Source organism: Tenggerimyces flavus, from assembly GCF_016907715.1.
In the GTDB taxonomy this organism is placed as follows: Bacteria; Actinomycetota; Actinomycetes; order Propionibacteriales; family Actinopolymorphaceae; genus Tenggerimyces; species Tenggerimyces flavus.
Genome location: NZ_JAFBCM010000001.1, coordinates 111,465 through 333,269, shown reverse-complemented (window position 1 = coordinate 333,269; position 221,805 = coordinate 111,465). Strand labels below are relative to the sequence as shown.

Below are 221,805 nucleotides of genomic sequence, written 5' to 3'. Positions count from 1 at the left end.
CGCAGCTGCTGCCCGTGCCGTTCCTCTGGCACGACTCCGTTGTGGTGCTGAGCGCCGGGGCGTCGACGTTGACCGCGCGGAACCTGGAGACGACGGGGTACGTACGGCTCGCGCTCGGGGATCCGCTGGATGTGGTGATCGTCGACGGTTTCGCGGAGGCGCGGCGCTCGCTTGCGGACGAAGTGGCGGCGGCGTTCGTACGCAAGCTGTCGTGGGATCCGCGGGAGGAGGCGGATCCTCAACTGTGGTTCGTGATTCAGCCTCAGCGTGTCCTCGTGTGGCGGACGGCCGAGGAGGAGGCCGACCGAACGATCTTCCGTGACGGTTCCTGGCTGACGAGTTAGGGATTGGTTCGGGCGCGTCGCCCGCGATTGGCCCGGCTCGTTCGCGGCGGGCGTTCCTAGGCTGGGCGACATGAAGTACAGGACGATTGGCACTGATCCGGCCACGCGCCGCGAGGTGAGCGTGCTCAGCCTCGGCGCGATGCTGATGGGCACGAAGACCGACGAAGCGACCTCGTTCGCGATCCTCGACCGGTACGTCGAGGCGGGCGGCACGTTCATCGACACCTCCGACAACTACGCGTTCTGGGAGAACGGCACGCAGGGCGGCGAGAGCGAAGGTCTGCTCGGCCGGTGGCGGCGCAGCCGCGGCATCGGGTCGGAGATCGTGATCGCGACCAAGCTCGGCGCTCGGCCGCTGGCGCCGGGGACGTCCTACGTCGACAACCCCGAGGGGCTGTCGGCGAAGATCATCCGCGAGTCGGCGTCGCGGAGCCTGGAGACGCTGGGTGTCGACCGGCTGGACGTGCTCTATGCGCACATCGAGGACCCCACGGTGGAGCTGTCGGAGACGGTGTCGGGCTTCGCCGACCTCGTCAGCGAGGGTCTGGTGGGTCTGCTCGGCGTGAGCAACCACTGGATCTGGCGGGTCGAGCGGGCTCGGGCGCTGGCGGCGTCGGCGGGGGTGCCGGGGTACGAGGTGCTGCAGTACAGCCACAGCTACCTGCGGGCTCGTACGGACCTGTCCGAGCTGTCGCCGGACGGCGATCAGGGGCCGGCGAGCGGGGAACTGCTCTCCTACGTCCGGGCGCAGCCCGAGCTGGCGCTGGTGGCGTACTCGCCGTTGCTGTCGGGCCGGTACGTGCGTGAGGACAAGCCCTGGGAGGCGCGCTACGACCACGGCGGCACCGCGCCCCGGCTGGCCGCGCTGGCCGAGGTGGCCGCGGAGACGGGCGCGACCGCGAACCAGGTCGTGCTCTCCTGGCTGATCGGCGGCTCGATCCCGGTGATCCCGCTGGTGGGAGCGTCGTCGGTGGAACAGCTGAACGAGAGCATCGAGGCGGTCGACCTCGAGCTGACCGCCGACCAGCGGGCCCGGCTCGACGCGGCCTAGTGATCATGAACGTGATCATGAAGCCGAACTGGTCATATACGCCGGGTTTGCCTTCATGATCACGTTCATGATCACGGGCAGGCCTGAGCCCCGGCTGGGCCGGCCGAGCAGGCCAGTATGCGGTCAAGTGGCCATGTCCGCCGGCCCGCGACATCCCTACGATCGGCCGTATGAGCACTCCTGTCTCCATCCCCGCGGCCATCGACGCCCTGGCCGGGCCGTGGCAGCCGCGCGATCTCGCGGTCGCTAACGACGCGGTCGTCCGCGTCGCGCGGCTGGAGGGCGAGTTCCCCTGGCACGAGCACGACGAGGACGAGCTGTTCCTGTGCTGGGACGGCACGTTCCGCATCGAGCTGGAGGGCGCTGAGCCGGTCGTTCTCGCCCGTGGCGATCTGTTCGTCGTACCCCGCGGCGTCCGCCACCGCCCGGTGGCGGACGCGGTCGCCCACGCGCTGCTGCTGGAGCGGCCGGAGACGAAGCAGTACGGCAACTAAGGCGGCTCCTTACGGCGGTCCCGAGGGTAGGGGCGAAACCTTAGGCAGCTGCCCGATCCGCCGACCCACCCCTTACGAGCAATCTTCTAGATGTCAGCAAAGGGCAGAAGACCTCCGAAGGGGACCACGATGTACTCGCAGCTCACGCAGGACCTGGCCCGCACCCGCATCAACGACCGCGTCCAGGCGGCCAAGTCAGCGAACCTCGCCCGCCGTATCCTCGGCTGGCGGCGGGTCACGAACTCGGTCGGTGGCCGAACGCCCATCTCGCACCGCGAACCTCAGCTGGCGTGACCGGGAAGTAACCACTAGGACTCAACACACGAGCCGGACCCCTTGCCCCCTGCCTCGGCAAGGGGTCCCTTCGCGTCTGGGGTTGCCGGCCGGCTGACCCGCCTCGGTGTCGGGGCGATGCGTGCCTCGGCAAGGGGTCGCTGTGTTCTCTTCGTGTCTGGGGTTGCCGGCCGGCTGACCCGCCTTGGTGTCGGGGTGGTGCGTGTCTCGGCAAGGGGTCGCTGTGTTCTCTTCGTGTCTGGGGTTGCCGGCCGGCTGACCCGCCTCGGTGTCGGGGCGATGCGTGCCTCGGCAAGGGGTCGCTGTGTCCCCTTCGCGTCGGTGTGGCCTAGGCCACACCGAAACCCGCGTGATATTCCTGCCGCCTCTGTGTCACAGGTCGCAGGAGGTGTGCGCGATGACCCAACAGCCCGGACGCTATGGACGCCTGTCGGCGGCGCAGCAGCAGGAACGGGAGGAGTTCATCGCGGCGCGTAACGCGGCAGTGGCCGAGGGTGACACCAGGCCGCTCCGCGAGTGGCTGGCGAAGGTCGAGGCCCGCGAGGAAGCCCGCCATCGCCTGCTCGTCGACCGGGCTAGCAACCGTCCTGCTGGAGCACCACGTCAGCCACCGTCGTCCGCCCCGCCCGCAGGCTGATCGACCGCACGTCCGGCACCCAGCCTTCGGCGCGGGCACCAATTGCACTGCGGAACAATCTTGGTGTCATTGCAACCAGGTCCGTGTATGTAGCGAGTCCTCACGGAGGGTAGGTGCCATCAGGATCGAGTAGCGGCTACTAGATCCGCGGCCAAGACGGATACCTGCAATGCCACGGTGACCGGTTCGCCGATTCCGGTCTCGGCCCGCCCGGCCATCGCCGACCCGAGTGCGGATGGTCCTTTGGCGAACAGAATGTCCAGAAACTGCAGGGCCTCTCCCGTCTCCTGACTGCTGATTGGGTCGGCGTTCAAACGTCTGAAGGCTTCGGCCAACGCTTCTGTCTCAATGTCGACGAGTATGCGATAGATATCGTGCGCATCCTTGTCGACCAGTCGCGTTGGGAAATCGACGCGTTCCGCGATCTTGTACAGCTTCGCGACGAGAAGTGCGCCAGGTCCGGCGACCGCTGCCGTGTAGGAACGATTGTCGGACGTGTCCAGTGAGAACACCTCCATCGACGAATTGTCTACGAGAGCGGCTTCGAGGCCCCTCGCCCGCCTGGCGACTGTCTTGCTGTGGGGCGGAATCCGTGCTCCGCGAGCCTGTTTGCCGGCCTTGCCTGCGAGCGTTTCTGGGACCATGAGGTCGACGGGTACGCCTTTCGGGCTCAACCATGCGCCTGGCTGATTGCTGATGGGATTCAGATAGAATCCAGCCTGGGTCATCGCTTCCTCTATAAGAGGGGCGTCGTTTAGCGAGCGTGGGTCCAACGCTAGATCGCTGTCCTTTGTCGCCTCTGCCAGGGCTACCGGAGCGGCTGACGTGCGCAGGTAGATCGCCTGAGCACCAATGACGATCACGGCGTCTCGCTGAGCATCGAGGGCGGCGAGAGCGTCAAGCATCGCGGTGCGCGACGCCACCAGAAGATCTTCGCTACTCCCGCCATGCGCGTTCATTGCGCACCATCCATTCAACGAGTTCCTCTGCTTCAGACGGATTTCGGCCGGGGCCTGTCATTAGATCGACGGCGACCTGCGTGGGTGCCGCAATCTGGTAGCCGCCGGATGCCGACGGGCGGCTTCTGGCGAAGACGGCGTTGCTCTCCGGCTCGGCGAGAATCACGTTCGCTCCGGCGTCGGCGGGGCGCAGGTCCCATAAGTCGGCGGCCATCGTCGCCTCGCTGGTATAGATCATCGCTGCCCGGGCCGGGGCGTAGGGGGCCCATTCAGCGGCTGCGGTGGTTCCTGTGACGGCATACTCTGTGGGGCTTTCCACCGCGCGTCTTAGGAGCCGGTCAATACCCCTGGCAGCAATCCAGCGGGTGGTCCGATTGCTGCCGACAAACTCGTAGTCTCGGCTCCATCGCCGCAGTAGTCGCCGCCAGTCCGATGCGACGATCCTCGCTTCGTCCTTCTGGATCAGATCCTCATCGGCCAAGAAATCGACTACACGGTATGCCGCGCCAGTTGATACTTCGGCGGTCTCGATGAGATGGCGCATCGACCATTGTCGGTCGAAATCCAACAACGCGCGAACGATCTTATGTGCTGGCGTTCCCTTCAAGGTGCCCCGTGGGCGACCAGGACCACGCCAAGGATCCCGGTCGGCTCCATGATCTGAGAGAAACAGGCCGGGTTTGGAGGCCGTCAGCCGTATGTTGCCGGTGGCGTCTATATATGACAGGCCATGGTCGGCAAGGCGCTCGCGTACGGGTGGTGACAAGTAGCGTGCAATCACGACTCGTATGCGGAGCTGGTCAGGGATATCGCTGAGGTAGTTGTGGAGCAGTTCACTGATGGAGGCGACGTCACGTGAGTCCACGACGCGTTTGGCTTCGATGAGAAGCCACGTCGTCGTCCCGTCCGGGGAAGCCAGTTCTACGATGCTGTCTACGCCACTGTCCCGACTGGCCGGTACGGGCGTGGGGCGAGTGGTCCAGCCCGGTGGTAGCCGCTCGGTCAGGATGGCCAGACCGCGCGCCAACACTTCGGCCTCTGACTGCGGCGCTGCGGTGTCGTTCACTACATTCGCCTCCGTTCGGGAAAAAGCTTAACTCCGCTGACGGCGGAATAGCAATTTTTCCCGAACGGCGCGCACGGTCTGACGTCAGGACCATGGGACGTGACCAGGATCAGACCCGTGCCACTGCGTCGGCGAAGCCCGCCATCGCCTGCTCGTCGACCGGGCTAGCAACCGTCCTGTTGGAGCACCACGTCAGCCACCGTCGTCCGCCCCGCCCGCAGGCTGACCGACCGTACGTCCGGCACCCAGCCGTCCAGGCCGGTGATCATCGTGGCCGGCCCGTTGCGGCTGTCGAGCCACCGCGCGTACGACCCCGAAGCGTCCGTCGGCAGCGTGAAGTCGTCCAGTCGCCCGTCCAGCCACACCGTCGCGCCCGCCAACACGCGGGCGACACCCTCGCAGGACACCCCGGTCACCGTTCCCCGCAGAAGCCCCCACCTACGCGGCGGCGAGACCGAGAGGGTCAGCGCGATCGTGCCCGTCGGGTACGGCGAGTCCTCCCGCACCAGCAGCGTCGAGGTGTACGTCCCCGGCTGCGACACCACCGAGGAGTCGAAGCGCATCCGTACCGTCGACCGGTCCCCGGGCGCTAGCTCCACAGAGCCCGGTGTCGCGGACAGCCAGGACGTGTCGCGGTCGGCGCCGCAGTCGGAGTGCCCGGCGAGCACCTCGACGAACGGCGACCCCAAGGTGTGCGACGTTCCGCCGCCCACCTTGTAGATCCCGCAGGCCGCCGCGCCCCGGTAGGTCGCGTACGTCGAACGCGGCAACGCCGTCCACGAGTCCGACAGCGGCGAGTACGCGAAGCCCTCGTTCGTGACCAGCTGGGTCCCGTCCGTCACGCCGCCGATCAGCTCCAGCCGACCGTCGGAGACCGACGAGGCGCTGGCCCACAGGTCGATGGGCAGGTCGGCCCGGCGCGTCCAGGTGTCCGTCCGCGGGTTGTACGAGTAGGTCGCCTGGGACGAGACCGGCCGCTGCCAGTTCCGCGTCCCGCCAGCGCAGTAGAGCTGCTCCTCGATCGCGCCGCACGAGAGCCACGACACCTCGTCGGGATAGTCGGCCAGCCGCTCCCACACCAGGTCAGCGGGGTCGTACCGGTACACCGCGGTCGCGTCGCACTGCTCCGGTCCCTGGCAGCCGCCGACCACGTAGAGGCGGTCGTCCAGGACGGCGCGACCGGCGGCCGCCGTCGCCGCGGGGATCCGCGGCCCGCTCGACCAGGTGCCGGTCGCCGGGTCGTAGATGTCCATCTCAGGCACCACGTGCGCGTCGTAACCCCAGTCGCTCTCGCTCCAGCCGCCGACGACGTGCAGCTTCCCGTCCAGGAACGCCGCGGTCGCCGCCTGCCGGCCGCGCGGCAGTGCCGGCAGCTCCGACCAGCCGCCCGCGGCGGGGTCGAAGACGAACGCCTCGCTGATCCCGTACCGCAGGTGCTCCTGCCCGCCGACCGAGTACACCTTGCCCTGGTACGTCGCCGCCGCGTTGTCGCTGATCGCGATCGGGTAGTCCGCGACGCCGCCCCAGCCGTCGGCCGCGCTCACCGCGGCCGGTTGCCCGGCGGACGCGGTACGGGTCGCGGCACCCGCGGCGAACGGGCTGAACGAGCCCTTCTCCCGGCGCAACGGCGCGCCCTCGGAAGCCACCCGCGCGGAAGCGAGCTCGAACGAGCCAGGCCGTTCCGCCAACGTCACCGAGGCATCGGCCGAGCCGCGGTTCCGCAACGTCACCGTCGCCGTGTCCTTCTCGCCGAGCTCCACCTCCGCCTCGACGGACGTCGACGAGGTCTTCACCTGCCCGGCTGCCAACGAGAAGTCCGACCGGACCGGCGCGACCCCGACGGTCACCCGGCGCACGTGCGACAGGTACTCCGCCGAGCTCGCCACGACCTCCCGCGATCCCGTCACCGGGCTGAACAGCGAGTAGAGACCGCCCTCCACGGACGACACGGACGAGCCGGACGGCCCGCGGACCGTCGCGCCCACCAGGCCGGTGCCGGTGTTGCGGTCCCGTACGTACCCCACGACCAGCCCACCCGGAGCCGGATCGCAGGACCGGTTGCCGACCCACGCGCTATCGACCTGCCACCACACGCCCGCGGTGTTCTCGGTCTCGTGGTAGCGGAACCGAGCGCGTACGAACCGTTCGCCCGCGGCCTGTGGGATCGGCACGGTCACCTGCTCCGGCCCGCGCCGGATGACGTCCGCGCGCCACACGTTCGACCACGTCGCCCCGCCGTCCAACGACAGGTCGACGTCGGCGATCCCCGACGGCTCGGTGTAGTCGAACAGGTAGAGGTCGCTGCGGAAGCCGATCGTCGGTGCGGAAACGCCGCGCAGGTCGACGACCGGTGACATCAGCGACGAGTCCTGCGCCTTGTCGAAACCGTAGAACTCGCTGTCCAGGATGGCGAAACCGCCCAACCCACCGGTCAGGTTGCCGTGCTCACCCGGGTCGTCGAACCGCCACACCTGCTCGGTCCCCAGCGGGTCCGTGATCGTCCAGCCGTCGGGTCCGGAGTCGAACGAGGCCACCGCACCCTGCGAGGTGTGGTGGTAGCCAGGTGCCTGGCACGAGTCGGCGTCCACCGGCACCGCGAAGTCGACCGTGAGGTCGCGCCGCCCCACCGACACCTCCCGCGTCAACGCCGGATACCCAACGGCAGAAGGCTGAACGGTCACCGTGTACGTCTTGTTCGGCTGCACCTCAACGTTGTACTTGCCGTTGAACGGCGAGCTGTGCGTTGACGAGCCGCCGGTCACGGACACCGAGCTCCGCAGCGGCCAGTCCTGTCCGGAGCCGTCGCGAACGACGCCGCTGAGCGTCACGGTCGAGGCCGCCGCGACGGGCATCGCGATGGCGAGCGGCGCGAGCAGGCCGGCGAGCAAGGCTGCGCGGATCATCGGGCGTTTCCTCCAGTCGGGCAGCCGGTTCTGTTCAACGTGAAGTCCTTCGTGGTCGTCTGCCCGGCCCGGAGCTGCACCGAACCGGTCGCCGGGAACCAGCCGTCCTTGGTGACGACCAGCGTGGCCGGGCTGTTCGCGCGGTCCTGCCACACGGCGTACGTACCGGCCGCGTCGGTGCGCAAAGTACGGTCCGCCAGCGGCCCGTCGTGCCGGACCGACGCGCCAGGCAAGGGCGCCTTGACGCCCGCGCAGTCCTTCCCGTACACGGTGCCGGCGAGCTTGCCCCACGATGCCGGGGCGTCCACCCGCAGCGAGACGGCCACCGACGGCGGCGTGTACGGCGTGGTGTCGCGTGCCTCGAGCGCCGCGACGTACGTGCCCGGCTGGTCGACCCCGGTGCCGTCGAACGTCACCGTGACGTCGACCGACGCACCCGGCGCGATCGTCACCGACGAAGGCGAGGACCGCAGCCAGCGCACCGGATCGGCCAGGCCGCAGTCGGCGAACCCGGTCAGCACCTCACCGAACGGCGAGCCCACGAAGTTGCCAGGAGACCCACCCACCTTGGCGAAACCGCATGCAGAGCCGCCGCGGTAGTAGCTGTGCCGGGAGTTCGCCAGCGCCGACCACGAGTCGGACACCGGGTCGTACGCGAAGCCCTCGTTCGTCACGGCGTCGTCGACGACGCCGCCGGACAGGAGCAGCGAACCGGCGGACACCGTCGAGCCCATGCCCCACACGTCGGTCGGCAGGTCGGCGAGCCGCGTCCAGATGTTCGCCGCCGCGTCGTAGCGGAACGTGCGTGCCGACGTGCCGCTCTCGGACGTGCCACCCGCGCAGTAGACGACGCCGGCGATGCCGCCGCAGGCCTGCCACGCGACGTCGCGCGGGTAGTCGGCGAGCCGGGTCCACGCGCGGTCGGACGCGTCGTACCGGTAGACCTGCCGCTCGCTGCACTCGGAGATGCAGCCGCCGATGACGAACAGCTGGTCGCCGACCACCGCCGTGCCCGCCGCCGTCGTCCGGCCGGGCATGCTCGGCCCGGCTGCCCACGTGTTGGCGACCGGGTCGTAGACGTCCATGTCAGCCCTAGCGTCGCCGGTCGCCGACCAGCCGCCGGCGACGTAGACCTTGCCGCTGAGCACGCCGATCGACGGCTTCTGCCGGGCCCGCGGAATCGGCGCGATCGCCTTCCAGGTTGACGATTCCCGGTTGTAGCGGTACGCGAGGTTGGTCGCGCCCTGCGCCGTCCGGCCGCCGAACGAGTACAGCTCGCCCTCGTGAGTCACCATCGCGTTGTCCATGATCGCGATTGGATAGTCGGCGAGCGAGGACCATGGCCCGCCGGCGGTGTCGGCCGGGGCGACCTTCGGCACGACACCGCCGGACGGTTTCGCCCCCGTCGAGAACGTGCCCGCCACGCGGCGCACCGGGATCGGCGCCGACGCGGCCTGGACCGTCACGGGGCCCGACCGTTCGCCGAGGTCGACCCGTGTGGATGCCGTTCCCTCGTTGCGGATCGTGACCTTCGCTGTCGTCTGCCCGCCGAGTGTCGTGCGCCCGGAGAGCGACGTCACGCTGGCCTCGATCACGCCGGCGGTCGGCTCGAAGTCGGCCACGTTCGCGGCGTCCGGCGCGACCTGGACCGTCCGTGTCGCGGCTTGGTAGCGCGGCTGCGAGGCGGTGAACGCACGCGACCCGTTCGGGACGAACGTCCAGTAGAAACCGTCGTCCAGCTGGGGATCCGTCGGCGTCGCGACCGTCGTCACCGAGCCGCCGTCGTGCCGTACAGTCGCGCCGACCAGCGGCTGGTCGGTGTTGGCGTCGCGGACGTGCCCGAGCACCAGACCGCCCGGAACGGTCTCGCAGACCTGCTCGCCGAGGTCGACGTTGTCGACCATCCACCAGCCGTCGAACGAGGCGGTGTAGTGGAAGCGGACGCGGACGTCCGTCTTCCCGACCGCCTGTGGCAGCGGCACGAGCTCCCGCGACTCGGGCACGCTCGGCTGCGTCGCGCGCCACACGTTCGTCCACGTCGTGCCGCCGTCGACGGACACGTCCACGTCCGCGACCGAGCTCGGCCCGTCGCTGTAGTCGGTGTTGAACCACAGCGCCGGAGTCGTCGTCCCCGACAGGTCGACCGGTGGCGAGACGAGCGCCGTGTCCTGCTCGGCGTCCGGCCCGTAGTCGGCGGAGAAGACCCAGCCGTACAGACCCTCGCCGCCGGTCCTGTTCCCGAAGCCGCGGTCGTCGTCGAACCTCCACACCTGGCCGTTGCCCAGCGGGTCGGTGACCGTCCAGCCGGCCGGCGTGGTCGGCTCGTCGAACGTCTCTGAGTACGCGATCCGCGGCGCCGCCTCGCGGTAGCCCGGTGCGGTGCAGTCGTACGGGTCCGAGGTGAGCCCGAAGTCGCGCGAGACATCGGCGGCGCCGACGGCGACCGGGACGACCTGCTCGCCGAGACCGGGATAGAGAGAGCGAATCCTCAACGTGTACGAGGCATTCGCCGGCACCTCGAAGCTGTAGCGCCCGGTCTTCGGGTCGGTGTAGAACGTGCCGTCCGGTACGTCGTCCGCCGTGATCGTCGCGTACAGCGGCCACCCGTGCGCGGACCCCTCCTTGACCGTGCCGCTGACCGTGACGCGGGGGAGGACCGGCAGTGCGAAGTCGCGGACGGTCTCGCCGCCCTCGGTGACGGTGACCTCGGCGGACCGCGGGGCGTACCCGAACGCGGTGACCGTGGCGGTGTACGTGCCGGTCGAGAGCAGCGCGCCGAACGTGCCGTCGGGCGCGGTCTGGAGGCGCCGGTTCGCGACCCCGGTGAGCGTGACGGTGGCGTTCGCGATCGGGTCGCCGGACTCGGTGCGGACCGTGCCGCGCAGCGTGCCGGTAGGCCCGCGCGGCGACGCCTCGACGGCGCGGAACGCGTCCAGCCGGCCCTCGCCGAAGACGTTGTTGTCCGCCGCGGTGCCGCCGCAGCTGGTGTCGTCCACGTCGATCGCGGTCTCGTCCAGTAGCGCCTCGGTCGCCTCGATGTCGCCGGTGAGCGCGGGTGCAACGGACCACATCAGCGCGACGGTGGCGGCGAGGTGCGGCGTGGCCATCGAGGTGCCGTCCCAGGTCCCGTACCCGTTGCCAGGAAGGCTGGAGCGGATCGCGACGCCCGGGGCGGCGAGGTTCGGCTTCGGGGTGTCGTCGGCGCCGGGGCCGCGCGAGGAGAACGAGCCGATCGAGCCGTCGGCGGCGTACGCGCCGACCGCGTACGCGAGCAGGCTGTCGCCCGGGGTGCCGGCGGTGTCGCAGCCCGGGCCGGCGTTGCCGTTGGCGAACGCGGGGAAGATGCCGGCGTCGATCCAGTTCGCGATCGCCTCGTCGTACCAGGGGTCCTCGACCGGGCCGTTGTCCCCGCCCCAGGAGTTGTTGACGACGTTCGGGCGCAGGTCCGGGCGCGGGTTCTGGCCCTGCGCGTCGGTCGGGGCGAGCAGCCACTGGGCCGACGACAGCAGCGCGAAGCTCGAGCAGCCCTCGCCCTCGCAGCCCTTCGCGGCGATCCACTTCACGCCGGGCGCGACACCGATGCCGTTCGCGCCGACCATCGTGCCCATCGTGTGGGTGCCGTGGCCGGCGTTGTCACAAGGGCCGAGGCCCGCTGGGCAGATGCCGGCCGGGTCGTACCAGTTGTAGTCGTGCCGCACGCTGCCGTCGGCCTGCCTGCCGCGGTACGAGGCCGCCAGCTCGGGGTGGTCGAACTGCGCGCCGGAGTCGACGTTCGCGACCACGATGCCCTCGCCGCGGGTGCCGAACTGCGACCAGACCTGGTCGGCGCGGATGCTCGCGACGCCCCACTCGACGCCGTCGACGGCGGCCGCCTTGGCCTTGCTCTTGGCGGGTTCCGGCAGCTTGTACGTCCGGGCCGGGTCGAGCCTGGTCACCGCGGCGTTCGCCGAGATCTTGTCGGCGAGCGCGGTCGTGCCGCCGAAGACGTAGACGACGTTCGCGACGGAGAACGCGCGGTACTTCACGCCGGCCTTGTCGAGCTCCTTGCGAACGTCGCGCTGGCTCTTCTCCGCGGTGCGCTCGAGCGCGTCGTACACCTGGCGGCCGCGTTCGGCCCAGCTGCCGCTCGGCGACACGTTCGACCGGGCGCCGAACGAGACCAGGAAGTCCGCGCTGCCAGCGGCGGCGAGGCCGCGTTGCAGGCTGGCGTCGATCTTCCGGACGGCAGGTGCCGGCTCGGCCTGGGCGTGCGGAGCCATCAGCAGCCCCGCTCCGAGCACGACGGCCACCAACGCGCGTACCAGCATGTGCACCCCTCTGCCGGATCGGACCGGATCGCGATCTCCCCCGAGGGGTCTCACTCGACCACCGATCGCGGCCTAGTGTGATCCGTAGTCACTACGGATTAATGGCCACGGACCAGCCAGGAGGACCGTTTGGCGCGAGTGTCGGAACGGCTGGTCGGGCGCGACGCCGAGCTGGCTGAGCTGCTCGAAGCGGTCTCGGCGCCGCCCGCGTTCGTGGTCGTCGAGGGCGAGGCCGGAATCGGCAAGAGCCGGCTCGTGCGCGAGCTGGCCGGTCGCGTTCCGCAGCTGCTGCGCGGCTCGTGCGAGCCGGTGGCCGAGCCGTTCCCGCTCGCGCCGGTGCTCGAGGCGCTGAAGGACGTGGCGCTGCCGCAGCGGCTGAACCCGGTCGTCGGCGCGCTCGCGCCGGTGCTGCCTGAGCTCGCCGCGCGGCTGCCTTCGGCGCCGCCGGCGTTGGACGACCATCGGGCCGAACGGCATCGCCTGCTGCGCGCCGCGGCGACGTTGCTCGGCGAGCTGGGGCCGGCGGTGCTCGTGGTCGAGGACGTGCAGTGGGCGGACGCGAGCACCGCGGAGTTCCTCGGCTACCTGGCCGCACGGATGCCGCCGGAGCTGGCGGTCGTGCTCACTGCGCGGGAGACGCCGGCGTGGGAGGCGTTCGCCCGGTCCCGGCCTTCGCGGATCGCGCTGTCGCCGCTGCCGTTGGACGCCGTCCGCGAGCTGGCCGCGATCCTGCTGGAGACCGCGGAGGTGCCGGAGCCGTACGCGCGGTCGCTGCACGCGCTGACCGCGGGGATCCCGTTCGTCGTCGAGGAGGTCGTCGCGGCTGGGTCAGGGTCGGTGCCGACGGGGTTGCGCGACGCGGTGCTGCCGCGGCTCGCGGCGTTGGAGGAGCAGCCGCGGGAGGTGCTCGGCGCGTCGGCGGTGCTCGGTCTCGTTCCGGACGAGCAGATCCTCGCGGCGGTGATGGGGCTCGACGTGGCGACCGTGGTCCGGTCGCTGAGCCGTTGCCATGCGGCGGGGCTGCTGCACGAGGGGACGGGCTTCCGGCACGAGCTCGCGCGGCAGGTCGTCTACCAGTCCGTTCCCGCGCCGACGCGGCGGTGGCTGCACCAACGGGTGGCCGAGGTGCTGCAGGGCGTGGTGCCGTTGCCGGTCGCGCAGATCGCGCACCACTACGAGCAGGCGGGACGGCTGCTGTCGTTCGTGAAGTACGCCGAGGCCGCGGCGGAGCTCGCGCAGTCACAGGGCGACGACGCGGCGGCCGCGCGGTATCTCGTCCGGGCGGTCGAGGTGCCCGGGCTGGCGGCGTCGGACCGGGTGCGGCTCGCGGCGTGGCTGGCGCGGGCGGCGGTCCAGGGGCTCGCGCAGTCGGAGGCGGCACCCGTACTGGACCGGGTGCTGGCGTCGGTCGAGCTGGAGCCGAGCGCCGATGGGGAGCTGAGGTTCCTGCTCGGGCGGTTGTTGCGGCAGCAGGGCGAGGCTCTGCGTGGGTACGAGGAGATCGCTCGCGCGACCGTGGATCTCGCCGACCGGCCCGACCAGTTGGCGTTGGCGCTCGCGATCCTGGCGGTGCCGGACCTCGTGACGGGACGTTCGATCGCCGAGCACCGCGCTCGGTGCTTGGAGGCGGTGGTGGCGGCGGAGCTGAGCGGCGAGCCGTTCGTGGTCGCGGCGGTCGGCGTGGCGCGGGTGTCGTTGCTGATCGAGGTCGCGGACCCGTCCGCTGCTTCGGCGATGACTGCTTTGTTGGCGACGCCGGCGGTGGCGGACGAGCCGCGCGAACACGCCCGGGCCTGCCTGAACTGGGCACAGGCCGCGGTGCACGTCGGTGACATCGCGCTGGCCGACCGGATGCTGGCGGAGTGCCGCGTGGTCGCCGCGCGGGCGGAGCACTTCCGGGTGAACACGCTGCTCGATCTGGTGTCGGCGTCGGTCGATCTGGCGGCGGGACGCTTCGTGGGCTTGCTGGAACGGGTGCGCGCGTTGTCGACGAGCGAGTTCTCGGCGGCGAGCCTGGAGACGGAGTACCTGCTCGGCGCGGTGCTCGCGGTCGCGGGCGATCCGGACGAGGCGGAACGCCGGCTGCGCGCGGTCGTCGGGACGGCGGAACGGGTCGGTGCGCTGTGGCCGCTCGTTCCGGCGCGTTCCGCTCTGGCGCGGCTGTTGCTCGCGTCGGGACGGTCCGTCGAGGCGGCTGCGCAGGCGTCGGAGGGGCTGAACGTCCTTAGGGCCAAGGGGAACTGGGTCTGGGCGGGCGAGACGGTGTCGTGCCTGGTCGAGGCCTCGTCGCCTGCGGCCTCGGCGGCGGTGGTGGAGTTCGCGGTCGGCCTGGCGGGGGTGGCGGCGCCTGCGGCCCGGGCGCACCTGGCGTCCTGCGAGGGTCGGCTGGAGGAGGCGCGGGAGGAGTTCGTACGGCTGCGCCTGCCGTACGAGGCGGCGCGGATCTCCGAGCGACTCGGGCTGCTTGAGGGCGCGCAGGCGTACGACGCGGTCGGCGCGGTCGCGTCGCTGGCGCGGGTGCTGCGGGAGATGCGGCGGACGGGCGTGCCGGTCCCGTACCCGTGGCGTGGTGGGCGCCGGTCGTACGGCTCGGCGCTGTCGCCGCGCGAACGGGAGGTCGCGCAGCTCGCGGCGTCGGGGCAGACCAACGCCGAGATCGCCGCGCGGCTGTACGTGTCGCCGCGGACCGTCGAGAGCCACGTCGCGAGCGCGCTGCGGAAGCTCGGCGGGCAGACGCGGAAGGACCTCGAGACGTTGTTGTCGGTGGGGCACGGTAAGCCTGAGGCATGAGATATGGCGTGAACCTCCCGATGATCGGGTCGGCGACGCGACTGATCGAGCTGGCGATCGCGACCGAGGAGTCCGGCTGGGACGGCTTCTTCCTCTGGGACCACCTGCGGCTCGACCCGTCCGCTCCCGACGTCCACGACCCGTGGGTGCTGCTCGGCGCGGTGGCCGCGCGGACGTCCCGCGTACGCCTCGGCACGCTGGTGACGCCGGTCGCGCGGCGGCGGCCGTGGAAGCTGGCCAAGGAGGTCACGACGCTCGACCACCTGTCCGGCGGTCGGGCCGTGCTCGGCGTGGGGCTCGGGGTGCCGGTCGACCTGGAGTACGCGGCTTTCGGCGAGTCCGACCAGCCGCGGGTGCACGCTTCGATGCTGGACGAGGCGCTCCCGGTGCTCGACACGTTCTTCCGGGGCGAGCAGGTCGACCACGACGGCGAGCACTACTCGATCCACGCGCGGCTCGCGCCCGGCTCGGTGCAGCGGCCGCGGCCGCCGATCTGGGTGGCGGGCACGTTGCCGTACAAGCGCCCGATGGAGCGCGCGTTGCGCTGGGACGGCTACTTCCCGTTGGACTTCAAGACCAACGAGGCCGGTCTCACCGCGGCCGGGCTCGCCGAGGTGGTGGAGAAGATGGCGCCGCCGGAGGGCTTCGAGATCGTCACGCTGCACACCGGCGTCTCGACTCCCGCCGAGCTGGAACGCGCCGGCGCGACCTGGCTGATCGACGGCCCGGACGGAGACGACAAGGGCATGGTCGAGACCGAACGCCGGATCCTCGACGGCCCGCCGCGCTAGTCCTTCTTGTCGGAGTGGCCGAGGGAACGGTCGGGGGCGATGCGGTCGCGGACGAGCTGCTTCAGTGCCGCCAGCTCCGGGAACCCGCCCTGGTCCTTCCGCGACCAGAGCAGCTCGCCGTCCAGGCGTACGTCGAACACGCCGCCGACGCCGGGGATCAGCGCGACCTCGCCGAGCTCGGTGACGAACGTGGTCAGCAGCTCCTGCGCCGTCCACCCCGCACGCAGCAACCACCGGCACTGGGTGCAGTACTCGATCTCCAACCGGGGCTGCCTCTGCGTCACAACCCCCAGGCTAGCCAGGCGCGACGGTGAACTCGTCCACGCCGGGGCACACCTCGCGCGCGCCGCGGGACAGCTCGATCCGCACCGGCACGTCCGCCGGCCGCGTCAGGGACAGGTCGAGCACCGACGAGAGCCGTACGGTGACGTGCCCCTCCGGCCGCCCCACCGCCACCCGCGGTTGCGGACCTTGTCAGCGTCGCCGTAAGAAGGGCCGGCCGAATCGGGCCGATGCCCTATTCACGTCCTCAGATCCGGGGCCACGAGGTCGACGAGGCGCCAGAGCTCCCACAGGGCGTCGAAGCGTTGCGCCGGGCTGGAGCCGCCGTCGAGGGCGGCCGTGATCGCCGCGACGACGAGGGCCGCGTCCGGATGTCGGCGGAGCGCGTGCAGCAGCCACTTGTCGTACGGATGCGCATGCCCGTTGGCGAGCAGCCAGAACCTCGCCGCGTACCCGGCGCACGCGGCCGCCGTCAACGCCTGCGCTGCGGGGTCGTCGCGCGGCAGGCAGGCTACCGCCGCGTTGCGACTCGTCCGGAAGGCGCGGTACGCCGTCGCCGTCAGCTCCGGGCGGTCGCGTTCGAACCGTTCTGCCACCTGCGCTCGGTAGACCTCGCCCACCCCGTTCGTCACCCGCAGCGGGATCGCGTGCGCGAGCTCGAACGCCCACTCCGTGAGTGCGGCCTCGCGTTCGGTGCGGTCCGCGGGGCCGAGCGCCGTCAGGTCGACCGCGCCGACTCGCCGCCATGCCACGTGGAGGTCCAGGTCGGGCTTGCGATCCACCACGGGCCGGCGGATCGCGAAGATCTCGTCGAGCACGTCCTCGGACGGGACGTCGACGCCATCACGAGCCGTCAGCAGCACCGTGTCCCAGTCGCTCAGCTCGTCCCCGGCGCCGAAGGTCCTCGACCCGACCAGGTACCAGTCGCCCTGGTCCAGCGGGCCGGCGAGCCGCGGGTCGGCGAGGGCCGCCGCCACCAGTCCGGAACGATCGCTCATGCCGACGAAATCCAAGGCAGCGGAGAGGACATCTGCCCGAAGCCCAGGTCGTGGCCGGCGTTGGCTAGCGCGCTGCGGACGGTGAGCCCCAGCTGACCTTGGCTCCCGCTTCGAGCTCGAGCCGGTCGCCAGTGGTGGCGAGGTCACCGCTGGCGATCAGCTTCTCCAGCGCCGCAGTGACGGCCTGGTCGAACGCGGCGGCGGCTTCGTCGCCCATGTGCGTTCGGGAGAACCCGCGCTGCGAGTGGCGGGCGTCGAGGTACTCCTCGACCGTTGGCCGCCACGGCTCGGGCGCGCACTTCCGCTCGCCCTCGAGCGTGAACAGGCCGCGCTTGGTGAGCTCCTCGATGAGGTCGTACCGCGCGAAGTTCTTGACCGACGAGTACTGCCGCCAGAGCGGGAGCAGCGCCTCGACGGTGACGGGTGAGCCGCCCCAGTCGCGGTCGACGATGGCGAGCGTCGTCCCCAGGCGGGGGAGGACGACGTCCCAGTCCATCCAGTGCAGGCTCTCGCCGGCGGTCGCGAGCGCGTACGGCGGGTGCAGCTCGGCCTCCTCGGCCGGGCCGACCTGCCAGTGCAGGTTGGCGCGGTCGCCGCCGGGCAGCTGCTTGCCGCGTACGACCATCGCCTCGGAGAAGTCGACGGCATCGACCCGTTCGACGTGCGGCGCGATCCGTCGCGCGAGGTCACCCGGCCCGCAGCCGAGGTCGAGTACGGGACCGCCGGCGGCCAGCTCGAGCAGCAGCTCGATCGCCTCGGCCGGATACGGCGGCCGCTGGTGGTAGACGGCCACGACCTGCTCGTCCTGGAATCCCTCGGCCACCTCGGTGGACAGATGCGCTGGTCTCGCTCCCATGCCGCCCATCCTTACCGACCCTGGCCACCACCGCTAACGCCAATACGCGTCGCGCCGATGCTCTACGTCGAGGACAAAGACCAGCCGCTTCTCCTCGTCGAGGCGGTAGCGGATCCGATAGGTTCCGCGGCGAGCTCGCCATTGGCCCTCGAACGGAGCCCGCAACGGGGCCCCGACGCGATGCGGATTCGTGGTGAGCGGACCCTTGATGAACTCGATGCAAGCTGCCGCGACGCTCACAGGGAGTCGTTCGGCGAGCTGGCGGTGAGCGCTTCCCGTGACGACTATGCCCCAGACGTCTTCAGCCACTGTCTCGTGAACGACGTTGGCGGAAGGCGGCCTCCACCTCATCGATGCCGAACGTCTCGCCGGCGGCGATCTCGGCCTCTGCCTGAGCCACTCTGGCCTGGGCGTCGGGATCGGCGAGCAGTTCCAAGGTGGCCTCGATGGACTCGAGATCCTCCACGGAGAGGATCACGAATGCTTCTCTCCCGTTTCTCGTCACCGTGACCCGCTCGTGCGTCCGAATCACCTCGTCGGCGATTTCGGACAGGTGTGCCTTCGCCTCGGAGAGCGGCAGCGTTTTCATAGTCAGAATTCTAGTCCATCGGGACGACCTTGACCCCAGCGTCCTGGATTGATCTAATCACTTGGTCAATCGAGGAGGTCGGTATGCGGCGGTGGATCGGGTTGGTCGGGATCGTGGGACTGACGGGAGCGCTCTTCAGCGCGCCGGTGGCGGAGGCGAAGCCCCCCAAGGAGTGTGACGTGGTCAGCCGTAACTGGACGGCCAGCGCGCAGATCGACCAGGCGAGGACGCAGCGGTTCACCGCGTACGGCAACACCGGGGTGGGGTGGACGGGCGGCGACTCGACCTACTCCGTCCCGCTCAGCCATGGTCGCACCGCGTGGCTGTTCTCCGACACTTTCTGGGGTCCGGTCAACGCCGACGGCAGCCGGCCGACCGACGTGCCGTTCCTCAACAACTCCTTCGTCGTCGAACGCAACGGCAAGCTCACCACGGTGCCGAAGGAGCCGCGAAGCCTCGTCGAGCCCGACGAGCCCAACACCTGGAACTGGCTCGGCGCCGGCCTCAACCACGGCAAGACGCTCGACGTGATCTTCCTCGAGTACGGCAAGACCGGCCCGGGCTCGTTCGACTTCGCCTGGCGCGAGAACAAGCTCGTCCGCTTCGACGCCACTACGCTCGAACGCAAGAGCATCAGCAAGCTCCCGTCGAGCGCCAACATCCAGTGGGCTTCCTGGCTCGAACGCGTCGGCGCCCACACCTACATCTACGGTGTCGAGGACCTCGGTGCCGCCAAGCACATGCACCTCGCCCGCATCACCGGAACCGACCTCGCCAAGCCGTGGCAGTACTGGACCGGCACGGGCTGGTCCAGCAGCGAGCAGGACTCCGCGCGCATCATGCAGGGCGTCGCGAACGAGTACAGCGTGTCCCGCTTCAAGGACGGCTACCTGCTCGTCACGCAGGACACGAACGAGATCTTCAGCCGCAACATCGTCGCCTACACGTCGTGCTCGCCGACGGGACCGTTCGTCCGCAAGGCCACGCTCTACCAGACGCCCGAGACCGGGGCGGCCGGCTCGTACGGAAATCCCAACATCATCACGTACAACGCGCACGAGCACCCCGACTTCCGCAACGGCAACGAGCTGCTCATCACCTACAACGTCAACAGTCTCGACCCGAACGCCGACCTCTACCGCGACGTGACGATCTACCGTCCACGCTTCGTCAAGGTCACGTTGACGTCGACGCGATGAGTACGGAGGTCCACCGGCGGAAGCTCGCGCACGAGCTCTCCGCCGGGCTCGTCGAGTACATCCAGCACCGCCGCCTGAACGCGGGCGACCAGCTGGAGACCGTACGAGCGCTCGCCGTCCGGTTCGGCGTCGCGGTGCCGACGCTGCGCGAGGCGCTGCGGCGGCTCGAGGCGAACGGGATGATCGAGCTGCGGCACGGTTCAGGTATCTACGTCGGCCCGAACATCAGCCGGCTCGTGCTCCCCAACCCGATGCCCGGCACCGTGTCCTGGCGGCAGCTCACCGACCTGCTCGAAGCAAGGCTTCAGATCGAGCCGCACATCGTCGCCAAAGCCGCCGAGGTTCGCGAGGAGGCTGGAATCGCCAAGCTGCGTGCGGGAATCGCCGAGGCTGAGCGGTGCATCGCAACCGACGACGAGGGACTCTGGCTCGTCAACCTCGAGTTGCACCGCAACCTCGCCGCGGCTGCCGGCAACCCCGTTCTCACCGAGGTCGTCGAGTCGCTGCTGCTCGTCCACTCGATGGAGCAGCGCCAGATCCTCGCGATCTACGGTGACAAGCACCGCGACTTCCTCGAGCACCAACAGCTCGTGGACGCGGTCGTCAACGGTGACGTCGAGAACGCACGCCGGCTGGCTCGCGAGCATCTGCAGGACGTCGCCGATCGAGTACGCACCAGTGGAGAGGTGGAATGAGGGTCATCGTCGTGACCGGCGGTGGCGCCGGCATGGGTGCGGCCACCGTCGCGCAGCTGGCGGCCGAAGGCTGCCGGGTTGTCGCTGTCGACCGGGACGAGCGGGCGCTCTCGGCCAGTGCGGCCGGCAACGTCGAGCCGTTCGTCGCCGACGTACGCGATGACGAAGCCCTTGCCCGGTTGGCCGAACACGTCCGCGGGACGTACGGCCGGCTCGACGGCCTCGTCTGCGCCGCCGGCATCCAGCGCTACGGCACGGTCGTCGACACGACGCCGGAGATCTACGACGAGGTCATGAACGTCAACGTACGTGGAGCGTTCATGGCCTGCCACCACCTCATCCCGCTGATGCGCGAGAACGGCAAGGGCTCGGTCGTCGTCATCGCGTCGGTGCAGGCGTACGCAGCGCAGCCCCGCGTCGCCGCCTACTCAGCCAGCAAGGGCGCGTTGCTCGCGCTGGTCAAGGCGATGTCGGTCGACCACGCACCCGAGGGCATTCGCGTCAACGTCGTCTGTCCAGGCTCGGTTGACACCCCGATGCTGCGCTCGTCGGCGGAGATGTTCAAGGGCGACAAGACCACAGATCAGGTCGTCGCCGAGTGGGGCCGTTCGCATCCGATCGGCCGCGTCGCGCAACCGGACGAGGTCGCCGACGTCATCACGTTCCTGCTCAGTGACCGCGCCTCGTTCGTCACCGGCGCCGACGTCAAGGTCGACGGCGGCCTGATGTCGACCATCGGCGTCGCCCTCCCGGAGAGCTGAATCGCATGCGTATCAAGGACATTCGCGCCACGACCGTCACCGTTCCGCTCGAGGCGCCGCTGCGGCACAGCAACGGCGCGCACTGGGGACGCTTCGTCCGGACGCTCGTCGAGGTCGAGGCGGACAACGGGCTCATCGGCCTCGGCGAGATGGGCGGCGGCGGGGAGAGCGCCGAGGCGGGCATCCGCGCGCTCAAGTCGTACCTGCTCGACCACGACCCGGCGAACACCGAGGCGCTGCGGTTCATGCTCGCCAACCCGACCGCAAGCCTGTACAACAACCGCACCCAGCTGCTCGCCGCGATCGAGTTCGCCTGCCTCGACCTCGTCGGCCAGGACCTCGGCGTGCCGGCGTACGTGCTGCTCGGCGGCAAGGTGCGCGATCGCGTGCCGTTCGCCTCGTACCTGTTCTTCCGCTATCCCGACGAGAACGGCGCGGGCGAGATCCGCACACCGGACCAGCTCGTCGCCCAGGCGACGGACCTCAGGGCACGGTACGGGTTCCGCACGCACAAGCTCAAGGCCGGCGTGTTCTCGCCCGGCTACGAGCTCGACTGCTACCGCGCGCTCGGCGAGGCGTTCCCCGGCGACGGGCTGCGCTACGACCCGAACGGCGCGCAGAGCGTCGAGGAGGCGATCCGCTTCGCGAAGGCGATCGAGCCGCTGAACAACGACTATCTCGAGGACCCGACCTGGGGCCTGAACGGGATGCGCCGCGTCCGCGAGAAGACCAACCTGCCGCTCGCGACCAACACCGTCGTGATCAACTTCGAGCAGCTCGCGACGAACGTCCGCGATCCCGCCGTCGACGTGATCCTGCTCGACACCACGTTCTGGGGCGGGATTCGCCCGTGTATCAAGGCGGCTGGCGTCTGCGAGACGTTCCAGCTCGGGATCGCGGTGCACTCCTCCGGCGAGCTCGGCGTACAGCTCGCGACCATGCTGCATCTCGGCGCGGTGCTGCCCAACCTCGCGTTCGCCGCCGATGCGCACTACCACCAGCTGCGCGACGACGTGATCGAAGGCGGCAAGCTGCCGTACGTCGACGGGTCGATCGCGATCCCGTCCGAGCCCGGGCTCGGGGTCAAGCTGGATCGGGCGAAGGTCGCGGAGTACGCGGAGCTGTACCGGGAGCTCGGCGGCTACCCGTACGATCGGGATCCTGGCCGCCCAGGCTGGTATCCGCTGCTGCCGAACACCGACTGGGCGGATCCCGCGATCGAAGGAACGCCGCTGTGAACGACTTCGAGCAGCTGTACGCGTCGGTGGGCGACGACCTCTCGCAGGTGCCGTGGGCGGGGTTGACGTCGCACCCGCGGCTCGTCGAGTGGCTCGACGCGCACGCGCCGGCACGGGCTGGTCGGCCGGCCCTGGTGATCGCGTGCGGTCTCGGCGACGACGCGGAAGAGCTGGCCCGGCGAGGCTACGCGGTGACGGCGTTCGACTACGCGCCGACCGCGATCTCGTGGTGTCACAAGCGGTTTACCTCGTCGACCGTCGGCTACCAGGTAGCGGACCTGTTCGCGCTGCCCGACGAGTGGAAGCAACGGTTCGACCTGGTGGTGGAGATCAACACGATCCAGTCCATCGCGTTGGAGCAGCGGCCGAACGCCATCGGCGCGATCGCGTCGACGGTGGCCGAGGGCGGCGAGCTGTACGTCTACTGCCTGCACCGCGACGACGCGGTGCCGGTGGAGAACCGGCCGTGGCCGGTGAGCCGAGCCGATCTCGCGGCGTTCGGCGAGAACGGGCTGCGCGAGCTCTCGCTGGACGAGCTGGTGGGTCTCAGCGGCAAGCCCGTGCTGCAAGGCGTCTACACCCGTTAGCCAGGGATCGTCGATGCCTGGTTAGCTTTTCGCCGGTAGCGCATCGTTCGAGGCATGCGACTGAGTATCTGCCTTGGCGACTACAACTCCACCCCTGACGGCATCGGCGCGGAGACGCGTCGGATCGCGCGGTTCGCGGACGAGGCCGGCTTCGACTCGATCTGGGTGGGCGACCATTTCTTCAACATTCGTGGGTCTCTCGACGTCCCCATCCCCGAGGCCTACACGACGCTGTCGTTCCTGGCCGGCTGCACGCGACGCGTCCGGTTGGGGGCGATGGTCACCGCCGTTCACCACCGGCATCCCGGCGTGCTGCTCAAGATGATGTCCACGCTCGACGTGCTGTCCGGCGGGCGGACCTGGCTCGGGCTCGGCGCCGGCTGGAACGAGCGGGAGTCGCGCGGCCTCGGCATCCCGTTCCCGCCGCTGGCCGAGCGGTACGAGATGTTGGAGGAGACGCTGCGGATCGCCCAGCACATGTGGAAAGGTGACACGTCACCGTTCCACGGCAAGCACTACGACCTCGCCGAGCCGGTGAACGTGCCGAACGCGCTGCAGCGGCCGAATCCTCCGATCCTCATCGCGGGCGGTGGCGAACGGAAGACGTTCCGGCTGATCGCGCAGTACGCGAACGCCTGCAACCTGCGCGACTGGCCCGGCTTCGAGACCGACCTGCCGGCGAAGCTCGCCGCACTGCGGTCGCGCTGCGAGGAGGTCGGGCGGCCGTACGAGGAGATCGAGAAGACCGCGCTGTTTCTGAACGAGACGATGGATCCGGCCGCGTTCCTCGCGCGGATGGAGCGCTACGCGGAGGCGGGGATCGACCACGCGCTCGTCGTACCCCCGGTGGGCTGGGACGACGCCTCCCTCGAACTCGTCGCCAGCGCCCTGCCCGAGACCGAGAAGCTCACCCCCACTGGCCGGTGATCATGTACGTGATCATGAAGGGAAACTGGCGTATAGGATGGCTTGGCCTTCATGATCACGGACATGATCACGCGGGGGTGAGGGTGCGGCGGCGGAGCTCGGCGAGGGCGGCGGCGGTCGGGGTGCCCTCGGGTGCGGTGTAGAGGACGAGTTGCTGGTCGGTGTCCGGGACGAGCACGGTCTCGCAGGTCAGGTCGAGCACCCCGAACTCCTGGTGTCGGATGCGCTTGCGTACGGATGGCTCGACGTCCACGTCGTGCCGCTCCCACAGGTCGGCGAACTCCCTGCTCTCGTTGCGCAAACGTGTCACCAGCTCGGTCAGCGCGGTGTCGTGCGGACGGCGCACCGCGAGCCCGCGCAGGTACGCCACGTGGTTGCGCCCGATCTCCTCGAAGTCCTCCACGGGAAACCGTTCGACCGCCAGCGGGTTGCAGAAGCGCAGCCAGATCGCGTTCCGGTCGGGCAGGTCCTCGTACTCGATGCCAGCGAGCTCCGCGTAGAGCCGGTTGCAGGCGAGCATGTCCAGCAGCCTGTTCACGACCAGCGCGGGCGTCTCGTCGAGCTGGTCGAGCAGCCGCCGTACGGCCGGACGTAGCTCATCGGTCGCCGGCCGGTCGTCCACCAGGCCGTGCCCGGCGAGGAGGTAGAGGTGGTCGCGCTCGGTATCGGTCAGCCGGAGCGCGCGGGCGAGCGAGGCCAGCACCTGCGGGGACGGCTGTGGAGCGCGGGCCTGCTCGAGCCGGACGTAGTAGTCGATGGACATCGCGGCGAGCGTCGCGACCTCCTCGCGACGCAGCCCAGGCGTGCGACGCCTGCTCCCGGACGGCAGACCGACGTCCGCCGGGTGCAGCCTCGTACGCCTGCTGCGGAGGAAATCGGCCAGCTCGGTGCGGTCCATGCCTCGATTGTCCCTCGCTCGGGAAGGTCCGCGGCGATCCGGCGGTTGGGATGGGTGTGAACGAGGTGGACGTGGTCGTGATCGGCGCCGGGCAGGGCGGGTTGTCGGCCGCGTACTTCCTGCGCCGGTTCGGGCTGTCGTTCGTCGTGCTGGACGCGGCGCAGTCGGCTGGTGGAGCGTGGCAGTTTCGCTCGCCGTCGTTGACGATGCGCAAGGTGCACGGGATCTTCGACCTGCCCGGATACCGGTTCACGCGCTCGCCCGACGACGAGTCGCTGCCGGCCGCCGAGGTCGTGCCGGCGTACTTCGCGGCGTACGAGGAGCAGAACGCCCTCGACGTACGCCGCCCGGTCGAGGTGACATCAGTCGAGGACCTGCCCGATGGCCGCCTGCTCGTGTCCGCGGGCGAGGCGACGTGGGTGGCGAGAGCGATCGTGAACGCGACCGGCACCTGGTCGCGGCCGTACTGGCCGTTCTACCCGGGCATGGGGGAGTTCCGCGGCGAGCAGCTGCACTCGGCTGCGTACCGCGGGCCGTCGGCGTACGCCGGCAAGAACGTGATCGTGGTCGGCGGCGGCAACTCGGCGACGCACGTCCTGTCCGAGGTCGCGGACGTCGCGGCGTCGGCGACCTGGGTGACGCGGCGCGAGCCGGTGTTCGTGACGACGGAGTTCACCGAGGACTACGGGCGGATGGTGATCGCGCGGGTCGAGGAGCGGGTGCGGAACGGGCTGCCGCCGCAGAGCGTCGTGTCGGTGACCGGCCTCGGGTACACCGAGGTCGTTCGCGAGGCGCTGGCGAACGGGTCGTTGCATCGGCTGCCGATGTTCGCCCGACTGACGGCGTCCGGAGCTGTGTGGGCGGACGGCTCGTTCCGGCCGGTTGACGTGGTGATCTGGGCGACCGGCTTCCGCGCGGCCCTCAGCCATTTGGGACCGTTGCGCCTGCGCGAGCCGGGCGGCGGGATCCGCATGGACGGCACCCGCGCCGCGTTGGACGAACGGATCCATCTGGTCGGCTACGGCCCGTCCGCCAGCACCGTCGGCGCCAACCGCGCCGGCCGGGCCGCCGCTCGCGAGCTCGCAGAGCTGCTCGAGAGGGAACGTTCAGCCGCTTAGGGCGATCAGCCCGTCGCCGAACGACTCCCGCCAGCACGCGTAGTCGTGCCCACCGCTGAACTCGCTGTACGTCACGTGGGGATAGCCCCTCGCGTGGAGGACGGTGCGAAAGTGCCGGTTGGTGACGACCAGGCCCGGGGCGGGGGTGACCTCGAGCATGCCGGCTTCGAGCCAGAACCGCACCGGCACGACCGGGCTGTCCGCGGCCTGGCGGGCCAGCCACTCGAGCTCGACGTCGCCCTCAGGATGCCACCAGAACGAGCCGGACTGCGAGAGCACGTTGCCGAACACGTCCGGCCGCCGCAGCGCGGCGAACGCGGACGCCAACCCGCCAAGACTCTGCCCGGCGACGATCACGTCCCGCGGGTTTGCGCTGATGCGGAGGCGCTCGCGTGCCCACGGCATCAGTTCGTCGGCGAGGAAGTCCACGAACGGCTGATGGCAGGAGAGCTCGACGTTGCGGTCCTGCTGCGAGACGAGGACGGCGATGGTCGGCGGAATTCGCTTGGTGGCATGGAGATTGTCGAGGATCGTCGCGCACGGCATGACCTCGGGAGAGATACCGCCGTCGAAGGCGACGAGCAGCCGGCAGGGCTCGCCGCTGTCGGCGTAGCCGGGTGGCAGATAGACCGAGACGCGTCGCTCATTGCCCAGGCTTTCGCTCTGGAGCCGATGCTCGCTCACATCCCCGGGCGGTACGTCGCGGCGCTCGGTCCACTGCGGTGGTGGAGCGTCGGCCAGCTCGACCAGCGAGCACACGATCTCGCCGTGGTCGCTGTTCGGCGGGAACACGAACCGCTTGGGGTTGAGCGGGTCGGGGATCCACCCCTTCACCTGCTCCTCGAACGGCACGGTGCCCTCGGGTGGGTCGTTCACGGCCAGCCGGTAGGTGGTCCGGAGGTCCTTGCGGACGCGGTAGGTCAGGTACCAGACGTCGGTCGCGCCGAGGCGGGTCAGCTCGCTGCGATCCCAGCCGGCCGGGCCTCCGTACGCCGTCACGGTCTCGACCGGCTCGGTGGCGCGCCAGAGGAACGTGAGCCACACGTGCTCGTCGTCGTCCGGGATCGGCTCGACGAGCGGGGTCTCGAGGTCCTTCCAGAACGCCTCGACGTCGGCGTCGGTCAGCGCTTGCAGGCGGGGACTGTCCACAGGCGTCAGCATGGCGCAAGATCGGAGACGCGGGCGATTCGATTGTTCGGTTAGCGTCGGCGGCATGATCGAGAAGCTGCGGGCCTGGTGGGGGCATCGGCAGGGCTTGGACGGTTCGCTCGCTGGTGCTTCGGCGGCCGAGGTGCTGGCGCGGTCGGGCTGGGCTCGGTCCGGGGGTGGGTGCGCTCCGTACCTCACGCTCTTCGCCCGGGCCGGCATCGACCGCGAGGCGGTGGACAAGGCCGTGGATGGCTTGGAGATCCACGAACTGCCGTCCGTACGCGGCTGTGTATACGTCCTGTCTCGGGAGCACTTCGCGCTCGGCCTGCGCGTCGGCGACAGCGCGCCGCTCGGCGACCTCGCTGGCGCTGCCAAGCTCGGCGTCAGCGAGAAGGAGATCGACGAGCTGGCCTCGGCGGTCGTTGCCGCGCTCTCGGCGGCCGGTGCGCCGCTCGATCCGAAGGACCTCAAGACCGCGACCGGGGACCTCGCGCGCGGTCTCGGCGAGCAGGGGCGCAAGCGCGGGTTGTCGTCGACGATGCCGCTCGCGCTCGGGCTGCTCCAAGCCCAGGGCCGGATCCGCCGCGTACCCGTCAACGGTCGGCTGGACCAGCAGCGCTTCGGCTACGTGCCCTGGTCGGAGGAGCCCTCGAAGCTGGACAAGGACGAGGCCAGAACCTCGCTTGCCCGGCTCTACTTTCGCTGGGCCGGGCCGGCGTCGATGAAGCACTTCCGCTGGTTCTCGGCGTTCAGCGCCGCGAACGCCAAGCAGGCCGTCGAACCACTCGGCCTGGAGTCGGTCGAGGGCACGGAGCTGTTGATGCTGCCGGAGGACAAGGAGTCGTTCGACGCGTACGTGCGCCCTAAGCAACCCAGCTACGCGCTGGTCGCGGCCATCGACGGCATCCACCTGCTGCACCGCGACCTGCGCCGGCTCGTCGAGCCTCGGCCGCTGCTCTCGGGGGCTGACCCGGAGTCGTTCGTCATCGTCGACCGCGGCGAGATCGTCGGCGTGTGGGAGTACGACTTCGCGGCTCGCAAGATCGTCTACCGGGCGTTCGTGGCGGAGGATACCCAGCTGCGGAAGGCGATCAAGGCCACTGAGACGTACGTCCGCGACCAGCTCGGCGACGCGCGCAGCTACAGCCTCGACTCACCGGAAAGCCGGCAGCTACGGCTCGAGGTGTTGCGTGCTCGCTAGATTCGCCAATTGGCGGGGAGGTAGTCCAAGCAGATCTTGGAGAGCTCCCACTTGCCTTCGACGAGGCGCTCGGTCTTGATCGAGTTCGGCTGGCCGGCGACCGGGACGTACGAGATCCAGATCCGCCACTCTCCGTCATCACCCTTGAGAAGGTACTGACCGTTCGTCGCGAGCGTCGGCAGGGCGCGGAGCTCGTCGGCGGTGTAGCTGCGGCCGAGGTCGCCCATGCCTGCCTCCCATCTACGACGAAAGGCCCCAGCGATTGCGCGGCTTTACCCGCTCGGAAGCTGAGGCCGACGTATACGAAGAGTGTCCCTATTTGACCGTAGGTGACAAAGCTCAGCTACCGGCGAGTTCGACGAGCGGTACAGAACCGTCGCCGACCGGCCCCGCGCACTAAAGTCGCACCGTGGTAGTTACACGGACAGCGACGGCGGGGGCTGCGCGGAGGCTGGGAACGGGCCTCGTGGTCGGCGGTTCGGCGTTACTCGCTGTAGCCGTCGGCGGCCTCGCGTTGAGCGGAAACCTCGCCGTCCGGGTGTCGGCGGATGCGTTCGTTCCCCCGGTGTTGCTGCCGATCGTGGTCCTGCCCGTGGCGGTGGGCCTCGTGTTGGCGCGGCTCATCCCGTTCCGGCTGGCGGCGACCGATCCGCTCGCCTCGCTCGACCGGGCGCGGATCCAGCGTGAACTGTGGTGGCTGGTCGGTCTGGCGGTCGCCTTCCCCGTGCTGTCGACCTTGCTCCGCGTTGTCGGGCTTCCTCCGGACGTCCGTGGCGTGCTCAAGGTCGTGCTCTTCCTGGTGGTGCCTCTGATCGTCTTCCGTCCTGGTCCCAGGGTCCGCGTTCTTCGCGGGCCCTCGGAGGCGGTCCGTTGGCTCGCCCCGATCCCTGCGGTGGTGGCGTTCGTCTATCTGAACGAGTTCAGCCCCTGGACCCCGGCCGCGCCTTCGGCGGACGACCTGCCCGATCCTGTGACACTCGCGGTGATCTCGCTGTTCACGTTGTTGACGGCGAGTGTCCTGGAGGAGGTGTTCTATCGCGGCTGGCTCCAGACGCGCGTGGAGACGCTGCTCGGCCGGTGGCCTGCGATCGCTGTTTCTTCGGTGTTGTTCGCGGCGATGCATGTCTCGTCTCATGTGTCTGGTGGGGCTGTGGGGATCGGGCTGGCGACGGTCGTTGCTGTGCAGGGCACGTTTGGTGTTCTGCAGGGGTACTTGTGGAGTCGCTATCGCAACCTCTGGGTACCGATCGCGATCCATGTCGTGATCAACCTGATCTACGTCGACTTCCTTGCCGACGCCCTCCGTGGCGGGTCTGGGTGATCATGTACGTGATCATGAAGGCTTAGTGGTTTATAGGGGTGCTCTAGCTTCATGATCACGTACATGATCACCGGCGGGCTGGATCGGGTCGTCCGCCCAACGCATCTCGACGGAGCGCACCGTCCCTGGCCGTTGTTTGGGTCGGGGGCACCCTCGTCCCATAGGTTCGGACCAGGGTGCCCCCGACCCATCCAGATCTCACCATGGCCCCTCGCCATCAGCGTCCCGCCACGTTTGAGATGAAGGGCACCTTCATCCAATAGGTTTGGATGAAGGTGCCCTTCATCCAATCCGCTGGGTGCGCTGAGCCCCGTGATCATGAACGTGATCATGAAGCTGGACCCGTCGTATACGACGGGTTGGCCTTCATGATCACGTACATGATCACGGGTTGGTGGCCGGGGTTCGGGTGAGGGACCTCTGTTTCGGCGGGGTTTGAATGAAGGTGCCCTTCATTCAATGGGTTGTGAAGCGCGGCGGCTGCTGGCGCGGCTCGTGTTCTTCGCGCTGAGGGTCCCTGTGTGGAGCTCTCGAGATGCGGTGATCGCTGAGATCTCTTCGGGGGTTGGTGCAGTCGGGGACTGTGGCGGCGGTCGATGGTGGTGGCCGGTCCGGGGCGCGTCAAGGGCGTCGTTTGGGCGGCGCTTCGCGCATTTGGCAAACGACGTCGCTTCGCGATCGTTGACCCTTGACTCGCCCCGGCCCGGCCACCTGTTTTTCACGCGCCGCCCCCTCCCCCGGAACAGGTGTCCCGGGGGAGGTTCCTTGTTGCTGGGGTTTGTTGCCGTGCTCGCGTCGCGTGTAGGCCCCCGGCTTCGTTGGGTTCAGATGAAGCCGGGGTGCCCGTCTTGATCCGCTTAGCTTGTTGCTCGTTCGGTGAAGATTGCTACTGCTGATGCGGGCAGTCTGTACGTCCAGGTCGACGTGCCCAGTTGTCGATCGAATGTTGCTGGCTTCTTGCCTGCGTTGTAGATCGCCAGCAGCTTCGTTCCATCTGATAGCGTCGCCGACCTCTCCTGCAAGCCACGTGACGATCCGCTCGCAACAGCTGTGCCGGTGCCGGGGGCGCTTGCGGAGAGTTCGTGGATCGACCACCAGCTCCCCGCGCTGCCCTGGTTCACGATCCGCAGGTACCGAGCCGACACCGCCGGGAACTGGACGCTCAACTTCGTCCGGCCTCCACCACGCGCTATCGGTTGGCCCCACGTGACCCCGTCGTCCGACGCGAAGAGCTCATACCCACGAGGGAAGTCGCCGCCGCTGCCGGTGGCGTCGATGGTGAACTCGCTCACGGTCTTCGTCGCGCCCAGGTCCACCTGGAACCAGTCGCCCGGCTCCATCCCGCGCCCCGTACTCCAGCGCGTCGCTTGGTCGCCGTCGAGCACCCGCGCGGCCGGCTCATCGGCGGCCGATGCCGAGGCCGACACCGTCCAGCCGTCGCGCGACAACGGCACGGCGGGTACGGAAGGCCCGAACGAAGCGCCACCGGGCAACGTCGAGCCGACCCACGACGAGCCGACGCGGATTTCGTCGTTGAACGCCAACAGCCCCGTGTCGTAGCTCACCACCGGCCGCGACCCGTCGGCGTTCCGGAAGAACAGGTCCACCGACCCGATCGCCGAAGCATCGGCAGCGCCGCGCTGTGAGCCCGACCAGGTGTACGTCGCCGCACCGCCCGCGGGCAGGGAGGCGGTGAACCAGCGCGACCCGAACTGCACGTTGAACGACCGAGCCGTCGTTCCCGCGTTGTAGGCAATCAGCACCTTCGACCCGTCCGGGTTGACGAACGCCACATCCTGCACGTTCTCGGCACCCAAGGTGTTGGACGCGATCCGCTTCGCCCCGACGCGCACGAACTTGCTCGCGTGCCCGAGCGCGTAGTAGTCCACCGTCTTCGTGTAGCCCCACTTGCCCGAAGCGTCCGGCGCCACCGTGACGATGCCGCGGCAGGTCGGGCAACCGCCGTTCGTCGGCCCGTTGTTCTGGTCGAGCGCCATGTTCCAACGTACGACGCCCTTCGCCCAGTCGCGCGTCGAGTTCACGACCAGACCGATGCCGCCGCGGAAACCGGCTGCCGCGTCGCCTTCCCACTCTCCACCGGAGCATTCGGTGTGGTACGCGGGCTTGTTCGGGTAGCTGTTGTGCGACATCGACTGCGCACGCACGTCGCCGCCGTAGCAGTGCCACGCGGTGCCGTAGACATACGGAGAGGTCTGAGGGTCGGCGTACAGAGTCTCCGGGTACGTCACGACGTCCCAGTTGTGGTCGTACCCGAGGAGCTTCGTCGACGACAGCTGCCCGCGCTTCTTCAGTGTCGGGCCGAGGTAGTCGCGGATGAACACGTTCGCCTGCTCCGCCGACATCCCGAGGCCCGGGTAGCCCGGCGGCTGGTAGAGCGGCTCGTTGTTCACCGAGATGAAGTCGACCGGCACGCCCTCGCGCTTGTACGCCTTGAGGAACTTCGAGAAGTAGTCCGCCAACGGCTGTTGGGCTTCCGGCTTCAGGTTGCCGCCGATCATCGAGTCCGTCGTCTTCATCCACCCCGGCGGACTCCACGGCGACGCCATCAGCGTGAGTTTCGGGTTCAGCCGTTCCGCCTGCTTCAGCAAGGGAATGATGTACGGCTTGTCATAGTCGATGGAGAAGTGAGCCAACGTCGGATCGGTCTGCCCGGCGGGCATGTCGTCGTAGGAGTAGTTCCCGTTGACCGCGAAGTCGCTCGCGCCCATCGGTTGCCGGACGAACGACAGCCCGATGCCGTCGCGCGGACTGAACAGCTCGCGCATCACCTTGTCGCGCTGCGCCTTGTCGAGCCGCGTTCCGACCAGCCAGGCAGAGGAGTCGGTGAACGAGGCGCCGAACCCGATCATGCTCTGGTAGGTACGGCGCTCGTCAATGTGGATCGTCTGCGCGGCGGGTGCCTTGCCGTTCCGCCAGTCAAGGCCGGCTTGCTTGCTGAGATAGAGCTGGTTCGGAACGTCGGTCAGCCAGACCGAGATGTCGTGGCCGCCAGCTGTACTCGTCGCGCCGAAGGCCGTGGATGCCAACGCCCCTGCGAGCAGGACGCCGGCAAGTCGCCGGATCATGTGCATCCCTTCGTCGAAGGTAGGAACTACTGAGGCCGGTGATCCTTTCTGGGCGCTGGGTGTTCACCGCGCTGACCGTCTGGCCCGGTTGGGGCCCGGTGATCCTCATCTTTTCGAGTGGAGTGCTACTGATCTCCCTGCTGTCCCCCGCATGAATCCCGCACGACGAGTCGCGTCGGCAGCATCACGTTCTGCTGGACGGTCGTGCCGCCCTCGATCGCGTCGAGGGCAAGCGACACGGCCGTTTGGCCCATCTCGTAAAGCGGTTGGTGCACGGTGGTCAGCTGCGGCCGGGTCAGCTCCGCGGCCGCGATGTCGTCGAAGCCGACCACCGAAACCTCCGTTGGAACGCGGTCGCCGAGCACGTCCATCGCGCCGATCGCCATCAGGTCGTTCATCGCGAACACCGCGTCGATCGTCGGATCGCGCGCGACCAAAGAAGCGACGGCAGTACGTCCGCCCGCCATCGTGAAGTTCGCGTCCACGACCAACGAAGGGTCGAACGCGACCGAAGCCTCGTCCAACGCCTCGCGATAGCCGGAGAGCCGGTCACGGCAGCAGCCGTAGTCCATCGGCCCCGCAACCACGGCGATCCGCCGCCGGCCGAGGCCGAGCAGATGCCGCGTCGCCAACAACGCGCCCTGGTGGTTCGCGCTCGACACCGACGGCAGCTCGGCCGGATGGCCGCGGTCATCCACGACCACAACGGGCAAACCGTGCGCGGCGAGGTCGCGGATCGATGGGATCAAACCGGGCGGAACGATCAGCAACAACCCATCCATCGGCCGCGACGGCAGCACCTTCGCGACGAACTCGCGCTCGGTCTGCTCGCCCTTCGCCGTCGAGAACAACAGCAACGTGTAGCCGGCGTCCGACACCGCATCGGCAACGCCTTGCAGAACGTCGACCAACCACGGCCACTGGACCGACGGCAATAGGAGCCCTAGGCAACGAGATCGCCCTGTACGCAAGGCATGTGCGGCCGCCTGCGGTACGTACCCGAGCTCCGAAGCAGTCTGCAGCACGCGCTCTCGCGTCGTCGGATGCACCTCGTCGCGTCCGTTCAACGCGCGCGACACCGTGGCCTTCGCCAGGCCTGCCGCGCGAGCGATGTCGTCGATCGTCGTTCTGCGTAACTGCCTCGGCGAAGCGCGAGACTGCGATCCAGCTGCCTGCTTGTCCATTGTTGGCCGCCTGACCTAGGACAGTGCCGGAATCGATTCCGGCTCGTCGTAGAACGGAAGCTAAGCCGACGCCAGCACGGTGTCAACCAGGACGGACAGGGCTTGCGCGGACCGATACCGGACAGCGCGACGCGGGATTTCTTGCACCAAACGACAGGACACGCCGAAGAGCTTTGTGGACACGTTCCCATCTCTACAGGGAGAACGCATATCAACGGCCCTTCTCCGCCGCATTGCGGGCGGGTTTCGAGGGTGTTGACTTCCACCAACCGCCAGTCTCTACTTTCCTCCACGGGGAGCGCTCCTGATCGTTTTGAGCTGTCAGCGTTGACGAACCTGGGGAGGTCCTGGACATGGCCGAGTCGATGGGCAAGCGGTACGAGGACGTGCAGGACGTCCTCAAACATCACATGATGAACCGGCGCGGGGCACTCCGCGCCGGACTTGGTTTTGGTGCGGCCGTGCTGTTCGGCGGTTCCGCGCTCAGCGCCTGTTCGAGTGGCGACGGCGGGGGCGGTACGTACGCCGGAAACACCAAGAAGCCCGCACCGGACGAAGGTGGCGGCGGTGCGCCGATCGGCAAGGCGAACATTCCGACACCACGCGACAAGACCGTCATCATCGGTCAGGTCGACTTCCAGGTGTTCAACAGCTTCAACCCGATGATTCCGAACGGAAGCCAGGGCGGTAACGGCTTCGACACCATGGTTCGGGAGTACATGTTCTATCTGAACCTCCCGACCGGCGAGCTCATCCCGTGGCTCGCGACCGGCTACGAGTACAACGCCGACTTCACCACGCTGACGTTCAAGTTCGACCCCAACGCCAAGTGGAACGACGGCGAGCCGCTCACGTCCGAGGACTTCAAGTTCTCCGTACTCCTGCGGCGCGACAACCCGGCACTGCTCGGCGGCGGCGGCAACGCCAAGGACTTCATCGCGAACATCCAGACCCCCGACCCGCAGACCGCCATCCTCGAGCTCAGCAAGCCGAACCCGCGGCTGCACTACGACTACATCTGCTCGATCGTCGCGAGCTTCGACATCCTCCCCAAGCACATCTGGGAGAAGGAAGACCCCACGAAGTTCAAGGACAACCCGCCTGTACGGACCGGCCCGTACATGCTGGACAAGGCGATCCCCAACCAGAAGATGTACGTCTACAAGAAGAACCCGAACTACTGGAACAAGGCCAAGCTCGACCCGGCACCGGAGTTCGTCATCTTCCAGTCGACCGCGACGTCGCAGGACGCCGCGAGCCAGGCGTTCAAGCGCGCGGAGTTCGACGTCGGCTCGCTCGACGAGCAGCACGCGAAGCAGCTGCGCAGCGAGGGTTACGAGAAGCTCATCACGACGCCGTTCAACGACCCGTGTCCGCGGGCGCTGTGGCCGAACCACGACCCCGCACGCGGCATCATCTCCGATCCGCGCATGCACCACGTGATCTCCTACCTCACCGACCGCGACAAGATCGGCAAGTCGGTCTGGCCGGTCGAGACGCCGCCGGCGCAGTACCCGTGGGCGAACTACGACGGCAACCAGAAGTGGGAGATCCCCGCGGTCGCGGACAAGTACAAGCTCGAGTTCTCGCCGCAGAAGGCCGAAGCGCTGCTCGACGAGATGGGCGCGACGAAGAACGCCCAGGGCAAGCGGATGTGGAAGGGCAAGCCCGCCACGATCGAGGTCATCACGCCGGCACCTGTCGACGGCGCGGAGTACATCATCGGCCAGACCGTCGTCACCGAGCTCAAGAAGGTCGGCATCGACGCGAACGTCCGCAGCTACACCGGCTCGGTGCACAGCGAGAAGTGGGAACGCGGCGAGTTCGACATCTCCTCCCAGTGGTGCTGCCAGATGTCGCAGGACCCGGGCCAGCTCTACAACTACTTCCAGACCAGGTACGCGAAGAAGGTCGGTGAGAACGCGGTCGGCCGCAACCAGGTCCGGCTCAAGGACCCCGAGCTCGACACGTTGTCCAAGCAGCTCGACAACCTCGACCCCGAGAGCGCCGAGGCGAAGCCGCTGCTGGAGAAGGCGCTGGACGAGTACTACCAGAACCTGCCGGTGATCCCGGTCATCCAGACCAACTACCCGGCGTACTACAACACCACGTTCTGGGAGGGCTGGCCCACCGAGGACGACCTGTACAACGTGCCCAACAACTGGTGGGGACAGTTCATGTTCGTCATTGGGAGGCTCAAGCCAACGGGGCAGAAGTGACGGCGGTCGCTGACAAGCAGCAGGAGCCGGCGGCGCGGGTCGGTGGCGTACGAGTCTGGCTCGGACGCCACCCGCTCGCCGGCTACGCGCTGCGCCGGTTCGGCCTGTATCTGGTGGAGTTGTGGGGCGCGCTCACGGTCGCGTTCTTCTTCTTCCGCCTGATCCCGGGCGACCCGATCCAGACCCTGATCCAGACGCTCGCGCAGAACTACGTCTACAACGCGGCGGCGAGCGCCGAGGTGATCGCGCACTACAAGAAGGAGTTCGGGCTCGACGGCAACATCTTCCACCAGTACCTCGTGTACCTGCAGAAGGTCGTGATCGAGCAGGACTTCGGGCCGTCGCTGGTGAACTATCCGACGCCGGCACAGGAGGTGATCTTCCGCGCGCTGCCGTGGACGATCGGCCTGCTCGGGCTGTCGGCGATCCTGGCGTGGGTCTTCGGTCTGCTGGCCGGCGCGCTCGCCGGCTGGCGGCGCGGACGGCCGGGCGCAGACCTGATGACGAACCTGTCGATCGCGTTGTCGCACGTGCCGTTCTACTTCCTTGCGCTGATCCTCACGTTCGTCTTCGCCTACCAGCTGGGGTGGTTACCAGCCCGGGGTGCGTACGACGCACGGATGGATCCGAGCTGGAACCTGGAGTTCGTCGGCAGTGTGCTGAAGTTCGGCTTACTGCCCGCTGTCTCGATCGTCGTGATCGGCATCTTCGGATGGTTACTGTCGACGCGGATGCTGATGGTGCCGGTTCTCGGCGAGGACTATCTGACGTACGCACAGGCCAAGGGACTGCGGCCGCGCAAGGTGCTGACGAAGTACGCGCTGCGGAACTGCTACCTGCCGCAGGTGACGGCGTTCGGCATCTCGCTGGGCTTCATCTTCAACGGCAACGTGCTGGTGGAGCAGCTGTTCAACTATCCGGGGATCGGGCAGACACTCGTGCTGGCGATCAGGATCCTCGACTTCAACACGGTGATGGGCGTGACGGCACTCGCGATCTTCGGCGTGCTGACCGCGAACCTGATCCTCGACCTGGTGCTCCCGAGCCTTGACCCGCGGGTCAAGTACTGGCGCTGAGAGGAGGCTTGTTGTGAGGATCATCCGGGCAATGGTTCGTGCGGTCACGGGGAGTTGGAAGCTCGCCGCCGGCCTCATCACGATCCTCGTCCTCGTGCTGGTCGCGTTGTTGAGTCCGTTGATCGTCGGCTTGATCGGGAAGGGCGACGACCCGATCGCGATCGCGGCGTACGAACGGTGGTTGGTGCCGTCGCCGGCGCACTGGCTCGGCACCGACCAGTACGGCCGCGACGTCTTCGCGATGGTGATCGGTGCGCTGTCGACCTCGTTGCAGATCGGGGCTATCGCGGGGATCATCTCGACCGTCGTCGGTGTGATCGTGGCGTTCATCGCCGGCTACAAGGGCGGTCCGGTCGACGGAGTGCTGTCGACGTTCACCGACATGGTGTTGGTGATCCCGTCGTTCCCGTTGCTGATCGCCTTGTCGGCGTACGCGAAGAACATCGGCATCGTCGAGGTGGGGTTGATCCTCGCGATCTTCTCGTGGCCATTCGCGGCGCGGACGATTCGCGCGCAGGTGTTGAGTTTGCGCTCGCGTCCGTACGTCGAGCTGGCTCGGGTCACTAAGGCGCGGGACCTCGAGATCATCGTGTACGAGCTGCTGCCGAACATGCTGCCGTACATCGGGGTCGGCTTCGCCTCCTCCGCTCTCGGCGCGATCTTCGCGCTGGTGGGTCTGGAGGTCATCGGCCTCGGGCCGGGCGAGACGATCGACCTCGGGAAGATCATCTTCACGGCGATCGGAACGGGTGCGATGACTCTGGGCGCGTGGCCTCTGTTCGTGGCGCCGATCTTCCTGCTGACATTGCTGTTCGCGGCCTTGAACCTGATCAACATCGGGCTCGAAGAGGTCTACAACCCGCGGCTTCGGGGGGTGGCTGGTGCCTGACGGACACGAGACCTTGTTGGAGATCGAGGACCTCTCCGTTCACTACCGGTCGACGCACGGCGACGTCGCGGCGGTGTCGGGTGTGAACCTGTCGGTCCGCCGCGGCGAGATCCTCGGCATCGCCGGGGAGTCGGGCAGCGGCAAGTCGACGTTGGCGGTCGCGCTGCTCCGGCTGCTGCGACCGCCGGGCTACATCGCGGGCGGGTCGGTCACGTTCCGCCCGAAGAACTCGCCCGAGGTCGACCTGCTGAACCTGGACGAGCGGCGGCTGCGCGTGCTGCGTTGGCGTTCGCTGTCCTACCTGCCGCAGGGTTCGATGAACTCGATGAACCCGGTCATGCGGGTCGAGGGTCAGTTCCGGGACGTGATCGAGGAGCATTCGTCCTTGTCCCGTTCGCAAATCGACGCGATGATCCCGCGGTTGCTGGGGCAGGTCGGGCTCGAGCCGTCGGTGGCGCGGATGTATCCGCACGAGCTGTCCGGCGGGATGAAGCAGCGCGTGCTGATGGCGATCTCGATCGCGTTGGAGCCGGACCTGGTGGTGGCGGACGAGCCGACGACGGCCTTGGACGTGACGATCCAGCGGGTGATCCTGCAGTCGTTGGCGGACCTGCGTTCTGCCTTCGGGGTCACGTTGGTGGTGATCTCGCACGACATGGGTGTGCACGCGCAGCTCGTGGACCGGGTCGCGGTGATGTACGAGGGTGCCGTGGTCGAGGTGGGCGACGTACGGCAGGTGTTCAAGCAGCCGTCGCACGAGTACACGCGGTCGCTGATCGATTCGATCCCGAAGATCGGGCCGGTCGCGACTCCCGCTCCCGTTGGACAGTCGGAGGCGCTGTGAGCGAGATCGAGCTGCGGGACGTGGTGCAGCGGTTCCATGCCCGGGGGACGCCTTCGGGCTTCCTGACCGCGGTGCAGTCGACGTCGTTCACCTTGCGATCGGACCCGCCGCACATCGTGTCGCTGGTGGGGCAGAGCGGGTCGGGGAAGTCGACGATCGCGCGGATCATCCTGGGGTTGCAGCGGCCTTCGTCAGGTCTGGTGACGTACGGCGGTCGCGACATCTTCAAGCTGTCGCGGGCGGAGTACGACGACTACCGGAAGAACGTGCAGCCGGTCTTCCAGGACCCGTACGCGATCTTCAACCCGTTCTACCGGGTGGACCGGGTGCTGCGGACGGCGATCAAGAAGTTCTCTTTGGCTTCCACTGCCGCTGAGGCTTCGTCCTTGATGGAGGAGTCGCTGCTGGCGGTGAAGCTTGACCCGGGACAGGTCCTCGGGCGTTATCCGCACCAGCTGTCCGGTGGGCAGCGCCAGCGCATCATGCTCGCGCGCGTGCACATGCTGCGGCCGTCGTTCATCATCGCCGACGAGCCGGTGTCGATGCTGGACGCCCAGGTGCGCAAGCTGTTCCTGGACATCCTGACGGACTTCCGGACGACGTACGGCATGACGACGCTGTTCATCACCCACGACCTGTCGACCGTCTACTACATCGGCGGCGAGGTCATGGTCATCACCCGCGGCCGCATCGTGGAGAAGGGGCCGGTCAGCACTGTGATGCACACCCCTTCGCACCCGTACACCCAACTGCTCCTCGCCTCGGTGCCGCAACCCGACCCGGACGCGAGGTGGACGGACCGCATCGACATCGCCCAAGCCACCGCCGCCGAAGCCGGGCCTGAGGTTCCACCCGAGGACGAAGCCCTGGAGGCCCGCGTCCCCTAGCTGTCATGATCGTGGGATGAGCGACCTGGCCGGCTCCGCTTCGGACAAGCCCACCGGCTCGGACCGACCTGCCGAGAAGGATCGACCAACCCAGGCACAGCACGACGCCCAGTGGGAGTCGCTCGACCAGCTGGCGGCGCTGCGATCGAACGAGCGGTGGAACGACCAGAAGCAGCGCTGGGTCGAGACAATGCCGGGTGCCGATCGGGCGACGCTCGACGTGCGGAAGTTCAGGGACTACTCCATGGACCCCGGCAACGAGCGCAATCAGGGCAAGCACAAGGGTTGGGAGCAGCTCGGCTACGACGTGGCGGACGATGCGACGCGGGCGGACCTGTCGGAGCGGGTGAGCCGGATGGTTCGCGAACGGCTCCCCACCGCTGAGGTGACGCGGGAGCGGACGGACGAGCTGGGGGGCCGGCGGTTCGAGGTCTCGTTCGAGCTCGAGGGGGCCACGGCCTCCGACCGGGCGGGAACCCTGCGGACGGTGTGGCTGTTGGACGAGGGTGGCGAGTCACCGAGAATGATCACGAACTGGGTCGAGGTTCATCGGGACGAGAAGGGCAGTCGATGAAGGCCAAGGAGTACGACCGGATCCGAACGCTGGTCGAGATCAGCTCGGGACTGTCCGGCGAGCCCGTTCCCGCCGGCACCGAGGGCACGATCGTCGACGTTTCCGCGGAGGGCGCGGCCGAGCTCTACTACGCCGACATCGAGGTCGGCGACAGCTACGACAACATCGCGCTGCGGCCGGAGCAGTTCGAGCTCGTCTAGGCGACCCCTTGCCCGCGCCGACTTGTTGGACAGATCTCGGCCTAGAAGCCGAGATCTGTCCAACAAGTCGATGGCTGTGGATGATGGGCGCGGGGAGCTACCGGTAGTGGGCAAGCTTGAGGTATGCCACGCAGACCGCGACTTCGACGAGCGGGCGACGACCGCGAGTTCGGTCGCCTCGCCTTCGAGCAGGATGGCGTGTTCACACGCGACCAGCTCGCGGCGCTGGGCTGGTCGCACGACCATGTCGCAGCGGCGGTTGCCGCCGAACGATGGGCGACCTTCGACAACGCCGTCGTGCTCCATCGAGGGCCCTTGAGCTCTCGGCAGTGTCGATGGATTGCCGTCCTGAACGCTGGTCCCACCGCCACGCTGGCCGGGCTGACCGCACTGGAAGAACTAGGTCTGGTGGGCTTCTCGAGCGATGCCATTCATCTCCTCGTGGCGGCAGGTAGTTGGCACGGGCCGCAGGTGCCAGGTGTCCGGGTGCATGTGTCGCGTCGATTCACTCCGGATGACCGGCATCCGGCCCGGCGTCTCCCGGTGGTCCGCTATCCGCGGGCGGCCATCGACGCAGCAGCATGGAGCGCGCGTCCGCGCCGAGCCGCCGCGCTGCTCATCGCGTCCGTCCAACAGCGCCTCGTCACTCCGACCAGGCTTCGCGAGGAGCTCGTCCTGGCAGGCTTGGTTCGCCATCGTTCGCTGCTGCTTCGAGTGCTCGACGACGTCGAGGGTGGGGTGAGCGCGCTCTCCGAACTCGACTTTGTCAGGCTTGCACGGCGGTTCAAGCTGCCCAAGCCCGAGCTCCAGCAGAAGCGCACAGACTCGACGGGCCGTACCCGCTATCTCGACGTGCGATTCCGCCGCTCCGATGGCCGCGCGGTCAACGTGGAGATCGACGGCTCGGCGCACTTCGGCGTAGTCGAGGCCTGGGCCGACATGAGCCGCGACTTCGCCCTCATGACCGCCGGGGAGCCTCTCGTACGCATCCCGAGCGCGATCGTCCGCTCCAACCCCGCGGACGTTGCCGCTCGACTCCGAGAGGTGCTCGAGCCACGACTTGTTGGACGGATGTCGGCTTAGAGACCGACATCCGTCCAACAAGTCGGCGCCTGGGATGGGTTATCCACAGGCTGGTGAGGCGGGCCTGGTCTTATGGGTGGCTGCCCGGCAGGATCGCGGGAGAGCCAGATCGAGGGAGGGGAAGGCATGACGGGGATGGACGATCTCAGCATGTCGGCTGTCGACCAGATCCTGACCGACACGCGTCGGGCGCTGGACGGGATGCGCGAGCCGCGGCCGGCCGACGCGGCGGCGGAGCAGGTCACGGGGGAGGGCGAGGCGGCCGAGGGCAAGGTACGCGTCGTCGCCACTCTGCCCGGCCACGTCCAGTCGATGACCATGGACCCGCGGATGATGCGCCTGGGCTCGGAAGCTGTCTGCGAGGCGCTCACCGAGGCCGTCAACGCGGCGCTGGCCGACCTCCGCGCGAAGACCACGACGGGCGCCAACGCGCCAGTGGACCTCGAACGTCTCAGCGGCGATCTCGAGGCCATCCAGACCGAGTCCCTGCAGAGCATGCGCACCATGTTCGGTGCCCTCGAGGACGTCATGGGTCGGATCGACCGGAGGACCTGACGATGGTCAAGAAGTTCGATCCGGCGAAGATCGACGCGGCCGCGACGGAGATCATGGACGTGGCCGGCGATCTCGACGACCACATCGACGACTTCATCGCCACGACGCAGGGCATCGGTCCGGCGTTCGGGGACGCGGAGCCGATCGGGATGCTGCTCGGGGTGAGTTACGCGTCCGCCGAGGAGAGGCTGATCGAGTCGCTCGAGTCCGTCGTCACGAGCCTCGAGGCGCACGCCGGGAAGCTCCAGGTCGCCGCCGCCAACTACGACAACACCGCGCAGGACAGCACCGCCACGATCGAGGCGGTGGAGGTCTGATGGCACAGGGAATCACGCTGCCCGGCCCGCTGATCACGTTGCTGTCCGACCTCGGCTACCTCTGGCCGGACGCCGACGAGGTACGTCTCCTGGAACTCGGTCAGGCCTGGGCGGACGTCTACTCCAAGCTGGACGGGGTCGTCGAGCAGGCACAGCAGGCCGCCCAGAAGGTCTGGACGGAGAACGAAGACGACGCCATCGACGCGTTCAAGACCTCGTGGGAAGCGAAGGACGACGGCGTCCAGACGCTGACCGACAACGCGACCGGCGTCATGCTCGTCGGCGCCATCATCCTGGTCTGCGCCATCGTCGTCCTGATGCTCAAGATCTGGGTGATCGTCCAGCTCGTCCTGCTGGCGATCGCCATCGCGCAGGCCATCGCGACGGCCATCCCCACGTTCGGCGCCTCGCTCCTCGAGATCCCCGTTTTCAAGGAGATCTTCGGCAGGATCATCAACCTGCTGATCAGCCGATCCTTGACGGTGCTCCTTGGGTAAGACACGCGTTCTTCGCGGTATGGCCGGCCGCGTCCAGGGCAAGGTGGCCAAGGTCGCGGCAAAGGCGCTTCCGAAGGCCAAGGCCGCCAAGAACAAGATCCCCGACATCCCGAAGCGCCGGCCACCGACCAAGCCGAAGGTGTCCAACCGGAAGCTCCAGAACATCATCAACGACATCTGGAAGCACGCCGGTAAGAAGGGCACGGCGGGTGACGGGACGACGATCGACGCCATCCGCAACGAGCTGCTGACCGGCCGATCGTCGAACGGCATCTGGCACCTCAAGAAGGGCCAGCAGCTCATGAACGGCCTCAAGGGACTGCTCGCGAAGAAGTGGGGACGCGACATCTTGTCGCCCGAGGAACGTAGGATCGCGCAGCAGTTGTACAACGAGCTCAGAGATGCCTATAGGCAAGGAGGCGGGCATCCCCCCAATGTCTAACCAGATCAATGCGCTGGTGACCCAGCTCGCGGAAGCAGTCACGCGCTTCCCGGACATGCTTGCCGAGCATCGAGAGCAGTATGGCCCGCAGGCGCCGCGTGCGTTTCTCCGCACCCTGGCCTTTGTCAGCGCGGCCGGGTACCAGTCCGGGGCCTCCGACGCCGCGGGCGAGTTTCAGAAGGTCCTGGACATTCTCGATGCCGAGGTCGGCAAGGACGACGCTGTCGACGAGCTGATCGCCGTGGCTTTCCTGGCGAACGCTCCCCTGGACGGCGATCCCCGAGGATCGCTCCAGCAGCTCCTCGGCCCCAAGCTCCGCGGCTTGCTCGACAAGGTCCCGGCGCATGACTCGACCCACGGCTTCGTCCATCGAATGGTCGCCGCCGAGCCGGCACTCGCCGCTGACCTGAACGAGCACGTCGAGACCTACGACGACGTCCTTCCTCATCTGTTCATGGGCGAGATCGTCGACCGTCTCGTCGAGTGGATCGGTTCCGGCGAGGAATCAGCGCTAGCACGCGCCGGCACGGTCTTGCAGGCGCTCGAGGACGAGTGGGGCAAGGACTACGAGATCGACGAGACGATTGCCGCGTCATTCGTCGAGAACCTGCCGGACGAAGACTCCTCGGACCGCAAGATCCTCAGCCTGCTCGGGCCGAAGCTGAAGAAGGAGCTCGACCGCCAACGTGCCTAGGGCACCGACTTGATGCGGTAGACGAAGATGCAGCCCAGCAGGGCGACGAGGCCGGTGAGCAGGTAGAGGGTGGTGTAGCCGCCCAGGTAGGTGATCACCGGCGCGGCGATCGCCGGGGCCAGGACCTGCGGGGCGGCGTTGGCGATGTTGATCACGCCGAGGTCCTTGGCGCGGTTCTCCGCCGCGGGCAGGACTTGGGTGATCAGCGCGAGGTCGACGGCCTGGTACGCGCCGTAGCCCAGGCCCAGGATCAACGCCGACGCGATCGCGACTGGCCACGATGGCCAGAGGGCGATCAGCATCGCTGCCACGGTCATCACCACGCCCGACCAGAGCACGAAGATCTTCCGCCGCCCACCCGACCGGTCCGACAGCACGCCGGTCACCATCGCCGACAGGATCAGCGTCACCACGTAGCAGCCGGTCAGCACGAACACGCCCTGCGACGGGTCCGCGTAGCCCACTGCGTCCTGCAGGAAGTAGTACAGATAGAGCAGGATGAACGCGTTCGCCAGCTGCACCAGGAACCGCGTCCCCCAAGCCCACGCGAAGTCCGGATACCGCCGCGGCGACACCCAGAAGCCCGCGAAGAACGAGCTCCACGAGAACGGCGGCCGCGAGGTCAACACCGCGTCCGGCGTGAACAACACGAACGGCAGCGTGAAGACCACCAACACGACCGCCAGCCCCAGGTACCCCAACGACGTCGACACCAGCACGAACGACGCGAGCACCAGCCCCACCAACGGGCCCAACGGCTGCGCGATCCCCGACCACGCCGACACCACCCCGCGCTGAGAAACCGGCACCCGGTCCGGCAGCGACGCCGTCAAAGCGGCCAGCACCGCGTTCAGCGAGGCCTCGACGAGGATCCACCCCACGATCACGCCGGCCAGCGTCGTCTGCCCCGACAAGAAGCCCAACGACAACGCGCCGACGACCACGCCCACCACGGTCCACGGATGCCGCCGCCCGAACCGGCCCCGTGTACGGTCCGACAGAGCCCCGAACAGGGGGTTCGCCACGATCGCCACAGCCGCGCCGACCGCGTGCACCAAGCCAAGGTTGGTCACCTTCGAAGCCGCGTCCAGAGCCTCGACCTGCTGCGGCAAGAGCACCTGCACCGGCGTCAGGATCCCCGCCCACAACCCCGTCAGAGCCGCGGTGAGCAGCGCGATCCATCGCACCGGCACACGATCGACAGGCTCCGACAAGGACGAGACCACCGGTGCCCCCATGAACGTGCCCTACTTCCGCGTAATCAGATCCCGATACCACCCGAACGACGTCTTAGGGACCCGATTCTGGCTGTCGAAGTCCACATGTACCAAGCCGAAACGCTTCGAGTACCCCTCAGCCCACTCGAAGTTGTCCAGCAGCGACCACACGAAGTACCCGCGCACGTCCACCCCGGCAGCCAGCGCCGACGACACCGCCCGCACATGCCCGTCCAGATACGCGACCCGCACGGCATCGTCCACCGACCCGTCCGAAGCGACGACGTCGGCGTACGCGGCCCCGTTCTCCGTCACATACAGCGGCGGCAGCGCCTCCCCGTACCGCGAGTGCAGCGTCGTCAACGTCTCCGACAACCCCTCCGGCGCCACCGTCCAGTCGAACGCCGTCGTCAGATACCCCGGCACCGGCGCGATCCCGAACGGCCGCGGATCCCCGCCGCCCGCGGCCGAGATCCCCGCCGGCGCGTAGTAGTTCACGCCGAGGAAGTCCAACGGAGTGGAGATCGTCGACAGGTCGCCCTCGAGCACGACCGCCAGGTCGACGCCCGGCAGCGCCCGCGTCTCCTCCGGGTACGCGCCCAGCAGTACCGCGTCGGTGAACAGCCGGTTCTGCAGCACGTCGTGCACAGCCGCGGCGAAGACGTCCGGCGCCGACGACGACAGCGGCCACGACGGCGAATATGAGTTGATCAGCCCCACCGGAGCCGACGTACGCGTCCGCAACGCCTGCGTCGCGAGCCCATGAGCCAACAGTAGATGGTGTCCCGCCGGGAACGCGCCCAGCAGCAGCTCGCGACCGGGAGCGTGCTCGCCGGTCCCGTACCCGAGCGCCATCACCTCGAACGGCTCGTTCAGCGTGCTCCACATCGCGACCCGGTCGCCGAGCGCGGAGCCGACCAGCCCCGCGTAGTACGCGAACCGGTCCGCGGTGTCCCGCGACAGCCAGCCACCCGAATCCTCCAACGCCTGCGGGAGATCCCAGTGGAAGAGGTTCGCGAACGGCTGGATCCCGTTCTCCAGAAGCAGATCCACGAGCCGGTCGTAGAAAGCGAGCCCCTCCTTGTTCGCAGGACCACGGCCAGTCGGCTGGATCCGAGGCCAGGAGATGGAGAAGCGGTACGCGCCGGCGCCCAACGACGCGAGCAGCGCGACGTCCTCGGCGTATCGGTGGTAGTGGTCGCACGCCACGTCCGCGTTCGCGCCGTCGCGGATCTTCCCAGGGATACGGGCGAAAGTGTCCCAGACCGAGTCGCCTCGGCCGTCTTCTTTCGTCGCCCCTTCGATCTGGAAGGCGGACGTCGCCACGCCCCACAAGAACTCGTCGGGGAAGGCGGGCATGGGTGGAGCGGTCATTGCCGAGTCACCTCAGGGGGAAGCCGGGCCGAGGACCCGATCCAAGTACGGGTTGGCGAACAGGCCGTCGGGGTCGACGTCGGCGCGGATTCGGGCGAAGTCGCCGAATCTCGGGTAGCGGACGGCCAACTCCGTAGCGTCGAGCCAGTGCAGCTTGCCCCAGTGCGGGCGGCCGCCGACTCCGGCGCAGATGTCCTCGACGGCGTGGAAGTACCGCTCGTACGGGACTTGGTCGTACTGGTGGACGGCGACGTACGCCGTCTCGCGGTCGTAGGCGGAGGAGAGCCAGATGTCGTCCGGCGCGGCCACGCGAACCTCGATCGGGAACGAGATTCGCTCGCCTGTCTTGACGATCCAGGCTTGAACGGCGCGGATGACCTCGCGGAGATGAGCGCGCGGTACGGCGTACTCCATCTCCCGGAACACCACGCGCCGGGGCGAGGTGAAGACGCGGTACGAGACGTCGACGACCTCGCGTGCCGACCAGGCCCGCGCGGCCACGTTGTTCGCGGCCGGCACGAGACGCGGGAAACGCCGGACCAGCTTGTTGGTCAGGTCGAAGACGGAGTTGCTCATCAGCTCGTCGTCGAACCAGCGGCTGATCGGCCCCACCGGCTTGCGAGGTGTTCCCCGCGGCACCCGGTTGTTGCGTTTGGTGAACGTACGTTGGGTGTGTGGGAACCAGTAGAACTCGAAGTGGTCGTTGTCGTCGGCGAGCTCGTCGAACTTGTCGAGCACCTCGTCGAGCGGCATCGCTCCCTCGACGGCATGCAGGTCGAACACGGGTTCGCACTGCAACGTGACGTTGGCGATCACGCCGAGTGCCCCCAATCCGATCCGTGCAGCGGCGAAGAGGTCGGGATTTTCCCTGTCGGAGCAGGAGATGAGCTCGCCATTGGCGAGCACGAGCTGCAGGCCGCGGACCTGCGTCGCGATGCCGCCGTACCGGGCGCCGGTGCCGTGCGTTCCAGTGGAGATCGCTCCCGAGATGGTCTGCTGATCGATGTCGCCGAGGTTCGTCATGCCCAGGCCAAGCGACTCGAGCAGGGGGTTGAGCCGATGGAGCGGGATGCCCGCTTCGACCGTCACGAGACCGGTCGTCGCGTCGACGTCAACGACGCCGTCCATACCATCGAGACGGATCTGCGCACCTTCGGTTACGGCGACCCCGGTGAACGAGTGTCCGGAGCCAACGGCCTTGACCGTAAGGCCATCCCGCGCCGCGGCGGAGACGGCGGCGGAGAGCTCCTGGACGTCCCTGGGACGTACGACGCGTTTCGGACTCGCGGTCTCCGTACCGGCCCAGTTGCGCCACGTCTCGAACGAGCTCATCGCGCTGCGTTCCAGGTGTCGGTGGTCATCGGCCTGCCTCGACGTCGAAGAGGATTCCAGAGGGTCGGCTCCGTCGCCATCCCTCGACCCCGCGCCGACAAGGTTGGGGGATCGTGTCGGCGCGGGGACGGCGGAGAGCGAAGGTGCCGGGGAGGCTGCTCTATGCAACTGAAGCGATCTGACGTTGCACGCCATCATGAGTTGGTCGAGCGTCCAAGTCAAGGGTCCAAGTCAACCGATTTGGTCGAATGTCCAAGACAATCGATCTGGACGCTTGACCAACAGCCGGCGAAGGATCATTCTTGCTGGCATGGTCCGTGTTCCCGCCGATGAGCGGCGCCGCCAACTGGTGGAGGCTGCGCTGGTCGTTGCGTCGCGCGAGGGGGTCGACGCAGCGACGACGAGGCGGATCGCAAAGGAAGCGGGTGTCTCCCTCGGGATCGTCCACTACTGCTTCCGCTCGAAGGCCGAGCTGCTGCAGGAGATGATCAAGGCGATCGTGGACGAAATGGGCAGTTCCGTCCAACTCGCCACGCTGCGCAAGGGCGACGTTCGTACCGTTCTGCAGGCCGGGCTCGACAACCTCTGGCAGACCGTCGGCTCCGCGCCCGAACGGCACCTCCTCACCTACGAGCTCACCGCGTACACCCTCCGCCAGGGCATGACCGAGCTCACCGAGTGGCTGTACGAGTGCTACTTCCAGACCAGCCGCGCCTTCCTCGAGTCGGTCGCCGAGGCCGCGAACGTCGAGTGGACCCAGCCCGTCGACGAGCTCGCCAAGACCGTCGTCGCGATCAACGAGGGCGTCACGCTGCAGTGGCTGGTCGACCGCGACCCCAAGGCGGTCCAGCTCCGGTACGAGACGTTCCTCGACTACCTCGCCGGCCAGACCCGGCGAGCCCGCCGCCGCGCCACGGGCTGACCAGCGCACGCAACCCCAGGAGCCGCCATGCTCGCGCACCGACGAGCGAGGATCGCCGTCTCCGCCGCGTTCTGGATCCAGGGCATGGTGCTGGCGACGCTGCTGTCCAAGCTGTCGGTGTTCAAGTCCACGCACGGGCTGTCCGAAACCGAGGTCACGCTGGTCGTGCTCTCGATCGCCGTGGTCGCCGGCGGCGGCAGCCTGGCGGCCGGCGCGGTCGCGCAGCGGGTGGGCAGCTCCTGGACGCTGCGCGGCGGGATGGTGGTGGTCTCGGTGGCCGCCGGGGCGGCCGCGTTCGCGCCCACCCTGCCGCTGATGTTCGCCGCGTTCGTCCTGTACGGCTTCGGCGTCGGAGCGATCGACGCGGCGATGAACGCGCAGGGCATCGCCGTCCAGGAGCTCTACGGCCGCAGCATCATGGCGGGCTTCCACTGCGTCTGGAGCATCGCGAGCGTCGCCGGCGCGCTGTACGCCTCCGCGACCGCGGCGCTCGGCTGGTCGCTCGGCCCGTCCCTCGGCGTGCTCACCCTGGTCGGGATCGCCGCCATGCTCGTCGCCGGCCCGTCGTTCGTCCGCGAGACCCCCGAGGTCGTCGCCGCGCAGCTGACGACCGAGAAGGTTCCCTGGCGACCGTTGCTGCTGGTCGGCGTCGCGGTCGTCGTGTTCTACGTCATGGACTCCGGCGGCCTGAACTGGAGCGCGCTCTACCTTCAGGAGGCGCTGCACGCCTCGCTTGCGATCGCCCCCTTGGGGCTGGCCGGCTACCAGGTCGGCTCGATCGTGACCCGCGCCTTCGCCGACCGGCTCGCCGGCAAGTTCGGTCCGGTACGGGTCGTCCAGGCGGGAACGGTGATCGGCATGATCGGCCTGCTCGGCATCGTCGCCGCGCCAGGCCCGCTGCTCGCGATCGCCGGGTTCTTCGTCACCGGCCTCGGGCTGCCCGTCGTCGCCCCGTTCGCGTTCACGGCTGCCGCGGCCGCGGCGCCGGGCCGTCCTGACGTCGCGATCTCGCGACTGAACCTGTTCAACTATGCCGGAACGATCCTCGGCAGCGTGCTCATCGGAACGGTCTACGCGGCCGGTCAACTCCGCCTTGCGTTCGCGATCCCGTTGGTCCTCGCCGGTCTGATCCTTTTGGTGGCAAGGGCGTTCGCCCCGCGAACTCCTGTGGCGACGGTAGGAGAACCAGCGTGACGGACGATCTACGCAAGGCGTACGACTTCGCAACCGCGGACCTCGATCCGCCGTTCGCGGTGATCGACGTGGACGCGTTCTTCGCGAACGCCGCCGACCTGGTGCACCGTGCGAACGGGACACCGATTCGCCTTGCCAGCAAGTCGGTTCGCGTACGCGCGCTGCTCGACGAGGTGCTGGCGCGGCCGGGGTTCCGTGGCGTGATGGGCTTCTCGCTCGCCGAGGCGATCTGGCTGGTAAGGCACGGCATCGACGACGTCCTCATCGGCTACCCGACCGTCGACCGTTCGGCGCTGCTGGAGCTGGCCGCCGACGAGGACCTGGCGAGCCGGATCACGTTGATGATCGACGACGTGGCGCACCTGGACTTCGTCGCGTCCGTGCTCGGGTCGGACCATCCGGTCCTACGGGTGTGCGTCGACATCGACACGTCGTGGCAGCCGTTCGGCCTGCACATCGGGGCTCGCCGGTCGCCGATCCGCACGCCCGACCAGGCCGTCGCGCTGGCGCGTGCGGTCGTCGGGCGGCCGGGGTTCAAGCTGGTCGGGCTGATGACGTACGAGGCGCAGATCGCCGGCCTGCCCGACCTGAACCCGGTCGTGCGGTGGATGAAGAGCCGCTCCGCGGCGGAGATCGCCTCGCGCCGCGCCGAGGTGGTGGCCGCTGTGCAGGCGGTGATGCCGCTGGAGTTCGTCAACGCCGGCGGCACCGGGAGCCTGGAGACGAGCGGCGCGGGGCGCGAGGTAACCGAGCTGACGGCCGGCTCGGGGCTGTTCGCGCCGGCGCTTTTCGACGGATATCGGTCCTTTCATCCGCGCCCGGCGGCCGCGTTCGCGCTGCCCGTCGTACGGCGGCCCGGTCCGCGGGTGGCGACGCTGTTCTCCGGCGGCTACGCGGCATCCGGTCCGGCGGGTCGGAGCAGGCTGCCGAGCCCGTACCTGCCGGCCGGGTTGGTGACGACGGTCAGCGAGGGCGCGGGCGAGGTGCAGACGCCCGTCCGCGGCGTGGTCGCGGACGAGCTGCGCGTCGGCGACCGGGTCTGGATGCGGCACGCGAAGGCCGGCGAGATGTGTGAGCGCTTCGACGTCGTTCACCTGGTGTCCGGTGATCAACTCGTCGCGACCGTGCCGACGTATCGCGGAGAGGGGCATACGTTCGGCTGAGTTTCTTGGCAGTCTTTCCCCTTATGGATGCGGAGAGCCTGCGGATGGAGCTCGTCTCGACGTTGCGGGGGGAAGGCACGCTGACCGATCCCGTCGTGGCGGCGGCGATGGAGACCGTGCCGCGGCACGTGTTCGTCCCCGAGGTGCCGGTCGAACGCGCGTACGCCGACCAGGCTCTGGTGACCAAGCAGAACGCCGACGGCATCCCGACGAGCTCGGCGTCGCAGCCGTCGATCGTGGCGATCATGCTCGAGCAGCTGTCGCTCGAACCCGGGATGCGCGTGCTGGAAGTCGGCGCCGGAACGGGCTACAACGCGGCTCTGTTGGCCCAGATCGTCGGCGCATCCGAGCTGGTGACGACCGTCGACATCGCCGCGGACGTGGTCGAACGCGCACGGCGTGGGCTGGACGCGGCCGGGTACGCCGCTGTGCGGGTGCTGTGCGGCGACGGCGGGCGAGGCGCGCCGAACGGTGCGCCGTACGACCGGATCATCGCGACCGTCGGTGCGTGGGACATCCCGCCGGCTTGGTTCGAGCAGCTCGCTCCCGGTGGGATTCTCGTGCTGCCGTTGGGGATTCGAGGCGTACAGCGGTCGATTTCGTTCGTGAACGAGGGTGGCGTGCTGCGGTCGAAGAGCGTGGTGCCTTGTGGGTTCATGACGATGCAGGGTGCCTTCGCGGGGCCGGCTCGGACGTACGTCATCGGGACGGATCCGCGGCTGACCGTGGTGGTCGACGACGGGCGGCCGGTCGAGCTGCCGACGTTGGACGCGCCGCCGGTGCGGCTTCCCGTGGCCGTGTCGGCGACGGGGCGCGAGCTGTACGAGAGCGTCGACCCCTGGCTGGCGCTGCGTGAGCCCGACTACGGCCGGGTCTACCTGGAGGGCCACTACGGGACCGGACTCGGGATGGTCGCCGACGGCAGCCTCACGCATCTGGCGCCGTTCGAGGAGGGTGTCGATCGCCAGGTGGACGCGGTGGAGCTGGCGGTTCTCGGGTACGGACCGTCCGCCGCCTCGCTGGCCGAACGGCTCGCGACCTCGTTGCTGGCTTGGGAATCCGCTGGTCGGCCGAGCATGGAGAAGCTGAAGATCGACGTCTACCCGGCCGGCACGCCCGACTCCGAGCTTGCCGGCCGGGCGGTCGTGGACAAGCACCACACCCGTCTCGCCCTCACGCTCCCCACCGATTAGCGCCCGCGACGTGGGTGGCTGGAGCGACGGAATGGCTCTCCGATGGCTCCCGAGTGGCGGCAAATGATCATGTTTACATGATCATTTGCCGCTCTACGTGGGATACACCCCGCGTAGAGCACCCACTCGCCAGGTAAAGCGGTATCGGTGCTCACCGACTAGTTCACGCCGGGGATTGGAGAGGGATGCCCTTGATCAGCATGGTCCGCGGCTCGACAAGGGCGTTCGGGGCGACGGCATGGAACGTGTCGCCCCGCATGAGGAACGTGTCGCCGGGATCGCCGGTCAGCTCGACGACCTGGACGGGAACGCCCTCGATCACGGCACCGTTTTCGACGTAGCGCCGGCGGCGGTCCGGTAACGGTTTACGGCCCCACAGATCCGCTAGCCACGGGTGGATCGCGCCCAGGATCCGGCGCTGTGCCCGGTTGTGCACGTCGGGCTGGCCGAAGCGCCTGACGAGCTGGTGCGATCCCGTGACGATCAACGTCCCACCGCCGCGAGGCCGCAGCTCGGTCAGGATGACGAACACCGTCACCGAGCGCGACCGGCCGTCCTCCGTGGGCGGCATGTCGACGTGCCAGGAGCCGGTCGGCAGCTCCCACTCGGCGTCGGTGGTGTACGTGACGGCCGGATTGCCCCAGCCGCGCGGTCGCGTCCACGCATCCACGCCGAACAGCTCGTCCAGCGCGGCCGGCACGTCACTGTCGAGAACGGCGTCGAAGGCACCTTCCTTCTTGAGCTGCTTGAACCCGCCCGGCCGCGTCCGGAGCCACTCGTTGTCGCTGTTGTGGCGGGCCACCTCTTCGGTCGCCAGAGCGGCGTGGATCCGTTCGGCCATCCGTTCCGCCTCGGCGCGCGGCACGGCCCCGGGCAGACGGAGCAGACCCTGCTCGTCGAAAGCCCTGCGCTGCTCGTCGGTCAACATGCGCCACCTCCTGGTTCGTCGTCCCCGGGAGAAACAAAAAGCACCCGGGACCAGCCGACGTGGTGTCGACTGGTCCCGGGTGCTGAAGTTCGCTTAACGCCCGGGTGCTTATGTGGTTGTTGCCGGCGACGCTACGCCCGGGTGACGGAGCGCGCCACCGAATTACCGCGCCCGGTGCATCGTCCCCGGATCGTCGTCGACGGTGAGCGGCAGCAGGCGGTAGGAGAGCTCGTACGTCGTGCCCGACGGCACCTGATAGCGCTCCAACGTGTCCGGCCCACAGCTCGCCCCGCCGAGGCCGCGCTGGTGGACGTCGATCGACAGGTACGTCACGTCCTCGCGCACCACGTCGATCGTGTGCTTCGCCGCGTCCAGGGTGGCGTCGGAGTAGTGCGACGCCTTCGCCTCCATCGGCGTCGGCGCGGAGACGAGCAGCCCGACACCGTCGGCGCGGCGGACCGCGAGCCAGCGTACGTCGGTCTTGTTCCCGTGCTCCTGCGGCAGGATGTACGGCACGTACTGCTCGTCGATCGTGCCGTTCCACCGGCCGACCGCCGCGCCGAGCTTGCGGTCGACGTAGCTCTCGTGCGGGCCGCGACCGAACCACTCCACGGTCTCGAAGCCCGCCGGCAGCACTGCCGCGGCGCCGATCCGCGGCAGGTCCGGCAGCCCGGCGTCGACGGCGAACGAGTGCGCGACCTCGAGCACGTCGCCGGACACCACCAGCCGGCACTCGTGGGTGAGCCCGAGCTCTTTCCCTTCTGGTACGAGGCGTTCGCGGCGTACGACGACCGCGCGGCCCGCATCGTCGGTCTGGACCGAGACTTCCTCGGTCTGGGCGACGAGCTGGTTGAGGCCGACCTCGAGCCACTTGGCGAGCACCTGGTGCTGGTGATGGCCAGCCAGGACGACGAACTGGATGCCGTCGTTGTCGGTCGGCGCGCGCCAGACGTTCGCGCTCAGGCCGTTCGCGACCAGGTCGACGCCGTCGACCGACCAGGACACGGCACCCGTACGCCCGACAACCAGCACCGACCGTGGACCCCGAATCGTCCAGCCTGCTTCGGTTTCCTCCACGCTCGTTGGCCCGGCGCTCGTGGGCGAGGGCTGGACCACTCCGGTGCCGAGCGGGATCTGCACCCAGCCGACCTCGTGCCCGGTGCCGATCAGTGGAACGTCCGTCGAGTCGACGAACCGAAGCGTCGCGTACGTCTCCTGCCCCGGCTCGAGGTCCGGTACCGACCACGGCGCCGACAGCACCTGCTGCCCGCCCGCCGGCGTCGACAACGTGGGCAGCTGGCCCGACGACGCCACGACCCCGTCGACCGCCACCTCCCACGAGACCGCGAGATGCGACAGGTCGCGGAAGTCGTACTTGTTGTCGATGCGCAAGTCGTCGTTGACTAGGCTCGCCGCGAACGGCTGGAAGACGCGCTTCGCCTCCCACATGGACGGATGCGGCGTACGGTCCGGCCAGAACAGCCCGTCACACACGAAGTTGCCGTCGTTCGGCTCGTCGCCGAAGTCGCCGCCGTACCCCCAGTACTCCCGCCCATCCTCAGCCTGCTTGACGATTCCGTGGTCGAGCATCTCCCAGATGAACCCGCCCTGCAGGCCGTGGTGCGACTCGATCGCCTCCCAGTAGTCCGCGAGGTTGCCGCAGCTGTTGCCCATCGCGTGTGCGTACTCGCACATGATCAACGGGCGATGGTCGTTCGTCGTCTTCGCCCACTCGACGATGCGATCGATCGACGGGTACATCGGGCAGACCAGATCGCTCGACGGGTGGCCGGCCGACCAGTCCGGCGCGATCGCGCCCTCGTAGTGGATCGGACGCGTCGGGTCGACGCGACGTACCCAGGCCGCCGCGGCGTCGTGGTTCGGTCCGTAGCCGGTCTCGTTGCCGAGCGACCAGGAGATGATGCTCGGGTGGTTGCGGTCGCGCAGGACCATGCGGCTGACCCGGTCCACGAACGCGGCTTGGTACCTCGGGTCGGAGCAGATCGTGTTGTAGTTCGCGTGCGCCTCGATGTTCGCCTCGTCGATGACGTAGAAGCCGTACTCGTCCGCGAGGTCGAGGAAGAACGGGTCGGGCGGGTAGTGCGAGGTGCGCACGGCGTTCACATTGAACTGCTTGAGGACGCGTACGTCCTCGAGCACGGTCTCGCGCGGGACGGCGCTGCCGAAGCGGTCGTGGTGCTCGTGCCGGTTGACGCCCTTGATGTAGACGCGCTTGCCGTTGACGAGCAGCTCGCGGTCGCGGATCTCGACGGTGCGGAAGCCTACGCGGGTGCGGGTCGCCTCGACCTCGTTGCCGTCGGGGTCGCGCAGGCTGACGACGAGCGTGTAGAGGTTGGGTTGCTCGGCCGACCACGGCCGGACCTTGGCGAGCGTGGCGCCGAACCCGGCCGCGCCGAGGCCGGGCGCGTCCTCGGACTGCAGCGCCACCTCGCCTTCCAGGCTGTCGATCGCGACCTCGCCGTCCGGGCCGAGGAGTTGGCTGGTGACCTTCCAGCCCTTGCCGGGGAGGTCGCCGACGCTGGCGAAGACGCCGAGCTCGCCGGAGCCCTTCTCGTGGTCGTAGGTCGCGACCGCGGCGAGGTCGGCGAGGTGGGTGGCCGGGGTGGCGTACACGTACACCGAGCGCTGGATGCCGGCCTGCCACCACTGGTCCTGGTCCTCGATGTAGCTGGCGTCGGACCACTGGATCACCTGGACGGCAAGGACGTTCTCGCCCTCGCGGGCGATCGCGGTGATATCGAACTCGCTCGGCAGCCTCGAGTCCTTGGCGAGGCCGACGGGGACGCCGTTCAACCAGAGCGAGGCCATCGAGATCGCGGCACCGAGGTGGAGCACAAGTCGCTGGCCGTACCACTTTTGGGGGAGGTCGAAAGTCGTGCGGTACAGGCCGGTCGGATTGTCCACCGGAACTTTCGGCGGGAGGTTCGGGGCGAACGGCATCCGAACGTTGGTGTACTGCGGGCGGCCGTACCCCTGCATGGTCCAGTTTCCCGGCACCGCGACGTGATCCCAGCCCGAGACGTCCAGCGCCGGGTCGGGGAAGTCGTTCGGGGTCTCGTCAGGATGTCCCACCAGCCGGAACGACCAGTCACCGTCGAGCTCGAGGACCCTGGCGTTCTCCTGGGCTCGGGCTTCGTCGGCTGACGGATAGGGGAGCAGCGTGGCGCGGGTGCGGAGGCGGCCCGTGCCGGTCAGCTCGGGATTTTCCCAGACAGGGAGCGCGGTGGTCGGACCCGTTGCGGTGTAGGCGTCTCGCATAGCCTCACCTCACCACACGGGATCAGCGGTCGTGACACGACTGCCGGTAACGGTCCGGTGCACGGCTGGGCGACGCAGGTGACGTTCGCCGGGACGGTGAGGTCGGGGAGGTCGCGCGGGATCTCGGCCCTGGGTGCGGTGGCGAGCACGATCGCGGCGACGATCGCGGCGGCACCGGTGGTGGCGAGGGCCGCCGAACCGAGCCAGCTGCTACGGCGGGGTGGGGCGTCGATGAGGTCGCGGAGGCGGTTGCGGCCGAGGACGACGGTCTCGCGGGCGGGTGGCTCTGGTGGGCCTGGCCGGGGGTTCTTGGTCGTTCTGGCGAGGTCCTGGAGCCACTGTCGTACGGTGCGCTGGGTCTCGTCGTACCTGTGTCGCCTGGTGAACGCGCGGCGGAGGACGGCTGGGGCCTGATCGTCGGCCTTGGCCTGGCCGACCCTTGCGGCGAGGTAGCCGTGCAGGTCACCGATGTAGCGGTCGTAGATCAGCAGGAACGCGTCCGGGGCGTCGATCGACCTGGCCACGACGTCGGCGTCGGTCGGTGGGCGCACGGCGGACATGGGTCGCTCCCTCGGGCTCGGCTTGTTTCTTGTACTTCGCCGTTGGGAGCGAAACGCTTCACGGCCGCCAGTTGTAGGGGGTGGTGGTGGCGACCGGGAGGAGGCCGAGGCGGGCGAGGATGGGGCGGCTGTCCTCGGAGGTGTCGGACTGGAGGTAGCGGAATCCTCGTTCGACGGCTTTGTGGGCTCGTGCGGCGACGAGGGCTTTGTAGATGCCTCTGCCGCGCCACTCCTGCAGGGTCGAGCCGCCCCAGAGGCCCGCGAACTCGGTGCCCTGGTTGAGGTGGAGCCAGGCGGCGGACACCACCTTGCCGTCTTCCGCCTCTGCCTCTGCCTCTGCGGCGAGGACGATGCCGCCGGCCTTGACCTCCTGGGCGAGGTGGTCGACGAGCCAGTCATGACTGAAGCCCCAGACCTCGGTCTCCATCGCGGCGATGCGGACGAAGTCGTCGTGCTGATCGACCTGCCTGATCTTTGTGCCTGCGGGGGCCTTGGCGTCCGTGGCGAGGTCGGCGGCCTCGCCGATCATGATCATCTCCTCGTCGTCCGGCGTCAATCCAGCCTTGACGAGACGCTCGGGGAGATCCGCCGGAAGGTCGTAGCCGTGGTACTTCCACTCGAACTCTTCGTTGCGTTCCTTGAAGAAGTCCCTTTGCTCGTTGATGAACGTGTCTAGCTCGTCGCCTGCTAGCCCTTGGAGATCCTGGTACCCGACGAACCCCGGCCGGCCGTTGCCATAGCTGCGTACGACGGGGCCGGAGCGTTCGTACGTCCGCCCATCCCCCTCGTGAGCCTGCCCGCGAACCTGCTCCGTGTAGGCGTCCCGATAAGCCCTCGCCCGCTCCCCGCCGTCAACCTCGATCAACCAAGCTCCCTCGGAACCGTGCCAGGCCATCCACCCAGCGCCCCCGGCACTCTACGTCCTTCCTGCCCATGCCGGCGTACTGTGCGGTGCGACCGGATCGACAAGAGGCGAGCAGCGAGAGGTGCTGCGATGTTGAGCGTGACGACGCGGCAGATCGAGGCGACGATCGACACCCTGAATGCCATCCTCGAAGACGGCGTTGACGACCGCGCCATCTCCCCGGACGACGAGACCGCCTTGGAACGGGTGCGGACGATCGTGTCGGGCATCTACACCCACCGCCTCGGCTCCGAGGGCCCACCGATGGGCTAGCAGCCTCGTTGTCTGCGGGCAGGTCCTCCTCGTTCGCGCTGGCTAAGGGACCCGGGGCGCCTCCGGTCGGGCGGCAACGGGGCGGAGGCGCCCCAGGTCCGACAACCCGCTGCCGACCCTGCAGCGAGTTCCCCGGGTTGGTCAGAGGGGATCGCACATCAGGAGCTGGGGATAGCGCTGATAGCTCGTCGTCATCACCCAGGGCTGGAAGTGCCTGCCAGCGCGGAGGGCGGCGATCCGGTTCTTCAGCCAGAACGAGTAAGCCTGGTGTGCCTCCGGGCCGAAGTGTTCGGGGAGCTCGACGAGGAGCGCCTCCAGGACGGCTCGCGCGATCGCCGCGTCCACTCGCGACGGGTCGTCGGACTCACATGCCGTCCGGACGGCAAGCACCAGGCGGTCCGGCAGAGGTGATTCGCGCTCCGTCATCGACTGGCTCCATTCCGTCGGCATGCGTGCTAGTATTCGGCAACGGAACGAATCAAGCAAGCGACAGCGAGAATCACGGGGAAGGATCAGCGGGACGATGACGAGCAGTGCTCAGTCGAGGGCGCGGAACTCCTCGGCGATCTTGCTGAGCAGCGCCCGGGCCTCGTCACCCTTCAGGGCGGCCTTGTCCAGCCCGGCGTACAAGCGCCCATGGCGCAGGACGTCCTGCGGGTCCTGGAACGTCATCGACACGGTCTCCAAGGTGACCGTCACCAGCTTGTCGTCGAAGATCTCGAAGTTGTGCATCGGCACCACCGAGACCTCGGCCGTCCACGGCACGATGCCGATCGACACGTTCGGCAACGTCGACAGCGACGCGATGTGGAGCAGCTGCGTCCGCATCACCTCGGCCGGCCCGAACTGCCAGCGCAGCGCCGCCTCGGTCAAGATGAAGGAGAGCGACTTGGACTCCCGATAGAGCACATGCTGCCGCTCCAAGCGGGCATCCAGCGCGCGGGCGAGATCGTTTCCGGTCAGGTCCAGCGCGAACACCCGACGCGCGTACTCCGCGGTCTGGAGCAACGTCGGGATCAGCGAGATCGACAGGTACTGCGCCGTCGTCGCCTCCGCCTCGAGCTGCGCGATCTGGCGCTGTCGCCGAGCCGCCCCGCGGCGCACGATCGTGCGGTTGCTCTCGTACGTCGTGTGCAACACCGCGGCGAGGTCGAGCAGCCCGTCGAACTGCTCCTGCGGTGCCCCGTAGACGTGCAGCAACGTTTCCACGTCGGCCGCACTCGGCAGCAACAACGCGTTCTCGATCTTCGAGATCTTCGGCTGGCTCATCCCCGCGCGCTTAGCCGCCTCACGCCCGGTAAACCCGGCCGCGTTGCGCAGCTCGCGGAGCCCAGCCGAGAGCTTCTCGTGATCCCGCTGATAGCGCTCAGGCGTCTCCATGTACCCATGGACTCTAGTGGTGCGCGCCCAGAAGTTGACCATGCCCTCCCCGCCTGTCCGAGGCCAGCCACGCGGATTCCGAACGGCGGCCGCGCGACGGCGGGGTCGCCCCACGCGATGATCAGTTAGGGTGCCCCGGGTGAGGATCACGGTGCTCAGGGAGAGGCGGCCTGGTGAGCGCCGGGTTGCTGTGGTGCCGGAGCTGGTTCCGAAGCTCACGGAGGCGGGGTTCGAGGTCGCGGTCGAGCCCGATGCCGGGGCTGAGCTGCATGCGAGCGACGATGACTACCGCGCAGCCGGGGCGTACGTCGGCGACGACGCCATCGACAACGCCAAGGTCGTGCTCAGCGTCCAGCCCCCCGACCTCGCGCACGTGCGGCACCTGCCGGAGGGGACGGTCACCGTCTCGTTCCTCCCCACCATCCAGGAGCTCCCGCTCGTCCGCATCCTCCGCGACCGCAAGGTCACCACCTTCTCCATGGACCTCATCCCGAGAACGTCCCGCGCCCAGTCCATGGACGCCCTCTCCAGTCAGGCCCTCGTCGCCGGCTATCGGTGCGCGATCGTCGCCGCCGAACGGTTGCCGAGGTTCTTTCCGCTCTTCATGACAGCCGCCGGCACGGTCCGCCCGGCCAGCGTGCTCGTGCTCGGCGCCGGCGTCGCGGGCCTGCAGGCCATCGCCACCGCCAAGCGGCTCGGCGCGATGGTTGAGGCGTACGACGTCCGCGAAGCCTCCGCGGAGGAGATCCGCAGCCTCGGCGCGAAGTTCGTCGAGCTGCCCCTCGAAGCCCTCGGCGGCACCGGTGGGTACGCGCGGGAGATGACCGAGGAACGAGCAGCCAAGCAGCGCGAGCTCCTCACCCCGTACGTCGCGAACGCCGACGCCCTCATCACCACCGCCGCAGTGCCCGGAAGGCCGGCGCCGCTCCTCGTCACCGCCGCCATGGTCAACGGCATGAAGCCCGGCTCCGTCGTCGTCGACCTCGCCGCCGAACAGGGCAGCAACGTCGAGGGCAGCAAGCCCGGCGAAGAACTGAACGTCAACGGCGTCACGATCTGGGGCGGCCGGAACGTGCCGAGCCAGATGCCCTTGCCGGCAAGCAGATTGTACGCACAGAACGTTGTCAACTTCCTCTTGCTCATGCTCAAGGAGGGCAACGTCGAGATCGACTTCGACGACGACGTCATCGCCGGGAGCTGCGTGACGCACGCGGGCGAGGTGCGGCACCACTTGACCCAGGACCAGTTGGGGGAGGTCGGATAGGTCATGGCAGAAGGCATTGTGCTGTTGACGATCTTCGTGCTCAGTGCGTTCACCGGGTATGAGGTCATCGCGAAGGTCTCGACGATTCTGCATACCCCGTTGATGTCTGGCGCGAACGCCATCCACGGAGTCATCCTCGTCGGCGCCATCCTGGTGGCGGGACGAGCGGACAGCGCGATCGAGCTGATCGTCGGGCTGGTCGCCGTCTTCCTCGCCACGCTCAACATGGTCGGCGGATTCGTCGTCACCGACCGGATGCTCGAGATGTTCAAGCCCCGCAAGCAGGTCGAGCGTCCATGACCGAAAGCGTCTGGATCGACGCCGGCTACCTGCTGGCCGCGGTCTGCTTCATCCTCGCGCTGAAGGCGTTGTCGTCGCCGCGGTCCGCCCGATGGGGCAACGCCGTCGGAGCGGTCGGCGCGGTGCTCGCGGTCGTGCTGGTGTTCCTCGCGGAACGGCCGAGCAACCTGGTCGCGATCCTCATCGCCATCCTGCTCGGCGGACTGGTCGGTGCGGTCGCCGCGCGCAGGGTCGCGATGACCGCGATGCCGCAGCTCGTCGCGCTGTTCAACGGCGTCGGCGGTGGAGCGGCCGCGCTCGTCGCGCTGCTCGAGCTCGGTGAGGTCGGCGGGTCCGCGATCATCCCGCTCGTCGCCACCGCGTTCACCGTCCTGATCGGCGCGATCTCCTTCTCCGGCTCGGCGATCACGTTCGCCAAGCTGCAAGAACTCATGACCAGCCGCCCCATCGTTCCGCCAGGCGCGCAGTGGCTGTTCGGCGGCGCCATCATCGCCGCCCTTGCGCTGTCGGTCCTCGTCGTCACCACCGGCAACACGCTCATCGGCGTCGTTCTCGCCCTTGTGGCGTTGGGACTCGGCGTCCTCCTCGTCCTCCCGGTGGGCGGCGCGGACGTCCCGATCGTCATCTCCCTCCTCAACGCCTTCACCGGACTCTCAGTCGCCGCCAGCGGTTACCTGCTCGGCAACACGCTCCTGCTGGTCGCCGGCACGCTCGTCGGCGCGGCCGGTGCGCTGCTCACCAAGCTGATGGCGCAGGCGATGGGCCGTTCCGTAGCCAACATCATGTTCGGCGCACTCAGAGGCGGCTCCACCCTCGGCGCGAGCGTCGAGAGCCAGCGCCCCGTCAAGTCCGCGCCCGCCGAGGACATCGCCGTCCTGCTCGGCTACGCGCAGCGCGTCATTGTCGTTCCCGGGTACGGGCTCGCCGTCGCGCAAGCCCAACACACGTTGCGAGAACTCGCCGACATTCTCAACGAACGCGGCATCGAGGTCACGTACGCCATCCACCCCGTCGCCGGCAGAATGCCCGGCCACATGAACGTTCTGCTCGCCGAGGCGAACGTCCCGTACGAGCAGCTCGTCGAGATGGAACAGATCAACCCCGAGTTCAAGAGCGCCGACGTCGCACTCGTCGTCGGCGCGAACGACGTCGTCAACCCGGCCGCGCGCAGCCCGCAGGGATCGCCGATCTCGGGAATGCCCATCCTCGATGCCGATCATGCGAAAGCCGTCGTGTTCATGAAGCGCTCGATGCGCCCCGGGTTCGCCGGCATCGAGAACGAGCTGCTCTACGATCCCAAGACCACACTGCTCTTCGGCGATGCCAAGGCGTCCTTGACGAAGCTGGTCAGCGCCGTCAAGGCACTCTAGACAGACAAGTAGTCGCCTGGGTGCTCTCCGCAACAATCGCTGAATCGGTTGCGCCTCTCCGCACCGTCTGCTGGACTTTCCCGGGAGAATGGGGGGAAAGGGGCTCACATGAGCGAGTCCTTCGACGTCCGCGAGACCCGTTGGAATCTGGTCGAAGTAGCACAAGACCGAATCAATGCGCTCGCAGCCGCCGCCGATGGTGTGCAATGCGTCGAAGTCGCAGAACTCCGCGTGCAGAGGGTTGACGGGTTCACTCAGAACCCGACGGCCGTCGACGTCGACCCGACCGGTTCGTCGAGTACTGGCGATCTGGCGGGCGACGCGTTCGCCGTGCTCACCGACCGTCGGGTGTCGCGGCTGCTTGGCGCGCCCGAAGGCAGCGCGCTGGAGTTCGCCACAGCCCCCGTGATCTCCCTTTTGTCCAGTGGTGCCGCAGTCGTGCACCTTGCCCAGACCTGGCAACGGCTGCCGATCTTCCAGGCCTCCGCGACCGTACGGTTCAGCCCGCAAGGCCTCGTGCAGAAGATCTCCTCGCGGCTCGTGACGATCGAGAACGCACCGGATCTCGCGCCGACGCTCGACGCCGAAGAGGCGATCGTCAAGGCTGCCACCTTCGTGAGCAACGAGACGTTCGAGGCGAACGTACAAGCGAGCAAGCCCGACGAGCTGCACCGCCCACACTCGTTCGAGCAAGGCCCGTTCGGCGACGTCGTACGGACCAGGCTGCGCTGGTTCTGGCAGCCCGATGATCTTCGTCTCGCCTGGGAGTCCTCGTTCCTCCTTCCTGGCAAGGAAGGTCGCTGGCGCGTGCTGATCGACGCGCACGACGGCACCCTGCTCTACCGGCAGGAGGTCACGCGAAGGATCGCCGCGACCGCGCTGGTCTACCCGCTCAGCGCGGACGGCGAACGGGGTCTGCAGCTGATCCCGCGCGCCGTCGACCAGCCCAACTTCCTCCTCGACCTGCGCGGACTCGACCGCGACCCGAGCGTCCCGACCGACTGGGTGGCCGCGAACGAGACGAGCGGCCCGACGATCCACGCCGTCGACGCCGAAACCGGCGACCCGATGAGCGGCCGGGGGACCGGTAAGACGCTCTCGCTCGCGTTCGAGCCGGCCGATCCGGAGGGCGACGAACAGTTCGTTCTCAATGCGTTCTTCCTCAGCTGCACGGCGTACGACGTCGCGCACATGGTCGGCTTCCGCGAGGGCGACGGCAGCTACATCCGCGGCAACCCGTCGGTGAGCACGGACCGGACGACCGTTCTCGTGCATGACGACGAGGACAGCAGCTGGTGGGACCCGGGCGACCCGTTGAACGTGCTCGACGGCGGCCCGACCCTGCACCTCGGCACGCGCGACGTCACGCACGACGCGCTCGACCCGACCGTCGTGCTGCACGAGTACTTCCACGGCGTCACCGGCCAGCTCGTCGGCGGTCACGCCAACTCCGCCAGCCTCGAGTGGCCGCAGAGCCGCGGCCTGGCCGAGGGCTGGAGCGACTACGTCGCGTGCGCGCTGACCCGGGCGACCGCGATCGCGCCGCGGTCGACCGGTGATCCCAAAGGTCTGCGCGGTGTGCCGTACGACGAGTCGTACCACGCCACGCTCGGCGACCTGTCCGACCGCGAGCTCGACGAGTTCGGCATCGGCGAACGGTGGGCGGCGACGCTGCTCGCGCTCGACCGTGCCGTCGTCGTTCCCGAGGCGCGCGGGCACCTGCTGCAGGTCGTCGCGGACTCGTGGAAGACGATCGAAAACCCAAGCCTGCAAGACGCTCGCGAGGATCTGCTCGCCGCGCACCGGGACCGCCTGGCCAGCGGACGGGACAACCTCTCGGTCAGCTCGGGGACGCGCGCCGTGCTCCAGCAGGTGCTTGCCGGACAGGGACTCAGCGGGTACGCGCGGGCGTTGTCGCCGAGCGAGTTCGAGCCCGACACGACTCCGGCGGGCCCGGAGTACGTCGAGTACCGGCAGTCCGCGCTGCGGCCGAAACTCTCCAACCTCACCACGTTCCCCACCTTGGCCGGTCTGGTCGGGTACGACGAGGCGGGGCGGAATCTCCATACCTACTTGATCAACGACGAGGCACGGCTGATCGAACAGTGGGGCGTCACGCCGTGGGCGGGAAGCTGCACGGCGCTGGTTCCGTTCCGCAACGGGCACGACAACCTGCTGTTGACGTACGACGGCGAGAACGGGCAATGCCGCATCGGCAAGCTGGACTTCCGTTCGGGAACCTATGCGCCGAGCTCCGAGGTGGCGGGCACGCCGGGCTGGACGCACGTCGGGACGCTCGCGGTCGGCGGGCACGCGCACCTCGTCTTCTACGACACCGAGTCGGGGCGGGTGCAGGTCGACCAGGTCAAGGAGGACGGTTCCGGTACGGCGACCGTCCTCGACGCGACCTGGGAGCCGGGTTGGACCTCGCTCGTGTCGCTCGAGGTCGACGGTGAGCCGCTGCTCGTTCGCTACAACGAGGCGACCGGCGGGTCCTCGATCGTCAAGCCTGGTGAGGATTCCGCCTCGTTCGTCGATGTCAACTCCGCCTTGCTCAGCCCGGGGTGGACGAACCTGCGGACGTTCACGCGCCAGGGCGAGACCCGAGTGCTGATGGCGTCGGCGGCGCGGCGCGGCTTCACCATCTACCGCGTGCTGGACGGCGAGCTGATCCCGACGACGGTGTGCGATCTGCCGTACAAGCGCTCGACCCTGCTGCCGTTCAGCGGGCCGGACGGCGTGCCCTACTTCGTCGGCTACGACGCCGAACGCGGCCGGGCCGTCGCCGCGTACATCCAGGGCCTAGCCTGAGGTCCATGGATCTCGCTCGACAGATCAACGAACGTAGCCGCCTGACTGGTCAGTTCACGCTGCGCTCGGGGCTCACGGCGACGCACTACTTCGACAAGTACCTCTTCGAGACCGATCCCGTGCTGCTGCGCCGGGTTGTCGACGCGATGGCGCCGCTCGTACCGACCGGCACGGAGCTGCTCGGTGGGCTCGAGCTCGGCGGAATCCCGATCGCGACCCTGCTCGGCCAGGTCACCGGGCTGCCCGTGCTGTTCATCCGCAAGCAGGCCAAGACGTACGGCACCCAGAAGCTCGTCGAGGGCGTCGACTGCGCGGGGCGCGAGGTCCTGCTCGTCGAGGACGTGATCTCCACCGGCGGTGCCGTGATCGACGCCGCGCACGCGATCCGGGGGCTGGGCGGGAAGGCCGACACCGTTCTGTGCGCGATCGACCGGCGGGCTCCCGCCGCGAACCAGCTTGCCAGCAACGGGATCCAGGTCCGCTCCGTCCTCACCGGCGACCAGCTCGACGCGCTGACGGTTTGAATGAAGGGTCCCTTCATTCGAACCTATTGAATGAAGGTGCCCTTCATTCGAACCTCTTCGAGGGAGGGGAGCTAGCCGGCGGCGTTCAGCTCGGGCGACGTGGAGGCGTCGTGCAGGATCTCGGCCACGAGGTCGTCGAGCGTGACCTCCTCGGCGGCGCGTTCCAAGGCGGAAGCCCGGCTGCCGACCAACTTGCGCGCCCGCGCGATCGCGTCCTCGTAGTCCGCGATCTCGTCCGGGCTGAACCGCGGCGACCCCAGCCGGCGTCGCACCTGGTCCGCGGCGGCGAGCAACCGCAGCGCCGACAGCGCGCGGCCCTCGGCGAGCTCGCACCAGGCCAGGCAGTCGAAGATGTCGGTCTGCCCTTCGGCCAACCCCAGCTCGGTGTACAGCGTCAACGCGTGCAGGCTCAGGTCGCGTGACCGCTGCACGTCGCCGGAACGGCGCGCGCAGATCGCCAGGTTGGTGAGCACAGCGGCCTCGCCCCGGCGATCGGACAGCTTGCGGAAGCGTTCGAGCGCGTCCTGCAACGACTCAGTGGCCTCCTCGAGCCGACCGGACGCGCGCAGGCTGTTGCCCATGTTGTTGAGCGCCGAGGCCTGCCCACGTTCGTCGCCGGCCTCGGCATACCGCTCGCGAGACTCGGCGAGCAACAGCAACGAGTCCTCGATCTTGTTCTGCGCTTGCAACGTGATCGCCAACGAGTTCAGCGCGAACCCGATGCCACGCTCCAAACCGATCGCGCGGTTCACCCGCAGACACTCCTCGCCGAGCCGGTACGCCGCGGCGTACGCACCGCTGCTGCGCGCCAACGAGGCCGCCGCCCGAAGCGCCGCACCGCGCTGCTGCGAGGGCTCCGAGCTGGACGCGGCGAGCGCTCGTTCGAGCAGGTCGCGTCCCTCCTCCATCAGCCCGCGGGTCCACCAGAACCACCAGACCAACGAGCCAATCTGCAACGCCCGTTGAGGATCCTGCCCATCCCCGAGCGTCCACTCGATCGCGGCCCGGACGTTGTCGTGCTCGACGGCGAGGATCAGCGTCGCGTTCTTGTTGGTCGCCCACGCCTTGTCGGTTGCCTCGGCGAGGTCGGTCACCCACGCGGCATGGCGTACGCGCGTCGCCAGCTCCTCGCGCGACTCCGCCAACCGTTCGGCGGCGTACGCGGCGATCGTCTCCACCATCCGGTAGCGCGTCCCGACCGCACCGTTGTCGATCGAGGACTCGGCGACGACGAGCGAACGATCCACCAACTGGGTCAGGGCATCGAACACCTCGGCCGCGTCATTCGGCGCGAAGCCCGCGACGTCGGCGGCGACCCGTTCGACCGCGTCGCGGGTGAAGCCGCCCTTGAACACCGACAGCCTTCGGAACGTCGCCTGCTCCCGCGGGGACAACAGCCGGTGGCTCCAGTCGATCGCGGCGCGCATCGTCCGGTGTCGCTCGGGCAGCGTGCGCGACCGCGCGTCCTGCAGGTCCAGCCGCTGGCCCAACCGGGACGCGACCTCGTCCAGCGACTGCGTCCGCAGCTGCGCGGCGGCCAGCTCGATCGCGAGCGGCATGCCGTCCAACCGGCGGCACAGCTCCGACACGGTCGCGAGCGGACCCGGACCGAGTGTGAACGTCGGCGCCGCGGCCTGCGCGCGGTCGGCGAACAGGCGTACGGACTCGCTCCGCGCCGCGACCTCGCTGACGTCGCCGGCCACGGGCAGCGCCAGCCCGGACAGCGGCCACACCCGTTCGCCGCCGATGCCGAGCGGCTCCCGGCTGGTCGCGAGGATCCGTACGCCGGGACACCGCTCGAGCAGGTACTGGCAGACCTTCGCGCAGTCGTCGACGAGGTGCTCGCAGTTGTCGAGGATCAACAGCACCCGCGAGCGATGCAGCTCGGTCGCGAGCGTGTCCAGCAGGTCGATGCCCGGCTGCTCGCGGTCGCCGAGCACGCCGGCGATCGTCGCGGCGACCGAGCTGCCGACGGGCGCGGACGACAGGTCGATGAACCGGACGCCGTCCGGATGGTCGTGAACGGCCTCGCGCCCGATCTCCAGCGACAACCGCGTCTTGCCCGCGCCGCCAGGCCCGGTGATCGTGAGCAACCGGGTCCGCGGCAGCTGATCGCCGAGCTGGACCAGCTCGCGCCGGCGGCCGACGAACCGGCTGGTCGGCGCCGGGATCCACTCCGGCCACGGCGCGTCGAGGGTCGGGTCGCGGCGAGAGATCGAGCGGGCCAGCGAACGTGTCTCCTGGCTCGGCTCGACGCCGTACTCGTCGTGCAGCCTCGTCCGCAGCGTCTCGTACGCGCGCATCGCGTCGCCGACGCGGCGGCAGCGGTACGCGGTGAGCATGTACAGCGAGATCAGCCGCTCGCGCGTCGGGTGCTGAACGGCGAGGCCGGCCAGCTCGGACAGCAGATGCGCGTGCTTGCCCAGCTCGAGCTCGGCCTCGGCACGGTCCTCGACGACCGCGAGGCGCAGCTCGTCCAGGCGGGCCTGCTCGGCCTGCAGCGTCGGGCCGCCGGGCAGGTCGGCGTACGCGTCGCCGCGCCAGAGCGCGAGCGCGAAGCCGAGGTCGGCGCTCGTCCGGGCGGGATGCTCGGCCCGGTGGCCGCGGCCGCGGGCGACCAGTTCCTCGAACCGTTCGGCGTCGAGGTCGTCACCGGTGAGGTCGAGCAGGTACGTCCCGCGCGAGCTCACCACGCGGTCGCCGAGCACCTTGCGGAGCGCGGAGACGTACACCTGCAGCGCGGTCGCGGCGGTCGGCGGCGGGTCGTCGCCCCACAGCTCGTCGGTCAGCCGCGCGACCGGCACAGCGTGCCCGGCGTGCGCGATCAGCACCCCCAGGACGGCGCGCTGCTTCGGCCCGCCGAGCTTGAGCGGGTCACCGTTGTGAAGGACCTCGAGCGGCCCCAGAACGCGGAACTCCATCAGGCGGCGGGTTCTTTAGCGGGTCTTTAGCGAGGTAGCGGAGAGTAGTTCTCGGCACCAGCGGTGAGTCAGGGGGTACGGGGGGCGTGGAATTGTCGGGCCGCACCGACAGGGGGAGGCGGCCCGGCATTTCACCTGCCCGGAAGTCTGGGCACCCTGCGCACCCGTCATGGCCCACCTCGCGCTTTCGTCCGTCCCAGCACACACGGTAGTCCAGGACGCGCCAGACGACTGCCGAGGTTGCCTGGGCTGGTCAGAGTAGGTCAGTCGACGGGTCAGTCGACGACGCCGTAGAGCCTGTCTCCAGCGTCGCCGAGCCCGGGAACGATGTAGCCCTTCTCGTTGAGCCGCTCGTCCATGGCCGCCGTGACGACCGTGACCGGGACGCTCGTGTCGGCGAGGTCCTGCTCCAGCCGGGCGACGCCCTCCGGCGCGGCCAGCAGGCAGATCGCGGTGATGTGGTCGGCCCCCCGTTCGATCAGGAAGTTCGCCGCCGCCCCGAGCGTGCCGCCCGTCGCGAGCATCGGGTCGAGCACGTAGCACTGCCGCCCGGACAGGTCGTCGGGCAGCCGCTGCGCGTACGTCGACGCCGTCAGCGTGTTCTCGTCGCGGACCATGCCGAGGAAACCCACCTCGGCCGTCGGCAGCAGCCGCATCATGCCCTCGAGCATGCCGAGCCCGGCGCGCAGGATGGGCACGACCAGCGGCTTCGGCGTCGCGAGCTTGACCCCGGTCGCCTCGGCCACCGGCGTCCGCACGGTGAACGGCTCGGTGCGGACGTCCCGGGTCGCCTCGTACGCGAGCAGCGTCACGAGCTCGTCGGCGAGCTGGCGGAACGTCGGTGAGTCGGTCCGTTCGTCCCGCAGGGCGGTGAGCTTGTGCGCGACGAGAGGGTGGTCGGCTACGAAGATCCGCATGGCTGGCCATCATAAGTGGCCCGAAGTGGCCGAGCGATGTCCCCAACTGCGACGTTTGCGGTCTGGACAAAGAAGGATCACCGGCCTGTGGCTGCTCCAGGCGGTCAGCGCGGTGAACGTCCGAGACCGGCGAGCCTTCTGGCCCGAAGTGGCCTAACGATGTCCCTAACTGCGACGTTTGCGGTCTGGACGAACGGTGGTATCAGAACGGTAGTGTCACCGCAGCAGTCTGGGGGTGGCTGACGCCGGGGGACGCAAGTTCGGGCCCGTGTCGAAGCTGGAGACAGCGCATGACGAAGCGGCATCGTCAGGCTGGGAGGAATCCGGTGCAGGTTGCGCTCGCTGAGTCTCAATCGGAGCGGCTGCGTCGTCGCGCGGCTTTTCTTCGCGACCTCGCCGAAGCGAAAGAGCTGAGAGCCCGGGTGAGTCCGCGCCGGGCCCGAGTGGCCCGGCTCCGCGAGGCCCTCCGTCGAGCCACGTACCGCAGCGCCTGACCTTCACGCACTATTACCAGCGCGGACCGGGCGCCGATCTGCGACGATCTCCGCATGGCCGAGGAGAGCAGCACGGTCGACTTCGCCGTCGTGGCCTACCTCGAGGAAGGCAGCTGGCAGGTCGTGTCGCTGCCCAGACGAGCCGCGCGCGACCTCGAGACCCTTGTTCGTACGCTCCGGCAGCAACCCGGCGACATCGGCACGCTCGGGCTGGTGTCGGTCGACGACGACTTCTTCGTGGTCGTCCGGGTGCTCGGCGAAGCCGTACGACTCCTGCTGTCCGACGTGACCGCGGCGACCGAGTGGCCGCTCGCTCGTTCGGTTCTCGACGAGCTCGAACTGCCCGTTCCGGATGAGGACGAGGAGGACCAGATCCAGCCGGCCGGCGACCTCGGCATCGTCGCCGACCTCGGCATGGGCGCGATGGACCTCGGCGCGCTGTGCGACGATCCCGACCTGTACCCCGACGAGATGCTGAGCGAGGTGGCCGACCGCCTCGGCTTCGGTCCGGCGTTCCGCCAGGTGGCCGAGATCGGAGTCGGTTAGCGCGCCCCATCCCGAGCGGGCAGACTTCATCCGACAAGAACATCGCGGCATTCTTCGAAGGACTGGTGGGACCGTGGCGTACTTCGCGGCGGCGTTCGCGCGGAGCGGTGGCGACTGGGCTGGTACGGAGCTGGACCTCGACGAGGTCGAGACGCTCGACGACCTTGCCGACCTCGGACGTGAGCTCCTGTCCGACGACGGCACCGTCCTGATCCTGCTCGAAGAGGAAGACGACTGGTTCGGCGTCGTCCGGGTCGAGGGCGAGGACGATCCCAGGGTGTACGTGTCGGACGCGGCGGAGACGATGCGTTCGCCGGTCGGGTCCGTGCTCGCCAAGGCCGTCGCCGAGCACCTCAGCGACGGCGACGAGGACGACGGTCCGGTCCCGGTGCTGCCGGCGGGACCGTACGGCGACGCCGACCTGGTGTCCGACCTCGGGCTCACCGGCGACGACCTGAACGAGCTGGCGCTGGCGACCGGGCTCAGCCCTTCGGAGGCGGTGGCGTCGATGGCCGAGCGACTCGGCTTCGAACCGGCGCTGGAGTCGGTGCGCTGACCACCTCCGACTGGGAGGGGGCGATGCGCTCCGCGCTGGCCGAGGCCGGCGCGGCGCCGGCGACCGGTGACGTGCCCGTCGGTGCCGTCGTTCTGGACCCGTCCGGCGCGGTGATCGGGCGCGGCCGGAACGAGCGGGAGCTGACCGGAGACCCGACCGCGCACGCCGAGGTCCTGGCCGTTCGGGCGGCCGCGGCCACGCTGGGTAGCTGGCGACTGTCCGGGTGCACGCTGGTCGTGACGCTCGAGCCTTGCGCGATGTGCGCGGGCACGGTGGTCGCGGCGCGGCTCGATCGGCTGGTGTTCGGGGCGTACGACGACAAGGCTGGCGCCGTAGGCTCGCTCTGGGATCTGGTCCGTGATCGGCGGCTCAACCACCGGCCGGAGGTCGTGAGTGGGGTCCTCGCGGACGAGTGCGGAGCGTTGCTACGGACGTTCTTCGCTACGCAGCGTTCGCGCTCGCGTGAACTGGGTTGACAGGCCGCCAGCGGTGTACGCGCGCGCCCACTACACTCACGAAGCGTGATCTTCAAGCGAGTCGGAGACGGAAAGCCATATCCCGAGCACGACACCGCGCAACGGGACTGGGCGCAGCTGCCTCCACATCCGGTCCGGCTCGACCAGTTGGTCACGACGAAACGCACGCTGGACCTCGACACGCTCCTGGCGGAGGATTCAACGTACTACGGCGATTTGTTCGCACACGTCGTCGAATGGAAGGGCGAGCTCTACCTAGAGGACGGGCTGCATCGGGCACTACGAGCGGCGTTGCACCAGCGCATGGTTCTGCATGCGCGGGTACTGCGGCTCGACGGCTGAGCTGGTTGGGGACAATAGACCCAAGCGGGTGGGCCGAGAGAGAGGGTCCTGGGAGGGACGATGGCGTGGGACACGGGGGACATCCCGCAGTTCCGCAAGCGGCGGAACATCCGCGGGCCGATAACGCTCGTTCTGCTCATAGGCTTGCTCGGCGGCGCGGCGTACTACGGGTGGACGAGCGTTCTCGGACGTAACGAGCCGGCCGTGGTGGCTCAGGTGTGTACGACTCCGTCCGCCGGCAAGCAGCTGATCGCGTCCAAGGACGTGATCGTGAACGTCTACAACGCGGGCAAGGTCCGCGGCGCGGGCGCCAACCTCTCCGAGCAGCTGGAGCTGCGCGGGTTCAAGGTCGCTGACCTCGACAACGACCCCCTGAACGCCAAGGTGGGCCGGGTCGAGATCCGCGGCCGGGCCAAGAACGCGCCCGAGGTGCTGCTCGTTCTCGCCCAGGTGAAGCCGACGGACAAGCCCGTGGTGAAGGCCGACGGGCGCCAGGAGGCGACGGTCGACTTCGTGATCGGCGACGCGTTCGGCCAGCTGAAGGCGAAGGCCCCGAAGCAGCTGCAGGTGAAGAGCGCCCTGCCGGTGTGTACGACTCCGGGCCCGACTCCGGCGGCCGCGGCACGCTAGGCGTCACCGTTCTCGCGGGACCAGCCCGCGAGCCGCCCGAACCTGCTGACCGCGCGGAGTCGCCGTTCGGTCGTGTCCCGGGTCTTGCGCGGCGCCACCACCAGCAGATCGTCGCCGATGCGCAGCACGCTGGTCAGGCTGGGCACGAACGTCTTCCCCTCGCGCACGATCAGCGACACCGACGCGCCCACGGGCAGCCTGAGCTCGCCGATCTCGACGCCGCGCAGGCGGGACGTCTCGCCGATCGTGATCTCGAGCAGGTCGGCGTCGATCCGTTCCAACGGCGCCGCCTCGACGTCCAGGTCGACGACCTGGTCGGTCGCACCGACCCCGAGCCGCTTGGCGACCCAGGGCAGCGTCGGACCCTGCATCAGCGTGAACACGATGACCAGCACGAACACCACGTCGAACAGGTCCTCCGCGCGCGGGAACGCCTGGGAGAGCGGGATCGTCGCGAGCACGATCGGCACCGCGCCACGCAGGCCCGCCCAGGAGACGAACGCGTGCTCGCGTAACGGGACGCGGAACGGCAGCAGGCTCAGGCCCACGGACAGCGGCCGCGCGATGAACGTGAGCGCGACGCCGGCGACCAGGCCCCCGATGAGCGTGCTGAGGTCGACCCGCGACGGCCACGCGAGTAAGCCGAGCATGACGAACAGCCCGATCTGGCTGAGCCAGGCGAACCCCTCGACGAACGATCGCGTCGCCGCGCGGTGCATGAGCTCGGAGTTGCCGAGGACGAGCGCGCTCACGTACACCGCGGCGAACCCGCTCGCGTGGATCGCCGCGCTCGCCGCGTACGCGAGCACGATGAGCGACAGGGTGGCGAGTGGGTAGAGGCCGGAGGCGGGGAGCGCGAGGCGCTTGAGCAGGTGGGAGCCGAGCCAGCCGATCGCGAAGCCGAAGACAGCGCCGACGACGAGCTCGAACGCGACGTCGGCGACGAACCGCAGCGGCGTGGTCTCGCCGAACTCCGCGCTCGACAGCAGCGTGACGAGGAGGACGGTCGGGGCGTCGTTCAGGCCGGACTCGGCTTCCAGCGTCCCGGCGATCCGTCGTGGCAACGGGACGCGCCTGAGCACGGAGAAGATCGCGGCGGCGTCGGTGGGGGAGACGACGGCGCCGAGCAGGAACGACAGCTGCCAGTCGAAGCCCAGCGTGTAGTGCACGATGACCGCGACGACCGTGATGCTGACCGCGACACCGACCGTGGCGAGGACGACGCCGGCCGGCATCGCGCCCTTGACGTCGCTCCAGCGGGTGGTGAAGCCGCCCTCGGCGAGGATGATGACCAGCGCCCCGAACCCGAGCGCGTGGGCGAGCTGCACGTCGTCGAACTGGATCCCGAGCCCGGACTCGCCGAGCGCGATGCCCATCGCGAGGTAGATCAGCAGGCTGGGGAACCCGGCGCGCGAGGACAGCCGGACGGCCAGGGCGGCGGCGAGCAGGATCGCTGAGCTGGCCAGCAGGAAGGTGTTCAGGTTGTCGACGGTCAACGGGCTCACCACCCTTTCCTGCGATACGACCAGGTCGTGTCTGGAAAATAGCGCCGGTCATCGCGCGTAGCGCGATGGCGCGCGGCGCATCGCGCCCGGCTGGGTGTGGTGCAGGTCAAGGTCGGATCGGCATCCTTCCGCAGATCTGCAACGCAGCCAGGCGGGATGCGAGGTGTCGCGCGCCAGGCGATCTTTTCCAGACGCGGCCTGAGGTCCGGAGTCAGCTCCGACCCCGGACCTCGTCGTGTCATGGCGGTGGCGGCGGGATTTGAACCCGCGGAGGGTTGCCCCTCATACGCTTTCGAGGCGTACTCCTTAGGCCGCTCGGACACGCCACCGCCGGATAGGTTACCGAATGCTCCGCGCTGACCTCGAAGGAGTTCCTCCTTGGAGGCTCGGAGCGGCGATACGCTGCGGTGCGCAAGCCACGTTTTACGCCCACCCACGCCCACGAGGGGAGTCCACCATGGCGGCGAAGTCCGGCGCGGATCAGACCGAGGCCGTCAAACAGGGGTACGCCTTCGAAGGGCCCGCGCTCCAGCTCGGCGCGCTCGTCGCGGACGGTACGCCGGTCCCCGACGCCCAGGTGCGGATCCCGTTGTCGATGCTGAACCGGCACGGGCTGATCGCGGGCGCCACCGGAACGGGGAAGACGAAGACGCTGCAGCTGATCGCCGAGCAGCTGTCTGCGGCCGGCGTCCCTGTCTTCGCTCCAGACATCAAGGGCGACCTCTCGGGGATCGCCTCGCCCGGCGAGACCTCGGAGAAGTTGTCGGAGCGCGCTACCTCGCTGGGGCAGACGTGGGCGGGGAAGGGGTTCCCGACGGAGTTCTTCGCGCTGGGCGGTGAGGGCAAGGGCATCCCCGTACGCGCGACGATCTCGTCGTTCGGGCCCACGCTGCTGACGAAGGTGCTCGGGCTGAACGACGTCCAGGAGTCCTCGCTCGGGCTGGTGTTCCACTTCGCCGACAAGGCGGGGTTGGCGCTGCTCGATCTGAAGGATCTGCGGGCCGTCGTGCAGTACCTCACGTCGGACGAGGGCAAAGAGGACCTGAAGGGGCTCGGCGGGCTGTCGGCCGCGACGGCCGGGGTGATCCTGCGCGAGCTGATCGCGTTCTCCGACCAGGGCGCGGACGCGTTCTTCGGCGAGCCGGAGTTCGACACGGCGGACCTGCTGCGTACGTCGCCCGAGGGGCTCGGCGTCGTGTCGCTGCTCGAGCTGCCTTCGCTGCAGGACCGGCCGGCGCTGTTCTCGACGTTCCTGATGTGGATGCTCGCGGACCTGTTCCACGACCTGCCCGAAGAGGGTGACGTGGAGAAGCCGAAGCTGATGTTCTTCTTCGACGAGGCGCACCTGCTGTTCAACGACGCGTCGAAGTCGTTCCTCGACGCGATCACGCAGACCGTTCGGCTGATCCGGTCGAAGGGGGTCGGTGTGTTCTTCGTCACGCAGACGCCGAAGGACGTGCCGGAGTCCGTCCTCGCGCAGCTCGGGTCGCGGGTGCAGCACCAGCTCCGGGCGCACACGCCTAACGACGCCAAGGCGCTGAAGGCGACGGTGGCGACGTTCCCGACGTCCTCCTACGACCTCGGGGAGTTGCTCACCACGCTGTCGATCGGCGAGGCCGTCGTGACCGTGATGAACGAGAACGGCGCGCCGACGCCGGTCGCGTGGACGCGGATGCGGGCGCCGGAGTCGTTGATGGACCCGTCGCCGGCTGCTCTGGTGGACTCGACGATCGCGTCGTCGCCGTTGTCCGCCGAGTACGCGACGGCGGTGGATCGGGAGTCGGCGTACGAGAAGCTCACGGCCAAGCTGGCGGCCGGGTCGGAGAAGGCTGCTGCCGAGTCGAAAGCTCCGGCTCCTGCGGAAGAGAAGCGGGTTCCGTTGCCGCAGGGCGAGTGGGACGAGAAGCCGTCCTCGCGGTCGCGGGGCGGCAAGGCCGAGGACTCGACGGTGGAGAAGGTGCTCGGGTCGAGCGCGTTCAAGCAGTTCGCCCGGTCCGCGGCGTCCGTCCTCGGACGAGAGATCGCGCGCGGTCTGTTTGGCGTGGGGCGGCGCAAGCGAAGCTAGATCACGTACTTTCCTGACGGCGTCGCGTTTCGGTAGTAGAAACGTGCGTGCTCGGCTTGTGGCGAGGATCTCGGCGAGAGGCTGGCAGCGATGAAGAAGATCATCAACGACCCCTCGAAGGTTGTCGACGAAGCGCTCGCCGGGATGGCGGCGGCGCATGCGGACTTGATCCGGGTTTCGTACGACCCGCACTACATCGTTCGCGCCGAGCCGCCCCGCTCGGGGAAGGTCGGCATCCTGTCCGGCGGCGGGTCGGGGCACGAACCCATGCACGGCGGCTTCGTCGGCTTCGGCATGCTCGACGCGGCGTGCCCAGGGGCGGTGTTCACCTCGCCGACGCCGGACCAGGTGATCGACGCGACCAAGGCGATCGACGGTGGCGCGGGCGTCCTGCACATCGTGAAGAACTACACCGGAGACGTCCTGAACTTCGAAACAGCGGCCGAGCTGGCGCTGGCCGAGGGGATCTCGGTCGAAGCGGTCGTGATCGACGACGACGTGGCGGTGAAGGACTCGCTGTTCACGGCTGGCCGCAGGGGCGTGGGTGGGACCGTACTCGCGGAGAAGATCGTCGGCGCGGCCGCCGAGGCCGGTGCCGATCTGGCCGCGGTGAAGGCGTTGTGTGAACGAGTGAACGCCTCGGTGCGCTCGATGGGCATGGCACTGACGTCGTGCACGGTGCCGCACGCGGGGAAGCCGACGTTCTCGCTGGGTGAGTCGGAGATGGAAATCGGGATTGGCATCCACGGCGAGCCGGGGCGCGAGAGGATGCCGTTGGAACCGGCGAACGCGATCGTCGAGAGGCTGCTGGGGCCGATCGTCGAGGATCTGCCGTTCGCTTCTGGGGATCAGGTTCTGCTGTTCGTGAACGGCATGGGTGGGACGCCGCTGATCGAGCTGTATCTGGCGTACGGGCACGCCGAGCACGTGCTCGCCGAGCGGGGGATCACCGTCCAGCGCCGGCTGGTCGGCAACTACATCACGTCGCTGGAGATGCAAGGCATGTCGATCACTTTGCTCAAGCTCGACGACGAGCTCGTCTCGTTGTGGGACGCCCCCGTTCAGACGGCCGCACTTCGTTGGGGACGCTGACCTCGATGCGCGTGAATGGTGCGGGGTTGGTGCAGCTGATCAACCGCTATGCCGAGGTCGTGGCCGAGAACCGGACGTACCTCATCGAGCTCGACTCGGCCATCGGCGACGCCGACCACGGGGAGAACCTCGATCGTGGGCTCAAGGCCGCGGTCGCGAAGCTCGAGGAGGTCGCGCCGACGGCGCCGTCAGATGTGCTGAAGACGGTCGCGACGACGCTGATCTCGAAGGTCGGCGGCGCGGCCGGTCCGTTGTATGGCACGGCCTTCCTGCGCGCGTCGGCGGCCGTCCAGGGGAAGCCGGAGCTGGAGGCCTCCGACATCGTCGCGGCGTTGCGTGCGGCGCAGGACGGGTTGGTGGCGCGCGGGAAGGCGGAGCCGGGCGACAAGACCATGGTCGACGCCTGGGGCCCGGCGCTGACCGCCGCCGAGGGTGCGCTGCTGGCCGGCTCGGACGCCGTGGGTGTGCTCGCGGCAGCCGCTGACGCCGCCGAGGCGGGGATGCGCGCGACCGTGCCGTTGGTGGCGCGGAAGGGACGGGCGAGCTACCTCGGCCCGCGATCGGCCGGCCACCAGGACCCGGGCGCGACGTCTACGGCGCTGTTGTTCCGCACGATGGCCGATCTCGCGGCGACGTGCCCGTAGCGCTCGTTCTCGTCTCCCACTCCACCGCCCTGGCCGCCGGCGTCCGTGAACTGGCGTCGCAGATGGCGCCGTCGGTGGCTCTTGTTGCCGCGGGCGGGACGGACGAGGGAGGGGTGGGAACGAGCTTCGACATGGTCCTCGCCGCGGTCCTCGAGGCCGCCAACCCCGCGGGCATCGTGATCCTGTACGACCTGGGGTCGGCCCAGATGACTGCGGAACTCGCCATCGAGACCCTCGACCCCTCCGAAGCCGCGCTCGTCCACATCGTCGACGCGCCGCTGGTCGAAGGCGCCCTCGCGGCCGCCATCACCGCCCAGGGCGGAGCCGACCTCGCGGCCGTCGTGGCAGCCGCCCAATCCGCGAACTCGGCCACCCCGGCGCCACCTCCGACTCCTACCGCGCCATACCAACGCGCAGTCTTCACCCTCCGCAACCCCCTCGGCCTCCACGCCCGCCCCGCCGCCCAACTAGCGAGCGCCCTGGCGGGCCTCGAAGCCACCGTGACAGTGGGGACGGAAGACGGCCGCCAAGCCGACGCCCGCAGCCTCCTAGCCGTAGTCGCCCTGTCCCTTCGCGGCGGCGCAGAAGTAGCGGTCACCGCAACAGGCGCCGACGCGGGAGCAGCTCTCACAGCCATCCGCGCCCTGGTCGACACAGGCTTCGGCGAAGGCACCGACCCCACCGGCACCACCCCGGCTCCCCGGGCAGCAACTCACCCAGCCACGCCACCCCCGCCGCTCGCATCAGCGTCCGACACAGCACCGCCCGGCACACCGACACCGGACGCGGCACCGACCGCGCCCACTGGGGCTGCGTCGGCCGCCACCCCGGCGCCTGGCGCACCACCCGAGCCGACCACGCCGGTGGCCGGCATGGCCGAGCCCAGCTCGGCGCCCGGCCGAGCGCCGACTACCTCGGCGGCAGCCGGCACGACGCAGCGGGCGGCACCCCAGCCGACCACACCTGCGGCCGGTACGGCCCAGCCCGGCTCGGCGCCCAGCGGAGCGCCGGCCACGACGTCCGCGGCTGGCGTGCTGCGGGGGGTGGCCGGGTCGCCCGGCATTGCCGTCGGGCCGGCTCGCTGGTTGCGAGCCGCCGATCCCGACGTGTCCGACCAGCCCGTCGGTGACCCGACCGCCGAGCGGGCACGGCTGGATGCCGCGCTCGCCGCGGTCGACCGCGACCTCGCCGCCACCCGCGCAGGCGTGGGCAGCGACGCCGCCGCGATCGCCGCAGCGCACCGGGCGCTGCTCGGCGATCCCGCCCTTCGCGACCCGGCCTACGCCGGCATCGACGCGGGGCACAGCGCCAGCAGCGCCTGGTGGACCGCAGCCACCACCGCCGCAACAGCGCTAGCGGAGAGCGACGACCAACTCGTCGCCGAGCGAGCCGCCGACGTGCGCGACGTCGCCCTCGCCGTGCTGGACGCGCTCGGCGTCCCCACGAGGGGACCGCTCCCCGACGTCCACGGCGCGGTCGTCATCGCGACCGACGTCGTCCCGTCGCAGATCGCCGCCCTCGCACGGGCCGGCGCCAAGGCGCTCGTCGTCGCAGGCGGAGGCAAAACCGCCCACGCCACGATCATCGCGCGCGGCCTCGGGCTGCCGGCCGTCGTCGCGCTCGGCCGCGCGACGGACGACATCCGCGAGGGCACGCCCACGATCGTCGACGGCTCCACAGGCACCGTTCGCCTGGACCCGCCCGCAACCGAAGTGGCGGAGGCCCAAGCAGCGGCAGCCGAGGAACAGCAGCGCAGGGCAGAGGAGCGCGCAGCCGCGGCTGCGCCTGTCCTCGACGCAACAGGCCGTCACGTACTCGTAGCGGCAAATGTCGGCAGCCGTCCGGAAGCGGAGGCAGCAGTAGCGAACGGCGCCGATGGCGTGGGCCTGTTGCGCACCGAGCTGCTGTTCCTCGATCGTGCGGAGCTGCCGACCGAGGACGAGCAGACCGCCCAGTTGGTGGACCTCCTCTCTGTTGTGGGCGATCGGCCGGTGGTAGTGAGGACCCTAGACGTTGGCGCCGACAAGTTGCTTCCGGCGCTTCATCTCGACCCCATCAAGAACGGTCCGCTAGGCCAGCGCGGACTGCGGTTTGGCCTTGCCCACTTGGACATTCTCCGAACTCAAATTCGCGCGATTCTCCGAGCAGCGGCCGGCCGAAAGCATTTGTCGGTGCTAGCGCCTATGGTTACTTTTGCCTGGGAGGCGCGGACGTTCCGACGACTCATTGCCGACGTCTCCAGTGAGCTCGAGGACGAGGGCGTCGCGTACGGACGGCCTCACGAGATCGGAGTGATGGTCGAGGTGCCGGCGGCGGCACTCGCGGCCGACGAGATCTGCGCCGAGGTCGACTTCCTCTCCGTGGGAAGCAACGACCTCACGCAGTATGTGATGGCGGCAGAGCGGACGAACGAGGCAGTCGCCTCGCTCTATCAGCCAGATCACACCGCCTTGTGGCGGTTGTACGAGTTGCTCGTGGCGTCGGCACGAGCAGCTGGGCGCCGGGTCGCGGTCTGCGGAGAGATCGCGGGTGACCCGGCGGCAGCGGTACGACTCGTCGAGCTCGGCATCGACGAGTTGTCGATGGCACCGGCCTCGATTCCCGCTGTCAAGGCCGCCTTGCGGGCGGCCTTGGGAACGGGTTAGCGCGCGGGCGGCGACTGGTAGTAGCCAGGACCCGACTGCTGCGTGGGCTGGTAGTAGCCAGGCTGTCCCGGCGGCTGCGGCATCGCCTGAGCTCCAGGCGCGCCCGGCGGCAAGACGGCCGGCGGCTGCTGCCATCCGGCAGGCGGCGGCTGGTTCCACGCGGCGACGAACGCCTTCGGGTACTGCAACACCTGCTGGCGCGCCGCGAGGAGCGACGAGACGACCTCGTCGTGCCACGGGCCGGCATCCGCACCGACGGCGCCGCGCGCCATCCGGTCGCGGAGGAACGCGAGCTCGGTCACCGCTCGCTGGTACGCCTTCAGTGCCTGCGCGGCGACCGGACCCGACTGGCGCTTCACCGCCGCTCGCCAACCACGGCGGCCGGCCAACGTAGAAAGGAGAGGTACTTCGTCCGGCGCGACCCAGCCGGCGTTCACGAACTCCGGCAGATGCCGGCCGACGGTCATGCGTTCGCGCCTGCGTTGGAGTCCGACGACGATGATCATGATGACGAAGATCGGGACCATGATCGCGACGTACACGGCGATGAAGCCAGGACCACCGGCGAACGTCGCGGACCCGTTCCACAGGCCGTGCAGCAGGACCGCGCCGAGGTAGCCGAGGATCGGCAGCAGGATCTTCGCGGCCGTGCTCGAGCTGCGCGACGCCACGCCGACCGCGAGGCCGGTGAGGCTGGTGAACAGCGGGTGCGCGAACGGCGAGACCACGCAGCGCAGGATGAACAGCTGCAGGCCGCCCTCGAGGCCACCCGCAGCGAACGCGTTGCCGAGATAAAGGATGTTCTCGGTGAACGCGAAGCCGATGCCGATCAGACCCGCGTACACGATGCCATCGACGACCCCGTCGAACTCGCGGCGCTTGACGAACAGAAGGAGGACGAGCAGCAGCCCCTTGAAGAACTCCTCGACCACGGGCGCGGTGACCACCGTGCCGAAGACCTCGCTCGCCTCCGGGCCGACGACGGCGGACCAAGCGACGCTCGCGACCAGGCTGACGATCAGCGACGACACGGTCGCGACGCCCGCACCCCACAGGAACGCGGTTAGCAACATGCGCCCCGGCTCGGGCTCCCAGCGGTCCAGCCAGAGGAACGCGCCCACGACCGGCAGCACCGGCAGCATCGCGAAGAACGTCGCGAGGAGGACGGGGACCGGCCCGGTTCCGATCACGGCCAGACCGATGATCACCAAGATCAAGATGGCCATCACGACAAGGCCGAGGATCGGGAGAAGCACGCGCTTGCGTTGCTGCGCTGCCCACGGCTGGTGGTAGGTCCACGGTGCCGGCCCGGGTGCCACACCCGGCGGTGGGGTCGCTGTCATGTCGACACACCCTAGAGATTCCGCGGCCGAGATTGAATATTGGGGCGAAGTGCACCCGCATGATCGTTACCGTGGGTGCGCGTGACCACACTGGAGATCCGGCGTCACTCGTTGCGGAAGAACACCGCGGGCTCGCAGCTCTCGCAGCAGGGAGTCGACCTGGCCCGCTCGCTCGGCGAGACGATGGGACCGTTCGACGTGGTCGCCACCTCGGTGTCGCCCCGCGCCCGCGAGACGGCGGTCGCCATGGGCTTCGCGGTCGATCAGGAGGTCGTGACGCTCGGCACCGACCCCGGCTTGACTGACGAGTCGGAGACGTCGCAGTGGTGGACCGCGCCGGAGCCGTTCGCCGCGTTGGCGGAGGTGGTCGCCCTCGGCGGCGCGTACCACCTGTACGCGCATTCGCTGGCCGGACTCTGGCGCGACCTGATGACGCCGTTGTCGAACGACCAATCCGTGCTCGTCGTCGGGCACTCGGGCGAGCTCGAGGCGGCGCTGGTCGCGTGCTTGCCCGACGGTGATTTCGCCAGCTGGGGTGGGCCGTTCGGCTGCTGCGAGGGTGCGCGGTTGACGTACACGGCCCGCTTCACCGAGGTCGAGTTCCTTCGCCTGCCGGCGGAGTGACGATCTCGGAGAGTTGGTCCGGGCTGACGACCTTGGCGGTGATCGTTCGCGCGCCTTGCAGCTGTGCCTTGAGGAGCCGGTGGACGCCGTCGAGGATGGTCAGCCGGTCGGTGCGCTGGAGAACGTGAATCGGATGGCTGAGGTCGGCCGCCAGGGTCCGCTCGTACTGCTCGCGGTGGCGTTCAGGGTCGCTGGCCACCTCGCGCGGCGTGACGGCGAAGAACCGCTCGCCGTCGCGCCAGAACGGGAGGTCGAGCTGCCAAGCGAGCTGGTCGACGTCGAGTTCGGTGGGCTCGATCTCCAATGCCCACAGGCGTTCGAGGTCCCAACGGAAGTCGAGGAGTACGTCACGAAGTGCCGGCGGGATCTGCCCGAACAAGGGATGTGGCTGCAGCTCGATCATCCGTCGAGACGCTTCCACAGCCGGACCTCGTCGAACGTGCCCGCCTCCTCCCGGTAGCCGCCGGGGAGCCGAGCCCATTCGGTGAAGCCGAGACCGACGTACGCCTCCTCGGCGTGGGTGCCGCCGCGGCAGCTGATCTCGAGGATCGTGCAGTCCCACTCGCGGGCGTATCGGCTTGCCTCGTTGACGATTCGCCGGGCCAGGCCCGTTCCTTGGGCGGAAGGCGCGATGACGAACCCGCCGATGTCGGCGCGGTGCCGGCAGAGGCGGTGGGTGAGCCGGGTGACGGTGCAGGACGCGACGGCCTCGCTGCCGTCGTCCGCGACCAGCGAGACCGTGTCGGTCACGTCAACGAGGGACTCGATCATCGCGGCGACCTGCTCGATCGTCATGGCGCCGAAGCAGTGCCGCTGCAAGCTCGCCGCGTCCTCGTACCGCACCGGCCGGATCAGCATGGCGCGAACGCTAGCGGCGTGCTGTCCGGGTGCCCAGTGGATTTTGTGCGTCTAGGCTGGGTGGTCGTGCCGCGGAAACCGGATGTCGATCTGCCCGCGCTCGAGGCTCTGCTCCGTCGAGTCTTCGGGCGCGGATTCACCTATCAGCGAACGGAATCCGGGTCGTCGACGCAGGTCTACCGCGTGGTCGTCGAGGGCGAGACGTTCTACGCCCGGATGGCCGAGGAGGTGGACGCGAGCTTCGCGCCGGAGGCCGAGCTGCATCGCGTCCTGGTCGCGGCGGGTGCGCGGGTGCCGGACGTGGTGCACTACGAGCCGTTCGACGAGGCGCTGGAACGTTCCGTCATGATCACGACGGAGATCGCCGGCCTCCCCTTGGGCGCTGCCACGACGGAGCGGGAGGCCGCCTCGATCGGGGAAGCGGCCGGGCGAGACCTGGCGCGGATCCATGCGGTGCCGGTGCAGGGCTTCGGCTGGGTCCAGCGGGAGCACGAGCGGGCGGGCTGGCCGATCCGAGGCGAGCACCCGACGTACGCCGCCTACGTCGACCCACCCTCCGTCGCCGCACCGCTGGTGGCGACCGGCTTCACCGTGGACCAGGCGAACACGGTCGTCCGGCTGTTGGAAGAGGCCATCGAGCTGGGACCGCCGGACGGCGTGTGCTCGGTCGCGCACGGCGACTTCGACGCGAGCCACATCTACGAGGACGGCGGAACGTACAGCGGACTGATCGACTTCGGCGAGATCCGCGGGACGGACTACACGTTCGACTTCGCCACCCTGTGGATGAACGCCGAAGAAGCCCCGCCGCTGACCGAGCACATCGAACGCGGATACGCCGAGCTCCGCCCCCTCCCAGACAACCATCGCCGCCGCATCCACCTCGCCTGCGCGCTCAGCGCCAGCCACCGCCTAGCCATCTGGCACCGCCGCGACGGCGCCCAAGCCGCCGACAGCTGGTTCTTCCGCTTCGTGCGCGATCGCCTCGCCGAGCTGTTGAAGGATCAGCCGACGTGAGAGTCGCCGCCTTGCCTCCGGCGCCGACCCGGGCGGAACTACGCGAGCAGTTGGTGGCAAGTGCGATCGCGGGCGAGGTCGTGACGTCGCGGGAGGTGAACCTCGATGCGTACCGCGGCCTGGCGCGGCGAGAGCGTGGGCGCACACTCGGTCTGACGTTCTCCGGAACGTGGAACGGGTCGGACGTGCTCGCCCTGATGGCCGAGAAGGTTGGCGTGAGTCCCGACGAGAGCTACCTGGCGGGTGTCGAAACGATCGACCCTGACAGATGCCTCGACGCGATCGAAGCAATGGTTGAGCGGCTTCGCGGCGCGATCGAGCGTGGGGAGTCGGTGCTGTTGGCGACCAGTCACGTCGCTGCATTGCTTCCGTTCTACCTGGAGCTGGCCCGTACGTTGGAGCTTCGCGGCTGCCGCATCCTGACTCCGGCGCCCAGCAGCCCGGTGGTATTCGACGAGCCGGAGCCGCACATCGGGACTGGCCCGCACTACGTCCGGTACATGAACGGTGTCGCCGTACTGACAACCGCGGAGAGCGGGCTCCTCGACACGCATTCGCCACAACCGATGGAGGCTGTGCTCAACACCCTCGACGAGAGTGGCGAAGGACAGCCAGACCTCGTGATCGGCGACCACGGCTGGGCTGGCGCGGCGGGCGAGGCGGGCTTGGACACGGTGGGGTTCGCCGACTGCAACGACCCCGCGCTGTTCGTGGGTGAGGCGGAGGGAAAGCTTCGCCTGGTGGTGCCGCTGGACGACGATGTGGATTCCGTTCACTACGGCCCGCTGGTCGCGTACCTGCTCCAGCCCCTCGGGTAGGCCGTTCGACGTCTGCAACGATGGCGGACCATGAGTGGCGCTGTCGTAGCCGAGACCATCGGCACTGAACGGCTCGAGTTGGTCCCGCTCGTTGTCGAGTACGCCGAGGAGATGGCAGTGGTGCTGTCCGATCCGGCGTTGCATGCGTTCATCGGCGGTTCGCCGGACACGGTGGAGAACCTGCGGGCTCGTTATCGGCGGATGATCGAGGGGTCGCCGGAGGCGGAGGTCTCGTGGCTGAACTGGGTGATCCGACTTCGCGACGAGGACTGCTTGACCGGCACCGTGCAGGCGACGGTCACTGGGTCGGAGGCTGAGATCGCTTGGGTGGTGGGGACTCCCTGGCAGGGGCGCGGGATCGCGAGAGAGGCGGCGCGAGGACTGGTCGAGTGGTTGGAGCGGCAGCCGGTGCAGACCGTCGTCGCTCACGTTCACCCCGACCACCACGCCTCCGCCGCCGTTGCCGCCGCCGCGGGTCTGAGCGCTACTGATCAGGTGCAGGACGGCGAGGTTCGGTGGCAGCGGACGCTTCGCGACTGACCGGCCAGAGAACCTCGGTGCAGTAGTCCTGCGGCGCGCGGCCGTCGAGCGGCGTCACGTAGATCTCGCGCGGGTTGCCCATAGGCGTGAACCCGGCTGCGGCGATCTGCGTCCACAGGTGGCGGTACGCGAAGGCGATGTCCTCGAACCGGCCCGTGTAGAGCGTGCTCACCACGTCTCCGCCGGGCAGCGTGACGGGTTCGACGCGTCCGTCGGGCTGGCCCGGCCGTTCGATCGGCCAGCCCACCTCACTGCGCCAGATTCCTTCCGCGTCCTGCTCACTGCAGGTGAAGTACGGCGGTCCAACGGCGACAAGTCCCTGACGTTCGACCGCCGCGAGCACCTCTTCGATATGGCCCTTGTCGGCGACCAGGTCACAGGTGGGCAGGACCACGCCGACGCCGTCCGCGGTGTCGTGGACGAACGAGTAGTCCCGGACGTCCGCTTCAGTCCACTCGGCTCGGATGCACAGGACTGGTTGATCCCACAACGTTCTCCCGACTATCGGCGTCGCGTGCACTGACGGCTCGCCGACCTCTCCGGCCAGCCCCTTCAGTACTCGCATCGCCTCCGTGTTCGCCGCGGCCCGTTCCCGCAGCCGGACGCGGTGGTCGTCGAGGAGCTGCTTGCGGTGAGCCTCGGGGCATTCCAAGAACGTTCGGATCTCGTCCAGGGACATCGCCGTACGCCGCAACCTGGCGATCAACTCGGCCTGCTCGAGTTGGGCGGTCGCGTAGTACCGGTAGCCGGAGCGGTCGTCGACATGCTCGGGGCGGAGCAACCCCAGCTCGTCGTAGAACCGGAGCGCGCGGACCGTCAGCTCTGTCAGTTGCGCGAAGCGTCCGATGGGTACGAGCTCTGTCATGCTCACAACCTGACCCCTCACGCAACGGAAGAGTCAAGCGTGACCTTGGTGTATGTGACCGGTACGTCCGGCGCTGGCAAGACGACGGTTCGAGCCGAGCTCCGCCGCCGGGGCTTCGCGGCGTTGGATACCGATGAGGACAGGTTGTCCCGTTGGTTCTCGAATGGCTCGGGTGCCAAGGTCGAGCTTCCTGCCGACCCGTCGGATCGCGACGATGGCTGGTACGCCAACCATACGCAGCGGATTCCGCCTCGGGTGCTGCGGCAGATCGACGCTGATGCGGGCGGTGGGCTCGTCTTTATCTGCGGGACGGCGGGGAACGAGGTCGAGATCTGGAACCTGTTCGCCCTGGTGGTCAACCTGAGCGTCGACGCCGAGACGATCCGGCACCGGCTGGCGACGCGTGGCGGCAACGCGTTCGGCAGCACGGACGCGGAAGCCCAACGGATCCTTGCCTGGAACGAGAACCGCGACGAGAACTACGACCGCTTCGGCGCCGTACGGATCGACGCAACACAGCCAGTGGCAACTGTCGTGGATCAGCTCCTGCACGTATCGATAGAGACGTACTGACGTTGACGTATATACGTTGACCTATGTACTCTCGCGGTACCCGAGGCGCTAGGAGGCGTATCCGTGTCCACCACTGCACTGTTGAGCCACGATGAGTTCCAGGCCACCGTGAACAAGGTCGACCCCGGCGCGCTGCTGAGCCTTGCGCTGATCGACGTCGACAACTTGGCCCGAGTCAACGACGAGCACGGCCACGCCGCCGGCGATGCCGTGCTGCGTGATCTGGAGGAGGTACTGGCCGGGAGCCTGCCGGCCGACGCGATCCTCGGGCGGGTCGGCGGAGATGAGTACGCCGTGGCGCTTCCCGGAATGGCTGCCGAGAGCGCGCTGATCGTACTCGAGGAGATCCGCCAGCACGTTGCCGATCGCGAGCCCGTTTCCGAGATGGCGCACAAGACCCACCTGTCCATCGGCATCGCCGGTCGTCCCACCCACGCCGGCTCGGTACCAGACCTGTTCAGGGCGGCCGAGGAGAGCGTCTATCGGGCGAAGTCGGAGGGGCGGAACCGTACCGCGCTCTATGTCGAGTCGAAGATGGTCCTCAAGAGCAACTACTACTCGCGCGCGAGCCTCGACCGGCTCGCCAAGTTGTCCTCGGCCCGGAACCGTACGGAAGCCAGCCTGCTCCGCGAGGGACTCGACGACCTGCTCACCAAGCACCGAGACGCTATCTAGTCACCTGACGGATGCCGCGTAGGAGGGCCCGAGTGCGATACCAGAGCATCGACCGCGCGGACGATGCGTGCCAACGGGCCCTCGACGCCGAGTTGGTCGAGCACGTCTGTCGTCGAGCCGTTGGGGCCGACCACCAGGTTGAAGCCATAACCGAGCTGCCGTGGGGGACGTACAACAACGCCTATCGGGTCGACCTGCGAGCGGGGCCGCCGATGGTGCTGCGGATAGCTCCGGAGCGCGCCCGGCAGTACCGCGTCGAGGCTGAGCTCATGCGCAACGAGTACGCGGTCGCGCCCTACCTTGCGGGAATCAGCGAGTTGGTCCCACGCATCCACTTCGCCGACTTCACGCACCAGATGATCGATCGGGACTACCTGCTCCAGTCCTTCCTACCCGGCGTACCCGCGCCAGAGGCCATGGGTCAGTCCGCGCGGCCGCGGTGGGCGAGCCTGTTCCACCAGATCGGCACCATCACGCGCAGCATCCACGAAGTAGCGGGGCGAGCCTTCGGTCCAGTCGCCAACGCGCGGTTCACGTCGTGGGGCGCCGCGGTCGTCGCGCACTTCCGTTCGGTCGCCGAGGATCTCCAGGACACCGGCCACGTTCGCGACCTGGCTGATGAAGCGGAACGTCTCAGCGACGTGTTGGATGAGATCACTGAGCCCCGCTTGCTGCATGGCGATGGGTGGACGGTCAACTTCCTGGTCGATCCCGGGAGTGACGAGCTGACGGTGACCGGCTTGTGCGACTGGGACCGTGCCGAGTGGGGAGACCCCTTGGCGGACTGGGCGATCCAACGTGCGCTACTGCGTCCGGGGACCGAGCGGGAAGCGTTCTGGATCGGGTACGGCCAACCTCGAACTGTCGCGAGCGGCATCCGACAGGAGATCTACCGCGCGCGTCATCTCCTCGGGCTGCGACTGGACCTGATCCGGCCTGGACGGAGCTCTGGTGCACCCACTGATGACGAGATCGCGACCAACGACCAGGAGGTTGGCGAGATCCTGGACCGGCTTCGGAGCACCTGAACGGCTGCATCCGGCTGGCGTAAGGAGTTGATCCTCGGCAGGGGGCGTGCGAGGCTCCGTTCCCATGTCTGAGATCCGCAAGCTGCACGACGACGAGGTCGACATCGACGAGGCGCTGGTGTCGCGCCTGCTGGCTGAGCAGTTCCCGCAATGGGCCGGGCTACCGGTTCGCTTCGTCGCGGCGTCGGGTACGGACAACGTGACGTTCCGGGCCGGCGACGACCTGGCCGTCCGGCTGCCTCGCACTCCGTGGGCGCAGGGCCAAGTGGAGAGGGATCTGACCTGGCTGCCGCGGCTGGCACCGCACCTTCCGCTCGCCGTACCGGAGCCGCTGGCCGTCGGGGAGCCGGGCGCGGACTATCCGTTCACCTGGGGCGTGTACCGGTGGCTGGGTGGCGAGGCCTTTGAGCTGGACCAACTGGCCGACCCGGTGGACGCGGCGAAGGAGCTTGCGGAGTTCGTACACTGCCTGCAAACGGTCGACACGACGGGGGCTCCGCTCCCACCTGACGACGACCCGTTCGCCCGAGGGACGCCGCTGGCGCCGCGTGACCAGCTCTTCCGCGAGGCGCTGGAGGAGTTGCGGGACGAGTTCGACACCGGACTCGCCCTTGCCGCCTGGGAGGCGTCGCTGGAGGCGGCCGTCTGGACCGGTCCGCCCAAGTGGATCCACGGAGACCTGATGCCGGGCAACGCGCTGGTGGCCGATGGCCGGCTTACCGCGGTCATCGACTTCGCCAGCGCGCGGGCCGCCGACCCCGCGGGCGACCTACTGGCCGCCTGGTACATGTTCGACGGTGACTCGCGGCGGGCGTTCCGCGACGCGCTGGGCGTCGACCAGGACACCTGGGCACGCGGCCGCGGCTGGGTCCTCTCCCTCGAGATGATCGCGATCCCGTACTACCGAACCCGCAACCCCGCTGCGGTGTCCGACGGCAACCCGCTGATCCACGAGACCCTCGCCGACTTCGCCGCGGAGAACTAGCACCCCTATCTGGCTTAGCCTCACCAACATGGCTGAGGAGCGGCTGTTGCGGGTCAACGGCGTCGATCTTGGTGTGACTGAGACAGGTTCGGGACCTCCGTTGCTCCTCATACCCGGAGGCGGCGGCTGCAGCGACTACATGGAGCCGGTCGCGCAGCAGATCGACGGGTTCGCCACCGCGTACCGAGTCGAGCCACGCGGCTGCGGACGGTCCACTCATGACGGCAACTACGATCTGGCGACCACGCTGGGCGACTTCGAGGGCCTGAGGCGGCTGCTCGGGATCGAACGCTGGATAATGGGCGGCCACTCCCATGGTGCCTTCCTCGCGCTCGCGTACGCGCTGCAGCATCCGGAGCGAGCTTCAGCCGTTCTCTACATCGCGGGGGCAGGACTGCAGAACGATCGGTCGTGGCATGCGGCGTACCACGCGGGTCGGGAAGCCGGTGCGGATCGGGAAGTCCCCGCAGGTACATACAGGTGGAACGCAGACTGTAACGAGGTCGCTAACGCCGACTACAAGCGGTATGTGCGCCGCCGAAACTTGTGGAGCGATGTCGCGAACCTCCAGGCGCCATTCCGTGCGGTGCATGGCGAACTGGATGTGCGACCGGTCTGGCCAGTGGCGCAGCTCACGGCACTGGTTCCAGATGGTCGGCTTCAGATCGTGCCTGGCGCCCCGCATGATCTGTGGTACACGCATCCAAGGCAGCTTGGTGCCGTCCTTCGCGACTACCTCGCTGAGCTCGGGTCGCGATGACAGCTTGCGCTGAGACCAACGAATTCGGACCGGCCCCTAGGCGGAGACCCGTCCGACTCTTTCCCTTGCGGGCTTGGGCGGACGATGGGATTCGAACCCCGAAGGGTTGCCCCAAACACGCCTTCTAAGTCTGTTTCGTCCAGTTCATATGCGTACAGCATGGTCCCGCTCAGGTGCAGATTATGGCAAGAGAGCAGCACGGACCTGCTCGAACGTTGATGTATGAGGCTAGGAATGAGACTGGAAGCAGTGTGTTGCATGCCAATCCCTGGAGCTTCAGATCCCCTACACCTGTGGGGATCTGTGTGCAACGGAGGGTTGCTGCGTTGCACTTGTTGGACACGACAGCAGTGTTCGTGTCAGTGATCCGTGGGATGTGTGCAACGGAGGGTTGCTGCGTTGCACTTGTTGGACACGACAGCAGTGTTCGTGTCAGTGATCCGTGGGATGTGTGCAACGGAGGGTTGCTGCGTTGCACTTGTTGGACACGACAGCAGTGTTCGTGTCAGTGATCCGCAGGATTTATGCCAACTCAATGCCAGTAACGAGCTGGGGATGGAAGAAGACAGCCCGCCATACCCATCGTAATGTTACCACTACCTAGCGTATACGTTTCATACAACGGGAAGTTGTCAATCAAGGTGGCGATGTCTGACAAGGGTGTGTACGATGAAATCATGGACCTGAGCAGCTTCACGGACCAGGCCCCCGGGAGCCTGGTGCAAATCAGTGGCACTGATCCCGTTCGAGGGGAGTGGAAGCACGCTGCGTTCGTGCCGTACCCGCTGCCGAGAACTACGCCCGACCTATCGCCGTCGACGTACCGCGTAGTGGCCAACGCCCGAGCCGAACTGGCAGCGCTCGACAGTACGGCTAGGCGGCTGCCCAACCCTCGGCTCTTCCGGCGTCCATCGCTTCAAGCGGAGGCGCAGAGCACGTCGGCGTTAGAGGGCACATATGCTCCGCTAGCAGCAGTTCTTACTGCGGATGAGGACCAGCCTCAAAGTCCGGACCTTAAAGAGGTTCTGAACTTCGTGCGTATGGCCGATGTGGCCTTCGGGTGGATTGAGCAAGGGCGAAATCTCTCCGTAACAATGCTCAATGAATTGCAGTTGAACTTGGTTCAAGGCACGGCCAACCAGACAGCCGAGTCGGGAGCGGTCAGAACCCAGCAGGTGATAGTGGGTCGACGGAAGGAGGTTGGTCGAAATGAAGCCACGATATATGCGTCGCGGTTCGTGCCGTCTCCTCCCGGCTTGGATCTCCAGGCTAATCTCCAGGGCCTCCTTGACTGGATGGACGACGACGGCGTCAGCCAGGAAGTCGACCCAGTCGTTGCGGCTGCACTAGCGCACTACCAATTCGAGACTCTGCATCCATACCACGACGGGAACGGGCGCATCGGACGCCTTCTAATCGTCGTGCACCTCCTTACTAGGGGAACCCTCCTTGAACCGACACTGACAGTCTCGCCGTGGTTCGAGACGCGCCGCCATGAGTACTACGATCGTCTCTTTAGCGTAAGTGCCGCCGGCGATTGGGATACCTACGTTCGCTTCTTTGCGACCGGCCTTGAGGCATCGGCAAAGTCCACGCACCGCCGAATGCTCGCGCTAGTTGAATTGCAGGCTTCAATGAAGGAGCGTGTCCGCCAATCGAACCTCAGGGCTGATACCGCACACACGCTGGTCGACTACGCAGTTGCGCACGTGTCTTTTACCGTTCGTGGGGTCGAGCGTGGGCTAGGAATCTCCTATGGTCGTGCGAACGGCCTAGTCAGTCAACTTGTGGATCTGGGTCTACTCGCTCCGCTCCCAGGTGCATCGGGTGCGGCCCGTCGCTTCTATGCTCCAGAGGTGGTGGACGTGATCGTTGGCGATGAAGACTGACGCTTCTCTCCTCGGTCGGGGCGGCTCGGCCCTTCTGGCTCGTGATCGAAGCGCCAGGCTCGACGTGTCGACCGGTGATCGACACCGTCCCTGATGAACTCGGCATGCAGGAGATAGAGCCAGGCGAGATGCATATGGATGACGAAGCCTTCGAACGATCGCATCTCGGCCGGGTCGTTGTACAAGCGGACCGCGAGGCTCGCCTCGTCCCGCGATGCGGCAACCATCGGCCAGTGCTTCTTAGGTCGAGCCATGCTGGCTCCTGTCCGAATGACGTCGGCGTCCCGCCACGAACTGTCCTGGCGACTATGGCGTGGTCCATCTCCAAGATGGCCGAGCGATACCAACACGTGATGGACTCGATCCGGTCAACTGTCGCGCACAGCGCCGATGGACTGCTGTGAGGCGATCACGAGGACCCGGATGAGGGCGTCGATCTGGGCGGCCGGACCTCACATGAGACCAAAACTGAGACCCGACGAGTTCGGACCGGTGCCCCCGTGTTCGGGGCCTGGTCCGAGTTTCGTCTTACCTGGCTGGGCGGAGGATGGGGGAGCGGCTGGGTCCTCTCCCTGGAGATGATCGCGATCCCGTACTACCGCACCCGCAACCCCGCTGCGGTGTCCGACGGCAACCCGCTGATCCACGAGACCCTCGCCGACTTCGCCGCGGAGAACTAGCACGGCTGCTCAGGTCACTCGTTCGGGCGTTCCTCGATGATCTGGGCGCCGAACTCTTTGGCGAGCAGCTCTGTCTGGGTCTGCGGCGAGTCCGCCACCGCCGCGTCGGTCTCCGGGTCGACGTCCTCGTCCAGGTTGCGGGGCGGCTCGGGCTCGGCGTCGGTCGGCTTCGAGCTCCGCATCGCCTCCCGCGCCGCGCTGCTCCGCTGGGGTGTCGGCGCGGCGGGCTCGGCCGGGGCGGGCTCAGGCTCCGGCGCGGCAGGCCGAGGCTCGTCCCAGCCGCCCGTCGTCGGCGGCGTGGCGGGCGCGTCCTGCTGCGGCTCCGGGCTCGGCGGGCGTCGAGCCCCACCGCCACCACCCCCACCGCCACTGGGTCCGGCGGTCGAGTCGACGATCGGGTCGATCCGCCAGTCCACGCCGAGGATCTCGCGGACCGCCTCCTTCAGCACCTCGTCGCTCTTGCTCCGTACGAACGAGTCCCGCGCGCCCGGGTTGACCAGCGCGACCGTAAGCACACCGTTCAGCAGATCGGTGACCTGCGCGTTGTGGCTGATCAGGCTCCAGGCGAGCCGGCGCCGCTTGGCCACCGCGTCGAGGATCTCCGGCCACAACCTCCGTACATCCGCCAGCCCGAGGTCGCCCGGCGCGGCCGCCTGCACGGGAGTCGGAGTCGGAGCGGGAGGAGCCGGAGGGGGCGGCGGCGCTTCGGCCGCCGGTTCCTCGACGACCTCCGCGGCCTTGACCGTCTCGGCTGCCTTCGGCTCAGGCTCCGCCGCGGGCTTCACAGGTTCGGGCGCCGGCTCTGCCGGAGGAGGCGTCGCCACCCGCGCCTCCACCGCAGCCTCACGGGCCGCCGCTCGCGGGTTCGCCGGCGGCGCAGCCTCCTGCTCAGCAGGCCCCGCCGAGATCGACAGCCGCCGCTCGAGTCGGTCGATCCGCGCGTGCAGTCCCACGTCCGTCGTGTCCAGCCCGGGCAACAGCACCCGCGCGCACATCAGCTCCAGGTGCAGCCGCGGTGCCGTCGCCCCGCGCATCTCGGTGAGGCCCGCGTTGATGACCTCGGCAGCCCGGGTCAGATCGGCCGATCCGAACCGAGCCGCCTGAGCCCCGAACCGTTCGGCCTGGTCAGCCGGGCTGTCGAGCAACCCACGCGTCGCGGCGTCGGGTACGGCGGCGACGATCAGCAGGTCGCGCAGCCGGTGCAGTACGTCCTCGGCGAACCGCTTCGGGTCCTGCCCCGACTCGATCACCTTGTCGATCACGCCGTACACGGTCCCGGCGTCCTGCGCTGCGAACGCGTCGACGACCTCGTCGAGCAGCGAGTCCGGCGTGTACCCGAGCAGCGCGATCGCGTGCCCGTACGTCACGCCGTCGTCGCTGGACCCGCCGATCAGCTGGTCGAGCACGGACAGCGTGTCCCGCACCGACCCGCCGCCCGCGCGGACGACGAGCGGGAGGACGCCGTGGTCGATCGTGACCTTCTCGTGTTCGGCCAGCTCAGCGAGGTAGTCCTGGAGCGTCTTGGGCGGAACGAGGCGGAACGGGTAATGGTGCGTACGGGACCGGATCGTCCCGATCACCTTGTCCGGCTCGGTCGTCGCGAAGATGAACTTGAGATGCTCCGGCGGCTCCTCGACGAGCTTCAGCAGGGCGTTGAAGCCCTGCGTCGTGACCATGTGCGCCTCGTCGACGATGTAGATCTTGAAGCGACTCGAGACGGGCGAGAAGAACGCTCGTTCGCGCAGGTCACGGGCGTCGTCGACGCCACCGTGGCTGGCCGCGTCGATCTCGATCACGTCGATGTTGCCGGGTCCGCCGCGGGCGAGGTCGCGGCAGCTCTGGCACTCCCCGCACGGCTCCGGCGTCGGGCCCTTCTCGCAGTTCAGGCAGCGGGCCAGGATGCGCGCACTGGTCGTCTTGCCACAGCCGCGTGGGCCGGAGAAGAGGTAGGCGTGGTTGACCCGGTTGTTGCGGAGGGCATGCCCCAGCGGACCGGTGACGTGGTCTTGGCCGATCACCTCGGCGAAGGTCTCCGGCCGGTAGCGGCGATAGAGAGCGAGCGGGGCTTCCACGGGTCGAACCCTAACCCCGAACACCGACGAGTACGCGGCCCGTGTGGGTTGTCCACAGCTCGATACCACTTCCGCGCCGATTGGCCGTGCCCGACGTAGGGTTTCGACCACTAACGTCTCGGCGAATGAGCGTGCGTCGGGCGATCGCGGGAGCGGTGCTCGTCGACCTCGCGGTCAGCGCGCTGTTCGTCTGGGATGTCTTCACACCGTGGCTGGCTCGGGAGATCGGCACCTCCCGGGCAGCGCTCGCCACGGTGTTCGCGGTCGGCGTAGGGCTGTACACCGTGGGCGTGCTCGCCGGCGGCTGGGCGGCCGACCGTTGGTCGTCGCGGGCGCTCGTGCGCGTCGGCGCGGCCGGTGTGCTGGTCGGGTTGGCGTGGTGCGGGTTCGCCGGCTCGTTGTGGGCGCTGGTCGTCGCGTTCTCGCTCGTGCTGGGCGTGACGACGGGCATGGGGTACGCGGTCGCGGTGCGGGTCGCTGTGACGGCGTCGCGTCGGCGTGGGCTCGCGCTGACGGTCGTGGTGAGCGCGTACGCCGCGGCCACCGTGGTGCTGGCGCCGCTCGTTCAGGCTGCCCTGGAGTCGTACGGGCGGCGGTGGACGTTCGTCGCGCTCGGCGTGCTGCTCGCGGTCGCGATGGCGGTGGCGAGCTTCCTCGTACCGGGGACGCCGCCCGCGCCGCCGTCGTCGGGTCGTCCCGCCCTGCCCTGGCGCGTGGTCGCCCGGTGGTGGCTGGTGTTCTGCCTGGCGTCGGCGCCAGGGCTGGTGGGGTTCGCGCACGCGGGTCCGTTGATCGGCTCGCCAGCGCTGGCCGGACTGGCGGTGGCGCTGCTGTCGTTCGGCAACCTGTTCGGCCGCGTGGTCGGCGGCCCGTTGCTGGACCGGATCGGCGCGCCCACGACGCTGCGCCTGTCCTGCGTCCTGCTGGCGGTGTGCTCGGTCGCGCTGCCGCTCAGCAGTGGCGGTTGGCTGACGTACGTCGCACTGTTCGGGCTCGGAACCCAGTACGGCTCGCTGGCGGCGATCGTCCCAGCCGGCGTCGCGGACCGGGTGCCGGCGGCCTCGTTCGGCTTCGCGTACGGCCTGGTCTTCACCGGCTGGGGCTTCGGCGGCCTGGTCGCGCCGATCGCGGCAGCGTGGCTCGGCCTGGTCCCCACGTTCCTCGCCTGCATCGCCCTCGCCGTGGCGATCTGGCTGCTGGCGGGCATGAAAGGCCCCCCGCGCACCCGGTAGAGCTCGCTTACCCTTGCTGCCTTCCGGCCCTGGGGGAGTTGGGCAAGATCCCGCCGCGCGGGGGACCGGGCGCCAGTGTACGTGAATCCCCTGGCACCCGCCCCAACCCGGTCCCGTACACTCTTCCAGCCGAGGAGGATTCGCCTAGTTGGCCTATGGCGCACGCTTGGAAAGCGTGTTGGGGGCAACCCCTCGGGGGTTCGAATCCCCCATCCTCCGCCCAAGCCCGCAAGGGAAAGCGCCGGGCCGGCCCACACCAGGGACCGGCCCGTTTCGCTGCCTAGTCTCAGTTCTAGTCTCATTTGGGATCGGCGCCGGCCTCGTCCGACTCGTCCACGGTGTCCCAGAGAAGCCCGCCGACGCTCTTCGCCACAGTCGCCCGGATCGAGTCAGTGACGTGCTGGTACCGCTCGGCCATCTTCGAGCTGGACCACCCCATGATCGCCATGACGGTCCGAGGCGGAACCCCGAGCACGAGCAGCACCGTCGCGGCCGTGTGCCGAGCATCGTGCAAGCGTGACTCCCGGACACCCGCCTTGGCCAGCAGTGCCTTCCACTGGTGATAGTCCGTGTTGGAGTTGAGTTGGCGGCCGGTCGGGTTCGCGAACAGCCATCCTTCCTCGTGCCAGAGCTGGCGAGCCTCGTCGCGCTCGGAGGCCTGCTCCATCCGGTGCTCGCGAAGAAGCTCGACCAGCTCGTCCGGCAGCCCGATCCGTCGTCGGCCAGCGCGTGACTTCGTGTCCGCCGTTGGCGGGTTGCTCCGGACCTTCTGAGGGCAGAACCCAGGCTTCCGCCCGCACGTTTCACCGCACCCATGGCGGTACTTCGGACGAGGTGAGCCGCGCCGTACACGCAGGACCGCCCGATCGAGGTCGACGTCCTCCCAACGAAGTCCGAGCACCTCACCCTGTCGTAGCCCGAGTGCGAGCGCTATCGCCCACCGGGCACTGTTCCGGCCCTCGGCGGCCACCTTGAGCACGCGCTTGACCTCGTTGACGTCGTACGGCTCGACCTCCAGCTCATCGAGCTTGGGCGGGACCGCACGAACGGCAGGGTTCACGGTCAGGTAGCCGCGCCGAACCGCCTGGTTGAACGCAACGCGAGCCGTTCTATGGACGTGGTGTGCTGTGCCGGGCGACTTGCCGGCGGTCTGCATCTTGGCGTACAGGCGCTCCAGGTGTTCGGGTTCGATCTTGTCCAGGCGGTGGGCACCGATGCCGGGCACGAGGTGCGTTCGGACGTCCACGGCGTAGCCCGAATGCGTGCTGTCCGTAACCGCCGGCGGTACCGCGATGTTGTCGACCCAGTGCTCAAGCCAACTCGCTACGGTCCACCGCTGGCCTACCTTGCGAACGCTGCCGCTGTCCCGATCCTTTTCGAGCTTCCGCACCTTTTGAACGATCTCGGGCCGAGTCTTGGCCATGATGTGACGACGGTCCGGCTTGCCGTCGTCCTTGACGCCTACGGTCACTCGGCCGTGCCAGTAGCCGTCTGACCCCTCATAGATGCTCGACTCGCCGTTCGACCTACGCGGCATCGGGCTCCACCTCGTCCGTCGAGCTGCGTTCGTCGGCCCCGGCGAGCAGCGCACCCACGTACTCAGCGAGGCATTCCACGGGGATACGCCGGAGCCGACCGATGCACACCGACCGAACCGCCCCGCTCGACACCAAGGACCACATGCGCGTTCGCCCGATCCCAAGGCGCTGCGCCGCTTCTTCAACCGTCAAAAGCAATTCCACGGGACCTTCCTCCATCACGTCACGCCGCCCGGCCGTTTGCTGAGTTGCTGAACGGTGGTCCTGCTCGTCGTTTGGCCTCCTCGTACTGGTCGCGCCATCGGTTGCTCTCAGCCACGGACTGGGCGATGACGTGGTGATAGGTCGGGATGTCGTCGAGGTCGACGGTCTGCCAGACGAACCGCGGGCTCCCGTCCGGCTGGGTCGCGGTTGCCGAACAGCGGTCGGCGTCTTGCAGGTCGATCCCGGCCGCCTCGAGGACCGTCCTGACGGCGCTGTAGCGGTCGGCCTTGTGCTCGGTGAGCGTCTTGCCGGTCCACTTGCGGGAGACGAGGACGCGACGGCCGCCGCAGCCGAGGTGTTCGCGATCGTGGGCCTTGCTGGGGCACTGTCCGGGAACCATGCCGGCGTCAGCGTCCTTGGGTTGGACTCCGTAGTGGAGCCAGTTCCAGCACTTCGGCGAACAGGGCAGGTGTCGTACCTCGCGGTGGAGTCGGTCGATGTGTGCCTCTCGCCGCGAGCTCGCGGCGTCCCCGTCGTCGATCGGGTCGACGATTGCTTTCGTGAGGTACTTAGTCAGGTATCCGATCCGGCGGTCCGCGTCGGACGTGCCGGCGATGAGGCCTTGTATGTCGCTCTGCTTGCCGAACCGCAGCACATGGGCCGGGCCGCCGTGCTCGACCTCCAACGAGTCGACGGCATCGCTCCACGCCGGCAGCGGCTGCCCGGTGTCCGGGTCGCAGTACGCCTCACCCGCGACGTCCCAGGCCGGCGGACTGCTCGTCGAGTAGAGGATGCGATCGTGAGCTGGCCACCACACGGTGGCATAGGTGGCCGCGATCACCTCTCGCAGAAGGGCGCGCGGGATGGCGCCACGAATCGCGGTGTGGACGTGCGGTGCGAGCCGCCGTTGCGGTTCGATCGCGGCGAAGTACTGGACCTCGTAACCGACCGCGCGGCGGAGGTTCTGGACGAGCCGGTCCCACAGTTTCGGGAAGTGCAGCGCGTCAAGCGCCGCTCGGCGGTAGTCGTAGGTCGAAGGATTCTTCGGGGTGCCGTCGTCATTCACGGGGCCGTAGGAAGGCATAGTGCACGTGAGGAACATCGACGGTCGCCAGGTCTTCCCGTCCGGTGCGGTGAAGGTGCGGCCCACTGTGCGAGCCTCGACGGGCAGCCGGGGAAGGTCTGGAACGTCATTGCGACGACGAGTCGAGCGCGTGCGCCTTGTCTCGGTTGGCTCTGGGGTCTCCTCCTCGTGGGCGAGGTGGGTCGGGGCGGAACAATCCACACACCCGTACGCACAGCTCGTCCCCGGCTCATGCACGGGCGGCTCAGAACGCGGCTTGTCCGCTGGCTCGGTGTCGAGGTGCCAGCCCTCGCGGCACTGCTGCATCCGTAGCCGACGGGCTCGTTCGGCGCACGGCTGGCACTTGCTGGCAAGGGTCGCCTGACACGGAATGGGGATCAGTTGGGTGTTGCCGGTCTGGGTGTCGATGACCTCACGAACGATCGGGCGAACGCACACACCGGCAGCAATCGCGCCGGCCTTCACCAGCTCCGCGGACAGGTTGGGCAGATCGCCCGCGCCGTTCGCGGAGCCGAGATTCTCGTCCGTGCTGTCGTTCGCATCGGTCATGAGTTCTCCCTTCTCTCGTTGGGGTAACCGGGATTGCAGTCTGGGCAAGCGCCGAGGTTCTCCAGGTGCCCGAAGCCGAGGCAGGTCGCGCAGCTCGGGCCGTCGTCATCGATCACCTGTCGGAGACCCTCCTCGGCTTGCGCCAGCTCGGCGCGGTGTCGGCGGATGACGGTGCGGAAGCCGTGGACGATCGCCGAGCCGATCATGCGTCGGGTGTCGGCGTGGGAGCCGGAGACGGCGTAGTCGATCCGGATCACGACGTCGGGGGCGGCTGAGGAGTGAGCGCGGCCAGCAACGGCGTAGGCGTCGGTCGTGGGGTCGTACAGCAGCTCCCACTCACCCGGCAGGGCTGCGAGGTCGACCCACACGGGTAGGGCGTGCTTCCAGGTGGCCATCAGGCGACCTCCTCCAGCTCGTCGTACAGGTCGGACACAGATCGCAGACCGGCGCGCGGGTCGCGGTGGTCGTAGCTCGCGCCCGGCTCGTAGAGGCTGCACATGGTGCGGATCTCGGTGTCGGACTGGTACGGGAACCGCAGCCGCACGGGCTCGGGTTGGGTCTCGACGACCACGAACCCGGTTCCGGGCATGTCGTCGGGGATCTCTTCGCAGCGGGCGCCGCGTTCATGTTTGCCGTTACCGAGCACGAGATCGACCTCTTCGGCCTCATTGAGTCGGAGCGCGATCCGGGTCGGGAACAGGCCCCGCATGGTGAGCACTTCCTTGCGGGCGTCCTGACCGGCGCCGATGATCACCACGCCCACCGCTCGGCCCTGCGACAGCAACACGTTGAGCGCCGACTCGATTCGCTTCTTCGCCTCTCGGTCGACGACGTATGCGGTCAACGACGCGATCTCGTCGATCATGAGCACGATCAAGGGGTCGCCCGGCGCGGGCTTGTGCGTACGGAAGATCCCGCGCAGACGTCGCTGCCTGTCCCGCATCTCACGGACAGCGTCTTCGAGGAACTCCGCATAGGTCAGTTCGTAGGCCCGCTTGCGGTCAACATCCTCGCCTTCGTCGTTCTCCGGAGCGTCGTCGCCGTAGCAGTAGCGGGCGAACAGCGCTTGTCCGGCGGCGAACTCCATGCCGCCCTTCGGGTCGATCACCCACAGCTCGACCAGCCGGGTTCGGATCGCATGCCCCAGCGCACGGACGATCGTCCACAGCACCGAGCCCTTGCCTGCACCGGTTGCACCGACGATCAGTACGTGGGTCGCGAGGAGTCGCAGCGTCCACACGAGGCCGTCCTCGCGCAGCGCCACCGCCAGGCCACCGAGGTTCGGACGGGCCGCGACGTCGAGCATCGGGACCACAGCCGCGAGCGGATCCCGAGTGAGGAACCACAGCTCGACCACCCGCGACGGCGCCTGACGTTCGGTCCCTTCCCGACCGACGTCGTCCGGAACGTGTTCGGCCTCCGGCACCCCAGAGTCCAGCACGTGCAGGTCACGGCTGGCGGCCTTCTTCGCCTTCCGGATCGCGGGGTCGAACAACCCCGGCAAGCCGCGCCGCAACCCCGCCTTGACAGTCGCGAAAAGCCGGTGCTTCGGCACCGACCGCACCCGGCAGTCCAACGCCTCATACGTCTGGGCGAACCGGTGCGCGAACTGCGCATAGTCCGGCAAGATCTGGCCGGGCAACATCCGAACCCGCACCTTGTCCACCGAACCCGTTGACTGGACACGCAAGACGGGCGGGTAGATCTCCTGCCCGTCCTTGACCTGGTGCAGCCCGAGCTGCTTGCACACGACGTCCCATTCCGGCCGGTAGACCGCGACTCGTCGCCACCAGGACCGCAGCGGCCACCAGACCATCTGGCGGAACGACGACGGATGGAGCAGCCGCCAGGTGACCAGCGCTGCCGTGCCCGCCGCTACGACGCCCAGCACAGCCCACAGGCCGGACGCCTCGAACAGCCGGCGCAAAGCCAATCCGGAGACGAGCGCAACCCACAGCACCGGTTGCCGTGCCGCCCACCAGACACCACGGCCGACCTTCCAGACGAGGAACGCCAGAACGACGGTGACGAAGCCGACCTTCACCGTCTCTCCGCGAACCTGCGGTTCGAAGTTCGTTGGCATCATGACCGCCCCCGACTACGAGCCGGCTTGTTCGTTGGGCCGTTCGCGATCGCCTTACGCACCGCTCGCCTGGTCGCGGCCGCTCGCTTCCTAGGCTTGTCACACGCCGGACACAACGTGCCCGCTACCGACACTTCCAGCTCACTGCACCGGCCGCACCAGTACAGCCACGACTTCCACTCCTGACTCGGCCGGAGATGCTCGCCGCCCGACTGGTTCGACCACATGAACAGTCCGAGCTGACCCTGACAGCTACGGTTGGACATGCCACCTCGCCTTCCACATCGGAGGATCTGGGGTTGGAAGACGCGGGGACGGCAGGTTCCCTCGCCAAAGGTCCAGTGCCGTCCCCGCGTCGCTTCAGTGCGCAGCAGCGATCACCCAGCGTTTCGTCGGAGCAGGTGGAGCCGCGCAAAGCTCGTCAGTGAACATCGCCAGATGGCAGCCCCAGCAGTACGCGACGTCCGGGGTCGTGTCCTGTGCGGATTGCACGCGCCAGCCGCAGATCGCGCGATGGATCGCGACCGGCACGACCGTGTAGCCGCCGATCCGCGTACAGCCGAGGCCTGGAGCCGGCCAACGCGCCGTACCCTCGCTCAGTCGGTCCGCGTAGGCGTGCAGCTCCGCCACTGTGTCCCACGCCTGTTCTGTCATCGGACAACCTCCTGGGCGCTAGTGACCGCACGTTCTGCAGGCAGCTCGCCGACCTGCAGCAGGGTCCGGACAAGCTCCACGTCCTCAGGCCCGTAGGCACTCCGAACGCCCGAGATCGACAACCCCGACGCGTCGGCTAGATCAGCCAGCCGATACGGCCGCGGGGACGACACCTCACGCGCCCACGCGAGCAGAACTCGGATGGCCTCGTCCGCGCCATCGCGGACCGCCCGCGCCTCTCGGAGGGCGTCAAGCACCGGATCCGATCGTGGAGCCTGCCCGGTGCTCATGCCGCGTTCTCCTTCGCGGCCGGTCCGGGCTTGGTGGGCTTGGCATCGATGCCAGGCGCCTTCATCCCAGTCGCACGGAAGGACCACGCCAGCCGGCCCTTGCCGTTACCCATCGGCGAGTCCGCGACGTACGGCGACGCCGACAACCCGACGAACTCCACCGGTCGCATGAACGAGAACGCCGACGGCATACCGGTTGGCATGTCCGGCAAGAGCGGCTTGTAAGCCGCCACGATCCGCACCGAGAGCGAACGCGTGGTCTTCGTGGCGTCGTCATCGGCGTCGATCACGTCGAGCGTCCAGATTGGTTCGCCGCTGTCCTCGTCGACCGCCTGGACGATCTTGTCCCGCGACGACTTGTCGAAGTCGCGCAACGGCTCGACATCACCCACGGCGAAAGCGCCCTTCGGGAACGCCTCACCGAACGGGATCGGAATTCTGCGGGGCATTGCCATGATCCGTACCTCCTTGTTCGGGAGGTTCAACTATACATACATAGCACAGCTATGCACTCATAGTTTGTCCAGATGTTGAGACCAGACCTACGCCTGAGTACGCTCGTCCTGCCATACACGGCTCAGCTATGCATTGGAGGTCGGCAGTGGCCGACTACGGGACGCCCGCATACCAGCAGGTCGCCGAAGACCTTCGGGCGCAGATCCGGCGAGGAGAGCTTGCGGTCGGTGATCCGATCCCCTCCACTGCGCGCCTATGCGAGCACTACAACGTCTCGGCCACCGTCGCACGCGGCGCAGTCGCGATCCTCCGCCAGGAGGGCATCGTTCGGGGCCAGCCAGGCAAGGCGGTATTCGTCGTTGCGACGCCAGATGAGGCCGAGCGACGCTCCGTCCAGATCGAAGACCTCGCGGAGCAGATCGAACAGCTCAGAGCCGGACTCAAGGACCTCTCGTCGATCGTGAAGGACCAGCAGGGCGGGGCGACCGTGGCGGAGCTTCGCGCTGAGGTCGCCGAGCTGCGACGCCTGATTGCGGTTCTTCAGACCCAGCTCATGGACCTGTACGGCCGCACTGGCGAGCAGTTCCCGCACGACGCCAAGCCGGCACCGTCTGTCGCTACCGGGACGGAGCGGCGGCGCCGATGAGCGAGTCGCCTCGTCTTGTCGAGTTGCGCAACCGGCACGGGTACAAGCCCGATCTCGGGTCGATTGCGCGGGGCCAGGTCGCAAGCGCACGTGAGCGGCTCGGCTTGACGCATGCGGAATTCGCCGAGCTGCTCACGCCTCTGCTGGGTTGGGAGCCGTCGGCGCATGCCGTCGAGTCGTGGGAAACGGGCACCACGCCGCCTGGTGACGTCCTGGTCGCGGCGAGCTTGGCCACCCACACGAGTGCGCCTGGTGAGCGTACGGACGCCATGGACATTGTGAGCCAGCTCATGGGCGACCGGTTCGCCGACTTGTCCGCCATCTACATGACGCGCTCGGACTTCGCGTCCGAGGTGTCGCTGACCGAGCTACTCGACAACGCGGACACGATCGACGCCGTGGGTATCTCGCTTAACCTCCTGTGCCAGCAGTACCCGGACCGCAACCTACGGGCAGTCCTCGAACGCGGCGCGACGCTGCGGTGCCTTTTCCTCGACCCTGCGAGCGAGGCGGTCAAGACCTACGAGGACGAGGAAGGCTACATCCCTGGGCAGATCTCCGCCCTTACTGAGCTGAACATCCAAGCCATCGTCAAGCGGGTGCGTGACCGCATGCCCATCGAGGCGCAAGCTCGGCTCCAGGTCGCCACCTACAACGAGACGAGCCGGTTCAACCTGCTCATCGTCGATCACCAAGTCTGCGTCATGCAGCCGTACTTTCCGCACACACGCGGGATCGACTCACCCACGTTCATGATCAATCGACAGACGCTCCCAGGCGGTCTGTTTCCCATCTTCGAGCAGGTCTTTGAGACCCTCTGGGAACGAGGTACTCGGCTATGACGATCGCGACCGCGGAGCTGCTCCCGATCGCCATGCGCGCCATCGACATCGCCCGCCGAACCCTTCGCGAGCAGGCGCCGAATGCCCTTACGCAGAAGGGAGATCGGGACTTCGCTTCCAACCTGGACTACGCGATCGAGCGCGAGATGCGCGACTTCCTGCAAGCGGAAACGCCGAAGATCGGCTTCCTCGGCGAGGAAGAAGGGGCGGCCAACCTCGACCCGGACCGCCCCTACTGGGCACTGGATCCCGTCGACGGCACCGCCAACCTCGTCCACGGTCTGCCACTCTGCGGCTCGTCGCTCGGCCTCATCCACCACAAGCAACCGATCCTCGGCGTTGTCGACTTGCCGTTCCTGAACGAGCGGTACTACGCCACCCAGCACGGTGGAGCCGAGCTCAACGGCCGACAGATCCACGGGAGCACGACCACCGAGCTACGTGGCGCCATAATCGCCATCGGCGACTACGCTGTAGGCGCACGAGCCGCCCAGAAGAACGCCCAGCGGCATGCCTTGACCCACCAGCTCGCCGACCGCGTAGAGCGCATCCGGATGTTTGGCTCGGCAGCAATCGACCTCGTGTGGGCAGCAGCCGGCAGGATCGACGGCACCGTCCTCCTCAGCAACAAGCCGTGGGACACCGCCGCCGGCGCCATCATCGCCCGCGAAGCCGGCCTCCAAGTCGTCGACCTCGACGGCAAGGACCACGACGCCAGCTCCCGAGCGACCATCTCCGCAACGCCCGCGATCCTCGACGACCTACTCGACGTCGTGTCCGCCGCTGCGGTCGATCTAGGCAAATGACTCCGGCCGGGATCTAGGAGGATTGCGAATGACGAAGCTCGTTGTTGGCGAAGAATTGCCTTCCTGGGCCAGTTTGAATAGCGGCGTATGGCCTGTCCTGCTTATCGGCAATGGGCTTAGCATCAACCTGTGGAGTAGGTTCAACTACAGCAGCCTGTACAGGGCCGCCACCCTTACATCCAGCGCAAAGAGCATATTCACGGGACTGAAAACGAGGAATTTCGAGGCCGTCCTGGAATCGATTCATCACTCACACCTCGTTCTTAAGGCGCTCGGGCGATCAACCAGACAGGTTGACAATATCTACGCGATGATTCGCGACGCCCTATTCGGCGCGGTTGGCAAAGTACATGTACCATGGGAAGAATTTCCCGACAGTACTCACAGAAAAATTGCCAAATGGCTCGACGGCCACTCCTGCGTCTTCACGACGAACTATGACCTCTGCCTCTACTGGTCCCAGGTGCGGAATCTGCCGCGCGTCAAACTCGTCGACTACCTCTGGGACGCCGGAAAGTTCAACCCGTCAGACGTGGACCTCCGCCCCAATCAAACGCCGATCCACTATCTACATGGAGCGATTCATCTTTGGCAGGATGACAATGGGGAGAACGGCAAGTGGATCAATGCCGATAGTGGGAGTCTCCTGCAGCTCGCAAGTCGATACTCCTCCGCTGCCGCTGCACGACGACCGTTGTTTGTCAGCGAGGGAACATCGCCCGCAAAGCTTCGGACTATAAAGCGTTCGTCATATCTCAGCTTCTGCCTTAGATCCCTTACCGAAGACGTGCGACCGATCCTTATCTTTGGCCATTCCCTCAGCGAGCAGGACCGCCACATCGTTGATGCGATCAAGGCGGGCCCGAAGCGGGATATTGCGTTCGCCATGTATCCGACCGGTGATCCTGAAGGAACCGTCCAGGAGAAGGCGAGGATCAAGAAGGCACTCAAGCCCCACACTGTGTATTTCTTCGACTCCACAACCCACCCCCTGGGGAAGTCCACCCTCCGCATTGGGTAGCGCGCGTATCGCATTGCTGAGTTGACCTCTATGAGATCAAGGCCGCGCCTACGGCGCGCCCCGCCCCGGCACTCGGCCTTGCGGGCGGGCCTGGGGGCCCGTCCTCGGCCGGGCCGGCACGCCCAAGCTGACTCGGCCTCTTATCCAGCCTGGTCGATCGCGTAGATCGCTGCTTCCGCAAGCGCCACGAACTCTCGCGCCTCTGTGTCGCTGACGTAGCCGGGTCCGTGTATCGCCAGGTTGCGCATGATGTTCAGCCCACGGACTGACGCGGCCGTCTTCTCGCTGATCAACCCACGTTGATACGCGAACTCTGCCCGAACAGCCATGCCACGCTTCGTGTCATACGTCATGCCTGCTCGCTCGAAACGGTTCGTCAAAGCCCGCTCGACATCGGCGGCTGCCTCCACGATGGCCACGAGTGGAGGGTTCTCGGTGACCGGTGGGAGCTGCTCGCTTGGCACGTCTGTCTCGGTGGACGGGCTCTTCGTAACGTCCAGCATCGAGGCTTCTTCTACAGCGTCCGCAACCGCAGACAGTTGTCGGTTCCACTGTGCCTCGAAGCCTCCCGGACCGAGCTTCAGGACAGACGGGGGGTCAGTCAGCCACGCGCGGGCCTGGCGCCGGAATATGAACACTACGACCACGATTCCGACTGGCCACGCCAGCGCAGCCAGTGCAGAGATCATTGCTGGGACGAACTCCAATACCGACATGCCCTCGATGCTCGCACGCCTACGACGACGGACACCTGGATCTCACCAAGACCCGTCCCGAGCACGTGACGGGGTGCCGCCCTCCTCGCACGCCAGTCTTCGGCCTCCACTCCACGCGTCAAGGGCGCCTTACGGCGTCACTTCGTGATCTTCGACCCTTGACCCGCTCCGTTCCGACCTACGAACCGGCTACATGCGAGGACGACGGCAGAAAGTGGTCGCCTCAGAACAAGGAGCTGGCCCGACCGGCGCTCGATCGGGCCACTCGTTACCTATGGATCAGGCCTTGTGCTTGGTCGGGTCCACCAGGACCCAGCTCTGCCCGGCCTTGTCGGTCGGAGGCAGGGGCTTGCCCTGCACGGCAGTGATCTCAGTAGATCCCACGTTCCCGCCCTTGGGGCCGACCGGCTTGTACTGTCCGGACGCGGGAGCAGGTGTCCCGGGCTTAACGGGCGCCTTGCTCGGCGCCTTGCTCGGTCCCTTACTCGGCGCCGGACGCGGCGTCGGCTTGGAAGCCAAGGTAATCACCTCCAGTCTGAACACAGAGCGTGACCGGAGGGAGAAACCTGCGAAACGCGGGTGCGCCCCGCCACAGTTTTGCTATGGTCCGAAACTGTTCGCCAGAACGAAGCATCGGACCCCGGTTTTGCCCGACCCCATGTCGGGCGACCGGGGTTCGTGCGTTCGTGAAAAATGGTAGCGGACGTAGTTACACCACTGTTGTTAGGCCTGGCAACTCGGGGTCCAGCCGGCCTTGCGCTCCGCTCCACCTTCCTCCGGCCGTAGTCTCAGTTCTAGTCTCATTCACCCGCGTTCGCCCAGGTCCGGAGCCTGGAGCGACCCTCCGACGCTACGCCTGGCGGACTGGACCAAACGTCAGCGAACGAAGGTCCCCAGACTTGGAAAGCGTGTTGGGGGCAACCCCTCGGGGGTTCGAATCCCCCATCCTCCGCCCAAGCCCGTAAGGGAAAGCGCCGGGCCGGCCCACACACCAGGGACCGGCCCGTTTCGCTGCCTACTGCAGGGCGTACCGGTGAAGCGTTACTCCTGGTGGAGCGAGGCGGTTGAGGTCGCCGACCGTGAGAACCTGGTGAGGGCTGAGCCATTCCTGACCTGGCTTGTGCAACACCCAGCCGCTTCCCAGGGTGACTGCCGCGTGGGTGTTGATGCCGTCGGCGTTGCGCCAGACGAGTACGGTGCCGGGCCGGTCGTCGCTGCCTCCCGCCGTGCAGTTGGTGGCCAGCCAGTCGTCGAACGGCTCATCGTCGGGGCACTGAACTCCTGCCGCAGCCATCACGGTGGCGAAGCAGTTTGCCCCGCTTCCTCGGGCGAAGGGGCTTCCTCTACTCCCGCTGGCGAAGGTCCCGCTGAGCGCTCGGGCACGCGGAAGGATGGATGAGGCGGAGCGCCAGATCTCCTCCGATACCGCCAGGCGCTGACAGGGCAGCTGCCACTCACTGAAAACGCGCTGGAAGACGGTCTCGAGCTGAGGCTCCACCAGGGGCGGCCACCAGACGAACCGATGCCCGTCGGCCTGCTCGCGCAGCACCTGTGCGTCAAGGAGGTCCGCCCAATCGGTGACGGAGGGCACGGCTCCTCGCCCGTGGCTGACCTGCGCCAGGACGAGCCGGGCACGAACCTCGGGCGGCAGAGCATGGAACGCGTCTTCGTCGAGCCACACGACGTCCAGATCCTTGGCGAGGTTCCACGTCTCGTACGTGTCGCGAAGTTCCGGCGAGAGGTCGTCCACGACACCACCCTCGGAAGCGAGCCCGAGTTCGGCCGCTTCGGCGGCGGTCAAGACGAACGGCTGGCAGGCCGGCGCCAGCCACCCGACCCATCGGCGCATCAGGGACGGCTCGACCTCGATCCCCAAGACCTCCACCCGCCGCACGGTACGAGACGGCCGACAGCGAGTGCCACGCAATTCCAGCAAGGTGACCGGCAAGTCGCTGCCTTGCGCTGGCGACTCGGCCGAGGTCGGGCCGAGGGCTGACCGGTCATGGACGGGGGAGGTCGCAGGTCCTTACGGGTATGACACGATCGGTGATCGTGCCTCCTTCAGAATCACCGGGCGACACAGCTGGGAGGAAGCGCTTCCAGCTCCGTAGTCCGTTCGGCAACATGCCCCGCGAAGTGCCCGTTCTCTCCGCGATCGCGTTCGCGGTGGCGATCGGGTTCGGGGTGATCGCTCCCGCGGTGCCGATCTTCGCGCGCGACTTCGGCGTCGGCAGGACGGCCGCGGCCGCTGTCATCTCGGCGTTCGCGTTCATGCGGTTCGTCTCCGCCCTGAGCAGCGGGCGGCTCGTCGACCGGTTCGGCGAACGGGCCGTCCTCGCCACTGGGCTCGCGCTCGTCGCGGTCACCACCGGTCTGGCCGGGCTGGCGAACTCCTACTTCATGCTCCTCGCGCTCCGCGCCCTCGGCGGCATCGGGAGCGCGATGTTCACGGTGGCCGCCGTCTCGCTGTTGCTCCGCGTCGTCGACGCCGAGTATCGCGGCAGGGCCAACGGCTGGTTCCAGGCGGGCTTCCTCGCCGGCGGCCTGGCCGGGCCGGTGTTCGGCGGCCTGCTCACCGAGGTCTCTGTACGCCTCCCGTTCTTCGTCTACGCCGTCTCGGTCTCCATCGCCGGCGTCATCGCCATGGCCTTCCTCGCCAAGGCCAACCTCCAGCACAAAGAGAAGGCCGACCAGGCCGCCGAGACCGAACGCACCACACTCAGGCAGGCCCTCGGCTTCAAGGCGTTCCGCGCCGCCCTCGCCTCCAACCTCGGCGCCGGCTGGTCGCTGTGGGGCGTACGTACGAGCCTCATCCCGCTCTTCGTCATCGAGGCGATGCGGGTCGGCCCGATCTGGACCGGCATCGGCTTCCTCGTCTCCAGCGTCTTCCAGGCGATCCTGCTCATGCCGGCCGGCAGGTTCGTCGACACCATCGGCCGCAAGCCCGCGATCATTGGCGGCGGCCTGGTCGCCGCGGCCGCGATGGGGACGATCGCGCTGTTCGACAACCTTCCCGCGTACCTCGTCGCGATGGCCCTGTTCGGCATCGCCGGCGCGTATCTCGGCGTCGCGCCCAGCGCCGTGGTGGGCGATGTCGTCAGGGGACGCGGCGGGCAGGTCGTCGCCGCGTACCAGATGGCCGGCGACCTCGGCGCCGTCGTCGGACCGCTGGCTGCCGGTGCGCTGGCCGACGAGGTCAGCTTCGGCGCCGCGTTCGGCATGACGGCGGGCGTGGTCCTGATCGGTCCGCTGCTCGCGTTGCGGATGCCGGAGACCCGATACTCGCGGGCCGACGAGGTCATGCCAACGCGTGAGGGTGGGACACCGTAGGCTCGGCACCAAGCGAGTCGACCACGAGGAGTCCACGTGTTCCCTGGCGGAACCCCCGACCTGCAGGCAGTGCTCCAGCAGGCCCAGCAGATGCAAGAGCAGATGATGGCCGCGCAGGAGGAGCTGGCGCACGCCGAGGTCAAGGGCACCTCCGGCGGCGGGCTCGTGACCGCGACGGTGAACGGAACGGGCGAGCTGCAGTCGCTCGAGATCAAGCCCGAGGCCGTCGACCCTGACGACGTCGAGACGTTGGCCGACCTGGTCGTCGCGGCCGTACGGGACGCGAACGCCAACGCCCAGCAGCTCGCCCAGGCCAAGCTCGGTCCGATGACCCAGGCCCTCGGCGGGCTCGGCGGCGGGCTCGGCGGCGGTGGCGGCATTCCCGGGCTTCCCGGCGCGTAGGCACACGGACAAGGGGGAACGGCGGTGTACGAAGGGGTCGTCCAGGACCTCATCGACGAGCTCGGGCGGCTGCCCGGGGTCGGGCCCAAGGGTGCCCAGCGCATCGCGTTCCACCTGCTCGCGGCCGATCCGAACGACGTCCGCCGGCTCGCCGAGGTGCTGCTCGAGGTCAAGGAGAAGGTGCGCTTCTGCACGGTGTGCGGGAACGTCGCCGAAGAGGACCAGTGCAAGATCTGCCGCGACACCCGGCGCGATCCCGCGATCCTGTGCGTGGTCGAGGAGCCGAAGGACGTCGTCGCGATCGAGAAGACGCGCGAGTTCCGCGGTCGTTACCACGTTCTCGGCGGGGCGATCAGCCCGATCGAGGGCGTCGGACCCGATGATCTACGGGTACGCGAGCTCATGCAGCGGCTCGCGGACGGGTCGGTGCAGGAGGTCATCCTCGCCACCGATCCGAACCTGGAGGGCGAGGCGACCGCCACGTACCTCGCCCGCATGCTGAACCCGTTGGGGTTGCGAGTCACCCGGCTCGCGAGTGGACTACCGGTAGGCGGTGACCTCGAGTACGCCGACGAGGTCACGCTGGGCCGGGCTTTCGAGGGAAGGAGGCTGCTCGATGTCTGAGGCCACCAGTGAAGTCGAGGATTTCGCTCAGGAGATCGCCGATCAGGTCGAGAGCTTCCTGATCGCGCTGCGGGAGATCGCGCGCGCGGAGGACCAGTCGACCGCGGTGCCGATGCTGCTGCTCGAGGTCAGCCAGCTGATGCTCGCCGGCGGCCGGCTCGGCGCGATCACCGACGTGGTGCCGGACGACCGGTTCGAGCCGGACGCGGGGCCCGACCCGGACCTGGACGAGTTGCGCGAACGGTTGGGCTACCTGCTGGCGGAGATCGACCACTACACCGAGGTCTTCGACCCGTACGCCGAGCCGCCGGAGCTGCTGAACGGGCGGCTGTCCGACGACCTCACCAGCATCGCCGCCGCGCTCGTGCAGGGGCTCAAGCACCACCGGGCCGGGCGGATCGACGAGGCGCTGTGGTGGTGGCAGTTCTCGTACCTGTCGAGCTGGGGCTCCGAGGCGGGCGCGGTGCTCCGCTCCCTGCACTCGGTGATCGCGCACGCCCGGTTGGACTCGCAGGAGCCCGCGAACACTTAGGGAGTACGGGTCGGGCGGGGGCCGCCGCTGTTGCGGAAGCCGCCACCCAGCATGCCCTCGGTCACGGACGAGGCCGCCAGGTCGCCGTCACTGCTCTGTTCGCCTTGCACGACGACAGTGTCGCCCGGCTTCAGGTCCGTCAGCGCGCCGTCCGAGCTCAGGGTCACCCGCGTCTCGCCGTTCGTTGTCACCTGGACCGAGGAGCCGTCGGGCTGCGTGATCGTCAACGTCGAGCCGGAGACCTTCGTCACCTCGCCGGAGACGAAGCCGCCAGCCCCGCCACCGCCAGGCGCCTGCCGCCCGGCAGCGGGCGGACCGCCCGCGGCCGTGGTCGTCGTGGTGGTCGCACCCGTGGAGCGCTGGAAGAACACGCCGCCGCCGAACGCCGCCACCGCGACCAGGGCGACCACCAGGGCCAAGGTGAGCTTGGACGTACGCGAGGCCTTCGATCCACGCGCCGCGAGCTCCTGGTCCAGATCACTCATCTGCCAAACCTCATTCGTGTCTCAGTGCTTCGATGGGACGGAGCTTCGCGGCCCGGTTGGCCGGGAAACTGCCGAAGAACAAGCCGATCAACGCCGAGACGCCGAACGCCAACAGCACCGACGACGGCGAGACCACCGGCGCGATCCCGGCGATCGTGAACTGGCTGCCGACCACGCCGAACAGCACCCCCAGCGCTCCACCGACCATCGACAGCAGCGTCGCCTCCGCGAGGAACTGGCCGAGGATCGCGCCGTGCGGAGCGCCGATCGCCTTCCGGATGCCGATCTCCCGCGTCCGCTCGGTGACGCTCACGAGCATGATGTTCGTGATCCCGATTCCCCCGACCAGCAAGGAGATCGCGGCCACAGCGCCCAGCAGGACGGTGAACGTCGCCGCGGTCTCCGAACGCGTTTCCAGCAGCGACGCTTGGTTCAGGACCGAGTACGTGCCCTGCGTCGGATCCGTGACGTTGTGCCGCTGCTGCAGGATCGCCAACGTCTCAGCCTCGGCGGCGTCGAGCGCGTCCGCGGCCGTTGCCTGGATGACGAACTGGCTGAACGACCCGTACCCCGTCAACGACTGCTGGACGGCCGAGTACGGCGCGATCGCGAGGTCGTCGGCGTCCTGGAACCCGGTCGACCCGCGAGCGACCAGCACACCGACGACCTGGAACGGGACGCCGTTCAGGTTCACGCTCTGCCCGACCGCCGACTCGCCGCCGAACAGCGTGTCCGCCACCGTGCTCCCGAGCACCACGACCTTGCGCGCGGCCTCGACGTCGTCGGCGGAAATCGCCACACCTGAAGCGATCTCGCGGTTCTGCGTCGCGAAGTACGACTCGTTCGTCCCGATCATCGAGCCCAGCGAGTGCGTGGTCCCCTGATACGTCGCGCTCACCTGCTGCGCGTTGACGACCGGCGACACGGTCTTCACGTCCGGTGCGAAATCCGTGTCCTGCAAGGCTTTCGCGTCGTCGAGCGTCAACGTGAGCTGGCGGGTCTGCGTACTCGTCGAGCCACCGCCGCGGGCGCCCGGACCGCCGACGGACACGGTGAGAACGTTCGTCCCGAGCGACTCGATCTGGCTCTGGATCGCCTGCGACGAGCCGTTGCCGACCGCGACCAGCAGGATCACCGAGCCGACGCCGATCAGCACGCCGAGGACGGTCAATCCCGAACGCAGCTTGTTCGCCGCGAGCCCGAGGGCCGCGAACCGCAGCACCTCCAACGCCGTCATCGCAGCGCCAACGAGTCTTCGACGATCGCGCCGTCGAGCAGTCGTACGAAGCGACGTGCGTGCGCGGCGACGTCGTCCTCGTGCGTGATCAGCACGATCGTCCGGCCCGTCGCGTTCAGCTCGTCGAACATCGCGAGCACCTCCTTGGACGAGTGCGAGTCGAGGTTGCCGGTGGGCTCGTCCGCGAGCAGCAGCGCGGGCCAGGTCACGAGGGCACGAGCGACCGCGACCCGCTGCTGCTGCCCGCCCGACAGTTGGTTCGGGTGGTGTTTCGTACGGTCGCCGAGTCCGACGAGCTCGAGCGCGTTCCCCGTACGTTCGCGGCGTTCGCGTTTGCCCAAGCCGGCATAGACGAGCGGCAGCTCGACGTTGGCGAACGCGGAGGTGCGCGGGATCAAGTTGAACGACTGGAAGACGAAGCCGATCTTCCGGTTGCGTACGAGGGCGAGCTGGTGCTCGTTCAGCTCGGCGACCGGGATGCCGTCGAGCTCGTACTCGCCGGAGGTCGGAACGTCCAAGCAGCCAAGGATGTTCATCAACGTCGACTTGCCGGAGCCGGATGCGCCCATGATGGCGACGTAGTCGCCGGTCTCCACTGTCAAGGTGACATTGCGCAGGGCGTGCACGATGGTGTCGCCGCTGCCATACCGTTTGCTGACGTTGCGAAGCGCGATCACGGCACTCACGGACGGCCGCCCCCGCCGCCACCACCGGCGGGGAACCCGCCGGCGCCGCCTCCGCCGGGGAAGCCAGCCCCGCCACCAGGGCGGGTGCCAGTTCCCGTACCAGTTCCCGTGCCGGTGGCGCCCACCATCACCACCTGGTCGCCGAGCTCGAGACCGGACAGGATCTGCGTGGTCTGGTCGCCACGCAATCCGACCTGCACGGTCGTCGGTGTCTGGACGCCGCCACGCACTACGGTCACACGGGTCTGGTCGCCGGTCCCCTGGACGGACGTGGACGGCAGGTACAGCGCATCCTTCGCCTCGGCCACGGTCACCCGGGCGCTGACGGTCTGCCCGGCTCGGAGGGCGACGTTCTTGCTGGTGACCTGCAGCGTCACGCCGTACGTCACGACGTTGTTGATCACGGTCGAGGTCGGGTCGATCTGAGTGACCTTCGCGGTCAGCTCGGTGTCGGGCGAGGCGTTGGGAACGATCGTCGCGGCCTGCCCGACCTTGACGTCGACGATGTCCGCCTCGGTGTAGGAGGCGCGGACGTTGAACGCGGCGAGGTTGGCGATCACGACGAAATCGCTGGTGTTCGCCGTGGTGGTCTCGCTCGACGCGGCGGCACCACTCGACCCGCTGGATCCGCTGCCACCGTTGACGTTCTGGCCCGGCACGCCGTTCAGCGTCACGACCGTTCCGGTCACCGGAGCGATCAACGTGCAGTTGTCAACCGCCGCTTGCGCCTGCTCGACCTGCTGCTTCGCGCTCTCGACCTGCGCCTCCGCCTGCGCGATCGCGGCGTCGAGCGACTCCTCGGACTGGGTCTGTCCGCCCGACTGCTCAGCCGGCGCGGGTGTCGCCGTCTCAGCTTCCTCCTCGGCGTCCTCCCAGGCCTCCTTGTTGGCGTACGCCTCGGTCCGGCCGGCTTCGGCGGAATCCAGCTCCGCGGACGCCAGGTCGAGCGCCTGCTCGGCGTCCGCCGACTTCAACCGCCCGAGGACCGCGCCTTCGGCGACCTTCTGGCCCACTTGGATGTTGACCGCGCTGATCGTCCCGCTGGTCGCGAAGTTGATCGCGGTCTGCTTCGCGGGCTCGAGGTTGCCGGCCGCCGACACGGTCTTGGTGACCGTTCCCTGTTGGACGGCAGTCGTCCGCGGCGCGGCCGCGGTCGCCGGTTCGTCCGCGCGAAGCACGAAGAACCAGATCCCGACCCCGCCCGCGACGAGGAGCAGCACCAAACCGACATTGAGCACGACGCGTCTGCGCCCCCACCTTGCCATGCGGAGGAGCGTGGCTCGCCTACGTCAGGAGACGGTGTGAATGACCTGGAGATTCCCTGGGAAACGACGCGCCCGCCGGGATCCGGTGCGTCGGCCGCGGGTACGAGGGCTGGAACGAGGCGCCGTTGGTCGAACGGGCGACCGCCCCGACCTCGTGGCCGGCGGCCTCGGCAGCGCGGCGGACCAGCTCGTCGAGGGCCGCGGGCTCGCAGTTCACCCGCAGGTTGAGCGTCGCGGTCGCGATCAGCACGGTGCCCGGAGCGGTGCGGTCGGTCTGTACCGGTTTGCCCGCCTCCGTCAAGCTCAGCTTGACGAGGCCGGCCGGCGACTCGACCGACACCTTCGCGTGGCCGACCAGATAGCCGGAGCGGGCACAGTCCGCGGAGACCTCGGCCAGCGCTCGTTCCGCCCACGACGCTGGTGAGAACGGCGCGTCGGAGGCGCCCAGCTCGACCGTGTGATTGAGCCACGCAAGCGCCGCCTCCGCGGCCGCGTACCGGTCGTAGTCCACCTCGAGATCGATGTCCGCGGTCGCCGGCTCGTCCCACGCTGCCATCAAGGCGTCGAGGCCTTCCGTGGTCGCAGCGGAGTACGACAGTACCCGCGCGTGCGGGAACGCGGCGCCGAGCTCCTTGCCGATCGCGCGCAAGGAGGAGCCGTGCACGTCCGACTTGTTCAGCGCGATCACGTCACCCTCGGCGAGCTGTTTCGCGAACAGGTAGCCGAGATCGGACTCGTCGCCGATCATCGCGCGCAGCCGGGATGGGTCGACGATCGTCGTGACCGGCGCGACCGTGAGGACGTCGCCGTAGAGCTTGCGGAGCGGACGTACGACCGTCGCCTGCAGGTCCGTGCAGCTGCCGACCGCCTCCGCGATGATCACCTCGGCGCCGCGTTCGTCGATCAGCTGCTTGATCATGGCTTCGAGATTCTCGAACCGGCAGCAGAAGCAGCCGCCGGAGATCTCGGCGACGTCGTCCAGCTCGTTCTTCGCCAGCGTGGTGTCGACGAGGTCCGCGGCCTGGTCGTTCGTGATCACCGCGACGTTCTTGCCCTGCGCGGTGAAAGCCCGACCTGCCGCCAGCATCGTCGTGGTCTTGCCCGCGCCCAGGAACCCGCTCAGCAGGACGACGTGGACCATGCGGCACCTCCGGCGGCGGGAGAATTCGATTTCCCGCGCAGCCTATGAGGATTTCGGCCGCTCCGGAAGCCCCGTGTGCGGGTCGACGGGCGGCAGGTCCGGCGGCAGGAAGACCCACTTCTTGTACGACCAGAACCGGAACGCCGTGCCGAGCCCGAGGCCGATCACGTTCGCCGAGATGTTGTACGCGATTGGCCCGGTCAGCTTGAGGATGTAGGTCGTGAAGCCGACGACGAGCAGCGCGATGAGCAGGCCGACGGCGTTCAGCACGAAGTACATGAAGTACTCCTTGGCGAGGCCCTGGCTGGCCCGGTGCCGGAACGTCCAGAACCTGTTGCCGAGGAACGCCACTGTCGCGGCGATCGCGACCGAGATCGTCTTCGAGGTGAGCGGGCCGAAGTCGAACCCGAGGAACAGCAGGTTCGAGATGCCGACGTCGATGACGAACGCGACACTTCCCACGGTGCCGAACTTGGCGAACTCCTTCACCAGATGTTCGAACCGGTTCCAGAGGTGCCGGATCAGTCCCACCAGCGGAACGCTACTCGGGCGGTAAGGACACCGCTGCGGTAGGTTCGCCCGCCATGGGTTGGCAGGCAGGGGAGCACGTCGTTCGGCGTGAGGTGTGGAACGGCGGGGTCTGGGCGGCCATGGACGTCGTCGTCGTACGCGACGAGCCGGATCTGCTTGCCGTGTTCACCCCCACCGGAGCGCCGATGGGCTATGCGGCGGGGGACTGGCCGACGGCCGACGGACTGCATCCCTGGCACGACAAGCCCCGCTGGCACGGACACGGCTGCCTGCAGCTCCTCTGGCCCCACGAGGACTACTCCGTCTGGGTGTTCTGGAGCGGACCGGATCGCGCGTTCGACAGCTGGTACGTCAACCTGCAGGCGCCGTTCGTCCGCACCGACCTGGGCTTCGACACGCTCGACCACGAGGTCGACGTGGTCGCGAGGCCCGACGGGAAGGTCGAACTCAAGGACGTCGACGCGATCGCGGAGTGCGTGCGGCACGGCCGATTCACCGAGGAGTTCGCGGTGGCGATGGTCGAACGTGGTCGCACGCTGGCCGACAGGCTCGTCGCGAAGGGGATCTGGTGGGATCCCCGCTGGGCGACCTGGACTCCGCCGGCCGAGTGGGAGCCGCGCGAGAAGCTCCCAGCGGGCTGGGACGTTCTCGGCATGCGGGACGCCGCAACGGACGTTGACGTGCGCAGTTAGACTCGAACGGCGGCAACGGTGCCGCCGAGTGACGGTTCAGTGACCGTACGCACACAGACGTTCTCGTCAGCAGGAGTTTCTCAAGTGAGCCTCGTCGTGCAGAAGTACGGCGGCTCGTCGGTGGCCGACGCGCAGTGCATCAAGCGAGTCGCCCAACGCATCGTCGCCACGAAGAAGGCCGGCCATGAAGTCGTGGTGGTCGTCTCGGCGATGGGTGACACCACCGACGACCTCCGCGATCTTGCCCAGCAGGTGAGCCCGCTCCCGCCGCCCCGTGAGCTCGACATGTTGCTCACCGCGGGCGAACGGATCTCGATGGCCCTGCTCGCCATGGCGATCGCGAACCTCGGCCAGACGGCCAAGTCGTACACCGGCAGCCAGGCCGGCGTCCTCACGACTTCGGTGCACGGCAAGGCGAAGATCATCGACATCACGCCGGGCCGGATCCGCAAAGCGCTCGACGAGGGCGCGATCGCGATCGTCGCCGGCTTCCAGGGCGTCTCGCAGGACACCAAGGAGATCACCACGCTCGGCCGCGGCGCGTCGGACACCACCGCCGTCGCGCTCGCCGCCGCGTTGGACGCGGACGTGTGCGAGATCTACACCGACGTCGACGGCGTGTTCACCGCCGACCCGCGCGTCGTCCCGACCGCGCGCCGGATGCCTCGCATCAGCTACGCAGAGATGCTGGAGATGGCGGCCTGCGGTTCGAAGGTGCTGCACCTGCGTTGCGTCGAGTACGCACGCCGATACGGGGTACCTATTCACGTACGTTCGTCGTTCAGCAATCAGCCCGGAACGTGGGTCGCCGATGCTGACACCTACCAGGCGGCGGTCGAGAAGGGCCTCGTCGACGCCGAAGCAGCGGAAGGGGTCGAGATGGAACAGGCGATCATCTCCGGGGTCGCACACGACCGGAGCGAGGCCAAGATCACTGTCGTGGCAGTGCCCGACAAGGTCGGTGAGGCAGCGCGGATCTTCTCCACGCTCGCGACCGCCGAGATCAACCTCGACATGATCGTGCAGAACGTCTCCGGGGTGGCGACCGGACGGACGGACATCTCGTTCAGCCTGCCGCGCGAGGACGGCCAGACCGCGATGAACGCGCTTGCGAAGATCAAGGAAGAGGTCGGGTTCGAGCAGCTGCTGTACGACGACCGCATCGGCAAGGTGTCGCTGATTGGCGCCGGCATGCGGACGAACCCCGGCGTCGCCGCGCGCTTCTTCGCCGCTGTCGCGGAGGCTGGCGTCAACATCGAGATGATCTCCACGTCGGAGATCCGGGTGTCGGTCGTGGTCGACGAGGACGATGTCGACAACGCGGTCGCTGCCGCCCACCACGCGTTCGAGCTCGACGCCGACGAGGTCGAGGCCGTCGTCTACGGCGGGACCGGACGGTGACGGGGGCACGGGGGAAGGCGCCGGAGGGAGCCAAGCCGACACTCGCGGTCGTCGGAGCCACCGGAGCGGTCGGAACGGTGATGCTCGAGCTGCTCTCGACCCGCCGCGACGTGTGGGGCGAGATCCGGCTGATCGCGTCGCACCGTTCTGCTGGTCGACGCCTGGTCGTACGCGGTCAGGAGACGACCGTGCTGCCGTTGACCGCCGAGGTCTTCGACGGCGTGGACGTCGCGATGTTCGACGTTCCCGACGAGGTGTCGGCGGAGTGGGCCGAGGTGGCGGTCGCGGCGGGTGCCGTGGTGGTCGACAACTCCGGCGCGTTCCGGATGGACCCGGACGTACCGCTCGTCGTGCCCGAGGTGAACGCGTCGGTCGCCCGCAAGCGGCCGAAGGGGATCATCGCAAACCCCAACTGCACAACGCTTTCCATGATCGTCGCGATCGGTGCGCTGCATCGCGCGTACGTGCTCGAGTCGCTCGTCGTCGCGTCGTACCAGGCCGCGTCGGGCGCCGGGCAGGCCGGGATCGACACGCTGTACGACCAGATCGCCAAGGTGGCCGGGCATCGCGAGCTCGGCACGCGGGCGGGTGACGTACGCCGGATCGTCGACGACGACCTCGGCCCGTTCGCCGCGCCGCTCGCGATGAACGTCGTGCCGTGGGTCGGCTCGGCGGGCGCGGACGGGTGGACCTCGGAGGAGCTGAAGGTCCGGAACGAGTCGCGCAAGATCCTCGGGCTGCCGGACCTGCCGGTGTCGGCGACCTGCGTGCGCGTGCCGGTCGTGACCGGGCACTCGTTGGCGGTGCACGCGCGGTTCAAGCGGCCGATCGAGCTGCCGAAGGTGTACGAGCTGCTGCGGGACTCGTCCGGGGTGCTGTTGTTCGACGACCCCTCGCACCAGGAGTTCCCGACGCCGGCGGACGTGGTCGGGACCGATCCGACCTGGGTCGGCCGGCTCCGCATCGCGCTGGACGACCCGCAGGCGTTGGACCTGTTCGTCTGCGGCGACAACCTCCGGAAGGGTGCGGCGTTGAACACCGCGCAGATCGCTGAGGTCGTCGCCGAGGACTTCATGGCGGTGGCGACCGCCTAGGACCTGTTGCATGGGTCGGGGGTGCTGGTGGATGGGCACTGATGCCGCTTGACCTGGCGAGTGGGTGCTCTACGCGGGGCGCATCCCACGTAGAGCGGCAAATGATCATGTAAACATGATCATTTGCCCTCTCTCGGCCGATCGTGCCGCACCTCAGCCCGACCGTGTTACCGTCCACCAAGCTGTCAAAGCGGTGCTCGCCGGCGTCATGAGCTGAGCCATGGGGCCAGGGCGATGTCGGTGGCTTGGCGCATCGCCGTACGGACGGTCGCCGGGTCGGCTGGCGTCTCGGCGTCCTCCAGCAGCACCTGCAGTGCCGCGCTGATCGCGCCGATGAAGGCGCCGGTCAGGGCGGCCGCGCGGACCTCGTCGAGCTCGTCCGGGTACGCCGCGGCGAGGTGGCGGGCGATCTCCCGTTGCGCGTCGAGCTGCATCCGCAGCGCATGGCCGCGCACCGACGGGACGGTACGGATCAGCCGCACTCGCAGCGCCGCGAGGCCGCCGGTCATGTCGTCGCTCTCGTCGCCGACCGTCGTCAGCGCGCGGAGCAGGACGCTGGCGGGGCGCTCGTCCGGCTGCCGCGTGGCGATCGCGTCGATCGCCGCCTGGATCCGCCCGTCGCTCTCCGGGAAGAGCAGCTCCTCCTTGCTCGCGAAATAGCTGAAGAACGTCCGGGTCCCGATCTCCGCGGCCGCCGCGAGGTCGGCGATCGTCGTCGACTCGTAGCCATCCCGTTCGAACAACTCCGCCGCGGCCGAGACGAGGGCCTCTCGCGTCCGGGCGCGCTTGCGTTCGCGAAGACTCACAGGCGCAGACCTTACTGCATCGAACGCAAAACAGCACTCATTGCAGAATTGCACTGAGTGCGCGTATGGTCGTCGGCATGACCACCGTGCTGATCTCCGGCGCCGGCGTCGCCGGCCCGACGCTCGCCTACTGGCTCGCCCGGAACGGCTTCGAGCCGACGGTCGTCGAGCGCGCCGAAGGACTGCGCTCCAGCGGCAACCCCGTCGACATCCGTGGCCAGGCGATGTCGATCGTCGAGCGGATGGGCGCCGTGCCCGCGTTGCGCGCGGCGGCCACCACTGCGAGCGCGATGAGCCTGATCGACGCGTCCGGACGCGAGGTCGTCCGGATCCCGATGGCGGGCGCCGGCGGTACGGGAACGGAGATCGAGATCCCGCGCACCGACCTGGCCGCGATCCTCTACGACGTCGCGAAGGGCGACGCCGAGTGGATGTTCCACGACTCGATCACCGAGCTCGAGCAGGACGCGAACGGCGTCGAGGTCACGTTCGAGCACGCGGCGCCGCGCAGGTTCGACCTGGTCATCGGCGCGGACGGGCTGCATTCGAACGTACGGCGGCTGGCGTTCGGGCCGGAGCGCGACTACGTCCAACACCTCGGGATGTACATCGCGACGGTCTCGTTCGACCGTCCCGCCGACGAGCCCGAGGTCGTCCAGCTGTTCAACACCCCCGGCAGGCTGGTCGCGATCCATCCGTCCCGCGACAACGCCGGCGCGGCGTTCATCTTCCGGCACGAGACGGTCGACGACCTGGACTACCGCGATCCCCAACAGCACAAGCGGATCGTGACGGCGGCGTACGAAGGTGCCGGGTGGCGCGTCCCCGAGCTGCTCGGGGTCCTGCGCGACGCCGACGACGTCTACTTCGACGGCGTCAGCATGGTGCGCATGCCCGCATGGTCACGGGGGCGAATCGTTTTGCTCGGCGACGCGGCCTCGTGCGTCTCCTTGTTCGGCGACGGCTCGACCAACGCGATCATCGCGGCGTACGACCTGGCCCACCAGCTCGCCGAAACCGATCACGCCAACGCGTTCCGGCGCTACGAAGCCGAGCACCGGAAGCGGATCGAGCCGAGACAACGCGCGGTCGGACGTTCCGCGGCGATGCTGGTGCCCAAGACTCAGTTGGGGATCGCCGTCCGCAACCTGGCCGCCCGCGCGTTGCCCGTCCTCAGCGGTCGAGCCTAGGAAGCATCGCTCACGACCACGTCGACTTTGCTGTCATAGAAGGACAAATAGCCCTCGACGTCCTCCGCTTCGGGGACCAGGCCGCGGTCTCGTTCGTACGACCAGACCACGTCCGTCACCTCACGATCGCCGACTCGTGCCGACCAATAACGTGCCTCGCCCTTGTAGGGACAGACCGTCGAGGTGTCGGTCGGCGTCAGCAGGTCCATACGCACGTCCTCGCGCGGGAGATACCAGCGCACGGGCAGCCCCGTCTCGTACAGGGCGCGTGCTTGCTTGCTGTCGGAGAGGACGGTCCCGTCGAGCGAGACGGTCACCCGCTGGGTCGCCGGGCGGATCTCGATGCGGTGGTTCGGATCACGACTCATGACCATGCAACGTCGGCGAGCTCGCGAGACTTCCCGGTTGTCTACCTGGCCGATTGAGGTCACTCGCGGTTCGACGAGACGCTACTGGTAACACGCTGGTGATCGACTGCCAATGCACGCCGTTGACGATCATCGGACGCGCGTGCGAAGGTGACGCGACGCGCAGTGCAAGTGCCACGGGAGGGCGCACGGACTTCGTGCGGGGACCCCAACTCGAAGGGGTAGCGATGAGTCCACATCTGAATCGACGCAGGCTGCTTCAACTCGGAGCGTTGGCGGCCGTCCCGAGCGTTCTCGCCGGCTGCGGCAGTGGCGCCGGACGTTCCGGTTCCGGCGACACCGGCGCGGTCAAGTTCCAGGGTTGGGACTTCGAGTCGCAGCTCGTGCAGCAGAACGTCGATCGCTTCGTCGACAAGGCCGGCATCAAGGTCGACTACACGCCGATCACCAGCGCGCAGTACGTCCAGAAGGTCACCGCCCAGTTCACCGGCGGCACCGAGCCCGACGCGCTGTACGTGTACGACGACTCGCTCGCGGCCTGGATCGGCGCGGAGTACCTGCAGCCGATCGACGACATGCCCGACCTGGACAAGGTCTACGACGCGATCTATCCGGGCAACGCGGAGACGATGACGTACGACGGCAAGAGGTACGGGCTGCCGTACTACACCGACTCGATGGCGCTGACGTACAACGTCGAACTCCTCGCCAAGGCCGGCATCAAGGAGCCGCCGAAGAGTCTCGAGGAGTGGGAGGCGCAGGCGAAAACCCTGCAGGACAAGGGGATTCTCGAACACCCGATCGGGCTGTCCGCCCAGTTGTCCGACACCTGGTGGGCGTGGTGGTGGGGGCTGGTGTTCGCGAGCGGCGGCACGCTGTTCGACGACAAGATGGCCCCGACCATGGCGACGACCGACCCGGTCTCGAAGGACGTGTACGCCTGGATGCAGCAGGCGGCGACGAAGTCGAAGGTGATCGACCCCGCTTCGACGACGCTGTTGCCGATCCCGCTCGACAACGCGTTCATGGCGGGCAAGTACGCGTACATCCTCGCCGCGCGGTACGGGTCGCGGAAGTACAACGACCCCAAGGCGTCCAAGGTCGCCGGCAAGGTCAAGATGGCGCTGCCGCCGAGCATCGACGGCGCGACCGAGGGCACGGTCAGCAACACGCGAATGTACTGCCTGTCCAAGAACACCGAGAAGAAGGACGACGCGTACAAGCTCATCTACTACCTCGGCGGCTTCGACGAGAACGACGATCCGTACACGGCTCGGTTCTGGTTCGAGCAACAGGGCTTGGGATTCGCGTTCAAGGATCTGGCGAACGACGCCAAGATCAAGGAACAGCTGACGAAGTGGGCCGATCCCGCGGTGTACGCGCACCTCGCCGAGGTGGCCAAGCCGCGGCGCGTGATCGCGGAGCCCTGGTACACCGAGTACGAGATCGAGACGCAGAAGGTCATCCAGCAGGTCCTCACCGGACAGTCCGATCCCGTCGCGGCGGTGCAGAAGATGGCCGACACCGCTGCTGCCTTGAAGAAGCAGTACTCCTGACTGGCCTCGCGGCATGAGCACGGCGACCTCGCAACGGCCTGTGTCCGCCCGGCGGAAGTCCGGCAGCGGGATGTACGGGCGGCTCGGCGAGGGCCCGATGGCGTACCTGATGAACGTTCCGGCGCTCGTCGTCATCCTGTCGCTGATCGCGTTTCCGATCGGGTACTCCTTCTGGCTGAGCCTGCAGCGCTACAACCTCAAACAGCCCGGGCTGCGGCGATTCCTCGGGCTGTCCAACTACATCGAGCTGTTCGGCGACGCGGCGTTCCGCAACTCGATCACCGTGTCTGCGGCGTTCGCGCTCGTCGTGGTGTCGATGACGATAGTGATGGCGATGACGGCGGCGCTCGTGCTGAACGAGTCGTTCTTCGGGCGCGGCTTCCTGCGCTCGCTGATTCTGTTGCCGTGGGCGATGCCCGGGGTGGTGAACGGGCTGATGTGGCGGTGGATCTTCGACGCGAAGGTCGGAGCGTTGAACGGGGCGCTGGCGAGCCTCGGGTTCATCGACAGTTATCAAGCCTGGTTGACGTCTCCGGTCGCCGCGTTCTTCATCGCCTGTGTCGCGGAGGTCTGGAATATCCTGCCGCTCGCGGTGATCATCCTGCTGGCGGGGCTGTCGACGATCCCGAACGAGCTCTACGACGCGGCCCGGGTCGATCGGGCGAACATCGTGCAGCGGTTCCAGCACGTGACGTTGCCGTGGATGCTGCATCCGCTGCTGGTGGTGCTGATCCTGATGACGATGACGTCGTTCCGCGCGTTCGACGTCGTGTACGTACTGACCGGTGGCGGTCCGGGTGACGCGACGAACGTGATCGCCTTGCAGACAGCGCGAACGGCGTTCGCGTTCACCGACTTCGGGCGGGGCAACGCGTACGCGTACATCATCACGCTGGTGACGCTGCTGATCTCGGTGATCTACATCTCGTTCCTGTACCGGCGGGGGAAGGTCGACGTATGAGGCGCCGAGGTCTGCCGTGGCGGAAGATCGTCGTCTACGTACTCGCCGCGTTCTTCGCGCTGTGGATCATCCTGCCGTTCTACTGGATCATCGCGACGAGCTTCATGACCGAGGCGGACGCGCTGTCGACGCCGCCGGACTGGATCCCGACCAACCCGACGCTGGACAACTACCTGGCGTTCATCGACCCTTCCGGGGCTGGGGCTCTGTTGGGGTCGCGGGCGGCCGAGGCGATCCCTTACGCGCTCCTGAACTCGGCCGTTGTGGCGTCGATGACCGCTGTGCTCAACCTGGCTTTGGGAATCTCGGCTGCCTATGCGTTCGCCCGGATGAAGTTCCGGGGGAGCCAGGTGCTGTTGATGGTGTATCTGGCGACGCGGATGGTGCCGGGCGTGGCGATCATCATCCCGTTCTATCTGGTGATGCGTTCGCTGAACCTGCTGGACACCTACGGCGCGTTGGTGTTGTCGTACACGACCTTCGCGCTGCCGTTCACGATCTGGATCCTGAAGGACTACTTCCGGACGATCCCGTCGGAGATCGAGGACGCGGCGCGGGTGGACGGGTGCTCGTGGTGGCGGATGATGCGGTCGGTCTTCCTGCCGATCGCGGCGCCGGGGCTGGTGGCGGCGGCGATCTTCTCGTTCATGACGGCGTGGAACGAGTTCATGTTTGCTTTGTACCTGACCAGCACGGCGAACGCGCAGACGATCCCGGTGATCGCGGCGAACTTCGCGACGGACCTCAACGTGTCGTTCACCTCGATGGCCGCGGCGGGAGTGGTCGCCGTCATCCCGCCGCTGATCCTCGTGCTGATCTTCCAGCGCCTGATCGTCCACGGTTTGGCCTCGGGCGCCGTCCGCTGACCGCTGACGGCTCGCGCGATTTGGGTCGGGGGCACCCTGGTCCCATAGGTTCGGACAAGGGTGCCCCCGACCCAATCAGACGTCGCCAGCACCAGGTCCCACCACTGCAACGGCCACCCCGCCACGTTTCGAATGAGGGCGTCCCTCTATCGAAGCGGTCCGGACGAGGGTGCCCCCGACCCAGTCTGCGGTCAGGGGTGCGAGGTGGCGCTGGCGGGTTCCCGCGGGGTGTCGCCGGGTGGCGGCGGGGTGGTGGCGCGGCGGGCGGCGATCATGGCGACGATGCCGAGGAGCATGGCCGCGATCGGGAGCAGCAGGCTGGCCTTGGCGGCGCCGGTGAACGCGTGGGTGAACACCTCGTGCCCCAACGACTGCAGGCGATCCGCCACCTCCGCTGGTACGCCGGCGGGCACCGGGAACGACGTTCCGCTGCTGAACTCCGCCGACCCCTTGGCCGCCTGCTCGAAGCCGTCGACGAACGGTTGACGGAACTCCGGCGGCAGTTGACCCGCCACCGAACGTGCCTGCAAGGGCAGCTCCACCGACAGCCGCGCCTGCAGCATCACACCCACGGCGGCGGCACCGATCACGCCGCCGACCTGGCGGGAAGTGTTGTAGACACCCGACCCCGCACCGATCAACCGCGGGTCCAGGCTGTGCGTCGTCAGGTTCGTCAGCGGCGAGAACACCAGCCCGATCCCCAACCCACACACGAGAAGCGCCGGCACCAACGTCCACGCGTTCGTCGTCGGCTGCGCCTGCGCCGCGATGATCGCCGTCCCCGCCGCCAGGGCGAGGAAGCCGAACGCCACGACCCACTTCGCGTTCACCCGGTCCGACAGCCGCCCGGCGAACGGAGCCACCACGCCCGACACCAACGACATCGGCGCGGTCAGCAAGCCCGACTCCAAAGCTGAGAAGCCCAGCACCGACTGGATGTAGATCACCAACGGCAGGAACATGCCGGTGATCGCGAACCCGATCGCCATCGTGCCGAGCGTGCCCATCGAGAAGTTCCAGTTGTCGAACAGCTTCATCGGCAGCAGCGGCTCGTTCTTGTTCCGGAACTGCCACCAGACGAACAGCCCGAGCAGGACGACGCCGAGGCCGATCAGTACGGGGATCGAGATCGGCCCGATCGCACCCCACTCGTACCGCTGCCCCTCCTGCAGGCCGAACACGATCGCGAACAGCCCAGCCCCACTGAGGAAAATGCCGAGAGGATCGAAGCTGTGGCTGTGCCCAGGCCGCCAGTCCGGCACCAGCCAGACCGCGAGCACGAGGCCGATGACGCCGATCGGCACGTTCACCCAGAAGATCCACTCCCAGCCGAGCGTCTCGACGAGCACGCCGCCGAGCAGCGGGCCGACGATCGCCGCGATGCCGGCGACGCCGCCCCACAGGCCCATCGGCGCGCCGCGCTTGCTCGGCGGGAACAGCCGGGTGATGAACGCCATCGTCTGCGGCGTCATCATCGCCGCGCCCAGGCCCTGCACGGCGCGGGCGCCGATCAGGAACGCGGCCGAGTCGGCGAGACCGCACAGCGCCGACGCCGCGGTGAAGATCACCAGTCCGGCGACGAACATCCGCTTCGGCCCGAACCGGTCACCGAGCCGGCCAGTGAGCAGCAGCGGGACCGCGAACGTCAAGAGGTACACGCTGTTGACCCAGATGATGTCGGTGAGGGTCGCATTGAGTCCGGTCAACATGGCGGGGATCGCGACGTTCACGATCGTCGTGTCCACCATGATCATGAAGAAGCCGATGCACAGCGCTCCTAACGCTGCCCACGGGCGGGGGGTGTCGATCATTGAGATTCCTTCGTGCCCGGTGCGGGCCAGTCGATGCGCTGGGACGCGAGCTCGCCGATGAGCCGGTCGGTCCAGGCGAGCTCGGCCCGCTTCATGGTTCTGAGGTAGTCGATGTCGAGCCAGTACCTGCGGGGCAGTTCCATCCGCTCGAGGCGGTCGTTGGCTTCGGAGAGTTCGGTGATCTGTTGCTGGAGCTCGTCGCGGCGGTGTTGCAGCTCGGCGCGTACGGTCTCGCCCTCGAACGCGTGGGCGAGGGAGATCGCGAGCGGGTACTCGGGGTACTCCTCGGCGACGGTCGCGAGCATGTCGGTGACGTACTCGCGGTACAGCGTGCGGCCGTCCGGGGTGATCGCGTAGACGCGGCGTTCGGGGCGCCGGCCGGACCGTTCGGTTTCGCTGACCTCGACCAAGCCGAGCCGCTCCAGCCGCTCGACGGTGTGGTAGAGCGAGCCGGCCTTGAGCTTGACCAGCCGGTCGGTGTGCCTGGTGCGCATCACTTGTTGCATGTCGTACGGATGCCGGGGTCGCTCGTGCAGCAGCTCGAGCACGGCGAGCGCGAGCGGCGTGACCTGCGCGCGGGTCGGCATGGTGCTCCTCGCTGGATAGTCCGTACGAATTACTCCACGTGGAGTATAGGCAGGCCGTACGACAGTGCCAACCCCTAAATCGGGTGCTTCCAGCTCCACCCGGGCCGTACCTTGTGCGGATGAGCGAAGCTGGGGGCTGGCCGGCGGGAGTCGTCGCGCGGCCGATCGACAAGGGCGACGTGGACGCGTTGGCCGTCCTGTACGCGGCGGTCGAAGAGGCCGAGGACAACGGCGAGAACTACGACGCCGACGACCTGCTCGAGGAGCTGGCCGATCCCGACCTGGACCTGGCGGCCGACACCCTCGCGCTGTGGTCCGGCGACCAGATCGTGGGTTCGGCCATCGTCAACTGTCACCCCGGCGCTGTCGAGACGGACCGGGTGTCGATCGGCGGTTTCGTCCATCCGTCCTGGCGGCGCCGCGGACTGGGCCGACGGCTCGTGTCGTGGGGCGCCGAGCGCGCCCAGGTGTTGCATCTCGCGCGCAACCCGGACGTGCCGGGCGTGCTCCAAATCGGCGGGAACGTCAACACGCCGGGGATCGCGGAGCTGGCGGCCGACTTCGGGATGACTCCGGCGCGGTACTTCTTCAGCATGGAGTGCGATCTCGCCCAGCCGATCCCCGCGGTGACCGAGCCCGACGGGTTGCAACTCGTTGCGTTCGATCCGAAGTGGGACGAGGCCACGCGGGTGGCGCACAACACGGCGTTCCTGGACCACTGGGGCTCGAACCCGCGCGACTCGGAGTTCTGGAAGCGGTGGGTGACCGAGGCGCGGGCCTTCCGTGGTCCGATGTCGTGGCTGCTGCTGGACGGTGACGTGGTGGCTTCGTACGCGCTCGGGCACGAGTACGTCGCGGACACCGAGGCGACCGGGATCCGCGAGCTGTACGTCGGGCAGGTGGGCACGCTCCGCGAGTATCGCGGCCGCGGCCTCGCCCGAACGGTGCTGGCCAGCGCGCTCGCCGCGGCCAAGGCCGACGGCTACGAGCGCGCGTCGCTCGGCGTCGACGCGGAGAACCCGACCGGTGCGCTCGGGCTGTACGAGCGGCTCGGTTTCGTCGTCAGGCGGAAGTTCGTGTCGTACAACAAGCCGATGGCCTGAGTCGATGCGCTGGCCGGCCGGGATCGTCGCGCGGCCGCTCGCGAAGTCCGACGTCGACGCCTTGGCGGTGCTGCTGGCTGCTGCCGAGGCCGTCGACCACCACGGGACGAGCTTCGACGCCGACCACCTGATCGAGGAGTTGGACACGCCGTACCTCGACTTGGCGCTCGACACGCTGGGCCTGTGGGACGGCGGGCGCATGGTCGGGTGCGCCAAGGTGTGGTCTCGGCCGGGAGTGGTCGACGTCGACCGGGTGTGGATCGACGGCCGGATCCATCCGTCTTGGCGTCGCCGCGGCTTGGGTCGGTTGCTGCTGGAGTGGGGCTGTGCGCGGGCTCGGGTAGCGCACGCGGAGCGCCACCCGGGTGTCCCGGGCAAGTTCCAGGGTCGGTGCAACGCGACGAACGAGAGCGCGTCCGCCCTGTTCACCGGTGCGGGCTTCGCGCTCGCGCGGTGCTACTTCGGCATGGAACGCCAACTGTCGCTGGAGATTCCGCCGGCGCCGGTGCCAGAGGGACTGCGGGTCGTGACGTTCGATCCCGCGTACGACGAGGCCACGCGGATGGCGCACAACGAGGCGTTCCGCGATCACTGGGGGAGCCGCGAACGTACGGAGCAGGACTGGCGCGCGTCGGTGACGGGCTCGCGTACGTTCCGCGGCCCGATGTCCCAGCTCGCCCTCGACGGCGACCAGGTGGTGGCGTACGTCCTCGGGTACGACCACGGAGAAGGCGAGCTGCATGTCGGTTTCGTGGGCACCCGACGCTCCCACCGCGGCCGCGGGCTGGCGAACGCCCTCGTCTCCCGCGTGCTCACAGCGGCCGCCGTCGACGGCTATGCCGTCGCCACGCTGGGCGTGGACGCGGAGAACGCCACCGGCGCGCTCGGCCTGTACGAGCGGATCGGCTTCGTGGCGAGGCGAAAGACCGCGAACTACTCCCTGGAGATGTGATGGCCGCTGCCTGGCCGACCGGGATCGTCGCCCGGGCGATCGACAAGGGCGACGTCGACGCCTGGGTCGCGCTGTTGCAGGCGGTCGAGCGGGTCGACGACGAGGGCGAGAACTACGACGCGGACGATCTGCTCGAGGAACTGGCGGATTCGAAGCTCGATCCGGCGCTCGACACGCTGGGGCTTTGGGACGGCGAACGGATGGTCGGGTACGCCAAAGTCTCGACGAGGCCCGGCGCCGTCGAGGTCGACCGGGTCTGGATGGAGGGCCGGATCGACCCCGACTGGCGGCGGCGCGGCTTGGGCCGCCGACTGCTGGAGTGGAGCTGCGCTCGGGCCACCGCCGCGCACGCCGAGCACAACCCGGACGTGCCCGGTGCCTGCATGGCCGGGGCGAACAGTGAGAACGCCGGTGCGGCGGCTCTCTACGTCGATGCGGGGTTCGCTCCCTCCCGGTACTTCTCCAACCTGAAGCGCGATCTGACGCAGCCCGTCCCGATCGCCGAACCGCCGGCCGGGCTGATGGTCAGCGCGTTCGACGCTCGGTGGGACGAGGCGACGCGGGTCGCGCACAACGAGGCGTTCCGCGATCACTGGGGCTCGCGGCCGCGCGACGCCGAGGACTGGCGGACGTGGGTGAGCGGCTCCCGCTCGTTCCGGGCGCCGTTGTGCCGGCTCGCCCTCGATGGCGACCAGGTGGCTGGGTACGTGTTGAGCTACGAGCACGCCGCTGAGGCCGAGGCGACCGGCGTCCGCGAGCTGTGGATCGGACAGGTGGGAACGCAGCGCCCGTACCGCGGCCGCGGCGTCGCGCGTGCCCTGCTGGCGCAGGTGTTGACGGCGGCAGCCGAGGCCGGCTACCGGCGGGTGGGGCTGGGTGTGGATGCGGAGAACCCCACCGGCGCGCTCGGCCTGTACGAACGGCTCGGCTTCGTCGTGCTACGCTCGTTCGCCAACTACGCAAGGCCGATGAAGTGAAACAGCTGTTGTACAACACGTGTTTTAAAACACGCGTTGTACAACAGCTGCACGAGGACGGTCAGGCGGAGACGGACTCCTTCTGGTCGTCGGCTGCCGGCGGGGCAGCCTCCATGCCCGGCAGGCGCTTCGGCAGCAGGATCATGCCGACCACGGCGCTGGCGAGGACGAAGATCGCGCCGATCGTGACGGTGACGGACATCGCTCCCGTGAACGCCTCCCGGGCCGCGGCGAGCAGCTCCGCGCCCGCCTGGCCACCGAGGCGGAGAGCCTCGCCCATCGTCGCGCCGAGCGACTTCGTCGCCTCGGACGGCAGGCCGGACGGAAGACCCGAGGCGTACACCGCCGCGAGCACCGAACCCAGGACCGCGACGCCGAGCGCGTTGCCGACCTCGGTGACCGTGCTGTTCATCGCCGAGCCAATGCCCGCGCGCTCCACCGGGATCGCCGACATCAGCGTCTGCGAGGCCGGCGGGCTCGCGATGCCCGCGCCCAGGCCGAGCAGCCCCAGCGCGATGCCGACCGGCAGGTAGCCGTCGCCCACCCCGGCCGTGGCCAGGACGAACAGCGAGCCGGCGCAGAGCACGAGCCCCAACGCGATCGTCGCGCGGATCCCGAGCCGCCGCATGAGCTGCGGCGAGATCGACGAGCCGACCATCAGCAGCACCGCCTCCGGCACGATCGCCAGACCCGCCTCGAGCGGCGTGTAGCCGAGGTTGAGCTGCAGGTGCTGGGTCAGAACGAAGATGCTGCCGGCGATCCCGAACATGATCAGCAGACCCACGGTCACCGACCCGACGAAGCGCCGGACCCGCAACAGCGACAGGTCGATCATCGGCTCCGGGTGTCGCGCCTCCCAGAACGCGAACGCCACCGCCGCGGCCACCGCGATCCCCGCGGGCACCAGCGTCGGCGCAGTCCACCCGTTCTCGGGCAGCTCGATCACCGCGTACACCAACGACGACATCATCACGATCGACAGCAACGAGCCACCGACGTCCGCGCGGCGCTTCACCGGGTCACGCGTCTCCGGCAGCAGCCGAGAGCAGGCGATCAGGCTCGCCACCGCGATCGGAATGTTGATCAGGAACACCGAACCCCACCAGAAGTGCTCGATGAGGAAGCCGCCCAGCACCGGTCCGCCGGCGACACCGAGCGCGGCGATCGCGCTCCACGTCGCGATCGCGCGAGGCATCTCCGCCTGCGGGAACACCTGCATGAGGATCGACAGCGTCGTCGGCATGATCATCGAGCCGCCGATCGCCATGAACCCGCGCGCGGCGACGAGCAGCTCGACCGAGCCCGCGTACGCCGCGGCCGCCGAGCCCACGCCGAACAGCGCCACGCCGATCAACAGCCAACGCTTCCGCCCGAACCGGTCGGACAGCGCGCCGCTGGTGAGCAGCAGGCCGGCGAAGACCAGCGGGTACGCCGAGACGATCCACTGCAGGTCGCTGGTCGAGGCGCCGAGGCCGGTCATCAGACTGGGGAGCGCGACCGACAGGACGGTGTTGTCGATCACGACGACGAACAAGGTCAGGCAGAGGGCGCCGAGGATCCACCAGCGGCGCGGATGTCCAGCTGACTCGGTAACCGGGGCCGACATGAGAGACTCCTTCTCACCAGGACTCGAACAGTGTTCCAGTGACTCGAACACCGTACGATGGTCGTACAGTGTTCGGCAAGGCTGTTTTCCGAGCCGGCCGGCGAGAGGTAGCTCACATGGCTCCGCAGCAACAGCGCCCGACGCTCCTGGAGCAGTGGCGGGACCGCGAACGCCCACGTCAGGCGTCGCAGGTCTCGCTGAGCCGGGAGCAGATCGTCCAGGCGACGCTCGAGCTGGTCCGCCGCGACGGCGCGCGCAACCTGTCCATCCGCAAGCTCGCGGCGCAGCTCGGTTCAGGCGCGGCCTCGATCTACTGGCACGTCCAGAACAAGGACGAGCTGGTGGCGCTCGCGTTCGACGAGGTGCTGGTCGCGGTCGATCTCCCGGAGCCGTCGGGCGACTGGCGGGCGGACTGCCACGAGATCTGCCAGCGGATCCGGGAGGTGATGCTGGAGTTCGGCGACCTGTTCGATCTGGCGGCAGGGATGCCGAACGTGGGACCGGGGTCGTTGCGGTTCACCGACCGGATCCTCGGGGTGCTGCGGACGAGCGGCTTTCCCGACGACGTCGTGGTGCACGCCCACAACGTGCTGCTGGACACGGTGATCGGGACGGTGATGCTGGAGCGGTCGTTCCAGCACATCTATGAGCGCGAGGACGTCGATGTTCCAGACCTGCAGCGGCAGTACGCCGAGTTCTTCCACGCCCTGCCCGAGGACACCTACCCGCATCTGGTGGCGGTACGGGACCAGCTGATCGCGGGGGCGGGCTCGGACAAGGTGAGCCTGCGGTTCGAGTCCGGGGTCAAGGTCCTGCTGGACGGGCTGGAACGACTGCGGCCCTAGCGGCCGTACGTCAGCTGCCGGAGCAGCACCTCGAACGGACCGCGCAGGTCGCGCCGCCGCATCAGCTCGGCCAGCCCGACGGTCAGCAGCCAGGTCGCGATCGAGATCACCGCGGTGACGGCGACGCCAAGCGTGGCGCCCAGGCCCAACGTGGACGCAGGGAACAGCACCGCCCAGACCACCGACTGGGTGAGGTAGCAGGTCATCGACCGCTGCCCCACCGCCACGACGGCCTGCGTGAAGGGCCCGCGCCGGGAGCCGATCCGCAACGCGAGCAGGGCGATCGCGCTGGCGTACCCGAGCCCGCCGGCGTACCCCGTGGCCGCGTGCAGCGCGCTCGCCCAGTAGCCCGAGCTCGCGCCGGCGGTGACCAGCCCCGTCGTCATCAGCATCATCGGCACGCCGCCGAGCGTCGCGGCGCCGATGCCGAACACGGCGGTCCGCCGCAGCAGCGTGAGGTGACGTTCCGGCTCCTCCAGGACACGACGGCGCGCCGCCCAGACGCCGAGCAGGAACGCGCAGACCGTGCTCACCCACGCGATGACCGCCAGCAGACCGAACGTCTCCAGGCGTCCGAGCGCCGCCGAGATCAGGCTCTCGCTCGTTAGCGCCGAGGTCGCCGTGTCCGTCAGGGGGATGCCGGCGAGTCCGTAGAACGCCGAGCCGAGCACGAGAAAGACCAACGCCACCGCGAAGATCGTCCGATCCTTCCAGCGCACTGCCGCGACGAAGATGACCGCGACCAGCCCGTACGCGGCGATGATGTCGCCGTAGAACAGCAGGACCGCATGCAGGAGGCCGATCAGGATCATCCAGAACCCGCGCCGGCGCAGCAGCTTGCGCGCGGTGCGCCAGTCCGAGCCGACGCGCTCCTCGCGCCGGTAGAGCTGCACCAGGCCGTACCCGAACAGGGCGGCGAACAGCGTGTAGGAGCGGGCGTCGACGAACAGCGTGAGGATCCCCGCGACGATCGAGTCGGCGAGCGATCCGTGCTCGACCGGGTAGCCGCGTACGGTCACCTCGGCTTCCCGGATCAGGAACGTGTGCGCGTTCGCCAGCGCGATGAACAGGAGCATCACGCCGCGCGCGAGGTCGGGGGCGAGCGCTCGTTCGCGCAGGGGCGTCGGGCCGTGGCCAGTGGTGGTGCTGGTCATGTGAGCCACCGTAGGCGGTCGGCGGCGTCGCTCGGCACTACCGAAAGTGAGAGTTTGGCACCGCCGACGATCATGGACCCATGACCGCTCCCTCGTTCGGTGTCATGCACGACTTCTCCCAACGACTCCCGCTGACCACCCCGTCGGCCGACTACTACGCCGAGTGCCTCGACCTCGTCGTCACCGCGGAACGGGCCGGCTTCGACGCCGTCTGGATGTCGGAACACCACGGCCGGGCGGACGGCTTCGCCCCGTCGCCGCTCGTCTCGGCCGCCGCGATCGCCGCGCGCACCAGCCGGATCCGGATCGGGACGAACGTCGTCCTGCTCCCGCTGCACCACCCGCTCCAGGTCGCGGAGAACGGCGCGGTCGTGCACGCGTTCTCCGGCGGCCGCCTGGTGCTGGGCCTCGGGCAGGGCTACTCGCCGCACGAGTTCGGGCTGTTCGGCGTGCAGCGGACCGGCCGGACCGAGCGCTTCGAGGAGGGCATCGAGATCATCCGCCGCGCCTGGCGGGACGGACGTACGGGCTACGATGGGCGCCATTTCTCCTTGCCTGACGGGCCGTTCTCGCCGCAGCCACCTCAGGACGCGCCGATCTACGTCGGTGCGGTCGCTCCGGCCGCGGTCGAGCGGGCCGTCCGGCTGGCGGACGGGATGCTCACCTACGTCACCGCGGAGGAGGACCTTTACGGGCGGTACGACACGTACGCCGCCGCGCTGGCGAAGGCGGGCCGGAGGGCCGACACGTTCCCGTTCGTCTGGACGAGCGTCGCCCACGTCGCGGGCTCGGCGGACGAGGCGTGGGCCGAGGCGGGGCCGGCGCTCGCGTACCTGGAGGACCAGCTGCGGATCGCGCGCGGTGAGGAGAAGCCGATCACCGTGAATGATCTCGAGCGCGCCGACTTCTTGGTCGGCTCGCCCGCCGAGGTGGCCCAGCGGTTGCTGGCGATCCGGGAACGAGCACCGTTCGACCACTTCGCGTTCTGGGGCCGGCTGCCCGGTCTGTCGGTCGAGCAGGCCACCAGGGCGACGGAGCTCTTCGCGGCAGAGGTGATTCCCGCCGTCCGCGGCGACTAGCGCCACCTCTATCGTTGGGTGGTGCTGACGATGCAGGATGCGCTGATTGCGCTGACGAAGTTCTGGACCGACCGAGGCTGCATGATCGTGCAGCCGTTCAACACCGAGGTCGGAGCCGGTACGAACAACCCGGCGACCATCCTGCGCGTCCTCGGTCCCGAGCCGTGGCACGTCGCCTACGTGGAACCGAGTGTCCGCCCCGACGACGCGCGCTACGGCGAGAACCCCAACCGGCTGCAGACGTTCACGCAGTTCCAGGTGATCCTCAAGCCCGACCCGGGCAACCCGCAGGAGGTCTACCTCGAGAGCCTCAAGGCGCTCGGCGTCGACCTCGACGCGCACGACATCCGGTTCGTCGAGGACAACTGGGCCTCGCCGGCGCTCGGCGCGTGGGGGCTCGGCTGGGAGGTCTGGCTGGACGGGCTGGAGATCACCCAGTTCACCTACTTCCAGCAGGCCGGTGGGACGAACCTCGACCCGATCTCGGTCGAGATCACCTACGGCATCGAGCGCATCCTGATGGCGCTGCAGAAGGTGGACCACTTCAAGGACATCGCGTACGCGCCCGGCATCTCCTACGGCGAGGTGTTCGGCCAGTCCGAGTACGAGATGAGCCGGTACTACCTGGACGACGCCGACGTCGACATCAACCGCTCGCTGTACGACGGGTACGCGAAGGAGGCGCAGCGCTGCATCGACGAGCGGCTGCCCGTCCCCGCGCACGTCTTGGTGCTGAAGTGCTCGCACACGTTCAACGTGCTCGACTCGCGCGGCGCGATCTCCACGACGGAGCGGGCCCGCGCGTTCGCCCAGATGCGGCGCCTCGCGCGCCAGGTCTCCGACCTGTGGAGCGAGCGGCGCGAGGAGATCGGGCACCCGCTTGGCCTCGTCCAGCCGCACGCGGCGGCCGAGCTGCCGAACCAGTTCGCCAGCATCGAGTCGCCGGCGACGCTGCTGTTCGAGATCGGCACCGAGGAACTGCCGCCCGGTGAGGTGCCGCGGACGACGAACGCCGTTCTCGAGACGCTGACGGCGAAGCTCGCGGACACCCGCCTCGCGCACGGTGAGATCAAGACGTACGGGACGCCGCGGCGCATCGTCGCGCTCGTCGAGCAGGTCTCGGCGGGCGAGCCCGACGCCGAGCAGACCGTGCGCGGTCCGCGGGCCAGCGCGGCGTTCGACGCCGAAGGCAAGCCGACCCGTGCAGTCGAGGGATTCGCTCGCGGGCAGGGCGTCGCGGTCGACCAGCTGACCCGGATCACGCAGCAGGACGTGGAGTACGTCGCCGCCGTCCGTACCGACACCGGACGCGGCGCGGTCGAGGTGCTCAGCAAGGTCCTTGGCGACGTCGTCTCCGAGCTGCGCGCCGAGAAGAACATGAGGTGGAACGACCCGAAGCTCTCGTTCACCCGGCCGATCCGCTGGCTGACCGCGCTGCTCGGCTCGACGCCTGTGCCGGTCGCGGTGTCGGCGCTCGGGTCGCACACGACCACCCGCGTACGCCGGACCGCCGAGGCTCCGGTGATCCCGGTCGCGGAGGCCGACGGCTACCTCGACCTGCTGAAGTCGCACGACATCGTGGCCGACGCGTCGGAGCGGCAGGCGACGATCGTCGAGTCCGCACGGACCCTCGCGGCGACCGTCGACGGCACCATCGACTTCGTCGGCGAGGCGGCGTTGCTGGACGAGATCACCAACCTGGTCGAGCAACCCAACGCCATCCTCGGCTCGTTCGAGGCCCGCTACCTCGACCTGCCGGCCGACATCCTCACGACCGTGATGCGCAAGCACCAGCGCTACCTGCCGGTGCGGAACGCCTCCGGTGACCTGCTGTCGCACTTCGTCGCCGTCGCCGACGGGCCGTGCGACCACGACGTCGTGCGGGCGGGGAACGAGGCGGTGCTGCGGGCTCGGTACGAGGACGCCGCGTTCTTCTGGCGGGCCGACCTGCAGGTCACTCCGATCGAGCTCAAGGCGGGTCTGGCGAAGCTCGCGTTCGAGGAGCGGCTTGGCTCGATGGCCGCGCGTGCCGAACGCATCGCCAACAACGCAAGGGCATTGGGCTCGCTGGTCTCGCTGTCGGCCGACGAGACGGCGACGTTGCATCGTGCTGGCGAGCTGGCGAAGTTCGACCTCGGGTCGCAGATGGTCGTCGAGCTCACCTCGCTGGCCGGGGTGATGGCCCGCGAGTACGCCGTGCGTGCGGGCGAGACCACCGAGGTGGCGCAGGCGCTGTTCGACATGGAGCTGCCCCGTACGACTGGCGGCAAGCTGCCGTCGTCGACGCCGGGCGCCCTGCTGGCGTTGGCGGATCGGCTCGACCTGCTCGTCGGCCTGTTCGCGGTCGGCGCGCAGCCGACGGGTTCGTCCGACCCGTTCGCGCTGCGCCGCGCGGCGCTCGGGGTCGTGAGCATCCTCCGCGCGAACCCCGGCCTGGCTGTGATCTCCTTGGAGCGTGGGCTTTCCGTAGCCGCGGAGTCGGTCCGGGCTCAGGGCGTCGAGGTGCCGGAGCAGGCGCTCGCCGATGCGCTGGTGTTCTCCGTAGGCAGGTACGAGCAACAGCTGCTCGACACCGGCAACGACCACAAGTCGGTCACTGCCGTGCTGCCGCTCGCGGCATCGCCGGCGGCGGCGGACGAGACGCTCGCCGAGCTCGGCCGGCGGGCGGGTGACCCCGGGTTCGCCGAGCTCGTGGCCGCGCTGCAGCGGGTGCGGCGGATCGTTCCGGCCGACACGACGCCGGTGTACGACCCGGGCGTGCTCACCGAGCCGGAGGAGCTCGCGCTGTCGGAGTCGGTGGCCAAGGTGAAGGATTCGCTCGGCACGTCGGCGACGCTGGCAGAGTTCGCCGACGCCGCGACCCCGTTGGTGGGACCGGTGAACGCATTCTTCGAAGCGGTGCTCGTGATGGCCGAAGACCCCGCGCTGCGCACCGCTCGACTAGGGCTGCTCGCCACGATCCGCGACCTCGCCGCACCTGTCCTCGACTGGGACGCGCTATAGGCCACCTGGACCCGGCGGCGCGGCGAGAACGTTATGCCAAGGTGAGCAGGGCGTTGTCGTATCTCGACGACAACGCCCTGCGCCGCCTGCTGCCGGCAAGGTCCGCCCGCGAGGGTTGGGGGACGACGCATCGGATCGAGGTCGAGGGCGTTCCGGTGTTCGTGAAGATCGTCCCGGTCACCGACCTCGAGCGTGACCGCGCGTTCTCGACGAGGAACCACTACCGGCTGCCGACGTACTACCAGTACGGCGTCGGCTCGGCCGGGTTCGGCGCGTGGCGGGAGATCCTCACCCACGTGACAACGACGAACTGGGTGCTCGCCGACGCGATCGAGACGTTCCCGCTGATGTACCACTTCCGCATCGTGCCGCGGCCGCGCCTGTCCGATCCGTTCGGGTCGATGGGTGTCGACGAGTACGTGCGCCGCTGGAACTCCAGCAAGAACATCGCGCGCTACATGGAGGAACGCGCCCACGGCACGCATGCCGCGCTGATCTTCCAAGAGCAGCTGCCGCACACGATGTGGGACTGGCTCAGCAAGCATCCTGAGGACACCGAGCGGCTGGTGCGGCAGCTCTGCGACACCGTCACGTTCCTGCGGGAGCAGGGCATCCGACATTTCGACGCCCACTTCAACAACGCGATGACCGATGGGGAGAGGGTCTACCTCTGCGACTTCGGGCTGGCCCTGGACGCCCGGTTCGACCTGTCGGCGCGTGAGCGCGCGTTCCTCGACGAGCATGCGCACTACGACCTCGGCGAGGTCGTCTACTCGGTGGGTTGGCCACCCTGGGGGTGGTACGCGTCGCTGTCGAAGTCGAAGCAGGCAGCGGTCGCACGACGGCTCGGCGTCGACGAGGTGTCACCGCGCGTCCTGATCGTTGGAGTCGAGGACCTCGTGGGCCTCATGCCGCAGCCGCTGGTCGAAGCCGTCGTGCGCTATCGCGACGTGATCGTCTTCATGGACGACTTCTTCGACACGATGAGTGCGAACAATCGGAAGAACACGCCGTTCGATGACGTGAAGCTCGGCGAGCTGCTCCGGGCGGCGGGCGTGAACGCCTAGTAAACGTATGATTACGCTCCGCGTGTCGACCCATGGATCGGGCATATCCGTACGAAAGGCTGGGTACGTACAAAGGGACGCGGTCAGGGAGTGTCACATGTTGAGGCGCACCAGGTTGTTCGGCGGCAAGCAACGCATCACGTTCAGCCTGCCCACTCATCAGCCGGACGGTGCGGTCAGCGTCGTCGGCGACTTCAACGACTGGCGGCCCGGCAAGCACGAGCTCGTCCGCCGCCGCAACGGCGCCCGGACGATCTCGGTCATCCTCGGCCCGGGCACGTACCGCTTCCGCTACCTCGCGACCGGCGGCCGCTGGTTCGACGAGGAGGCCGCGGACCAGCTCGAGCCGGGCGGTGGCAGCCTCGTCCGGGTGTGACCATCCACCGATCGGTGGATAGCCAGGATCATCCCTAGCCACAGCGGAGTGCAGCCGGCTGGGCGATTCGCGCGACCGGCCTCGAAAGCCATCCTCGATGGAGAGCAAGAATCCCATCGAGGAAAGAGCAGACCATGCCGGTCATCGAGGTCGAGCACCTTCACAAGAGCTACGGCGACACCGTCGCGGTCGACGACGTCTCGTTCACGGTCGAGCGGGGCGAGATCTTCGGCATCCTCGGCCCGAACGGTGCCGGCAAGACCACCACGGTCGAGTGCGTCGAGGGTCTCCGCAAGCACGACGGCGGGACGATCCGCGTGCTCGGCCTCGACCCGCACGAGGGCCGTACTGAGCTCCGCCAGCGCGTCGGCGTCCAGCTGCAGGAGAGCGAGCTGCCGGACAAGCTCAAGGTCCGCGAGGCCATCGAGCTGTACGCCTCCTTCTACGACAACCCCGCCGACGGCACCAAGCTGCTGGGCGAGCTTGGCCTTGCGGACAAGGCGAACAGCGCGTACGGCAAGCTCTCCGGCGGCCAGAAGCAGCGCCTGTCGATCGCGCTCGCGCTGATCGGCAACCCCGAGATCGCGGTCCTCGACGAGCTCACCACCGGCCTCGACCCGCAGGCGCGTCGCGACACCTGGGAGCTGATCGAGCAGATCCGCGACCGCGGCGTGACGATCCTGCTCGTCACCCACTTCATGGAAGAGGCCGAGCGACTCTGCGACCGGATCGCCGTCATCGACTCCGGCCGCGTCGTTGCCCTCGACACTCCCGCCGGCCTGGTCTCGCGGGTGAGCACCGAGCAGCGGATCAGGTTCCGCCCCTCGACGCCGATCGACGAGCGGCTGCTCGAGGACCTGCCCGAGGTCACCAGCGTCGTCCGTACCGGCAAGTCGATCGTCGTCACGGGTTCGGGCAACGTCCTCGCCGCCGTCACGTCGCTCCTCGCGCGCCAGCAGGTGATCGCCAACGACCTGCGCGTGGAGCAAGCCAGCCTTGACGACGCGTTCGTCACCCTCATCGGCCACTCCATCAACTCCTAAGGGACGATCATGAAAGAGTTCGCCAGCCTCCTTCGCGTCGAGGCGAAGCTGTTCCTCCGCGAGCCGGCCACCCTCGCGTTCACGCTGATCCTGCCGCTCGGTTTGATGCTGATCTTCGGCCTCGGTTTCCAGGACTCCCCGGCACCGGCCAACCCGGGACAGCACGACCAACCGACGTTCCTTCCCGCGCTGTCGTTGATGATCGCGGTCGGCATGCTCGGCTTCTTCGGACTTCCGAGCGTCCTCGGCACGTACCGGGAGAAGGGCATCCTGCGAAGGCTGTCGACGACTCCCGTGCACCCGGGCCGGTTGCTCGCCGCGCAGCTCGTCGTCCAGCTCGCGGCAGCGGTGGTCGCCGTCCTCGTGATCACGCTGGTCGCCCACTTCGTCATCGGCATGCCGTTGCCCCAGAACGTGCTCGGCTTCGTCGCGGCCGTCGTGCTCGGGCTGGCCTCGCTGTTCGCGATCGGCATGGTGGTCGCCGCGCTGTCGCCGACCGGGCGGATCGCCGGCTCGATCGGGCCGGTGCTGTTCTTCCCGATGCTGTTCCTCGCCGGAGCCTGGCTGCCGCGTACGAACATGCCGGACTGGCTGGCCACGATCGGCGCGTACTCACCGCTCGGCGCCCTGACGGACACCGTCGGCGCTGCCTGGGCCGGAGCCTCGCCGCACTTGGGCCAGCTCGGAATGATGGCAGCACTTACAGTGGCCCTGGGCGTCATCGCGGCGCGGATCTTCCGGTGGGAATGAGTAGGGTCGGATGATGGCCGAGAGCGAGCTCGACAGTTGGGACCGGCGGCTGGAACGTCTCTCAGCCGTCATTCCCTACGTCATGCTCGGCATTTCGCTGGGCATCGCCTGGATCACAGCCTCCGAGACACCGGTCCGAGGATCCCTGGTCTGGACGTCGGTGATCGCGGCCGCGGCCGGGGTCTGGATGTTCGCGTGGGTCGGGTTCGATCCCACCCGGATCAAGCCGGAGTTCGGGGGGCTGTTCTTCTTCGGCCTGGTGGTGTTCTACGCGGTCCTGCAGTACCGGGCCTCGGTCTTCGGCTTCTTCGCGTTCGCCGGCTACATCTACGCGCTGCAGGTCCTGAAGGGGAAATGGGGGTTCGTCGGCGTCGCGGTGACCGGTCTCATCTCCGGCAATGCGATCTACGGCGGCGCACCGCCGAGCACCTGGCAAGAGGCGCCGATGTATCTCGTCGTTCTCGCCGTGACGACCATGCTGGCTTGCACGTTCTCCTTCATCGGCCACATCAGCGTGCGACAGAGCCAGCAGCGCAAGGAGATGGTCGTCGAGCTGGAGGCGTTGAACGCCAAGCTCAAGGAGACCATGGAGGAGAACGCCGGACTGCACGCGCAGCTGCTCACGCAGGCGCGCGAGGCGGGCATCCTCGACGAGCGGCAACGGATGGCGCGCGAGATCCACGACACGTTGGCGCAGAGCCTGACCGGCATCATCACGCAGGTGCAGGCCGCGGAGGGCACGCAGCGTCCGGCCGAGGGGCAACGTCACCTTGACAACGCTGTCCGGCTGGCCCGGGACGCCTTGGCCGAGGCGCAGGCGCGGCGTACGGTGCATGCCGTTCGCCCGGAGGCGTTGGAGACCGCCCGTCTGCCGGAGGCCCTGTCGGAGGTCGTCGAACGGTGGTCGGCGCTGAACGGCGTCCCGGCCGAGGTCGTGACGACGGGGACGCCGCGGCCGCTGCACCCGGAGGTCGAGGTCACGCTGCTGCGCGTTGGTCAAGAGGCGTTGGCGAATGTCGCGAAGCACGCCGGTGCCTCGCGCGCGGGTTTGACGTTGTCGTACATGGAAGACGTGGTGACGTTGGATGTTCGGGACAACGGCTCGGGCTTCGACCTCGCCGGGGTCGAGGGGCGCGACCCCTCGGCGACGGGCGGCTTCGGCCTGCACTCGATGCGCCAGCGGGTGCAGCGGTTGACCGGGTCCCTGGCAGTGGAGTCGGCGCCGGGCGAGGGCACGGCGATCTCCGCCAGCGTGCCGGCGATCCTGCCTGGAGGTGAGTCTTGAGCCCGATCACGTTGCTGATCGTCGACGACCATCCGGTCGTGCGCGACGGGTTGCGCGGCATGTTCGCCGGCGACGAGTCGTTCGACGTCGTGGGGGAGGCGGGCGACGGTGCGGAGGCGCTCGTGCTGGCCGAACGACTGACGCCCGACGTCGTGCTGATGGACCTGCGGATGCCCACGATGGACGGCGTGAGCGCTATCGGGCTGCTGTCCGCGCGGGGGATTTCCTCACGGGTGTTGGTGTTGACGACGTACGACACCGACAGCGACGTGCTGCCGGCGATCGAGGCGGGGGCGACCGGCTATCTGCTGAAGGACGCGCCGCGGGAGGAGCTGTTCCGGGCCGTGCGAGCGGCCGCCCGGGGCGAGGCCGTGCTGTCGCCCTCGGTGGCGACGCGGCTGATGGGGCAGGTACGTTCGCCCGCTCGAGAGCCGTTGTCGCAACGGGAGCTCGAGGTGTTGACATTGATCTCGCGCGGCTCGACGAACCGGGACGCGGCGAGCAAGCTGTTCATCTCCGAGGCGACTGTCAAGACGCACTTGCTGCACATCTACGCGAAGCTCGGGGTGAACGACCGTGCCGCCGCCGTCGCCGCGGCCTTCGAGCAGGGCTTGCTCACTCCGGGCGGTCGATGATCGCCGGCCGCTCCGGGTTGTCCCAGCGAACGACGACGTCAGCGGTGGCTTCCGGGTCGACCTCGTCGGCGTAGCGCTCGTACGCGGGCAGCGTCCACGCTTGGTCTTCGGGCGTCCTTCTCTGGAGCGGGACCTTCGACAGCGTGAGGTGGACGGTGAGCTCGAACGGGAGCCAGCGGCCGAGCAGGAGCGTGCCGTCGAGGATCACGACGCCTCCCTTCTTGAGCGTCATGTAGTCGGCGCGGGTGGCGCGGTCGGTCTCGGCGTCCCAGAGGCTCGGCAGGACGCGTCCGGTGCCGCCCGGATCGAGCGGGTCGAGCACCTCGCGAGCCAGGGCGTTCGAGTCCAGCCAGTCGTCGTAGAAGGCCTCCGCGTCCTGCTTGCCGTGTTCGAACCGCAGCGACGCCGGTCGCAGGAAGTCCTTGCTGGACAGGCGAAGGACGTCCCTGCCCTGGGAGCGCAGCGGATCGACGAGCTCGTCGGCGAGGCGTTCCGGCCCGGTGGCCGCCGCGCCGTCGATCGCGACGCGTACCCACTGATCGCGCGCGTGGGCGTCGATCCGTTCGACGAGCTCGTCGACCAACGCGGCCGTGGTGACCGCCCGTACCCGCATCGGTCCAGCGTACGGGCGGTCGCTCTTGCGCCACCGCGGAGGCGAGGGGTGAACCGGTCGCCGGCGGAGCACGTGGTCAGTACGTACTGTCCGTTCTCTCAAAGGGGAGTCGTATGGACACCAGCACGATGATCGAAGCCGGAACGCTCGACAGCTTGGAGTTCCGGGGCCGGTTGGACGACGAGCACCTCGTTCCCGGTGGACTGCTCGCCGACCAGGACGCGATGGACGCGATCGGCGTCGGTATCTATGTCATGGAGAAGGACGGCACGCTGATCGCCTGCAACCGCGCGGCGATCTCCGCATGGGGCCGGACGCCGGAGCTGGGGTCGAGCGAGAAGTACTGCGGTGCGTTCCGGCTGCGGTATCCGTCCGGCGACGTGATGCCGCACGAGTCGGCGCCGCCGTCGGTCGTGATCAACAACGGTGGGACGGTCCGGAACGCGGACGTGATCTGCGAACAGCCTGACGGCAAGCGGTTGCTCGCTCTCGTCAACGTGTTCCCGATCCGCGACGAGGCCGACGAGGTCATCGGTGCTGTGAACATCTTCCGTCACAACACGGACAAAATGGTTCCCGGCATCCTCTAGGGACCTCGTTGGCCAGGGCAGCCTTGGCCTGCGACGATGCCCGGATGGAGCTTTCCATCCGGGCCGCGACGGTGTCTGACGCCGAGGCGATGGGACGGGTGTTCGTCGACTCGTTCTATGCCGGGCATCGCGGGCAGCTTCCGGACTGGTTGCTGGACACGCGTACGTACGAGGTGTCTCGCAACGGCTGGGCGCGGACGTTGGCATCGCCCTCTCCGGGCGAGTACGTGTACGTCGCGGTGCTCGACGGCGCGATCGCCGGCGTGGGGATGGTAGGCCCGGCGGTGCCCTGGCCGCCGGACGACGTCGCGCGGTCCGCGTCGTTGACGGGGGAGTGCTACGCGCTCTACGTCGCGCCTTCCCTGCAGGGCAAGGGTGTGGGTGGTGCGTTGCTGCGCGGGCTCGCTGCACGGCTGGCCGCGGACGGGGTGGCGCGACTGGTGCTCGGGGTGCTGTCCGTGAACGCGCCGGCGCGTGGGTTCTACGCCGCCATGGGCGGTCGGCTGCTCGGCGAGCGGGACACGTTCGACGAGGGCGTTCGGCTGGACGAGTCCGTCTACGCCTGGGACGACATCCGCACGCTGTTGTCCAGCGCGGCGGACGGGTCGAGGTAGGAGCTCGCGAGCAGCGCGACCCACTGGTAGACCGCGTCCTCGTTCGGCGCGAGCGGGCCGGGTCGGAAATGCGGTGATTCCAAGCCCCGCTGCACCGACTCGCACGCCGCCCAGTCCTCGCGGTTGGTCACGTCCCAGAACTCCACCGCGTACGTCGGATCGTCAACGTCTGCTGGCATGTACCACGAGCACTCGACGTACGTCTGGTTCGTCGTCTTCGGGACGAGGCGGTGCGTCATCACATAGTCGGGGTGGGCCGACACGAGCAGGTTGGGGAACAGGCTGACGTAGCGGATCGACCTTCTGTCCACGCCTTCGAGGAACGTGCCGTTCGACCTGCCGTCGAGCGACATCGTCTCGGCCTGGTCGCGGAGGTCCATCGAGCCGCCGACAAAGGCGCCGGGGAGGTCCCAGTTGTCGCCGCTCGTTGGCGGGGAGACCCTGCACAGCTCAGGATGGATCAGCGGGCAGTGGTAGCACTCGTGGTAGTTCTCGACGATCACCTTCCAGTTGGCCTGGATGTCGTACTCGTGGCGCGCCTTGAGCTTCAGCTCGCCGGGCTGGTACGGGTCGATCAGCTGCGCCATGCCGCCGAGGTAGTGCTCGAACGCCGGTGGAGTGCCGTACGCGTTGACGAAAACCCAGCCGTTCCACTCGCGCGCGCCGAGCTCGACGAGGCCGTGGTCCTTCGGGAGCTCGGTCATGCCGGGAGCCGTGCGCAGCGAGCCGTCGAGTTGGTAGGCCCACCCGTGGTACGGGCAGACGACCGCTCGCCGGTTGCCGACGCCCTCTTGCGGAAGCAGCTCGTGGCCGCGGTGGCGGCAGACGTTCGCGAAGGCGCGGACCGTGCCGTTCTCGAACGTCAGCAGCACGGCGACGTCGCCGATCGTGACGGCCTTGTGGGTGCCTTCGGTGAGCTCTTCCTTGCGGCCGAGGCAGGTCCACGCGCCGGCGAACAGGTGCCGTCGCTCCCAGGCGAGGACCTCGTCGCTGGTGTACGCGGCCGCGGGGAGCATGACGGACTCGCCGTGCGGCCTCAGCGCGGCGCGGACGGCGGCTTCGTCGAGCGGGGCGGAGATCGGCATGGATCTAGTATGAAGCGCATGAGTGACGTGGTTGTCGAGCAGCTCGACGTTCCCACTGCTGGGGTGGGGGAGTCGCCGCGGTGGGACGCCGCGGCCGAGGTCTTCTACTGGGTGGACCTGCTGCCGGGTGAGGTGCGGCGGTACTCGCCCGCGTCGGGTGCGTACGACGTGATGAACGTGGGGGAGCCGGTCGGCGCCGTGGTCCTGCGTGCCTCGGGTGGGCTGGCGTTCGCCGTGCAGTCGGGCTTCGCGGTCGCGTCGTCGTTCGGCTCCGCGGTGTCGCCGCTGGTCGCGGTGGAGGCGGACCTGCCGGGGAACCGGATGAACGACGGCGCGTGCGACTCGTCGGGGCGGTTCTACGCAGGCACGATGGCGCTGTCGGAGGAGACGGGAGCGGGGTCCTTGTACCGGCTCGACCCGGATCTGTCGGTTTCGCTCTTGGTCGAGGGGGTGTCGATCTCGAACGGGATCGGCTGGAGCCCCGACGAGACGCTGATGTACTACGTGGACTCACCGACGAACCGGATCGACGTCTTCAGCTACTCGGCCGCCTCGGGGAAGATCGCGATGCGCCGGCTGTTCGTCACGATCCCGTCGTCGGCGGGGATGCCGGACGGGTTGACCGTCGACGCCTCGGGCGCCGTCTGGGTAGCTCTGTGGGGTGGCAGCGCGGTGCACCGCTACCTGCCGGACGGCACGTTGGACCGGGTGGTGCCGCTGCCCGTGCAGAACGTGACAGCGTGCACGTTCGGCGGCCCCGACCTGACCGACCTCTACATCACCACCGCCCGTACCGGCGAAGCCCCCGAAGAGGGCGGCCTCTACCTCCACCGCCCGGGCGTCACCGGTCTGCTGTCGCACCCGTTCGGCGGCTGAACCGTCGCACCTCCCGCGGCGTGGCGAGGTGGATCACCTTGTCCCGGTACGGCTCGAGTGCCAGCACCGTCGCCGCCCGAGACAGCGCGCCCCAGTCGGTCGCGCTCTCGGGCAGCCGTGCTGGCCGCGTGTAGTACTCGCGCTGGTCGGCGACGAAGTGGGCGAGTTTGCCCAAGCCGGGATGGGGGTTCTTGCGGAGCAAGCTCAGCTTGACGTGCCTGGCCACGATCCTCCGCGCGGCGAGCCCTGGTGGGAGGTCGAGCCAAACGATGCTGGTGGCGCGTTCGAACGCCACGTCGACGTGGTAGAGGAAGATGCCCTCCATCACCCACCGCGCGTGGCCCGCGACCTCCTCCATCGGTCCCTGCCGATCCAGCTCCCACAACGGAAGCCCCCGCGTCGTGGCGAGGTGCCGGGCGAGCGTCGTCTTCCCTGACCCGCCACCACCGATGACATGGATGCGGTCACCGAGCTCAACCACCGGCGAGGACCCTGGCCACGAAGGCGTCCTTGCCGGCGATGTAGGACGCGCGGTCGGCGGGGAAGCGCTCGGCCAGGTCCTGCTTCAAGACCGCGTAGGCATCGCGGGCTTCGGGATCGGCGCGGAGAGCGTCGCGGAACGCCACGTACTCGCGCCAGGTGCGGCCTTCGTGCTCGACGACATGGAGATTCACCACGCGGACTCGTGGCTCGGACTCCCAACCGTAGGTCGTCCGTGACTCGTCCGAGCCTCGATACACGAACCCGAGCGCGACGAGCGGCTCGTCGACCTCGGCGGGATCGCACCCAGGCGGCAGGCCGACGGCGACGTCGAGGATCGGCTTGGCAGGTAGGCCGGGGATCGCGGTCGAGCCGATGTGCTCGATCGCGACCGCGATCCCGGCCAATGCTCCACGCAGCAAGGGAAGTGCGCGCTCGTAGGCCTCAGCCCAGGTCGGATCGGCGGGCATCAGCTCGACCGCGCCACGGCGTACTCCCAGCGTCGTCGCGTCGAAGGCCGTTCTCACGATCCCGCACGCTACAACGTTTCAGGCCGCGTAGTAGAGGCGCTCGGCCTGGTCGCGGCCGACGTACGCGTCCCAGTACTGCTGGGCCACGGTGTCGGGCTCGGTGCCGGGGCCGGTGTTCAACTGGACGCCCACGGAGATGTGGGCGGCGTGAATGCCCTTGTCCGCAAGGGAGGTGTTCAGCGTCGCCACGTAGTAGCGCAGGGCCGCGCCGCCGATGCCGAAGTTGGTGAACTGGTCGGTCGGGTGCACGGCGGTGATCGCGCTGCTGAAGAGCAACGTTCCCTCACCGCGGGTCAGCATCGAGGGGAGCACCTGGCGTGCCGACGTCACCGCCCCGTAGAGCTGCACGTCGATCTGCTCGCGCAGGTTGTCGGCCGACACGTCGAGCGCTGCCACCACGCGTTCCGTCACGGTCTTGCTCACCGCGTTGAACACCAGCACGTCGACCTCGCCGAAGCGCGCACGGATCTCCGCGAACGCGGCCGCCAGCGACTCCGGCGTCGTCGCGTCCCCGGCGAAGCCCGCCGCCTCCACACCGAGGGACGACAGCTCCGCCACTCTGGCGTTCAGGTTCTCCCGCGTACGGGATACCAAGGCGACCTGGAATCCCTTCGCTCCAAAGAGTTTCGCCACTGACAGCCCCAGCAACGGGCCGGCTCCGACTATCGCGATCGTGGGCATCTTCATCCTTCGTTCGTAGGGAGGTGCACCTCGAGATCGGCCATCCGCCGCGGTGCACCAGGCAGCGGTGGGGCGTTTCGAACGTGCAGGCCGTCGAGCAGCAGCTCGAGCATCCGCGAACGAACCTCGTCCTGCACCGGACCGGGCAGGTCGTGCTGCTCGACGAGCGCGTTCGCGAACAGGGCGAGGTCGCCGCCGCCGACGTCCGAACGCAGCTCGCCGTCCGCTTTGGCGCGGTCCGCCAGCTCGTCGACCAGCCCGAAGAACTCCGCCCGGGCCTCGCGCAGCGAAGCGTTCGCCTCGAGCAGCGCGGGCAGCTCCTCGCAGATACCGGTGTGCACCAGGCCGAGGCGAACGGCGATCCAGTCGCGCAGGAACCTGCTGACCGCCGCCCACGAGTCCGGCTCCTCGGCCACCGCGTCGCGAGCCAGTGCCCGCAGCTGGCGGTAGACGTCGAACGCCACCGCCTCGATCAGCTGCTCCCGCTGCGGGAAGCGCCGGTACAGCGTCGCCTTCCCGACCCCCGCGGCCCGCGCGACCTCTTCCATCGGCACATGCACGCCGTGCGTCGCGAACAGGGCGCGCGCCGCCACCATGATCTGGTCGCGGTTGTGGCGGGCGTCGGCTCGCAGCTGCTCGGTCATCGGTGCTCCTCACGGCGTAACTGGACGCTTTACGTCCGTATATAACGCGAGCCTAGCAGGATACGGACGTAGAGCGTCCACTTAGCATTCGCGATTGACAAACAAGTGCTTTACGTCAAGCATGTGGCGCATCATGAAAGAAGTCTTGTACGTCGATCGCTTCGAGCAAGCCGACGCCCTGTTCAAGCCGCAGCGGGTGGACGTCCTCCGCCGGCTCGCGGAGCCCAGGTCGTGCACCGAGGTGGGAGCCGAGCTCCAGCAGTCGCCGCAGCGCGTCTACTACCACGTGAAGAAGCTGGTCGACGCCGGTCTGGTCGAGCAGGTGTCCGAGCGCCGGGTGCGCGGCATCGTCGAGGGCATCTACCAGGCGAGCGCCCAGTCGTACTGGCTCTCGCCCAAGCTGGTCGGCACGATCGGCCAACGCCGCATCCGCGACGAGCTGAGCGTCGGCTTCCTGCTCAACCTCGTCGAAGAGGTCCAGAACGACCTCGCCGACCTGCGCCTCGGTACGCGAGAGCTCGCGACGCTGGGCGTCTCCGGTGAGCTTCGCGTGCCTCCGGGCGGTCGTCAAGCCTTCCTTGACGACCTGCGCTCGACGTTGCAGGACCTGTTCGCCCGCCACGGCGGGAGCGAGGGCGAGGCGATCAAGCTGGCCGTCGCCTGCTACCCGAAGGAGGAGAGTACGAATGAGTGACGTGTTGACCATTCAGGCCCGGCTGGCCGCGCCGCCGGAGGCTGTCTATCGCGCGTTGACAGACGCCGCGGCGATGCGCGAGTGGCTCGCGGAGTTCGCCGAGGTGGACCTGGCCGAGCAGCGCTACGCGTTCTGGGGACGGCACACGCCGCAGGGCGAACGCGAGAACCAGCGGCTGCTCGAGGTCGAGCAGGATCGCGCGGTCGCGTTCGAGTGGACTTTGGATGACACGTCAACCAAAGTGGAGTTGCGGCTCGTACCCGACGGCGCTGGCCGGACGGCGCTGATGTTCAAGCAGGACGGGCATCCCACGATGGCCGAGCTGATGGCGCCGCCTGGACGGCGCGACGGGGTGCACTCGATGCACACGTTCTGGCCGCTCGCGATCGCGAACCTCGCCGAGTACGTCGAGGGCCGCCCACTCACGCCGAAGGCGGACTTCTCGCCGAAGCGGTCGAACGAGGTGCGGGTGTCGTTCGACGTGGATGCCCCACCGGACAAGGTGTTCCAGTCGCTGATCGACCCGGAGGCGATCGAGCGCTGGTTCGGCTGGAAGGCCGAGGTCGAGCCTCGCATCGGCGGCACGATGGCGGTGGGAGTCGACGGCAAGATCTTCGAGTTCGAGCCGAACCGCAAGCTCTCGTACCGAGACGACGAGGGTGCGGTGGTGCGCTGGGAGCTCGAGGGCTCCGGTGGCAAGACGCACTTGACGTTCGTCCAGAGCGGGTACACGGCCGACGAGTGGGACGACGCGGCGCAGCACGAGGCCGGATGGCTGGCCAGCTTCGCCCAGCTCAAGCGCCTGCACGAGCTCGGCGCCGACTGGACGCCGCTCACCACCGAGTTCCCCGAGGACGGCGAGTGACCCGTTCGCACGAGCCGGACGGCTACCAGTGCCCGTTCTGTACGTTGCTGCGCGGCGAATCCACGCCGATCAGCACGCCGGAGAACATCGTCTATCGCGACGAGCAGACGGCGGTCGTCGTCTCGCCGCACTGGTGGGAGACCAACCCGGTCAACCTGCTGGTCGTGCCAGTCGAGCATGTCGAGAACCTGTACGTGCTGCCGCCGGCACTCGGCACCCCGCTGCTCGCCACCGCGAGAAGGGCCGCGCTCGCGCTGATCGAGACCTACGGGTGTGAGGGAACGTCGCTGCGGCAGCACAACGAGCCGGCCGGCAACCAGGACGTGTGGCACCTGCATTTCCACGTGGTGCCGCGTTGGCACGACGACGCGTTCCAACGCGGCGAGCACGTGATGCGTGCGGTCCCGCTCGCCGAGCAGCATGAGCACTCGGCTCGGCTCCGTGGGGCGAGTAGCTGGCGGTCCTAGAGGTCGAGGACGTACCGCCGGCAAGCGTGGATGCGGCTGAAGCGTTCGCGGAGCTGGGCTTCCTGGTCGAGCTCCGCGTGCATGAACGCCATGATGATTTTCTTAACCCCCGTTGGCGTTTCGAAGCCCTCGTCGCCATCGTCGTACTTCTTGTAGACGTGGAGGTAGCGGTAACGTTCGACGAAGCCGGCGCTCTGGTACCAGGCGTTGGCGGCCTCGTCGCCGCGTGTCCAGGCGTCGAGGGTGCGGATGCCGCGGTCACGCAACCGAGCGAGCCCGTTCTCCAACAGGGCTTGGGCAATGCCGCGGCGCTGGTGGCGTGGATGGACGGCGAGGACGTCGATCGTCGCCTTGCCGTCGGCCTCGAAGAGCTCGAGGTCCATCAGGCCGACGACGGTGTCGTTCTCCACCGCGACCAGGTAGTCGGCGGGATCGAAGCGCGGCCGTTCGGTGACGACGTCGTCGTAGTACTCGGTGTGGAAGAAGCTCAGCAGCCGGCATTCCAACCAGCTGGCGGAGTCGGTGTCGCGATAGTCGCGGAGATCGAAGGTGGGCACGAAGCTGCTCCTCGTAGGAAGGCATGACTCGGTAGGGACGCTGGCCAAGTCACTTCGTGCGCATAGGGATCAGCTTACCTGGAGGAGCTGGCTCCGCGCGTGGCTCAGGGCGGCGTCGAGGGCATCGTCGGCGGCGGTCTCGAGGTCCGGGGCCACGCCGACGCCCTCCCAGTTCGTGCCCGACACCGGGTTGACCGTACGCGCGACCGGTACCGCGGCCATCAGGTGCGGGTGGACGCGGAACCCTCGCCGGGGATGGGCTCCGCCTCCTGTCCTTTCGCCGACGACGATCGCGCGGCCGAGCTGTTGGAGGGAGTACGCCAGGTCCTCGCCGCCGGAGAACGTGCCCTTACCCACCAGCACGTACAGCGGCTTGGTGCCGCCGAACCGTGGGCCTGGCACGTACGGAAGCGTCCACGACTGCAGGAGGTTGTCGCCGGCGCGCTCGTAGAGGTCGTTCAGCCTCAGCCGGTCCTCGCCGAGCAGGTAGGTCGCGGCGAGCGCCACCATGTTCGGGTCGCCGCCGGGGCACCTTCGTACGTCGACGATCAATGCGTCGACCGTGGCGAGCAGGTTCATCGCGGCGGCCATCGCGGCACCGGCGACCGAGGGCGGGAACAGCTGCGGGCGGATCTCGAGCACCCCGATGTTGCCGTCGAGGCGCTCGACGCGCGCGATGCCTCCGCCGGTCCGCTCGCTCTCGGCGACGATCTTGGCGTAGTCGGCGCCCGCGTCGCCGTCCTCGACGGGGAGTTCGGTCTCGTGGTGGACGAGCCGGAGGTGCTTGTCTCCATTGACCGACTGCAGGTCGGTGGAGACGTTGTCCGCCAGCGCCTTCGGGTCGGCGTGGTTTGCGTACGTGTCGGTGTTGGCCGTGAGCAGGCCGGCGACCTGGGCGCCGACGTCGGCGAAGACGTAGTGCTCCTCGACGAGTTGGGCGGTTCTCGCGACGATCTCTCGGATCTCGGTGGGTTCCATGGTGAGGGAGTACAGCACCTCGGTTGACAAAGCGTCAAGAGTTCTTGATGCTTTGACATGTGAACGATGAGGACGACGTCGTCGAGGTCTCGGGCCCGGAGCAGCACAAGGCGCTCGGGCACCCGATGCGGCACCGGCTGCTGTACGCGCTGGGCGAGGAGACAGCGACGATCAGCGGTTTGGCGGCGCGGTTCGACACGCGGAAGGGCAACATCGCGCACCACCTGAAGGTGCTGCGCGAGGCGGGGCTGGTGGAGATCGCCGAGACGCGGACGGTGCGGGGCGGGACCGAGCAGTACTACCGGCGCGTCGGTCGGAAGCTTCGCTACCGCGGCCATACCGCGGTGGCGATGCAGGCGATGGCGGCGGAGATCGAGTCCGATCCGGACGATCCGCTCGTGCTGCTGCGCCACGTGCGCCTGACGTCTGAGCAGGCCGCTGCTTTGGCTGAGGCGTTGACGACGTTGGTCGACTCGGCGGAGGACGCGGGGCCGGGCGCCGATCGGTTCGGCGTGTTGGTCGGCGTGTACCGGCCGCGCCTTGCTGACGACTGAGCCCGTACGGTGTGCCGGTGACGACTCAGGTGATCGTGTTGAACGGCGGTTCGAGCTCGGGCAAGACGTCGCTCTCGCGGCGGTTGCAGGAGGTGCTGCCGACGCCGTGGCTCGCGCTCGGCGTGGACGATCTGATCGACGCGATGCCGTTGTCGATGCAGTCGTCGGACGGCGACGGGATCGAGTTCGGCTCGGACGGCTCGGTGAACGTGGGGCCGGCGTTCCGTACCCTCGAGGCCGCCTGGATGGCCGGCGTCGCTACGATGGCGCGGGCGGGGGCTCCGGTGATCATCGACGAGGTCTTCCTGGGCGGTGTGGCTGGTCGGGACCGGTGGGCTGCCGCGCTCTCCGGCCTGTCGATCCTGTGGGTCGGCGTGCGCTGCGACCCTGAGGTCGCTGCCGCCCGCGAGGCGTTGCGGGGCGACCGCGTGACCGGCATGGCGGCATATCAGGCGGAGATCGTGCACGAGGGGATGACGTACGACGTCGAGGTGGACACCTCCTCGACCGACGCCCTGACCTGCGCCCGTACGATCGCGGCTTCGGTTCGCTAGAACGACAGAGGCTCTTTCCGCATGTCACGGAAAGAGCCTCTGCGATGTGTCGGGGTGGCGGGATTTGAACCCACGACCTCCTCGTCCCGAACGAGGCACGCTACCAAGCTGCGCCACACCCCGGTGGTGAACCGACGGCGAGTCTACCTGGCTGTCCGCGCCGACCGCACATGGGTATCCGCTGGTGCCGGGCGGAGGGTCAGCAGGCTGGCTTCGGGGTAGCAGGCGAAGCGGAAGCGGGAGTACGGCGAGGTGCCGAGGCCGGCCGACACGTGCAGCCAGGACTCGCGCCAGCGGGACACGCCCTTGGCCTGGCGGGTAGGGAGATCGCAGTTGCTGACCAGCGCGCCGTACCCGGGGAGGCAGACCTGGCCGCCGTGGGTGTGGCCGGCGAGCAGGAGCTGGTAGCCGTCGTTCGCCATGGGGTCGAGGACGCGCTGGTACGGGGCGTGCAGCACGCCGACGGTGAGGTCCGCGGTCGGGTCTGCGGGGCCGGCGACGAGGTCGTACCGGTCCCAGCGGATGTGCGGGTCGTCGACGCCGGCGAACGCGATGGCTTGGCCGCCGATGGTGAGGGAGCCGAGCGCGTTCGACAGGTCGAGCCAGCCCGCGCCGGCGAACTGCTTGCGCAGGTCCTCGGTGGGCAGTCGCGGGGCGGTCAGGTGCTTGGGGCCGCCGCGGCTCCAGAAGTAGCGGAGCGGGTTGCGCCGCGTGGGAGCGAAGTAGTCGTTCGACCCGAAGACGAAGACGCCGGGACGTTCCAGCAGCGGCTCGAGGGCCTCGACGACGGTCTCCACAGCGTCGGGATGGGAGAGGTTGTCGCCGGTGTTGACGACGAGGTCGGGCTCGAGCGCGGCGAGTCCGCGTACCCAGTCGACCTCGGCTCGCAGGTCGGGCGTGAGGTGCAGGTCGGACAGATGCAGGACGCGGATCGGGCGCGAGCCGGGCTTGAGGACCGGGAGGTCGAAGCGGCGCAGCCTGTACGCGCGGGCCTCGTACGCCGCCGCGTACGCGAAACAGGCGGCGCCGAGCGCGGCCGTCCCGAGGGCGGCCTTGAGCGCGACGTTCAGGGTCCGGTGCACAGCAGCCAAGGCTGCCACACGGTTCGGGATAAGGGAGAATTGAGGGCATGGCAGAGCTGAAGGAGCGTCTCCGGGCCGACATGACCGCGGCGATGAAGGCGCGCGACGAGCTGGTGAAGTCCGTCCTGCGGATGACGCTGACCGCGGTGAACGTGGCCGAGGTCGCGGGGGAGGCGGCGCGCGAGCTCAGCGACGCCGAGGTCTTGGACATCCTGACGAAGGAAGCGAAGAAGCGCCGCGAGTCAGCCGAGGCGTTCAAGGGCGCGGGCCGTACGGAGCTGGCTGCCAAGGAGCTGGCCGAGGCTGAGGTTCTCGCTCGTTACCTGCCGTCGCAGCTGTCGGACGAGGAGATCGCCGCGATCGTGAAGGCCGCGGTGGCAGAGACGGGCGCGGAGTCGCAACGGGACATGGGCAAGGTCATGAAGCTCGTCCAACCCCAGGTGAAGGGCCGCGCCGACGGCGGCCGCGTCGCCGCTTTGGTACGGGCCGAGCTGAGCTAGCTCGTTCTCACTTCGGGGGGGCGTGGTGCCGCCGCTCCGCCGCTACCCGGTCGCCCTCGGCCTCCTCGCCGCCCTCATCGTGCTGATCCCGGCGGGCCTGTGGGCCTTCGACGCGCTGACGCCACCGACGTGGGTGGACAACCGGGGCTAGAGGTCCACCTCGACGTCGCCTCGGGGAGAGACATTCGCCGGGCAGGGGATCTGCTCGACCTTGGCAGGTGTGCGCGGCCCGAGACAAGCACGAGACCGGCGCACAGGGCTGCGAGCGGTCGAAGGGTCACCGGTAGGCGGGGAGGCCGGTGAGCTTTTCGCCGAGGACGAGGGTGTGGATCTCGCTCGTTCCCTCGTACGTCAGCACGGACTCGAGGTTGTTGGCGTGCCGAAGCACGGGGTACTCCAGGGTCACGCCGTTGGCGCCGAGGATCGTTCGGGCTTCGCGGGCGATGGCCAGGGCGACGCGGACGTTGTCGAGTTTGCCGAAGCTCACCTGCTCCGGCTGGAGCTTGCCGGCGTCCTTCAGCCGGCCGAGGTGGACGGCGAGCAGCAGGCCCTTGTTGTACGCCACGGCCATGTCGACCAGCTTCTGCTGCGTCAGCTGGAAGCCCGCGATCGGCTTGCCGAACTGTTCCCGGGTCTTCGCGTACTCCAAAGCCGTCTCGAGACACGTGCGAGCCGCACCCAACGCACCGAAGATGATGCCGAAGCGCGCTTCCGACAGGCACGACAGGGGCGCGCGGAGGCCTGACGCGGACGGCAGCTGGGCGGACAGCGGGAGTTCGCAGTCCTCGAAGACCAGCTCCGACGTCACCGAGGCCCGCAGCGAGAGCTTGCCGTGGATGTCGCGGGTCGAGAAGCCGGGCGTCTCGCGCGGTACGACGAAGCCGCGCACGCCGTCCTCGGTCCGGGCCCAGACGATCGCGACGGACGCGAGGCCGCCGTTCGTGATCCACATCTTCGAGCCCGACAGCACCCAGCCGGACGACGTACGCCGTGCCACGGTGCGCATCCCGGACGGGTCCGACCCGTGGTCCGGCTCGGTCAGCCCGAAGCAGCCGACCGCCTCGCCCGCGGCCATCAGCGGCAGCCAGCGGGACTTCTGCTCCTCCGACCCGTACCGCCACAACGCGAACATCGCCAGCGATCCCTGCACCGACACGAACGAGCGCAGCCCGCTGTCGACCGCCTCGAGCTCCAAGCAGGCAAGGCCATAGCTCGTCGCGTTCGTGCCAGCGCACCCGTACCCGGTCAGGTGCATCCCGAGCAGTCCGAGCTTGCCCAGCTCCGGCACCAGCTCGGTCGGGAACGTGCCGGCCTCGTACCACCCAGGTACGTGCGGCGCCACCCGATCGGCGAGGAACGAGCGCACCGTCCGCTGGATGTCGCGTTCCTCGTCGGTGAGGAGCGACGCGACATCCAGCAGGTCAACCGAGACCATCGATCACCGGCGCGGTCCGCCGGGGCCTGGCGGGAACGGCGGCTTCGGCGGGAACGGATCGCCCGGCCCCGGGCCTGGCGGAAGCGGCGGCGGCGCCGGGCTCGGACCCTTGGACAGGTGGAGCGTGACCGTGCTGCCGCGCCCGAACCGGCTGCCGCCCTCGGGCGTCTGCGCGCCGACCGTGCCGACCTCGCGGTTGGAGAACACGTCGTCGCCCATGATCACGGCGAACCCGGCCTTCTCGAGCATCCGCTTGGCCTTGCTCGGGCCATAGCCGAGGACCGTCGGCACGCGGATCTTGATGCCCTCGAGCGTCTTCTTGTTCGGGTCGACGAACGGAGCGGCCTTCTTGCCCTGCAGCGCACCCTTCATCGCCCCGAGCCAGATCGGACCCGCGAGCGCGCCACCCCAGACCTCGTCGCCGGTGCGCGTGTCGCCGCCGATGCGCTGGCCCATCAAGGTCCTGATCCGAGGGTGCGCGTCCTGCACGACCGCGTACGCCGCCATGTTCGTGGTGTAGCCGGCGAACGACACCGCGGTCCTGTCGTCGTTCGTACCGGTCTTGCCGGCGACCTGGATGCCGTCCTTGGCCATGCTCATCTTCTTGCCGGACCGGCTCGGGTTGTCGCCGTCGACGACTCCGCGCAAGGCGTAGTTGACGCCGTCGGCGACGTTCTGCGGCATGACCTGCTTGCAGTTCGCGCCCGGGATCTCGACCCGGTTGCCCTTGCGGTCGAGCACCTTGGTGACCGCGATCGCGTCGCAGTGCTTCCCCCGCGCGGCAAGGGTCGCGTACGCCTCGGCCATCGACAGCGGGGTGACCTCGTTGACACCGAGGGTGAACGCGCCGACCTCATGCAGCTTCTTGCCGTCGCCGCGCTCGATGCCCATGTTCCTGGCAAGCGTCGCGGGCTCGCAGAGGCCAGTGCGGCGCTCGAGGTTGACGAAGAACGTGTTGATGGACTGGGCGGCGGCGGTCATCATGTCCGCCTGCTGGAGCTTCCCGCCGCTTGAGTTGCTCGGGTTCCAGTCGTCGGTCGACCAGGGCTTGGTGCAGGTCGGGATCTTGTCCTTCCGGCCGAAGTGCATCGACGAAGGTGTAGGCAGCGACACGCTCAGCGGGATCCCCTGCTTGATCGCGGCCGCCATGACGAACGTCTTGAACGTTGAACCCGGCTGCACGCCGATGCCGCCGTTGTACTTCTGCGGGACGTTGTAGTTGACGTAGGTCTTGCCCTTGCCCTCGCCGTACGGGCGAGACTGGGCGATGCCCTTGATGTGCCCGGTGCCGGGCTGCACGAGCGCGACCGCGGAGTAGACCGAGTCGGTGGGGTTGACGTCCTTGCGGATCGAGGCCTCCGCCGCGCGTTGCGTCTCCCGGTTGATCGTGGTGAAGATCTGGATGCCGCCCTCGTAGATGAACCGCTCGCGCTCGGCGCGGGTCCGACCCAGCGCCGGCTCGTTCAGCAGCACCTCGAGCGCGTAGTCACAGAAGAACGGGTAGTTCGAGTTGAAGCAGCCGCGCTTGGTCTCGGACTTCTTCAGCCCCGAGCCGGCCTTGGAGTACTTGGTGTAGGTCGAGGCGTCGATCATGCCCAGATCGTGCATCCGGGACATCACCAGGTTGCGGCGCGACTTCACCGGCTCGAAGTCCTTGAACGGCTCTAGTCCGTTCGGGTCACGCACGAGGGCCGCGAGCATGGCCGCCTGGGTCAGCGTGAGGTTGGCCGCCTTGGTGCTGAAGAAGTGCTTCGCCGCCGCTTCGACTCCGTAGACGTTGTCGCCGAAGTACACGATGTTGAGGTACTTCTCCAGGATCTGGTCCTTGCTGTACTTCTCCTCCAGGCCGACAGCGAACCTGAGCTCCTGCAGCTTGCGCTCGTACGTGTCGTCGATCGCCGCCGCGCGCTTCTCCTTGGTGTCCGCCGCCTCGAACAGCACCAGCTTCACGTACTGCTGGGTGATCGACGAACCACCCTGCTGGATCGAGCCGCCCGCCTGCTGGTTGCGGACGAGCGCGCGCATCGTGCCGCGGAGGTCGAGCGGCCCGTGCTCGTAGAACCGGGCGTCCTCGATCGCGACGATCGCCTTCCGCATGTTCTTGGAGATCTGCGAGAGGGGGACGTTCCTGCGGTTCTCGTCGTAGAAGGTCGCCATCCTCCGGCCGCTGCCGTCGTACATCGTGCTCGACTCCGGCAATGGCGGCTCGGGCAGGACGCTCGGCAGGCTCTCGAAGCTGTCGATGGTCATCCGCGTGGTCACGCCGACGGCGCCCGCGAGCGGGATCACCAGACCGGCGACGAGGACGCCCGCGAGCGTGCTCACCACGAGGAACATGAACAGCTGGGTGACGAAGCCACCCTCGCGACGCGCGCGAGGTCGACTGGAGGCAGACAGACCCATGGAAGGTAAGAGTAACTGGTATCGGACGGTCACCGCTTCGCACCGTGTTCGGGTCCGGACCGAGTCTGGACCAGGTGAAGTCACGATTAGTAGTCCGTCCGGGTCATCTCGATACTGGCCAGATTGGGGGTGTTGCACGGGCGCGGTGACCTCTAGCGTGCTCCTTGACGGTTGGGGGATCGTCTTGTGCGGGAGGTTACTTACTGTGACCTCAGTCAGGGGAGGGACTACAGAGAATGACATGGAACGCCGAGTGGGTGCGTCAGGCCGCGTGCACCGCGGGTGAACCCGACCGGTTGTTCGTCCAAGGGGCGGCGCAGCACGACGCCAAGACCGTATGCATGGGGTGCCCGGTGCGGACCGAGTGCCTTGCGGAGGCTTTGGACAACCGGATGGAGTGGGGCGTCTGGGGTGGGATGACCGAACGGGAACGGCGCGCGATCCTGCGTCGCCGACCGACGGTCACTTCCTGGCGGGAGCTCTTGGAGACCGCCCGGAACGAGTACGAAGAGCAGGACCCCGCAGTCGTGGTACGGCTGCGAGTAGCGGACGCCGGGTAGTTCCAGGACCCGGAGCACAGACGGATCAGGGGTGATTCGTGGGGGACGGCTTCGGCCGTCCCCTTCGACTGTCCGGGTTCGGGTGGGTGGTTGTCCGGCGTGAGCGCCTGGACGGCGGTCCGGTTTTGGCGGCGACCGGAGGGGAGTCGCTCAGGAACGGGACCGCGGTCCAGGCGCTTATTGCTGTCCGGGCTTGTGCGATGCCGCTTTACCTGGCGAGTGGGTGCGTTACGCGGCGTGTACCCCACGTAGAGCGGCAAATGATCATGTAAACATGATCATTTGCCGTCGCGCGGGTCGCCGGCACGGTCAGCTGGCGAGGCGGTCGCCGATGTCGCGCAGGCCGGCCAGGTCGTGCACGTCCGACGGCAGCGCCGGCACTCGGGCCACGGGGACGCCGGGGTGGGCGGAGGCGAAGCGGTCGGCCAGGCGGTGCTCCCGCGCGGCCAGGCGCATCCGTTCGCCGTGCAGCCGCAGCACTGCCGCGGCCTCCGGGTGCTGGCCCGACTCCTCCAGAGACTCCGCCGCCGACAACGACCGCTCGGCTGAGAGCGCCGGGGCCAACGGCAGTGCGACCCGGTTCAGCACCAGCCCGGCCAGCGGCATCGCGTCGCGCCGCAGCCGGTCGACGAAGAACGACGCCTCGCGCAGCGCGTCCGGCTCCGGCGCCGCCACGACCAGGAACGCCGTGCGCGACTCCTGCAGCAGCCGATACGTCCGCTCAGCCCGTTCCCGGAACCCACCGAACGTCGTGTCCAGCGCCGACATGAACGTCTGCACATCCGTCAGCACCTGCGCGCCCAGCACCTTGGTCAGCGCCGAGGTCACGAACCCCATCCCCGACGACAGCAGCTTCAACGGCCCCCGCGCCGGCGCCGCCAGGAAGCGGATCAGCCGCCCGTCCAGGAACGAGGACAGCCGCTTCGGCGCGTCCAAGAAGTCCAGAGCAGATCGCGAAGGCGGCGTATCGACCACGATCAGGTCGTACGAACCCGTCTTCTCCGCCTCGGCGTGCAGCTGCCCCAGCTTCTCCATCGCCATGTACTCCTGCGTCCCCGCGAACGACGACGACAGCGCGGCGTAGAACGGGTTCTCCAGGATCTGCTTCGCCTTGTCCGGCGACGCCGCCGCGATCACGACGTCGTCGAACGTGCGCTTCATGTCCAGCATCATCGCGTCCAGCGACCCGCCGTCAGCGCCCACGTCGGCCACCCGCCGCGGCACGTTGTCGAGCTCCGGCAGCCCCATCGCCTGGGCCAGCCGCCGCGCCGGGTCGATGGTCAGCACGACCACCCGCCGCCCCTGCGCGGCCGCCCGGACGCCCAGCGCCGCGGCGGTCGTCGTCTTGCCGACGCCGCCGGAGCCGCAGCAGACGATGATCCGAACGTCGGGATTCCCCAGCAGTACGTCCACAGCCAGCGCGTCCGTCATGCCATCCCCTGCTCGCGCAGCTCCGCCGCCAGCTCGTACAGCCCGCCGAGGTCCACGCCGTCGGTGAGCCGGCTGAGCTCGTACGTCGGCCGTCCCAGCTCCGCGACCCGCTTGCGCTGGGTGTCCTCCAACGCGACCCGCACCGCGTGCTCCGCGGCCTCGGCCAGCAACCCGTCGACGGTCGCGGCGTCGCAGGCCAGCCCAGACGAGGTCAGCGCCGCCACCAGCTGAGCCCGCGACAGCTTCCCCGAGGCGGCCTTGCGCAGGCCCGCTGGGTCGAGCGGCGAACGGCGGGCCAGGTTGACCACGATCGAGCCGATCGGAATCCGCGCCTCGCGCAGCTCCGCGATCCCGTCCGACGTCTCCTGGACGGGCATCTCCTCGAGCAGCGTGACCAGGTGCACAGCAGTCTGCGGCGACCGCATCAGCGCCATGATCGAGTCGGCCTGGTGCCGGATCGGACCGACGCGGGCGATGTCGGCGACGCCGGCGTTCACGTTCAGGAACCGCGCGATCCGCCCCGTCGGCGGCGCGTCCAGAACCACCACGTCGTAGACGATCCGGTCCCGCGCCCGCGGCTTGCCCTGCCGGCCGACGGCCTCGTACACCTTGCCGGTCAGCAGCACGTCCCGTACGCCCGGCGCGATCGTCGTCGCGAAGTCGATCGCACCGACCTTCTCCAGCGCCCGCCCCGCGCGGCCGAGCCGGTAGTACAGCTCGAGGTACTCCAGCAGCGCGGCCTCGGCGTCGATCGCCAGCCCGTACACCTCGCCGCCGTCGGGTACGGTCGCGAGCCGACTCTCCTGGTACGGCAGCTGCGGCACGTCGAACAGCCGGGCCAGTCCCTGCCGCCCCTCGACCTCGCAGAGCAGCACCTTGTGCCCGTCGGCGGCCAGCGCCAGCGCGAGCGACGCCGCGACCGTGGTCTTACCCGTCCCGCCCTTGCCGGAGACGATGTGCAGGCGTACGCCCTCCCAGTCGCTCTCCCGCCCTGTGCTCACCCTTGCGAGCGTATCCGCTGCGGGTGAAAGTCCATGGATGGCTAGGCTCGCCGCCATGACCAAGTGGGAGTACGCCACCGTGCCGCTGCTCGTGCACGCGACCAAGCAGATCCTGGACAACTGGGGCGAGGACGGCTGGGAGCTCGTCCAGGTCGTCCCCGGCCCGAACCCCGAGAACGTCGTCGCCTACCTGAAGCGGGAGAAGCAGGCGTGAGCATCCCCGAGGCCAAGCTGGCTGAGCTCGGCATCACCCTTCCCGAGCCGGTGAAGCCGCAGGGCTCGTACATCCCGGCCGTACGCACCGGCAACTACGTCTACTGCAGCGGCCAGGTGCCGCTCAAGGACGGCGAGGTGCTCGCGACCGGCATCGTCGGCGCCGACGTCGACATCGACCTCGCGATCGAGTGCGCGCGCCAGTGCGCTATCAACCTGATCGCGGCCCTCAAGAACGAGCTCGGCGACCTGTCGAGCGTGGTCCGGATCGTCAAGCTGACCGTGTTCGTCGCGAGCACGCCGGACTTCGGCAAGCAGCCGATCGTCGGCAACGGCGCCTCGGACCTGATGGCCGCCGTGTTCGGCGACGCCGGCATCCACGCCCGGGCCGCGATCGGCGTGGCCTCGTTGCCGCTGAACGTGCCCGTCGAGGTCGAACTGATTGCCGAAGTCAGTTAGTTCGTTGGACGGCTCGCGCTTCCCCGTTCCGCCGGCGGTGGCGGAACGGGCGCGCGCACTCGCCGCGGGCACCGCGACGCCGGCCGCGGTACGGCGCGCTTCGACCGTTCTGCTGTTGCGGGACGGACCCGACGGGCTCGAGGTGTACGTGATCCGCCGCCACACCACGATGGCGTTCGCGGCGGGCATGTACGCGTTCCCCGGCGGCTCACTGGACAAGCGTGACGAGGCCGCCGGGGTGTCGCCCTGGGAGTCCGCGGCGGCGCGGGAGCTCTTCGAAGAGACGGGCGTGCTGCTCGCCGGCGCGTCGCCGGCCGAGGTCGTCGCGGACACGACGGGCGAGGACTTCGAGGCCGACCGGATGGCGCTGGTGGGCCGGGCGATGTCGTTCGCGGAGTTCCTCGCCAAGCGTTCGCTCGTCCTGCGCTCGGACCTGCTCGCGCACGCCGGACACTGGGTGACGCCGGACGCCGAGGAACGGCGCTTCGACACCTACTTCTACTTCGCCGCCCTGCCGACCGGGCAGCTCACCCGGGACGTCTCGACCGAGGCGGACCGGGTGGCGTGGATCCGGCCGGTCGACGTCGAGGCGTCGGTCGAGCGCGGCGAGATGCGGATGATGCCGCCGACCGCGGTGATGCTGGAGACGTTGGCCGAGCTGCCGACCGTCGCCGCCGCGATGGAGTTCGCCCGGGCGCACGAGGTGGTACGCGTGGCGCCGACCGTGCTGCTCGACGAGTCCGGGGAGGCGCGATGGTCGATGGGAGTCGAGTCCGACTCGTCGAAGAAGCTCCCTGGACATCGGTCATGCCGCTGACAGAGGGGTGGTTCGCAATGCACCGCGAAACTGAGCGAGTCGGACTCGACCAATGAAGCTCTGCCTCGCGCCCAATCCCGGCTTGATGACGCTCGAGGGCACCAACACCTGGATCCTCCCGGGCGGCGTCGTGATCGATCCCGGGCCGCTCGACGACGGACATCTCGCGCGCGTCCGGGAGGCGGCCGGCGAGGTCACGCTGGTGCTGCTCACGCACGGGCACCAGGACCACTCCGAGGCGGCCACCGCGTTCGACTGCCCCGTGCGCGCCTGGGACGACGGCTTCTGCGCCGCCGGCGGCGCCCCGCTGGTCGACGGGGAGTCGGTCGCGGGGCTGCGGGTCCTGCACGTTCCCGGGCACACCTCGGACTCGGTCGCGTTCTGGTACGCCGCGTCCTCGTCGCTGTTCACCGGCGACACCGTGCTCGGCCGCGGGACGTCGGTGGTGGCGCATCCAGACGGCGCGCTGGCGCCGTACCTCACCTCGCTCCAGCGGCTGCGGACTCTCGTGGAGAACGAGGGCGTCCAGGAGCTGCTGCCCGGCCACGGCCCGACCGTGACGAAGCCCGCCGAGGTCCTCGACTTCTACCTGACGCACCGCGAGGAGCGGCTGGCCCAGGTGCGCGCGGCCGTCGCCGCCGGCGCGACGACGGCGCAGGACGTCGTCGAACGGGTGTACGCCGACGTGGACCGCGCGCTGTGGCCCGCCGCCGAACGGTCGGTGCGGGCCCAGCTGGACTACTTGGCCCGGTGACGGAGCCGTTCGACGTCGAGGATCACGACCGCGCGCTGCTCCACCCGGATCCAGCCCCGGCTGACGAAGTCCGCGAGCGCCTTGTTGACGGTCTCCCGGGAGGCGCCGACGAGCTGGGCGAGCTCCTCCTGGGTGAGGTCGTGGTGCACGTGGATGCCGTCGTCCGCTGACTTGCCAAAGCGCCGCGCGAGGTCCAACAAAGCCTTCGAGACGCGGCCGGGCACGTCGGAGAAGACCAGGTCGGCGACGGCCTCGTTCAGGTGCCGTAGGCGCGAGGCGAGCTGCAGCAGCAGGGACCGGGCCACCTCGGGCCGGCCGCGCAGCCAGTCCATCAGCTGCTCCTGCCCGAGCGCGAGCAGCGTCGCGTCGGTGACGGCGCTCACGGTCGAGGACCGCGGGCCTGGGTCGAAGAGGGAGAGCTCGCCGAACATCTGGCCCGGGCCGAGCACGGAGAGCAGGTTCTCCCGGCCGTCGGACGAGGTGCGGCCCATCTTGAGCTTGCCGTCGACGACCACGTACAGCCGGTCGCCGGCATCACCCTCATGGAACAGCGCCTCGCCGCGGCGCAGGCGCACCTCCTGCATCGCGTCGCGGAGCGCCGAGGCGGCTTCGTCGTCGAGTGCGCTGAACATCGGCGCCTGGCGCAGTACGTCGTCAACCACGCGGTTCACGCGGATCCTCCAGTCAGGGCGGCCATGCTCAGTGTGACGGGTCACATTCTGCCTCGTCATCTGCCGAATGGCTGATTCGGCCGGTCCAAGTCTTCAGACACTGAATTCGGCACGCTCGGGCACGGCCCGCCACGACGAGTGTCGGCGGGGCGGCTTAGGCTGGCTCGGTGACTCCTCCCGCGGCGAAGACGGCAGCGAAGAAGGTGGCCAAGACGGCCGCCAAGAAGGCCGAGCCCAGCGCGCCGCCGATCAGGAAGCGGTCGCGCAAGAACGAGACCCGGATCGGGCTGGTACGTCGGGCGCGGAAGATCAACGTGCTCCTCGGCGAGCAGTACCCCGACGCGCACTGCGAGCTGGACTTCACCAACCCGTACGAGCTGCTCGTCGCCACGATCCTGTCCGCGCAGACCACCGACAAGCGCGTCAACCAGATCACGCCGACGCTGTTCGCGAAGTACCCGACGCCCGCCGATCTCGCCGCCGCGAACCCCGAGGAGATCGAGACGATCATCCAGTCGCTCGGCTTCTTCCGCGCGAAGACCAAGTCGATCATGGGCATGGCGCAGGCCGTCGTGGACAACTTCGACGGCGCCGTCCCGGGCAAGCTGAAGGACCTCGTCACGCTCCCCGGCGTCGGCCGCAAGACCGCGAACGTCGTGCTGGGCAACGCGTTCGGCGTCCCCGGCATCACCGTCGACACGCACTTCCAACGCCTCGTGCACCGGTTTCACTGGACCGAGGAGAAGGATCCGGTCAAGATCGAGCACGCGGTCGGTGAGCTGATCGAGAAGAAGAACTGGACGGACATGTCGCAGCGGCTGATCTGGCACGGCCGGCGCCGCTGCCACGCGCGCAAGCCGGCGTGCGGCGCGTGCTCGCTCGCGGAGCTGTGCCCGTCGTACGGGGAAGGGCCGACCGACCCGAAGACCGCGGCGAAGCTGGTCAAGACGTCGGCGGAGGCCATCGCGGCGCCATGAGCTGGAAGTGGTTGGGGGGATTCGTGGTCGTAGCGGTGGCGGCGGTCGCCTGTACGCCTGCGCCCACGCCCGCTCCGGCTCCGCCCGCGCCGACCAAGCAGGCTCAGCAGCAGGACCTCGCCGCGCTCAAGAAGGCCGCCGCGATCGCCGACTGCCCGGCCGCCCCCGCGGCGAAGGGCGAGGCGGTGAAGGAAGGCCTCCCGGACGTGACGCTCGGCTGCCTCGGCGGCGGGCCGGACGTACGCCTGCCCGACCTCGCCGCCCAGCTGAAGAAGCCGGTCGTCCTCAACATCTGGGCCCAGTGGTGCCCGCCGTGCCGGACCGAGGCGAAGTTCTTCCAGCAACTGCACGCCCGCGCTGCCGCGAAGGTCGCGGTCGTCGGCATCGACCACGCCGACCCCCGCCCGGACCTGGCGCTGGAGCTCGCCAAGGTGCTCGGCCTGCGCTATCCGCAGCTCGTCGACGCCGAGAACGAGCTGCGTGGCCCGTTCGGCCTGGCGGTCGGCTTGCCCGCCACGGTCTTCGTCGCGGCGAACGGCAAGGTCGAGCACATCGCGCACGTCCCGTACAAGACCCAGGCCGCGCTGGACGCCGACGTCGCCAAGTACCTGGGGGTCCAGCCGTGACGACGCCGGACGGGCACCCGGAGGGGGAGTCGGACGTTGAGGCCGACATGAACGTCGACAGCGGGCCGGCCACGCTTCCGGGCTGGCTCAGGCCCGTTCTCGAGGTCGCGGAGACGGCCAGCACGGTCGACTTCGCGCGTGGCATCCCGGCCGACGGTGGTGGGGTGGCGTCGGCGATCCTGCTGCTGTTCGGCGAGGGTCCGGATGGGCCGGACATCCTGCTGATCGAGCGCGCCCATACGTTGCGCAGCCATGCTGGCCAGCCCGCGTTCCCCGGCGGTCGCGTCGATCCCGACGACGCCGGCCCGGTCGCCGCGGCGCTGCGCGAAGCCGAGGAGGAGACCGGCGCCGATCCCGCGGGCATCGAGGTGTTCGGGCGGCTGCCCGACCTGTACGTTCCACCGTCCGGCTACCTGGTCACGCCGGTGCTCGGCTGGTGGCGGAAGCCGTCGGAGGTGGGGGTGGTCGACGAGGCCGAGGTCGCGTCCGTCCACCGCGTACCGCTCTCCGACCTGCTCGACCCCGCCAACCGGCTCCGTGTGCGGCATCCGATGGGCTTCGTCGGCCCGGCGTTCGCCGTCGCCGGCCTGATCGTCTGGGGCTTCACCGGCGGCGTGCTGGACAAGCTGTTCTCGCTCACGGGCTGGGAACTCCCGTGGGACCGAAGCCGCGTCGAGGACCTTCCGGCACACCTGGTCGAGCTCGCGGGGCGGACCCGGCGGCGGGAGCCGAACCGATGACGGTGCTCGGCTTCAACCTCCTCGACATCATCCTGGTGCTGGTCGCGATCGCGTACGGCGTCTCCGGCTTCCGGCAGGGCTTCCTGATCGGCGCGCTCGGCGTCGTCGGGCTGGTGGGTGGCGGGCTCGTCGGCGTACTGCTGACGCCGCTGATCCTGAACAGATTCGAGCCGAGCATGACGATTTCCCTTGCCGCGTTGGGGATTGTCGTGGTCGTCGCGCTCGTGGGGCAGGCGATCCTGTCGAGCATCGGGGCGAAGCTTCGTTCGAAGGTGACCTGGCGACTGGCGCACGCGATCGACTCGAGCGCTGGCTCGGTGCTGAGCGTGATCGCGCTGCTGGTGGTCGCGTGGATCCTCGGGTCGGCTATCGCTTCCGCGCAGCTGGGGACACTGGCGCGGGTGGTGCGGTCGTCGGAGATCCTCACCGCGGTCGACAAGGTGATGCCGCGCGTCGCCGAGCAGGGGTTGCTCGCGTTCAGCCGCGTGGTCGACCCGAACCTGTTCCCGCGCTACCTCGAGCCGTTCGCGGCGGAGAGCATCGCGCCCGCGCAGCCGCCGGACGCCGGTGTGCTTCGGGATCCTGAGATCCGGGCCGCCGGCGACTCAGTGGTGCGGGTGCTCGGCGTGGCGTTGCGGTGCTCGCGGTCGCTGGAGGGGTCGGGCTTCGTGTACGCCAAGGAACGGGTGATGACGAACGCCCACGTGGTGGCCGGGGTGGAGTCGCCGACGATCGAGACGCGGGCGGGGGAGACGTACGACGCGGAGGTCGTGCTCTACAACCCCGAGCGCGACATCGCCGTTCTCGAGGTGCCGGGGCTGGACCTGGAGGAGTTGCGGCTCGACCCGAACGGCTCGGCCGGCGACCAGGGTGCGGTGATGGGCTATCCGGGCAACGACCCGTTCTGGGCCGGCCCGGCGCGGATCCGCGCCGAGCAGCGGCTGCGTGGTCCGGACATCTACGGCGAGCGCGAGGTCGTCCGCGAGGTGTTCTCGCTGTACGCCCAGGTGCGCCCCGGCAACTCCGGCGGCCCGCTCGTCACGCCTGAGGGCAACGTGTCGGGCGTCGTTTTCGCAGCGTCCGTTGAGGATTCGAACACCGGCTACGCCCTGACCGTCGACGAGGTCACGCCAGACGCCCAAGCCGGCGCCCGAGCAACCGACCGCGTGTCAACCGGCGATTGCTCCTAGCCCCGCAGGCGTTTTGAATGAAGGGCACCTTCACTCGAACCTATTGAATGAAGGTGCCCTTCATTCAAACGGGCGGCGGGGCCTAGTCCAGCCAGTCGATCAGTTCCTTGCTGAACGCGTCGGGGTCTTCCTCGTGCGGGAAGTGGCCGACACCTTCCAGGAGGCGCCAGCGGTAGGGGCCGGCGACGTACTCGGCCGATCCCTCCGCAGTCGACGGGAGCACCGAGCTGTCCAGCGCGCCGTGCAGTTGCAGGACGCGTTGGCGTACGGGCTCCTTCATGCGGGCGGCGAAGCGGCGGCCGTCGGTACGGTACGTCGCGCGGACCAGCCAGCGGTAGTACTCCAGCGCGCAGTGGGGTGCGGGCCAGAGCTGGAGTGCGGCCTTGTACTTCGCCGCGGCCTCGGCGTCGGGGAACGTCGAGCCGGGTGCCGCCCACTTGCGGAGCAGCCGTTCGACCATCGCCGCCCCGTCGGCCATCAGGCGGCGCTCCGGGACGATCGGGAGCTGGAACGAGACCACGTGGCCGGCCTTCTTGAACTGCTGCCGGTCCCGGAACGCCGCCCGCCGCATCCGCAGCGGGTGCGGCGCGCCCGCCACGGCGAGTCCGCGGACCTGGGAGGGGTGGTAGACGGCGGTCGCCCAGGCGACGTACCCGCCCCAGCCGTGGCCGACGACCACGGCGTTCGTCTCGCCGAGCGAACGGATCACGCCGGCGACGTCGCCGGACAGTGTGACCGGGTCATAGCCTCGCGGCGTCTTGTCCGAACCCCCGTACCCCCGCAGGTCCATCGCCACCGCGCGGTAGCCGACGTCGGCGAGGGCCGGGAGCTGGTGCCGCCACGCCCACCAGAACTCGGGAAAGCCGTGCAGGAAGACCACGAGCGGGCCATCGCCCACCTCCGCGACATGGAAACGAGCGCCGTTCGCCGCGACCCAGCGGTGCTTCCACGGTCCTTCGATGTCGATGATCCCGCCCACAGTCATTCATTCACTCTCGCACAGCATCCCAAGATCCGGCATGGAGCCTGGTCAGGCGCGGTTTCGTGTCCTCCTGGCGACGGCGACCGCCGCGAGGACGGCGAGGACGGCGAGGGCCGCGATGCTCAGCCAGGCGAAGGCGTCGCCGACCGTTCCGTAGAGCGTCCTGGTGCCCTTCGTCGGGACGTTGGCGACGACCGTCTGCTGGTCGGTGGTGAAATAGTCGGCCTGGGCGACGGTCCTGCCGAGCGGGTCGATCGCGCGGGAGAGGCCGTTGCTGTCCTGACGGACGAGGGAGTAGCCGTTCTCGACCGCCCGGAGCGTGGCCTTCTCGGTGTGGGTCTGGCCCATCTCCTTCCAGTCGTTGCTGGGCACGAGCATGAGGTCGACATCTCTTGCCTTGCGCATCAGCGCGGGGAAGTCGGCGTCGAAGCAGATGGCGTTGGCGATCCGTCCGTACGGCGAGTCGTGGCTCGGCATCGTGCGGTCGCCGGGCGCGATCGGGTCGAGGAACGGGACGGGGTAGGACTTCGCGTACGTCCAGAGCGGGCCTTCGTCGGGACTTACGAGGACGGCCTCGTTGCGGAAGGCGTGCTTGCCGCCGGGTTGGTTCATCACGGCCATGCCGACCTCGATGTAGGCGCCGGTCTTCGTTGCCAGCTCGCTGACTCTGTCGAGGAACTGCTGGCGGTCCTCCTCGAGGACCGCGGCGCCGCCCTCGGGCCAGACGACGATCTTGGCGCCGGCGCTGATCTCGCGTTCCGTTGACTTGAGGAGGTCCTCGTTCACGGGTGCGAACGCGGTGCCGACCTCCGCGCGGTGGCTCGTCAGTGCGTCGGTGAGGTCGCCGAGCTGCTCGCGTTCCTGGTCGGACGCTTCGTCGGCGGCGCGTGACACACTGACGCCGGAGACGCGGACGGTTTCGCCTTGTGGGGCGAAGAACGCGAGGCGGATCGTGCCGCCGATGACGGTGAGCGCGAGGATGCCGACGTACGTGAGTGCGATGGTCCTGATCTTCGGCCAGCGCAGGCGCTGCTCCGCCAGCTCGTTCGCGACGGAGGCGAACCAGGCGACGAGGAAGCTGACGCCGTACCCGCCGGTGATCGAGGCGAGCTGGAGGAGCGGAAGGTTCTCGTGCTGCGTGCTGGCGAGTGAGCTGAGCGCTGTGCCCATCGGCGTGGTGACGGCGATGAGGTACTCGCCGGCGACGACCGCGAGCGGGAACACGAGCGAGCGGACGATCCCGTTTGTCAGGTGCCGGTTGACGAGGCGGTCGATGGTGAACGGGAGAACGAAGACGATGCCGAGCGGGATGCTGACGGCGGCCATCGGGCCGACGACTTGCATGCCGTCTTGGAAGAGCAGGTAGAGGACGCCGATCGCGGTGACGGCCCAGACGGCGAGGAAGCCCTTGAGCGCGGTGGTGGTTCTGGTGAATCGCAGCAGCAGTCCGCTGGCGAGCCAGGGCGCGATCGCGAGGTCCCATTGGCCGTGGGTGGCGAGCAGGTAGAGGACGGTGCCGAGGCCGAGGATTGCCCAGCTGTACTTGGTCGTCTTGGGCTTCGGTGTGGGCTCGGTGAGGGGTGGTGACTTGCTTTCGAGCAGCATGAGCTGCTCTCCTTTCTGTGCGAGGACGAAACCGCGTTGGAGTGGTGCGTTTCTTGCGTGGTGGCCGTCGAGTGGCAGCTCGGCGGCCACGCTTCTTGTGGTGGGGTGCTAGTCGGCAGGGATGTCGGGGAACGCGACGAACCGCATCGAGATGTTGCGCGCGCCCGGTTGGGGCGGACGCTTGGCGTAGCGGTTGAGCAGGGCGAGGTAGTCGTCGAAGAACTGGGCGAGCTCCTCGAGCGTGACGTTGAGCTCGCCGCGCGAGTACGGCAGCGCGTCGCCCCACTCGCCGAGCTCGTCGCGGACCCGTTCGAACCTGGCCATGCCGTCCAGATCCTCTTGGAACCATTGCCGATTGAGGTCGTCGAACACCGCGCGCATCTCTTCGTTCTGCTCGCTGTAGCGGGGAAAACGCAGGCCGCGCCCGGCGAACCGCCACCACCGTTCGCGCCCGGTGCTCTTCTCGGGGATCTCCTCGACGAACCCGTGGTCGGCGAGGACGCGCAGGTTGTAGGACGTGCCGCCGGTCGTGACGCCGAGCTCCTTGGCCAGCGTGGTGGACGTGGCCTCGCCGGTCCGCCTCAGCGCGCGCAGGATGCGCTGCCTCAGTGGGTTGGCGAGAACCTTCAACGACGCCAGATCAGCGAGCTCGTCCATGACTGCACGATAAGTCGTGCACGAGAACTCGTGCAATCAGGGATGCCCCGGATCCGGGTCCTTTTTCGATGGATGCCGAGGAGGGAGCTGGCCAGCTCTACCGGTCGATGGCGGCGGGCTGCTTGGGGTCGGAGCCGTTGGACTCTGAACGGTTCATCAGGGCCTTGGCCTCTTCGATCGAACGGATCGTCCGCTCGGGCGGCCCGGCCTTCTTCACGTTCTGGATCCCGATGAACGCCAACAACCCCGCGATCAGCAGGTACACGCCCGCGACGATCAGGAAGCCCAGCGCGGGATGCAGCCCCAGGGCAGAGATCCCCAACGCAGCCGCCACAGACAGCAAGATGACCGCGAGATAGACGAGGAAGCCGGCAGCACCGAACATGCCCGCGCCCTTGCCGGCGGCGGCCACGCTCTCTTTCAGTTCGGCCTTGGCGAGCTCGAGCTCACCGCGGACGAGGGCGGACAGGTCGCGGCTCGCGTTGGCCACCAGCTGTCCCAGGCTCTGCTCGTCCTGCTCCGGCATGGCTCACTCCTCACATCTGGTACGCGCAAGTGTCGTACCCAGGCGATCTTCGACCATGCATCGGGGCCCCGCAACGACGCACGCCGTGGCACGGAGCACGCAAACAAAACCGGGCCTGCAACTCCGAGAAACAGAGTGCAGGCCCGGCGATACGTCACCGTGCGTGGTTACTTCTTGTCGTTCGACCCCATCGGCAGCGCCAGCGTGCTGTCGGCGGTGGAGCCGACGACGAGCTGGTTCGGAGCGTCACCCTCGAGCTCCAACGTCGCCAACATTTGCCGAACGTTGATCAGCTGGCCGTTGATCGAGTCGCGACGGTGCTTGATCGCCGCGAGTTCGCGCTCGGACTCTGTCCGGATCCGGTCAGCGCGGGCGGTCGCTTCGGAGAGAATCTGCTGCGACTTGCGCTGCGACTCGTACACCAGTCGCTCGGTCTTCTGCTTCGCCTCGTTGTGCGCCTGCTCGGCGTCGGAGCGCACCGTCTCGGCGTGCTCCTGTACAGCGGCCAGGTGCTGCTCGGCGGCCGACGTACGCTCCTGCAGGTCCAGCTCGGCCCGCTCGCGGCGCTGCGCCAGCTGGGTCTCGAACTCGGTCGCTGCCTGAACGGCCTTCGTGCGCTGCTGCTCGAAGATCGCCTCCGCTTCCTTGCGGCGGGCGGCGGCGTCGTTGTCAGCTTCGGCGCGGATGTCGAGCGCCTTGTCGCGCGCGTCCTTGATCACCTGCTCGGCCTCGAGGTCGGCCGTGACGCGCTTCTCCTTGCCATACCGGTCCGCCTCGTCGCGGATCCGCCCCGCGACCTCCTTGGCGTCCTTGTGCATGGCGTCGATGTCCGCGTTCGCCTTGGTACGCAGCTCAGCCGCGTCTTCCTCAGCCAGCGTCAGGATCTTGCCGACGCGCTCACCGAAGTCGGCGAAGTTCGGCTCGTTCGAGCCCGGCCGGGACGTCTGGGCGTTCTCCAGGTCCTCGACGCGCTTCGCCAGCTCGACCGACTGCCGCCGCGCGGCTTCAAGGGCCTCGGCCAACTCACGGACGCGGCTGTCGACCTGGCTTGGTTCGTATCCGCGAATCACGGTGCGGAACGCGGTGGACGTATCGCTCATGACCTCTCTTTTTCTTCGGCGAGAGACGACGGTTGGAAGGTGTCGCACATCACAGAAACAACGAAACACGAATTACACGGCTGTAATACGAAGTTTGGGCACACGAGATGGATCGACGACCCTTACGGGTCTTTGGCCGGCACTCTCATCGAGCTCCCCGTCAGGGCCCACCCTGCTCCAAGGACGACCGCGCCAGCATACGCGCACCTGTTGATGCGGTCGCTAGCGCGGTGGCCGATGTTACCTATGCCTGGCTTCGACCACCAGTGCCTGTTCCATCACGGCCCGTCACGCATTGCGGGCGCCTAGACCCATACGTCCGCGGCATGGTCGCCGTGCCGATGCAGCAGCCGCCAATGACCGTCCTCGAGCCGATACACATGGGTGACACGCAGCGTCATCGTCGACGGCCCATCCTGCTCCGGCACGTACGTGGAGTAATGCTCGAGCTGAACGGTGCACGCGAGCTCCCCGCTCCCGTACCGGCCGAGCTCCTCGAACGTCACGTCCCCGCCGCCGAAGCGACTCGACGCCCACTCGTACCGCGGCTCGAGCTCTGCCCATCCGCGTTCGTGCCCGCCCCATCCGCCGAACAACGTCGCGTCCGCCTCGCGCGAGCACAGCGCCAACCACTTCGTCGTATCACCGTTGACGAACGCACGCGTCGCGTCCCGCATCGCGTCGATCGTCTCGTCCAACCCCGTCGTGATCTCCACCCTGCCAGGCTACGTAATGAAGGGGAGCAGATAATCAACCGTGCCGAGTGTCCACAAGATCAGCGTCCGCAACGCGCGCTTCCAGCAATGGCAGGCGCTGCTCACGAATCGGACGAAGCGCAACCAGCTCGGCCAGTTCCTCGTCCAGGGGGTCCGCCCGATCACGCTCGCGGTCGAACACGGGTGGCCGATTCTCACGCTGCTGAGATCGGCGAACGGCAAGCGTTCCGGCTGGGCCGACCAGGTGCTCCGCCGAGTCGACGCCGAGGTCGTCGATGTCGCCCCCGAACTGCTCGCCGAGCTCGGTGACAGGGAGGAGGAGAACGCGCCGGAGCTGATCGCGGTCGCCGATCTGCCCGCGGACGAGCTGGACCGGATCCTCCCTCTCCACGACGGTCTGGTCGTCGCGTTCGACCGGCCAGGCAGCCCTGGCAACGTGGGGACGCTGATCCGTTCGGCCGACGCGTTCGGCGCGCACGGCGTCATCGTCACCGGGCATGCGGCCGATCCGTACGACCCGCGCGCGGTCCGTGCGAGCACCGGCTCGCTGTTCGGCATCCCGGTCGTGCGTGCGCCGTCTCACCGCGAAGTGCTTGCCTGGTTGGACAAACTCCGTTCGCACGGCACCGAGACTCGTGTCGTCGGCACCGATGAGGCTGGCACGGTCGAGATCGACGCGTACGACTTCACCGGTCCGACGTTGCTCGTGGTCGGGAACGAGACGCGCGGCATGAGCGCGGCCTGGCGGGAGTCGTGCGACGCGGTCGTCCGCATTCCGATCGGCGGCGCGGCGAGCTCGTTGAACGCGGCGGTGGCGGCCAGCGTCACCTTGTACGAGGCCGCCCGCCAGCGTCGCGTCAAGCCATCGGCGTAGGAGTTGCTGGGAAGAGTTTCGTCAACCAGGACTGCCAGTTCTTCGTCGCTTCCGTGGCGTCGAGGGAGACGCCGTAGAAGTAGTGCGCGACCGTTGCCATGCCGCCGAAACCGCCGAACCGGTGCAGCCCGACTTCGGACCGGACCCCAAGGCAGCCTGGGTCGTGGACGTCGACGACGCCCTCGATCGCGGGTATGCCGACCGGTTTCAAGGTGACCTTGTCGCCCACCTCCACCGACGGCGAGATGCCCAACGCCGCATGGAAACCGGCCCACACCGCCACGGCGTCGGCCGTGGTGAAGGTCAGCCCGACCACGTTCGTCACCGGTTTGCCGCGGAAGTACGCGAAGTACGACACCAGGTTGTGCAGGTACTGGTCCCAGCCGCGCGACATGCCCTCGTACTGCTGCTCCCAGTCCTCGGCGGAGAACCCGCTCTGCACTAGTCGCAGCACCGTCGATCCCTGCGCGCGCCCCTCGACCAGGAACTCCAACGCGAGGCCCGCTTGGTCTTGCGGGGTGCCCTCCGGTGCGCCGTACACGACCCGGCGGCCGGGCTCGAGGTCGAGGACCCGGCCGCCCGCGGTCTGGCCGCCGCCGAAGTCGGCCTCGGCCCCGCCGCCCGAATCGTCGTACGTATGCGGAACGAACCAGCTCGACATGCCCGGTCCGGTCGCGACCGCGTCCCACACCTCTTCGGGTGTGGCGTCGAGCACGATGCTCTTCTCGACGCGACGTTCGGGCGGCGGAGTGCTCAAGACTCGACCACCTGCATGAGGCCGATCAGGTTGCCGCAGGTGTCGTCGAACATCGCCATGATGCCGCCCATCGTCTCGGCCGGCTCCGCGCGGAACTCGACGCCCTTCGCGGCGAGCTCCTTGTACTCCTTGTGGATGTCGTCGGTGAACAACACCGTGTACGGCATGCCGGCGTTGTAGAGCGTCTTCTTCCACACCTGGGCGGCGGGCTCGCCGTTGATCGTGACGGCCGGGTTGCCGTCGGGCTCGAGCAGCAGCTCCACGCCGTCGGCGCGGTCGGGCGCGACCACGGTCAGCCAGCTCGCGTCGCCGACCGGGATGTCGCGCTTGGTCTGGAAGCCGAGCACGTCGGTGTAGAACTTGCGCGCCTTCTGCTGGTCGTCGACGAGGATGCTGGTGACTTCGACTCTCATGATTTCTCCTTCTCTGGTTGCGATTTCTCTGGTTGAACCTTCGGGTGAATGGCGATCACGATGCGGTGCGCGCGGCCGCCGGGTGCCTTCTCGTCGTGGTACTTCGAGACGAGCTTCGTCACCGCGTCGGTAAGCTCGTCGGCGAACGCGGCGCGGTCCTTCGCCGAGGCGAACCTGATGTCGCCGTCCATCCCGAACGTCGGCAGCTGCTTGCGCGCCGCCGCCGCACCGGTGACGAGGTCGCCGAGCTCGCGGACCATCCTCGTGGCGAGCGCGAGCAGCCACTTCGCGGAGAGCTTGTCGAGCGACTTGTCCGGGTCCGGCGTGATCGCACCGAGCACGCTGGGCGAGATGACGTACGACGACGCGACCGCCCGCAGCCAACGCTCGTTGACGTTTCCCTTGCGACGCTCCTCGACCAGCTCGACCAAGCCGTGCTGCTCGAGCGTCCGCAGGTGGTAGTTGACCTTCTGCCTCGGCAGACCGATCTTCCGCGCCAGCGTGGTCGCCGAACCCGGCTCGGCCAGCTCGGCGAGCAGCCTTGCGCGGACCGGATCCAGGGAGACCCCAGCCGCCACAGGGTCCGCGATCACCGCGACTTCGTCCATGCCAGGAAGCATTTCACCGACAATTCAAGTTGTCAAGAACTCAAGACTTGTCGGCTGGGACGTGCGCAGGATCTGGCGACCACCAAGCGCTGTTCCGCCGGATCGCGACACGTGCGTCCGTTGCCGTTCCCTGGTGGGTGTCGCGTGCCCTATCGTGGCTCCTCGGCCGATCACGCTGGCCGGACTCCGAGCCGCTCCCCACCCACGCTGGGTTGTGGTGACGAGGACAAGGGTCACAGACTCGCGTGTCGCGCGCCGCTTGGACTTTGTCTCCGTCATCTGAGCCGGTGGGCGTGGGTCATCGGCTGAACAGGATGACGTCATGACAGTTGACAAGGCCCGCAAGAAGGCGACCCGCGCCCGCGTAGCCGTGACTGGAGAGTCCTACACCCGAGCCCGTAGGAGGGTTGCCGGTTCCCGGGGCATGAGCTCCGAACCACGGCGCGTCGCGGTCTTCGGGGCCGGCTACATCGGTCTGGTGACAGGTGCCTGCCTCGCCGAGCTGGGTCACCAGGTCGTCCTGCGTGACGTCCAGCCGGAGAAGATCCGGCTGTTGCGGGTCGGAGAGGTTCCCATTTTCGAGCCCGGATTGGGCGATCTCCTGGCCAGCAACAAGGAGCGGTTGTCGTTCACGCTCGATGCGGCCGAGGCAATACGAGACGCGGAGGTCGTGTACGTATGCGTCGACACGCCTCCGACGGCGTCCGGTGATGCGGACCTGTCCCGGGTCTGGGCGGTCATCGACACGCTCAAGACGGTGAGTTCGGATCGCCTGGCGGTGTTGGTCATGAAGAGCACGGTGCCTGTCGGCACGGGGGACCGCGTTCGCGCTGCGTTGGACGATGCCGGACTTGCCCACGTCGGGTACGCGGCGAACCCGGAGTTCACCTCGGAGGGCAACGCCGTGAGCACCTTCCTGCATCCGGACCGGGTGGTAATCGGCGCGGCGGACGACGAGTCGGCACGCCTCGTGACGGCACTGCATGAGGGGGTGGATGGGCCGGTGGCGGTGATGGACGTCGCGGACGCCGAGATGGTCAAGCTGGCTTCGAACGCACTCCTGGCGACGAAGATCACCTTCATCAATGAGATCGCGACTGTTTGTGAAGCGACCGGTGCCGACGTCGAAACCGTGGCCAGAGCGATTGGCATGGATCCCCGTCTCGGTCCGCACTTCTTGAAGGCAGGGCTCGGCTATGGCGGCTCGTGCTTCCCGAAGGACTCCCGTGCGCTGCGGGCTATGGCCAGCAACACCGGTCATCCCTTCCAGCTGCTCAGCACAGTCATCGAGGTCAACGAACTCCAGCCACGTCGGGCCATCCAGCGGTTGAAGAACGAGTTGGGCACCCTCAAGGGCCGCAGGATTGCGCTGTTGGGTATGACCTTCAAAGCGGGCACCGACGACATGCGCGAGGCGCCGTCGACCATCGTTGCGTCGCGGCTGCTGGCCGAAGGCGCTGAGATCCGCTGCTGGGACCCGCTCGCCCGGTCCGTCGAGGTCGAGCCGTGGACGTCGACGATCCGTCTCGCAAGCCCTGTCGAGGCGATGGCCGAAGCCGACGCGGCGATCGTGGTCACCGAATGGCCGCAGCTCAAGGACCTCGACTGGGCAGAGGCGCGGAAGGTGATGCGCAACCCCTTGATCTTCGACGGCCGGAACCTTCTCGACCCGAAGAGAATGCGGAACCTCGGCTTCACGTACATGAGTGTCGGTCGACGGTAGGCGCACGACCGAGCCAGCCCAGCGCTTCGGCCGCATCAAGCAGCGATGACGGTCCCTAGCCCATGGTCGTTGGCGGTGTTGGAGCCGCCAACGACCATGGCAGCGGGGTGAACACCTATGGGGAAGGGTGGCCGGGGATGTGCTGGCAGCGGAAGTAGAGCAGGCCGGGGACTTCCTTCCAGACCGGTCGATCGCCGACGGGTTCGATCATGCGAACGACGAAGAGGTCGGCGGCTGTGAAGGTGTTGATGTAGGTCGACAGCGTGCGGTGGTAGGCCGTCCGGGGAAGGATGTCCCATCGGGTCGGACTGCTGTAAGGGCCTTCGGCGAAGTAGCGGCCTGTCGTTCGTCGTACTGAACCATCAACATGGTCGACGAATTCGCCGTCCGCGGGGGTCTTGTAGCAGGGGTGCACGATCGACGCGACGAACCAGCCGCCGGGTCGAAGGACTCGAACGATCGAGGTGACCGTCGGGTTGAGTTCTGGGATGTCCATCAGGGCCATGTGGCACACCACGCCGTCAAACGTGCTGTCGGCCAGCGGTTGCAGATCGTGGGCGTCACCGTGGACGTACTCAACTCCGCGGGGCGTGTCCTGTTCCAGCCGCCGGGCGTGCGTAAGAAGCGGCTCTGAGGCATCGATGCCCACCACGGACGCCCCGAGGTCGGCCAGTCGTCGAGCGTCGCGGCCCTGGCCGCAGGCGACCGCAGCGATCCGCTGGCCTCGCACTTCGCCTACCAAGTCGTCGAAGATTGGGTCTTCCAGTCCACCACCATCGGGATCAACGGTGTGGTGGTACACATCGGCAAGCTCGTCATAGGCACTCGTCAGCCTGGTCATGGTTCAACTGAACCGCATCTCATCCGCTCGCGCCGCCCTGTCCGCTGAGGGCTGACCTGCCGGTGCGCCTGGTACACCTCATGCACGAAGTCGCAGACCTCGATCACGGGGGCGGGCGTTGAGGAGGTGCTGGGCCGGGGGTCAGCAGGGGCGGCCGAGGGCCTTGAGCAACTTGTCGGTGCTGCCCACGAAGTCGCTCAGCTCGGGTCCGGTGAGCTGGCCGCCCAGGGTTTCCTCGAGGAGGCGGACGTACGTGACGCGCGCCTTGGCGAGGGTGCGTTCGCCCTCGTCGGTGAGGACCGCGTACACCTCGCGGCGGTTGTCGTCCGGCCGGTCCCGGCGCACCCAGTCGCGCTCGACCAGGCGGTCGATGATCCGGGTGAGGCCGCCGCGGGTGACGTCCATCAGGTCGGCGAGCTCGTTCATCTTCAGCCGGTGTCCCTCGGCGAAGTCGAGCCGGCTGAGCAGGTCGTGCTCGAACAGCGAGCAGCTCGCGTTCGACGCCATCTCGGCGTCCAGGAGGCGGCGCATCTCGAGGTAGACGCGGTGCAGGTTCGCCCACGCCTCGAAGGTCTCCGACCCCGTCCCTGCCTTGGTCACAGCAGAAGAATACCAGCGAGGTTGACGGATCAATGGTTGCCGGTACGATCATTGTCATGACAACAATTCGCACGGCAACTCGTTCGGGAACCCGCGGCGCGAGGATCACGTGGGCGCACCTGCTGGTCGCCAAGCTGTTCCGGAAGGCGTTGATCCGCAGCCATCGCAAGAAGGGCGACACGTTCCTGGGGCAGCCGGTGCTGTACCTCACGACCAAGGGCGCGAAGTCCGGCACCGTACGCGTGACGCCGGTCGGCTACGTCCTCGACGGCCCGAACGCCTGGCTGGTCGTCGCCTCGCTCGGCGGCGCCGCGCGCAACCCGGCCTGGTACTACAACGTCGTCGCCCACCCCGACGCGCTGTCGATCGAGGTCGCCGGCAAGCGGTACGACGTGACGGCCGAACAGCTCACCGGCGACCGCCGCGCCGAGGCGTGGGACCGCATCACCGCGGAGCGGCCGAGCATGGCGGAGTACCAGACCCAGACCGACCGCATCCTGCCCGTCCTGCGCCTCACTGCCGCATGAGCCGCCAGAAGACCAGGCACAGCACGACCGCGAGGGCGGCGAGGAACGGGCCGATCGCGATCGGCCCGAATCCGCTGACCAGCAAGCCGATCGTGGCACCCGGGATCACCGCGCCGGCCGCGCCGGACGTCGCGAACTGCAGGCCGATCACCCGGTCGGCGTGCGCTGCGCCCACCCGGTCCTTGGTCGTCAACGTGAGCAACGGGAACATCGGCGCGGACGCGAACCCGATCACCGCGACGCCCACCGACCCCAGCCAGGCCGGACCCGGAACGGCGAGGAGCGCCGCGCCGAGCAGCGTTCCCAGGGCGCCGTACGTGAGGATGCGCCGCGGCCCGACGCGATCCGCCAGCTGGCCCACGACGATCCGCCCCAGCAGCATCATCGCCCAGAACGCCGACACGGTGAGCCCGGCCGGTTGGGTCGCCATGCCGCGTCCCTCGGTGAGGTAGACGAACGCCCAGATCCCGGTGCCGTTCTCGACCCCGGTCTGCAGTGCGAACGTCGCGAGGCTCGGCCACAGCTTGCGCGCACCCGGCAGCGGGCCGGCCTTGCGCGGTTCCGGCTCCGCGTGCGCCCATCGTCGTGCGGTGAAGCCGAACGCGACGGCGAGTACGCCCTGCATCGCGGCGAGGCCGGCGTACGTCCACCGCCAGGTCACGCCAGCGCCCAGCAGTGCGACGAACAGCGCCGGGCCGAGCATCGCGCCCACGCAGAAGAAGGCGTGCATCCAGGTGATGTGTCGTGCGCTGAATCGCTTTGCCGCGTAGACGTTCAGCCCGGAGTCGATGGCGCCGGAGGTGATCCCCGAGACGAACGCGCAGACCAGCAGGATCCAGAACTCACCAGCCAGCGCGTACACCGCGAGGCCGAGAGCGGAGACGGCGGTCATCCAGGTCAGCAGCCGGCCAACGCTCATGCGGGCAAGGAGAAACCCCGTCGCCGAGGCGGACAGGATGTACCCGGTGACGCCGAACGGTACGAACAGGCCGAGCGCTCCGAGCGGCTGGTCGACGTCGAGCCGCACAGACGGCCACGCCACGCCGCCCACGTTGTCGGGCATGGAAATCGAGATGTAAGCCAAGTAGGCAAGGAGAAGCAAGGGTCACAACCCTTCCGGGCTGCGCGATCTACGCAGCACGCGTGAGATGAACGACAGAGTTCAGTCAGCGCGTGCTGGAGCGACCGGGTGCAACTGCACCGGCCGCCCCGGTGTTCACAAGCTTCTCCATGCGGTGGACGTTAGCAGTCGTACAGCGAACTCGGATGCACCTTTTCGCAGTACCGGACGTGCAGGTGGTTGTCGTGGTTGGCCTCGTGCGTGGACAGACCCTCGGAGATCAGCGTCGGGTCGTTGAAGAAGACCCACCGGATGTGCCCGGGTGCGGCCGCGCGGATCGCCTGGATCAGTTGGCGGGTCGCGGCGCGGTCGTACGTGGCGGACTGCCAGGTGATCCGTCCGGCGGTGCACTGGCCGTTGTCGGTACGGATCGGCCAGATGTCGATGTCCAGCCCGACCTCGTGGCTGCCGTGGCCGGGGATGTCGCCGCCGTGCTCGAAGCCGGCGTCACCGTACGGCACGAGGCCCTGGCCGGTCGCCTGGAACGAGCGGATCCCCTGCTCCAGTTGGGCGATCGCCGCCGCGGTGGCCCAGTTCGCCGTACCGTTCCCGTCCGGGTCCTGATCACAGGCGCCCGCACTGAAGTCCGGATAGTCGTAGTGCCAGACCAGGTTGCGCCAGGTGATCGGCCCGACGACCCCGTCGACACCGATGCCGGCATGCGACTGGAACGTACGGACCGCGCTCGTCACCTCGGCGTCGAACACGCCGTCGACCGCGAGGTTGAGCCGGCGCTTGGCGTTCAGCTCGACTTGCAACGCGCGGACGGCGGCACCGCTCGCGCCCTCGCGGAGCGTCGGGACGAGCGCGCCCCAGGTCGCGGGTCCGACGATGCCGTCGACGCTCAGCCCCTTCGCGGACTGGAACGCGCGGACCGCGGTATCCGTCCCGGTGTTGAGCACGCCGTCGGTGGCGGCGGTCTGACCGTGGTGGTTGAGCAGGTGCTGGATCGCGAGCACGTCCGCGCCGCGGTTGCCCGTGCTCTGGGTGTGGAAGAACGCGTTGGCGAACGCGCTCGACGGCTGGGCCGTGGCGAGGAGGACCACGCCGACGAGCAGGAGCGTGAAGACGAGCCGGGACTGACGCATGAGTGGGCCCCCAGGGTGGGCGTGCGTTCGTCTGCTGTCTCCCGCATCCTCTTCGAAGCCCGTTGCCGGCGTCAATGCCCAGACCGTAGGAAAGTTACTGGGTCGTGTCAGGCAAATAGCCGCGGGCGCCTTACCCGGCCAGTGGCCCCTCTACCTGGCGTCCAGCCCACGTAAAGCGGCCAATGATCATGTTTACATGATCATTGGCCCCAGGGCGGGGCGGGACCGGGCCGGGCCGGACCGGTCGATCCAACCGTCGGACGAAAGATCGTTACTAGTCGTCGAGCTGGAACCCGGTACGCCGGCGGGCGCGCTCCTTGGTCTCCTCGGGTAGTGCGTCCGCGACCAGCAGCTGCGGCAGCAGCTCGGGCTCGAGGGTGAGCGCGCGGAAGACCAGGCCGATCGTGACGTCGTGCTCAGGCCGGTCGAGGACGGTGAGCCGGTCGCCGGCGCGGACCTTGCCGGGCGTCTGCACGCGCAGGTAGGCGCCGGGGATGGCGGCCTTGGTGAACGTCTTGATCCACTGGTGTTCGGCGAGCCAGCCGGCGAACGTCCGGCACGGGATGCGCGGGACCGCGACCTCGAGCACGACCTCGTCGCCGATCTGCCAGCGCTCGCCGATAAGCGCGCCGGTGACGTCGACGCCCGAGGTGGTGAGGTTCTCGCCGAACTGGCCGTTGCTCAGGTCACGCCCGAGCGTGCGGGCCCAGTCGTCGAGGTCCTCGCGGGCGTACGCGTACACGGCCTGGGACTCACCGCCGTGGTTGTCGGTGTCGCCGAGCACGTCGCCGACCAGCCCGCTGCCGAGCCCGCCTTGCTTCGGCCCAGGTGCGCGCACCTCGACCGGCTCGGCGGTCGGCCGCTTGTCGATGCCGGTGAGCAGCAATCCCTTGTCCGGATTGGGACGCGGGTGCGCGAGGTTGACCGTCAGGACCTTCGCCATGCCTAGAACGTTACGGGCCGCGGCCCACCCTCGCCACGCCAATAGCCCCGGCGAGGGCGGACCGCGGGTGCTCAGTCCTCGTCGGACTTGCCGGAGTCGAGGCCGGTCTTGATCAGGTCCATCACGGTCGAGTCGGTCAGCGTGGTCACGTCGCCGAGCTCGCGGTCCTCGGCCACGTCGCGGAGCAGGCGGCGCATGATCTTGCCGGAACGGGTCTTCGGCAGCTCCTCGACCACGAGGATCTTGCGCGGCTTGGCGATCGGGCCGATCTCCTTCGCCACGTGGTCGCGCAGCATGGAGCCGACCTCGTCCGCGTCGCCGCCCGCGGAAGCGGCGCGGAGGATGACGAACGCCACCACGGCCTGGCCGGTCGTCGCGTCCGTCGCGCCGACCACCGCGGCCTCGGCGACCGACGGGTGCGAGACCAGCGCGGACTCGATCTCGGTCGTCGACAGTCGGTGGCCGGACACGTTCATCACGTCGTCCACCCGGCCGAGCAGCCAGATGTCGCCGTCCTCGTCCTTCTTCGCGCCGTCGCCGGCGAAGTAGCTGCCGGGGAAACGCGACCAGTACGTGTCGACGTACCGCTGGTCGTCGCCCCACAGTGTCCGCAGCATCGACGGCCACGGCTGGGTCAGCACGAGGTAGCCGCCGGAGCCGTCCGGTACGGGCTTGCCGGCGTCGTCGACGACGTCCGCCGAGATGCCGGGCAGCGCCTTCATCGCGGCACCGGGCTTGCCGTGGGTCACGCCGGGCAGCGGCGAGATCATCAGCGCGCCGGTCTCGGTCTGCCACCAGGTGTCGACGACCGGGGTGCGGTCGCCGCCGATGTGGGTGCGGTACCAGACGTACGCCTCGGGGTTGATCGGCTCACCCACGCTGCCGAGCAGTCGCAGCGACGACAGGTCGTGCTTGGCGGGGAAGTCGTCGCCCCACTTCATGAACGAGCGGATCGCGGTCGGCGCGCAGTAGAGGATCGTCACGCCGTACTTGGCGATCAGCTCCCACCAGCGACCGCGGTGCGGGGTGTCCGGCGTGCCCTCGTACATCACGCTCGTCACGCCGTTCGCCAACGGGCCATAGACGATGTAGCTGTGCCCGGTGACCCAGCCGATGTCGGCCGCGGTCCAGTAGATGTCGGTGTCGGGCTTGATGTCGAAGACCGCCCAGTGCGTGTACGCGACCTGGGTGAGGTAGCCGCCGGTCGTGTGCAGGATGCCCTTCGGCTTGCCGGTCGTGCCGGAGGTGTACATCACGTACAGCGGCTGCTCGGCGTCGAAGAACTCCGGCGCGTGCTCGGTGCTCTGCTTCTCGACAGCCTCGTGCCACCACACATCGCGGCCCTCGGTCCAGGCGACGTCCTGCTCGGTGCGCTTGACCACGAGCACGCTGCGTACGTCCGGGCACTCCAGCAGCGCCTCGTCGACCGCCGGCTTGAGCGCGGCCGGGGCGCCGCGGCGGTAGCCGCCGTCGGAGGTGATCACGACGCGGGCGTCGCAGTCCTGGATCCGGTCCCGCAGCGCGGTGGCGGAGAAGCCGCCGAACACCACGGTGTGCGGGGCGCCGAGCCGCGCGCAGGCGAGCATCGCGACCACGGTCTCCGGGATCATCGGCATGTAGATCGCGACCCTGTCGCCAGCCTGGACGCCGAGCTCGACGAGCGCGTTCGCGGCCTTGGAGACCTCGTCCTTCAGCTGGGCGTAGGTGATCGTGCGGGTGTCGCCCGGCTCACCCTCCCAGTGGTACGCGACCTTCTCGCCGTTGCCGGCCTCGACGTGCCGGTCGACGCAGTTGTACGCGGCGTTGATCTTGCCGCCGACGAACCACTTGGCGAACGGGGCCTTGCTCCAGTCGAGCGCCTGGTCCCACTCCTTCGCCCACGAGAGTCGGCGCGCCTGCTTCTCCCAGAACGCGATCCGGTCGGCGTCGGCCTCGGCGTACTCCGCCTCGGTGACGTTGGCCGCTGCGGCAAGATCCGCGGGTGGCGGGAACCGCCGGTCCTCGTGCAACAGGTTCGACAGTGCTTCGCTGCTCACGGCTGCCTGCCCCTCTCTGGGTTGCTCAAAGCTGCTTCGAAAGACCTTAGTACGGACCGATAAGAAACCACCCGGCCGGAGGATGGAGGGTGCGGATTCCCGGCCGGGTGGTTTCTTCAGGGGGAGGAGGGAAGTCTCCTTGGTGCCTTAGTGCTGTGTTGCTCCCTCCGCGCCGGATCCGGTCAGCGCGCGGACCTCGAGCTCGTCGTAGCCAGCCTGGGCCTCCGGCTCCTTCGAGGTGATCGCTCCGATCCAACCGAGCAGGAACCCGATCGGGATCGAGACCAGGCCGGGGTTCTCCAGCGGGAACCAGCTGAAGTCGACGCCGAGCGGGAACAGCGACGCGCTGGCCCCGGTCGGCCCGACCTTGCCGGACACCACGGGCGAGAAGATCACCAGCAGGATGCAGGAGATCAGACCGCCGTAGATGCTCCACACCGCGCCGCGGGTGTTGAACCTCCGCCAGAACAGGTTGTAGATGATCGCGGGGAGGTTCGCCGACGCCGCGACCGCGAACGCCAGGGCCACCAGGAACGCGATGTTGAGCTTCTGTGCCGGGATCGCGAGGGCGATCGCGACCGCGCCGATGATGAACGCGGCGATCCGGGCCGTACGCAGCTCGTCCTTCTCCGACGCCTGGCCCTTCTTCATCACATGGGCGTAGATGTCGTGGGCGAAGCTGGACGCTGAGGTCAGTGTCAATCCGGCCACCACGGCGAGGATCGTGGCGAACGCGACCGCGGCGATCAGCGCCAGCAGAATGGCTCCTCCGGTCGATCCGGCGCCGCCGCCCGCTGCCTCGGCGAGCAGGGGCGACGCGACGTTGCCTGCCGATTTGGCGACCTGGGACTCGGGTCCGGTGTCGAGCAGGGCGGCGGCGCCGAAGCCGAGCACCAACGTCATCAGGTAGAACGCACCGATCAAGCCGATGGCCCACGTGACCGACGTTCGTGCCGTCTTCGAGGTGGGCACGGTGTAGAAGCGGATCAGGATGTGCGGCAGTCCGGCCGTGCCCAGGACGAGCGCGAGGCTGAGCGAGAGGAAGTCGATCTTCGAGGTGAGGGTCGTGCCGTACCTCAACCCTGGTTCGAGGAACGCCGATCCCTTACCGGTGTTGCTGGCGGCGGCGCCGAGCAGCTCGGAGAGGTTGAAGCGGAACTGCCAGAGCACGATGACTGTGATGACGACCGTTCCGGTCATGAGCAAGACGGCCTTGACGATCTGGACCCAGGTCGTGCCCTTCATGCCGCCGACCGTGACGTAGAAGATCATCAGCACGCCGACGAGGACGATCGTGATGTTCTTCGCCGCGTCGCCGGTGACCCCGAGCAGCAGGGAGACGAGCGCGCCGGCGCCGACCATCTGGGCCAGCAGGTAGAAGATCGAGACGCCGAGCGTGGAGACGGCGGCGGCCGTACGTACCGGACGCTGGCGCATCCGGAACGCGAGCTGGTCGGCGAGGGTGAACCTGCCGGAGTTCCGCAGCAGCTCGGCGACGAGCAGGAGCGCGACCAGCCAGGCGACCAGGAAGCCAATGGAGTAAAGGAATCCGTCGTACCCGGACAGCGCGATCGCGCCGGAGATGCCGAGGAAGCTCGCGGCCGACATGTAGTCGCCGGAGATCGCGAGACCGTTCTGTACGCCGGAGAAGCTGCGGCCGGCGGCGTAGTAGTCGGCGGCGGTCTTGTTCTGCCGGCTCGCCCACAGCGTCACGTAAAGCGTGATCGCGACGACGATCAGGAACAGCACAATCGTCAACGGGCGATGGGATGTCGAGGTCGCCGCGAGCAGCTGAGTGCCGGCGCTCATGCGCTGATTCCCTTCCGGTATTCGGCGTTCAGCCGGTCAGCGATGGGGTCGAGCGCCTTGTTGGCGTGCCGGCTGTAGAGGAAGGCGATCAGGAACGTCGAGACGAACTGCAGCAGCCCGAACACGAGGGCGACGTTGATGTTGCCGAGGACCTTGGCTGACATGAAGCCGGGCGCCCAGTTGGCGCACACGACGTACAGCAGGTACCACACCATGAACGCGATCGTCCACGGGAACGCAAAGTTGCGATATCGCTTGCGTAGTTCACGAAACTCGCCGCTCTTCGCGATAGACGCGTAGGCCTGCTGCTTCTGTTGGACAGTCGGTTCGGGCACCGCGACCTCCGTGCACGACGGTGTGACGCGTGTCACTGGACGCTCGTCACGCTAAGCAACCAAGGGGTCTTGTGGAAGAAGACGATTCGGACGTCGCGGCGAGTGGTTTGGGAGGAGCGCTTAGCGGACGCCCACACCTCGCCGAACGGTTGTTGCCACGCGATGAACGGCGAGCAAAGCCGCGACGCGAATCGCATGTAGTTGATCATGCACCCACGGTCACTGTCCCGTCCAGGACAGGCCGGGTCACGATCGGTCCAAGAACCTCAGTGCCTTCACCGCGGCGTCGACGCCGGCCTGGGCCTGCCGTGCCAGCTCGTCGAGCTGCCGGCTGGTGGTCTCGTCGGAGGCGGCGGCGTACGCGGTGAGCAGGGTGTCGTCGATCTCCTCGCGGTGCAGCACCGCGTCGCGTACGGCCAGCGTCTGGTCGACCTCGTGCACCGACGCGGCGAACCGCATGACCTCGCCGACCCGCTGCTCGATCGCGGCGGCCGTGGTGTCGGCCGTCCGTGCCTGCTCCGCCATCCTCGCGGCGCCCGGGCCGAGCATCCGGCGCGCCTTCGCCAGGTCCGCCGCCGCCTTCGCGATGCGCCACCGCTGATCCTCGAGCAGGCCCTCCCAACCCGGGAGGTGTCCTTCGCGGGCGGCCCGGGACGTACTGACCTTTCCGATGGCCTCGTTCACCCCGGCGACCATGGACTGGCCGAACTGGTCCAGGTCCACGTCCGGCCGGAGGACGTCCTTGCGGAACGGGCGCGCCTCGTCGAGGTCGGCCTGGCGCCGCAGCTGTTTCGTGGCCACGATCGCCCCCACGGTCAGCCCGGTCGCGCAGATGGCGAAGATCGGCGTCACCATCAGGGCCAGCACGCACGCCACGGCGGTCAGCGCCGCGATCAGGAACACCTGCCGGCGCACTTCCTCCGTCGGGTAGATCCACCACTCGTCGAGGGCGTCGGGGGAGGTGAGCGTCGCGCGTACCTTGGCCGGAACGTACGGCGCGAAGATCGGGAGCGTCCAGTCCACCGATCCCTCCCCAGGTAGGCACACCTCGTCCTCAAGATACGTCACGCCCGTCCCTGGCGCCTCGCGAAGAAATCTCGCGGCGGGCGGCAACCCTTCGGGCATGCTCGTGCATCACCACATCGGGCCCACCGAACGCCTCGGCGGCCGGGCGGGCCCACCAGACTTCTCCTCACCTGGCGGGAGGTGGGTTAGGTGCGACGAGTGCTGGGGCTCGGTGCCGTACTGCTCGCGGTGGCGGTCGCCGCCGTTGCGCCCACGGGTGCGCAGGCGGCCAAGCCGGAGCTGACGGAGATCGCGACCGGCGAGGCGAACGACTTCCGCGCGACGATCACGGCGACCAAGGTCGCGGCGGCGGAGCAGGGTGCGCCACCCGGCGCGACCGCGACCGTCGAGGCGTTCCAGCGCAACGGTGACACCTGGACCTCGGTCGGGAAGCTGCCGATCGGCGACGAGCCCTGGTTCTGGTTCGTGCTCACCGACCTCGGCGCCGTCTGCGAGTTCGCCGTGTCCGACACCCCGCGGCCCGAGGTCTCGGTGAAGCTGCTCGTCACCCCGTCGGTCGAGTGCGCCGAGGTGGCGCGGTTCCAGGTCGAGAACGGCAAGCTGGTCGAGGGCTGACGCCAATGACCGCGCCGGAGGAGAGGGCGACGACGCTGGAGGCGTTGTTCGCCGAACGGTACGCGGAGCTGACCAGGCTCGCGTACCTGCTCACCGGCGATCGGGACCAGGCCGAGGACCTCGCGCAGGACGCGTTCCTGCGGGCGTGGCCGCGGCTCGATCGGCTCCGCAACGCGGAGGCGGCGCCCGCGTACCTGCGCGCCACCGTCGTCAACCTGGTCAAGCAGGGCTTCCGGCGGCGGCTGGTCGAACGCAAGCACGCGCCGGCGCCGATGGATCCGGAGCCGGCGCCCGACGAGCACAGCAGCGCGAGCATGGACCTCGCGCGGATCATCCGCGAGCTGCCGATCCGCAAGCGGGCTTGCGTTGTGCTGCGTTACTACGCGGACCTGTCCGAGGAAGAGACCGCGGCGGTCCTGGGTGTCTCGGTGGGAACGGTGAAGAGCCAGACGCACCGAGCGCTGCGGCAACTGGCCAAGCGGCTGGACGAGACGCCCGGACGCGTGGAGAGCGGTGGCGACCCGCTCTCCACGCGTGCGGGAGACGGGAGGGCTACGCATGAGTGACGACGACCTCGAGCAGCGGATCCGTACGGTGCTGCGCGCCGATGCGGAGAACGCGCGCATCTCGCCGCACGCGTGGACGCGGGTGAGTGCGCGCCTCGCCTCATCCGACACAGACGCCCGGCCGCGTTCCCACCGCGGCCGGTCGATCGGCCTCGCGGTCGCGGGGGTGGCCGCCCTCGCGACCGTGGGAGCCCTCGTCGGCCCCCAGCTGCTGCGATCGAACGAGCCCGAAAGCGGCCGCGCCCCAGTCATCGCCGCGTCGTCGCCAAAGGCCACGGAGTCAGCGGCCTTGGGGCTGGCCTCGGGGCGTCCCCTCGGCAGCTTCTTCATCCGTCCCGAGGTGGACCTGAGGCTCCACCTTTCAGCCACGAAGGACGGCACGGCCACGGTCCAGTTGGCGGCCTACCGCATCACTCCAAAGGCGATCGGGCTCCCGCCCTACGCACGGGAGGAAATCGCGACGGTCGCGAAGCCGACCGACAAGGTGGGCGTGTGCGAGTTCCGTCTCGTGAATGGCCACACCAGGACCGTGACGGTCAGCGTCGCCCCGGCGGGCGAGCCTTGCGGCAAGCCGGTGACCTACGCGATCAGCGACACAGCGCTCACCAAGACCGGCTGAGCTACTTCGTCAGCGGGGGATCGCTGCGGTCGATGTCGATCTGCTCGGGCGCGTGCAGCCGCACCATCGTGCGCGCGACGTCCGAGGCCATCCGGCGCGGCGTCAGCAGGGAGACGACGATCATCACGCCGAACGCGATCGGTACCGTCCACGCCGCCGGTTGGGCGAGCAGCGTTCCCACCCAGCCCGGATGATCGCCGGCGAGCGTCGCGATGACCGCACCACCCGCGAGCCCGCCGCCCGCTATCAGCCCCGCGATCGCACCCACGTCGGTCAGCCGCCGCCACCAGATCCCCAGCACCAGCAGCGGACAGAACGTCGAAGCGGCGACGGCGAACGCCAGGCCGACGATGCTCGCGACCGTCAACCGTTCGGCGATCAGCGCCAACAACACCGGCACGATCACCGCCGCGACCGCCGCGAGCCGGAACTGCGTGACCGCCCAGGCCCGGCGCCGCCCACCCCACCGGAACAGCGGCTGGCTGCCCTGCGACCGTGCGAGGTCCTGCGACAGCACGCCGGTCACCGACACCGTCAGACCCGACGACGTCGACACGAACGCCGCGAAGGCCCCCGCCGTGACCAGCGCCCCGAGCAGCTCACCGCCCAACCCGGGTAACAGCCGCCCCGGCAACTCGAGCACGACGGCGTCCGTCCGACCGGTGAGCAACAGGTCCGGCGTGTAGATCCGCCCCAAAGCCCCATACACAGCAGGGAAAAGATAGAACGCGCCGAGCAGCCCGATCACCGCGAGCGCCGTCCGGCGGGCGGCCCGGCCGTCGGGGTTCGTGTAGAAGCGGACGAGTACGTGCGGCAGCCCCATCGTGCCGAGGAACGTGGCGAGGATCAGCGAGTACGTCGCGTACAGCGGGTGCTCCTGGTCCTCGCCAAGCGGCGCGAGCCAGCTGTCGTTGTCCAGCGAGCGCAGGTCCTGCTCGCCCGGAACGGCTGCCCCCTTGGGGAACGTCATCGTGGCGCCGGCCTCGAGCTCGTGCTCGCCAGCAGCCAGCCGCCGCTGCGTACCGTCGACCGTGACGGTGATCGGCTGCTGGACGCGGACCACGACGTCGGTCTCGATCCGTACCGTCGTCGTCTCCGGGAAGACCGGCACGTCGTGCGCGGAGTTGCCTGGCGCACCGTCGGCTCGCCAAGCCAGGAAGAGGAAAGCGATCGGTACGGCGATCGCGGTGAGCTTGAGCCAGTACTGGAACGCCTGCACGAACGTGATGCTGCGCATGCCGCCGGACGCGACGCTGACCAGCACGATGAGCGCGACGATCACCCCACCGGACCAGACCGGGGCGCCGGTCGCGGTGTGCAGCGTGAGGCCGGCGCCGCGGAACTGCGGCAGCAGATAGAGCCAGCCGATCAGCACGACGAGCACGCTGGCCACGCGGCGTCCCGTGCGGGACTGCAGCCGCGCCTCGGCGAAGTCCGGCAGCGTGTACGCGCCGGATCGGCGCAGCGGACCGGCGACGAGCACGAGCAGCACCAGGTAGCCCGCCGTCCAGCCGACGGGATACCAGAGCATGTCGGCGCCGTACGCGAGGATCAGGCCAGCCGCACCGAGGAACGAGGCGGCGGAGAGGTACTCGCCGCCGATCGCCGACGCGTTCCAGGTGGGGGAGACCGATCGAGACGCGACGTAGAAGTCGGAGGTGGTTCTGGACAGACGAAGACCGAAGGCACCGATGCCGAGGGTGAGCACGGTGACGGCGACGACCGCGATCAGACCCGCGGTGGTGTTCACGAACGTTCCACCAGGTCGGTGAAGTCGCGCTCGTTGCGTTCGGCTTGGCGTACGTAGAACCAGGCGGCCCCGATCAGCGCGGGGTGAGCGAGGACGCCGAGGAGCAGCCACGGAAGCGGCAGGCCGAGCGCGCGGACGCTGGTGAGCTCCGGCGCGAGGGCGAACAGTGCGGGCAGCCCGAGCAGCAGGACGCCGACGACCGCGAGCACGAGCAGGCCGAGCCGGAGCTGCGCGCGGATCAGCGTCCGCATGTAGACCTCGCCGAGCCGCGTCTGCGCGTCGATCTCGCGACTGACGCGTTGCCGCTGCCGCCGCGAGGCGTTCATGCGCGGGCTGGTCACGACGACCCGCTTCGGCGGCGGCTCGGGCCGTTGCTGGCTCACTTGTCCAGCGACCTCGGGTCACCGGCGCCGGTGCGGCCGGGACGGGCGCGGCGAACGAGGATGTCGCGCAGCTCGGGCGTGTGCCGGCGGCTCACCTGCAGCTCGGTGCCGTCGACGCGTACGGTGCAGCGGCCTGCGTCGGTCCGTACCTCGGTCACGTGCGCGAGCGAGACCAGCAGGCGGCGGTGGATGCGGACGAAGCCGGCGGACTTCCAACGTTCCTCGAGCGTGGCGAGCGGGACGCGGACGAGGTGGCTGGTCGTGCCGGTATGCAGCCGCGCGTAGTCGCCGTGCGCCTCGACGTACCGGACCTCGCTGCGCTGGACGAACCTGGTGACCCCGCCGAGCTCGACGGAGATCGTCTCGTCGTCGCTCTCCCGCGGTGGGGCGGGTGTGGCGCGGGCCTTCTCCTCGACCCGGCGTACGGCCTCGGCGAGGCGTTCGGGACGGACCGGCTTGAGCAGGTAGTCGAGAACGTCGAGCTCGAACGCGTCGACCGCGTGGTCGTCGTGCGCGGTGACGAACACGATCGGCGGGGCCTGGGCGAAGCGCGCGAGCACCTTCGCGAGCTCGAGTCCGGTGAGCCCGGGCATCCGGATGTCGAGGAAGATCGCGTCGAGCTGTTCTTGCTCCAGCGCCCTCAGCGCATCGGCGCCGCTGCTGGCGGTGCGGATCGTCCCGACTCGGGGATCTTGCCCGAGTTGGTAGACGAGGTCCGCCAGAGCGGGGGCCTCGTCATCGACCACGAGCACGCGCAGCATGTGCGAAACATAGTCGAACGGGCACGCGGTGCTTAGTCAAAAGCAGCGGGTCTGCCCGGATCGCGGGACATCTCCAGCATCAGCCGCAGCTGGTCGGCGTTGCTGCGCGTCCACGACAGCTCGGGCAGGTCGTCGAGGTCGAAGAAGCCGACGTCGGTGGTCTCACCGTCCAGCCCCGCTTGCGGTTCGGCGTCGTCGAGCCGTTCGACCAGGAAGAACAGCTTGTACGTGTGCCATGGGCTGGCCGCATGCCCGTTCTGCGTACTCGCGTCGTGCACCGCCACGAGCCGCGTCGCGCGCACGTGCAGGCCGGCTTCCTCGTAGAACTCGCGCACGGTCGCCTCGGCCGGCGTGTCGAGCGCGTCCGCCCAGCCGCCTGGCAGCGTCCACTTGCCGTCGCGGCCCTCCCGGACGAGCAGCACCCGGTCGCCCTCGAACAGCGCGCCGCGGACGTCGACCTTCGGCGTCGCGTGCCCCGACTCCGCGGCGAGCGCGCGCCGGAACGGGCCCGCGTCGGTGTCGGCGAGCATCCCGAGCAGCTCCGCCGCCATGGCCTGGATCCGCTCGTACCGCGCGAGGTCGTACTTGTCGGTCCCGTAGTTCAGCCCGTTCTGCGCCATCGCGGCCAGTTCGACCGCGTACGCGTGGATCCGCTGGGCATCGTCCGGAGTGTCCTCGAGTGCGCTCATGATCACGCAGTCTTTCAGGACGCGCGAACGCCCGGGTGAAACTTGGGCACCCGCATGCTGACCTTCGTCCCCGCGCCCTCCGCGGTCTCGACCACCAGCCCGTACTGGTCGCCGAAGACGGTCCGGAGCCGCTCGTCGACGTTCCCGAGCCCGACCGACTCCGACGACGGATCGCCAGCCAGCGCACGCCGAACGCGCTCCGGGTCCATCCCCACGCCGTCGTCCTCGACCGCGATCAGCGTCTCGTTGCCCATGTCCGACGCGGCGATCGAGATCCGGCCCGTTCCCGGCTTGTTCTCCAGGCCGTGCCGAACGGCGTTCTCCACCAACGGCTGCAGGCAGAGGAACGGGATCGCCACCGGCAACACCTCCGGCGCCACCCGCAGCGTCACGTGCAGCCGGTCGCCGAAGCGCGCCTTCTCCAGCAGCAGATACCGGTCGATCGACCGCAGCTCCTCCGCGAGCGTCGTGAACTCGCCGTGCCGGCGGAACGAGTACCGGGTGAAGTCCGCGAACTCCAACAGCAGCTCCCGCGCCCGCTCCGGATCGGTCCGGATGAACGAGCCGATCGCCGTCAGCGAGTTGTAGATGAAGTGCGGCGAGATCTGCGCCCGCAGCGCCCGCAACTCGGCCTCCATCGCCCGGGTACGGGACTGGTCCAGCTCGGCCAGCTCGAGCTGCCCGGACACCCAGCGCGCCACCTCGGTCGCGGCCCGGACCAGGCCGGCCGAGGTCTCCCGGCCGTACGCCTGCAGGGTGCCGACGACGCGTTCCTCCACCGTCACCGGCGTGATCACCGCGTGCCGGATCGGGCAGTCCGGCTCGCCGCAGCGCACCTGGTCCGGCCCCAGCACCTCGGTCTGCCCCTGTGAGATCGCGCCCGAGGCCAACAGCACGGCCTGCCCGTCGTGGTGGTGGTTGCCGGCGCCGTCCCACGCGAGCAGCCTGCTCGTGTCGGTCAGCGCGACCGCCGACGTCCCGAGCAGGGCTCGCAGGTGCCGGACCGCCTTCTCCGCCGACGCGTCGTTCAGCCCGGTCCGCAGCGGCGGCGAGGCGAGCGAGGCGGTGTGCAGCGTACGGAACGTCGCCAGGTCCGCGGGCGTACCGAAGTGCCGCCGCCGGACCATCCTCGCCAGCACCACCGCGACGACGACGGCGACCAGCCCGATCGCGAGCGCGGGCAGGAGGTCCCTCACGGTGTCAACGCACTTCGGCCCGGTAACACATGGTCTTGTACGGCATGACCAGTCCGTCCGGCTGCCGCGCGGTCACGTCGTACAGCCGCCCCACCTTGGCGAGGATCTCCTGCCGGTCACCCGGCGGCAGCGTCGCGACGTACGAACGAGACGACGCCAACGCCAGCAGCGAGTCCTTGTCCAGCTGCTGCCAGAGCCGGAACTCCGCCACCTCGATGTCCCGGAACAGCCTGCTGTCGTCGACGGCCTCGACCAGGCCCTCGGAGTTGTCGCCGCCCGTGGACAGGATGGTCGACAGCCGGCGCACCCAGGGGACCGACTCGTCGCGGATGTTCCACACCAGGCCGAACATGCCGCCGGTCTTCACCACCCGCGCGATCTCGTGCAGCGCCGGACCGGTGTCGAACCAGTGGAACGCCTGACCCACTACGAGCGCGTCCGACCTCGCCGTCCGCAATGGGATGGCTTCCGCGTTCGCCTGCACGGCCGCGACGCCCCGGCGGATCCGGCGGGTCAGTTTGTCGATCATCTGCGCGGACGGCTCGACGGCGACCACGAAATGGCCGAGGTTGACGAGCTGCTCGGTCAGCCGGCCGGTCCCCGCGGCGAGGTCGACGACGCGGGCCGGACCGTCGGTGCCGACCAGCCAGCGAACGGCCGCTTCCGGGTAGCCCGGGCGGCTGCGCTCGTAGACGTCCGCGACCGAGCCGAAAGACCGGCCCTGTCGCCGTCGTACCGACTCGTCCATGGTTCCGGTGATCGTACGCGACGCGGGCGTCGGACCTGCGGACATTCCCCTCGGCGTCGAATCTCGGCCGTTCGGGCGACCGCGCGCGAGGGTGTCCTGGGTCACGTCGGCACTTCGGCTGATCCGGCGACCGAACGCCGGGATCGACGATCGGGACATGACGACCTCGCAGGCCACGCCTGCCCTCGCACGCTCCACCTGGCGGGCCCGTTGGCCTTCCTGGGTGGGCTATGCCGCGGCGATCTGGTCCCTGGCGTACGGCATCGCCGGAACGTATTGGGCGCTCGGCGGAGCCGCGTACCCGTTCGGCCTGCACTGGGATCCATCCGGCAAGCCGATCTCGATCCTCGATCCCGTTCCGCAAGAGACGTTCGCGCCCATCCTGGCCGGGGTCGGGTTCGCCGGCGCGGTCGTGGGTGTCGCGATGGCCCGGCTCCGGCGCGGCGCGGCGCTCGCCGGCTTCGCGGCGGTGCTCGGGGTCGCGCTCGCGGTCGTCGTCCCCGACTACCGACCCTTGATGGCGGTCGCGCGAACGCCGATCATCCTGGTGGGACTGCCGTTCGGGTTCCCGAAGGGCGTCACGGTGGCGACGTTCGTCGAGTCGATGTTCACCTGGCCGGTCGTCAACCAGCTGCTGTTCATCGGCGGCGGTGCGCTGTGGCTCGCGACCGGCGCGGCGTTCTGGCGGCGGACGCGGTCTGCCTGCGAGAACTGCGGTCGTACGACTCCTCCGACGCACTGGACGTCGCCGGCCGCGGCCGCCCGGTGGGGCCGGTGGGCGGTTGGCCTGGCCGTCGCGGTGCCCGTCTTCTATGCGGCGACCCGCTGGTCGTGGGCGTTGGGGATCCCGCTCGGCGTGGCACCGCGGTTCCTCCGGGCCGAGGCGGCGGAGACGCCGGAGATCTGGCTCGCCGGCGCCATGCTGGCGACGCTCGCGGTCGGCGGTGCCGTCCTCACCCTCGGCCTGGTGCAACGCTGGGGCGAGATCTACCCGCGCTGGATCCCGTTCCTGCGCGGCAAGCCGGTCCGGCCGCGGACCGCGATCATCCCGGCGACGCTCGTGGCCTGCCTGATTCCGGGCGCCGGACTGATGGAGGTACGCCGGAACCTCCCCGCCGTCGTCGCCGGCGGACTCGGCGACACCTGGGGCGTGATCGTGCCGGGGATGCTGTGGCCGATCTGGGGTGCCGCGCTCGCGGCGGCGACGCTGGCGTACTACTACCGGCGCCGGGCGGCATGCGGTGCCTGTGCCAGGACGTAGAGTGGGGGTTCGTGCCCGCCTCCGATCCGTTCTCCGCCGTTGCCCGGTTGGAAGGCGTGCCAGCTGCCGCGGCCGCCGCCCGCGATGCCGTCGATGTTGTGCTTCGCGATCGCGGGATGCGTGCGCTCACCCCTGACTCCACCGCCGAGGCGTTGCTGCGCGGGGCTTGGGCGAGCGCTGTCCTCGAGGGTGTCGAGGTGGAGCTGGACGACGTACGTACCGGGTCGCCCGAGCCGATCGTGCAGGGTGCGGTCCGCCTCTCCACCGAGCTGCTGTCGCTCGCTCCGGTGGTCGAACGGGCGCCGCTGCAGGCGTTCGCGCGGATGCATGCCCTTGTGGGCAAGGGTTTCCTGGATCCGTCGGAGCTCGGGCTCGTGGGTAGCGCCGAAGCGGCCGACCGGCTGCAGGAACTCGGCCGGCTGTTGACCGCGCCGACAGACGCGCCGGCCGTGGTGGTGGCGGCGATCGTGCACGCGGAGCTGGCGGTGCTGCGCCCGTTCGGCTGGGGCGACGGCCTCGTCGCGCGCGCCGCCGGGCGGCTGCTGCTCTCGGTACGTGGCCTCGACCCGCGGTCGGTGACGGTGCCGGAGGACGGTCACCTGCGGACGCGGACCTCGTATGCCGACGCCCTCGCGGGCTACGCCGCCGGCTCCCCGTCTGGCGTGGCCGCCTGGCTGATCCACTGCGCCGACGCCGTCGCCCTCGGTGCCGCGGTCATCGTCGGCGACCACCGGTGACGGTTCCCGCCACGGAAGCTGCCGCTGTTGCCGCGCGACTCGGCAGGAGCGCGACGGTCCTCTCGGTCGACGTTCTGTACGAGCCGATGGCGTCCGCGACCGCCGGCGTGTGGCGGGTCCGCGGCGAGGACTGGTCGGTCGTGCTCAAGCTGGTCGCGCACTCCGACCGGGCGCGGCGGCGCTGGCAGTCGGGTGAGGAGCCGTCGCACTGGTACTACTGGCGGCGCGAGGTCTCGCTGTTCGAGTCGGACCTGTTCGACGCGTTCGTCGACGGGCTGCGCGCGCCGGAGTGCTACGGGAGCTTCGCACGGCCGGACGGCTCCGTCGCGCTGTGGTTGGAGGATCTGTCCGGCAGCGGTTCGCAGTGGCCGATCGAAAGGTACGAGGTGACCGCCCGGCAGCTCGGCCTTCTGCAGCGCCGGTTCCTCGACGCGGTGCCCTCGTTCCCTTGGTTGTCTCGCACGTTCCCGAGCGACTACGTGGAGCTGCGCCGCGAGGACGGCGACGTCCTCCGCGACGACTCGGCGTGGGCGGTCGTCGCTGACAAGGTGGGGTTGACGGCGGCGGATCGTCAACGGTACTTGGCGTTCTGGGACGATCGCGAGCGTCGCACCAAGGCGCTCGCCGAGCTGCCGCAGACGTTGTGTCACTTCGACTTCCACCCCTTGAACCTGTTCGACGCCGCCGGCGACACGGTCGCGATCGACTGGTCGTTCGCCGGCATCGGTCCGATTGGCGCGGACGCGGCCACGCTGGTGTTCGACGCGATGTACGACTACTTCGTCCCGCCGGAACGGGCGGCCGAGCTGTTCGACGTCGTGGCCCGCGGCTACGCGTCCGGCCTCGGGCTGCCCGCGGCGGACGTACGTCGGGCGATGGTCACGTTCGCCGCTGGTCACTACTCGTGGACCGTTCCGGGTGTGCTCGGCCTGGTCGCGGCCGGGCGCGAGACCTGCAACGGGCGCCCGATAGACGAGGGCCTGCCGGTCTGGCGATCGGTCGGTGAGTTCCTGCTGTCGTTGGCGGAGAGCTAGCACGCGGCGTCGACGAGCCGGACCAGCTGGCGCACCAGGACCCGGTCGCCCTCGGCGAGCGGTTGGTCGAACTCGCCGCCTGGAGTGAACCCCGAGGTCACGATGAGGTCGCTCGACCTGAACGCCCGAGCCCGGGCGCAGTCGCGGACGGTCAGGAACAGCTCGACGTACACGTCCGGCGGCGCCGCGCCGGGAGCGAGCGCGCTGATGTCCACGGGCAGTCGCGGCGGTTCGAGCGCGAAGGCCTTGCTGTCCCGCAGGTCGATCGAGGTGAGCTTGGTGCCCTGCTTGCCCGAACTGAACATGAGCGTGACCGGCAGCCGAGCGTCCGGTCCGGTCCCCGTCGGGTCCTGGGACGGCCGTGCCCGGAACCAGGTCGGCCCACCGTCACTGCACATCCACCCTGGGTCGAGCGGCGGCATGGAGACGTGCCCCGAGACCGGTGTGGATGCGGGTCCGACCACGGCCGCGAACGTCGGCTCGGCCATCCCGTCCGCGCAGCGGAAGCCGATGGCCGCGCGGATCGTTCGCGACGTACGCGGCTGGATCGTGACGTGCCCGACCTCCGGCCGGCAGGTGAGCGAGCTGCGCGTGGTCAGGCCGGCGCGCAGGCCGGACAGGTCGATCGGTTGGTCGCCCGCGTTGTAGATGTCGACGGGTACGACCGAGCAGCTGTCGAGGAGGATCTGCCCGTACCAGTCGTCGCCCGCGGTCGCCACGAGCCGGGCGTCCTGGGCGGCGGGTTCGGTGGGGCGGTCCAGCCACCAGCCGATACCGGTCGCCCCGAGGGCCGCGCCGACGGCGACTGCGAGGGCCGCGACCGCGAGCCGGCGGATCACGGCACCTTCCCGCAGGTCTGGTCGACGAGCCGGATCAGCCGCGCGGTGACCTCCAGCCGGTCGCCGTCCAGTGCGCTGAGGATGCCGACCGACGGTCTGGTGTTGAGTACGAGCTCGAAGTTCGTGTTAGGTAGATCGGCCGCGGCCGCGCAGTCGGAGACGACGACCTCGAGGGTGGCGCGCTGCGGGTACGGACCGATCTCGCTGGGCAGCTCGCTTCCGACGATCGTGAACGCCGAGTCCGGAGGTGTCTCGACGGAGTGCAGTGTCAGCCGCCGGATGGCGACGGTGAACGACCCGGTCATGCGCAGTGCCGGTTTGCCCTTGTAGGTAAACAGATCCGCATCGGTGGCGATCCACTGGACGTACATGCTGTCGCAGTTGGCCAGGTCCTGGAAGTAGGAGCCGACCAGGACGGACTCGGTGTGACGCGTGCCGGACTCGGTCCGGATCGTCGCCCGGAACGCCTGGCTGCCGTACATCCGAGAGCAGTCGACCTGCACGGGGACGGTCCACTTCGCGGCACCCAGCGGCGCGACCCTGACCGGCTTCGTCGTCCGCGGCTTGTCGCAGCTGGGCGACGTCCGCAGCCGGGCGAGATCGACCTCGACGGACTCGAGCGTGACTGGGCGATGGCCGGCGTTGATCACCTGCAGGGTGACCGCGGTGCAGAGCTCGTTCGTCAGCTCGACGTTCTCGGTCGGAATGACCTGGCCGACGACGTGCGCCTCGCTGGCCCAGGCTCGTTCGACCTCGCGCTGCTGCCACCACCAGGTCGCGCCGGCACCGGCCACGACGCCGATCGCGACCAGAAGGGCGAGCGCGACCAGCTCTCTGGGCTTGAGTTGGCGCCACTCGAACCGCGGCCGCTCGCTGCCGACGTCGAGGACCTCGAGGTCCTCGTTCTGCCGATCCAGCATCGCGCGCTCACATGCCGCAGGCGGCGTCGACGAGCCGGACGAGCGAACGGGTGACGTTGCGCGGTTCGTCGAACGGGAGCGCGGCGCGAGCGCGACCGAGCTGGGTCCGCACCCGAAGCTCGATCATGGTGTCCGGGAGCTGCTGGGCCACCGCGCAGTCGAGCACCCGCACCCGGGCGCTGAACGGGTGCGGGCGGGTGTCGACGGAGATCGACTCGAACGGTTCGAGCTGCAGGTCGAGACCGCTGCCGTCCTCGAGCCGCATCGAGAGCAGGTCGAGTCGTCCCGTCAACGAGCGGACCGTGCCGCCGATCGTCACCGTGGCCTGCGATCCGCTGCCCGCCACGGGGCTGGCGACGTCGTCCCACAGGAGGTCGGGATCGCCGTCGCAGGAGAACGTCGCGGGCGCGGGATCCGGGCGTTCGATCGGTGCCGACACCTCGCGACGGTCCCCGGACACGGTCGTGACCGTGGCGCGGTAGGTCGGCGTTCCCCAGGCCTGCTCGCACTCCATGCGGAACACGATCGTCCATGCCTGGGAGGCCTTCGGCTCGATGTTGGTCGGATGGGGTGTCGACTCCTGCAGCTGGCAGGTGGGGACGCTCTGGTCCGAACCGTGGCCGGTCAGGTCGGCGTAGACGCGTTCGACCGTGATCGGATGCGGTCCGACGTTCCGCAGCCGGATGGTCGCGGTCGCGCACCGGTCGGTGGGGTCGACGATCGCGATGCCGCCGTCCTCCTGGGCGATCAGGTCGATCGCCTGCCGGTCCGCGCGGTCGGCCTTGCTGGTGAGGTACCAGTACGTGCCGCCCGCGCCGGCGGTGATGCCGACGACGAGCGCGAGGGTCAGGGCGGCGAGGCGTTGCCAGTTCGGTCGCCGTACGCGCTCGGTGCCGACCTCGAGCACATCGGCGTCTCCGCGTTCGAACACCGGCATCGCCTCCTCCCGTCGCACCATGGTCGCATCCGGGGGAAGAACGTCCGCTGGTGTCGTGTTGGCGACTGACATGACGAAGCTCGAGCTGGGTCGGATCGGTGTGGCGCTCGGACCGCAGGAGGGCAGCGCGTTCGTCGACGCGGTCCTCGAGATCGAGGCGCTCGGGTACTCGACGTTGTGGCTGTCCGGCGGATCGCTCGAGCGTCTCGGCCAGATCAGTGACCTGGTGCGGGCGACCTCGACGATCAAGGTCGTGCCGGGGATTTTGTCGGTGAGCAAGTTCTCGGCCGCGTCTGTCGCGGCTTTGTACGCCGAGCTCGAGTCGTCGCATCCGGGGCGGTACGTGGTCGGGCTCGGCGGGCACTACGGGCCTCGGCCGATCGAGGCGATCGGCGCGTACCTCGACGAGCTGGACTCGTCGCCGGGCGTTCCCGCTTCGGCGCGGGTGCTCGCGGCTCTGGGGCCGAAGATGTTGGGGCTGGCGCGCGACCGGGCGGCGGGCGCGTATCCGTTCCTCGTCGATCCCGCGTACACGGCCTCGGCGCGTGCGGGGCTCGGGCCGGACTCGTTCCTCGCGGTGCTGCAGATGGCGACGCTGGAGACCGACGCCGAGCGGGCGCGGTCGATCGTGCGCGAGCCGCTGGGGTTCTTGTCGAAGCTGCCGGGGTACCACGCGAACCTGCTCCGGCAGGGCTACTCCGCCGAGGAGATCGACGGGCTGAGCGACCGGCTCGTCGACGCGGTGGGGGCGTGGGGCACGGCCGAGACCATAGCCGGGCGGCTGCGCGAACACCTCGACGCCGGTGCGGACCAGGTCGTCCTGAACCCGATCACGGGCTCGTACGACCTGCCGCTTCCGTACCTGCGCGAGTACGCCGCCGCGCTCGGGCTGCGTTAGCCAACGGCGCGGACCTCGACCTCGGGGCGCGCGTAGCCCGGCTCGCCGACGTGGTCCTCGGGCAGCCGCTCCCAGCTGTACATGCGGATCTCGATGCCGTCCGGGTCGAAGCACCGCACGATCCAGCCGATGCTCGCCTCGATGACCGGCGAGTGCTCGACACCGAGCCGGTCGAGCTTCGCGACCCACGCCTCGGCGGCGGCCTTGTCCTTGATGGCGAACGCGAACGCGTCGTAGCCGGCCAGGCCGCGGGCGGCCTCGGGGTTCTCGCGCAGCGCGAGGCCGACCTCGCCGAGGCCGGGAACCTCGCCGGCGACGCCGCGGACGACGCCGTCCTCGGCGTCGGGGAACTCGAACTGGACGTGGTAGCCGAGCACTTGCTCGTACCAGGCCCGGCTGCGGACCAGGTCGGACACCGGGATCTTGATGTGGTGCAGGCCGGCGAAGACCGCGGCATCGTCGTTGGACATCTCTGGGGTCCCTATCGGTTGAGTGCAGTGCAACTGCATTGAATGATGCTAGGATGCATCCTGTGAGCGAGACGGTCAAGCGGTATCGGTCGACAGTGCGTGAAGAGGCGGCTCGGAGGACTCGGGCGCTGATTCGCGAGGCGGCCGTGCGGTTGTTCGTCTCGCAGGGCATCGCGGGGACCACGATGAAGCAGATCGCCGCATCGGCGGGGGTTGCCGAGCGGACCGTCTACACGGTGTTCCCGACGAAGGCGGACCTGTTCAAGGAGGCCTTGGACGTCGCGACCGTGGGCGACGAGGATCCCGTCGCGGTGGCGGACCGGCCGGAGTTCACCCAGCTGCTGTCGGAGCGGGATCCGGTGGTCGCCGTACGCCAGCACGTGGACTACGGCGTCGAGCTGCTCGAACGCGCGGGGGACCTGTTGATGACCGCGGCCGAGTCGGCGGGCGCGGACCCGGCGATGCGCGCGATCGTCGAGGCGGGCGCGACGGCGATGTCGGCGAACATGGGCACGCTCGCCGCGGCGTGGTCGCGGAACGGGCTGCTCCGGCCGGACCTGTCGGCCGCTGAGGCGGGGGCGGTGCTCTTCACCTTGAGCAGCGTGCAGGTGCACCAGCTGCTGCGCCGACGGCAGGGCTGGTCGGTCGAGCAGTACCGGGAGTGGATGGTCGACACGTTGCTGCGTACGGTCGTCGCTGCCTGATTCGGCTTGACTTGGTCCGCACGTGCGGACGGCGCTCCACAGAGTGTGGGAGCGCCGCCGCTGGCACGTCAGTCCCGGCTAACAAGCGTGCACCCGTCATGTCGTCCCAGGTAAACCTGAGATCGACTGCCCTCGAGGATGGGCTGGTCGCCGCGTGGGTACCGAGCTGCCGTGCACGTCTCGATCGGTCAAGGGCGGGCCTCTCGGCCTGGTCCTTGATCGCTCGGGGCGTACTGCATTTCTACGACGTTTGGGCCGGTCAGCGGAAGAGTTAGCCCAAGATCTTTACCTTTGGATTCGCCGTTTCGACGCGACCCAGACCAGTCCGGCGGCGGCAGCGCCGCCCGCTACGGCGGCGGCTCCGAGCGATCGCCAGCGGACGCCGAAGGCCGTTCTGCGGCGGAGTGCGGTGGCCTGGGTCCAGCTGAGGATCGGCCAATGGCAGACGGTGGCGAGTCGTCGCAGCGCTCGGTCGGGGTTCACTGCGAACGAGTGGCCGACCACCTCGAGCATCGGGGCGTCGGTGATCGAGTCGGAGTACGCATAGCTGTGCTCGAGGTCGTAGCCCTGCTCGTCCGCGAGCTCGCGCATCGCGTGGGCCTTGTCGTCGCCGTACGCGTAGAACGTGATCTCGCCGGTGTACTTGCCGTGCTCGACGCCGAGCTGAGTGGCGATCACGCGGTCCGCGCCGAGCAGCTCGCCGATCGGCTCGACCACGTCGGCACCGGCGGTGGAGACGATGATGACGTCGCGGCCGGCCTTGTGGTGCTCGTCGATGAGCTCGACGGCCTCGGCGTACACCAGCGGCTGGACCACGTGCTGCAGCGTGTCGGCGACGATCTCGCGGACGGTCTGGACGTCCCAGCCGGCGACCATCAGCGAGAGGTACTCGCGGACCTTGAGCATCTGCTGGTGGTCGGCGCCGCCGAGGCGGTAGACGAGCTGGCCGTACGCGCTCCGGAGGACATCGCGCCGGTTGATCAGGCCGCCCCGATACAGCGAGGGACTGAACGCGAGCGTGCTCGATTTCGCCACGATTGTCTTGTCGAGATCGAAAAATGCGGCGGTCCGAGGCACTCCGGGGCGAATCACCCGGGGGAGCCTAGCGCGTGGCCTGGGCTACCGCGATGCCAACATTCGGTGACCGGCTGGCGCACCCGCTCAGCCGGTCGTCGAACAGTTTCGGTAACTCTTCGCAGTCTTGGCTGGCGTGGATGCATATGGTGCGTCACACTGGATGTGCCGTTCCCGATTGGTGTTTCGAACGAGCGCCAGGGGGGAACGGGCATCTCAGCGGCAACCCCCCCGCCGCTGGTGCCGGTCCGACCCGCTTGCGGGTCGTGGCCAGGGCAGCCCCCGCTCTCCCCCCCGGCGGGGGCTGCCACTTTCCTAGAGCAATTCGGTTTGCAAGGGCTGACCTTGCTGTTTGCGTTCGCGGGTCGTGGCCAGGGCAGCCCCCGGCAGTGTCTCCCGCCCGGCGGGGGCTGCCACTTTCCTAGAGCAATTCGGTTTGCAAGGGCTGACCTTGCTGTTTGCGTTCGCGGGTCGTGGCCAGGGCAGCCCCCGGCAGTGTCTCCCGCCCGGCGGGGGCTGCCACTTTCCTAGAGCAATTCGGTTTGCAAGGGCTGACCTTGCTGTTTGCGTTCGCGGGTCGTGGCCAGGGCAGCCCCCGGCAGTGTCTCCCGCCCGGCGGGGGCTGCCACTTTCCTAGAGCAATTCGGTTTGCAAGGGCTGACCTTGCTGTTTGCGTTCGCGGGTCGTGGCCAGGGCAGCCCCCGGCAGTGTCTCCCGCCCGGCGGGGGCTGCCACTTTCCTAGAGCAATTCGGTTTGCTCCCGGCAGCCTCTTCTAATGCGCTCGTTTCTGGCTGGCGGAAAACCAGACGGTCTCGAGTGCGGTCCGCTCTCTGGGTGGCGCCCTCGCGTTGTTGCTCGATCGTCGAGGGTCCGGCGCGAGCTCGGGCTCGTACCGTGAGCGACGTGCCGAACAGTCGGGCCGTTCTGGCTCGTACCACGACATCGACGATCAGGTTGGCTGTCTGACAGCTCTCGAGCTCGACGCCGTTCTCGACGGCCACCGAACGGGCCTTCGCGCAGGCTTCCTCCTCGCCCTCGACGAGCAGTCGCGCGGCCGACAGCGCGGCGAGATCCGCCGCGGCATCCACGCGATGCGTCGCGGCGATGACAGTGGCCAGCGCCATACCGACCAGGCCGCCGACGATGAGGACCGCGCCGAGGCCGAGCGCGAGGACCGTTCCGCTTCCGCGTTCTCTCATTCGTCCACTCCCGGCTCGGTCGAGACGACCGCCTTGCTGTGCACGAGGACGCCCGGCAGTCGCGAGAGCACCGGCACGGTCGGCTGGACCCGAACGCTGACGCGTACCGTCGCGTTGCCATCGCCCACCTGGACAGCGAACTGAGCGCCGTCGGGTGCCGACCGTTCGCCTTCAGCCTTCGCGTTGGCGACGCTCTCACCGCGAGCCAGCGCCCGGGCCGTGTCGCGGGCGGCGTCGACACAGCGGATCTGGGCGCTGACGACGCCGAAGACCCAGAGCAGGCCGAGGAGCACGATCACCAGCCCGGTCAGCGAGACCGCGATCTCGGCCGTGACCATGCCTCGCTCGCGTGTGTGCATGACGAGTTTCTCCTTCCGTACAAGGCCGGGGCCGGCCGGCGGGGCAACAGAAGCCGGCCGGCCCGGGCCGATCAGGACGCGAGACTGAGCGCGGCCTTGACCAGCTTCATCAACAGGCCCTGGACTTCAGGGCTGCTCAGCAGCTTGATGAGCAGCCCCGCGAAGCTCGCGGCGGCAACCGTGCCGATCGCGTACTCCGCGGTCGACATGCCGCGCTCGCCCTTCAGTCGGGCGTAGATCTTGCGCATGGAAACCTCCGAACAACCCCCGGCGTCCGGCCGGGTGCGGATCGCCAACGGCTACTGGCGATGACTCGAGCTTGCGTGGTCTTCAAGGTTGCGGCGTGGTCGTTCGCCGATCTGTTGATGAACGCGAAAATCCTTGTGCTGTGGACGAAAACCCGGTCAGCGCACACGCGACCGGATGGCCAGCGCTACTCGGTATCGGAACTGCCGCTTGGGTGCGCAGTCGTCGTGTTGACGAGGAGGCTTATGAAGCCCGCTCCTGCTGCACCGATCCCTGCCGCTGTGACGAGGACGGTGGTGTCGACCGCTGTGGCGATCAAGGCCGCGGTCGCCGCACCGATCGTCGACGCTCCGTTGGCCAGCCACAGGCTTGCGGCCGTGGCGCTGCCGCGGCGGTTGTTCGGGAGGTTGGTTTGTTGGTACGTATCTGTCAGAACTTCGTACACGCTCCAGGCGCAGGCATTGATCGCACGACCGGCGATGAGTACCGCGATGACGGCAGGACCGGAGACCAAGAGGCTCAGTGGCAGGACGGCCAGGCCGACTCCCCTGAGAACGGCAGCGGTCTTGACAGTCGCGTCGAAGCCGGCCCGAGCGCGGAGGCGGTTCGCAAGGGTCGCGCCGAGAATGCCGCCCAGACTGCCGGCGGAGAAGACGACACCGATCATGGCAGCGCTGAGGCCGAGGTCGGAGCGGAAGAACACGACGACGATCGCGAAGCAGACGTCGAAGAAGAACAGGTACGTCGTCTCGCCGATGGCCAGCCAGCGCAGGGGCTTGATCCGGTAGATGCACCGGAACCCGTCGACGATGCTTTTCCACCACTCCACAAGGCGCATCGACTGCTGGTCGGCATCCGGCCGGGATGGCGGTACATGTTCCGCTCGGATAGTGGCGGTGGAGAGTCCCGCCAACAGCGACGTCACCGTCTGGACAAGGATGGTCCAGACCGTACCGATGAGCTGAATCAGGTAGCCGGCGAAGGCAGGGCCCGCCGAGCGGGCGACAGCGTCCGTGCCTCCCATCTTCCCGTTCGCCGAACCGAGGTCGGCCTTGGGCACGATCGTGGGGAGGAACGTGCGATAGCCGACTCCGAACACCACGCTGAGGACGCCCACCATGGCGGTGACAATCCAGAGCTGGCGCAGGGTGAGCACGCCGAACAGGTAGGCCGCTGGAATGGAGAGCCAGAGCAGGGCTCGCCCCAGATGCGAGACAACGAGAAGTCTCTTCCGGTTCGCGCGATCGGCGATCGTCCCGATGACGGGTGCGATGAGCCACGGCAAGGTCGACAGGGTTCCGATGAGTGCGACCTGCGACGCGTTGGCATGAAGGACATCCACGGCGAGCAAGGGGACAGCTACCGAGCCGGCCTGCAACCCCACCAAGGAGGTCGACTGGGCAAACCACAATCGGTTGAGGTTGCGTCGGGAGGTGTGGACTGAGCTCTGAGGTGGCCTGATCGTGGGCATATCTCACCTAAGGACGCCCACCTCAGTCCCTGTACACGTGCTGTGCAGTTGTCCCTGCGGACCCTACACCGTGTCGGGTCGATCGGTCATAGGCGCGAACGTCCTTGTGCTGTGGACGAAAGCGCGGTCAGAGGACGCGGGAGACGGCGGCTATGACGACGGGGACGATGCCGATGAGGAGGAAGGCGGGGAGGAAGCAGAGGCCGAGTGGGGCGGCGGCTCGTACTCCGACGGAGCGGGCTCGTTCGGTGGCGGCGGCGCGGAGGTCTTGGCGGCATTCGGCGGCGAGTGAGTCCAGGGTGTCGGACAGGGGTGCGCCGGAGTCCCAGCTGCGGACCATCGCGCGGCCGAAGGGGGCGAGAACGGGTTCGTCGAGGAACGCGGACCACGCGATCCGTGGCTCGGCGCCGAGCCTGAGTGCTGCGGCGACGAGGGCGAGCTCGACGGCGAGGGGTCCGTTGCAGGCTCGTGCGACCGCGTCGACGCAGGCGCCGGGCGGCCTTCCCGCGCGCAGGCAGGCAGCGAGCAGGTCGGCCGCGAACGGGAGGTCGGCGGTGAGCTTCGTACGCCGTTCGCGGGTGGCGCGCGGCTCCATCCTGGCCAGCGCCTGGTCCACACCGACGGCGACGCCGAGGCCGACGATCGGGCCGAACCAGCCGCCGAGGACCAGGCACACCGCCAGACCGGCGAGTCCGGCGACGATCCGTCGGCCACGGGTGCTCGACCAGAGCTCTGTTCTGTCGGGTTTGCGGGTTTGCTCTTGTCTGGTGGGGAGAACGGCCGCGAGCCTTCTTCGGATTCGGTCGGATCTCGGCCAGGCGATGACGGCCGCAGTGGCTAGGGCGATGGCGAGGAGGGTCACGGCGGGCGCTCCGCTCGTTGGGCGAGCCGTTCGACCCAGAACAGGCCGGCGGCGGTGAGGGCGGCGCCGACCACCAGGCAGGCGATGCCGTAGCCGGTGCCGAACAGGACGTGGTACGGGTTCGAGCCGACGCCGGCGCCGAGGACGAGGCCGAACACCGGGAGGCCGGCGAGCAGCTTCGCGGTCGCGCGCGGTGCGGCGAGCTGGGCGGCGACCTCGCGGCGTTGGAGCTCGTCGGCGCCGAGTCCGTTCGCGACCTTGGCGACGACACCGGCGAGGCCCGCGCCGGAGTGCTCGGCGACGGCCCAGGCGGCGGCGATCTGCCGCAGTGCTTCGGTGCCCGGACCGTCGATGGCTCTGAGTGCGGTGGGGATGTCGCCGCCCATGCGTCCGGTGGCGGCGATCGGCGCGAGCTCGGGGAGGACGTCGGCCGCCGCTTGCAGGGCGTTCTCGGGTGGGCGGCCCGCGGCGAGCTCGGTGGCCAGGATGCCGCAGGCTTCCCGTACCTTGGCCTGCTGCACCCGTCGCGCTTGGTTTGCCCTTCTGGCGCTGAGGATCCGCTTGCCCACGGTGGCGGCGGCTGCCGCGAGCAGGGCGACGAGGATGCCCGCGGGCCCACCGATGACCGTGGTTGTTGTCGCCCCGGCGATGATCACGGCGGCGATCAGCGCGCGGCTCGGGCCGTTCCTCTTCGGTGGTGGGCGGCCGCGTCCGAGGCGCCTCTTGAGCAGGGCTTGGGGCGAGGAACGGATCGCCGTCGCGGCGGCGAGTCCGGCCAGGGCCGCGGCCAGCCAGGTGGCGCCGTTCATGTGTCCTCCCGGCGGGCGAGGAGCTCGCTGAGGCGGTCCATGCCTGGGCCTTCGTGGACGTTGCCGGAACGGTCGAACCGCAACGCCTCTTGGGCGACGACGAGTCCGTCGGTACTTCTGGTGAAGACGCAGAACTCGGCGATGCGGCGTCTGCCGTCGCGTGCCCGGAGCACGTGGATGACGGCGTCGACGGCGGCCGCGAGCTGGCTGTGCACAGCGGCTCGATCGAGGCCCGCGGCGACGCCGAGCGCTTCCAGCCGAGCGGGGACTTCGGCGGCGGAGTTGGCGTGCAACGTTCCGCAGCCGCCTTCGTGACCGGTGTTGAGAGCGGCAAGGAGGTCGACGACTTCGGCGCCGCGTACCTCGCCGACGACGAGCCGGTCGGGGCGCATGCGTAGTGCTTGGCGGACGAGGGTGCGGAGGGTGATCTCGCCGGCGCCCTCGACGTTGGGTGGGCGGGCCTCGAGGTGGACGACGTGCGGGTGGTTGGGGTCGAGCTCGGCCGAATCCTCAACGAGGACGATGCGTTCGGCTGGAGGGACGAGCGAGAGCATCGCGGACAACAACGTTGTCTTGCCTGTGCCAGTCCCGCCGGAGATGAGAAATGCCAAGCGGGCTTGGATCATGCGGCGGAGCAGGCGGGCGCCGTTGGTGGGGATCGAGCCGGCCTGGATGAGCTCGTCGAGGGTGAACGTGCGTCTGGCCGGGACGCGGAGTGAGATGCAGGTGCCGTTGGCGGAGATGGGGGAGAGAACGGCGTGCAGGCGGCTGCCGTTGGGGAGCCGCGCGTCGACGTAGGGAGTGGAGTCGTCGAGACGTCGTCCGGCCGCGGCGGCGAGGCGCTGAGCCAACCGACGCACCGCGCCGTCGTCGTCGAGTGTGACAGCGGCCCGCTCGAGGCCGCGGCCCTTGTCGATCCAGACTTCGCGGGGTCCATGGACGAGGACGTCGGTGACGCCGGGCTCGGCGAGCAGCGGATCGAGAGGACCAGCACCAGCGATCTCCCGCCTGAGCGCGTCGACCACGCCGAGCACCGCGGTGTCGCCGAGGAGCCTGCCCTCCTGACGGAGGACGGCCGCGACCCGAGCCGGAGTGGGCTCGGAGTTGTCGGAGGCCAGTGCCGTGCGGACGCGCTCGAGCAGGAGTTGGTCAGCGGTGGTGGCTGTGGCAGCCGCGGTGGAGGTCATGGCGTCGCTCCGATGGGCGTGGGTGGTCATGCCGCGGCGCTTCGGGTGGACATGAGTTCGGCGAGGAAGCGGCGGGTGAAGGTGGCCAAGGGGCCTTTGCCGGAGCTGGCGGGGGCTATGCCTTGTTCGAGGAGGCCTTCGAGGCCTGGCTCGGGCGGGAGTTGAGCGGCCAGCGGGAGGCCGAGGGTGTGGGCGATCAGCTCGCCGTCCAGGCCGGCGGGGCCGGGTCCGCGGACGACGAGGCGGACGTCGGGAGCTCGGGGTGTCAGTACGGCGGCGACTCGGGCGGCTGATGCGGTGGCGCGGAGCTCGGCCGGCACGACCAGGAGCGCGGTGGTGCAGTTGGCCAGCGCTGCCGCGGCGGCTTCGTCCAGGTGACGAGGTAGGTCGACCACCACGAGGTCGCTGGCTCGGCGGGCCGCCGCGAGGACGGCGCGCATGGCTTCGGCTGAGGCCGCGACCACGTCGCCGCGATCCCAGGAGAGCACCACGAGCTCGTCCATCTGCGGCAAAGCGGCCCGCAAGGCCGCGGCGCTGACGCGGCCTTCGGTGCTCACGAGGTCCGGCCAGCGCAGTCCGTGGATGTGCTCGCCGCCGAGCATCAGGTCGATGCCGCCGCCGAGGAGGTCGCCGTCGACGAGCATGACGCTCAGCCGTTCGGACGTGGCCGTCACCGCGAGTGCGGTCGCCAACGTCGTCGCTCCAGCGCCGCCGCGGCCGCCGATCACGCAGATGGTGGCGGCCTCGCGGCTGATGCCCTCCGCCGCGTCGGCGAGCCGGTCGACGAGGTCGGCCTCCTGCTCGGGCAGCGACACGACCAGGTCGGCGCCCAGCTCCACGGCGTTGCGCCAGTGCGAGATCTGCGGCGACCGTCCCACCACGACCACACCCGGCCGGTGCATGGGTGCCGCCCGAGCCAACGCGGCGGAGGCGTCGGCGCCGACGAGAACGAGCGGCGCCGTGGACCACGTACGCCGAACACCGGCTGGCTCGGTCACGACGTCCAACACGACGCCGGCCGCGGCGGCGAGCCGGACCAGGTCGTCGAGCAGCTCCTCGTCGGTGGTCAGGGCAAGGGGACGATCGGGAGAAGCGACAGCGGTGGACATCGGCGGAACTCCTTGTGGCGTGGGGAGTTCCACCTTGCGGGTCCGAACGCGTGTTCGGGTGTGCGGAGGGCGAAGCTGTGGACGAATCGGAGAATCGAGCGACTGTGGAGAAAAACCCGGCCACGCCGAACGAAGTCGACGTGGCCGGGTCGGGTGCCGGTCCTCACCGGAGCCTTGGTGCTACGTGGTGGGCTTCGCCGTGTCCCGATGCGCCCCCGCGGCCGACTCGTTGCTCACCTGAGCCGGCACCGCCGGCTCCGTGGTCGTCTCCGTCACCGGCTCCCGAGCCGGCTCAGCGGCGACCGGCTCGGCCGGAGCAGGAACGGGTACCGGCTCGGCGTCTGCCCGACGCCGGAGCCGCTTCAGCTCCCGGCGCCGCTTCGCGGACCGCCCAGCCCCAGCAGCGAACATCCACACCCCGAGGACGAAGGCGAGCATCACGCCCAGGCCCATGAAGAAGAACGACGCTGCCGAACCCACGATCTGGTAGTCGAAAACCTCGATGGAGGTCTGGCCCCCGCCGCCGCCCATGGCAGCCACGACGGCTGCCGCGGCTCCGGCGAGAATGAGAAGTAGCCCGATGACGATCATGGCGTGCCGCCATCTCCTTCGTCCGTGCGATCCGTCGGCGCGCCGCTCAGGAGAGCGTCGAGCAGTCGTACCGCGCCCGATTTGTCGAGTGGACTATTCCCATTCCCGCATTTCGGGGACTGTACGCATGAGGGGCACCCCTCAGTGCATTCGCAGGCGTGGATCGCGTCCCGCGTAGCCCGCAGCCAACGCGAAGCCGACTCGTACCCGCGCTCAGCGAACCCGGCGCCTCCGACATGTCCGTCATAGACGAACACCGTCACTCGCCCGGTGTCGGCGTGCCGCGCGGTCGAGACGCCGCCGATGTCCCACCGGTCGCAGGTCGCGAACAGCGGCATCAGCCCGATCGACGCGTGCTCGGCCGCGTGCGCCGCACCCGGCAGAGCGGCACGGGTGATGCCCGCCGCCCGCACAGCGGCGTCCGACAACGTCCACCACACCGCCTTCGTGGTCACCGAACGTTCCGGCAGGTCCAACGACGTCTCGCCGAGCACCTCACCGGAGGCGAACGAGCGACGCAGGTACGACACCACCTGGCTGGTCACCTCGACCGTCCCGAACGCCAGCTCCGCCTCGCCCCACTCACCCGAGCGATCGCGGGAGAGCACCCGGATCGACGTCTTCTCCCGCGCGGTCGTCGTGTAGTCCGGGTTCGCGCGCTTGACCAACGAGACGTTCGCCTCCAGGTCGAGCTGCTCGACGACGAACGACTGTCCCTGATGCAGATACACCGCCCCGTCGTGGACGGAAAGATGGGAGGCGCCGGCGTCGATCGTGCCGAGCAGCCGCCCGGTCGCGGCCTCGACCAGGCGTACGGGCGCACCGCCCATCGACCGGATGTCGGCGAGGTCGCTGGCCCGGCCGCGCCGAGTCCAGAACCAGCCGTACTTGCGCTGCCGCAGCATCCCCTCGTCCTGCAGCTCGCGCACGGCGGCCGGCGCCGTCGGCCCGAATCGCACCAGATCATCAGCCGTCAGCGGCAGCTCGGCGGCGGCCGCGGCCAGGTGCGGTTTGACGATGTACGGGTTGTCCGGGTCCAGCACCGTCGCCTCGACCGGCGGCCCGAACAGAGCCTCCGGATGCCGCACGAGGTAGGTGTCCAGCGGGTCGTCCCGCGCGACCAGCACCGCCAGAGCGCCGGTCTGGTCCCGCCCGGCCCGTCCCGCCTGCTGCCACAACGAAGCCCGCGTCCCCGGATAGCCGGCGAGCAGGACCGCGTCCAGCCCGACGATGTCGACGCCCAACTCGAGCGCGTTCGTCGCCGCCACTCCGAGCAAGGTGCGGTCCTGCAGCGCCTGCTCGAGCGCGCGGCGCTCCTCCGGCAGGTAGCCCGAGCGGTACGCCGCGACCTGGTCCGCCAGCGACTCCGAGACCGCCGCGAGGTTGTCCTTCGCCTGCAGCGCGACGACCTCGGCGCCGCGCCGGGAGCGGATGAACGCGACCGTACGGACGCCGTCCGCGACCAGATCGGACAGCAGATCGGCCGTCTCCGCGGTGGCACTACGACGTACGGGCGCGCCGTTCTCGCCGGTCAGCCGGGTCAGCGGCGGCTCCCACAGCGCGAACGAGAGCCCGCCGTGCGGCGACCCGTCATCGGTCACCGCGACGACGTTCTGCCCGGTCAGCCGCCGCGCCGACGACTCCGGGTCGGAGACCGTCGCCGACGCGAGCACGAACCGCGGCGTCGCACCGTAGTGCAGCGCGATCCGCCACAGCCGGCGCAGTACCTGCGCGACATGCGAGCCGAACACGCCGCGGTACTGGTGGCACTCGTCGACGACCACGTACCGCAGCGAGCCGAGGAACCGGGTCCACCGCCGGTGGGTCGGCAGCAACGAGCGGTGCAGCATGTCGGGGTTGGTGAGCAGGTACGAGGCGTTGTCGCGGGCCCAGTCGCGTTCCTCCCAGGACGCGTCGCCGTCGTACGTCGCCGCCCGCAGGTCGTCGCCGCCGACGTTCTGCAGCACCCGGTACTGGTCGTACGCGAGCGCCTTCGTCGGCGAGAGATACAGAACGGTCGGGCCCGTCCGCCGCGCCCCGCCCTCCGCGATCTCGGTCAGCGCCGGCAGCAGGTAGCCCAACGACTTTCCGGAAGCGGTCCCCGTGGCGAGGATCACATGCTCGCCCCGCCTGGCGAGCTCGGCCGCGGCCACCTGATGTGTCCACGGCCGGTCGATCCCGCGTTTGCGCAACCGCTCGACGAGGGAAGGCAGTGCCCAGGACGGCCAGTCGGTGGTCGTACTGGAACGAGGAGGCACCTGCTCGACGTGGGTGACCCGGCTGGCGCGACGCGGCGTACGGGTCAGGCTGTCGAGCAGCTCGGACGCCTTGGTCGGCCCACCCGCGGCTGGCGAGGGCGGGCGAGCGGGCACGGAGGTCAGTGTCACACCTCCACCTCTTCTGATTGAATGCCGATGCCAGTGAGTTTGTCCGTGCAAGTGGGTAGGAGGCGCTCGTGGACCTGTCGCTCTCGAACCGTGCCGTCGGCGACTGCATGGTTGTCGAGGTCGGCGGCGAGATCGACGTCTACACCGCGCCGCGCCTGCGGGAGAAGCTGGTCGATCTGGTCGGCGAAGGCCACTACCAGCTGATCATCGACATGGAGCATGTCGACTTCCTGGACTCCACCGGGCTGGGCGTTCTCGTCGGCGGGCTCAAGCGCGTACGGACGAACGACGGCTCGCTGCGAATCGTGTGTACCCAGGAACGCCTCCTCAAGATCTTCCGGATCACCGGACTCACCAAGGTCTTCCCGATCCACGACACCGTGGACGAAGCGGCCGCTGCCGCGGTGCAGAGCAGCTAAACAGCCACCACCGACATCCCGGCGACATGCCCGCCATAACCGGGCCGGAACCGCCGAAAGTGCACGTCAAGGGGCCGGTAAGCGTCGCGCCGGAGGGTGCACGCTAGACTCGCCGCCCGCCAGAGGTTCTGTCGTGAATCTCGTGGCGTTCTGCTGTCCACGCACTCCTGGCCCGGCGCCATGCGCCGATTCGTAGGGAGTGCTCCAAGAGGCCGAACGAAGGCGTCGGCCTTTCCAAGGAGGACGAATGTCCGGGTCGAACCTGACCTACGTCGGGGTCGTCGCGATCATCGGTGTCGTTGCGCTGATCATGGCGTGGGTGTTCCGGCGCGAGGTGCTCAGGGCGGGTGAGGGCACCGAGAAGATGCAAGAGATCGCGGCTGCCGTGCAGGAAGGCGCCTCCGCGTATCTCAACCGCCAGTTCAAGACGCTGGCCATCTTCGCCGTGCTGGTGTTCGGTGTGCTGTTCCTGCTCCCGGGAACCGCCGAGATCCGCATCGGGCGTTCGATTTTCTTCGTCGTCGGCGCGTTGTTCTCCGCGCTCATCGGCTACCTGGGTATGTGGCTGGCCGTACGCGCGAACGTGCGCGTCGCCGCCGCGGCCCGCGACACCGGCCGCGACCCGGCGATGCGCGTCGCGTTCCGTACGGGTGGAACGGTCGGCATGGCGACCGTCGGCCTCGGCCTCGTCGGCGCCGGCATCGTGGTGTTCCTCTACCGCGACAACGCGCCGAGCGTGCTCGAGGGCTTCGGCTTCGGCGCCGCGCTGCTCGCGATGTTCATGCGGGTCGGCGGCGGCATCTTCACCAAGGCCGCCGACGTCGGCGCCGACCTCGTCGGCAAGGTCGAGCAGGGCATCCCCGAGGACGACCCGCGCAACGCCGCGACCATCGCCGACAACGTGGGCGACAACGTCGGTGACTGCGCCGGCATGGCGGCCGACCTGTTCGAGTCGTATGCCGTCACGCTCGTCGCCGCGCTCATCCTCGGCAAGGCGGCCTTCGGCGAGCACGGCCTCGTCTTCCCGCTGATCGTCCCGGCGATCGGCGCGCTCACCGCCGTGCTCGGCGTCTACATCACCCGACCGCGCGCCAACGAGGGCGGTCTGCGGACGATCAACCGCAGCTTCTACATCTCAGCCGCTGTCTCAGCTGTGTTGAGCGTGATCGCGGCGTTCGCCTACCTGCCGTCGTCGTTCGCCGGCCTGGTCGGCGCGAACGAGGCAGTCGCGGCGCTGAACGGCGACCCGCGCCTCGTCGCGTCCGCCGCGGTGATCATCGGCATCGTGCTCGCCGGCATCATCCTGAGCCTCACCGGCTACTTCACCGGCACCGAGCACCGCCCGGTCAAGGACGTCGGCAAGACCTCGCTCACCGGTGCCGCGACCGTCATCCTGTCCGGCTTCGCGCTGGGCCTGGAGTCGGCCGTCTACACCGCGGTCGTCATCGCGGGCGCCGTGTACGCGGCGTTCCTGCTCGGCGGCGGCGTCACGATCCTCTCGCTGTTCGCGGTCGCGCTCGCCGGCTGTGGTCTGCTCACGACGGTCGGCGTGATCGTCGCGATGGACACGTTCGGCCCGGTCAGCGACAACGCGCAGGGCATCGCGGAGATGTCCGGCGACGTCGACGAGAAGGGCGCGGCGATCCTCACCGAGCTCGACGCGGTCGGCAACACCACCAAGGCCATCACCAAGGGCATCGCGATCGCGACGGCGGTACTCGCCGCGACCGCGCTGTTCGGCTCGTACACCGACGCGATCACCACGGCGATCGGCGAGGTCGGGGGCCAGGTCGCGAACGTCGCCAGCTTCGGCTACGAAATCGTCAGCCCGAACACGCTGGTCGGCCTGATCATCGGTGCGGCGTCGGTGTTCCTGTTCAGCGGCCTGCTGGTCAGTGCCGTGGGCCGGGCCGCGGGCGCGGTCGTGTACGAGGTCCGCCGCCAGTTCCGCGAGATCCCGGGGATCATGGAGGGGACCGGCAAGCCGGAGTACGGCAAGGTCGTCGACATCTGCACCAGGGACTCGCTGGCCGAGCTCGCGACGCCCGGCCTGCTGGCCGCGCTCGCCCCGATCGCGGTCGGCTTCGGCCTCGGCGTCGGTGCGCTCGCCGGCTTCCTGGCTGGTGCGATCGCGGCCGGAACGCTGATGGCGATCTTCCTCGCCAACTCCGGTGGTTCGTGGGACAACGCGAAGAAGCTGGTCGAGGACGGCAACCACGGTGGCAAGGGCTCCGACGCCCACGAGGCCACGGTGATCGGCGACACGGTCGGCGACCCGTTCAAGGACACCGCCGGCCCGGCCATCAACCCGCTGATCAAGGTGATGAACCTGGTCTCGGTGCTGATCGCCCCGGCGATCGTCCAGCTGTCGGTCGGGGAGAACGCCAGCCCGGCGGTCCGCATCGGCATCGCGGTCGCGGCCGCGCTGGTGATCGTCGCCGCGGTGACGTACTCCAAGCGCAAGCCCATCGCGCTCGAGGCCGCGGACAACGACAAGGCGGAGCCGGCCAAGGTCGGCTGACCTCTGTCCCTTCGGAAGAGCCCCTCCCGTTCGCGGGAGGGGCTCTTTCTACGTGGTGACCCAGGGGTCGCGGTTCACCGCCGAGCAGCGTGACCGCGTCGGGGACGGTGAGGCGCCAGAACGCGGGCGTGGCCTCCACAAGCTGCCGCAGGGGCTCGTCGCCGAGGTAGCTCCCGACCATCGCCGACCAGGGCTCGACGTTCGACGCGAACCACTCGTGGTCCGGCGAGGGTCCCGTGACGGCCTGCTGGACGACGTACCAGGACCGTGCCGGAGCGGTCGAGCGAATATCCGGCAGGATGGCCCGGGTGTTCGACCTCCCTGACGAAGACCTGCACAGCTTCCGCGAGCGGCTGCGGGAGGTCGACTACACCGTGGACGGCGTCCGCGACCTGCTCGGACCCGTCGCCCACGCCGCGCTGCATCGCAACGAGACCACGCCCGGACTCCGGGAGACCCGCGGGCACGACCCGTTGAGCACGCTGACCCGGCTCTGGCTCCTGCAGGCCAGCGTCACGTACGACGACGCCCAGCGCGCGTTGGGCGAGCTCGTCGACAAGCTCCGCGCGGCCGGCATCCTGCACAAGCACGGCGGCCAGGTGAGCGCGCTGCTCGACGTCCGCCCGTACGGCACCGACGAGGACGACTGGTGGGTGGCCGCCGACCTCACCCCCGGCATGGACGGCGCGCGACCGGCCGTCACTCCCGACCACGTGCTCGGCGTCAACAGCTCGGCGACCACGCTCGCCCAGCTCACCCCGCGCACCAAGGTCGAGAGGGCGCTCGACCTCGGCACCGGCTGCGGCGTCCAGGCCCTGCACCTCGCCAGCCACGCGGCCACCGTCGTCGGCACCGATGTGAACGAACGTGCCCTCGCGGTCGCCCGGTTGAACGCCCGCCTCGCCGGCATCGAGGTCGACGTCCGCGACGGGAGCCTGTTCGAGCCGGTCGACGGTGAACGGTTCGACCTCGTCGTCAGCAACCCGCCGTTCGTGATCTCACCCGGCGGCGACCTCGTCTACCGCGACAGCGGCCTCGCCGGCGACCAGCTCTGCCGGCAGCTCGTCAACCAGCTGCCGAAGTACCTCAACGACCATGGCGTCGGCCAGGTGCTCGCGAACTGGCTGCACGTCCGCGGCGAGGACTGGACCGACCGCCTCACCGGCTGGGTCGCGCGCACCGGCTGCGACGCCTGGGTCGTGCAACGCGAGGCCAGCGACCCCGCCGCGTACGTCGAGCTCTGGCTGCGCGACGCCGGCCTGTACGGGACGCCGGAGTACCAGCGCAGGTACGACGAGTGGCTCGGCTGGTTCGAGGACCAGAACGTCGAGGCGATCGGGTTCGGCTGGCTGACGTTGCGACGTACGAACGCCAAGCCGGTGCTGCGCGTCGAGGACTGGCCGCA

Annotated in this window: 225 protein-coding genes, 3 tRNA genes, 1 other RNA gene and 2 pseudogenes (2 of these 231 running past the window's edge); 120 read left to right on the top strand and 111 right to left on the bottom strand. The window is 68.8% G+C overall.

The annotated features are described in order from the left end of the window. From JOD67_RS01725 to JOD67_RS01705, 5 genes are all read left to right on the top strand, one after another. Positions 1 to 344 carry the 3' portion of a pyridoxamine 5'-phosphate oxidase family protein gene (locus tag JOD67_RS01725; protein ID WP_205114270.1) on the top strand. It extends 103 nt beyond the left edge of the window, so 344 of the gene's 447 nt are visible here — the last part of the coding sequence; the start codon falls outside the window, past its left edge; it ends in the stop codon at positions 342 to 344. Between the two features lie 70 nt (positions 345 to 414). Next, a complete protein-coding gene (locus JOD67_RS01720) occupies positions 415 to 1,395 on the top strand; it encodes an aldo/keto reductase (protein ID WP_205114268.1) in 981 nt (326 codons plus the stop codon). A gap of 170 nt (positions 1,396 to 1,565) precedes the next feature. After that, on the top strand, positions 1,566 to 1,889 hold the full coding sequence (locus JOD67_RS01715) for a cupin domain-containing protein (RefSeq protein WP_205114266.1): 324 nt from the start codon (positions 1,566 to 1,568) through the stop codon (positions 1,887 to 1,889). A gap of 129 nt (positions 1,890 to 2,018) precedes the next feature. Continuing rightward, complete coding sequence (locus JOD67_RS01710; protein WP_205114264.1) at positions 2,019 to 2,183, top strand: hypothetical protein; 165 nt, start codon at positions 2,019 to 2,021, stop codon at positions 2,181 to 2,183. 397 nt (positions 2,184 to 2,580) lie between these two features. Continuing rightward, positions 2,581 to 2,820, top strand: a complete 240-nt coding sequence (locus JOD67_RS01705; RefSeq protein WP_205114262.1) for a hypothetical protein — start codon at positions 2,581 to 2,583, stop codon at positions 2,818 to 2,820. Positions 2,821 to 2,939: 119 nt separating this feature from the next. Here JOD67_RS01705 and JOD67_RS01700 read toward each other — a convergent pair whose 3' ends face one another. From JOD67_RS01700 to JOD67_RS01685, 4 genes are all read right to left on the bottom strand, one after another. Then, the gene (locus tag JOD67_RS01700; protein ID WP_205114260.1) at positions 2,940 to 3,779 is read right to left on the bottom strand and encodes a hypothetical protein; all 840 of its coding nucleotides are present in this window, start codon (positions 3,777 to 3,779) and stop codon (positions 2,940 to 2,942) included. Then, the gene (locus JOD67_RS01695; RefSeq protein WP_205114258.1) at positions 3,757 to 4,845 is read right to left on the bottom strand and encodes a hypothetical protein; all 1,089 of its coding nucleotides are present in this window, start codon (positions 4,843 to 4,845) and stop codon (positions 3,757 to 3,759) included. Before JOD67_RS01695 ends, JOD67_RS01700 begins: the two co-directional genes overlap by 23 nt. Before the next feature lie 164 nt (positions 4,846 to 5,009). After that, positions 5,010 to 7,748 (bottom strand): Kelch repeat-containing protein, encoded by a 2,739-nt coding sequence (locus JOD67_RS01690; protein ID WP_205114256.1) that lies wholly within the window; start codon positions 7,746 to 7,748, stop codon positions 5,010 to 5,012. Then, positions 7,745 to 12,055 carry a S8 family serine peptidase gene (locus tag JOD67_RS01685; RefSeq protein ID WP_205114254.1) on the bottom strand — a complete coding sequence of 1,437 codons (4,311 nt, stop codon included), beginning with the start codon at positions 12,053 to 12,055 and terminating at the stop codon, positions 7,745 to 7,747. The genes JOD67_RS01690 and JOD67_RS01685 overlap by 4 nt, the downstream gene beginning before the upstream one ends. Before the next feature lie 138 nt (positions 12,056 to 12,193). On the opposite strand from JOD67_RS01685, the gene JOD67_RS01680 reads away from it, so the two are divergent. Further along, positions 12,194 to 14,845 (top strand): ATP-binding protein, encoded by a 2,652-nt coding sequence (locus JOD67_RS01680; RefSeq protein ID WP_307782723.1) that lies wholly within the window; start codon positions 12,194 to 12,196, stop codon positions 14,843 to 14,845. Continuing rightward, entirely contained in the window at positions 14,842 to 15,636 is a 795-nt protein-coding gene (locus tag JOD67_RS01675) for an LLM class flavin-dependent oxidoreductase (RefSeq protein WP_205114250.1), read from the top strand. Before JOD67_RS01680 ends, JOD67_RS01675 begins: the two co-directional genes overlap by 4 nt. Here the strand turns inward: JOD67_RS01675 and JOD67_RS01670 are convergent. The 6 genes from JOD67_RS01670 to JOD67_RS01645 all read right to left on the bottom strand — a co-directional run bounded on the left by JOD67_RS01670 (position 15,633) and on the right by JOD67_RS01645 (position 18,361). Continuing rightward, complete coding sequence (locus tag JOD67_RS01670; RefSeq protein ID WP_205114248.1) at positions 15,633 to 15,920, bottom strand: Rdx family protein; 288 nt, start codon at positions 15,918 to 15,920, stop codon at positions 15,633 to 15,635. The genes JOD67_RS01675 and JOD67_RS01670 overlap by 4 nt on opposite strands. A gap of 10 nt (positions 15,921 to 15,930) precedes the next feature. Continuing rightward, positions 15,931 to 16,092, bottom strand: a complete 162-nt coding sequence (locus JOD67_RS01665; protein WP_205114246.1) for a hypothetical protein — start codon at positions 16,090 to 16,092, stop codon at positions 15,931 to 15,933. A 65-nt stretch (positions 16,093 to 16,157) separates the two neighbouring features. Then, positions 16,158 to 16,916: a hypothetical protein gene (locus tag JOD67_RS01660; protein ID WP_205114244.1), complete on the bottom strand. Its 759-nt coding sequence runs from the start codon at positions 16,914 to 16,916 to the stop codon at positions 16,158 to 16,160. Positions 16,917 to 16,980: 64 nt separating this feature from the next. Further along, a complete protein-coding gene (locus tag JOD67_RS01655; RefSeq protein ID WP_205114242.1) occupies positions 16,981 to 17,772 on the bottom strand; it encodes a class I SAM-dependent methyltransferase in 792 nt (263 codons plus the stop codon). Positions 17,773 to 17,805: 33 nt separating this feature from the next. Next, the gene (locus JOD67_RS01650) at positions 17,806 to 18,012 is read right to left on the bottom strand and encodes a type II toxin-antitoxin system RelE family toxin (protein ID WP_307782233.1); all 207 of its coding nucleotides are present in this window, start codon (positions 18,010 to 18,012) and stop codon (positions 17,806 to 17,808) included. 61 nt (positions 18,013 to 18,073) lie between these two features. Next, entirely contained in the window at positions 18,074 to 18,361 is a 288-nt protein-coding gene (locus JOD67_RS01645) for a type II toxin-antitoxin system Phd/YefM family antitoxin (RefSeq protein ID WP_205114238.1), read from the bottom strand. An 83-nt stretch (positions 18,362 to 18,444) separates the two neighbouring features. Between JOD67_RS01645 and JOD67_RS01640 the strand changes: the two genes are divergently transcribed. Genes JOD67_RS01640 through JOD67_RS01615 form a run of 6 tightly spaced genes read left to right on the top strand, consistent with a single transcriptional unit; the run spans position 18,445 to position 23,768 of the window. Next, the gene (locus JOD67_RS01640) at positions 18,445 to 19,560 is read left to right on the top strand and encodes a DUF5005 domain-containing protein (RefSeq protein WP_205114236.1); all 1,116 of its coding nucleotides are present in this window, start codon (positions 18,445 to 18,447) and stop codon (positions 19,558 to 19,560) included. Beyond that, positions 19,557 to 20,255 (top strand): FadR/GntR family transcriptional regulator, encoded by a 699-nt coding sequence (locus JOD67_RS01635; RefSeq protein ID WP_205114234.1) that lies wholly within the window; start codon positions 19,557 to 19,559, stop codon positions 20,253 to 20,255. Before JOD67_RS01640 ends, JOD67_RS01635 begins: the two co-directional genes overlap by 4 nt. Further along, complete coding sequence (locus JOD67_RS01630) at positions 20,252 to 21,016, top strand: SDR family NAD(P)-dependent oxidoreductase (protein ID WP_205114231.1); 765 nt, start codon at positions 20,252 to 20,254, stop codon at positions 21,014 to 21,016. Before JOD67_RS01635 ends, JOD67_RS01630 begins: the two co-directional genes overlap by 4 nt. Before the next feature lie 5 nt (positions 21,017 to 21,021). Next, a complete protein-coding gene (locus JOD67_RS01625) occupies positions 21,022 to 22,254 on the top strand; it encodes an enolase C-terminal domain-like protein (RefSeq protein ID WP_205114229.1) in 1,233 nt (410 codons plus the stop codon). Next, positions 22,251 to 22,841: a class I SAM-dependent methyltransferase gene (locus JOD67_RS01620; protein ID WP_205114227.1), complete on the top strand. Its 591-nt coding sequence runs from the start codon at positions 22,251 to 22,253 to the stop codon at positions 22,839 to 22,841. The genes JOD67_RS01625 and JOD67_RS01620 overlap by 4 nt, the downstream gene beginning before the upstream one ends. A gap of 54 nt (positions 22,842 to 22,895) precedes the next feature. Further along, entirely contained in the window at positions 22,896 to 23,768 is an 873-nt protein-coding gene (locus tag JOD67_RS01615) for an LLM class F420-dependent oxidoreductase (RefSeq protein ID WP_205114225.1), read from the top strand. Positions 23,769 to 23,835: 67 nt separating this feature from the next. Here the strand turns inward: JOD67_RS01615 and JOD67_RS01610 are convergent, their stop codons facing one another. Further along, positions 23,836 to 24,666, bottom strand: coding sequence for a helix-turn-helix transcriptional regulator (locus JOD67_RS01610; RefSeq protein WP_205114223.1), 831 nt, complete (start codon positions 24,664 to 24,666; stop codon positions 23,836 to 23,838). 50 nt (positions 24,667 to 24,716) lie between these two features. On the opposite strand from JOD67_RS01610, the gene JOD67_RS01605 reads away from it, so the two are divergent. Continuing rightward, a complete protein-coding gene (locus tag JOD67_RS01605; protein ID WP_205114221.1) occupies positions 24,717 to 25,784 on the top strand; it encodes an NAD(P)-binding domain-containing protein in 1,068 nt (355 codons plus the stop codon). On the opposite strand, the gene JOD67_RS01600 is transcribed toward JOD67_RS01605, so the two are convergent. Further along, on the bottom strand, positions 25,773 to 26,933 hold the full coding sequence (locus tag JOD67_RS01600; RefSeq protein WP_205114218.1) for an alpha/beta hydrolase-fold protein: 1,161 nt from the start codon (positions 26,931 to 26,933) through the stop codon (positions 25,773 to 25,775). The genes JOD67_RS01605 and JOD67_RS01600 overlap by 12 nt on opposite strands. A gap of 64 nt (positions 26,934 to 26,997) precedes the next feature. Between JOD67_RS01600 and JOD67_RS01595 the strand changes: the two genes are divergently transcribed. Then, the gene (locus tag JOD67_RS01595; RefSeq protein WP_205114216.1) at positions 26,998 to 28,134 is read left to right on the top strand and encodes a DNA glycosylase AlkZ-like family protein; all 1,137 of its coding nucleotides are present in this window, start codon (positions 26,998 to 27,000) and stop codon (positions 28,132 to 28,134) included. Here JOD67_RS01595 and JOD67_RS01590 read toward each other — a convergent pair. Then, the gene (locus JOD67_RS01590; protein ID WP_205114214.1) at positions 28,131 to 28,361 is read right to left on the bottom strand and encodes a hypothetical protein; all 231 of its coding nucleotides are present in this window, start codon (positions 28,359 to 28,361) and stop codon (positions 28,131 to 28,133) included. The genes JOD67_RS01595 and JOD67_RS01590 overlap by 4 nt on opposite strands. Before the next feature lie 182 nt (positions 28,362 to 28,543). Here JOD67_RS01590 and JOD67_RS41635 point away from each other — a divergent pair, with 182 nt between their 5' ends. Further along, on the top strand, positions 28,544 to 29,455 hold the full coding sequence (locus JOD67_RS41635; protein WP_205114212.1) for a CPBP family intramembrane glutamic endopeptidase: 912 nt from the start codon (positions 28,544 to 28,546) through the stop codon (positions 29,453 to 29,455). 857 nt (positions 29,456 to 30,312) lie between these two features. Here the strand turns inward: JOD67_RS41635 and JOD67_RS01580 are convergent. Together JOD67_RS01580 and JOD67_RS01575 are read right to left on the bottom strand one after the other, a co-directional pair. Then, positions 30,313 to 32,541, bottom strand: a complete 2,229-nt coding sequence (locus JOD67_RS01580; RefSeq protein ID WP_205114210.1) for a discoidin domain-containing protein — start codon at positions 32,539 to 32,541, stop codon at positions 30,313 to 30,315. Between the two features lie 125 nt (positions 32,542 to 32,666). Beyond that, positions 32,667 to 33,725: a LacI family DNA-binding transcriptional regulator gene (locus tag JOD67_RS01575; protein WP_205114208.1), complete on the bottom strand. Its 1,059-nt coding sequence runs from the start codon at positions 33,723 to 33,725 to the stop codon at positions 32,667 to 32,669. 353 nt (positions 33,726 to 34,078) lie between these two features. On the opposite strand from JOD67_RS01575, the gene JOD67_RS01570 reads away from it, so the two are divergent. From JOD67_RS01570 to JOD67_RS01510, 13 genes are all read left to right on the top strand, one after another. Next, positions 34,079 to 35,944 (top strand): ABC transporter substrate-binding protein, encoded by a 1,866-nt coding sequence (locus tag JOD67_RS01570; RefSeq protein WP_205114206.1) that lies wholly within the window; start codon positions 34,079 to 34,081, stop codon positions 35,942 to 35,944. Then, positions 35,941 to 37,020: an ABC transporter permease gene (locus JOD67_RS40970; protein WP_205114203.1), complete on the top strand. Its 1,080-nt coding sequence runs from the start codon at positions 35,941 to 35,943 to the stop codon at positions 37,018 to 37,020. Before JOD67_RS01570 ends, JOD67_RS40970 begins: the two co-directional genes overlap by 4 nt. A 31-nt stretch (positions 37,021 to 37,051) precedes the next feature. Continuing rightward, positions 37,052 to 37,909 carry an ABC transporter permease gene (locus JOD67_RS01560; protein ID WP_205114201.1) on the top strand — a complete coding sequence of 286 codons (858 nt, stop codon included), beginning with the start codon at positions 37,052 to 37,054 and terminating at the stop codon, positions 37,907 to 37,909. Then, a complete protein-coding gene (locus JOD67_RS01555; RefSeq protein WP_205114199.1) occupies positions 37,902 to 38,753 on the top strand; it encodes an ABC transporter ATP-binding protein in 852 nt (283 codons plus the stop codon). The genes JOD67_RS01560 and JOD67_RS01555 overlap by 8 nt, the downstream gene beginning before the upstream one ends. Then, on the top strand, positions 38,750 to 39,640 hold the full coding sequence (locus tag JOD67_RS01550; protein ID WP_205114197.1) for an ABC transporter ATP-binding protein: 891 nt from the start codon (positions 38,750 to 38,752) through the stop codon (positions 39,638 to 39,640). Before JOD67_RS01555 ends, JOD67_RS01550 begins: the two co-directional genes overlap by 4 nt. Before the next feature lie 16 nt (positions 39,641 to 39,656). Further along, on the top strand, positions 39,657 to 40,214 hold the full coding sequence (locus JOD67_RS01545; protein ID WP_205114195.1) for a DUF6883 domain-containing protein: 558 nt from the start codon (positions 39,657 to 39,659) through the stop codon (positions 40,212 to 40,214). Then, positions 40,211 to 40,414, top strand: coding sequence for a hypothetical protein (locus JOD67_RS01540; RefSeq protein ID WP_205114193.1), 204 nt, complete (start codon positions 40,211 to 40,213; stop codon positions 40,412 to 40,414). Before JOD67_RS01545 ends, JOD67_RS01540 begins: the two co-directional genes overlap by 4 nt. Positions 40,415 to 40,537: 123 nt before the next feature. Next, the gene (locus tag JOD67_RS01535) at positions 40,538 to 41,497 is read left to right on the top strand and encodes a putative endonuclease domain-containing protein (RefSeq protein WP_205114191.1); all 960 of its coding nucleotides are present in this window, start codon (positions 40,538 to 40,540) and stop codon (positions 41,495 to 41,497) included. 150 nt (positions 41,498 to 41,647) lie between these two features. After that, positions 41,648 to 42,052 (top strand): YbaB/EbfC family nucleoid-associated protein, encoded by a 405-nt coding sequence (locus JOD67_RS01530; protein ID WP_205114189.1) that lies wholly within the window; start codon positions 41,648 to 41,650, stop codon positions 42,050 to 42,052. A 2-nt stretch (positions 42,053 to 42,054) separates the two neighbouring features. Then, positions 42,055 to 42,369, top strand: coding sequence for a WXG100 family type VII secretion target (locus tag JOD67_RS01525; protein WP_205114187.1), 315 nt, complete (start codon positions 42,055 to 42,057; stop codon positions 42,367 to 42,369). Continuing rightward, positions 42,369 to 42,866 (top strand): WXG100-like domain-containing protein, encoded by a 498-nt coding sequence (locus tag JOD67_RS01520; RefSeq protein ID WP_205114185.1) that lies wholly within the window; start codon positions 42,369 to 42,371, stop codon positions 42,864 to 42,866. The genes JOD67_RS01525 and JOD67_RS01520 overlap by 1 nt, the downstream gene beginning before the upstream one ends. A 19-nt stretch (positions 42,867 to 42,885) precedes the next feature. After that, positions 42,886 to 43,308 carry a hypothetical protein gene (locus JOD67_RS01515; RefSeq protein WP_205114183.1) on the top strand — a complete coding sequence of 141 codons (423 nt, stop codon included), beginning with the start codon at positions 42,886 to 42,888 and terminating at the stop codon, positions 43,306 to 43,308. Continuing rightward, positions 43,301 to 44,002, top strand: coding sequence for a DUF7674 family protein (locus tag JOD67_RS01510; RefSeq protein ID WP_205114181.1), 702 nt, complete (start codon positions 43,301 to 43,303; stop codon positions 44,000 to 44,002). Before JOD67_RS01515 ends, JOD67_RS01510 begins: the two co-directional genes overlap by 8 nt. Here the strand turns inward: JOD67_RS01510 and JOD67_RS01505 are convergent. Genes JOD67_RS01505 through JOD67_RS01495 form a run of 3 tightly spaced genes read right to left on the bottom strand, consistent with a single transcriptional unit; the run spans position 43,999 to position 47,925 of the window. Next, positions 43,999 to 45,189, bottom strand: a complete 1,191-nt coding sequence (locus JOD67_RS01505) for an MFS transporter (protein WP_307782232.1) — start codon at positions 45,187 to 45,189, stop codon at positions 43,999 to 44,001. The genes JOD67_RS01510 and JOD67_RS01505 overlap by 4 nt on opposite strands. Positions 45,190 to 45,249: 60 nt before the next feature. Continuing rightward, positions 45,250 to 46,593, bottom strand: a complete 1,344-nt coding sequence (locus tag JOD67_RS01500; RefSeq protein ID WP_205114177.1) for a GH1 family beta-glucosidase — start codon at positions 46,591 to 46,593, stop codon at positions 45,250 to 45,252. Positions 46,594 to 46,605: 12 nt separating this feature from the next. Continuing rightward, the gene (locus tag JOD67_RS01495) at positions 46,606 to 47,925 is read right to left on the bottom strand and encodes a D-arabinono-1,4-lactone oxidase (protein WP_205114175.1); all 1,320 of its coding nucleotides are present in this window, start codon (positions 47,923 to 47,925) and stop codon (positions 46,606 to 46,608) included. A gap of 310 nt (positions 47,926 to 48,235) precedes the next feature. Here JOD67_RS01495 and JOD67_RS01490 point away from each other — a divergent pair, with 310 nt between their 5' ends. From JOD67_RS01490 to fxlM, 4 genes are read left to right on the top strand one after another with little or no spacing between them, the layout of a single operon-like run. Then, complete coding sequence (locus tag JOD67_RS01490) at positions 48,236 to 48,847, top strand: TetR/AcrR family transcriptional regulator (protein ID WP_205114173.1); 612 nt, start codon at positions 48,236 to 48,238, stop codon at positions 48,845 to 48,847. Between the two features lie 27 nt (positions 48,848 to 48,874). Beyond that, positions 48,875 to 50,041, top strand: coding sequence for an MFS transporter (locus tag JOD67_RS01485; protein WP_205114171.1), 1,167 nt, complete (start codon positions 48,875 to 48,877; stop codon positions 50,039 to 50,041). Then, positions 50,038 to 51,204: an amino acid deaminase/aldolase gene (locus tag JOD67_RS01480; RefSeq protein WP_205114169.1), complete on the top strand. Its 1,167-nt coding sequence runs from the start codon at positions 50,038 to 50,040 to the stop codon at positions 51,202 to 51,204. Before JOD67_RS01485 ends, JOD67_RS01480 begins: the two co-directional genes overlap by 4 nt. Before the next feature lie 23 nt (positions 51,205 to 51,227). Further along, positions 51,228 to 52,397: a methyltransferase, FxLD system gene (gene fxlM / locus JOD67_RS01475; RefSeq protein ID WP_205114167.1), complete on the top strand. Its 1,170-nt coding sequence runs from the start codon at positions 51,228 to 51,230 to the stop codon at positions 52,395 to 52,397. Positions 52,398 to 52,560: 163 nt separating this feature from the next. Here the strand turns inward: fxlM and JOD67_RS01470 are convergent, their stop codons facing one another. The 4 genes from JOD67_RS01470 to JOD67_RS01455 form a co-directional block, all read right to left on the bottom strand. Then, entirely contained in the window at positions 52,561 to 53,325 is a 765-nt protein-coding gene (locus tag JOD67_RS01470; protein WP_205114165.1) for a phytanoyl-CoA dioxygenase family protein, read from the bottom strand. A 162-nt stretch (positions 53,326 to 53,487) separates the two neighbouring features. Beyond that, positions 53,488 to 56,604, bottom strand: coding sequence for a glycoside hydrolase family 2 TIM barrel-domain containing protein (locus JOD67_RS01465; RefSeq protein ID WP_205114163.1), 3,117 nt, complete (start codon positions 56,602 to 56,604; stop codon positions 53,488 to 53,490). Next, positions 56,538 to 57,164 (bottom strand): RNA polymerase sigma factor, encoded by a 627-nt coding sequence (locus JOD67_RS01460; RefSeq protein ID WP_205114160.1) that lies wholly within the window; start codon positions 57,162 to 57,164, stop codon positions 56,538 to 56,540. The genes JOD67_RS01465 and JOD67_RS01460 overlap by 67 nt, the downstream gene beginning before the upstream one ends. 58 nt (positions 57,165 to 57,222) lie before the next feature. Beyond that, positions 57,223 to 58,029, bottom strand: a complete 807-nt coding sequence (locus JOD67_RS01455; protein WP_205114158.1) for a GNAT family N-acetyltransferase — start codon at positions 58,027 to 58,029, stop codon at positions 57,223 to 57,225. A gap of 129 nt (positions 58,030 to 58,158) precedes the next feature. Here JOD67_RS01455 and JOD67_RS01450 point away from each other — a divergent pair, with 129 nt between their 5' ends. Then, positions 58,159 to 58,341, top strand: a complete 183-nt coding sequence (locus tag JOD67_RS01450; RefSeq protein ID WP_205114156.1) for a hypothetical protein — start codon at positions 58,159 to 58,161, stop codon at positions 58,339 to 58,341. 141 nt (positions 58,342 to 58,482) lie between these two features. On the opposite strand, the gene JOD67_RS01445 is transcribed toward JOD67_RS01450, so the two are convergent. Both JOD67_RS01445 and JOD67_RS01440 read right to left on the bottom strand, forming a co-directional pair. Then, the gene (locus JOD67_RS01445) at positions 58,483 to 58,767 is read right to left on the bottom strand and encodes a hypothetical protein (RefSeq protein ID WP_205114155.1); all 285 of its coding nucleotides are present in this window, start codon (positions 58,765 to 58,767) and stop codon (positions 58,483 to 58,485) included. Positions 58,768 to 58,878: 111 nt separating this feature from the next. Beyond that, positions 58,879 to 59,721 carry a helix-turn-helix domain-containing protein gene (locus JOD67_RS01440; RefSeq protein WP_205114153.1) on the bottom strand — a complete coding sequence of 281 codons (843 nt, stop codon included), beginning with the start codon at positions 59,719 to 59,721 and terminating at the stop codon, positions 58,879 to 58,881. Positions 59,722 to 59,860: 139 nt separating this feature from the next. Between JOD67_RS01440 and JOD67_RS01435 the strand changes: the two genes are divergently transcribed. From JOD67_RS01435 to JOD67_RS01415, 5 genes are all read left to right on the top strand, one after another. Next, on the top strand, positions 59,861 to 60,985 hold the full coding sequence (locus JOD67_RS01435; protein ID WP_205114151.1) for a Re/Si-specific NAD(P)(+) transhydrogenase subunit alpha: 1,125 nt from the start codon (positions 59,861 to 59,863) through the stop codon (positions 60,983 to 60,985). A gap of 3 nt (positions 60,986 to 60,988) precedes the next feature. After that, positions 60,989 to 61,285: an NAD(P) transhydrogenase subunit alpha part 2 gene (locus JOD67_RS01430; protein ID WP_205114149.1), complete on the top strand. Its 297-nt coding sequence runs from the start codon at positions 60,989 to 60,991 to the stop codon at positions 61,283 to 61,285. Then, on the top strand, positions 61,282 to 62,655 hold the full coding sequence (locus JOD67_RS01425) for an NAD(P)(+) transhydrogenase (Re/Si-specific) subunit beta (RefSeq protein WP_205114147.1): 1,374 nt from the start codon (positions 61,282 to 61,284) through the stop codon (positions 62,653 to 62,655). Before JOD67_RS01430 ends, JOD67_RS01425 begins: the two co-directional genes overlap by 4 nt. Positions 62,656 to 62,763: 108 nt before the next feature. Then, positions 62,764 to 65,466: a M36 family metallopeptidase gene (locus JOD67_RS01420; protein ID WP_205114145.1), complete on the top strand. Its 2,703-nt coding sequence runs from the start codon at positions 62,764 to 62,766 to the stop codon at positions 65,464 to 65,466. Between the two features lie 5 nt (positions 65,467 to 65,471). Next, complete coding sequence (locus JOD67_RS01415) at positions 65,472 to 65,990, top strand: orotate phosphoribosyltransferase (protein ID WP_205114143.1); 519 nt, start codon at positions 65,472 to 65,474, stop codon at positions 65,988 to 65,990. 71 nt (positions 65,991 to 66,061) lie between these two features. On the opposite strand, the gene JOD67_RS01410 is transcribed toward JOD67_RS01415, so the two are convergent. Beyond that, positions 66,062 to 68,911 carry an AfsR/SARP family transcriptional regulator gene (locus JOD67_RS01410; protein ID WP_205114141.1) on the bottom strand — a complete coding sequence of 950 codons (2,850 nt, stop codon included), beginning with the start codon at positions 68,909 to 68,911 and terminating at the stop codon, positions 66,062 to 66,064. A 275-nt stretch (positions 68,912 to 69,186) separates the two neighbouring features. After that, complete coding sequence (upp, locus tag JOD67_RS01405) at positions 69,187 to 69,828, bottom strand: uracil phosphoribosyltransferase (RefSeq protein WP_205114139.1); 642 nt, start codon at positions 69,826 to 69,828, stop codon at positions 69,187 to 69,189. Positions 69,829 to 70,376: 548 nt separating this feature from the next. Here upp and JOD67_RS01400 point away from each other — a divergent pair. From JOD67_RS01400 to JOD67_RS01380, 5 genes are all read left to right on the top strand, one after another. Further along, positions 70,377 to 70,868 (top strand): tRNA adenosine deaminase-associated protein, encoded by a 492-nt coding sequence (locus tag JOD67_RS01400; protein WP_205114137.1) that lies wholly within the window; start codon positions 70,377 to 70,379, stop codon positions 70,866 to 70,868. Between the two features lie 73 nt (positions 70,869 to 70,941). Then, entirely contained in the window at positions 70,942 to 71,424 is a 483-nt protein-coding gene (locus JOD67_RS01395) for a tRNA adenosine deaminase-associated protein (RefSeq protein WP_205114135.1), read from the top strand. Next, positions 71,421 to 71,900 carry a tRNA adenosine(34) deaminase TadA gene (gene tadA / locus JOD67_RS01390; RefSeq protein WP_275577246.1) on the top strand — a complete coding sequence of 160 codons (480 nt, stop codon included), beginning with the start codon at positions 71,421 to 71,423 and terminating at the stop codon, positions 71,898 to 71,900. The genes JOD67_RS01395 and tadA overlap by 4 nt, the downstream gene beginning before the upstream one ends. A 45-nt stretch (positions 71,901 to 71,945) precedes the next feature. After that, positions 71,946 to 72,242: a type II toxin-antitoxin system VapB family antitoxin gene (locus JOD67_RS01385; protein ID WP_205114132.1), complete on the top strand. Its 297-nt coding sequence runs from the start codon at positions 71,946 to 71,948 to the stop codon at positions 72,240 to 72,242. Between the two features lie 60 nt (positions 72,243 to 72,302). Continuing rightward, on the top strand, positions 72,303 to 72,872 hold the full coding sequence (locus JOD67_RS01380; RefSeq protein ID WP_205114129.1) for a LytR C-terminal domain-containing protein: 570 nt from the start codon (positions 72,303 to 72,305) through the stop codon (positions 72,870 to 72,872). Here the strand turns inward: JOD67_RS01380 and JOD67_RS01375 are convergent. Together JOD67_RS01375 and JOD67_RS01370 are read right to left on the bottom strand one after the other, a co-directional pair. Next, a complete protein-coding gene (locus JOD67_RS01375; protein ID WP_307782231.1) occupies positions 72,869 to 74,377 on the bottom strand; it encodes a potassium/proton antiporter in 1,509 nt (502 codons plus the stop codon). The two genes, JOD67_RS01380 and JOD67_RS01375, sit on opposite strands and share 4 nt — an antisense overlap. A gap of 241 nt (positions 74,378 to 74,618) precedes the next feature. Continuing rightward, positions 74,619 to 74,706: transfer RNA gene (locus JOD67_RS01370), tRNA-Ser, on the bottom strand. 128 nt (positions 74,707 to 74,834) lie between these two features. Between JOD67_RS01370 and JOD67_RS01365 the strand changes: the two genes are divergently transcribed. The 4 genes from JOD67_RS01365 to ptsP all read left to right on the top strand — a co-directional run bounded on the left by JOD67_RS01365 (position 74,835) and on the right by ptsP (position 80,823). Next, entirely contained in the window at positions 74,835 to 76,442 is a 1,608-nt protein-coding gene (locus JOD67_RS01365; protein WP_205114127.1) for a helicase HerA-like domain-containing protein, read from the top strand. A gap of 90 nt (positions 76,443 to 76,532) precedes the next feature. Then, positions 76,533 to 77,534, top strand: coding sequence for a dihydroxyacetone kinase subunit DhaK (dhaK, locus tag JOD67_RS01360; protein WP_205114125.1), 1,002 nt, complete (start codon positions 76,533 to 76,535; stop codon positions 77,532 to 77,534). 5 nt (positions 77,535 to 77,539) lie between these two features. Then, positions 77,540 to 78,178 (top strand): dihydroxyacetone kinase subunit DhaL, encoded by a 639-nt coding sequence (gene dhaL, locus JOD67_RS01355; protein ID WP_205114123.1) that lies wholly within the window; start codon positions 77,540 to 77,542, stop codon positions 78,176 to 78,178. Next, positions 78,169 to 80,823, top strand: a complete 2,655-nt coding sequence (gene ptsP / locus JOD67_RS01350) for a phosphoenolpyruvate--protein phosphotransferase (protein WP_205114121.1) — start codon at positions 78,169 to 78,171, stop codon at positions 80,821 to 80,823. Before dhaL ends, ptsP begins: the two co-directional genes overlap by 10 nt. Here the strand turns inward: ptsP and JOD67_RS01345 are convergent. Further along, entirely contained in the window at positions 80,820 to 82,166 is a 1,347-nt protein-coding gene (locus JOD67_RS01345; protein WP_239553685.1) for a PrsW family glutamic-type intramembrane protease, read from the bottom strand. The genes ptsP and JOD67_RS01345 overlap by 4 nt on opposite strands. Before the next feature lie 81 nt (positions 82,167 to 82,247). Between JOD67_RS01345 and JOD67_RS01340 the strand changes: the two genes are divergently transcribed. Beyond that, positions 82,248 to 82,790 carry a histidine phosphatase family protein gene (locus JOD67_RS01340; protein WP_205114119.1) on the top strand — a complete coding sequence of 181 codons (543 nt, stop codon included), beginning with the start codon at positions 82,248 to 82,250 and terminating at the stop codon, positions 82,788 to 82,790. Here JOD67_RS01340 and JOD67_RS01335 read toward each other — a convergent pair. Then, a complete protein-coding gene (locus tag JOD67_RS01335; protein WP_205114117.1) occupies positions 82,753 to 83,193 on the bottom strand; it encodes a hypothetical protein in 441 nt (146 codons plus the stop codon). The genes JOD67_RS01340 and JOD67_RS01335 overlap by 38 nt on opposite strands. Further along, entirely contained in the window at positions 83,190 to 83,648 is a 459-nt protein-coding gene (locus tag JOD67_RS01330; RefSeq protein ID WP_205114115.1) for a GNAT family N-acetyltransferase, read from the bottom strand. Before JOD67_RS01330 ends, JOD67_RS01335 begins: the two co-directional genes overlap by 4 nt. A gap of 66 nt (positions 83,649 to 83,714) precedes the next feature. Here JOD67_RS01330 and JOD67_RS01325 point away from each other — a divergent pair, with 66 nt between their 5' ends. Genes JOD67_RS01325 through JOD67_RS01315 form a run of 3 tightly spaced genes read left to right on the top strand, consistent with a single transcriptional unit; the run spans position 83,715 to position 86,023 of the window. Then, positions 83,715 to 84,665, top strand: a complete 951-nt coding sequence (locus tag JOD67_RS01325) for a phosphotransferase family protein (protein WP_205114113.1) — start codon at positions 83,715 to 83,717, stop codon at positions 84,663 to 84,665. Continuing rightward, entirely contained in the window at positions 84,662 to 85,483 is an 822-nt protein-coding gene (locus JOD67_RS01320) for a phosphatase (protein WP_205114111.1), read from the top strand. The genes JOD67_RS01325 and JOD67_RS01320 overlap by 4 nt, the downstream gene beginning before the upstream one ends. Positions 85,484 to 85,513: 30 nt before the next feature. Continuing rightward, complete coding sequence (locus JOD67_RS01315) at positions 85,514 to 86,023, top strand: GNAT family N-acetyltransferase (protein ID WP_205114109.1); 510 nt, start codon at positions 85,514 to 85,516, stop codon at positions 86,021 to 86,023. On the opposite strand, the gene JOD67_RS01310 is transcribed toward JOD67_RS01315, so the two are convergent. Further along, positions 85,968 to 86,888: a MerR family transcriptional regulator gene (locus tag JOD67_RS01310; RefSeq protein WP_205114107.1), complete on the bottom strand. Its 921-nt coding sequence runs from the start codon at positions 86,886 to 86,888 to the stop codon at positions 85,968 to 85,970. The two genes, JOD67_RS01315 and JOD67_RS01310, sit on opposite strands and share 56 nt — an antisense overlap. A 39-nt stretch (positions 86,889 to 86,927) precedes the next feature. Between JOD67_RS01310 and JOD67_RS01305 the strand changes: the two genes are divergently transcribed. The 6 genes from JOD67_RS01305 to JOD67_RS01280 all read left to right on the top strand — a co-directional run bounded on the left by JOD67_RS01305 (position 86,928) and on the right by JOD67_RS01280 (position 92,798). After that, on the top strand, positions 86,928 to 87,461 hold the full coding sequence (locus JOD67_RS01305; RefSeq protein WP_205114105.1) for an AAA family ATPase: 534 nt from the start codon (positions 86,928 to 86,930) through the stop codon (positions 87,459 to 87,461). Positions 87,462 to 87,524: 63 nt separating this feature from the next. Continuing rightward, positions 87,525 to 88,136 (top strand): GGDEF domain-containing protein, encoded by a 612-nt coding sequence (locus JOD67_RS01300; protein ID WP_205114103.1) that lies wholly within the window; start codon positions 87,525 to 87,527, stop codon positions 88,134 to 88,136. A gap of 32 nt (positions 88,137 to 88,168) precedes the next feature. Then, positions 88,169 to 89,164 (top strand): phosphotransferase family protein, encoded by a 996-nt coding sequence (locus tag JOD67_RS01295; RefSeq protein WP_307782230.1) that lies wholly within the window; start codon positions 88,169 to 88,171, stop codon positions 89,162 to 89,164. A gap of 64 nt (positions 89,165 to 89,228) precedes the next feature. Beyond that, positions 89,229 to 90,149 carry an aminoglycoside phosphotransferase family protein gene (locus tag JOD67_RS01290; RefSeq protein ID WP_239553684.1) on the top strand — a complete coding sequence of 307 codons (921 nt, stop codon included), beginning with the start codon at positions 89,229 to 89,231 and terminating at the stop codon, positions 90,147 to 90,149. A gap of 28 nt (positions 90,150 to 90,177) precedes the next feature. After that, positions 90,178 to 90,909, top strand: coding sequence for an alpha/beta fold hydrolase (locus tag JOD67_RS01285; RefSeq protein ID WP_205114097.1), 732 nt, complete (start codon positions 90,178 to 90,180; stop codon positions 90,907 to 90,909). Positions 90,910 to 91,586: 677 nt separating this feature from the next. Continuing rightward, a complete protein-coding gene (locus JOD67_RS01280) occupies positions 91,587 to 92,798 on the top strand; it encodes a Fic family protein (RefSeq protein ID WP_205114095.1) in 1,212 nt (403 codons plus the stop codon). Here the strand turns inward: JOD67_RS01280 and JOD67_RS42330 are convergent. Together JOD67_RS42330 and JOD67_RS01275 are read right to left on the bottom strand one after the other, a co-directional pair. Continuing rightward, on the bottom strand, positions 92,753 to 93,025 hold the full coding sequence (locus JOD67_RS42330; RefSeq protein ID WP_372442358.1) for a DUF3644 domain-containing protein: 273 nt from the start codon (positions 93,023 to 93,025) through the stop codon (positions 92,753 to 92,755). The genes JOD67_RS01280 and JOD67_RS42330 overlap by 46 nt on opposite strands. 467 nt (positions 93,026 to 93,492) lie before the next feature. After that, a complete protein-coding gene (locus JOD67_RS01275; RefSeq protein WP_205114093.1) occupies positions 93,493 to 95,550 on the bottom strand; it encodes a DNA polymerase III subunit gamma and tau in 2,058 nt (685 codons plus the stop codon). A gap of 125 nt (positions 95,551 to 95,675) precedes the next feature. On the opposite strand from JOD67_RS01275, the pseudogene JOD67_RS42325 reads away from it, so the two are divergent. Further along, positions 95,676 to 96,689: pseudogene (locus tag JOD67_RS42325) on the top strand (MFS transporter); the annotation flags it as partial. A 66-nt stretch (positions 96,690 to 96,755) separates the two neighbouring features. Here JOD67_RS42325 and ffs read toward each other — a convergent pair. Beyond that, an RNA gene (gene ffs / locus JOD67_RS01265) (signal recognition particle sRNA small type) lies at positions 96,756 to 96,852 on the bottom strand. A 63-nt stretch (positions 96,853 to 96,915) separates the two neighbouring features. On the opposite strand from ffs, the gene JOD67_RS01260 reads away from it, so the two are divergent. Next, positions 96,916 to 97,001: transfer RNA gene (locus JOD67_RS01260), tRNA-Ser, on the top strand. Between the two features lie 79 nt (positions 97,002 to 97,080). Here JOD67_RS01260 and JOD67_RS01255 read toward each other — a convergent pair. The 7 genes from JOD67_RS01255 to JOD67_RS01225 form a co-directional block, all read right to left on the bottom strand. After that, a complete protein-coding gene (locus tag JOD67_RS01255) occupies positions 97,081 to 98,319 on the bottom strand; it encodes a tyrosine-type recombinase/integrase (RefSeq protein WP_205114091.1) in 1,239 nt (412 codons plus the stop codon). Next, a complete protein-coding gene (locus tag JOD67_RS01250) occupies positions 98,309 to 98,539 on the bottom strand; it encodes a helix-turn-helix domain-containing protein (RefSeq protein ID WP_205114089.1) in 231 nt (76 codons plus the stop codon). The genes JOD67_RS01255 and JOD67_RS01250 overlap by 11 nt, the downstream gene beginning before the upstream one ends. Before the next feature lie 4 nt (positions 98,540 to 98,543). Continuing rightward, positions 98,544 to 100,157: a replication initiator gene (locus tag JOD67_RS01245; RefSeq protein ID WP_205114087.1), complete on the bottom strand. Its 1,614-nt coding sequence runs from the start codon at positions 100,155 to 100,157 to the stop codon at positions 98,544 to 98,546. After that, positions 100,154 to 100,552, bottom strand: a complete 399-nt coding sequence (locus JOD67_RS01240) for a hypothetical protein (protein ID WP_205114085.1) — start codon at positions 100,550 to 100,552, stop codon at positions 100,154 to 100,156. The genes JOD67_RS01245 and JOD67_RS01240 overlap by 4 nt, the downstream gene beginning before the upstream one ends. After that, positions 100,552 to 102,240, bottom strand: a complete 1,689-nt coding sequence (locus JOD67_RS01235; RefSeq protein ID WP_205114083.1) for an FtsK/SpoIIIE domain-containing protein — start codon at positions 102,238 to 102,240, stop codon at positions 100,552 to 100,554. Before JOD67_RS01235 ends, JOD67_RS01240 begins: the two co-directional genes overlap by 1 nt. A gap of 360 nt (positions 102,241 to 102,600) precedes the next feature. Beyond that, positions 102,601 to 102,894: a hypothetical protein gene (locus JOD67_RS01230; RefSeq protein WP_205114081.1), complete on the bottom strand. Its 294-nt coding sequence runs from the start codon at positions 102,892 to 102,894 to the stop codon at positions 102,601 to 102,603. A gap of 286 nt (positions 102,895 to 103,180) precedes the next feature. Then, a complete protein-coding gene (locus JOD67_RS01225) occupies positions 103,181 to 103,633 on the bottom strand; it encodes a plasmid replication, integration and excision activator (protein ID WP_205114079.1) in 453 nt (150 codons plus the stop codon). Between the two features lie 152 nt (positions 103,634 to 103,785). Here JOD67_RS01225 and JOD67_RS01220 point away from each other — a divergent pair, with 152 nt between their 5' ends. From JOD67_RS01220 to JOD67_RS01205, 4 genes are read left to right on the top strand one after another with little or no spacing between them, the layout of a single operon-like run. Then, positions 103,786 to 104,286 (top strand): winged helix-turn-helix domain-containing protein, encoded by a 501-nt coding sequence (locus JOD67_RS01220; RefSeq protein WP_205114077.1) that lies wholly within the window; start codon positions 103,786 to 103,788, stop codon positions 104,284 to 104,286. Further along, a complete protein-coding gene (locus JOD67_RS01215) occupies positions 104,283 to 105,128 on the top strand; it encodes a DUF5919 domain-containing protein (RefSeq protein WP_205114075.1) in 846 nt (281 codons plus the stop codon). Before JOD67_RS01220 ends, JOD67_RS01215 begins: the two co-directional genes overlap by 4 nt. After that, a complete protein-coding gene (locus JOD67_RS01210; protein ID WP_205114073.1) occupies positions 105,125 to 105,934 on the top strand; it encodes an inositol monophosphatase family protein in 810 nt (269 codons plus the stop codon). Before JOD67_RS01215 ends, JOD67_RS01210 begins: the two co-directional genes overlap by 4 nt. Before the next feature lie 28 nt (positions 105,935 to 105,962). Then, a complete protein-coding gene (locus JOD67_RS01205) occupies positions 105,963 to 106,955 on the top strand; it encodes a DUF4917 family protein (RefSeq protein WP_205114071.1) in 993 nt (330 codons plus the stop codon). A gap of 140 nt (positions 106,956 to 107,095) precedes the next feature. Here JOD67_RS01205 and JOD67_RS01200 read toward each other — a convergent pair whose 3' ends face one another. The 3 genes from JOD67_RS01200 to JOD67_RS01190 form a co-directional block, all read right to left on the bottom strand. Continuing rightward, on the bottom strand, positions 107,096 to 107,671 hold the full coding sequence (locus JOD67_RS01200; RefSeq protein WP_205114069.1) for a hypothetical protein: 576 nt from the start codon (positions 107,669 to 107,671) through the stop codon (positions 107,096 to 107,098). A gap of 279 nt (positions 107,672 to 107,950) precedes the next feature. Continuing rightward, on the bottom strand, positions 107,951 to 108,190 hold the full coding sequence (locus JOD67_RS01195; protein ID WP_205114067.1) for a YjzC family protein: 240 nt from the start codon (positions 108,188 to 108,190) through the stop codon (positions 107,951 to 107,953). A gap of 496 nt (positions 108,191 to 108,686) precedes the next feature. Continuing rightward, positions 108,687 to 109,619 carry a hypothetical protein gene (locus JOD67_RS01190; RefSeq protein ID WP_239553681.1) on the bottom strand — a complete coding sequence of 311 codons (933 nt, stop codon included), beginning with the start codon at positions 109,617 to 109,619 and terminating at the stop codon, positions 108,687 to 108,689. A 176-nt stretch (positions 109,620 to 109,795) separates the two neighbouring features. Here JOD67_RS01190 and JOD67_RS01185 point away from each other — a divergent pair, with 176 nt between their 5' ends. Genes JOD67_RS01185 through JOD67_RS01170 form a run of 4 tightly spaced genes read left to right on the top strand, consistent with a single transcriptional unit; the run spans position 109,796 to position 112,559 of the window. Then, on the top strand, positions 109,796 to 111,001 hold the full coding sequence (locus tag JOD67_RS01185) for an MFS transporter (RefSeq protein ID WP_205114065.1): 1,206 nt from the start codon (positions 109,796 to 109,798) through the stop codon (positions 110,999 to 111,001). A 36-nt stretch (positions 111,002 to 111,037) separates the two neighbouring features. After that, on the top strand, positions 111,038 to 111,403 hold the full coding sequence (locus JOD67_RS01180) for a YbaB/EbfC family nucleoid-associated protein (RefSeq protein ID WP_205114063.1): 366 nt from the start codon (positions 111,038 to 111,040) through the stop codon (positions 111,401 to 111,403). A gap of 24 nt (positions 111,404 to 111,427) precedes the next feature. After that, positions 111,428 to 112,027 (top strand): recombination mediator RecR, encoded by a 600-nt coding sequence (recR, locus tag JOD67_RS01175; protein ID WP_205114061.1) that lies wholly within the window; start codon positions 111,428 to 111,430, stop codon positions 112,025 to 112,027. Further along, on the top strand, positions 112,020 to 112,559 hold the full coding sequence (locus JOD67_RS01170; protein ID WP_205114059.1) for a DUF5063 domain-containing protein: 540 nt from the start codon (positions 112,020 to 112,022) through the stop codon (positions 112,557 to 112,559). The genes recR and JOD67_RS01170 overlap by 8 nt, the downstream gene beginning before the upstream one ends. Here the strand turns inward: JOD67_RS01170 and JOD67_RS01165 are convergent. Genes JOD67_RS01165 through JOD67_RS01140 form a run of 6 tightly spaced genes read right to left on the bottom strand, consistent with a single transcriptional unit; the run spans position 112,556 to position 117,904 of the window. Continuing rightward, the gene (locus JOD67_RS01165) at positions 112,556 to 113,044 is read right to left on the bottom strand and encodes a DUF5666 domain-containing protein (protein ID WP_205114057.1); all 489 of its coding nucleotides are present in this window, start codon (positions 113,042 to 113,044) and stop codon (positions 112,556 to 112,558) included. The two genes, JOD67_RS01170 and JOD67_RS01165, sit on opposite strands and share 4 nt — an antisense overlap. 10 nt (positions 113,045 to 113,054) lie before the next feature. Then, complete coding sequence (locus tag JOD67_RS01160) at positions 113,055 to 114,281, bottom strand: ABC transporter permease (RefSeq protein WP_205114055.1); 1,227 nt, start codon at positions 114,279 to 114,281, stop codon at positions 113,055 to 113,057. Then, positions 114,278 to 114,967: an ABC transporter ATP-binding protein gene (locus JOD67_RS01155; RefSeq protein WP_205114052.1), complete on the bottom strand. Its 690-nt coding sequence runs from the start codon at positions 114,965 to 114,967 to the stop codon at positions 114,278 to 114,280. Before JOD67_RS01155 ends, JOD67_RS01160 begins: the two co-directional genes overlap by 4 nt. Continuing rightward, on the bottom strand, positions 114,964 to 116,232 hold the full coding sequence (locus JOD67_RS01150) for an efflux RND transporter periplasmic adaptor subunit (RefSeq protein WP_205114050.1): 1,269 nt from the start codon (positions 116,230 to 116,232) through the stop codon (positions 114,964 to 114,966). The genes JOD67_RS01155 and JOD67_RS01150 overlap by 4 nt, the downstream gene beginning before the upstream one ends. A 19-nt stretch (positions 116,233 to 116,251) precedes the next feature. Continuing rightward, on the bottom strand, positions 116,252 to 117,373 hold the full coding sequence (locus JOD67_RS01145; RefSeq protein ID WP_205114048.1) for a GTP-binding protein: 1,122 nt from the start codon (positions 117,371 to 117,373) through the stop codon (positions 116,252 to 116,254). Positions 117,374 to 117,415: 42 nt separating this feature from the next. After that, positions 117,416 to 117,904: a GtrA family protein gene (locus JOD67_RS01140; RefSeq protein ID WP_205114046.1), complete on the bottom strand. Its 489-nt coding sequence runs from the start codon at positions 117,902 to 117,904 to the stop codon at positions 117,416 to 117,418. Between the two features lie 53 nt (positions 117,905 to 117,957). Here JOD67_RS01140 and JOD67_RS01135 point away from each other — a divergent pair, with 53 nt between their 5' ends. The 3 genes from JOD67_RS01135 (at position 117,958) to JOD67_RS01125 (ending at position 121,091) form a co-directional block, all read left to right on the top strand. Continuing rightward, entirely contained in the window at positions 117,958 to 118,596 is a 639-nt protein-coding gene (locus tag JOD67_RS01135; protein ID WP_205114044.1) for a ribonuclease FAU-1 family protein, read from the top strand. A gap of 84 nt (positions 118,597 to 118,680) precedes the next feature. Then, entirely contained in the window at positions 118,681 to 119,997 is a 1,317-nt protein-coding gene (locus JOD67_RS01130) for an aspartate kinase (protein ID WP_205114042.1), read from the top strand. Continuing rightward, positions 119,994 to 121,091, top strand: a complete 1,098-nt coding sequence (locus JOD67_RS01125) for an aspartate-semialdehyde dehydrogenase (RefSeq protein WP_307782229.1) — start codon at positions 119,994 to 119,996, stop codon at positions 121,089 to 121,091. Before JOD67_RS01130 ends, JOD67_RS01125 begins: the two co-directional genes overlap by 4 nt. Positions 121,092 to 121,297: 206 nt before the next feature. Here JOD67_RS01125 and JOD67_RS41630 read toward each other — a convergent pair whose 3' ends face one another. Continuing rightward, positions 121,298 to 121,897, bottom strand: a complete 600-nt coding sequence (locus JOD67_RS41630; RefSeq protein ID WP_205114040.1) for a TetR/AcrR family transcriptional regulator — start codon at positions 121,895 to 121,897, stop codon at positions 121,298 to 121,300. 65 nt (positions 121,898 to 121,962) lie between these two features. Here JOD67_RS41630 and JOD67_RS01115 point away from each other — a divergent pair. After that, positions 121,963 to 122,910 (top strand): annotated as a pseudogene (locus JOD67_RS01115) (FAD-dependent monooxygenase); the annotation flags it as partial. Between the two features lie 173 nt (positions 122,911 to 123,083). Here JOD67_RS01115 and JOD67_RS01110 read toward each other — a convergent pair. Further along, a complete protein-coding gene (locus tag JOD67_RS01110) occupies positions 123,084 to 123,455 on the bottom strand; it encodes a DUF427 domain-containing protein (RefSeq protein ID WP_205114035.1) in 372 nt (123 codons plus the stop codon). 227 nt (positions 123,456 to 123,682) lie between these two features. Here JOD67_RS01110 and JOD67_RS01105 point away from each other — a divergent pair, with 227 nt between their 5' ends. Genes JOD67_RS01105 through JOD67_RS01095 form a run of 3 tightly spaced genes read left to right on the top strand, consistent with a single transcriptional unit; the run spans position 123,683 to position 126,838 of the window. Beyond that, a complete protein-coding gene (locus tag JOD67_RS01105) occupies positions 123,683 to 125,011 on the top strand; it encodes an ABC transporter substrate-binding protein (RefSeq protein WP_205114033.1) in 1,329 nt (442 codons plus the stop codon). Positions 125,012 to 125,024: 13 nt separating this feature from the next. Continuing rightward, complete coding sequence (locus JOD67_RS01100) at positions 125,025 to 125,972, top strand: carbohydrate ABC transporter permease (RefSeq protein ID WP_205114031.1); 948 nt, start codon at positions 125,025 to 125,027, stop codon at positions 125,970 to 125,972. Continuing rightward, complete coding sequence (locus JOD67_RS01095) at positions 125,969 to 126,838, top strand: carbohydrate ABC transporter permease (RefSeq protein WP_205114029.1); 870 nt, start codon at positions 125,969 to 125,971, stop codon at positions 126,836 to 126,838. The genes JOD67_RS01100 and JOD67_RS01095 overlap by 4 nt, the downstream gene beginning before the upstream one ends. Before the next feature lie 191 nt (positions 126,839 to 127,029). Here JOD67_RS01095 and JOD67_RS01090 read toward each other — a convergent pair whose 3' ends face one another. Together JOD67_RS01090 and JOD67_RS01085 are read right to left on the bottom strand one after the other, a co-directional pair. Further along, positions 127,030 to 128,649, bottom strand: coding sequence for a DHA2 family efflux MFS transporter permease subunit (locus tag JOD67_RS01090; protein ID WP_205114027.1), 1,620 nt, complete (start codon positions 128,647 to 128,649; stop codon positions 127,030 to 127,032). Next, positions 128,646 to 129,236: a PadR family transcriptional regulator gene (locus JOD67_RS01085; protein ID WP_205114026.1), complete on the bottom strand. Its 591-nt coding sequence runs from the start codon at positions 129,234 to 129,236 to the stop codon at positions 128,646 to 128,648. Before JOD67_RS01085 ends, JOD67_RS01090 begins: the two co-directional genes overlap by 4 nt. 119 nt (positions 129,237 to 129,355) lie before the next feature. Between JOD67_RS01085 and JOD67_RS01080 the strand changes: the two genes are divergently transcribed. The 3 genes from JOD67_RS01080 to JOD67_RS01070 are packed head-to-tail and all read left to right on the top strand — an operon-like array spanning position 129,356 to position 132,268. Beyond that, entirely contained in the window at positions 129,356 to 130,339 is a 984-nt protein-coding gene (locus tag JOD67_RS01080; RefSeq protein WP_205114024.1) for a GNAT family N-acetyltransferase, read from the top strand. Positions 130,340 to 130,343: 4 nt separating this feature from the next. Further along, on the top strand, positions 130,344 to 131,291 hold the full coding sequence (locus tag JOD67_RS01075) for a GNAT family N-acetyltransferase (protein ID WP_205114022.1): 948 nt from the start codon (positions 130,344 to 130,346) through the stop codon (positions 131,289 to 131,291). Beyond that, positions 131,291 to 132,268, top strand: coding sequence for a GNAT family N-acetyltransferase (locus tag JOD67_RS01070; protein ID WP_205114020.1), 978 nt, complete (start codon positions 131,291 to 131,293; stop codon positions 132,266 to 132,268). The genes JOD67_RS01075 and JOD67_RS01070 overlap by 1 nt, the downstream gene beginning before the upstream one ends. 61 nt (positions 132,269 to 132,329) lie before the next feature. Here the strand turns inward: JOD67_RS01070 and JOD67_RS01065 are convergent, their stop codons facing one another. Beyond that, positions 132,330 to 133,874, bottom strand: a complete 1,545-nt coding sequence (locus tag JOD67_RS01065; RefSeq protein ID WP_205114018.1) for an MFS transporter — start codon at positions 133,872 to 133,874, stop codon at positions 132,330 to 132,332. A gap of 116 nt (positions 133,875 to 133,990) precedes the next feature. Between JOD67_RS01065 and JOD67_RS01060 the strand changes: the two genes are divergently transcribed. Beyond that, positions 133,991 to 134,719 (top strand): TetR/AcrR family transcriptional regulator, encoded by a 729-nt coding sequence (locus JOD67_RS01060; protein WP_205114016.1) that lies wholly within the window; start codon positions 133,991 to 133,993, stop codon positions 134,717 to 134,719. Here the strand turns inward: JOD67_RS01060 and JOD67_RS01055 are convergent. Beyond that, positions 134,716 to 135,873 (bottom strand): DUF418 domain-containing protein, encoded by a 1,158-nt coding sequence (locus tag JOD67_RS01055; protein ID WP_205114014.1) that lies wholly within the window; start codon positions 135,871 to 135,873, stop codon positions 134,716 to 134,718. The two genes, JOD67_RS01060 and JOD67_RS01055, sit on opposite strands and share 4 nt — an antisense overlap. Before the next feature lie 80 nt (positions 135,874 to 135,953). Here JOD67_RS01055 and JOD67_RS01050 point away from each other — a divergent pair, with 80 nt between their 5' ends. From JOD67_RS01050 to JOD67_RS01015, 8 genes are all read left to right on the top strand, one after another. Beyond that, on the top strand, positions 135,954 to 136,952 hold the full coding sequence (locus JOD67_RS01050; RefSeq protein ID WP_205114012.1) for an LLM class flavin-dependent oxidoreductase: 999 nt from the start codon (positions 135,954 to 135,956) through the stop codon (positions 136,950 to 136,952). Positions 136,953 to 136,982: 30 nt separating this feature from the next. Then, complete coding sequence (locus JOD67_RS01045) at positions 136,983 to 139,955, top strand: glycine--tRNA ligase (RefSeq protein ID WP_239554316.1); 2,973 nt, start codon at positions 136,983 to 136,985, stop codon at positions 139,953 to 139,955. 41 nt (positions 139,956 to 139,996) lie between these two features. Beyond that, positions 139,997 to 141,022, top strand: coding sequence for a serine/threonine-protein kinase (locus JOD67_RS01040; protein WP_205114008.1), 1,026 nt, complete (start codon positions 139,997 to 139,999; stop codon positions 141,020 to 141,022). Between the two features lie 97 nt (positions 141,023 to 141,119). Continuing rightward, positions 141,120 to 141,398: an isoamylase early set domain-containing protein gene (locus tag JOD67_RS01035; protein WP_205114006.1), complete on the top strand. Its 279-nt coding sequence runs from the start codon at positions 141,120 to 141,122 to the stop codon at positions 141,396 to 141,398. Positions 141,399 to 141,532: 134 nt separating this feature from the next. Next, a complete protein-coding gene (locus tag JOD67_RS01030; RefSeq protein ID WP_205114004.1) occupies positions 141,533 to 142,441 on the top strand; it encodes an ABC transporter ATP-binding protein in 909 nt (302 codons plus the stop codon). 9 nt (positions 142,442 to 142,450) lie between these two features. Further along, positions 142,451 to 143,191 carry an ABC transporter permease gene (locus tag JOD67_RS01025; RefSeq protein ID WP_205114002.1) on the top strand — a complete coding sequence of 247 codons (741 nt, stop codon included), beginning with the start codon at positions 142,451 to 142,453 and terminating at the stop codon, positions 143,189 to 143,191. Between the two features lie 13 nt (positions 143,192 to 143,204). Further along, complete coding sequence (locus JOD67_RS01020) at positions 143,205 to 144,476, top strand: sensor histidine kinase (RefSeq protein WP_239553680.1); 1,272 nt, start codon at positions 143,205 to 143,207, stop codon at positions 144,474 to 144,476. After that, positions 144,473 to 145,111 carry a response regulator gene (locus tag JOD67_RS01015; protein WP_205113998.1) on the top strand — a complete coding sequence of 213 codons (639 nt, stop codon included), beginning with the start codon at positions 144,473 to 144,475 and terminating at the stop codon, positions 145,109 to 145,111. Before JOD67_RS01020 ends, JOD67_RS01015 begins: the two co-directional genes overlap by 4 nt. On the opposite strand, the gene JOD67_RS01010 is transcribed toward JOD67_RS01015, so the two are convergent. Next, a complete protein-coding gene (locus JOD67_RS01010; RefSeq protein ID WP_205113996.1) occupies positions 145,092 to 145,724 on the bottom strand; it encodes a nucleoside/nucleotide kinase family protein in 633 nt (210 codons plus the stop codon). The two genes, JOD67_RS01015 and JOD67_RS01010, sit on opposite strands and share 20 nt — an antisense overlap. Before the next feature lie 113 nt (positions 145,725 to 145,837). On the opposite strand from JOD67_RS01010, the gene JOD67_RS01005 reads away from it, so the two are divergent. Both JOD67_RS01005 and JOD67_RS01000 read left to right on the top strand, forming a co-directional pair. Beyond that, entirely contained in the window at positions 145,838 to 146,314 is a 477-nt protein-coding gene (locus tag JOD67_RS01005; protein WP_205113994.1) for a PAS domain-containing protein, read from the top strand. Positions 146,315 to 146,358: 44 nt separating this feature from the next. Beyond that, positions 146,359 to 146,928, top strand: a complete 570-nt coding sequence (locus JOD67_RS01000) for a GNAT family N-acetyltransferase (RefSeq protein ID WP_205113992.1) — start codon at positions 146,359 to 146,361, stop codon at positions 146,926 to 146,928. On the opposite strand, the gene JOD67_RS00995 is transcribed toward JOD67_RS01000, so the two are convergent. Then, on the bottom strand, positions 146,871 to 148,013 hold the full coding sequence (locus JOD67_RS00995) for an aromatic ring-hydroxylating oxygenase subunit alpha (RefSeq protein ID WP_205113990.1): 1,143 nt from the start codon (positions 148,011 to 148,013) through the stop codon (positions 146,871 to 146,873). The genes JOD67_RS01000 and JOD67_RS00995 overlap by 58 nt on opposite strands. Before the next feature lie 18 nt (positions 148,014 to 148,031). Between JOD67_RS00995 and JOD67_RS00990 the strand changes: the two genes are divergently transcribed. Next, a complete protein-coding gene (locus JOD67_RS00990; RefSeq protein ID WP_205113988.1) occupies positions 148,032 to 148,889 on the top strand; it encodes an SMP-30/gluconolactonase/LRE family protein in 858 nt (285 codons plus the stop codon). On the opposite strand, the gene JOD67_RS00985 is transcribed toward JOD67_RS00990, so the two are convergent. Genes JOD67_RS00985 through JOD67_RS00970 form a run of 4 tightly spaced genes read right to left on the bottom strand, consistent with a single transcriptional unit; the run spans position 148,855 to position 151,224 of the window. After that, entirely contained in the window at positions 148,855 to 149,370 is a 516-nt protein-coding gene (locus tag JOD67_RS00985) for a P-loop NTPase family protein (RefSeq protein WP_205113986.1), read from the bottom strand. The genes JOD67_RS00990 and JOD67_RS00985 overlap by 35 nt on opposite strands. Further along, complete coding sequence (locus JOD67_RS00980) at positions 149,363 to 149,896, bottom strand: GrpB family protein (RefSeq protein ID WP_205113984.1); 534 nt, start codon at positions 149,894 to 149,896, stop codon at positions 149,363 to 149,365. The genes JOD67_RS00985 and JOD67_RS00980 overlap by 8 nt, the downstream gene beginning before the upstream one ends. A gap of 21 nt (positions 149,897 to 149,917) precedes the next feature. Next, a complete protein-coding gene (locus JOD67_RS00975; protein ID WP_205113982.1) occupies positions 149,918 to 150,580 on the bottom strand; it encodes an SDR family NAD(P)-dependent oxidoreductase in 663 nt (220 codons plus the stop codon). A 2-nt stretch (positions 150,581 to 150,582) separates the two neighbouring features. Next, on the bottom strand, positions 150,583 to 151,224 hold the full coding sequence (locus JOD67_RS00970; protein WP_205113980.1) for a TetR/AcrR family transcriptional regulator: 642 nt from the start codon (positions 151,222 to 151,224) through the stop codon (positions 150,583 to 150,585). Between the two features lie 133 nt (positions 151,225 to 151,357). Here JOD67_RS00970 and JOD67_RS00965 point away from each other — a divergent pair, with 133 nt between their 5' ends. From JOD67_RS00965 to JOD67_RS00955, 3 genes are read left to right on the top strand one after another with little or no spacing between them, the layout of a single operon-like run. Continuing rightward, positions 151,358 to 151,918, top strand: a complete 561-nt coding sequence (locus tag JOD67_RS00965) for a transcriptional regulator (RefSeq protein WP_205113978.1) — start codon at positions 151,358 to 151,360, stop codon at positions 151,916 to 151,918. Continuing rightward, a complete protein-coding gene (locus tag JOD67_RS00960) occupies positions 151,911 to 152,783 on the top strand; it encodes an SRPBCC family protein (protein WP_205113976.1) in 873 nt (290 codons plus the stop codon). The genes JOD67_RS00965 and JOD67_RS00960 overlap by 8 nt, the downstream gene beginning before the upstream one ends. Further along, positions 152,780 to 153,250 (top strand): HIT family protein, encoded by a 471-nt coding sequence (locus tag JOD67_RS00955; RefSeq protein ID WP_205113974.1) that lies wholly within the window; start codon positions 152,780 to 152,782, stop codon positions 153,248 to 153,250. The genes JOD67_RS00960 and JOD67_RS00955 overlap by 4 nt, the downstream gene beginning before the upstream one ends. Here the strand turns inward: JOD67_RS00955 and JOD67_RS00950 are convergent. Both JOD67_RS00950 and JOD67_RS00945 read right to left on the bottom strand, forming a co-directional pair. Beyond that, positions 153,247 to 153,807 carry a GNAT family N-acetyltransferase gene (locus JOD67_RS00950; protein ID WP_205113972.1) on the bottom strand — a complete coding sequence of 187 codons (561 nt, stop codon included), beginning with the start codon at positions 153,805 to 153,807 and terminating at the stop codon, positions 153,247 to 153,249. The genes JOD67_RS00955 and JOD67_RS00950 overlap by 4 nt on opposite strands. Before the next feature lie 69 nt (positions 153,808 to 153,876). Then, positions 153,877 to 154,785, bottom strand: coding sequence for a S41 family peptidase (locus tag JOD67_RS00945; protein ID WP_205113970.1), 909 nt, complete (start codon positions 154,783 to 154,785; stop codon positions 153,877 to 153,879). Positions 154,786 to 154,844: 59 nt separating this feature from the next. Here JOD67_RS00945 and JOD67_RS00940 point away from each other — a divergent pair, with 59 nt between their 5' ends. Together JOD67_RS00940 and cpt are read left to right on the top strand one after the other, a co-directional pair. Continuing rightward, positions 154,845 to 155,339, top strand: coding sequence for an ArsR/SmtB family transcription factor (locus JOD67_RS00940; protein WP_205113968.1), 495 nt, complete (start codon positions 154,845 to 154,847; stop codon positions 155,337 to 155,339). 17 nt (positions 155,340 to 155,356) lie between these two features. After that, complete coding sequence (cpt, locus tag JOD67_RS00935) at positions 155,357 to 155,893, top strand: chloramphenicol phosphotransferase CPT (RefSeq protein ID WP_205113966.1); 537 nt, start codon at positions 155,357 to 155,359, stop codon at positions 155,891 to 155,893. Positions 155,894 to 155,942: 49 nt separating this feature from the next. Here the strand turns inward: cpt and JOD67_RS00930 are convergent. Then, positions 155,943 to 156,016, bottom strand: a tRNA-Pro gene (locus tag JOD67_RS00930). Between the two features lie 20 nt (positions 156,017 to 156,036). Next, a complete protein-coding gene (locus tag JOD67_RS00925) occupies positions 156,037 to 156,975 on the bottom strand; it encodes a metallophosphoesterase (RefSeq protein ID WP_205113964.1) in 939 nt (312 codons plus the stop codon). 47 nt (positions 156,976 to 157,022) lie between these two features. Here JOD67_RS00925 and JOD67_RS00920 point away from each other — a divergent pair, with 47 nt between their 5' ends. Continuing rightward, positions 157,023 to 157,475 carry a GatB/YqeY domain-containing protein gene (locus tag JOD67_RS00920; RefSeq protein ID WP_205113962.1) on the top strand — a complete coding sequence of 151 codons (453 nt, stop codon included), beginning with the start codon at positions 157,023 to 157,025 and terminating at the stop codon, positions 157,473 to 157,475. A 25-nt stretch (positions 157,476 to 157,500) separates the two neighbouring features. After that, entirely contained in the window at positions 157,501 to 157,626 is a 126-nt protein-coding gene (locus JOD67_RS40950) for a hypothetical protein (protein WP_275577036.1), read from the top strand. A 126-nt stretch (positions 157,627 to 157,752) separates the two neighbouring features. Here JOD67_RS40950 and JOD67_RS00915 read toward each other — a convergent pair whose 3' ends face one another. Together JOD67_RS00915 and JOD67_RS00910 are read right to left on the bottom strand one after the other, a co-directional pair. Then, entirely contained in the window at positions 157,753 to 158,910 is a 1,158-nt protein-coding gene (locus JOD67_RS00915) for an acyl-CoA dehydrogenase family protein (RefSeq protein WP_205113960.1), read from the bottom strand. A 3-nt stretch (positions 158,911 to 158,913) separates the two neighbouring features. Next, the gene (locus JOD67_RS00910) at positions 158,914 to 161,313 is read right to left on the bottom strand and encodes a penicillin-binding protein (RefSeq protein ID WP_205113958.1); all 2,400 of its coding nucleotides are present in this window, start codon (positions 161,311 to 161,313) and stop codon (positions 158,914 to 158,916) included. Positions 161,314 to 161,549: 236 nt separating this feature from the next. On the opposite strand from JOD67_RS00910, the gene JOD67_RS00905 reads away from it, so the two are divergent. Then, positions 161,550 to 161,873, top strand: coding sequence for a WhiB family transcriptional regulator (locus JOD67_RS00905; protein WP_205113956.1), 324 nt, complete (start codon positions 161,550 to 161,552; stop codon positions 161,871 to 161,873). 309 nt (positions 161,874 to 162,182) lie between these two features. On the opposite strand, the gene bagB is transcribed toward JOD67_RS00905, so the two are convergent. Further along, positions 162,183 to 163,304, bottom strand: a complete 1,122-nt coding sequence (gene bagB / locus JOD67_RS00900) for an ArsA family ATPase (RefSeq protein WP_205113953.1) — start codon at positions 163,302 to 163,304, stop codon at positions 162,183 to 162,185. Beyond that, positions 163,301 to 164,305, bottom strand: a complete 1,005-nt coding sequence (bagA, locus tag JOD67_RS00895) for an ATPase BagA (protein WP_307782228.1) — start codon at positions 164,303 to 164,305, stop codon at positions 163,301 to 163,303. Before bagA ends, bagB begins: the two co-directional genes overlap by 4 nt. 55 nt (positions 164,306 to 164,360) lie before the next feature. Here bagA and sp36 point away from each other — a divergent pair, with 55 nt between their 5' ends. From sp36 to JOD67_RS00875, 4 genes are read left to right on the top strand one after another with little or no spacing between them, the layout of a single operon-like run. Beyond that, positions 164,361 to 164,519 carry a Sp36 family protein gene (sp36, locus tag JOD67_RS00890; RefSeq protein ID WP_205113950.1) on the top strand — a complete coding sequence of 53 codons (159 nt, stop codon included), beginning with the start codon at positions 164,361 to 164,363 and terminating at the stop codon, positions 164,517 to 164,519. Next, complete coding sequence (locus JOD67_RS00885; RefSeq protein WP_205113948.1) at positions 164,516 to 164,977, top strand: RidA family protein; 462 nt, start codon at positions 164,516 to 164,518, stop codon at positions 164,975 to 164,977. The genes sp36 and JOD67_RS00885 overlap by 4 nt, the downstream gene beginning before the upstream one ends. Next, on the top strand, positions 164,961 to 165,794 hold the full coding sequence (locus JOD67_RS00880; protein WP_239553678.1) for an NUDIX hydrolase: 834 nt from the start codon (positions 164,961 to 164,963) through the stop codon (positions 165,792 to 165,794). Before JOD67_RS00885 ends, JOD67_RS00880 begins: the two co-directional genes overlap by 17 nt. Before the next feature lie 52 nt (positions 165,795 to 165,846). Further along, positions 165,847 to 166,548 (top strand): MBL fold metallo-hydrolase, encoded by a 702-nt coding sequence (locus JOD67_RS00875; RefSeq protein ID WP_205113946.1) that lies wholly within the window; start codon positions 165,847 to 165,849, stop codon positions 166,546 to 166,548. Here the strand turns inward: JOD67_RS00875 and JOD67_RS00870 are convergent. Further along, entirely contained in the window at positions 166,533 to 167,210 is a 678-nt protein-coding gene (locus tag JOD67_RS00870) for a Crp/Fnr family transcriptional regulator (protein WP_443735048.1), read from the bottom strand. The two genes, JOD67_RS00875 and JOD67_RS00870, sit on opposite strands and share 16 nt — an antisense overlap. Before the next feature lie 296 nt (positions 167,211 to 167,506). On the opposite strand from JOD67_RS00870, the gene nth reads away from it, so the two are divergent. Genes nth through JOD67_RS00850 form a run of 4 tightly spaced genes read left to right on the top strand, consistent with a single transcriptional unit; the run spans position 167,507 to position 170,752 of the window. Next, positions 167,507 to 168,196 carry an endonuclease III gene (nth, locus tag JOD67_RS00865; RefSeq protein WP_205122813.1) on the top strand — a complete coding sequence of 230 codons (690 nt, stop codon included), beginning with the start codon at positions 167,507 to 167,509 and terminating at the stop codon, positions 168,194 to 168,196. After that, complete coding sequence (locus tag JOD67_RS00860; protein ID WP_205113942.1) at positions 168,193 to 168,822, top strand: TlpA family protein disulfide reductase; 630 nt, start codon at positions 168,193 to 168,195, stop codon at positions 168,820 to 168,822. Before nth ends, JOD67_RS00860 begins: the two co-directional genes overlap by 4 nt. Beyond that, positions 168,819 to 169,562: an NUDIX hydrolase gene (locus JOD67_RS00855; protein ID WP_307782227.1), complete on the top strand. Its 744-nt coding sequence runs from the start codon at positions 168,819 to 168,821 to the stop codon at positions 169,560 to 169,562. Before JOD67_RS00860 ends, JOD67_RS00855 begins: the two co-directional genes overlap by 4 nt. Then, positions 169,559 to 170,752: a MarP family serine protease gene (locus tag JOD67_RS00850; RefSeq protein ID WP_205113940.1), complete on the top strand. Its 1,194-nt coding sequence runs from the start codon at positions 169,559 to 169,561 to the stop codon at positions 170,750 to 170,752. Before JOD67_RS00855 ends, JOD67_RS00850 begins: the two co-directional genes overlap by 4 nt. An 82-nt stretch (positions 170,753 to 170,834) precedes the next feature. Here JOD67_RS00850 and JOD67_RS00845 read toward each other — a convergent pair whose 3' ends face one another. From JOD67_RS00845 to JOD67_RS00820, 6 genes are all read right to left on the bottom strand, one after another. Continuing rightward, the gene (locus tag JOD67_RS00845) at positions 170,835 to 171,737 is read right to left on the bottom strand and encodes an alpha/beta fold hydrolase (protein ID WP_205113937.1); all 903 of its coding nucleotides are present in this window, start codon (positions 171,735 to 171,737) and stop codon (positions 170,835 to 170,837) included. Positions 171,738 to 171,782: 45 nt separating this feature from the next. Beyond that, a complete protein-coding gene (locus tag JOD67_RS00840; RefSeq protein ID WP_205113935.1) occupies positions 171,783 to 173,339 on the bottom strand; it encodes an apolipoprotein N-acyltransferase in 1,557 nt (518 codons plus the stop codon). Between the two features lie 108 nt (positions 173,340 to 173,447). Further along, positions 173,448 to 173,996: an ArsR/SmtB family transcription factor gene (locus JOD67_RS00835; RefSeq protein ID WP_205113933.1), complete on the bottom strand. Its 549-nt coding sequence runs from the start codon at positions 173,994 to 173,996 to the stop codon at positions 173,448 to 173,450. 97 nt (positions 173,997 to 174,093) lie between these two features. After that, on the bottom strand, positions 174,094 to 174,522 hold the full coding sequence (locus JOD67_RS00830; protein ID WP_205113931.1) for a phage holin family protein: 429 nt from the start codon (positions 174,520 to 174,522) through the stop codon (positions 174,094 to 174,096). A gap of 167 nt (positions 174,523 to 174,689) precedes the next feature. Further along, a complete protein-coding gene (locus JOD67_RS00825) occupies positions 174,690 to 175,622 on the bottom strand; it encodes a DivIVA domain-containing protein (protein WP_205113929.1) in 933 nt (310 codons plus the stop codon). Between the two features lie 305 nt (positions 175,623 to 175,927). After that, positions 175,928 to 176,338 (bottom strand): YybH family protein, encoded by a 411-nt coding sequence (locus JOD67_RS00820; protein ID WP_205113927.1) that lies wholly within the window; start codon positions 176,336 to 176,338, stop codon positions 175,928 to 175,930. Between the two features lie 40 nt (positions 176,339 to 176,378). On the opposite strand from JOD67_RS00820, the gene JOD67_RS00815 reads away from it, so the two are divergent. Continuing rightward, entirely contained in the window at positions 176,379 to 177,212 is an 834-nt protein-coding gene (locus tag JOD67_RS00815; RefSeq protein ID WP_205113925.1) for an RNA methyltransferase, read from the top strand. Here JOD67_RS00815 and JOD67_RS00810 read toward each other — a convergent pair. From JOD67_RS00810 to JOD67_RS00800, 3 genes are read right to left on the bottom strand one after another with little or no spacing between them, the layout of a single operon-like run. Further along, entirely contained in the window at positions 177,196 to 177,969 is a 774-nt protein-coding gene (locus tag JOD67_RS00810; protein ID WP_205113923.1) for an SRPBCC family protein, read from the bottom strand. The two genes, JOD67_RS00815 and JOD67_RS00810, sit on opposite strands and share 17 nt — an antisense overlap. Continuing rightward, a complete protein-coding gene (locus JOD67_RS00805; protein ID WP_205113922.1) occupies positions 177,966 to 178,382 on the bottom strand; it encodes a VOC family protein in 417 nt (138 codons plus the stop codon). The genes JOD67_RS00810 and JOD67_RS00805 overlap by 4 nt, the downstream gene beginning before the upstream one ends. Then, entirely contained in the window at positions 178,379 to 178,990 is a 612-nt protein-coding gene (locus JOD67_RS00800; protein WP_205113920.1) for an ArsR/SmtB family transcription factor, read from the bottom strand. The genes JOD67_RS00805 and JOD67_RS00800 overlap by 4 nt, the downstream gene beginning before the upstream one ends. 322 nt (positions 178,991 to 179,312) lie before the next feature. On the opposite strand from JOD67_RS00800, the gene JOD67_RS00795 reads away from it, so the two are divergent. Then, a complete protein-coding gene (locus JOD67_RS00795) occupies positions 179,313 to 180,713 on the top strand; it encodes a UDP-glucose dehydrogenase family protein (protein WP_307782226.1) in 1,401 nt (466 codons plus the stop codon). A gap of 115 nt (positions 180,714 to 180,828) precedes the next feature. On the opposite strand, the gene JOD67_RS00790 is transcribed toward JOD67_RS00795, so the two are convergent. Continuing rightward, complete coding sequence (locus JOD67_RS00790; protein WP_205113916.1) at positions 180,829 to 181,554, bottom strand: class I SAM-dependent methyltransferase; 726 nt, start codon at positions 181,552 to 181,554, stop codon at positions 180,829 to 180,831. A 141-nt stretch (positions 181,555 to 181,695) separates the two neighbouring features. Next, the gene (locus JOD67_RS39720) at positions 181,696 to 182,154 is read right to left on the bottom strand and encodes a MarR family winged helix-turn-helix transcriptional regulator (RefSeq protein WP_205113914.1); all 459 of its coding nucleotides are present in this window, start codon (positions 182,152 to 182,154) and stop codon (positions 181,696 to 181,698) included. Between the two features lie 56 nt (positions 182,155 to 182,210). Here JOD67_RS39720 and JOD67_RS00780 point away from each other — a divergent pair, with 56 nt between their 5' ends. Next, positions 182,211 to 182,681, top strand: coding sequence for a nitroreductase/quinone reductase family protein (locus tag JOD67_RS00780; RefSeq protein WP_205113912.1), 471 nt, complete (start codon positions 182,211 to 182,213; stop codon positions 182,679 to 182,681). On the opposite strand, the gene JOD67_RS00775 is transcribed toward JOD67_RS00780, so the two are convergent. The 7 genes from JOD67_RS00775 to JOD67_RS00745 all read right to left on the bottom strand — a co-directional run bounded on the left by JOD67_RS00775 (position 182,668) and on the right by JOD67_RS00745 (position 191,080). Beyond that, positions 182,668 to 183,765 carry an MFS transporter gene (locus JOD67_RS00775; RefSeq protein WP_275577035.1) on the bottom strand — a complete coding sequence of 366 codons (1,098 nt, stop codon included), beginning with the start codon at positions 183,763 to 183,765 and terminating at the stop codon, positions 182,668 to 182,670. The two genes, JOD67_RS00780 and JOD67_RS00775, sit on opposite strands and share 14 nt — an antisense overlap. Before the next feature lie 158 nt (positions 183,766 to 183,923). Continuing rightward, entirely contained in the window at positions 183,924 to 184,889 is a 966-nt protein-coding gene (locus JOD67_RS00770; protein ID WP_205113908.1) for a peptidoglycan-binding domain-containing protein, read from the bottom strand. Positions 184,890 to 185,163: 274 nt separating this feature from the next. Next, entirely contained in the window at positions 185,164 to 185,832 is a 669-nt protein-coding gene (locus tag JOD67_RS00765) for an MOSC domain-containing protein (protein WP_205113906.1), read from the bottom strand. 71 nt (positions 185,833 to 185,903) lie between these two features. Further along, positions 185,904 to 187,868: an acetate--CoA ligase gene (gene acs / locus JOD67_RS00760; protein ID WP_205113904.1), complete on the bottom strand. Its 1,965-nt coding sequence runs from the start codon at positions 187,866 to 187,868 to the stop codon at positions 185,904 to 185,906. A gap of 147 nt (positions 187,869 to 188,015) precedes the next feature. Then, positions 188,016 to 189,677 (bottom strand): monocarboxylic acid transporter, encoded by a 1,662-nt coding sequence (locus JOD67_RS00755; RefSeq protein WP_205113902.1) that lies wholly within the window; start codon positions 189,675 to 189,677, stop codon positions 188,016 to 188,018. Continuing rightward, positions 189,674 to 190,012, bottom strand: a complete 339-nt coding sequence (locus JOD67_RS00750) for a DUF485 domain-containing protein (RefSeq protein WP_205113900.1) — start codon at positions 190,010 to 190,012, stop codon at positions 189,674 to 189,676. The genes JOD67_RS00755 and JOD67_RS00750 overlap by 4 nt, the downstream gene beginning before the upstream one ends. A 246-nt stretch (positions 190,013 to 190,258) precedes the next feature. Further along, positions 190,259 to 191,080 (bottom strand): hypothetical protein, encoded by an 822-nt coding sequence (locus tag JOD67_RS00745; RefSeq protein WP_205113898.1) that lies wholly within the window; start codon positions 191,078 to 191,080, stop codon positions 190,259 to 190,261. Between the two features lie 147 nt (positions 191,081 to 191,227). On the opposite strand from JOD67_RS00745, the gene JOD67_RS00740 reads away from it, so the two are divergent. The 3 genes from JOD67_RS00740 to JOD67_RS00730 are packed head-to-tail and all read left to right on the top strand — an operon-like array spanning position 191,228 to position 192,838. Continuing rightward, positions 191,228 to 191,653 carry a hypothetical protein gene (locus JOD67_RS00740; protein WP_205113896.1) on the top strand — a complete coding sequence of 142 codons (426 nt, stop codon included), beginning with the start codon at positions 191,228 to 191,230 and terminating at the stop codon, positions 191,651 to 191,653. Between the two features lie 5 nt (positions 191,654 to 191,658). Further along, the gene (locus JOD67_RS00735) at positions 191,659 to 192,219 is read left to right on the top strand and encodes a SigE family RNA polymerase sigma factor (protein WP_205113894.1); all 561 of its coding nucleotides are present in this window, start codon (positions 191,659 to 191,661) and stop codon (positions 192,217 to 192,219) included. Further along, positions 192,212 to 192,838 (top strand): hypothetical protein, encoded by a 627-nt coding sequence (locus JOD67_RS00730; protein WP_205113892.1) that lies wholly within the window; start codon positions 192,212 to 192,214, stop codon positions 192,836 to 192,838. The genes JOD67_RS00735 and JOD67_RS00730 overlap by 8 nt, the downstream gene beginning before the upstream one ends. Position 192,839: 1 nt before the next feature. On the opposite strand, the gene JOD67_RS00725 is transcribed toward JOD67_RS00730, so the two are convergent. The 6 genes from JOD67_RS00725 to JOD67_RS00700 are packed head-to-tail and all read right to left on the bottom strand — an operon-like array spanning position 192,840 to position 198,365. After that, entirely contained in the window at positions 192,840 to 194,588 is a 1,749-nt protein-coding gene (locus JOD67_RS00725; RefSeq protein WP_205113890.1) for a sodium/solute symporter, read from the bottom strand. Continuing rightward, a complete protein-coding gene (locus JOD67_RS00720) occupies positions 194,585 to 194,971 on the bottom strand; it encodes a hypothetical protein (RefSeq protein ID WP_307782225.1) in 387 nt (128 codons plus the stop codon). Before JOD67_RS00720 ends, JOD67_RS00725 begins: the two co-directional genes overlap by 4 nt. Further along, a complete protein-coding gene (locus tag JOD67_RS00715; RefSeq protein WP_205113888.1) occupies positions 194,968 to 195,732 on the bottom strand; it encodes a LytR/AlgR family response regulator transcription factor in 765 nt (254 codons plus the stop codon). The genes JOD67_RS00720 and JOD67_RS00715 overlap by 4 nt, the downstream gene beginning before the upstream one ends. 32 nt (positions 195,733 to 195,764) lie before the next feature. Further along, entirely contained in the window at positions 195,765 to 196,421 is a 657-nt protein-coding gene (locus JOD67_RS00710; protein ID WP_205113886.1) for an NUDIX hydrolase, read from the bottom strand. Between the two features lie 14 nt (positions 196,422 to 196,435). Continuing rightward, a complete protein-coding gene (locus JOD67_RS00705; protein ID WP_307782224.1) occupies positions 196,436 to 197,617 on the bottom strand; it encodes a sensor histidine kinase in 1,182 nt (393 codons plus the stop codon). 4 nt (positions 197,618 to 197,621) lie between these two features. Beyond that, positions 197,622 to 198,365 (bottom strand): class I SAM-dependent methyltransferase, encoded by a 744-nt coding sequence (locus JOD67_RS00700; protein ID WP_205113884.1) that lies wholly within the window; start codon positions 198,363 to 198,365, stop codon positions 197,622 to 197,624. Here JOD67_RS00700 and JOD67_RS00695 point away from each other — a divergent pair. The 3 genes from JOD67_RS00695 to JOD67_RS00685 are packed head-to-tail and all read left to right on the top strand — an operon-like array spanning position 198,364 to position 201,397. Further along, the gene (locus JOD67_RS00695; RefSeq protein ID WP_205113882.1) at positions 198,364 to 199,626 is read left to right on the top strand and encodes an NYN domain-containing protein; all 1,263 of its coding nucleotides are present in this window, start codon (positions 198,364 to 198,366) and stop codon (positions 199,624 to 199,626) included. The genes JOD67_RS00700 and JOD67_RS00695 overlap by 2 nt on opposite strands. Before the next feature lie 11 nt (positions 199,627 to 199,637). Next, positions 199,638 to 200,363 carry a Fic family protein gene (locus JOD67_RS00690; RefSeq protein WP_307782223.1) on the top strand — a complete coding sequence of 242 codons (726 nt, stop codon included), beginning with the start codon at positions 199,638 to 199,640 and terminating at the stop codon, positions 200,361 to 200,363. After that, positions 200,360 to 201,397, top strand: a complete 1,038-nt coding sequence (locus tag JOD67_RS00685; RefSeq protein ID WP_205113878.1) for a phosphotransferase — start codon at positions 200,360 to 200,362, stop codon at positions 201,395 to 201,397. Before JOD67_RS00690 ends, JOD67_RS00685 begins: the two co-directional genes overlap by 4 nt. Here the strand turns inward: JOD67_RS00685 and JOD67_RS00680 are convergent. Genes JOD67_RS00680 through JOD67_RS00670 form a run of 3 tightly spaced genes read right to left on the bottom strand, consistent with a single transcriptional unit; the run spans position 201,394 to position 204,114 of the window. Continuing rightward, the gene (locus JOD67_RS00680) at positions 201,394 to 202,236 is read right to left on the bottom strand and encodes a hypothetical protein (protein ID WP_205113876.1); all 843 of its coding nucleotides are present in this window, start codon (positions 202,234 to 202,236) and stop codon (positions 201,394 to 201,396) included. The two genes, JOD67_RS00685 and JOD67_RS00680, sit on opposite strands and share 4 nt — an antisense overlap. After that, positions 202,233 to 203,156, bottom strand: coding sequence for a hypothetical protein (locus tag JOD67_RS00675; protein ID WP_205113874.1), 924 nt, complete (start codon positions 203,154 to 203,156; stop codon positions 202,233 to 202,235). Before JOD67_RS00675 ends, JOD67_RS00680 begins: the two co-directional genes overlap by 4 nt. 7 nt (positions 203,157 to 203,163) lie before the next feature. After that, positions 203,164 to 204,114 (bottom strand): hypothetical protein, encoded by a 951-nt coding sequence (locus tag JOD67_RS00670; RefSeq protein WP_205113872.1) that lies wholly within the window; start codon positions 204,112 to 204,114, stop codon positions 203,164 to 203,166. A 49-nt stretch (positions 204,115 to 204,163) separates the two neighbouring features. Here JOD67_RS00670 and JOD67_RS00665 point away from each other — a divergent pair, with 49 nt between their 5' ends. After that, the gene (locus tag JOD67_RS00665) at positions 204,164 to 204,991 is read left to right on the top strand and encodes a TIGR03620 family F420-dependent LLM class oxidoreductase (protein ID WP_205113870.1); all 828 of its coding nucleotides are present in this window, start codon (positions 204,164 to 204,166) and stop codon (positions 204,989 to 204,991) included. Here the strand turns inward: JOD67_RS00665 and JOD67_RS00660 are convergent. After that, positions 204,988 to 205,461: a VOC family protein gene (locus tag JOD67_RS00660; protein WP_205113868.1), complete on the bottom strand. Its 474-nt coding sequence runs from the start codon at positions 205,459 to 205,461 to the stop codon at positions 204,988 to 204,990. The two genes, JOD67_RS00665 and JOD67_RS00660, sit on opposite strands and share 4 nt — an antisense overlap. Before the next feature lie 62 nt (positions 205,462 to 205,523). On the opposite strand from JOD67_RS00660, the gene JOD67_RS00655 reads away from it, so the two are divergent. Continuing rightward, positions 205,524 to 206,165 (top strand): TetR/AcrR family transcriptional regulator, encoded by a 642-nt coding sequence (locus JOD67_RS00655; protein WP_205113866.1) that lies wholly within the window; start codon positions 205,524 to 205,526, stop codon positions 206,163 to 206,165. A 285-nt stretch (positions 206,166 to 206,450) separates the two neighbouring features. Here JOD67_RS00655 and JOD67_RS00650 read toward each other — a convergent pair whose 3' ends face one another. From JOD67_RS00650 to sftH, 11 genes are all read right to left on the bottom strand, one after another. Beyond that, positions 206,451 to 207,242: an HAD family hydrolase gene (locus JOD67_RS00650; protein ID WP_205122809.1), complete on the bottom strand. Its 792-nt coding sequence runs from the start codon at positions 207,240 to 207,242 to the stop codon at positions 206,451 to 206,453. Between the two features lie 630 nt (positions 207,243 to 207,872). Next, positions 207,873 to 208,439: an Rv3654c family TadE-like protein gene (locus JOD67_RS00645; RefSeq protein WP_205113864.1), complete on the bottom strand. Its 567-nt coding sequence runs from the start codon at positions 208,437 to 208,439 to the stop codon at positions 207,873 to 207,875. Further along, the gene (locus JOD67_RS00640) at positions 208,436 to 208,798 is read right to left on the bottom strand and encodes a TadE family type IV pilus minor pilin (RefSeq protein ID WP_205113862.1); all 363 of its coding nucleotides are present in this window, start codon (positions 208,796 to 208,798) and stop codon (positions 208,436 to 208,438) included. The genes JOD67_RS00645 and JOD67_RS00640 overlap by 4 nt, the downstream gene beginning before the upstream one ends. Positions 208,799 to 208,869: 71 nt before the next feature. Then, positions 208,870 to 209,046, bottom strand: a complete 177-nt coding sequence (locus JOD67_RS00635) for a DUF4244 domain-containing protein (protein ID WP_205113860.1) — start codon at positions 209,044 to 209,046, stop codon at positions 208,870 to 208,872. 185 nt (positions 209,047 to 209,231) lie between these two features. After that, the gene (locus JOD67_RS00630; RefSeq protein ID WP_205113858.1) at positions 209,232 to 210,515 is read right to left on the bottom strand and encodes an MFS transporter; all 1,284 of its coding nucleotides are present in this window, start codon (positions 210,513 to 210,515) and stop codon (positions 209,232 to 209,234) included. Between the two features lie 127 nt (positions 210,516 to 210,642). After that, entirely contained in the window at positions 210,643 to 211,377 is a 735-nt protein-coding gene (locus JOD67_RS41625; protein WP_307782222.1) for a type II secretion system F family protein, read from the bottom strand. After that, positions 211,374 to 212,186, bottom strand: a complete 813-nt coding sequence (locus JOD67_RS00620) for a type II secretion system F family protein (protein WP_205113856.1) — start codon at positions 212,184 to 212,186, stop codon at positions 211,374 to 211,376. The genes JOD67_RS41625 and JOD67_RS00620 overlap by 4 nt, the downstream gene beginning before the upstream one ends. Continuing rightward, positions 212,183 to 213,373 (bottom strand): TadA family conjugal transfer-associated ATPase, encoded by a 1,191-nt coding sequence (locus JOD67_RS00615; protein WP_205113854.1) that lies wholly within the window; start codon positions 213,371 to 213,373, stop codon positions 212,183 to 212,185. The genes JOD67_RS00620 and JOD67_RS00615 overlap by 4 nt, the downstream gene beginning before the upstream one ends. A gap of 26 nt (positions 213,374 to 213,399) precedes the next feature. Further along, positions 213,400 to 214,482 (bottom strand): septum site-determining protein Ssd, encoded by a 1,083-nt coding sequence (ssd, locus tag JOD67_RS00610; protein WP_205113852.1) that lies wholly within the window; start codon positions 214,480 to 214,482, stop codon positions 213,400 to 213,402. Between the two features lie 180 nt (positions 214,483 to 214,662). Then, on the bottom strand, positions 214,663 to 215,073 hold the full coding sequence (locus JOD67_RS00605) for a hypothetical protein (protein WP_205113850.1): 411 nt from the start codon (positions 215,071 to 215,073) through the stop codon (positions 214,663 to 214,665). After that, a complete protein-coding gene (gene sftH / locus JOD67_RS00600; RefSeq protein ID WP_307782221.1) occupies positions 215,070 to 217,460 on the bottom strand; it encodes a DEAD/DEAH box helicase in 2,391 nt (796 codons plus the stop codon). Before sftH ends, JOD67_RS00605 begins: the two co-directional genes overlap by 4 nt. 68 nt (positions 217,461 to 217,528) lie before the next feature. Between sftH and JOD67_RS00595 the strand changes: the two genes are divergently transcribed. The 3 genes from JOD67_RS00595 to JOD67_RS00585 all read left to right on the top strand — a co-directional run. Further along, entirely contained in the window at positions 217,529 to 217,879 is a 351-nt protein-coding gene (locus JOD67_RS00595; RefSeq protein WP_205113848.1) for an STAS domain-containing protein, read from the top strand. 247 nt (positions 217,880 to 218,126) lie between these two features. Further along, the gene (locus JOD67_RS00590; RefSeq protein WP_205113846.1) at positions 218,127 to 220,400 is read left to right on the top strand and encodes a sodium-translocating pyrophosphatase; all 2,274 of its coding nucleotides are present in this window, start codon (positions 218,127 to 218,129) and stop codon (positions 220,398 to 220,400) included. A gap of 299 nt (positions 220,401 to 220,699) precedes the next feature. Continuing rightward, positions 220,700 to 221,805 carry the 5' portion of a DUF7059 domain-containing protein gene (locus tag JOD67_RS00585; protein WP_205122806.1) on the top strand. Its footprint extends 388 nt past the window's final position, so 1,106 of the gene's 1,494 nt are visible here — the first part of the coding sequence; it begins with the start codon at positions 220,700 to 220,702; its stop codon lies beyond the right edge, outside the window.

What these genes read in the sequence shown, in the direction of transcription:
- JOD67_RS00590 (WP_205113846.1), top strand. Translation starts at nt 218,127, where the DNA reads ATGTCCGGGTCGAACCTGACCTACGTCGGGGTCGTCGCGATCATCGGT.
- JOD67_RS00875 (WP_205113946.1), top strand. Translation starts at nt 165,847, where the DNA reads ATGAAGCTCTGCCTCGCGCCCAATCCCGGCTTGATGACGCTCGAGGGC.
- JOD67_RS01050 (WP_205114012.1), top strand. Translation starts at nt 135,954, where the DNA reads ATGACCGCTCCCTCGTTCGGTGTCATGCACGACTTCTCCCAACGACTC.
- JOD67_RS00660 (WP_205113868.1), bottom strand. Translation starts at nt 205,461, where the DNA reads ATGTCCAACGACGATGCCGCGGTCTTCGCCGGCCTGCACCACATCAAG.
- JOD67_RS00835 (WP_205113933.1), bottom strand. Translation starts at nt 173,996, where the DNA reads ATGGACGAGCTCGCTGATCTGGCGTCGTTGAAGGTTCTCGCCAACCCA.
- JOD67_RS01625 (WP_205114229.1), top strand. Translation starts at nt 21,022, where the DNA reads ATGCGTATCAAGGACATTCGCGCCACGACCGTCACCGTTCCGCTCGAG.
- JOD67_RS00765 (WP_205113906.1), bottom strand. Translation starts at nt 185,832, where the DNA reads ATGGCGAAGGTCCTGACGGTCAACCTCGCGCACCCGCGTCCCAATCCG.
- JOD67_RS01465 (WP_205114163.1), bottom strand. Translation starts at nt 56,604, where the DNA reads ATGCGAGACGCCTACACCGCAACGGGTCCGACCACCGCGCTCCCTGTC.
- JOD67_RS01100 (WP_205114031.1), top strand. Translation starts at nt 125,025, where the DNA reads ATGAGCACGGCGACCTCGCAACGGCCTGTGTCCGCCCGGCGGAAGTCC.
- JOD67_RS00800 (WP_205113920.1), bottom strand. Translation starts at nt 178,990, where the DNA reads ATGGACGAAGTCGCGGTGATCGCGGACCCTGTGGCGGCTGGGGTCTCC.
- JOD67_RS00905 (WP_205113956.1), top strand. Translation starts at nt 161,550, where the DNA reads ATGACATGGAACGCCGAGTGGGTGCGTCAGGCCGCGTGCACCGCGGGT.
- JOD67_RS01410 (WP_205114141.1), bottom strand. Translation starts at nt 68,911, where the DNA reads ATGGAGTTCCGCGTTCTGGGGCCGCTCGAGGTCCTTCACAACGGTGAC.
- JOD67_RS00715 (WP_205113888.1), bottom strand. Translation starts at nt 195,732, where the DNA reads ATGCTGCGCGTGCTCGTGGTCGATGACGAGGCCCCCGCTCTGGCGGAC.
- JOD67_RS00670 (WP_205113872.1), bottom strand. Translation starts at nt 204,114, where the DNA reads ATGGTGCGACGGGAGGAGGCGATGCCGGTGTTCGAACGCGGAGACGCC.
- JOD67_RS00635 (WP_205113860.1), bottom strand. Translation starts at nt 209,046, where the DNA reads ATGCGCAAGATCTACGCCCGACTGAAGGGCGAGCGCGGCATGTCGACC.
- JOD67_RS01415 (WP_205114143.1), top strand. Translation starts at nt 65,472, where the DNA reads ATGGATCTCGCTCGACAGATCAACGAACGTAGCCGCCTGACTGGTCAG.
- JOD67_RS01020 (WP_239553680.1), top strand. Translation starts at nt 143,205, where the DNA reads ATGGCCGAGAGCGAGCTCGACAGTTGGGACCGGCGGCTGGAACGTCTC.
- JOD67_RS01345 (WP_239553685.1), bottom strand. Translation starts at nt 82,166, where the DNA reads ATGACAGCGACCCCACCGCCGGGTGTGGCACCCGGGCCGGCACCGTGG.
- JOD67_RS00845 (WP_205113937.1), bottom strand. Translation starts at nt 171,737, where the DNA reads ATGACTGTGGGCGGGATCATCGACATCGAAGGACCGTGGAAGCACCGC.
- JOD67_RS00910 (WP_205113958.1), bottom strand. Translation starts at nt 161,313, where the DNA reads ATGGGTCTGTCTGCCTCCAGTCGACCTCGCGCGCGTCGCGAGGGTGGC.
- JOD67_RS01580 (WP_205114210.1), bottom strand. Translation starts at nt 32,541, where the DNA reads ATGATCCGGCGACTTGCCGGCGTCCTGCTCGCAGGGGCGTTGGCATCC.
- JOD67_RS01165 (WP_205114057.1), bottom strand. Translation starts at nt 113,044, where the DNA reads ATGAGTGATCTGGACCAGGAGCTCGCGGCGCGTGGATCGAAGGCCTCG.
- JOD67_RS01715 (WP_205114266.1), top strand. Translation starts at nt 1,566, where the DNA reads ATGAGCACTCCTGTCTCCATCCCCGCGGCCATCGACGCCCTGGCCGGG.
- JOD67_RS01065 (WP_205114018.1), bottom strand. Translation starts at nt 133,874, where the DNA reads ATGTCGGCCCCGGTTACCGAGTCAGCTGGACATCCGCGCCGCTGGTGG.
- JOD67_RS01225 (WP_205114079.1), bottom strand. Translation starts at nt 103,633, where the DNA reads ATGCCCCGCAGAATTCCGATCCCGTTCGGTGAGGCGTTCCCGAAGGGC.
- JOD67_RS01380 (WP_205114129.1), top strand. Translation starts at nt 72,303, where the DNA reads ATGGCGTGGGACACGGGGGACATCCCGCAGTTCCGCAAGCGGCGGAAC.
- JOD67_RS01630 (WP_205114231.1), top strand. Translation starts at nt 20,252, where the DNA reads ATGAGGGTCATCGTCGTGACCGGCGGTGGCGCCGGCATGGGTGCGGCC.
- JOD67_RS01685 (WP_205114254.1), bottom strand. Translation starts at nt 12,055, where the DNA reads ATGCTGGTACGCGCGTTGGTGGCCGTCGTGCTCGGAGCGGGGCTGCTG.
- JOD67_RS00790 (WP_205113916.1), bottom strand. Translation starts at nt 181,554, where the DNA reads ATGACCAGGCTGACGAGTGCCTATGACGAGCTTGCCGATGTGTACCAC.
- JOD67_RS01570 (WP_205114206.1), top strand. Translation starts at nt 34,079, where the DNA reads ATGGCCGAGTCGATGGGCAAGCGGTACGAGGACGTGCAGGACGTCCTC.
- JOD67_RS01095 (WP_205114029.1), top strand. Translation starts at nt 125,969, where the DNA reads ATGAGGCGCCGAGGTCTGCCGTGGCGGAAGATCGTCGTCTACGTACTC.
- JOD67_RS01135 (WP_205114044.1), top strand. Translation starts at nt 117,958, where the DNA reads ATGGGTTGGCAGGCAGGGGAGCACGTCGTTCGGCGTGAGGTGTGGAAC.
- JOD67_RS01160 (WP_205114055.1), bottom strand. Translation starts at nt 114,281, where the DNA reads ATGACGGCGTTGGAGGTGCTGCGGTTCGCGGCCCTCGGGCTCGCGGCG.
- JOD67_RS00965 (WP_205113978.1), top strand. Translation starts at nt 151,358, where the DNA reads ATGAAAGAAGTCTTGTACGTCGATCGCTTCGAGCAAGCCGACGCCCTG.
- JOD67_RS00605 (WP_205113850.1), bottom strand. Translation starts at nt 215,073, where the DNA reads ATGATCGTCATCGGGCTACTTCTCATTCTCGCCGGAGCCGCGGCAGCC.
- JOD67_RS01705 (WP_205114262.1), top strand. Translation starts at nt 2,581, where the DNA reads ATGACCCAACAGCCCGGACGCTATGGACGCCTGTCGGCGGCGCAGCAG.
- dhaL (WP_205114123.1), top strand. Translation starts at nt 77,540, where the DNA reads ATGCGCGTGAATGGTGCGGGGTTGGTGCAGCTGATCAACCGCTATGCC.
- JOD67_RS01200 (WP_205114069.1), bottom strand. Translation starts at nt 107,671, where the DNA reads ATGTCGGTATTGGAGTTCGTCCCAGCAATGATCTCTGCACTGGCTGCG.
- ssd (WP_205113852.1), bottom strand. Translation starts at nt 214,482, where the DNA reads ATGTCCACCGCTGTCGCTTCTCCCGATCGTCCCCTTGCCCTGACCACC.
- JOD67_RS00915 (WP_205113960.1), bottom strand. Translation starts at nt 158,910, where the DNA reads ATGGTCTCGGTTGACCTGCTGGATGTCGCGTCGCTCCTCACCGACGAG.
- JOD67_RS01635 (WP_205114234.1), top strand. Translation starts at nt 19,557, where the DNA reads ATGAGTACGGAGGTCCACCGGCGGAAGCTCGCGCACGAGCTCTCCGCC.
- JOD67_RS01035 (WP_205114006.1), top strand. Translation starts at nt 141,120, where the DNA reads ATGTTGAGGCGCACCAGGTTGTTCGGCGGCAAGCAACGCATCACGTTC.
- fxlM (WP_205114167.1), top strand. Translation starts at nt 51,228, where the DNA reads ATGGATGCGGAGAGCCTGCGGATGGAGCTCGTCTCGACGTTGCGGGGG.
- JOD67_RS01510 (WP_205114181.1), top strand. Translation starts at nt 43,301, where the DNA reads ATGTCTAACCAGATCAATGCGCTGGTGACCCAGCTCGCGGAAGCAGTC.
- JOD67_RS01250 (WP_205114089.1), bottom strand. Translation starts at nt 98,539, where the DNA reads ATGGAGGAAGGTCCCGTGGAATTGCTTTTGACGGTTGAAGAAGCGGCG.
- JOD67_RS00700 (WP_205113884.1), bottom strand. Translation starts at nt 198,365, where the DNA reads ATGGACGAGTCGGTACGACGGCGACAGGGCCGGTCTTTCGGCTCGGTC.
- JOD67_RS01660 (WP_205114244.1), bottom strand. Translation starts at nt 16,916, where the DNA reads ATGAGCGATCGTTCCGGACTGGTGGCGGCGGCCCTCGCCGACCCGCGG.
- JOD67_RS01075 (WP_205114022.1), top strand. Translation starts at nt 130,344, where the DNA reads ATGCGCTGGCCGGCCGGGATCGTCGCGCGGCCGCTCGCGAAGTCCGAC.
- JOD67_RS01525 (WP_205114187.1), top strand. Translation starts at nt 42,055, where the DNA reads ATGGTCAAGAAGTTCGATCCGGCGAAGATCGACGCGGCCGCGACGGAG.
- JOD67_RS01450 (WP_205114156.1), top strand. Translation starts at nt 58,159, where the DNA reads ATGTTGAGCGTGACGACGCGGCAGATCGAGGCGACGATCGACACCCTG.
- JOD67_RS01365 (WP_205114127.1), top strand. Translation starts at nt 74,835, where the DNA reads ATGGCGGCGAAGTCCGGCGCGGATCAGACCGAGGCCGTCAAACAGGGG.
- JOD67_RS00850 (WP_205113940.1), top strand. Translation starts at nt 169,559, where the DNA reads ATGACGGTGCTCGGCTTCAACCTCCTCGACATCATCCTGGTGCTGGTC.
- JOD67_RS01255 (WP_205114091.1), bottom strand. Translation starts at nt 98,319, where the DNA reads ATGCCGCGTAGGTCGAACGGCGAGTCGAGCATCTATGAGGGGTCAGAC.
- JOD67_RS00860 (WP_205113942.1), top strand. Translation starts at nt 168,193, where the DNA reads ATGAGCTGGAAGTGGTTGGGGGGATTCGTGGTCGTAGCGGTGGCGGCG.
- JOD67_RS00735 (WP_205113894.1), top strand. Translation starts at nt 191,659, where the DNA reads ATGACCGCGCCGGAGGAGAGGGCGACGACGCTGGAGGCGTTGTTCGCC.
- JOD67_RS01645 (WP_205114238.1), bottom strand. Translation starts at nt 18,361, where the DNA reads ATGAAAACGCTGCCGCTCTCCGAGGCGAAGGCACACCTGTCCGAAATC.
- JOD67_RS01215 (WP_205114075.1), top strand. Translation starts at nt 104,283, where the DNA reads ATGAGCGAGTCGCCTCGTCTTGTCGAGTTGCGCAACCGGCACGGGTAC.
- JOD67_RS42330 (WP_372442358.1), bottom strand. Translation starts at nt 93,025, where the DNA reads ATGGTTGCCGCATCGCGGGACGAGGCGAGCCTCGCGGTCCGCTTGTAC.
- JOD67_RS01710 (WP_205114264.1), top strand. Translation starts at nt 2,019, where the DNA reads ATGTACTCGCAGCTCACGCAGGACCTGGCCCGCACCCGCATCAACGAC.
- JOD67_RS01500 (WP_205114177.1), bottom strand. Translation starts at nt 46,593, where the DNA reads ATGACCGCTCCACCCATGCCCGCCTTCCCCGACGAGTTCTTGTGGGGC.
- JOD67_RS00830 (WP_205113931.1), bottom strand. Translation starts at nt 174,522, where the DNA reads ATGCCGGAGCAGGACGAGCAGAGCCTGGGACAGCTGGTGGCCAACGCG.
- JOD67_RS00995 (WP_205113990.1), bottom strand. Translation starts at nt 148,013, where the DNA reads ATGCCGATCTCCGCCCCGCTCGACGAAGCCGCCGTCCGCGCCGCGCTG.
- JOD67_RS01150 (WP_205114050.1), bottom strand. Translation starts at nt 116,232, where the DNA reads ATGGCAAGGTGGGGGCGCAGACGCGTCGTGCTCAATGTCGGTTTGGTG.
- JOD67_RS01430 (WP_205114149.1), top strand. Translation starts at nt 60,989, where the DNA reads ATGGCAGAAGGCATTGTGCTGTTGACGATCTTCGTGCTCAGTGCGTTC.
- JOD67_RS01010 (WP_205113996.1), bottom strand. Translation starts at nt 145,724, where the DNA reads ATGCGGGTACGGGCGGTCACCACGGCCGCGTTGGTCGACGAGCTCGTC.
- JOD67_RS01025 (WP_205114002.1), top strand. Translation starts at nt 142,451, where the DNA reads ATGAAAGAGTTCGCCAGCCTCCTTCGCGTCGAGGCGAAGCTGTTCCTC.
- JOD67_RS01210 (WP_205114073.1), top strand. Translation starts at nt 105,125, where the DNA reads ATGACGATCGCGACCGCGGAGCTGCTCCCGATCGCCATGCGCGCCATC.
- JOD67_RS00805 (WP_205113922.1), bottom strand. Translation starts at nt 178,382, where the DNA reads ATGAGAGTCGAAGTCACCAGCATCCTCGTCGACGACCAGCAGAAGGCG.
- JOD67_RS01400 (WP_205114137.1), top strand. Translation starts at nt 70,377, where the DNA reads ATGGCCGAGGAGAGCAGCACGGTCGACTTCGCCGTCGTGGCCTACCTC.
- JOD67_RS01720 (WP_205114268.1), top strand. Translation starts at nt 415, where the DNA reads ATGAAGTACAGGACGATTGGCACTGATCCGGCCACGCGCCGCGAGGTG.
- JOD67_RS01440 (WP_205114153.1), bottom strand. Translation starts at nt 59,721, where the DNA reads ATGGAGACGCCTGAGCGCTATCAGCGGGATCACGAGAAGCTCTCGGCT.
- JOD67_RS00780 (WP_205113912.1), top strand. Translation starts at nt 182,211, where the DNA reads ATGACAACAATTCGCACGGCAACTCGTTCGGGAACCCGCGGCGCGAGG.
- JOD67_RS01540 (WP_205114193.1), top strand. Translation starts at nt 40,211, where the DNA reads ATGAAGGCCAAGGAGTACGACCGGATCCGAACGCTGGTCGAGATCAGC.
- JOD67_RS00695 (WP_205113882.1), top strand. Translation starts at nt 198,364, where the DNA reads ATGGTTCCGGTGATCGTACGCGACGCGGGCGTCGGACCTGCGGACATT.
- JOD67_RS01595 (WP_205114216.1), top strand. Translation starts at nt 26,998, where the DNA reads ATGATCGAGAAGCTGCGGGCCTGGTGGGGGCATCGGCAGGGCTTGGAC.
- JOD67_RS01285 (WP_205114097.1), top strand. Translation starts at nt 90,178, where the DNA reads ATGGCTGAGGAGCGGCTGTTGCGGGTCAACGGCGTCGATCTTGGTGTG.
- JOD67_RS01240 (WP_205114085.1), bottom strand. Translation starts at nt 100,552, where the DNA reads ATGGCCACCTGGAAGCACGCCCTACCCGTGTGGGTCGACCTCGCAGCC.
- JOD67_RS00840 (WP_205113935.1), bottom strand. Translation starts at nt 173,339, where the DNA reads ATGCTGCTCGAAAGCAAGTCACCACCCCTCACCGAGCCCACACCGAAG.
- JOD67_RS01070 (WP_205114020.1), top strand. Translation starts at nt 131,291, where the DNA reads ATGGCCGCTGCCTGGCCGACCGGGATCGTCGCCCGGGCGATCGACAAG.
- JOD67_RS01245 (WP_205114087.1), bottom strand. Translation starts at nt 100,157, where the DNA reads ATGACCGATGCGAACGACAGCACGGACGAGAATCTCGGCTCCGCGAAC.
- JOD67_RS01640 (WP_205114236.1), top strand. Translation starts at nt 18,445, where the DNA reads ATGCGGCGGTGGATCGGGTTGGTCGGGATCGTGGGACTGACGGGAGCG.
- JOD67_RS01080 (WP_205114024.1), top strand. Translation starts at nt 129,356, where the DNA reads ATGAGCGAAGCTGGGGGCTGGCCGGCGGGAGTCGTCGCGCGGCCGATC.
- JOD67_RS01545 (WP_205114195.1), top strand. Translation starts at nt 39,657, where the DNA reads ATGAGCGACCTGGCCGGCTCCGCTTCGGACAAGCCCACCGGCTCGGAC.
- JOD67_RS01105 (WP_205114033.1), top strand. Translation starts at nt 123,683, where the DNA reads ATGAGTCCACATCTGAATCGACGCAGGCTGCTTCAACTCGGAGCGTTG.
- JOD67_RS01030 (WP_205114004.1), top strand. Translation starts at nt 141,533, where the DNA reads ATGCCGGTCATCGAGGTCGAGCACCTTCACAAGAGCTACGGCGACACC.
- JOD67_RS01280 (WP_205114095.1), top strand. Translation starts at nt 91,587, where the DNA reads ATGGACCTGAGCAGCTTCACGGACCAGGCCCCCGGGAGCCTGGTGCAA.
- JOD67_RS01690 (WP_205114256.1), bottom strand. Translation starts at nt 7,748, where the DNA reads ATGATCCGCGCAGCCTTGCTCGCCGGCCTGCTCGCGCCGCTCGCCATC.
- JOD67_RS01490 (WP_205114173.1), top strand. Translation starts at nt 48,236, where the DNA reads ATGGTCCGTGTTCCCGCCGATGAGCGGCGCCGCCAACTGGTGGAGGCT.
- JOD67_RS01005 (WP_205113994.1), top strand. Translation starts at nt 145,838, where the DNA reads ATGGACACCAGCACGATGATCGAAGCCGGAACGCTCGACAGCTTGGAG.
- JOD67_RS01315 (WP_205114109.1), top strand. Translation starts at nt 85,514, where the DNA reads ATGAGTGGCGCTGTCGTAGCCGAGACCATCGGCACTGAACGGCTCGAG.
- JOD67_RS01235 (WP_205114083.1), bottom strand. Translation starts at nt 102,240, where the DNA reads ATGCCAACGAACTTCGAACCGCAGGTTCGCGGAGAGACGGTGAAGGTC.
- JOD67_RS01560 (WP_205114201.1), top strand. Translation starts at nt 37,052, where the DNA reads ATGGTTCGTGCGGTCACGGGGAGTTGGAAGCTCGCCGCCGGCCTCATC.
- JOD67_RS00710 (WP_205113886.1), bottom strand. Translation starts at nt 196,421, where the DNA reads ATGAGCGCACTCGAGGACACTCCGGACGATGCCCAGCGGATCCACGCG.
- JOD67_RS01575 (WP_205114208.1), bottom strand. Translation starts at nt 33,725, where the DNA reads ATGGACAAGCAGGCAGCTGGATCGCAGTCTCGCGCTTCGCCGAGGCAG.
- JOD67_RS00645 (WP_205113864.1), bottom strand. Translation starts at nt 208,439, where the DNA reads ATGAGAGAACGCGGAAGCGGAACGGTCCTCGCGCTCGGCCTCGGCGCG.
- JOD67_RS00640 (WP_205113862.1), bottom strand. Translation starts at nt 208,798, where the DNA reads ATGCACACACGCGAGCGAGGCATGGTCACGGCCGAGATCGCGGTCTCG.
- JOD67_RS00630 (WP_205113858.1), bottom strand. Translation starts at nt 210,515, where the DNA reads ATGCCCACGATCAGGCCACCTCAGAGCTCAGTCCACACCTCCCGACGC.
- JOD67_RS01530 (WP_205114189.1), top strand. Translation starts at nt 41,648, where the DNA reads ATGTCGGCTGTCGACCAGATCCTGACCGACACGCGTCGGGCGCTGGAC.
- JOD67_RS01000 (WP_205113992.1), top strand. Translation starts at nt 146,359, where the DNA reads ATGGAGCTTTCCATCCGGGCCGCGACGGTGTCTGACGCCGAGGCGATG.
- sp36 (WP_205113950.1), top strand. Translation starts at nt 164,361, where the DNA reads ATGACCAAGTGGGAGTACGCCACCGTGCCGCTGCTCGTGCACGCGACC.
- JOD67_RS01520 (WP_205114185.1), top strand. Translation starts at nt 42,369, where the DNA reads ATGGCACAGGGAATCACGCTGCCCGGCCCGCTGATCACGTTGCTGTCC.
- JOD67_RS00730 (WP_205113892.1), top strand. Translation starts at nt 192,212, where the DNA reads ATGAGTGACGACGACCTCGAGCAGCGGATCCGTACGGTGCTGCGCGCC.
- JOD67_RS01655 (WP_205114242.1), bottom strand. Translation starts at nt 17,772, where the DNA reads ATGGGAGCGAGACCAGCGCATCTGTCCACCGAGGTGGCCGAGGGATTC.
- JOD67_RS01145 (WP_205114048.1), bottom strand. Translation starts at nt 117,373, where the DNA reads ATGGTCCACGTCGTCCTGCTGAGCGGGTTCCTGGGCGCGGGCAAGACC.
- JOD67_RS00770 (WP_205113908.1), bottom strand. Translation starts at nt 184,889, where the DNA reads ATGCGTCAGTCCCGGCTCGTCTTCACGCTCCTGCTCGTCGGCGTGGTC.
- JOD67_RS01420 (WP_205114145.1), top strand. Translation starts at nt 62,764, where the DNA reads ATGAGCGAGTCCTTCGACGTCCGCGAGACCCGTTGGAATCTGGTCGAA.
- JOD67_RS01230 (WP_205114081.1), bottom strand. Translation starts at nt 102,894, where the DNA reads ATGACAGAACAGGCGTGGGACACAGTGGCGGAGCTGCACGCCTACGCG.
- JOD67_RS01485 (WP_205114171.1), top strand. Translation starts at nt 48,875, where the DNA reads ATGCTCGCGCACCGACGAGCGAGGATCGCCGTCTCCGCCGCGTTCTGG.
- JOD67_RS00990 (WP_205113988.1), top strand. Translation starts at nt 148,032, where the DNA reads ATGAGTGACGTGGTTGTCGAGCAGCTCGACGTTCCCACTGCTGGGGTG.
- JOD67_RS01675 (WP_205114250.1), top strand. Translation starts at nt 14,842, where the DNA reads ATGAGATATGGCGTGAACCTCCCGATGATCGGGTCGGCGACGCGACTG.
- JOD67_RS00970 (WP_205113980.1), bottom strand. Translation starts at nt 151,224, where the DNA reads ATGACCGAGCAGCTGCGAGCCGACGCCCGCCACAACCGCGACCAGATC.
- JOD67_RS01610 (WP_205114223.1), bottom strand. Translation starts at nt 24,666, where the DNA reads ATGGACCGCACCGAGCTGGCCGATTTCCTCCGCAGCAGGCGTACGAGG.
- JOD67_RS01205 (WP_205114071.1), top strand. Translation starts at nt 105,963, where the DNA reads ATGACGAAGCTCGTTGTTGGCGAAGAATTGCCTTCCTGGGCCAGTTTG.
- JOD67_RS01330 (WP_205114115.1), bottom strand. Translation starts at nt 83,648, where the DNA reads ATGCTGATCCGGCCGGTGCGGTACGAGGACGCGGCGAGCTTGCAGCGG.
- JOD67_RS01310 (WP_205114107.1), bottom strand. Translation starts at nt 86,888, where the DNA reads ATGACAGAGCTCGTACCCATCGGACGCTTCGCGCAACTGACAGAGCTG.
- JOD67_RS00920 (WP_205113962.1), top strand. Translation starts at nt 157,023, where the DNA reads ATGGCAGAGCTGAAGGAGCGTCTCCGGGCCGACATGACCGCGGCGATG.
- JOD67_RS00975 (WP_205113982.1), bottom strand. Translation starts at nt 150,580, where the DNA reads ATGCCCACGATCGCGATAGTCGGAGCCGGCCCGTTGCTGGGGCTGTCA.
- JOD67_RS01290 (WP_239553684.1), top strand. Translation starts at nt 89,229, where the DNA reads ATGTCTGAGATCCGCAAGCTGCACGACGACGAGGTCGACATCGACGAG.
- JOD67_RS01460 (WP_205114160.1), bottom strand. Translation starts at nt 57,164, where the DNA reads ATGTCCGCCGTGCGCCCACCGACCGACGCCGACGTCGTGGCCAGGTCG.
- JOD67_RS01615 (WP_205114225.1), top strand. Translation starts at nt 22,896, where the DNA reads ATGCGACTGAGTATCTGCCTTGGCGACTACAACTCCACCCCTGACGGC.
- JOD67_RS01495 (WP_205114175.1), bottom strand. Translation starts at nt 47,925, where the DNA reads ATGAGCTCGTTCGAGACGTGGCGCAACTGGGCCGGTACGGAGACCGCG.
- JOD67_RS01110 (WP_205114035.1), bottom strand. Translation starts at nt 123,455, where the DNA reads ATGAGTCGTGATCCGAACCACCGCATCGAGATCCGCCCGGCGACCCAG.
- upp (WP_205114139.1), bottom strand. Translation starts at nt 69,828, where the DNA reads ATGCGGATCTTCGTAGCCGACCACCCTCTCGTCGCGCACAAGCTCACC.
- JOD67_RS00620 (WP_205113856.1), bottom strand. Translation starts at nt 212,186, where the DNA reads ATGAACGGCGCCACCTGGCTGGCCGCGGCCCTGGCCGGACTCGCCGCC.
- JOD67_RS01060 (WP_205114016.1), top strand. Translation starts at nt 133,991, where the DNA reads ATGGCTCCGCAGCAACAGCGCCCGACGCTCCTGGAGCAGTGGCGGGAC.
- JOD67_RS01590 (WP_205114214.1), bottom strand. Translation starts at nt 28,361, where the DNA reads ATGGGCGACCTCGGCCGCAGCTACACCGCCGACGAGCTCCGCGCCCTG.
- JOD67_RS01170 (WP_205114059.1), top strand. Translation starts at nt 112,020, where the DNA reads ATGTCTGAGGCCACCAGTGAAGTCGAGGATTTCGCTCAGGAGATCGCC.
- JOD67_RS00675 (WP_205113874.1), bottom strand. Translation starts at nt 203,156, where the DNA reads ATGCTGGATCGGCAGAACGAGGACCTCGAGGTCCTCGACGTCGGCAGC.
- JOD67_RS01515 (WP_205114183.1), top strand. Translation starts at nt 42,886, where the DNA reads ATGGCCGGCCGCGTCCAGGGCAAGGTGGCCAAGGTCGCGGCAAAGGCG.
- JOD67_RS01470 (WP_205114165.1), bottom strand. Translation starts at nt 53,325, where the DNA reads ATGTTGACCGACGAGCAGCGCAGGGCTTTCGACGAGCAGGGTCTGCTC.
- JOD67_RS00795 (WP_307782226.1), top strand. Translation starts at nt 179,313, where the DNA reads ATGACAGTTGACAAGGCCCGCAAGAAGGCGACCCGCGCCCGCGTAGCC.
- JOD67_RS00755 (WP_205113902.1), bottom strand. Translation starts at nt 189,677, where the DNA reads ATGAGCGCCGGCACTCAGCTGCTCGCGGCGACCTCGACATCCCATCGC.
- JOD67_RS00665 (WP_205113870.1), top strand. Translation starts at nt 204,164, where the DNA reads ATGACGAAGCTCGAGCTGGGTCGGATCGGTGTGGCGCTCGGACCGCAG.
- bagB (WP_205113953.1), bottom strand. Translation starts at nt 163,304, where the DNA reads ATGACGGACGCGCTGGCTGTGGACGTACTGCTGGGGAATCCCGACGTT.
- JOD67_RS01535 (WP_205114191.1), top strand. Translation starts at nt 40,538, where the DNA reads ATGCCACGCAGACCGCGACTTCGACGAGCGGGCGACGACCGCGAGTTC.
- JOD67_RS01605 (WP_205114221.1), top strand. Translation starts at nt 24,717, where the DNA reads ATGGGTGTGAACGAGGTGGACGTGGTCGTGATCGGCGCCGGGCAGGGC.
- JOD67_RS01700 (WP_205114260.1), bottom strand. Translation starts at nt 3,779, where the DNA reads ATGAACGCGCATGGCGGGAGTAGCGAAGATCTTCTGGTGGCGTCGCGC.
- JOD67_RS00945 (WP_205113970.1), bottom strand. Translation starts at nt 154,785, where the DNA reads ATGGAACCCACCGAGATCCGAGAGATCGTCGCGAGAACCGCCCAACTC.
- JOD67_RS01335 (WP_205114117.1), bottom strand. Translation starts at nt 83,193, where the DNA reads ATGATCGAGCTGCAGCCACATCCCTTGTTCGGGCAGATCCCGCCGGCA.
- JOD67_RS00825 (WP_205113929.1), bottom strand. Translation starts at nt 175,622, where the DNA reads ATGAGCGATACGTCCACCGCGTTCCGCACCGTGATTCGCGGATACGAA.
- JOD67_RS01055 (WP_205114014.1), bottom strand. Translation starts at nt 135,873, where the DNA reads ATGACCAGCACCACCACTGGCCACGGCCCGACGCCCCTGCGCGAACGA.
- JOD67_RS01445 (WP_205114155.1), bottom strand. Translation starts at nt 58,767, where the DNA reads ATGACGGAGCGCGAATCACCTCTGCCGGACCGCCTGGTGCTTGCCGTC.
- JOD67_RS01085 (WP_205114026.1), bottom strand. Translation starts at nt 129,236, where the DNA reads ATGCCGACCCGCGCGCAGGTCACGCCGCTCGCGCTCGCCGTGCTCGAG.
- JOD67_RS01090 (WP_205114027.1), bottom strand. Translation starts at nt 128,649, where the DNA reads ATGATCGACACCCCCCGCCCGTGGGCAGCGTTAGGAGCGCTGTGCATC.
- dhaK (WP_205114125.1), top strand. Translation starts at nt 76,533, where the DNA reads ATGAAGAAGATCATCAACGACCCCTCGAAGGTTGTCGACGAAGCGCTC.
- JOD67_RS00615 (WP_205113854.1), bottom strand. Translation starts at nt 213,373, where the DNA reads ATGACCTCCACCGCGGCTGCCACAGCCACCACCGCTGACCAACTCCTG.
- JOD67_RS00960 (WP_205113976.1), top strand. Translation starts at nt 151,911, where the DNA reads ATGAGTGACGTGTTGACCATTCAGGCCCGGCTGGCCGCGCCGCCGGAG.
- JOD67_RS01425 (WP_205114147.1), top strand. Translation starts at nt 61,282, where the DNA reads ATGACCGAAAGCGTCTGGATCGACGCCGGCTACCTGCTGGCCGCGGTC.
- JOD67_RS01045 (WP_239554316.1), top strand. Translation starts at nt 136,983, where the DNA reads ATGCAGGATGCGCTGATTGCGCTGACGAAGTTCTGGACCGACCGAGGC.
- JOD67_RS01185 (WP_205114065.1), top strand. Translation starts at nt 109,796, where the DNA reads ATGCCCCGCGAAGTGCCCGTTCTCTCCGCGATCGCGTTCGCGGTGGCG.